219 protein-coding genes and 2 tRNA genes (2 of these 221 cut by a window edge) are annotated in these 222,164 nt (G+C 69.2%); 105 read left to right on the forward strand and 116 right to left on the reverse strand.

What is annotated here, in order from left to right:
- The 9 genes from HB662_RS18125 to HB662_RS18165 form a co-directional block, all read left to right on the forward strand.
- Positions 1–737: the 3' portion of an NRDE family protein gene (locus HB662_RS18125; protein WP_168051253.1), read on the forward strand. The gene continues 4 nt to the left of window position 1, outside the view; the window shows 737 of its 741 coding nt (coding positions 5–741); its start codon lies off the left edge, out of view; it ends in the stop codon at positions 735–737.
- Between the two features lie 156 nt (positions 738–893).
- Positions 894–1,658: a phosphoribosylaminoimidazolesuccinocarboxamide synthase gene (purC, locus tag HB662_RS18130; RefSeq protein WP_168051255.1), complete on the forward strand. Its 765-nt coding sequence runs from the start codon at positions 894–896 to the stop codon at positions 1,656–1,658.
- Positions 1,655–1,894, forward strand: coding sequence for a phosphoribosylformylglycinamidine synthase subunit PurS (gene purS / locus HB662_RS18135; RefSeq protein ID WP_168051257.1), 240 nt, complete (start codon positions 1,655–1,657; stop codon positions 1,892–1,894). Before purC ends, purS begins: the two co-directional genes overlap by 4 nt.
- A gap of 6 nt (positions 1,895–1,900) precedes the next feature.
- Complete coding sequence (locus HB662_RS18140; RefSeq protein WP_168051259.1) at positions 1,901–2,128, forward strand: hypothetical protein; 228 nt, start codon at positions 1,901–1,903, stop codon at positions 2,126–2,128.
- Positions 2,129–2,321: 193 nt separating this feature from the next.
- The gene (purQ, locus tag HB662_RS18145) at positions 2,322–3,020 is read left to right on the forward strand and encodes a phosphoribosylformylglycinamidine synthase subunit PurQ (protein WP_168051261.1); all 699 of its coding nucleotides are present in this window, start codon (positions 2,322–2,324) and stop codon (positions 3,018–3,020) included.
- Positions 3,021–3,075: 55 nt separating this feature from the next.
- The gene (purL, locus tag HB662_RS18150) at positions 3,076–5,283 is read left to right on the forward strand and encodes a phosphoribosylformylglycinamidine synthase subunit PurL (RefSeq protein WP_168051263.1); all 2,208 of its coding nucleotides are present in this window, start codon (positions 3,076–3,078) and stop codon (positions 5,281–5,283) included.
- Positions 5,283–5,516 (forward strand): BolA family protein, encoded by a 234-nt coding sequence (locus HB662_RS18155; protein ID WP_168051265.1) that lies wholly within the window; start codon positions 5,283–5,285, stop codon positions 5,514–5,516. Before purL ends, HB662_RS18155 begins: the two co-directional genes overlap by 1 nt.
- Positions 5,517–5,545: 29 nt before the next feature.
- Positions 5,546–5,884: a Grx4 family monothiol glutaredoxin gene (gene grxD / locus HB662_RS18160; protein ID WP_168051267.1), complete on the forward strand. Its 339-nt coding sequence runs from the start codon at positions 5,546–5,548 to the stop codon at positions 5,882–5,884.
- 23 nt (positions 5,885–5,907) lie between these two features.
- Complete coding sequence (locus tag HB662_RS18165) at positions 5,908–6,789, forward strand: alpha/beta family hydrolase (RefSeq protein WP_168051269.1); 882 nt, start codon at positions 5,908–5,910, stop codon at positions 6,787–6,789.
- 69 nt (positions 6,790–6,858) lie between these two features.
- Here HB662_RS18165 and rpsD read toward each other — a convergent pair whose 3' ends face one another.
- Positions 6,859–7,476 (reverse strand): 30S ribosomal protein S4, encoded by a 618-nt coding sequence (gene rpsD, locus HB662_RS18170; RefSeq protein WP_168051271.1) that lies wholly within the window; start codon positions 7,474–7,476, stop codon positions 6,859–6,861.
- A gap of 181 nt (positions 7,477–7,657) precedes the next feature.
- Here rpsD and HB662_RS18175 point away from each other — a divergent pair, with 181 nt between their 5' ends.
- On the forward strand, positions 7,658–7,897 hold the full coding sequence (locus HB662_RS18175) for a hypothetical protein (protein WP_245185714.1): 240 nt from the start codon (positions 7,658–7,660) through the stop codon (positions 7,895–7,897).
- On the opposite strand, the gene HB662_RS18180 is transcribed toward HB662_RS18175, so the two are convergent.
- The 6 genes from HB662_RS18180 to gltX form a co-directional block, all read right to left on the reverse strand.
- Entirely contained in the window at positions 7,894–8,868 is a 975-nt protein-coding gene (locus HB662_RS18180) for a Bug family tripartite tricarboxylate transporter substrate binding protein (RefSeq protein WP_209443352.1), read from the reverse strand. The two genes, HB662_RS18175 and HB662_RS18180, sit on opposite strands and share 4 nt — an antisense overlap.
- Positions 8,869–8,870: 2 nt before the next feature.
- Positions 8,871–9,734 (reverse strand): alpha/beta fold hydrolase, encoded by an 864-nt coding sequence (locus HB662_RS18185; RefSeq protein WP_168051273.1) that lies wholly within the window; start codon positions 9,732–9,734, stop codon positions 8,871–8,873.
- A complete protein-coding gene (locus HB662_RS18190; RefSeq protein ID WP_168051275.1) occupies positions 9,731–10,573 on the reverse strand; it encodes an RNA methyltransferase in 843 nt (280 codons plus the stop codon). The genes HB662_RS18185 and HB662_RS18190 overlap by 4 nt, the downstream gene beginning before the upstream one ends.
- A complete protein-coding gene (gene copM, locus HB662_RS18195) occupies positions 10,570–10,950 on the reverse strand; it encodes a CopM family metallochaperone (protein WP_168051277.1) in 381 nt (126 codons plus the stop codon). The genes HB662_RS18190 and copM overlap by 4 nt, the downstream gene beginning before the upstream one ends.
- Before the next feature lie 67 nt (positions 10,951–11,017).
- The gene (gene cysS, locus HB662_RS18200; RefSeq protein WP_168051279.1) at positions 11,018–12,412 is read right to left on the reverse strand and encodes a cysteine--tRNA ligase; all 1,395 of its coding nucleotides are present in this window, start codon (positions 12,410–12,412) and stop codon (positions 11,018–11,020) included.
- A gap of 4 nt (positions 12,413–12,416) precedes the next feature.
- Positions 12,417–13,751 carry a glutamate--tRNA ligase gene (gene gltX / locus HB662_RS18205; protein WP_168051281.1) on the reverse strand — a complete coding sequence of 445 codons (1,335 nt, stop codon included), beginning with the start codon at positions 13,749–13,751 and terminating at the stop codon, positions 12,417–12,419.
- Positions 13,752–13,861: 110 nt separating this feature from the next.
- Here gltX and HB662_RS18210 point away from each other — a divergent pair, with 110 nt between their 5' ends.
- Positions 13,862–14,227 carry a hypothetical protein gene (locus tag HB662_RS18210; protein ID WP_209443392.1) on the forward strand — a complete coding sequence of 122 codons (366 nt, stop codon included), beginning with the start codon at positions 13,862–13,864 and terminating at the stop codon, positions 14,225–14,227.
- Between the two features lie 7 nt (positions 14,228–14,234).
- Here the strand turns inward: HB662_RS18210 and HB662_RS18215 are convergent, their stop codons facing one another.
- Genes HB662_RS18215 through HB662_RS18225 form a run of 3 tightly spaced genes read right to left on the reverse strand, consistent with a single transcriptional unit; the run spans position 14,235 to position 17,282 of the window.
- Positions 14,235–14,657: a hypothetical protein gene (locus tag HB662_RS18215; RefSeq protein WP_245185715.1), complete on the reverse strand. Its 423-nt coding sequence runs from the start codon at positions 14,655–14,657 to the stop codon at positions 14,235–14,237.
- On the reverse strand, positions 14,654–16,318 hold the full coding sequence (locus tag HB662_RS18220) for an NAD+ synthase (RefSeq protein ID WP_168051283.1): 1,665 nt from the start codon (positions 16,316–16,318) through the stop codon (positions 14,654–14,656). The genes HB662_RS18215 and HB662_RS18220 overlap by 4 nt, the downstream gene beginning before the upstream one ends.
- Before the next feature lie 34 nt (positions 16,319–16,352).
- On the reverse strand, positions 16,353–17,282 hold the full coding sequence (locus HB662_RS18225; RefSeq protein ID WP_168051285.1) for a DMT family transporter: 930 nt from the start codon (positions 17,280–17,282) through the stop codon (positions 16,353–16,355).
- A 54-nt stretch (positions 17,283–17,336) separates the two neighbouring features.
- Here HB662_RS18225 and HB662_RS18230 point away from each other — a divergent pair, with 54 nt between their 5' ends.
- On the forward strand, positions 17,337–18,371 hold the full coding sequence (locus HB662_RS18230) for a 2OG-Fe(II) oxygenase family protein (protein WP_168051287.1): 1,035 nt from the start codon (positions 17,337–17,339) through the stop codon (positions 18,369–18,371).
- Position 18,372: 1 nt separating this feature from the next.
- Here HB662_RS18230 and HB662_RS18235 read toward each other — a convergent pair whose 3' ends face one another.
- The 6 genes from HB662_RS18235 to glmU form a co-directional block, all read right to left on the reverse strand.
- On the reverse strand, positions 18,373–19,533 hold the full coding sequence (locus HB662_RS18235; protein WP_171970260.1) for a beta/alpha barrel domain-containing protein: 1,161 nt from the start codon (positions 19,531–19,533) through the stop codon (positions 18,373–18,375).
- Between the two features lie 5 nt (positions 19,534–19,538).
- On the reverse strand, positions 19,539–20,921 hold the full coding sequence (locus HB662_RS18240; protein WP_168051291.1) for a class II 3-deoxy-7-phosphoheptulonate synthase: 1,383 nt from the start codon (positions 20,919–20,921) through the stop codon (positions 19,539–19,541).
- Between the two features lie 64 nt (positions 20,922–20,985).
- Positions 20,986–22,374, reverse strand: a complete 1,389-nt coding sequence (gorA, locus tag HB662_RS18245; protein WP_168051293.1) for a glutathione-disulfide reductase — start codon at positions 22,372–22,374, stop codon at positions 20,986–20,988.
- Positions 22,375–22,379: 5 nt separating this feature from the next.
- Positions 22,380–23,858 (reverse strand): NADP-dependent succinate-semialdehyde dehydrogenase, encoded by a 1,479-nt coding sequence (gabD, locus tag HB662_RS18250; RefSeq protein WP_168051295.1) that lies wholly within the window; start codon positions 23,856–23,858, stop codon positions 22,380–22,382.
- A gap of 71 nt (positions 23,859–23,929) precedes the next feature.
- Positions 23,930–25,753, reverse strand: a complete 1,824-nt coding sequence (glmS, locus tag HB662_RS18255) for a glutamine--fructose-6-phosphate transaminase (isomerizing) (RefSeq protein WP_168051297.1) — start codon at positions 25,751–25,753, stop codon at positions 23,930–23,932.
- Positions 25,753–27,063 carry a bifunctional UDP-N-acetylglucosamine diphosphorylase/glucosamine-1-phosphate N-acetyltransferase GlmU gene (gene glmU, locus HB662_RS18260; RefSeq protein WP_168051299.1) on the reverse strand — a complete coding sequence of 437 codons (1,311 nt, stop codon included), beginning with the start codon at positions 27,061–27,063 and terminating at the stop codon, positions 25,753–25,755. The genes glmS and glmU overlap by 1 nt, the downstream gene beginning before the upstream one ends.
- Before the next feature lie 114 nt (positions 27,064–27,177).
- On the opposite strand from glmU, the gene HB662_RS18265 reads away from it, so the two are divergent.
- A complete protein-coding gene (locus tag HB662_RS18265; RefSeq protein ID WP_168051301.1) occupies positions 27,178–27,828 on the forward strand; it encodes an HAD-IA family hydrolase in 651 nt (216 codons plus the stop codon).
- Here the strand turns inward: HB662_RS18265 and HB662_RS18270 are convergent.
- On the reverse strand, positions 27,802–28,611 hold the full coding sequence (locus HB662_RS18270; RefSeq protein WP_168051303.1) for a DUF3108 domain-containing protein: 810 nt from the start codon (positions 28,609–28,611) through the stop codon (positions 27,802–27,804). The two genes, HB662_RS18265 and HB662_RS18270, sit on opposite strands and share 27 nt — an antisense overlap.
- A gap of 84 nt (positions 28,612–28,695) precedes the next feature.
- On the opposite strand from HB662_RS18270, the gene HB662_RS18275 reads away from it, so the two are divergent.
- A tRNA-Val gene (locus tag HB662_RS18275) sits at positions 28,696–28,770 on the forward strand.
- A gap of 69 nt (positions 28,771–28,839) precedes the next feature.
- On the opposite strand, the gene HB662_RS18280 is transcribed toward HB662_RS18275, so the two are convergent.
- The 5 genes from HB662_RS18280 to HB662_RS18300 form a co-directional block, all read right to left on the reverse strand.
- A complete protein-coding gene (locus tag HB662_RS18280; protein ID WP_168051305.1) occupies positions 28,840–29,508 on the reverse strand; it encodes an EF-hand domain-containing protein in 669 nt (222 codons plus the stop codon).
- 84 nt (positions 29,509–29,592) lie between these two features.
- Complete coding sequence (locus HB662_RS18285) at positions 29,593–30,993, reverse strand: M20/M25/M40 family metallo-hydrolase (protein WP_168051307.1); 1,401 nt, start codon at positions 30,991–30,993, stop codon at positions 29,593–29,595.
- An 80-nt stretch (positions 30,994–31,073) separates the two neighbouring features.
- Positions 31,074–31,409 carry a hypothetical protein gene (locus HB662_RS18290; protein ID WP_168051309.1) on the reverse strand — a complete coding sequence of 112 codons (336 nt, stop codon included), beginning with the start codon at positions 31,407–31,409 and terminating at the stop codon, positions 31,074–31,076.
- A 56-nt stretch (positions 31,410–31,465) separates the two neighbouring features.
- Complete coding sequence (locus HB662_RS18295) at positions 31,466–32,620, reverse strand: acyl-CoA dehydrogenase family protein (RefSeq protein WP_168051311.1); 1,155 nt, start codon at positions 32,618–32,620, stop codon at positions 31,466–31,468.
- Between the two features lie 21 nt (positions 32,621–32,641).
- The gene (locus HB662_RS18300; protein WP_168051313.1) at positions 32,642–36,049 is read right to left on the reverse strand and encodes an indolepyruvate ferredoxin oxidoreductase family protein; all 3,408 of its coding nucleotides are present in this window, start codon (positions 36,047–36,049) and stop codon (positions 32,642–32,644) included.
- A 111-nt stretch (positions 36,050–36,160) separates the two neighbouring features.
- Between HB662_RS18300 and HB662_RS18305 the strand changes: the two genes are divergently transcribed.
- The gene (locus tag HB662_RS18305; RefSeq protein ID WP_168051315.1) at positions 36,161–36,616 is read left to right on the forward strand and encodes an Lrp/AsnC family transcriptional regulator; all 456 of its coding nucleotides are present in this window, start codon (positions 36,161–36,163) and stop codon (positions 36,614–36,616) included.
- Between the two features lie 7 nt (positions 36,617–36,623).
- Here HB662_RS18305 and HB662_RS18310 read toward each other — a convergent pair whose 3' ends face one another.
- Genes HB662_RS18310 through ccoN form a run of 9 tightly spaced genes read right to left on the reverse strand, consistent with a single transcriptional unit; the run spans position 36,624 to position 44,628 of the window.
- The gene (locus HB662_RS18310; protein WP_168051317.1) at positions 36,624–36,800 is read right to left on the reverse strand and encodes a hypothetical protein; all 177 of its coding nucleotides are present in this window, start codon (positions 36,798–36,800) and stop codon (positions 36,624–36,626) included.
- On the reverse strand, positions 36,797–36,958 hold the full coding sequence (ccoS, locus tag HB662_RS18315; protein WP_168051319.1) for a cbb3-type cytochrome oxidase assembly protein CcoS: 162 nt from the start codon (positions 36,956–36,958) through the stop codon (positions 36,797–36,799). The genes HB662_RS18310 and ccoS overlap by 4 nt, the downstream gene beginning before the upstream one ends.
- Complete coding sequence (locus tag HB662_RS18320; RefSeq protein ID WP_168051321.1) at positions 36,958–39,288, reverse strand: heavy metal translocating P-type ATPase; 2,331 nt, start codon at positions 39,286–39,288, stop codon at positions 36,958–36,960. Before HB662_RS18320 ends, ccoS begins: the two co-directional genes overlap by 1 nt.
- Before the next feature lie 29 nt (positions 39,289–39,317).
- Entirely contained in the window at positions 39,318–39,794 is a 477-nt protein-coding gene (locus tag HB662_RS18325; RefSeq protein WP_168051323.1) for a FixH family protein, read from the reverse strand.
- Positions 39,791–41,293, reverse strand: a complete 1,503-nt coding sequence (gene ccoG / locus HB662_RS18330) for a cytochrome c oxidase accessory protein CcoG (RefSeq protein ID WP_168051325.1) — start codon at positions 41,291–41,293, stop codon at positions 39,791–39,793. Before ccoG ends, HB662_RS18325 begins: the two co-directional genes overlap by 4 nt.
- 24 nt (positions 41,294–41,317) lie before the next feature.
- The gene (gene ccoP / locus HB662_RS18335) at positions 41,318–42,190 is read right to left on the reverse strand and encodes a cytochrome-c oxidase, cbb3-type subunit III (protein ID WP_168051327.1); all 873 of its coding nucleotides are present in this window, start codon (positions 42,188–42,190) and stop codon (positions 41,318–41,320) included.
- A 13-nt stretch (positions 42,191–42,203) separates the two neighbouring features.
- Positions 42,204–42,371 carry a cbb3-type cytochrome oxidase subunit 3 gene (locus tag HB662_RS18340; protein ID WP_168051329.1) on the reverse strand — a complete coding sequence of 56 codons (168 nt, stop codon included), beginning with the start codon at positions 42,369–42,371 and terminating at the stop codon, positions 42,204–42,206.
- 11 nt (positions 42,372–42,382) lie between these two features.
- Positions 42,383–43,111 carry a cytochrome-c oxidase, cbb3-type subunit II gene (gene ccoO / locus HB662_RS18345; protein WP_168051331.1) on the reverse strand — a complete coding sequence of 243 codons (729 nt, stop codon included), beginning with the start codon at positions 43,109–43,111 and terminating at the stop codon, positions 42,383–42,385.
- Between the two features lie 11 nt (positions 43,112–43,122).
- Entirely contained in the window at positions 43,123–44,628 is a 1,506-nt protein-coding gene (gene ccoN, locus HB662_RS18350; protein ID WP_168051333.1) for a cytochrome-c oxidase, cbb3-type subunit I, read from the reverse strand.
- Between the two features lie 98 nt (positions 44,629–44,726).
- Between ccoN and HB662_RS18355 the strand changes: the two genes are divergently transcribed.
- Entirely contained in the window at positions 44,727–45,590 is an 864-nt protein-coding gene (locus HB662_RS18355; protein ID WP_245185717.1) for a DUF2189 domain-containing protein, read from the forward strand.
- Here HB662_RS18355 and HB662_RS18360 read toward each other — a convergent pair whose 3' ends face one another.
- Both HB662_RS18360 and HB662_RS18365 read right to left on the reverse strand, forming a co-directional pair.
- Complete coding sequence (locus HB662_RS18360; protein ID WP_168051335.1) at positions 45,591–47,888, reverse strand: calcium-binding protein; 2,298 nt, start codon at positions 47,886–47,888, stop codon at positions 45,591–45,593. It abuts the gene before it with no gap.
- 82 nt (positions 47,889–47,970) lie between these two features.
- Entirely contained in the window at positions 47,971–48,729 is a 759-nt protein-coding gene (locus HB662_RS18365) for a sulfite exporter TauE/SafE family protein (RefSeq protein WP_168051337.1), read from the reverse strand.
- A gap of 242 nt (positions 48,730–48,971) precedes the next feature.
- Here HB662_RS18365 and pdxA point away from each other — a divergent pair, with 242 nt between their 5' ends.
- The 3 genes from pdxA (at position 48,972) to HB662_RS18380 (ending at position 51,098) form a co-directional block, all read left to right on the forward strand.
- Positions 48,972–49,958 carry a 4-hydroxythreonine-4-phosphate dehydrogenase PdxA gene (pdxA, locus tag HB662_RS18370; protein WP_168051339.1) on the forward strand — a complete coding sequence of 329 codons (987 nt, stop codon included), beginning with the start codon at positions 48,972–48,974 and terminating at the stop codon, positions 49,956–49,958.
- Positions 49,955–50,692 carry a pyridoxine 5'-phosphate synthase gene (locus HB662_RS18375; protein WP_168051341.1) on the forward strand — a complete coding sequence of 246 codons (738 nt, stop codon included), beginning with the start codon at positions 49,955–49,957 and terminating at the stop codon, positions 50,690–50,692. The genes pdxA and HB662_RS18375 overlap by 4 nt, the downstream gene beginning before the upstream one ends.
- A 112-nt stretch (positions 50,693–50,804) precedes the next feature.
- Positions 50,805–51,098, forward strand: a complete 294-nt coding sequence (locus HB662_RS18380) for a hypothetical protein (protein ID WP_168051343.1) — start codon at positions 50,805–50,807, stop codon at positions 51,096–51,098.
- Positions 51,099–51,125: 27 nt separating this feature from the next.
- Here the strand turns inward: HB662_RS18380 and HB662_RS18385 are convergent, their stop codons facing one another.
- Positions 51,126–51,920: a transporter substrate-binding domain-containing protein gene (locus HB662_RS18385; RefSeq protein ID WP_168051345.1), complete on the reverse strand. Its 795-nt coding sequence runs from the start codon at positions 51,918–51,920 to the stop codon at positions 51,126–51,128.
- Between the two features lie 121 nt (positions 51,921–52,041).
- Here HB662_RS18385 and HB662_RS18390 point away from each other — a divergent pair, with 121 nt between their 5' ends.
- Complete coding sequence (locus tag HB662_RS18390; RefSeq protein WP_168051347.1) at positions 52,042–52,815, forward strand: amino acid ABC transporter permease; 774 nt, start codon at positions 52,042–52,044, stop codon at positions 52,813–52,815.
- Positions 52,816–52,846: 31 nt separating this feature from the next.
- Positions 52,847–53,887: a dipeptidase gene (locus HB662_RS18395; RefSeq protein ID WP_168051349.1), complete on the forward strand. Its 1,041-nt coding sequence runs from the start codon at positions 52,847–52,849 to the stop codon at positions 53,885–53,887.
- 9 nt (positions 53,888–53,896) lie between these two features.
- Here HB662_RS18395 and HB662_RS29765 read toward each other — a convergent pair whose 3' ends face one another.
- Positions 53,897–54,937 (reverse strand): hypothetical protein, encoded by a 1,041-nt coding sequence (locus HB662_RS29765; protein ID WP_168051351.1) that lies wholly within the window; start codon positions 54,935–54,937, stop codon positions 53,897–53,899.
- Between the two features lie 183 nt (positions 54,938–55,120).
- Here HB662_RS29765 and HB662_RS18405 point away from each other — a divergent pair, with 183 nt between their 5' ends.
- The 3 genes from HB662_RS18405 to HB662_RS18415 are packed head-to-tail and all read left to right on the forward strand — an operon-like array spanning position 55,121 to position 61,523.
- Positions 55,121–56,410: an NHLP bacteriocin system secretion protein gene (locus HB662_RS18405; protein ID WP_168051353.1), complete on the forward strand. Its 1,290-nt coding sequence runs from the start codon at positions 55,121–55,123 to the stop codon at positions 56,408–56,410.
- Positions 56,407–58,578: an NHLP family bacteriocin export ABC transporter peptidase/permease/ATPase subunit gene (locus HB662_RS18410; protein ID WP_168051355.1), complete on the forward strand. Its 2,172-nt coding sequence runs from the start codon at positions 56,407–56,409 to the stop codon at positions 58,576–58,578. Before HB662_RS18405 ends, HB662_RS18410 begins: the two co-directional genes overlap by 4 nt.
- Positions 58,579–58,580: 2 nt before the next feature.
- Complete coding sequence (locus HB662_RS18415) at positions 58,581–61,523, forward strand: ATP-binding cassette domain-containing protein (protein ID WP_168051357.1); 2,943 nt, start codon at positions 58,581–58,583, stop codon at positions 61,521–61,523.
- 6 nt (positions 61,524–61,529) lie between these two features.
- On the opposite strand, the gene HB662_RS18420 is transcribed toward HB662_RS18415, so the two are convergent.
- Both HB662_RS18420 and HB662_RS18425 read right to left on the reverse strand, forming a co-directional pair.
- Positions 61,530–63,902: a xanthine dehydrogenase family protein molybdopterin-binding subunit gene (locus HB662_RS18420; protein WP_168051359.1), complete on the reverse strand. Its 2,373-nt coding sequence runs from the start codon at positions 63,900–63,902 to the stop codon at positions 61,530–61,532.
- A gap of 72 nt (positions 63,903–63,974) precedes the next feature.
- Positions 63,975–65,003, reverse strand: coding sequence for an NAD-dependent epimerase/dehydratase family protein (locus HB662_RS18425; protein ID WP_168051361.1), 1,029 nt, complete (start codon positions 65,001–65,003; stop codon positions 63,975–63,977).
- A 61-nt stretch (positions 65,004–65,064) separates the two neighbouring features.
- Between HB662_RS18425 and HB662_RS18430 the strand changes: the two genes are divergently transcribed.
- The gene (locus HB662_RS18430) at positions 65,065–66,300 is read left to right on the forward strand and encodes a TIGR03862 family flavoprotein (RefSeq protein WP_168051363.1); all 1,236 of its coding nucleotides are present in this window, start codon (positions 65,065–65,067) and stop codon (positions 66,298–66,300) included.
- 4 nt (positions 66,301–66,304) lie between these two features.
- Here HB662_RS18430 and HB662_RS18435 read toward each other — a convergent pair whose 3' ends face one another.
- Positions 66,305–66,778: an Lrp/AsnC family transcriptional regulator gene (locus tag HB662_RS18435; protein ID WP_168051365.1), complete on the reverse strand. Its 474-nt coding sequence runs from the start codon at positions 66,776–66,778 to the stop codon at positions 66,305–66,307.
- Between the two features lie 45 nt (positions 66,779–66,823).
- Here HB662_RS18435 and hppD point away from each other — a divergent pair, with 45 nt between their 5' ends.
- On the forward strand, positions 66,824–68,002 hold the full coding sequence (gene hppD / locus HB662_RS18440; RefSeq protein ID WP_456305477.1) for a 4-hydroxyphenylpyruvate dioxygenase: 1,179 nt from the start codon (positions 66,824–66,826) through the stop codon (positions 68,000–68,002).
- On the opposite strand, the gene HB662_RS18445 is transcribed toward hppD, so the two are convergent.
- Both HB662_RS18445 and HB662_RS18450 read right to left on the reverse strand, forming a co-directional pair.
- On the reverse strand, positions 67,983–68,393 hold the full coding sequence (locus HB662_RS18445; RefSeq protein WP_168051367.1) for a hypothetical protein: 411 nt from the start codon (positions 68,391–68,393) through the stop codon (positions 67,983–67,985). The genes hppD and HB662_RS18445 overlap by 20 nt on opposite strands.
- The gene (locus HB662_RS18450) at positions 68,380–69,642 is read right to left on the reverse strand and encodes a FliI/YscN family ATPase (RefSeq protein ID WP_342449538.1); all 1,263 of its coding nucleotides are present in this window, start codon (positions 69,640–69,642) and stop codon (positions 68,380–68,382) included. The genes HB662_RS18445 and HB662_RS18450 overlap by 14 nt, the downstream gene beginning before the upstream one ends.
- A 207-nt stretch (positions 69,643–69,849) precedes the next feature.
- On the opposite strand from HB662_RS18450, the gene ctrA reads away from it, so the two are divergent.
- Positions 69,850–70,584, forward strand: coding sequence for a response regulator transcription factor CtrA (gene ctrA, locus HB662_RS18455; RefSeq protein ID WP_168051369.1), 735 nt, complete (start codon positions 69,850–69,852; stop codon positions 70,582–70,584).
- Between the two features lie 69 nt (positions 70,585–70,653).
- Here the strand turns inward: ctrA and HB662_RS18460 are convergent, their stop codons facing one another.
- The 6 genes from HB662_RS18460 to HB662_RS18485 all read right to left on the reverse strand — a co-directional run bounded on the left by HB662_RS18460 (position 70,654) and on the right by HB662_RS18485 (position 76,799).
- On the reverse strand, positions 70,654–71,478 hold the full coding sequence (locus HB662_RS18460; protein ID WP_168051371.1) for a CheR family methyltransferase: 825 nt from the start codon (positions 71,476–71,478) through the stop codon (positions 70,654–70,656).
- The gene (locus HB662_RS18465; protein WP_168051373.1) at positions 71,475–72,575 is read right to left on the reverse strand and encodes a chemotaxis-specific protein-glutamate methyltransferase CheB; all 1,101 of its coding nucleotides are present in this window, start codon (positions 72,573–72,575) and stop codon (positions 71,475–71,477) included. Before HB662_RS18465 ends, HB662_RS18460 begins: the two co-directional genes overlap by 4 nt.
- Positions 72,572–72,973: a response regulator gene (locus tag HB662_RS18470; RefSeq protein ID WP_168051375.1), complete on the reverse strand. Its 402-nt coding sequence runs from the start codon at positions 72,971–72,973 to the stop codon at positions 72,572–72,574. The genes HB662_RS18465 and HB662_RS18470 overlap by 4 nt, the downstream gene beginning before the upstream one ends.
- A complete protein-coding gene (locus HB662_RS18475; protein ID WP_245185720.1) occupies positions 72,970–73,434 on the reverse strand; it encodes a chemotaxis protein CheW in 465 nt (154 codons plus the stop codon). The genes HB662_RS18470 and HB662_RS18475 overlap by 4 nt, the downstream gene beginning before the upstream one ends.
- 16 nt (positions 73,435–73,450) lie before the next feature.
- Positions 73,451–76,093, reverse strand: coding sequence for a hybrid sensor histidine kinase/response regulator (locus HB662_RS18480; RefSeq protein ID WP_168051377.1), 2,643 nt, complete (start codon positions 76,091–76,093; stop codon positions 73,451–73,453).
- Between the two features lie 91 nt (positions 76,094–76,184).
- Positions 76,185–76,799 carry a histidine phosphotransferase family protein gene (locus HB662_RS18485; RefSeq protein WP_168051379.1) on the reverse strand — a complete coding sequence of 205 codons (615 nt, stop codon included), beginning with the start codon at positions 76,797–76,799 and terminating at the stop codon, positions 76,185–76,187.
- A gap of 189 nt (positions 76,800–76,988) precedes the next feature.
- On the opposite strand from HB662_RS18485, the gene HB662_RS18490 reads away from it, so the two are divergent.
- The 16 genes from HB662_RS18490 (at position 76,989) to HB662_RS18565 (ending at position 89,015) form a co-directional block, all read left to right on the forward strand.
- Positions 76,989–77,144, forward strand: coding sequence for a DUF3553 domain-containing protein (locus HB662_RS18490; RefSeq protein WP_168051381.1), 156 nt, complete (start codon positions 76,989–76,991; stop codon positions 77,142–77,144).
- Positions 77,141–77,896, forward strand: coding sequence for a sulfite exporter TauE/SafE family protein (locus tag HB662_RS18495; RefSeq protein ID WP_245185721.1), 756 nt, complete (start codon positions 77,141–77,143; stop codon positions 77,894–77,896). The genes HB662_RS18490 and HB662_RS18495 overlap by 4 nt, the downstream gene beginning before the upstream one ends.
- Positions 77,897–77,995: 99 nt before the next feature.
- The gene (moaA, locus tag HB662_RS18500) at positions 77,996–78,988 is read left to right on the forward strand and encodes a GTP 3',8-cyclase MoaA (RefSeq protein ID WP_168051383.1); all 993 of its coding nucleotides are present in this window, start codon (positions 77,996–77,998) and stop codon (positions 78,986–78,988) included.
- A complete protein-coding gene (locus tag HB662_RS18505) occupies positions 78,988–79,377 on the forward strand; it encodes a hypothetical protein (RefSeq protein WP_168051385.1) in 390 nt (129 codons plus the stop codon). The genes moaA and HB662_RS18505 overlap by 1 nt, the downstream gene beginning before the upstream one ends.
- A gap of 174 nt (positions 79,378–79,551) precedes the next feature.
- On the forward strand, positions 79,552–80,352 hold the full coding sequence (locus tag HB662_RS18510; protein WP_168051387.1) for an NAD kinase: 801 nt from the start codon (positions 79,552–79,554) through the stop codon (positions 80,350–80,352).
- A gap of 157 nt (positions 80,353–80,509) precedes the next feature.
- The gene (gene hisG, locus HB662_RS18515; protein WP_168051389.1) at positions 80,510–81,229 is read left to right on the forward strand and encodes an ATP phosphoribosyltransferase; all 720 of its coding nucleotides are present in this window, start codon (positions 80,510–80,512) and stop codon (positions 81,227–81,229) included.
- Positions 81,226–82,533 carry a histidinol dehydrogenase gene (gene hisD, locus HB662_RS18520; protein WP_168051391.1) on the forward strand — a complete coding sequence of 436 codons (1,308 nt, stop codon included), beginning with the start codon at positions 81,226–81,228 and terminating at the stop codon, positions 82,531–82,533. Before hisG ends, hisD begins: the two co-directional genes overlap by 4 nt.
- A gap of 118 nt (positions 82,534–82,651) precedes the next feature.
- Positions 82,652–82,870, forward strand: coding sequence for a translation initiation factor IF-1 (gene infA / locus HB662_RS18525; RefSeq protein WP_092956859.1), 219 nt, complete (start codon positions 82,652–82,654; stop codon positions 82,868–82,870).
- A 9-nt stretch (positions 82,871–82,879) separates the two neighbouring features.
- Positions 82,880–83,485, forward strand: a complete 606-nt coding sequence (locus HB662_RS18530) for a Maf family protein (RefSeq protein ID WP_168051394.1) — start codon at positions 82,880–82,882, stop codon at positions 83,483–83,485.
- On the forward strand, positions 83,482–84,648 hold the full coding sequence (locus HB662_RS29975) for a ribonuclease E/G (protein WP_168051396.1): 1,167 nt from the start codon (positions 83,482–83,484) through the stop codon (positions 84,646–84,648). The genes HB662_RS18530 and HB662_RS29975 overlap by 4 nt, the downstream gene beginning before the upstream one ends.
- Positions 84,645–84,833 carry a DNA gyrase inhibitor YacG gene (gene yacG, locus HB662_RS18540; protein WP_168051398.1) on the forward strand — a complete coding sequence of 63 codons (189 nt, stop codon included), beginning with the start codon at positions 84,645–84,647 and terminating at the stop codon, positions 84,831–84,833. The genes HB662_RS29975 and yacG overlap by 4 nt, the downstream gene beginning before the upstream one ends.
- An 84-nt stretch (positions 84,834–84,917) precedes the next feature.
- Positions 84,918–84,993: transfer RNA gene (locus HB662_RS18545), tRNA-Phe, on the forward strand.
- Between the two features lie 239 nt (positions 84,994–85,232).
- Positions 85,233–86,147, forward strand: a complete 915-nt coding sequence (locus tag HB662_RS18550; RefSeq protein ID WP_168051400.1) for a branched-chain amino acid ABC transporter permease — start codon at positions 85,233–85,235, stop codon at positions 86,145–86,147.
- Positions 86,148–86,203: 56 nt separating this feature from the next.
- Positions 86,204–87,460 carry a high-affinity branched-chain amino acid ABC transporter permease LivM gene (gene livM / locus HB662_RS18555; RefSeq protein WP_456305478.1) on the forward strand — a complete coding sequence of 419 codons (1,257 nt, stop codon included), beginning with the start codon at positions 86,204–86,206 and terminating at the stop codon, positions 87,458–87,460.
- Between the two features lie 89 nt (positions 87,461–87,549).
- Positions 87,550–88,299 carry an ABC transporter ATP-binding protein gene (locus tag HB662_RS18560; protein WP_456305479.1) on the forward strand — a complete coding sequence of 250 codons (750 nt, stop codon included), beginning with the start codon at positions 87,550–87,552 and terminating at the stop codon, positions 88,297–88,299.
- The gene (locus HB662_RS18565) at positions 88,296–89,015 is read left to right on the forward strand and encodes an ABC transporter ATP-binding protein (protein WP_168051406.1); all 720 of its coding nucleotides are present in this window, start codon (positions 88,296–88,298) and stop codon (positions 89,013–89,015) included. Before HB662_RS18560 ends, HB662_RS18565 begins: the two co-directional genes overlap by 4 nt.
- A gap of 9 nt (positions 89,016–89,024) precedes the next feature.
- Here HB662_RS18565 and gluQRS read toward each other — a convergent pair whose 3' ends face one another.
- Positions 89,025–89,882 (reverse strand): tRNA glutamyl-Q(34) synthetase GluQRS, encoded by an 858-nt coding sequence (gene gluQRS / locus HB662_RS18570; protein WP_168051408.1) that lies wholly within the window; start codon positions 89,880–89,882, stop codon positions 89,025–89,027.
- A 41-nt stretch (positions 89,883–89,923) separates the two neighbouring features.
- Between gluQRS and HB662_RS18575 the strand changes: the two genes are divergently transcribed.
- Together HB662_RS18575 and HB662_RS18580 are read left to right on the forward strand one after the other, a co-directional pair.
- Positions 89,924–90,589 (forward strand): alpha/beta hydrolase, encoded by a 666-nt coding sequence (locus tag HB662_RS18575; protein WP_168051410.1) that lies wholly within the window; start codon positions 89,924–89,926, stop codon positions 90,587–90,589.
- Positions 90,590–90,741: 152 nt separating this feature from the next.
- Entirely contained in the window at positions 90,742–91,317 is a 576-nt protein-coding gene (locus tag HB662_RS18580) for an HNH endonuclease (RefSeq protein ID WP_168051412.1), read from the forward strand.
- Between the two features lie 10 nt (positions 91,318–91,327).
- Here HB662_RS18580 and HB662_RS18585 read toward each other — a convergent pair whose 3' ends face one another.
- Both HB662_RS18585 and HB662_RS18590 read right to left on the reverse strand, forming a co-directional pair.
- A complete protein-coding gene (locus HB662_RS18585) occupies positions 91,328–91,885 on the reverse strand; it encodes a demethoxyubiquinone hydroxylase family protein (RefSeq protein WP_168051414.1) in 558 nt (185 codons plus the stop codon).
- Entirely contained in the window at positions 91,885–92,364 is a 480-nt protein-coding gene (locus HB662_RS18590) for a disulfide bond formation protein B (protein ID WP_245185722.1), read from the reverse strand. The genes HB662_RS18585 and HB662_RS18590 overlap by 1 nt, the downstream gene beginning before the upstream one ends.
- A 95-nt stretch (positions 92,365–92,459) precedes the next feature.
- On the opposite strand from HB662_RS18590, the gene HB662_RS18595 reads away from it, so the two are divergent.
- Complete coding sequence (locus HB662_RS18595; protein ID WP_168051418.1) at positions 92,460–93,086, forward strand: glutathione S-transferase family protein; 627 nt, start codon at positions 92,460–92,462, stop codon at positions 93,084–93,086.
- Positions 93,087–93,090: 4 nt separating this feature from the next.
- Here the strand turns inward: HB662_RS18595 and HB662_RS18600 are convergent, their stop codons facing one another.
- The 4 genes from HB662_RS18600 to HB662_RS18615 form a co-directional block, all read right to left on the reverse strand.
- Positions 93,091–93,651: a cob(I)yrinic acid a,c-diamide adenosyltransferase gene (locus tag HB662_RS18600; protein ID WP_168051420.1), complete on the reverse strand. Its 561-nt coding sequence runs from the start codon at positions 93,649–93,651 to the stop codon at positions 93,091–93,093.
- A complete protein-coding gene (locus HB662_RS18605; protein ID WP_168051422.1) occupies positions 93,645–94,454 on the reverse strand; it encodes an energy transducer TonB in 810 nt (269 codons plus the stop codon). Before HB662_RS18605 ends, HB662_RS18600 begins: the two co-directional genes overlap by 7 nt.
- 111 nt (positions 94,455–94,565) lie before the next feature.
- Positions 94,566–98,066 (reverse strand): methionine synthase, encoded by a 3,501-nt coding sequence (metH, locus tag HB662_RS18610; protein ID WP_168051424.1) that lies wholly within the window; start codon positions 98,064–98,066, stop codon positions 94,566–94,568.
- A 14-nt stretch (positions 98,067–98,080) separates the two neighbouring features.
- On the reverse strand, positions 98,081–99,019 hold the full coding sequence (locus HB662_RS18615; RefSeq protein ID WP_168051426.1) for an ArsR/SmtB family transcription factor: 939 nt from the start codon (positions 99,017–99,019) through the stop codon (positions 98,081–98,083).
- A gap of 40 nt (positions 99,020–99,059) precedes the next feature.
- Here HB662_RS18615 and HB662_RS18620 point away from each other — a divergent pair, with 40 nt between their 5' ends.
- Positions 99,060–99,431: a hypothetical protein gene (locus HB662_RS18620; RefSeq protein WP_168051428.1), complete on the forward strand. Its 372-nt coding sequence runs from the start codon at positions 99,060–99,062 to the stop codon at positions 99,429–99,431.
- A 17-nt stretch (positions 99,432–99,448) separates the two neighbouring features.
- Here the strand turns inward: HB662_RS18620 and HB662_RS18625 are convergent, their stop codons facing one another.
- From HB662_RS18625 to HB662_RS18645, 5 genes are all read right to left on the reverse strand, one after another.
- On the reverse strand, positions 99,449–100,162 hold the full coding sequence (locus tag HB662_RS18625; protein WP_168051430.1) for a hypothetical protein: 714 nt from the start codon (positions 100,160–100,162) through the stop codon (positions 99,449–99,451).
- A 7-nt stretch (positions 100,163–100,169) separates the two neighbouring features.
- Positions 100,170–101,582 (reverse strand): TRAP transporter large permease, encoded by a 1,413-nt coding sequence (locus tag HB662_RS18630; protein ID WP_168051432.1) that lies wholly within the window; start codon positions 101,580–101,582, stop codon positions 100,170–100,172.
- A complete protein-coding gene (locus tag HB662_RS18635; RefSeq protein WP_168051434.1) occupies positions 101,579–102,175 on the reverse strand; it encodes a TRAP transporter small permease subunit in 597 nt (198 codons plus the stop codon). The genes HB662_RS18630 and HB662_RS18635 overlap by 4 nt, the downstream gene beginning before the upstream one ends.
- Before the next feature lie 87 nt (positions 102,176–102,262).
- Complete coding sequence (locus tag HB662_RS18640) at positions 102,263–103,387, reverse strand: TRAP transporter substrate-binding protein (protein WP_168051436.1); 1,125 nt, start codon at positions 103,385–103,387, stop codon at positions 102,263–102,265.
- A 119-nt stretch (positions 103,388–103,506) separates the two neighbouring features.
- Complete coding sequence (locus HB662_RS18645; RefSeq protein WP_168051438.1) at positions 103,507–104,319, reverse strand: ferredoxin--NADP reductase; 813 nt, start codon at positions 104,317–104,319, stop codon at positions 103,507–103,509.
- A 127-nt stretch (positions 104,320–104,446) separates the two neighbouring features.
- On the opposite strand from HB662_RS18645, the gene HB662_RS18650 reads away from it, so the two are divergent.
- From HB662_RS18650 to HB662_RS18660, 3 genes are all read left to right on the forward strand, one after another.
- Entirely contained in the window at positions 104,447–105,148 is a 702-nt protein-coding gene (locus HB662_RS18650) for a GNAT family N-acetyltransferase (RefSeq protein ID WP_168051440.1), read from the forward strand.
- A gap of 109 nt (positions 105,149–105,257) precedes the next feature.
- Positions 105,258–106,454, forward strand: a complete 1,197-nt coding sequence (locus tag HB662_RS18655; protein WP_168051442.1) for an amidase — start codon at positions 105,258–105,260, stop codon at positions 106,452–106,454.
- 71 nt (positions 106,455–106,525) lie between these two features.
- Positions 106,526–107,044 (forward strand): GNAT family N-acetyltransferase, encoded by a 519-nt coding sequence (locus HB662_RS18660; protein WP_168051444.1) that lies wholly within the window; start codon positions 106,526–106,528, stop codon positions 107,042–107,044.
- Positions 107,045–107,047: 3 nt separating this feature from the next.
- On the opposite strand, the gene HB662_RS18665 is transcribed toward HB662_RS18660, so the two are convergent.
- From HB662_RS18665 to HB662_RS18700, 8 genes are all read right to left on the reverse strand, one after another.
- On the reverse strand, positions 107,048–107,431 hold the full coding sequence (locus HB662_RS18665; protein ID WP_168051446.1) for a hypothetical protein: 384 nt from the start codon (positions 107,429–107,431) through the stop codon (positions 107,048–107,050).
- Between the two features lie 67 nt (positions 107,432–107,498).
- Entirely contained in the window at positions 107,499–109,025 is a 1,527-nt protein-coding gene (locus HB662_RS18670) for a sigma-54-dependent transcriptional regulator (protein WP_168051448.1), read from the reverse strand.
- A gap of 6 nt (positions 109,026–109,031) precedes the next feature.
- Complete coding sequence (locus tag HB662_RS18675; RefSeq protein ID WP_168051450.1) at positions 109,032–109,406, reverse strand: Hpt domain-containing protein; 375 nt, start codon at positions 109,404–109,406, stop codon at positions 109,032–109,034.
- Between the two features lie 45 nt (positions 109,407–109,451).
- Positions 109,452–110,417, reverse strand: coding sequence for a glycosyltransferase family 2 protein (locus tag HB662_RS18680; RefSeq protein WP_168051452.1), 966 nt, complete (start codon positions 110,415–110,417; stop codon positions 109,452–109,454).
- Between the two features lie 113 nt (positions 110,418–110,530).
- Positions 110,531–111,205: a lipid-binding SYLF domain-containing protein gene (locus HB662_RS18685; RefSeq protein WP_245185723.1), complete on the reverse strand. Its 675-nt coding sequence runs from the start codon at positions 111,203–111,205 to the stop codon at positions 110,531–110,533.
- Positions 111,206–111,315: 110 nt separating this feature from the next.
- Complete coding sequence (locus HB662_RS18690; RefSeq protein WP_168051455.1) at positions 111,316–111,951, reverse strand: histidine phosphatase family protein; 636 nt, start codon at positions 111,949–111,951, stop codon at positions 111,316–111,318.
- 72 nt (positions 111,952–112,023) lie between these two features.
- A complete protein-coding gene (locus tag HB662_RS18695) occupies positions 112,024–113,178 on the reverse strand; it encodes a hypothetical protein (protein WP_168051457.1) in 1,155 nt (384 codons plus the stop codon).
- Entirely contained in the window at positions 113,175–114,329 is a 1,155-nt protein-coding gene (locus HB662_RS18700; protein ID WP_168051459.1) for a hypothetical protein, read from the reverse strand. The genes HB662_RS18695 and HB662_RS18700 overlap by 4 nt, the downstream gene beginning before the upstream one ends.
- A gap of 64 nt (positions 114,330–114,393) precedes the next feature.
- Between HB662_RS18700 and HB662_RS18705 the strand changes: the two genes are divergently transcribed.
- Complete coding sequence (locus HB662_RS18705) at positions 114,394–115,116, forward strand: metallophosphoesterase (protein WP_168051461.1); 723 nt, start codon at positions 114,394–114,396, stop codon at positions 115,114–115,116.
- Positions 115,117–115,270: 154 nt separating this feature from the next.
- Positions 115,271–116,689, forward strand: a complete 1,419-nt coding sequence (gene rfaE1 / locus HB662_RS18710) for a D-glycero-beta-D-manno-heptose-7-phosphate kinase (RefSeq protein ID WP_168051463.1) — start codon at positions 115,271–115,273, stop codon at positions 116,687–116,689.
- A 1-nt stretch (position 116,690) separates the two neighbouring features.
- Here the strand turns inward: rfaE1 and HB662_RS18715 are convergent, their stop codons facing one another.
- Positions 116,691–117,182, reverse strand: coding sequence for an MmcB family DNA repair protein (locus HB662_RS18715; RefSeq protein ID WP_168051465.1), 492 nt, complete (start codon positions 117,180–117,182; stop codon positions 116,691–116,693).
- Positions 117,183–117,267: 85 nt separating this feature from the next.
- Between HB662_RS18715 and HB662_RS18720 the strand changes: the two genes are divergently transcribed.
- Positions 117,268–117,705 (forward strand): Rrf2 family transcriptional regulator, encoded by a 438-nt coding sequence (locus tag HB662_RS18720; RefSeq protein WP_168051467.1) that lies wholly within the window; start codon positions 117,268–117,270, stop codon positions 117,703–117,705.
- Here HB662_RS18720 and HB662_RS18725 read toward each other — a convergent pair.
- Positions 117,693–118,580, reverse strand: coding sequence for an NUDIX hydrolase (locus HB662_RS18725; RefSeq protein WP_168051469.1), 888 nt, complete (start codon positions 118,578–118,580; stop codon positions 117,693–117,695). The genes HB662_RS18720 and HB662_RS18725 overlap by 13 nt on opposite strands.
- Positions 118,581–118,686: 106 nt before the next feature.
- Between HB662_RS18725 and HB662_RS18730 the strand changes: the two genes are divergently transcribed.
- The 4 genes from HB662_RS18730 to HB662_RS18745 all read left to right on the forward strand — a co-directional run bounded on the left by HB662_RS18730 (position 118,687) and on the right by HB662_RS18745 (position 122,265).
- Positions 118,687–120,528 (forward strand): ABCB family ABC transporter ATP-binding protein/permease, encoded by a 1,842-nt coding sequence (locus HB662_RS18730; RefSeq protein WP_342449539.1) that lies wholly within the window; start codon positions 118,687–118,689, stop codon positions 120,526–120,528.
- Positions 120,529–120,608: 80 nt separating this feature from the next.
- On the forward strand, positions 120,609–120,878 hold the full coding sequence (locus HB662_RS18735) for a hypothetical protein (RefSeq protein WP_168051473.1): 270 nt from the start codon (positions 120,609–120,611) through the stop codon (positions 120,876–120,878).
- 121 nt (positions 120,879–120,999) lie between these two features.
- The gene (rpmB, locus tag HB662_RS18740) at positions 121,000–121,296 is read left to right on the forward strand and encodes a 50S ribosomal protein L28 (protein WP_168051475.1); all 297 of its coding nucleotides are present in this window, start codon (positions 121,000–121,002) and stop codon (positions 121,294–121,296) included.
- A gap of 156 nt (positions 121,297–121,452) precedes the next feature.
- Positions 121,453–122,265, forward strand: a complete 813-nt coding sequence (locus HB662_RS18745; RefSeq protein ID WP_168051477.1) for a sensor histidine kinase — start codon at positions 121,453–121,455, stop codon at positions 122,263–122,265.
- Here HB662_RS18745 and HB662_RS18750 read toward each other — a convergent pair whose 3' ends face one another.
- The 5 genes from HB662_RS18750 to HB662_RS18770 all read right to left on the reverse strand — a co-directional run bounded on the left by HB662_RS18750 (position 122,266) and on the right by HB662_RS18770 (position 127,381).
- On the reverse strand, positions 122,266–123,054 hold the full coding sequence (locus HB662_RS18750; RefSeq protein ID WP_168051479.1) for an esterase-like activity of phytase family protein: 789 nt from the start codon (positions 123,052–123,054) through the stop codon (positions 122,266–122,268).
- 152 nt (positions 123,055–123,206) lie between these two features.
- Complete coding sequence (cobT, locus tag HB662_RS18755; RefSeq protein ID WP_168051481.1) at positions 123,207–125,075, reverse strand: cobaltochelatase subunit CobT; 1,869 nt, start codon at positions 125,073–125,075, stop codon at positions 123,207–123,209.
- 13 nt (positions 125,076–125,088) lie between these two features.
- Positions 125,089–125,730: a glutathione S-transferase family protein gene (locus HB662_RS18760; protein ID WP_168051483.1), complete on the reverse strand. Its 642-nt coding sequence runs from the start codon at positions 125,728–125,730 to the stop codon at positions 125,089–125,091.
- Between the two features lie 6 nt (positions 125,731–125,736).
- A complete protein-coding gene (gene cobS / locus HB662_RS18765) occupies positions 125,737–126,747 on the reverse strand; it encodes a cobaltochelatase subunit CobS (RefSeq protein WP_168051485.1) in 1,011 nt (336 codons plus the stop codon).
- Between the two features lie 55 nt (positions 126,748–126,802).
- Complete coding sequence (locus HB662_RS18770; RefSeq protein ID WP_245185724.1) at positions 126,803–127,381, reverse strand: J domain-containing protein; 579 nt, start codon at positions 127,379–127,381, stop codon at positions 126,803–126,805.
- A 143-nt stretch (positions 127,382–127,524) separates the two neighbouring features.
- Between HB662_RS18770 and HB662_RS18775 the strand changes: the two genes are divergently transcribed.
- Positions 127,525–127,806, forward strand: coding sequence for a BolA family protein (locus HB662_RS18775; protein ID WP_168051489.1), 282 nt, complete (start codon positions 127,525–127,527; stop codon positions 127,804–127,806).
- A gap of 1 nt (position 127,807) precedes the next feature.
- Here HB662_RS18775 and HB662_RS18780 read toward each other — a convergent pair whose 3' ends face one another.
- The gene (locus tag HB662_RS18780; protein ID WP_168051491.1) at positions 127,808–128,392 is read right to left on the reverse strand and encodes a DUF2889 domain-containing protein; all 585 of its coding nucleotides are present in this window, start codon (positions 128,390–128,392) and stop codon (positions 127,808–127,810) included.
- Between the two features lie 68 nt (positions 128,393–128,460).
- Complete coding sequence (gene aroB / locus HB662_RS18785) at positions 128,461–130,185, reverse strand: 3-dehydroquinate synthase (RefSeq protein WP_342449546.1); 1,725 nt, start codon at positions 130,183–130,185, stop codon at positions 128,461–128,463.
- A 31-nt stretch (positions 130,186–130,216) separates the two neighbouring features.
- Here aroB and HB662_RS18790 point away from each other — a divergent pair, with 31 nt between their 5' ends.
- From HB662_RS18790 to HB662_RS18800, 3 genes are read left to right on the forward strand one after another with little or no spacing between them, the layout of a single operon-like run.
- Positions 130,217–130,363 (forward strand): hypothetical protein, encoded by a 147-nt coding sequence (locus HB662_RS18790; RefSeq protein WP_168051493.1) that lies wholly within the window; start codon positions 130,217–130,219, stop codon positions 130,361–130,363.
- A 20-nt stretch (positions 130,364–130,383) separates the two neighbouring features.
- Entirely contained in the window at positions 130,384–131,286 is a 903-nt protein-coding gene (locus HB662_RS18795; protein WP_168051495.1) for a site-specific tyrosine recombinase XerD, read from the forward strand.
- Positions 131,283–132,206 (forward strand): HpcH/HpaI aldolase/citrate lyase family protein, encoded by a 924-nt coding sequence (locus HB662_RS18800; protein WP_168051497.1) that lies wholly within the window; start codon positions 131,283–131,285, stop codon positions 132,204–132,206. Before HB662_RS18795 ends, HB662_RS18800 begins: the two co-directional genes overlap by 4 nt.
- A gap of 12 nt (positions 132,207–132,218) precedes the next feature.
- Here the strand turns inward: HB662_RS18800 and HB662_RS18805 are convergent, their stop codons facing one another.
- Genes HB662_RS18805 through HB662_RS18850 form a run of 10 tightly spaced genes read right to left on the reverse strand, consistent with a single transcriptional unit; the run spans position 132,219 to position 138,190 of the window.
- Positions 132,219–132,593, reverse strand: a complete 375-nt coding sequence (locus HB662_RS18805) for a hypothetical protein (protein WP_168051499.1) — start codon at positions 132,591–132,593, stop codon at positions 132,219–132,221.
- Positions 132,590–133,351, reverse strand: coding sequence for an SDR family NAD(P)-dependent oxidoreductase (locus HB662_RS18810; RefSeq protein ID WP_168051501.1), 762 nt, complete (start codon positions 133,349–133,351; stop codon positions 132,590–132,592). Before HB662_RS18810 ends, HB662_RS18805 begins: the two co-directional genes overlap by 4 nt.
- Positions 133,352–133,366: 15 nt before the next feature.
- Positions 133,367–134,071: a M48 family metallopeptidase gene (locus HB662_RS18815; RefSeq protein ID WP_168051503.1), complete on the reverse strand. Its 705-nt coding sequence runs from the start codon at positions 134,069–134,071 to the stop codon at positions 133,367–133,369.
- Positions 134,068–134,694, reverse strand: coding sequence for a DNA-3-methyladenine glycosylase I (locus HB662_RS18820; protein ID WP_168051505.1), 627 nt, complete (start codon positions 134,692–134,694; stop codon positions 134,068–134,070). Before HB662_RS18820 ends, HB662_RS18815 begins: the two co-directional genes overlap by 4 nt.
- 25 nt (positions 134,695–134,719) lie before the next feature.
- Positions 134,720–135,034 (reverse strand): cupin domain-containing protein, encoded by a 315-nt coding sequence (locus HB662_RS18825; RefSeq protein WP_342449540.1) that lies wholly within the window; start codon positions 135,032–135,034, stop codon positions 134,720–134,722.
- Positions 135,031–135,969: a dihydrodipicolinate synthase family protein gene (locus HB662_RS18830; RefSeq protein ID WP_168051507.1), complete on the reverse strand. Its 939-nt coding sequence runs from the start codon at positions 135,967–135,969 to the stop codon at positions 135,031–135,033. The genes HB662_RS18825 and HB662_RS18830 overlap by 4 nt, the downstream gene beginning before the upstream one ends.
- A 29-nt stretch (positions 135,970–135,998) precedes the next feature.
- Positions 135,999–136,484 (reverse strand): YcgN family cysteine cluster protein, encoded by a 486-nt coding sequence (locus tag HB662_RS18835; RefSeq protein ID WP_168051509.1) that lies wholly within the window; start codon positions 136,482–136,484, stop codon positions 135,999–136,001.
- 52 nt (positions 136,485–136,536) lie between these two features.
- Positions 136,537–136,797 (reverse strand): DUF3297 family protein, encoded by a 261-nt coding sequence (locus HB662_RS18840; RefSeq protein ID WP_168051511.1) that lies wholly within the window; start codon positions 136,795–136,797, stop codon positions 136,537–136,539.
- A complete protein-coding gene (locus HB662_RS18845; RefSeq protein WP_209443356.1) occupies positions 136,794–137,444 on the reverse strand; it encodes an HD family hydrolase in 651 nt (216 codons plus the stop codon). The genes HB662_RS18840 and HB662_RS18845 overlap by 4 nt, the downstream gene beginning before the upstream one ends.
- Positions 137,441–138,190 carry an MBL fold metallo-hydrolase gene (locus tag HB662_RS18850; protein ID WP_168051513.1) on the reverse strand — a complete coding sequence of 250 codons (750 nt, stop codon included), beginning with the start codon at positions 138,188–138,190 and terminating at the stop codon, positions 137,441–137,443. The genes HB662_RS18845 and HB662_RS18850 overlap by 4 nt, the downstream gene beginning before the upstream one ends.
- Positions 138,191–138,265: 75 nt before the next feature.
- On the opposite strand from HB662_RS18850, the gene HB662_RS18855 reads away from it, so the two are divergent.
- From HB662_RS18855 to HB662_RS18880, 6 genes are all read left to right on the forward strand, one after another.
- Entirely contained in the window at positions 138,266–139,477 is a 1,212-nt protein-coding gene (locus HB662_RS18855) for a metallophosphoesterase family protein (RefSeq protein WP_168051515.1), read from the forward strand.
- A complete protein-coding gene (locus tag HB662_RS29770; RefSeq protein WP_168051517.1) occupies positions 139,474–142,953 on the forward strand; it encodes an AAA family ATPase in 3,480 nt (1,159 codons plus the stop codon). The genes HB662_RS18855 and HB662_RS29770 overlap by 4 nt, the downstream gene beginning before the upstream one ends.
- 26 nt (positions 142,954–142,979) lie before the next feature.
- Positions 142,980–144,515 carry a UxaA family hydrolase gene (locus tag HB662_RS18865; protein WP_168051519.1) on the forward strand — a complete coding sequence of 512 codons (1,536 nt, stop codon included), beginning with the start codon at positions 142,980–142,982 and terminating at the stop codon, positions 144,513–144,515.
- A complete protein-coding gene (locus HB662_RS18870) occupies positions 144,515–145,330 on the forward strand; it encodes an AraC family transcriptional regulator (protein WP_168051521.1) in 816 nt (271 codons plus the stop codon). Before HB662_RS18865 ends, HB662_RS18870 begins: the two co-directional genes overlap by 1 nt.
- A gap of 75 nt (positions 145,331–145,405) precedes the next feature.
- Positions 145,406–145,819: a VOC family protein gene (locus HB662_RS18875; RefSeq protein WP_168051523.1), complete on the forward strand. Its 414-nt coding sequence runs from the start codon at positions 145,406–145,408 to the stop codon at positions 145,817–145,819.
- Positions 145,820–145,939: 120 nt separating this feature from the next.
- The gene (locus tag HB662_RS18880) at positions 145,940–148,141 is read left to right on the forward strand and encodes an esterase-like activity of phytase family protein (protein WP_209443357.1); all 2,202 of its coding nucleotides are present in this window, start codon (positions 145,940–145,942) and stop codon (positions 148,139–148,141) included.
- 10 nt (positions 148,142–148,151) lie between these two features.
- Here HB662_RS18880 and HB662_RS18885 read toward each other — a convergent pair whose 3' ends face one another.
- The 5 genes from HB662_RS18885 to HB662_RS18905 form a co-directional block, all read right to left on the reverse strand.
- Positions 148,152–148,469: a monooxygenase gene (locus tag HB662_RS18885; protein WP_168051525.1), complete on the reverse strand. Its 318-nt coding sequence runs from the start codon at positions 148,467–148,469 to the stop codon at positions 148,152–148,154.
- 3 nt (positions 148,470–148,472) lie between these two features.
- Entirely contained in the window at positions 148,473–148,664 is a 192-nt protein-coding gene (locus HB662_RS18890) for a hypothetical protein (protein WP_168051527.1), read from the reverse strand.
- 24 nt (positions 148,665–148,688) lie between these two features.
- Entirely contained in the window at positions 148,689–149,534 is an 846-nt protein-coding gene (locus tag HB662_RS18895) for a fumarylacetoacetate hydrolase family protein (RefSeq protein ID WP_168051529.1), read from the reverse strand.
- Positions 149,535–149,614: 80 nt separating this feature from the next.
- Positions 149,615–150,364 carry an SDR family oxidoreductase gene (locus HB662_RS18900; protein ID WP_168051531.1) on the reverse strand — a complete coding sequence of 250 codons (750 nt, stop codon included), beginning with the start codon at positions 150,362–150,364 and terminating at the stop codon, positions 149,615–149,617.
- A gap of 77 nt (positions 150,365–150,441) precedes the next feature.
- Positions 150,442–152,232 carry an IlvD/Edd family dehydratase gene (locus tag HB662_RS18905; protein ID WP_168051533.1) on the reverse strand — a complete coding sequence of 597 codons (1,791 nt, stop codon included), beginning with the start codon at positions 152,230–152,232 and terminating at the stop codon, positions 150,442–150,444.
- Between the two features lie 330 nt (positions 152,233–152,562).
- Between HB662_RS18905 and HB662_RS18910 the strand changes: the two genes are divergently transcribed.
- Positions 152,563–153,315 carry a response regulator gene (locus tag HB662_RS18910; RefSeq protein ID WP_168051535.1) on the forward strand — a complete coding sequence of 251 codons (753 nt, stop codon included), beginning with the start codon at positions 152,563–152,565 and terminating at the stop codon, positions 153,313–153,315.
- Positions 153,316–153,337: 22 nt separating this feature from the next.
- On the opposite strand, the gene HB662_RS18915 is transcribed toward HB662_RS18910, so the two are convergent.
- Entirely contained in the window at positions 153,338–154,390 is a 1,053-nt protein-coding gene (locus HB662_RS18915; protein WP_168051537.1) for an alpha/beta hydrolase, read from the reverse strand.
- Between the two features lie 132 nt (positions 154,391–154,522).
- On the opposite strand from HB662_RS18915, the gene HB662_RS18920 reads away from it, so the two are divergent.
- Genes HB662_RS18920 through HB662_RS18930 form a run of 3 tightly spaced genes read left to right on the forward strand, consistent with a single transcriptional unit; the run spans position 154,523 to position 157,414 of the window.
- A complete protein-coding gene (locus tag HB662_RS18920; RefSeq protein ID WP_168051539.1) occupies positions 154,523–155,935 on the forward strand; it encodes an MATE family efflux transporter in 1,413 nt (470 codons plus the stop codon).
- Between the two features lie 29 nt (positions 155,936–155,964).
- A complete protein-coding gene (locus HB662_RS18925) occupies positions 155,965–156,387 on the forward strand; it encodes a hotdog fold thioesterase (protein WP_168051541.1) in 423 nt (140 codons plus the stop codon).
- Between the two features lie 25 nt (positions 156,388–156,412).
- On the forward strand, positions 156,413–157,414 hold the full coding sequence (locus HB662_RS18930) for an asparaginase (RefSeq protein WP_168051543.1): 1,002 nt from the start codon (positions 156,413–156,415) through the stop codon (positions 157,412–157,414).
- A gap of 26 nt (positions 157,415–157,440) precedes the next feature.
- Here HB662_RS18930 and HB662_RS18935 read toward each other — a convergent pair whose 3' ends face one another.
- A complete protein-coding gene (locus HB662_RS18935; RefSeq protein ID WP_245185725.1) occupies positions 157,441–158,307 on the reverse strand; it encodes a cell envelope integrity EipB family protein in 867 nt (288 codons plus the stop codon).
- Positions 158,308–158,337: 30 nt separating this feature from the next.
- Positions 158,338–160,155: an aspartate--tRNA ligase gene (gene aspS / locus HB662_RS18940; RefSeq protein WP_168051545.1), complete on the reverse strand. Its 1,818-nt coding sequence runs from the start codon at positions 160,153–160,155 to the stop codon at positions 158,338–158,340.
- Between the two features lie 110 nt (positions 160,156–160,265).
- Here aspS and rnd point away from each other — a divergent pair, with 110 nt between their 5' ends.
- From rnd to HB662_RS18960, 4 genes are all read left to right on the forward strand, one after another.
- Positions 160,266–161,447, forward strand: coding sequence for a ribonuclease D (rnd, locus tag HB662_RS18945; RefSeq protein WP_168051547.1), 1,182 nt, complete (start codon positions 160,266–160,268; stop codon positions 161,445–161,447).
- 71 nt (positions 161,448–161,518) lie between these two features.
- Entirely contained in the window at positions 161,519–162,085 is a 567-nt protein-coding gene (locus tag HB662_RS18950) for a lipid-binding SYLF domain-containing protein (RefSeq protein ID WP_168051549.1), read from the forward strand.
- A gap of 145 nt (positions 162,086–162,230) precedes the next feature.
- Positions 162,231–162,650, forward strand: a complete 420-nt coding sequence (locus HB662_RS18955) for a hypothetical protein (protein ID WP_168051551.1) — start codon at positions 162,231–162,233, stop codon at positions 162,648–162,650.
- A 114-nt stretch (positions 162,651–162,764) separates the two neighbouring features.
- Positions 162,765–163,268: a DUF5675 family protein gene (locus tag HB662_RS18960; protein WP_168051552.1), complete on the forward strand. Its 504-nt coding sequence runs from the start codon at positions 162,765–162,767 to the stop codon at positions 163,266–163,268.
- A gap of 31 nt (positions 163,269–163,299) precedes the next feature.
- Here the strand turns inward: HB662_RS18960 and HB662_RS18965 are convergent, their stop codons facing one another.
- The 4 genes from HB662_RS18965 to HB662_RS18980 form a co-directional block, all read right to left on the reverse strand.
- A complete protein-coding gene (locus tag HB662_RS18965) occupies positions 163,300–164,799 on the reverse strand; it encodes a Ppx/GppA family phosphatase (RefSeq protein WP_168051554.1) in 1,500 nt (499 codons plus the stop codon).
- Between the two features lie 81 nt (positions 164,800–164,880).
- Positions 164,881–167,118, reverse strand: coding sequence for an RNA degradosome polyphosphate kinase (locus HB662_RS18970; protein ID WP_168051555.1), 2,238 nt, complete (start codon positions 167,116–167,118; stop codon positions 164,881–164,883).
- 10 nt (positions 167,119–167,128) lie between these two features.
- Positions 167,129–167,833, reverse strand: a complete 705-nt coding sequence (locus HB662_RS18975; RefSeq protein WP_209443358.1) for an HdaA/DnaA family protein — start codon at positions 167,831–167,833, stop codon at positions 167,129–167,131.
- Entirely contained in the window at positions 167,830–168,807 is a 978-nt protein-coding gene (locus HB662_RS18980; protein WP_168051557.1) for an alpha/beta hydrolase, read from the reverse strand. Before HB662_RS18980 ends, HB662_RS18975 begins: the two co-directional genes overlap by 4 nt.
- A 175-nt stretch (positions 168,808–168,982) precedes the next feature.
- On the opposite strand from HB662_RS18980, the gene HB662_RS18985 reads away from it, so the two are divergent.
- A complete protein-coding gene (locus HB662_RS18985; protein WP_168051559.1) occupies positions 168,983–170,194 on the forward strand; it encodes a sensor domain-containing phosphodiesterase in 1,212 nt (403 codons plus the stop codon).
- Between the two features lie 72 nt (positions 170,195–170,266).
- Here HB662_RS18985 and HB662_RS18990 read toward each other — a convergent pair whose 3' ends face one another.
- Genes HB662_RS18990 through HB662_RS19000 form a run of 3 tightly spaced genes read right to left on the reverse strand, consistent with a single transcriptional unit; the run spans position 170,267 to position 172,909 of the window.
- Positions 170,267–171,484 (reverse strand): AI-2E family transporter, encoded by a 1,218-nt coding sequence (locus HB662_RS18990; protein ID WP_245185726.1) that lies wholly within the window; start codon positions 171,482–171,484, stop codon positions 170,267–170,269.
- Positions 171,481–172,041, reverse strand: a complete 561-nt coding sequence (locus tag HB662_RS18995; RefSeq protein WP_342449541.1) for a CDP-alcohol phosphatidyltransferase family protein — start codon at positions 172,039–172,041, stop codon at positions 171,481–171,483. Before HB662_RS18995 ends, HB662_RS18990 begins: the two co-directional genes overlap by 4 nt.
- A gap of 58 nt (positions 172,042–172,099) precedes the next feature.
- Positions 172,100–172,909, reverse strand: coding sequence for a hypothetical protein (locus HB662_RS19000; RefSeq protein WP_168051561.1), 810 nt, complete (start codon positions 172,907–172,909; stop codon positions 172,100–172,102).
- Positions 172,910–172,957: 48 nt separating this feature from the next.
- Between HB662_RS19000 and purM the strand changes: the two genes are divergently transcribed.
- The 3 genes from purM (at position 172,958) to HB662_RS19015 (ending at position 175,008) form a co-directional block, all read left to right on the forward strand.
- The gene (purM, locus tag HB662_RS19005) at positions 172,958–174,019 is read left to right on the forward strand and encodes a phosphoribosylformylglycinamidine cyclo-ligase (RefSeq protein WP_168051563.1); all 1,062 of its coding nucleotides are present in this window, start codon (positions 172,958–172,960) and stop codon (positions 174,017–174,019) included.
- Between the two features lie 135 nt (positions 174,020–174,154).
- On the forward strand, positions 174,155–174,826 hold the full coding sequence (gene purN, locus HB662_RS19010) for a phosphoribosylglycinamide formyltransferase (protein WP_245185727.1): 672 nt from the start codon (positions 174,155–174,157) through the stop codon (positions 174,824–174,826).
- Positions 174,827–174,849: 23 nt separating this feature from the next.
- Positions 174,850–175,008: an aa3-type cytochrome c oxidase subunit IV gene (locus HB662_RS19015; RefSeq protein WP_168051567.1), complete on the forward strand. Its 159-nt coding sequence runs from the start codon at positions 174,850–174,852 to the stop codon at positions 175,006–175,008.
- A gap of 72 nt (positions 175,009–175,080) precedes the next feature.
- Here the strand turns inward: HB662_RS19015 and ndk are convergent, their stop codons facing one another.
- Positions 175,081–175,503: a nucleoside-diphosphate kinase gene (ndk, locus tag HB662_RS19020; RefSeq protein WP_168051569.1), complete on the reverse strand. Its 423-nt coding sequence runs from the start codon at positions 175,501–175,503 to the stop codon at positions 175,081–175,083.
- A gap of 113 nt (positions 175,504–175,616) precedes the next feature.
- Positions 175,617–176,108: a nucleoside deaminase gene (locus HB662_RS19025; protein WP_168051571.1), complete on the reverse strand. Its 492-nt coding sequence runs from the start codon at positions 176,106–176,108 to the stop codon at positions 175,617–175,619.
- A gap of 82 nt (positions 176,109–176,190) precedes the next feature.
- On the opposite strand from HB662_RS19025, the gene HB662_RS19030 reads away from it, so the two are divergent.
- The 8 genes from HB662_RS19030 (at position 176,191) to arsJ (ending at position 185,045) form a co-directional block, all read left to right on the forward strand.
- Positions 176,191–178,077 carry an ABC-F family ATP-binding cassette domain-containing protein gene (locus HB662_RS19030; protein WP_168051577.1) on the forward strand — a complete coding sequence of 629 codons (1,887 nt, stop codon included), beginning with the start codon at positions 176,191–176,193 and terminating at the stop codon, positions 178,075–178,077.
- A gap of 283 nt (positions 178,078–178,360) precedes the next feature.
- The gene (locus HB662_RS19035; protein ID WP_168051580.1) at positions 178,361–179,326 is read left to right on the forward strand and encodes a Bug family tripartite tricarboxylate transporter substrate binding protein; all 966 of its coding nucleotides are present in this window, start codon (positions 178,361–178,363) and stop codon (positions 179,324–179,326) included.
- Between the two features lie 35 nt (positions 179,327–179,361).
- Positions 179,362–179,718 (forward strand): ArsR/SmtB family transcription factor, encoded by a 357-nt coding sequence (locus tag HB662_RS19040; protein ID WP_168051582.1) that lies wholly within the window; start codon positions 179,362–179,364, stop codon positions 179,716–179,718.
- Complete coding sequence (gene arsB / locus HB662_RS19045) at positions 179,715–180,779, forward strand: ACR3 family arsenite efflux transporter (protein ID WP_168051584.1); 1,065 nt, start codon at positions 179,715–179,717, stop codon at positions 180,777–180,779. The genes HB662_RS19040 and arsB overlap by 4 nt, the downstream gene beginning before the upstream one ends.
- The gene (locus HB662_RS19050; protein ID WP_408871643.1) at positions 180,772–181,839 is read left to right on the forward strand and encodes an ArsO family NAD(P)H-dependent flavin-containing monooxygenase; all 1,068 of its coding nucleotides are present in this window, start codon (positions 180,772–180,774) and stop codon (positions 181,837–181,839) included. The genes arsB and HB662_RS19050 overlap by 8 nt, the downstream gene beginning before the upstream one ends.
- A gap of 52 nt (positions 181,840–181,891) precedes the next feature.
- On the forward strand, positions 181,892–182,773 hold the full coding sequence (locus tag HB662_RS19055) for an arsenate reductase/protein-tyrosine-phosphatase family protein (RefSeq protein ID WP_168051588.1): 882 nt from the start codon (positions 181,892–181,894) through the stop codon (positions 182,771–182,773).
- Positions 182,770–183,813 (forward strand): ArsJ-associated glyceraldehyde-3-phosphate dehydrogenase, encoded by a 1,044-nt coding sequence (locus tag HB662_RS19060; RefSeq protein ID WP_168051590.1) that lies wholly within the window; start codon positions 182,770–182,772, stop codon positions 183,811–183,813. Before HB662_RS19055 ends, HB662_RS19060 begins: the two co-directional genes overlap by 4 nt.
- A complete protein-coding gene (gene arsJ, locus HB662_RS19065; RefSeq protein ID WP_168051592.1) occupies positions 183,810–185,045 on the forward strand; it encodes an organoarsenical effux MFS transporter ArsJ in 1,236 nt (411 codons plus the stop codon). The genes HB662_RS19060 and arsJ overlap by 4 nt, the downstream gene beginning before the upstream one ends.
- A gap of 35 nt (positions 185,046–185,080) precedes the next feature.
- Here the strand turns inward: arsJ and HB662_RS19070 are convergent, their stop codons facing one another.
- The 4 genes from HB662_RS19070 to HB662_RS19085 all read right to left on the reverse strand — a co-directional run bounded on the left by HB662_RS19070 (position 185,081) and on the right by HB662_RS19085 (position 189,410).
- Complete coding sequence (locus tag HB662_RS19070) at positions 185,081–185,899, reverse strand: N-acetylmuramoyl-L-alanine amidase (protein WP_168051594.1); 819 nt, start codon at positions 185,897–185,899, stop codon at positions 185,081–185,083.
- Positions 185,900–185,976: 77 nt separating this feature from the next.
- Positions 185,977–186,435: a DNA polymerase III subunit chi gene (locus HB662_RS19075; protein WP_168051596.1), complete on the reverse strand. Its 459-nt coding sequence runs from the start codon at positions 186,433–186,435 to the stop codon at positions 185,977–185,979.
- Entirely contained in the window at positions 186,435–187,880 is a 1,446-nt protein-coding gene (locus HB662_RS19080) for a leucyl aminopeptidase family protein (RefSeq protein WP_168051598.1), read from the reverse strand. The genes HB662_RS19075 and HB662_RS19080 overlap by 1 nt, the downstream gene beginning before the upstream one ends.
- 33 nt (positions 187,881–187,913) lie before the next feature.
- Positions 187,914–189,410 (reverse strand): leucyl aminopeptidase, encoded by a 1,497-nt coding sequence (locus HB662_RS19085; RefSeq protein WP_168051600.1) that lies wholly within the window; start codon positions 189,408–189,410, stop codon positions 187,914–187,916.
- A 141-nt stretch (positions 189,411–189,551) separates the two neighbouring features.
- On the opposite strand from HB662_RS19085, the gene cysQ reads away from it, so the two are divergent.
- Positions 189,552–190,310: a 3'(2'),5'-bisphosphate nucleotidase CysQ gene (gene cysQ / locus HB662_RS19090; protein ID WP_168051602.1), complete on the forward strand. Its 759-nt coding sequence runs from the start codon at positions 189,552–189,554 to the stop codon at positions 190,308–190,310.
- Complete coding sequence (locus tag HB662_RS19095; protein ID WP_168051604.1) at positions 190,307–191,278, forward strand: L-threonylcarbamoyladenylate synthase; 972 nt, start codon at positions 190,307–190,309, stop codon at positions 191,276–191,278. Before cysQ ends, HB662_RS19095 begins: the two co-directional genes overlap by 4 nt.
- A gap of 79 nt (positions 191,279–191,357) precedes the next feature.
- Here the strand turns inward: HB662_RS19095 and HB662_RS19100 are convergent, their stop codons facing one another.
- Positions 191,358–191,894 carry an EF-hand domain-containing protein gene (locus HB662_RS19100; protein ID WP_168051606.1) on the reverse strand — a complete coding sequence of 179 codons (537 nt, stop codon included), beginning with the start codon at positions 191,892–191,894 and terminating at the stop codon, positions 191,358–191,360.
- A gap of 206 nt (positions 191,895–192,100) precedes the next feature.
- Here HB662_RS19100 and HB662_RS19105 point away from each other — a divergent pair, with 206 nt between their 5' ends.
- Positions 192,101–192,733: a calcium-binding protein gene (locus tag HB662_RS19105; protein ID WP_168051608.1), complete on the forward strand. Its 633-nt coding sequence runs from the start codon at positions 192,101–192,103 to the stop codon at positions 192,731–192,733.
- A 41-nt stretch (positions 192,734–192,774) separates the two neighbouring features.
- Here HB662_RS19105 and HB662_RS19110 read toward each other — a convergent pair whose 3' ends face one another.
- Both HB662_RS19110 and HB662_RS19115 read right to left on the reverse strand, forming a co-directional pair.
- Positions 192,775–193,833: an alpha/beta hydrolase family protein gene (locus HB662_RS19110; protein WP_245185728.1), complete on the reverse strand. Its 1,059-nt coding sequence runs from the start codon at positions 193,831–193,833 to the stop codon at positions 192,775–192,777.
- Positions 193,834–193,922: 89 nt separating this feature from the next.
- Positions 193,923–194,885 carry a LysR family transcriptional regulator gene (locus HB662_RS19115; RefSeq protein WP_168051610.1) on the reverse strand — a complete coding sequence of 321 codons (963 nt, stop codon included), beginning with the start codon at positions 194,883–194,885 and terminating at the stop codon, positions 193,923–193,925.
- 87 nt (positions 194,886–194,972) lie between these two features.
- Between HB662_RS19115 and HB662_RS19120 the strand changes: the two genes are divergently transcribed.
- Both HB662_RS19120 and HB662_RS19125 read left to right on the forward strand, forming a co-directional pair.
- Entirely contained in the window at positions 194,973–196,571 is a 1,599-nt protein-coding gene (locus tag HB662_RS19120; protein ID WP_168051612.1) for an ABC transporter substrate-binding protein, read from the forward strand.
- The gene (locus HB662_RS19125) at positions 196,568–197,599 is read left to right on the forward strand and encodes a serine hydrolase domain-containing protein (RefSeq protein ID WP_168051614.1); all 1,032 of its coding nucleotides are present in this window, start codon (positions 196,568–196,570) and stop codon (positions 197,597–197,599) included. Before HB662_RS19120 ends, HB662_RS19125 begins: the two co-directional genes overlap by 4 nt.
- Before the next feature lie 91 nt (positions 197,600–197,690).
- Here HB662_RS19125 and HB662_RS19130 read toward each other — a convergent pair whose 3' ends face one another.
- Complete coding sequence (locus HB662_RS19130) at positions 197,691–198,668, reverse strand: Bug family tripartite tricarboxylate transporter substrate binding protein (RefSeq protein WP_168051616.1); 978 nt, start codon at positions 198,666–198,668, stop codon at positions 197,691–197,693.
- Between the two features lie 129 nt (positions 198,669–198,797).
- Here HB662_RS19130 and HB662_RS19135 point away from each other — a divergent pair, with 129 nt between their 5' ends.
- The 10 genes from HB662_RS19135 to HB662_RS19180 all read left to right on the forward strand — a co-directional run bounded on the left by HB662_RS19135 (position 198,798) and on the right by HB662_RS19180 (position 210,289).
- Positions 198,798–199,358, forward strand: coding sequence for a chromate transporter (locus HB662_RS19135; protein ID WP_168051618.1), 561 nt, complete (start codon positions 198,798–198,800; stop codon positions 199,356–199,358).
- Positions 199,355–199,885 (forward strand): chromate transporter, encoded by a 531-nt coding sequence (locus tag HB662_RS19140; protein ID WP_168051620.1) that lies wholly within the window; start codon positions 199,355–199,357, stop codon positions 199,883–199,885. Before HB662_RS19135 ends, HB662_RS19140 begins: the two co-directional genes overlap by 4 nt.
- 49 nt (positions 199,886–199,934) lie before the next feature.
- Complete coding sequence (locus HB662_RS19145; RefSeq protein ID WP_168051622.1) at positions 199,935–201,386, forward strand: FAD-binding oxidoreductase; 1,452 nt, start codon at positions 199,935–199,937, stop codon at positions 201,384–201,386.
- Between the two features lie 38 nt (positions 201,387–201,424).
- Positions 201,425–202,123 (forward strand): trypsin-like peptidase domain-containing protein, encoded by a 699-nt coding sequence (locus tag HB662_RS19150; RefSeq protein WP_168051624.1) that lies wholly within the window; start codon positions 201,425–201,427, stop codon positions 202,121–202,123.
- A 79-nt stretch (positions 202,124–202,202) separates the two neighbouring features.
- Positions 202,203–203,405, forward strand: coding sequence for an LPS export ABC transporter permease LptF (gene lptF / locus HB662_RS19155; RefSeq protein WP_168051626.1), 1,203 nt, complete (start codon positions 202,203–202,205; stop codon positions 203,403–203,405).
- A 7-nt stretch (positions 203,406–203,412) separates the two neighbouring features.
- Positions 203,413–204,558, forward strand: coding sequence for an LPS export ABC transporter permease LptG (lptG, locus tag HB662_RS19160; protein ID WP_168051628.1), 1,146 nt, complete (start codon positions 203,413–203,415; stop codon positions 204,556–204,558).
- Positions 204,558–206,867: an LPS-assembly protein LptD gene (locus HB662_RS19165; protein ID WP_245185729.1), complete on the forward strand. Its 2,310-nt coding sequence runs from the start codon at positions 204,558–204,560 to the stop codon at positions 206,865–206,867. Before lptG ends, HB662_RS19165 begins: the two co-directional genes overlap by 1 nt.
- A gap of 95 nt (positions 206,868–206,962) precedes the next feature.
- Positions 206,963–208,285: a peptidylprolyl isomerase gene (locus tag HB662_RS19170; RefSeq protein WP_168051630.1), complete on the forward strand. Its 1,323-nt coding sequence runs from the start codon at positions 206,963–206,965 to the stop codon at positions 208,283–208,285.
- Positions 208,286–208,405: 120 nt separating this feature from the next.
- Positions 208,406–209,260, forward strand: coding sequence for a 16S rRNA (adenine(1518)-N(6)/adenine(1519)-N(6))-dimethyltransferase RsmA (gene rsmA / locus HB662_RS19175; protein WP_171970257.1), 855 nt, complete (start codon positions 208,406–208,408; stop codon positions 209,258–209,260).
- A gap of 63 nt (positions 209,261–209,323) precedes the next feature.
- On the forward strand, positions 209,324–210,289 hold the full coding sequence (locus HB662_RS19180; RefSeq protein ID WP_168051632.1) for a D-2-hydroxyacid dehydrogenase: 966 nt from the start codon (positions 209,324–209,326) through the stop codon (positions 210,287–210,289).
- 121 nt (positions 210,290–210,410) lie between these two features.
- On the opposite strand, the gene HB662_RS19185 is transcribed toward HB662_RS19180, so the two are convergent.
- Together HB662_RS19185 and HB662_RS19190 are read right to left on the reverse strand one after the other, a co-directional pair.
- Positions 210,411–210,797, reverse strand: coding sequence for a PH domain-containing protein (locus tag HB662_RS19185; RefSeq protein ID WP_168051634.1), 387 nt, complete (start codon positions 210,795–210,797; stop codon positions 210,411–210,413).
- A gap of 10 nt (positions 210,798–210,807) precedes the next feature.
- The gene (locus tag HB662_RS19190) at positions 210,808–211,536 is read right to left on the reverse strand and encodes an alpha/beta fold hydrolase (protein WP_168051636.1); all 729 of its coding nucleotides are present in this window, start codon (positions 211,534–211,536) and stop codon (positions 210,808–210,810) included.
- Positions 211,537–212,492: 956 nt separating this feature from the next.
- Here HB662_RS19190 and HB662_RS19195 point away from each other — a divergent pair.
- The 3 genes from HB662_RS19195 to HB662_RS19205 all read left to right on the forward strand — a co-directional run bounded on the left by HB662_RS19195 (position 212,493) and on the right by HB662_RS19205 (position 216,510).
- Positions 212,493–214,058 carry a DEAD/DEAH box helicase gene (locus tag HB662_RS19195; protein ID WP_408871649.1) on the forward strand — a complete coding sequence of 522 codons (1,566 nt, stop codon included), beginning with the start codon at positions 212,493–212,495 and terminating at the stop codon, positions 214,056–214,058.
- Positions 214,059–214,207: 149 nt separating this feature from the next.
- The gene (locus HB662_RS19200; protein WP_168051638.1) at positions 214,208–215,431 is read left to right on the forward strand and encodes an acyl-CoA dehydrogenase; all 1,224 of its coding nucleotides are present in this window, start codon (positions 214,208–214,210) and stop codon (positions 215,429–215,431) included.
- A gap of 113 nt (positions 215,432–215,544) precedes the next feature.
- Positions 215,545–216,510, forward strand: coding sequence for a Bug family tripartite tricarboxylate transporter substrate binding protein (locus HB662_RS19205; RefSeq protein WP_168051640.1), 966 nt, complete (start codon positions 215,545–215,547; stop codon positions 216,508–216,510).
- Positions 216,511–216,566: 56 nt separating this feature from the next.
- Here the strand turns inward: HB662_RS19205 and HB662_RS19210 are convergent, their stop codons facing one another.
- The 4 genes in view from HB662_RS19210 to tssL are tightly spaced (at most 30 nt apart) and all read right to left on the reverse strand, a layout consistent with a single transcriptional unit that may run on beyond the window.
- Positions 216,567–217,277, reverse strand: a complete 711-nt coding sequence (locus tag HB662_RS19210) for a PP2C family protein-serine/threonine phosphatase (RefSeq protein WP_168051642.1) — start codon at positions 217,275–217,277, stop codon at positions 216,567–216,569.
- A complete protein-coding gene (tagF, locus tag HB662_RS19215) occupies positions 217,274–217,792 on the reverse strand; it encodes a type VI secretion system-associated protein TagF (RefSeq protein ID WP_168051644.1) in 519 nt (172 codons plus the stop codon). Before tagF ends, HB662_RS19210 begins: the two co-directional genes overlap by 4 nt.
- 30 nt (positions 217,793–217,822) lie before the next feature.
- A complete protein-coding gene (gene tssM / locus HB662_RS19220) occupies positions 217,823–221,299 on the reverse strand; it encodes a type VI secretion system membrane subunit TssM (protein ID WP_168051646.1) in 3,477 nt (1,158 codons plus the stop codon).
- A protein-coding gene (gene tssL / locus HB662_RS19225; RefSeq protein WP_168051648.1) for a type VI secretion system protein TssL, long form crosses the window boundary here: on the reverse strand, positions 221,299–222,164 show its 3' portion. 523 nt of this gene lie beyond the right edge of the window; the window shows 866 of its 1,389 coding nt (coding positions 524–1,389); its start codon lies off the right edge, out of view; the stop codon is at positions 221,299–221,301. The genes tssM and tssL overlap by 1 nt, the downstream gene beginning before the upstream one ends.

Below are 222,164 nucleotides of genomic sequence, written 5' to 3' on the forward strand. Positions count from 1 at the left end.
GCACGGTGATCATCTTGCGGCGCCCAGGCCATACCTGGCCGCTGCTCATCGCCGCGAACCGCGACGAAAGATTGGATCGGCCCTGGCTGCCGCCGGCCGCGCACTGGGCTGACCAGCCCGGCATCGTCGGCGGGCTGGATACCATGGCGGGCGGTACCTGGCTGGCCCTGGGAAACAGCGTCGCCTGTGCCGTTCTCAACCGCCCCGGAAGCCTGGGCCCAGCCGCAGGCAAAGCCTCGCGCGGTTCGCTTCCGATCCGCGCGGCAGGGGCATCCAACGCCGCCGAGGCTGCGACGGCCATTGCCGCCCTGGATTCGGCGGCCTGGCGCCCCTTCAACCTGGTGATCTCGGATTCCAGATCGGCCTTCTTCCTGCGCGGCACGGGGATGGGGCACCCGGCAGTGGTCGAACTCGGCGCCGGCCTGACCATGGTGACGGCGCACGACCCCAATGATCCAACCAGTCCGCGCATTCGCCGGCACCTGCCACGCTTTGAAGCCAGCCCGCCACCCGATCCGGAACGGGGCGACTGGACGGCCTGGGAGTCGTTGCTGGCCGATTCAGACCATGGCGAGGCGGGTATCGCGGAGGCGCTGCGGATACCGCCCGTGCAGGGGTTCGGCACGGTTTGCGCCAGCCTCATCGCGTTCGGGGCCGCCGGCGCACGTCTTTGGCGCTTCTGCCCGGCCCCGCCCGGCAGCGCACCCTACGAGGACGTTGCACTTCCCCCGGCCTGATACCCTCATCTGATCCAGGCGCAACACGGACCCTCCGCCGTGACGTGGCGGTTCGCGGCCCGCCCTGCTATAGCACCGGCAGATACCGGGCCGCCGCGGCCTGTCGTCCTGCGCGCCCGCTCCATGGGCGCGCGGCAGTCGAGGAGTTTCAGCACCATGGCGCGCCGCCGTCAGCTCTACGAGGGCAAGGCCAAGATCCTGTTCGAGGGCCCTGAACCGGGCACCCTGGTGCAGTACTTCAAGGACGACGCCACCGCCTTCAACGCGCAGAAGAAGGGCACGATCACCGGCAAGGGCGTGCTCAACAACCGCATCAGCGAATACCTGATGATGAAGCTGGCGGAGATCGGCATCCCGACCCACTTCATCCGCCGGTTGAACATGCGCGAGCAGCTGATCCGGGAGGTGGAGATCATTCCCCTCGAGATCGTCATCCGCAACGTTGCCGCCGGCAGCCTGGCGACACGGCTCGGGATCCAGGAAGGTACGCGGCTGCCGCGCTCCATTCTTGAGTATTATTACAAGAACGACGCCCTCGGCGATCCGATGGTGTCCGAGGAACATATCACCTGCTTCGGCTGGGCTGCGACCCAGGACCTGGACGACATGGTCGCCCTGGCGCTGCGCGTGAACGACTTCCTGACTGGCCTGTTCCTCGGCGTCGGCATCACCCTCGTCGACTTCAAGCTGGAATTCGGCCGCCTCTACGAGAATGACGAGATGCGGATCGTCCTGGCCGATGAGATCAGCCCGGATAATTGCCGCCTGTGGGACGTCCACACGGGTGAGAAGATGGACAAGGACCGCTTCCGCCGCGACCTCGGCAAGGTCGAGGAAGGCTACCAGGAAGTCGCCAAGCGCCTCGGTATCCTGCCCGAGGCCGGCGTGCGGGACATGAAGGGTCCGGAGACGGTGCAATGAGGGCACGCGTGACCATCATGCCGAAGACGGGCGTTCTGGACCCGCAGGGCAAGGCCATCGGCCACGCCCTTGGGTCCCTCGGCTTCGCCGGGGTAGGCGAGGTTCGCGCCGGCAAGGTGATCGAGCTGGAACTCTCCGAGGCCGATCCCGCCAAGGCCCGGGCCGTGGCGGAGGAGATGGCGCGGCGCCTGCTGGCCAATACCGTGATCGAATCCTTCAAGGTCGAGCTCGCCTAGCCTCCCATGGTGAAGGTCTCGCTCCTCGTCATGCTGGTGCTGACGGTCCTCATCGCGATGGGCCTGCGCTGGCGCGAGCAGCGCATGCCGGCGGTGGCGCAGCAGAAGCGGCCGGGACTGATGGCGCGCGGCAAGAAGGGCCTGGACCGATGGGTGACGGCGGCGGCGCTGGCCACGGTGGTGACCTTGTTCGTCGCCGGCGGCCTGCACTGGATCCGGATCTGGCTGGAATAGCCGGCACTGGTGATGCAGGAGCTGTTCGAGCTGCTGGTCGATATCTGCACCCGGCTCGGCAAGCTGATCCTGCGGCCGCTGGGCCTGCCGTAGCTGCTGGGTTCCGTCTACGGCATCGTGGCCTGGCTGTTCGGGCTGTTCAATTTCCTGGCCATCCTGGCCGGGCTGATCCTCTGGGTATTCTGGTGACACCATGAAATCCGCGATCATCGTCTTCCCGGGCACCAACCGCGAGCGCGACATGGCAATCGCCCTGGAACGCGCCAGCGGCCGCAAGCCGGCCATGGTGTTTCACCTGCAGGATGCCCTGCCGCCCGGGACGGACCTGGTGGTGCTGCCGGGCGGCTTCAGCCATGGCGATTATCTGCGCTGCGGCGCCATGGCGGCGCAGTCGCCCATCATGCGCGCGGTGCGGGATTTCGCGGAACGAGGCGGCCTGGTGCTGGGCGTCTGCAACGGCTTCCAGATCCTGACCGAGGCCGGGCTGCTGCCCGGCGCCCTGCTGCGCAACGCGACGCTGCGTTTCCTGTCCATGGATTGCCACATGCGGGTGGAGCGGGCCGATACGCCCTTCACCAGCCATTGGCAGAAGGGCGCCGTGTTCCGCTCCCCCATGGCGCATGGCGATGGCAACTACTTCTGCGATGACGAGACCCTGGCTCGCCTGAATGGCGAAGGGCTTGTCGCCTTCCGCTACGCAACGCCGGAGGGTTCCATCACGCCCGCCGCGAACCGCAACGGCGCGCGCGACAATATCGCCGGCATCCTCTCCCCCACCCTCCGCATCTGCGGGCTGATGCCGCATCCGGAGGATCTGGTGGACCCGCTGATGGGCGGGACGGATGGGCTGCCGCTATTCACCAGCCTGCTCGATTCGCTCGCCTCCGCCTGAGCCGAGCCCACCCTACGCCCCCTCCGTCGAGAACGGCCCCGGAGCCCCCGCCGCAATGCAGCTACTGCCCGCCGAACGCGCCGCCCAGCTTTCCGCCGAATTCGGCCTGAAGCAGGATGAGTATGCGCGCGTCCTGTCCATCCTGGGCCGCAGCCCCTCCCTGACCGAGCTCGGCATCTTCTCGGTCATGTGGAGCGAGCATTGCTCCTACAAATCCTCCCGCCATTGGCTGAAGATGCTGCCGACCAAGGCGCCCTGGGTGATCCATGGGCCGGGTGAGAATGCCGGGGTGATCGATATCGGCGATGGGCTGGCCGCCATCTTCAAGATGGAGAGCCACAACCACCCGAGCTTCATCGAACCCTATCAGGGCGCCGCAACTGGCGTCGGTGGCATCCTTCGGGACGTCTTCACCATGGGCGCGCGGCCCATCGCGAACCTCAACGCGCTGCGCTTCGGTTCGCCGGACGCGCCACGGATGAAGCGTGTGATCGATGGCGTGGTGCGCGGCATCGGCGGCTACGGGAATTGCGTCGGCGTGCCGACCGTGGGCGGTGAGGTCAACTTCCACCCGGCCTACAACGGCAATCCGCTGGTGAATGCGATGACAGTGGGCATTGCGCCGCGCGACAGGATCTTCCTGTCCGCCGCCGCCGGGCTGGGCAACCCGGTGGTCTATGTCGGCTCCAAGACCGGGCGCGACGGCATCCATGGCGCAACCATGGCCTCCACCGAATTCTCCGCGGATTCGGAGGAGAAGCGCCCGACCGTGCAGATCGGCGATCCCTTCACCGAGAAGCTGCTGATCGAGGCCTGCCTTGAGTTGATGGCGACGGACATGATCGTCGCCATCCAGGATATGGGTGCCGCCGGCCTGACCAGTTCATCGGTCGAGATGGCCGGCAAGGGCGGCGTCGGCATCGAGCTGGTCATGGACAACGTGCCGCAGCGCGAAGAGGGCATGACCGCCTATGAGATGATGCTCTCCGAATCCCAGGAGCGCATGCTGATGATCCTGAAGCCCGGCCGCGAAGCCGAGGCCGAGGCCATCTTCCAGAAATGGGAACTGGATTTCGCGGTGATCGGTCACCTGACCGACACCGGCCGCATAGTCATCCGCCACAAGGGCGAGATCGAGGCCGACATTCCCCTCGCCCCGCTCGAATCCGAAGCGCCGCTGTACCAGCGCCCGACGGTCGAGACGCCGAAGCAGCCGGTGCTGGATGCGGCCACTATCGCCGATCCGCTGGGCGCGCTGCCGGCGCTGGAGAAGCTGCTTGGCAGCCTCGACCTGTGTTCGCGGCGCTGGATCTGGGACCAGTACGACAGCACCGTGGGCGGCCAGACGGTTAAGCGCCCCGGTGGCGCGGACGCCGCAGTGGTGAAGCTGGAAGGCCTGGACCGCGCGCTGGCCATGACCACGGATTGCACGCCCCGCTACTGCCAGGCCGACCCCGAGGCAGGCGGCGCGCAGGCGGTGGCCGAGGCTTGGCGGAACCTGACCGCAGTCGGCGCGCTGCCGCTGGCGATCACCGACAACATGAACTTCGGCAATCCGGAGAAGCCCGAGATCATGGGCCAGTTTGCCGCCGCCGTGCGCGGCATGGCCGCAGCCTGCCTGGCGCTGGATTTCCCGGTCGTGAGCGGGAATGTCTCGCTCTACAACGAGACGCAGGGCCGCGGCATCCTGCCCACCCCGGCGATCGGCGGCGTGGGCGTGCTCGAGGATGCCCGGCAGGCCGTGGGCCTTGCGCTGCGGCCGGAGCTGGATGTGGTGCTGGTCGGGGAGACGCTCGGCTGGATCGGCCAGTCGCTCTGGCTGCGCGAGATCACTGGGCGCGAGGAGGGCGCGCCGCCGCCCGTCGATCTCGCCGCCGAGCGACGCAATGGCGACTTCGTCCGCAACCAGATCCTGTCCGGCAGCGTCGTGGCCTGCCACGATCTGGCTGATGGCGGGCTGCTGGTAGCGGCGGCAGAAATGGCGATGGGCGGCAGTACGGGCCTGAAGCTGGCAGCTCCGCCCGCCGGCGCCGCGGCCGCCGGCTGGTGGTTCGGGGAGGACCAGGCGCGCTATCTGCTCGCCGTGCAGGATGGCGCAGCCTTGCTGGCGGCGGCCCGCGCCGCGGGCGTGCCTGCCATGAAGATCGGCCGCAGCGGTGGCGGGGACTTGGTTCTGGCCGATGGCTCCTCCATATCGATTGCGAGGCTGGTCGCCGCGCATGAGGCAACCTTGCCGGCGCTGATGAACGGGGAAGCTGCCTGATGGCGATGGATTCGGCGGAAATTGCGGCCCTCATCAAGGCCGCCCTACCCGATGCCGTGGTGACGATCGAGGATTTGGCGGGCGATGGCGACCATTACGCCGCAACCGTGGTCTCCTCCGCCTTCAAGGGCATCAGCCGCGTGAAGCAGCACCAGATCGTCTACGCCGCTCTGCAGGGCCGAATGGGCGGTGCGCTGCACGCCCTGGCGCTGCAGACCTCCGCCCCCGATTGACGAACCTTCTCGACCAGGGACCGACCGCCATGAGCAACCCCGTTTTCGACCAGATCCAGTCCGAAATCTCCGCCAACCCGGTGGTGCTCTACATGAAGGGCACACCGGTTTTCCCGCAGTGCGGCTTTTCCGCACGCGTGGTGCAGATCCTTTCCCACGTCGGCGTGCCCTTCAAGGGCGTGAACATCCTGGAAGACCAGGAACTTCGCGAGGGCATCAAGGCCTTCGCCAACTGGCCCACGATTCCGCAGCTTTACGTGAAGGGCGAGTTCGTCGGGGGCTGCGACATCGTGACGGAGATGTTCCAGTCCGGCGAGCTGCAGACGCTGCTGGAAGACAACGGCGTCATGCCGAAGGCAACGGCCTGACGCTGCACGCCTGATCCGGCCCGGTGGCGCAGCAGGCGACCGGCGGACAGGTGGAGCGGGACGCAAGCGGCGGTGGGCAATTACTGGTCGATGGCCGGCCCGCCTTTGCTTTTCTGGCTGAATCGGGCCGGATGGCCTTTGCGCTCAGCCTGCCGATTGTCCGTCTGGACTGGGCCGGTGCCAGGTCACTGAAGTTTCTGAGACTTGTGCGGTCGGAGGCGGTGCTGGACCTGCCCCTGGGCATGGATGGCACCCAGCTTCCCACCTGCCCGCCGCTGCAAGCTGCTGCAGGACGAGCTGTTCTGATCGCTGAGCTCGAAGACGCTCGTGCGGAGCTGGAAAGCCGCATCATGTTTCTCAGCGGCGATTCGCGTCCAAAGGACGCGCATTTCGGCCCGTTGGTCCGTCGTTCCCTCGCCCCATTCTTTACGCGGACCTTCCAGACCGAGGGTGAGCAATCCGACATTCCACCGGACCAGGCCCTGCCGCGCAGCTTTACCGAGCGCCAGAACTGGTTGAGGCAGGTGCTCGAGAGCTCCGCCGACCCGGGCCGCCTGATCCTGGTGGGACGATCCTCGGGGGCTCGAGTTGCAAGTACCGTGGCCGACCTGCGTCCGGTCCGCGGTCTGGTGTGCCTCGGCTACCCGTTCCGTCAGCCGGAGCGGCGGGATGACCCCGGGCGCTACAGTCACCTGCGGCATCTTCGCACACCGAGCCTGATCATCCAGGGTAGCCGCGATGCCTATGGCGGCGCCGATATTGCAGACCGCTACGCTCTCGGCCCCAACACACAGGTCGTCATCCTAGACACCGACCACGGCTTCCGCATGGAAACCGCAGGCTGGGACCGGGTGGGGCGGGAGATCCTGCTGTTCCTGGGGCACTGCTACGCCGTTCCGGCATAACCGATCCAGCCAACAAAAAAGGCGGGGTCCAGTGGACCCCGCCTCGATAGCGTCGGCCGACTGGCCGGATCAGCGCGAGTAGAACTCGACCACCAGGTTCGGTTCCATCTGCACCGGATACGGCACATCGCTCAGCTTCGGCGCGCGCAGGATGCGGCCGCGCATCGCGCGATGATCGACCTCGATGTATTCCGGCACGTCACGCTCGCCGGACTGCGCGGCATCCAGGACGCAGGTGAGCTGCTTCGACTTTTCCTTCACCTCGATCACGTCCGTGTCCTTCACCAGGTAGGACGGGATGTTGAGGCGCTTGCCGTTGATCAGCACATGGCCGTGGTTCACGAACTGCCGCGCGGCGAAGGGCGTCACCGCCAGCTTCATGCGGTAGATGATGGTGTCCAGCCGGCGCTCCAGGATCTCGATCAGGTTCTCCGAGGTGTCGCCCTTCCGGCGCACGGCTTCCTCGTAGTACTTGCGGAACTGCTTCTCGCCGATGTTGCCGTAGTAGCCCTTCAGCTTCTGCTTCGCCATCAGCTGCACGCCGAAGTCGGTCGGCTTCTGCTTACGGCGCTGCCCGTGCTGGCCGGGGCCATATTCGCGCTTGGCGATCGGGGACTTGGCGCGGCCCCAGAGGTTCACACCGAGGCGGCGGTTGATCTTGTACTTGCTTTCTGCGCGCTTGGTCATGCGCTTCTCCTGCCCGGCACCCTTTGCGGGCTACCGGTTCTTGCTTGTGCCGGCACCCTTGGGGCATCGCGGCGGGTTGTCCCGGTAGGCCCGAGGCCAGCATGGCTAAGGGCGGGCGCAGGCCCCGAAGGCCCGTCCGCGTTCCCGGAAGTGCCGGCGCTATAGAAGCGCGGACGCCGGCTTGTCAAACCGCCCCCGCCGCCCCTACTCCCCGGCCATGGTCACACGCGAAGACATCCTGATCCTCGGCCTCAGCGCCGGCGTCGTCGGCAGCCTGGTCGGCGGCATGATGCTCGGCATCGGCATGGGGCTGGTCATCGGCGGGCAGCATCTCGGCTGGCTGCTGCTGTTGCCGGCAGCCCCGGTGGCGGGGCTGATCGGCTATGTACAGGCGCGCCGGTTGGCCAAGCGCCTGAGTTAATCCGGCGTGATACCCGCGGCCCGGATCAGATCAGCCTTGTAGGCCAGGTCCTGCTGCAGGAAGGCTGCCGTGGCCTCAGGCGTGGCGGCGTGCACCGTATATCCCGAGGTCACCAGGTGCCGGTCGCGCACTTCAGGCGTCGCCATGGCCGCCGCGATGTCGCGCTGGATACGGGACAGCAGGGCGGGCGGCGTCCCGGCCGGGGAGAAGGCGCCAAACCAGGTGCGCGGGTCGATATAGCCGAAGCCCGTTTCGTCCAGCGTCGGCACCTCCGGCAGCGCCTCGAACCTCGTTGGCCGGCCCACCGCGAGCGCCCGCAGCGTGCCCGCCCGGATATGCGTCGCGCCGGAGGCAATGCCGGCCAGAGTCATCTGTACCTCCCCCGCCACGGTGGCCAGCACCGCGGGGGTCAGGCCGCGATAGGGCACGTGCACCATCTCGATCCGCTCGCGCGCCATCAGGCTGCCGAAGCAGAGATGCGGCTGGCTGGCATTGCCGTAGGAGCCGAAGTTGAACTGCCCTGGGGCTACCCGCGCGGCGGCGACCAGTTCCGCCATGCTCCGTGCGCCAACCGACGGATGCACCAGCACCATCTGGTGCACATCAACCAGCAGGCTCACCGGCGCCAGGTCCTTCATCGGATCGAAGGGCAGGCCACGGATCAGATGCGGGTTGGAGGTAATGGAGTTGTCGGCGGTGATCAGCAGCGTGTGGCCATCCGGCGGCGCCTTGGCCACCAGGTCCGTGCCCGGCACGGTGGATCCGCCGGGCCGGTTGTCCACCACCACCGGCTGCCGCCAGGCCGCCTGCAGCCGATCCGCCAGCGCACGCGCCAGCGCATCCAGCCCGCCACCCGGCGGAAAGGGCACCACGATCCGCACCTGCCGGGTCGGGAAGTCTGCCGATTGTGCGCGGGCGACGGCAGGCGCGGCCACGGCGGCGGCGAGAAGATGGCGGCGGGACAGACGCATGGTCAGGCTCCGAAGAAATGCTTTCGGAGAAGGTCCAATGTCCTGGCCGGCGCTTCAAGCTCCGGCAGGTGCCCGACCCCGGCCGGTGAGACGAATTCGGCGCCGGGGATGGCCTCGGCGATCAGGCGCCCGACCGTCTCCGGCGGGTTCACCGCATCCTCCGCGCCGCTGATGCAGAGCGTCGGCGCGCGGATCTGCGCCGCGAAATCGGCTATGACGTCCACCTGGTCCGTGCAGCGGGCCGCCTGCAGCAACCCTTGCGGATGCGTGGCGGCCACCATGCCCTCGACCAATTGCCGTACCGCTGGGCCGGCACCCGGCGCCACCAGCTTGTCCGACCGCGTGCGCGCGAGGGCGACCGCGCCGCCGGCCACGCTGGCCTTCCGCATCGCCAGCATCGCGGCACGACCCTCCTCTCCCTTCCAGCGCTGGCCGCGGGAGGTGCCCATCATCACCAGCTTGGCCACTCGCGTGGGATGCCGCGCTGCCAGGCAGGCGCCGAGCATGGAGCCGAAGGATGACCCGGCGATATGAACCGGCCCCTGCACGCCCAGCGCATCCAGCAGCGCCAGCGCCACCGCCGCATAGGCCTCAGGCGCCGGCGCCTCGGCCGTAAAATTGTCGGACAGGAAATAGCCTGGAGCATTCCACGCGATCACCCGCGCCCGATCGGACAGGCCAGACAGGGAAAAGCGCCAGCCCATGCTGTTGGCGCCAATGCCGTGCAGGCACAGGATCGTCTCCGGCCCCTCCCCCGCTTCCATGTAGGACATGCGCGGACCTTCCAGGCCGAGCGCCGCGGCGTCCACCTCGCAAAAGCGCGGGTCGGGCAGCGGCGGAACCGGCGTACCGTCCGGATGGATCATGGGCTGTCCTTCCGTGATTCCTCATGCCAGGGCGGCAGCGGATCTTCGGCGGGAAAGCGGCCGCGCTGCATCCGGCCGGTGGACAGCTCCGTCACCACGCCGTGCAGCGTGCGCAGTTCCTGTTCCGTTACCTCGCCGCGCTGGAACCAGTGGCGCAGGTTGCGGACCATGCCCGGTCGCTTGGGCGGGTTGTGCAGGAAGCCGGAGGCATCCAGCTCCGCCACCAGCCGGCTCAGGAAGTTCTCCAGATCCCCCTTGGTCGCAACCGGCGTGCCGTTTGTCAGGAGCTGGCGCGGCGGGGTCGTCTCGGCGGTCATCCACCACTCATAGGCCAGGATCATCACGGCCTGCGCCAGGTTCAGCGAGGTGTGCTGCGGGTTCAGCGGGTAGCGGACCAGCGTGTCGCAATGCGACAGATCCTCCGCCTCCAGCCCCGCGCGTTCCGGCCCGAACAGCACCGCAGCGCGCAGGCCACGGCCGTTGATCTCCCGCAGATCGGCCGCCGCCGCACGCGCGTCGCGCAGCGGCACGATGACATGCCGCGGCCGCGGACAGGTGCCCATCACCCGATGGCAGTCGGCAATGGCGGACGGTACGTCCGGGAAGACCTGCGCCGCGTCGAGAATGGCATCGGCGCCCGAGGCCGCGGCATAGGCGTTGGGCTGCGGCCAGCCATCGCGCGGCGCCACCACGCGCATGTGGAACAGCCCGCCATTGGCCATGGCCCGCGCCGTCGTGCCGATGTTCATGGCCATCTGCGGCCGCACCAACACCACGATGGGGCTTTCGCCCGGCGACGGGGTCAGGGCCGCCCGGCCATCCTCCCGACCACCGGTCATCGGGATGGCGTTCGAGCGAGGAAAGCGCGGAGCATGGCAATCTCCGCCTCCTGAGCCCGAATCACGGCCTCGGCCAGCTGGCGCATCTCCGGGTCGGTGCCGTGGCGAAGCTGGATCCGGGCCATGTCGATGGCGCCCTGGTGGTGCGGGATCATGCCGGCGGCGAAGTCACGGTCGGCATTCCCGGAATAGGGAATGCTCATGTCCCGATGCATCCGTTCACTGGCGGCACGGAATTCCCGTGTGCTCGCAGGTTCTGTGTTGCGCTGCTGCGCACCCGGGGCCGCGTGCTGACCATGATGCTGGTGGCTGTTCTGGGCGAAGGCGGGTGCGGTCAGCACCAGGGAAAGCGCCGTGGCGATGGCGAGGCGGGGCATGTCGGATCCTCCGGTTGATGGGCCGGAGGGCTCGATAGAACCTTCCCCCAAGGGGAAAGCAAGCAGATCACGCACGGCGCCAGCTCGTACCCTGCGGCCCGTCCTCCAGCAGGATGCCCTGGGCAGCCAGATCCTGCCGGATCCGATCCGCCTCCGCCCAATCCTTCGCCTTGCGCGCGGCGAGTCGCGCGGCGATGGCGGCTTCGATCGCCTCCGCATCGCCGGCCGCCCCACGGAACCAGGTTTCCGGGTCCGCGGCCAGCAGGCCGAGCAGCGCACCGCAGGCCAGGATGCGGCCCTTCAGATGGGCCAGACCCGCCTCGGACCCCTGGGCCAGCCGGTCATTCACCGTGGAGACCAGATGGTGAAGGGTTGCCAGGGCCAGCGGCGTGTTCAGATCATCCGCCAGCGCCTGCTCAAAGGGCGGCGCCTCAACCTGATGCGGCGTGTCGCCCTGCTCTGCCTCTATCGTCGCCAGCTTGGCCAGCGCCCGATAGAAACGGTCCAGTTCCCGCCGCGCCTCCTCCAGCGCCGCCTGGCTGTAATCCAGCGGGGCGCGGTAATGGGTGCGCAGCAGCAGCAAGCGGAACGCCTCACCGGCCCAGGGGCCGTGGCGCAGGATGTCCTGCACGGTCAGGAAGTTGCCAGCCGACTTAGCCATCTTCTCCCCATCCACCAGCAGCATGCCGTTGTGCAGCCAATAGCGGGCGTAGTGGCTGCCCGGGAAGGCACACAGGGATTGCGCCACCTCATTCTCGTGGTGCGGGAACATCAGGTCGGCGCCGCCGCCATGAATGTCGAAGTCAGGCCCGAACTGCTTCCAGGACATGGCGGAGCATTCAATGTGCCAGCCCGGCCGCCCGCGGCCCCAGGGGCTGTCCCAGCCTGGCTGCTCCGGCGTGGAGGGCTTCCACAGCACGAAATCGCCCGCATCACGCTTGTAAGGCGCCACCTCGACCCGCGCGCCTGCCAGCAATTCATCGGGCGACCGACCGGACAGGGCGCCGTATTGCGCAAAGCTCGCGACGGAAAACAGCACATGCCCCTCGGCCGCATAGGCGTGGCCATTGGCGACGAGCCGTTCGATCAGCGCCACCATCTCGGGGATGCTGCCGGTCGCGGTCGGCTCCACATCCGGTGGCAGCACGCCGAGTGCCGCCATGTCGCGGCGGAACTCGGCGGCGGTGCGGGCGGTCAGCGCCTCGATCGTCTCGCCGCTCTCCCGCGCCCGATCGATGATCTTGTCCTCGACATCGGTGATGTTGCGGGCATAGGTCAGGCGCGGATAAGCCTGCCGAAGCAGCCGCGCCAGCACATCGAACACCACGTTGGGCCGGGCATTGCCCAGATGCGCAAGGTCATAGACGGTCGGACCGCAGACATACATGCGAACATGCTGGTCATCGATCGGCACGAACCGCTCCTTGCGGCGGGTCGCGCTGTTGTGGAACTGGATATCCATGGAGCTAGCCTGCAACGGCCTGCAGCAGGCGCTTCAGCGCCCGCTCGCGGCCGATCAATGGGAGGAAGACCTTGAGGTCGGGGCCGTGGTCCTCGCCCGTCAGGGCGCGACGCAACGGCAGGTACAGCGCACGGCCCTTGCGGCCGGTGCGGGTCGACAGCTCCGACGTCCATGCAGGCCAAGTGGCCTCATCCCACGGCTCCTCGGGCAACGTCTCAGTGGCAAGACGGAGAAGTTCCGCGTCAGCCGCCTCGCTCAGCGGCACGATACCACCGGAGACAATCTCCCACCAATCGCGGGCTTCGCGCAACAGATCAAGGTTGCCTCGCACCGCCAGCCAGAAATCCTCCCCCGCCCCCTCCGGTAGCCGGTCGCGTACTGCCTCGAAAGGCAGCGCGTGCAGCCAGCGGCGGTTGAGTGCGAGAAGCTGCCTGGTGTCGAAGCGCGCCGCGGATTTGGACACGCGCCGCAGATCGAAATCCGGAACGAGATCGGCCGGCATGGCCGCCACGGGATCCGCCGAGGTGCCCAGCGCCGCCAAGTAGCCGACCAGCGCCGCCGGCTCCACCCCATCCCGGCGCATCTGCCGCAGCCCGACACTGCCGGTCCGCTTCGAGAGCGGCCCGCCATCCGCATCCGTCAGCAGCGGCAGATGCGCAAAGCGGACACGGCGGGGATCGCCTCCGAGGGCCGCGAAGATATCGAGCTGGATCCCCGTATTGGTCACATGGTCCTCGCCCCGGACGATGTCGGTGATGCCCGTCTCCAGGTCATCGACCACGGAGGTGAAGGTATACAAGAAACTGCCATCGGCGCGGATCAGCACGGGGTCCGACAGGCTCGGCAGCTTCACGCTGCGACGGCCCAGCACCCCATCCTGCCATTCCACATGGCCGCCAGAAAGCTTGAAGCGCCAATGCGGCGTCTTGCCGTTGGCGATGGCGCGGGCGAGTTGATCCGCCGTCATCTTCAGTGCCGCACGGTCATACAGCGGCGGCTTGCCCTGGCGGGTCCGCTGTTCCCGCTTGAAGGCCAGTTCCTCCTCCGTCTCCAGGCAGGGGTAGAGGTGGCCGGAGGCCTTCAAGCGTTCCGCGGCGGCGGCGTAAAGCGCCAGCCGATCGGACTGGCGGGCGAATTCGTCCCAGTCCAGGCCGAGCCAGCGCAGATCCTCCTCGATCGCCTGCGCGTATTCGGGTCGGGAGCGTTCGGTGTCGGTGTCATCGAGACGCAGCAGGAATCGGCCCGCATGGTGCCGGGCAAGGCACCAGTTGGCGATGGCGATACGGGCGTTGCCGACATGCAGCAGGCCGGTGGGGGACGGGGCGAAGCGGACTTTCATCAGGTGGGCACAGGAACGGCAAATGGCGTCACAAGGCAAGGCGCCCGATACACTTCGCCCCATTCCAGCCACCGCCGGGGTGCTAATGTTTCCGGGTAAGGAGACTTCCGATGGTCAAGCTTCCTGCAGCGATCTTTGCCGGCGTGCTGGCGTTCGGCGCCCTTGCGTCGCAACCGGCGCTGGCCGATTGGCGGTACCGCGGCCACCACCACCATCGCTACCACTACCACAATAACGGCGCGGCCGTGCTGGGAGGCGCGCTACTGGGACTGGGGGTTGGAGCCGCATTGGGTGCGGCACTTGCCCCGCCCGCGGTGGTCTACGCGCCACCACCGGTCGTGTATTACCCGCCGCCGCCAGTCTACTGGGCTCCGGTGCAGCAGGCGCCGATCTATGCGGCCCCGCCGTCTGCCTATCACTACGCTCCGCCCGCGCCGGTGTATTCGCCACGTTCCTATGACGGCGGCTGGAAGTGACGAGGCGCTAGGCTTCGCTTTCCTCTTCCCCGTCTTCGTCATCCTCGTCGCGGCGAGGGTCAATGATGCGCCAATTGCGCTCTTCGGCATCGGTTGCCGGGCGCGCCGCGAATTCGGCCAGTTCATTTGCGCTGCGCCAGGCATCCTCGCCAGCGCCCTGCACCTCGGCATCCTCGCCGAAGGTACCCCAGGCCTCCATCACCGCGCGGGCATCCATCCCCTGTCCGCGGCAGATATCGACCGAATCCCGCACATAGCGCCGTGCAAATGCGTTGGCGTGGGCCACGGTGCCGAAGCCACGCACCACCTCCACAGGCTCCGACCCGTTGGCGCCTGACAGGTCCAGGATCCGGACCTCCAGCCCCTCGACCTGCCCGAGCACCTGACGGGCGAAGATCGGGTCCTCGTTCCCCTCATCATGGTCACTCATGCGATCAGCCCGGAAAAGCCGTTGGTCAAAGGGTAGCGCCGGTCGCGCCCGAAGGCGCGGGGCGTGATCTTCACCCCAGGCGGCGCCTGGCGGCGCTTGTACTCGGCACGATCCAGCATGCGCCAGATCCTCAACACCGTGGCGCGGTCATGCCCCTGGGCGACCAGCGTGTCCACATCCAGTTCCCGCTCCACAAGTCCCTCCAGGATCGCATCCAGCACCTCATAGGGTGGCAGAGTGTCCTGATCGGTCTGGTCGGGCTTGAGTTCCGCAGAGGGTGGCTTGGTTATCACGCGCTCCGGCATCACCGCCCCGCGCGGCCCGAGCGCATCCAGCGGAGTATGGTCGTTGCGCCAGCGCGAAAGGGCGAAGACCGTCATCTTCCAGACGTCCTTCAAGACTGAATAGCCACCGCACATGTCGCCATAGAGCGTCGCGTAGCCGGTGCTCATCTCCGACTTGTTGCCGGTGGTCAGCAGCATGTCGCCGAACTTGTTGGACAGTGCCATCAGCGTCACGCCGCGCAGACGAGACTGCAGGTTTTCCTCGGTGGTATCGGCTGGCAGGTTCCCGAAGGCGGGCGCCAGCATACCCTGCATCGCGGCCATGGCCGGCCCGATTGGGATGCTCTCGTAACGGATGCCCAGCAGCTTTGCGCAGCGCTCCGCATCATCCAGGCTGTCGCGGGAGGTGTAGGGCGAGGGCAGCATCACCGCCCGCACCCGGTCCGGCCCCAGCGCGTCGGCCGCGACCGCGGCCGACAGCGCACTGTCGATGCCGCCCGAAAGGCCCAGCACCACACCGGGAAAGCGGTTCTTGTTCACGTAGTCCCGCAGGCCGAGCATCATGGCGCGGTAGATCTGCTCCAGCGGCGGCATCGCTGGCGGCACCGGCTGTGGCGCGCAAACCCACCCCTGTGGCCCGCGCGACCAATCCGTGATCGCCAGCCTTTCCTCGAACATCGGCAGTTGCACCGCGAGGCTGCGGTCGCCATTCAGTACGAAGGAAGCGCCGTCGAAGACCAACTCATCCTGGCCGCAGATCTGGTTGAGGAAGACGAAGGGTAGCCCCGTCTCCACCACTCGGGAGACGGCAAGCTGCACCCGGGTGTCCTGCTTCGCCGCCTCGAAGGGGGACCCGTTGATGCTGATCAGCATCTCCGCGCCGCTTTCCAGCAGCGTCTCACTGACCGCGGGGAACCACCAATCCTCGCAGATCATCAGGCCGAGGCGCACGCCGCGGAAGGCCACCGGCCCCGGCGCCGGGCCGGCGATGAAGACGCGCTTGTCGTCGAACACGCCATAATTCGGCAGTTCGTGCTTCGCCCGTCGGGCCAGGATACGGCCGCCTTCCAGCACGAACAGCGCATTATGCAAGCGGCCACCGTCCCGCCAGGGACCACCGACAACGATGCCCGGCCCGCCATCCGCGGTCTCCGCCGCCAGCGCGTCGATCCGCTGCATGCAGGCCTCGACGAAGGCGGGCTTGAGCACGAGATCCTCCGGCGGATAGCCGGCGATGGAAAATTCGGGGGTCACCAGCAGGTCCGCGCCCGCGGCGGCGGCCTCGGCCCGCGCTTGGCGAATGCGCGCGGCATTGGCGTCGAGCGCGCCCTCATGCGGGTTGATCTGGGCGAGCGCGATGCGGAGCCGGTCTGTCATGATCCAGCGAACCTAGGGTCCGCCCCCCACAGGGTCAACGCGCGCGGGACGGGAACCGCATCACCGTCAGGATCATGCCTGCCGAAACCAAGCCGACGCCCAGAAAGCCGATCGGCCCGAGGGGCTCCCCGAGCAGCGGCCAAGCGGCCAGAGCCGCCATGCCCGGCACCAGGGCGGTAATTGTGGTGGTGGTCGGCGCGCCCAGCGCCGTCACGGCCCGGGTGAACAGCAGTCCTGCCAGGACAGTGGCGAAGATGCCCTGGTAGACAAGTTGGTAGAGCGCCGCACCTGCACTGACGGCACCTATGCTGGACGGCAACAGGAACCACCAGATCGGCAGGTAGATCGGCGCCGACCATAGGGCTATCGACAGCGTCGCCTGCATCGCGCCGATGCCCCAGAGTCGTATCAGCAGCGTGTACACCGCCCAGCAGCAGGACCCGCCGAGAAACAGCAGGTCGCCTCGCCAGGCTCCCGGATGGGCGCCAAGCGTGTCGCTGGCCAGTAGTCCGATTCCCGCAGCAACCACAGCCAGCGAGGCCACGCGCCGCCGGGTCCAGGCCTCTCCCAGAAAAGCGACGCCCAGCGCGGCCGTCAGGAACGGCAGGGTGCCCGGCAGCATCACGCCGCCATGGGCCGCAGGCGCAAGTGTAAAGCCGTGATAGGCGAGGATGGGAAAGCCAAAAGATGCCGCGCCGAGCAGCGCCACCAATCGCAGTGGCGGCAGCCTCGGCAGACCGAGCAGGGCCACCAGCGGCACTGCTGCCACGAAAGCTCCGGCATACCGAAGCGCCGCGACATCCCAAGGCGTCAGCGCTTGCTTGGCGGATAGACGGGAGGAGAGCAGAAATCCGGCCCAGACGAACAGCACTGCAAAGGCGCAGGCATAGCCAATCCGACGTTCCCGCGCCGCGGGGTTCGCGCCCGCTGCCGTGGCGGTAAGAGGAGGAGCTTCGCCGGACATCGCGTTCAGTCTAATGAAGAACGGACCGATTGCCCATTCAGCGAGGGAGCCCGTATGGCAGCGCCCGAACCCTTCCTGCCCGGCGACCTTCTGCCGGCCCTGTCCCTGCCGGACGCCAAGGGGGCGCTGTTCGACCTGCAGCACCAGTCGATCGCCGGCCTCTACCGCGTGCTGATCCTGGGAAACACGCCGGCGGCCGCGCAGATCATGCAGGCGGAGGAAGCGGCGCGCGAACGGCAGGCGCGGATCATCCTCGTCGCCGATGGCAAGACTGGCATCACGCGTGAGACCGAGGGACCGACGCGGCTCGTCGATGCGGACCGGAAGCTGTTCCTCGGCCTCGGGCTGCCGCAGGGTGGCGTGGCGGTGATCTCCCCGCGCGGCCGGCTCAGCTTCGCCCAGGCGGGCGACAACGCGCTGAAGGCAGCCCTGGCCGTTCTGCCCGAAACCAGGGCGCCGGTTATCCGGCGCAGCGGCGCGCCGGTGCTGCTGATCCCGGACGTGCTGGAGCCCGAAATGATCGCAGACATGCTGGCGCATTGGGAGCGTGGGGAGAAACTTCAGGGCCGAGTCGCAGCCGCAGGTGCCGATACCGGCCTCATCACAGACATCAAGCGCCGCACCGACGTCTTCCTGGACGACCGCACGCTATACGCCGCCTTTCAGCGGCGGCTGGAACGCCGGGTGCTGCCGGAGATGTGGCGGGCCTTCCGCTTCCGCGCCGCGAGCTTCGAGGCGCCACGCATCGGCTGCTATTCCGCCGAGACCGCTGGCGGCTTCGGCGCGCATCGCGACAACCGCACGCCATTCACGGCGCATCGGCGCTTCGCCATGAGCCTCAACCTGAACACCGGCACCTATGAAGGAGGCACGCTGCGGTTTCCGGAGTTCGGGCCCGACTCCTATGAACCCGCAGCCGGTGGCTGCGCCATCTTCTGCTGCGACCTGCTGCATGAGGCACTGCCCGTGACGGCCGGGCAGCGCTTCGCCATCTTCACCTTCTTTACCGATGCGGAAGGCGCGCTGCAGGAGCGCAAGCTGATTGCTGAAGCCGCTGCGCGCGGCCAGAAGGGCGTCGAACTGCGGTAGGTCAGCCCTGCCCGCGCCGCCGCGCCCCATTCCGCAGCAGGAACTCGCGGCCGACCTTTACCCGTGGCACGCCATCATAGGCGACGATGTCCGCGGTGGCGTAGGTCTCGCTCCAGGCTTCCGGAATGAAGGAACCGGTGCCGACCACATCGATGGGTGCCTTGGCCTCCGCCACCACGCGGCATTTGCCGACCCCAAAACCGGATGAAGCGACGATCCGCACCTTGGGGAAGCCCGCCTCGTCCAGCGCCTCCCGAACCCGCCAGATTGCGGCGGCGGAGACGCCGGTGCCCACCAGGTGCCGAAGCTCCGTCTCACTGCGATAGCGGCGCACGGCCTGCGGCGCATGGCGTTCCAGCACAGCATAGGATTCGCCGGGATCGAGCCCCTCAAGGAACCGCCCACCATGGGTGTCGAGGCGCACCGCCATCCTGCCGGCTGCCGCGAGTTCCGGGAAACGTTCGCAAACGCCGAGGCTGTCCGTGATCTCCCGCCCGAAGTAGTCGACCAGAACCGTCAGATCTTCGGCGGGGAAGGTCTCGTGGAACATCTCAGCCGCCCGGACAGTGGATCCGGCATACCCGATCAGGGCGTGCGGCATCGTGCCCCGGCCGCGCGCTGCGCCGAACCAATGCGCCGTCGCATCATTGGCATTCCCAATGAATCCTTTGGCCCCTTCCCGCTGCGCCGCCGCACTGCCGATGGCAGCGGCATAGGCCATCATTTCCTGCATCTCAGCCCCGGCGCAGTGCCGGGCGTCCATGGCAAGGAACGGGACCTGTGGCAGCTCGACGCACATCTGGTAGGCGTTGTGCGCCGCGACGCACGGCGCGCCGAGCTTCTGCAGCAGGATGGTCTCAAGATCCGCAAGCTGCGCGAATGGGCCGGACAGATAGAAGATCGGATCGCCTGCGCCGACCCAATCTCCCTCCCGATGCATCAGCTCCACGTCGAAGCGGGTGCCCCGACGTGCGGCGATGGCATCCAGCCAATCGGTGGCCAGGCGGGGTGCCGAGATGACCGGGCGACGCAGGAAGACAGCATAGGTCACCCGGCAATCGCCAAACTTCTCGACCACGACACGCGTGCGATTGAAGTAGCTGTCCGTCCATGCCGGCACGTCGTCCACCGCGGGAGGCAGGGGCCGCCCCGCGGGTGAGATGGCTGTCACTGCGCCGCCCGGGCCGGAAGCACCGCGCCGCCCGGGCGGCGCGCCTTCAGCTCCTCGGAAATCAGGAAGGCCAGTTCCAGCGACTGCTCGGCATTCAGCCGCGGGTCGCAGAAGGTGGCGTAGTTGGCCGCCAAGTCGGCTTCCGTCATCCGGTGCGCGCCGCCCAGGCATTCAGTCACGTTCTGGCCCGTCATCTCCACATGCACGCCGGCCGGGATGGTCCCCTCCGCGGCGTGGCAGTCGAAGAATCGACGGATCTCGGACAGGATGGAATCGAAGGGCCGCGTCTTGTAGGCCCCCGCCTTCACCGTATTGCCGTGCATCGGATCACAGAGCCAGACCACGTTGCGGCCGGCGCGCTTCACCGCCCCCAGCAGGCCAGGCAGCTTGCCCTCCACCTTGTCCGCGCCCATCCGGGCGATCAGGGTCAGGCGGCCCTTCTCGTTGGACGGATTCAGGATTTCGGTCAGGCGAACCAGCTCGTCAGCCTCCATGGAGGGGCCGACCTTCATGCCGATCGGATTGGCGATACCGCGCATGAACTCGACATGCGCGCCATCCGGCTGCCGCGTCCGGTCACCGATCCACAGGAAGTGCGCCGAACAGGCGAATTGCCGCCCCGGATGAGTGGAAGGCTGGCGGGTCAGCGCCTCCTCGAACGGCAGCAGCAGGGCTTCATGGGAGGTGTAGAATTCCGTCTCCCGCACCTGCGGCAGGTCGGACATGCCGCAGGCACCCATGAACCGCAGCGTCTCGTCGATCCGGTGCGCCAGGCCCTCATAACGATCAGCAAGCGGGCTGCGGGCGGCGAAGTCCAGGTTCCATCGATGAACCTCATGCAGGTCGGCGAAACCGCCGGTTGCGAAGGCGCGCAGCAGGTTCAGCGTTGCCGCCGACTGGAGATAGGCGAATTCCATGCGCGACGGATCCGGGACCCGCGCCTCGGCGGTGAAATCCGGGCCATTCACGATGTCGCCCCGGTAGGACGGCAGTGTGACACCGTCGATCGTCTCGCTGTCGCTGCTGCGCGGCTTGGCGAACTGCCCGGCCATGCGGCCCAGCTTCACCACCGGAAGCGCCGCTCCGAAGGTCAGCACCACCGCCATCTGCAGCAGCACCCGGAAGGTGTCCCGGATGGTGTTGGCATGGAACTCGGCGAAGCTCTCGGCACAGTCGCCCCCCTGGAGGACGAAGGCATGGCCATCACCCGCACGCGCCAGCTGGGCCTTCAGCCGATCCGCCTCACCCGCAAAAACCAGCGGCGGAAATCGACGGACCTTATCCTCGGTGGCCCGAAGTTGGGCCTGGTTGGGATAGTCCGGAACCTGCCGGATGGGCATTGCCCTCCAGCTGTCCGGGGTCCACGCGCGCGCAATCATTTTTGTCCGTGCTCCACTCCTGACCGCAACCTTAGCGCCCGGAGCGGGGATGTGAAACTCCAGCCTATTCAGCCGCCGCCTGCTGCGGCGGCTGAACGCCCGATTCCCTCGCCCGAGTGCGAAGCGTCACGAATTCCTCGGCCGCCGTGGGGTGGATGCCGATGGTGCGGTCGAAGTCGGCCTTGGTAGCGCCCATGCCGACGGCAATGCCGATCCCCTGCATGATCTCCGCCGCATCCTCCCCCAGCATGTGGGCGCCGAGGACCTTGTCCGTGCGCTGGCAAACAACAAGCTTCATCAGGGTCTTACGACCCTGGCGGCCACTGATGGTGTGGCGCATGGGGGTGAAGTGGGTGACGAAGATATCCACCGGTCCGCGCGCTGCGGCATCCTGCTCGGAGAGGCCAACGGTCGCGATCGGGGGGTTGGTGAAGACTGCCGTGGCGACATTGTCGTAGGAAGCCTTGCGAGGCTTGTTGCCGAACAGCGTGTCCGCCAGCGCGTGGCCGGTCGCCGTCGCCATCGGGGTCAGGTTGATCCGGTCGATCACATCGCCCAGGGCAAAGATGTTCGGCTGGCTGCTGCGATGTTCCTCGTCGACGACGATGGCACCCGCCGCGTTCATCTCCACGCCGGCCGCCTCCAGCCCCAGTCCAGCGGTATTAGGACTCCGGCCAGTACAGAAGAAAACGGCGTCCGTCTCACGAATGAAATTGCTGGACATGCCTACCAGCAGTTGGTTGTCCACGCGGGTAATTCGCGTCGGCGAGACGTCCGGGTTCAGCCGGATGCCCTGGGCGTCAAGTGCTGCCACCGCCGCGGTACGGATATCGTCGTCAAAGCCGCGCAATGGCAGGGCGGCGCGGTACATCACGTCCACTTCCGCGCCCAAGCCCCGAAGGATGCAGGCGAATTCCAGCGCGATATAGCCGGCCCCGATGACCACCACCCGCTTCGGGAGCGCCCCCAGGGTGAACAGGTCGTCCGAGATCAGCCCGAGCTCAGCTCCGGGGATATCCAGCCGCTGCGGCGTGCCGCCGGTCGCGACGAGGATGCGCTCGGCCGTCACCTTCCGGTCGCCCATCTGGATGGTATGGGCATCGACCAGGGTGGCGCGGGCGTCGAAGGTGGTCACGCCGTTGCCCTGCAGCAGCTTGCCGTAGATCCCGGACAGGCGCGCCACCTCGGCATCTCGCGCCTTCGCCAATTTGGCCCAGTCATGGCCGCGGACTTCGATGTCCCAGCCGAAGGCGGCACCGTCCTGCGCCCACTGGCCGTATTCCGTCGCGTTCACCATGATCTTCTTCGGCACGCAGCCGACATTGACGCAGGTGCCACCCCAGAACCGCTCCTCCGCCACGCCAACCCGGGCACCGTGCGCGGCTGAGACGCGCGCGCACCGGACGCCCGCGGATCCGCCGCCGATGACGAAGAGATCGAAGTCGTGGGCCATGGTCGTCAGGTTCCGATGCCGCCAAGGGCGAGATACTTGATCTCGAGATAATCATCGATTCCGTACTTGGAACCTTCCCGCCCCAATCCGCTTTCCTTCACCCCGCCAAACGGGGCGACCTCGGTGGAGATGATGCCCTCGTTGATCCCGATGATGCCGGCCTCGATCGCCTCAGCCACGCGGAAGATGCGGCCGATATCGCGGGAGTAGAAGTAGGCAGCCAACCCAAACTCGCTGTCATTGGCCAGCTTCACCGCCTCGTCTTCCGTCTTGAAACGGAACAGCGGCGCGACCGGGCCAAAGGTCTCTTCGCGGAAAACCTGTGCGTTATGTGGCACGTCGGCCAGGATTGTCGGCTGGAAGAAGTTGCCGCCGCGCTCATGGCGCTTGCCGCCTGTGACGATGCTGGCGCCCTTGGCGGTGGCGTCGGCGATATGCTCCTCCACCTTCTTCACCGCGTCCGCATTGATCAGTGGGCCCTGGGTGACACCCGGCTCCATGCCATCGCCGACCTTGAGACCCTCCACAGCAGCCTTCAGCTTCTGGGCGAAGGCATCGAAAACTCCGTCCTGGACCAGAATGCGGTTCGCACAGACGCAGGTCTGGCCGGTATTGCGGTACTTGGACGCCATGGTGCCCTGCACTGCCGCATCGAGGTCGGCGTCATCGAAGACGATGAAGGGCGCGTTGCCACCAAGCTCCATCGACGTCTTCTTGATGGTCGGCGCGCACTGCGCCAGCAGCTTCCGGCCGACCTCAGTGGAGCCGGTGAAGGACAGCTTCCTGACCATTGGATTCGATGTCAGCTCGCCGCCCGTCTCGCCAGCAGGACCGGTAATGACGTTGCACACGCCTGGCGGCATGCCCGCCCGCTCCGCCAGCACCGCCAAGGCCAGGGCGCTGAAGGGGGTCTGGGAGGCAGGACGGATCACGCCAGTGCAACCCGCGGCCCAGCCCGGACCAGCCTTGCGGGTGATCATGGCGGCGGGGAAATTCCACGGGGTGATCGCCGCGAAGACGCCAATCGGTTCCTTCAGCACCAGGATCCGGCGACCCTTTGCGTTCTGCGGGATGGTATCGCCGTAGATCCGCTTCGCTTCCTCGGCGAACCACTCGATGAAGGATGCCGCATAGGCGATCTCGCCCTTGCTCTCGGTGAGCGGCTTGCCCTGTTCCGCCGTCATGATGGCAGCCAGGTCATCCGTATTGGCCAGCATCAGGTCGTTGAGCTTGCGGAGGATGGCGGCGCGATCCTTGGCAAGCATGGCGCGCCATCCGCCAAAGGCCGCCTGCGCCGCCTCGATCGCCCGGCGGGTCTCGGCGGCGCCTAGTGCCGGCACCTCGCCAATCACCTCGCCATTGGCAGGGTTGCGGACGGCGATGGTCTTGCCGCTATCCGCCTGAATCCACTTGCCGCCAACGCAGTTTGCCTGCCGGAACAGGTCGGGGTCCTTCAGCGGCAGCTTGCCCGTGACGTCCAGCATGTCGGCTTTCCTTCCCTCGGTACCCGCCGAAGATAGAACTTCGGCGGACCGATGTCAGGGGCCGAGCAACTTCACTCGACCGTCACGCTCTTGGCCAGGTTGCGCGGCTGGTCCACATCCGTCCCCTTCAGCACCGCGACATGATAGGCCAGCACCTGCACCGGAATGGCGTGCAGGATCGGCGCGGCGAAGGGGTGCACCGTCGGCAACTCGATCACCCGTTCGGCGAAGCCACGCAAGGCCTTGGCGCCCACCGCATCCGTGAAGGCCATGATCCGCCCGCCGCGGGCCGCCGCTTCCTGGAGGTTCGACGCCGTCTTCTCGAACAGCGGCCCGCTGGGGCAAAGCGCAATCACGGGCACGGCCGTGTCGATCAGCGCAATGGGGCCGTGTTTCATCTCGCCGGCCGGGTAGCCCTCGGCATGGATGTAGGACAGTTCCTTCAGCTTCAGCGCGCCCTCCATGGCGATCGGCATCAGCGCGCCGCGGCCGAGGAACAGCACGTCCCGCGCCTTCGCCACTTCCGCCGCCATCGCGCGGATCTCCGCATCCTTCTCCAGGATCAGCGCGGCATGGCCAGGCACTTCGGTCAGCGTCGAGGCCAGCAGCCGCGCAGTCGCCTCATCCAGCGTGCCGCGGGCGCGGCCGAAGCCGATGGCCAGGCAAGCCAGCAGCGCAAGCTGCGCCGTGAAGGCCTTGGTCGAAGCCACGCCGATCTCGGGCCCCGCCACGGTCAGCAGCGCGCCGTCGCTTTCGCGCGCCATGCTGCTTTCCGGCACATTCACCACCGAGAGCACCTTCTGCCCGCCCTGCTGCAGCAGGCGGAGCGCCGCCATGGTGTCCGCCGTCTCACCGGATTGCGAGACCAGGATCGCCCCCCCCCCTTCGGCCAGCGGTGGCTCCCGATAACGTAGCTCGCTCGCGACATCGGCATCGACCGGGATACGGGCGAGCTGTTCGATCCAGTACCGCCCGACCTGCGCCGCCAGGAAGGCGCTGCCGCAGGCGGACATGGTCAGGCGTGGCACGGTGGCGGGATCGAAGGGCAGCGGTGGCAGAGCCACGGCACGGGTCGCGGGGTCCAGATACTGCTGCAGCGTGTCGCCGAGGACGGCTGGGTGCTCGTGCAGCTCCTTCTCCATGAAGTGCCGGAAATTGCCCTTGCCAACCGCGGCGCCGGAGACCGACGTCAGCCGGATGGCCCGCGCCACCGGTTGATCCGATGAATCATGGAAGACGGCGTCGCTGTCGGAGACGACGGCCCAGTCACCTTCTTCCAGATAAGCGATGCGGCGCGTCAGCGGCGCCAGGGCCAGCGCGTCGGAACCCACGAACATCTCGCCATCGCCGTAGCCGATTGCCAACGGCGCGCCTTGCCTGGCCGCGATCAGCATGCGTGGGTGGCCGGCGAACATCATGGCCAGGGCGAAAGCGCCATGCACGCGGCGCAGCGCCGCGGCCGCCGCCTGCGCCGGCGTCGCGCCCTGCTGCAGGTGCCAATCCACCAGCCGCGCGAAAGTCTCGGTATCCGTCTCCGTCTCGAATTCCTGGCCCTTCGCCTCCAGCTCCGCGCGCAGTTCCGCGTGGTTCTCGATGATGCCGTTATGCACCACGCTCACGCGCGGCGTGCCGTGCGGGTGCGCGTTGCGTTCCACCGGCGCGCCATGCGTTGCCCAGCGGGTGTGGCCGATGCCAGTCGTGCCGGACAGCGGCGTACGCTCCAGCACCTCCGCAAGGTTGATCAGCTTGCCTTCGGCCCGCCGCCGATCGATGTGGCCATTGACCAGCGTTGCCACGCCTGCGCTGTCATAGCCGCGATATTCCAGGCGTCGCAGCGCCTCCAGCAGGCGCGGCGCTGCCGCCTCGCGACCCACGACTCCGACAATGCCGCACATCAGGCCTTCACTCCCTTTCCGCGAAAGCCACGCCCAGCCTTATTCGCCTGCCGCCCGCGCGCGATGGCCATCGCATCGTCCGGCACATCCTCAGTGATCACGCTGCCGGCGGCGACCAGCGCTCGCGCGCCCACCCGCACCGGCGCCACAAGCGCCGTATCCGATCCGATGAAGGCGCCGGCGCCGATCTGGGTCCGGTGCTTGTTCACGCCGTCGTAATTGCAGGTGATGGTGCCGGCGCCGATATTCGCTCCGGCGCCAATCTCCGCGTCGCCGAGGTAGCTCAGATGGTTCGCCTTGGCGCCTTCTCCCAGCACCGCGGCCTTCAGTTCGACGAAATTGCCGACATGCGCGTGCCGTTCGACCCGCGTGCCAGGGCGCAGCCGGGCAAAGGGGCCGATCACGGCGCCGGACCGGACGACGCAGCCCTCCAGATGGCTGAAGGCGCGGATTTCCACCCCATCCTCCAACAGCACATCGGGGCCGAAGACCACGTTTGGACCTATGGTGACATCCTGCCCGAGCCGCGTGTCGAAGGCGAAGGTGACGCTTTCGGGTTGGATCAGCGTGGCGCCGGCTTCCATCGCTGCAAGTCGCAGACGGGCCTGCACCGCGGCCTCGGCGGCGGCAAGCTCGACCCGGCTGTTGATGCCGCGAAGCTCGGCCTCCGGCGCCTCGATCGCCACCACACGCTGACCCGCCTGCCGCGCCAGGGCGACGATGTCGGTCAGGTAGTACTCGCCCTTGGCGTTTTCGTTGCGGATCGCGCGCAGCCAGCCGAACAGGTCGGCGGCCGGCGCGCAGATCACCCCGGCATTGCACAACCCGACGGCGCGCTCCTCCGCCGTCGCGTCCGCCCATTCGACGACCCGCTCCACCTCCCCCGCCGCATTGGTCAGCACGCGGCCATAGCGCCCGGGCTCGGCGGGCCGCATGGCGACCAGCGCCAACCCCGCACTTCCGCGCGCCGCGGCCAGCCGGCGCAGGGTATCCGGCGTGATGAGCGGGTTGTCGGCGTAGAGCACCGCCACATCGCCGGCAAAATCCTCCAGCAGCGATGCTGCCTGGAGGGCCGCATGGCCAGTGCCCAGCCGCTCCGCCTGCACAACCACCGGATGTGGATCAGCTGCGCGCTGCAATTCAGGCATCTCCGGCCCGATCACGACCACGGCCCGGTCGAAGACCTCCGTCGCCGCGGACAGGATGTGTTGCAGCATCGGGCGGGCCGCGATCGGGTGCAGGGCCTTGGGAAGGCGGGACCGCATGCGGGTCCCGAGCCCGGCAGCGAGGATGACGGCGGCAATGTTCATGCCCCCCCGGTAATCCGACCTCGCATCGCGCCGCAAGGTGGCGCTGGTCACGTCCCGTTGCGCGGCGTAACGACGACGGCTTGCCGGTGCCGGCGCGCAGGCTTATCGGGGGCCATGCATCCGATCGCCGTCTTCGACCTCGATGGCACGCTGGTGGACAGCGCGCCAGACCTTCACGCCGCCCTGGATCGCCTGATGGCGACGCGGGACCTGCCCGGCTTCGCACGAGCGGAGGTGGTCGCAATGATAGGCGATGGCGCCAAGGTGCTGGTGGAACGGGCGCTGGCAGCGCGCGGCCTGCCCTTCGACCAGCCTGCGCTGGACCACTTTCTCGAAGACTACGGCGCGCATGCCGCAGTGGAGACCGCCCCCTTCGCCGGCATCCGGGATACGCTGGAGGCCCTGCTCCAGGACGGATGGCGCCTTGCCGTTTGCACCAACAAGCCGGTTGCGCCAGCGATCACGTTGTTGCGGGAACTCGGCCTGGCGGATGGCTTCGCCGCCATCGGCGGCGGTGACTCCTACCCGACCCGCAAGCCAGACCCCGCCCACCTGCTTGCCACCTTGCGCGATGCTGGTGGCAAGGCGGAGCGCGCGGTGATGATCGGCGACCATCACAACGACATGGCGGCGGCGAAGGGGGCCGGCGTACGCCCGATCTTCGCTGGATGGGGCTACGGACCCGTTGCCATGGCGGCGGGCGCGCCAATCGCCATTACTCCAGCCGAGTTGCCGGCGCTATTGGCGACGCTGCGCGACGGCTGAGGCCTCGGCCCGTAGCAGGACCGCCGTCGCGGTTCCGAACCAGCGGCTCGGCATCTCGATCCTCACCGGGATTGGCGGCGCGCCGGCAAAGGGTGCGGCAATCCAGGCCGTGCCGCGCTGTGGCGCAGCAGCCTGATCGCGAGGCTGGTCGCGCATGAAGCCAGCCACCAGCCGTCCCTCAAAGCTGCAGCGCAGCGCCTCGCCATGCCAGGCGGCGCGCCAGGGGCGGATCAACTCTCGTCCATAGGTCGAGATCGCGAAGTCACTCCGACGCCTTCCGTCGTAGACTGGCGCCTGTCCTTCGCAGGCACCACTCCCGGCCACGATGCGGGACAGCAGTGCCATCGCCGACAGCGCATCGATCGTGCCGCGCCGCACCTCGACCGGCACCGCTTCCCGCTCCTCGTCATTGGGGGGGACCAGCGCCTCGACAACCGGGTTCCCGCCCGACCAGCCTAGGACCACCAGCCGGTCCTTCCCCCGCCATACCCCCTGCGAGCGATAGCTGGACGGCAGCGCGCTGCCGCGGCCCCAGGACCCGGTTGCGCTGGCCACCTGCTCGCCTGAGATAAAGGCTGCAGCGACGCCTCGGGTCCGCATCCGGGTCTCGATACGGTAGCCGGCCTGGTTGATCTCGAAATCCGCCTCCATCTGCAGCACGGTCATGCCCGCGGCATAGACATCGTAGATGGCGCGAATGGATTCCGCCGCCGCGCCGCGCGGCACAAGCGTCAGGCCAAGCAGGCCAGCGAGGAACCAGGAGCAATGGCGCATGTCCGTCATATCGTCCGGGTGCTGCGCTTTCCAAGGACCCGGCGCCCCGCTTGACACACCCCGTCCCTGGCATTATCCCCCGCACCCCAGGATGGGCGCGTAGCTCAGCGGGAGAGCATCGCCTTCACACGGCGGGGGTCGTAGGTTCAATCCCTACCGCGCCCACCATCCTGGCTCTCATACAAGATCGTCGCGGAATGCCGGAGGGGCCGATGCCCCCCCGAACACTTCCGCTGCTCAGTTCGCCGGCGCGGCGGACGGAGAGTTGCCTTGCTCGGCAGGGCCACGTTCACCGGCACCGCGTTCACCGGCACCACGTTCGCCGGCACCCCGGTTGTGGTGCTGGCCGTGCCGCGGACCGCGATGGCGGGGACGGACCTCCTCCCGAGTCAGCGCACCATCGCTGTTCACGTCACGTGCGCGGAACATCGCTTCGGCGAAGGGCCGGATTTCCTCCAGATTCACCTTGCCGTCGCTGTTCGCGTCGAGAGCGCGGAACATACCCTGGCCATGACGCTCCATGCCGCGGCCGGCGCGGCGATCGGCAGCACCCGCCCTGCCGCGGCTGCCCATCTGGGTCTCCGCGAAGGCGCGCATCTCCTCAACGGTCACGCCGCCATCACGGTCGGCATCGACCTCCTGGAAACGCGCCTGGAGCCAGGCCCATCCCTCGTCGCGGCTGACGCGGCTGTCACCGTTCGAATCGGCGCGGGCGAAAGCCTCACCCATGGCGAAGCCGCGGCCCCCGTTGCCCGGCCCGGGGCCGGGCTGGGCGATGGCCGGCAGCGCACCCGCGACAACGGCCAGTGCGGCACCGGCGAGAATGGCGATCCTCATGGACTTCATCTTCATCTCCTTTGGCCGGCCCAACACCGGCGGCAGGAGAAAGATGGGGCGTGCCTGCAACAGGCGCGTGTCGAAGCGGGGGGCATCGCGTGAGGAAGCGTAACGCCCCGTAGCAAGCTCGATGAGACCGCGTGGCGGCTCAAATCAGCCGCGTTCGGGAGTTCCCGGTTCGCCTAAATCCCACCACAGGCCCGCAAAGCTGGCGATGCCCTCGCGCGCTGCCGAGATCAGCAGGTGCTCGTCAGGCCCGTGCTGCTTGCAGCCGTTGTAGCTGTGGGGAATCCAGACGAGCGGCACGCCGAGGTGGTCGACGAAAACATCGCCCGGCAGGCCGCCCGAACTGCTGGGGATGATCTGCACTCGCTTATTGAGCGTCCGTGCGACAGACGCCTGCGCCCAGCCCACCCAGGGATGATCGGGTGCCGTACGGCTGGCAGGCATCCGGATGAAGGCGTTCTCGATCCGCACATCCTCCAGCCGATGCGCATCCAGATGTGCCCGCAGCGCGGCCTCGAAGCGATCGGGCTCGGCATCAACCGTGTAGCGGATCTGGCAATGCGCCCGTGCATCCGGCGCCACGGCATTCACCGGATTCTCCGGCCGGCCGGACACCATGGCAAGGACGATGAAGCTGTTCCAGCCGTAGATCTTCTCGGCGGAGGTCAAGCCGGGTTCACCCCATTGCGGGTCGATCGTCGCGGCGCCGTCACCGCCACCAACTGGGCAGCCTTCGAGCACGGCCTTCACACGCGGCGGCACGCCCTGCCGCGGCAACCAGTCACGCACCAGGATCTTGCCGTCGCGATCCATGATGGTGGACAGGGCGTGAGCAAGAAGGATGGCCGGGTCCGTGGTCAGCCCACCCCAATGGCCCGAATGCACGCCACCCTCGCGCAACTTCACCACCAGGTCGAAATGGTAGGTACCGCGCGTGCCGGTGGCGATCGTCGGCACCTCCGGCTCCACCCGCGGCCCATCGGATGCAATCAATGCGTCTGCAGCAAGTTCCTTGGCATGCATGGCGATGAATTCCCGCAGGCCCCGCGAACCACGCTCCTCCGCCGTCTCGATCACCAGCTTCACATTGGCACCCAGCCGTCCGCCGCGCTCCGCCAGCACCGCTTCCAATGCGGCAAGATTGAGAGCGTGCTGCCCCTTGTTGTCGGCGGTGCCGCGGCCGTACCAGCGGCCGTCTTCCCGCGTCAGCTTCCAGGGCGAAAGCCCCGCGCGCCACTGATCCTCCAGGCCGCGGACCGTGTCGCCATGGCCATACAGCAGCACCGTGGGTCGCGCCGGATCCTCGATACGGATCGCGCTGAGAATGGGGCCAAACCCCGGCAGCGGGTTGGGCGATATCGACACTTCGAAGCCCAGCCGCTCCAGCCAAGGCTGCATCGCCTCCCCGAGATAGGCAGCCAGCGCCGGCGCGCCGGCTTCCTCCTGCGAGGTCGAAGGCACAGCGACCAGGTCGGAGAGCAACCGCTCGAAGCCGCCATCGTCGAAAAAAGCCATAGCGCGCCCGACAGCGCCCTCACGCGTGCTCATCTGCCCCACGATCCCCAATTCCCGTGCAGCGAAACATGGCGCAGCGCACACCGCCTGTCCAACCGGGGCGGATCGCGCTTCTATCGCGTGGAGGCTGGCGCGGTGCCGGAGCCGCCGGAGCCCGGCAGGCCGCCGCCCAGCGCCACCGCTGCGGCTATCGGCAGCAGGAAAGGCAGCGCCCCGGCAGCGAGGCCGGTTCCTGCGGCGGCACCCGCGGTCATCGGGAGAGAGGAGATTTCGACGGCAGAGGCAGCGGGCGACACCAGGGGCCGCAGGACCGCCGCGCCACGCGGCGGCACGACCACCGCCACATCCGCACCCACGACGAGGCTCTGCAGGGTCTGCGCCTGCACCCGGCCCGCGGGCAGCATCAGCATCTGCAAGGCCAGGATCAGGGCTAGGATGGCGCGCGGCATAAGGCCCTTGTAACCTCTCCCGCAATGCGACGTCGCCTCTATTCTGCGCCGGAAGATCAGCGCCCGAGCAGTTGGCGCGCGATGATCACCCGCATGATCTCGTTCGTGCCCTCCAGGATCCGGTGCACGCGCAGGTCCCGCACGATCTTCTCGATGCCATAGTCGGCCAGGTAGCCATAGCCGCCGAGAAGCTGCAGCGCCTCATCCGCCACGCGCGACCCGGTATCGGTGGCAAGGCGCTTCGCCATGGCGCAGAAGGCTGCCGCATCCGGCGCCCCAGTCTCCAGCTTGGCACAGGCCCGCCACAGCAGCGTGCGCGCGGCTTCGAGCTCCGTCGCCATGTCGGCCAGGCGGAACTGCGTCGCCTGGAAATCGACCACCGCCTTGCCGAAGGCCCGGCGGTCACGGGCGTAGGCGATGGCCGCATCCAGCGCCGCCTGAGCGCCGCCCAGGCTGCAGGCTCCAATGTTCAGCCGGCCACCGTCCAGCCCGCTCATCGCAATGCGGAAGCCCTCCCCTTCCGCCCCGAGCAACGCCTCCGCCGGCACCCGCGCCGCCTCGAAGATCACCTGGCGCGTCGGCTGGGCATTCCAGCCCATCTTTCGCTCGTTCGGGCCGAAGCTCAGGCCTGGCGTGTCCTTGGGCACAAGCAGGGCCGAGACCCCGCTTGCCCCTGGCACCCCGGTGCGGACCATCGTCAGGTACAGATCAGAGACGCCGGCGCCGCTGATGAACTGCTTGACGCCATCGAGGACATAGCCGGCGTTGTCCCGGACCCCACGCGTCGACAGCGCAGCCGCGTCGCTGCCGGCGCCGGGTTCGGTCAGGCAGTAGCTCGCGATCGTCTCCATCGGGATCAGCCGCGGCAGCCAAGCCTCGCGCTGGGCGGACGTGCCGTAGCGGTCCACCATCCAGGCGACCATGTTGTGGATGGACAGGAAGGCAGAGATGGTCGGGCAGCCCGTTGCCAGCGCCTCGAACACCACCGCCGCGTCGAGCCGCGTCAGCCCAGCGCCGCCGCTTTCCTCCCGCACATACAGCGCTGCCATGCCTAGGCCGGCTGCCTCGCGCAGCACATCGACCGGGAAGTGCCGGCGCGCGTCCCAGTCCAGCGCCTGGGGTGCCAGGCGTTCGCGCGCGAACGTCAGCGCGGTATCGCGCAGCGCAAGGGTTGCCTCGGGCAATTCGAAGCCTGCGGCCTCGTGGGACATCAGCCAATCCTCCCGCGGCGACTATAGGCGCGCCGAAATCTCCTGCCAGCGCTGCCGGACCTGCGCCAGGTTCCGCGCCTTGATCGGCCCGAAGCCCTTGATGCCGGCGGCCGCTTCGGCCAATTCGCAGATCGTCGCGTGGTTGTTCGGGTCGAGGCGCGGCAGCAGCGTCTCGATCATCCCGCGATACTCTTCGATCAGGGCGCGTTCCATGCGGCGTTCCCCGGTGTGTCCGAAGGGATCGAGGGGCGTGAAGCGCAGCGCCTTGCCATGGCGCAGCAGCCCCATCGCCTGCAGCATCCAGGGCCCGAAGCGACGCTTGCGCGGCAGGCCTGTCGCCGAATCGACGCGTGACAGCAGCGGCGGCGCCAGGTTCATTTCGACGCGCGGCGTGCCGGCGAAGGCGGAGGCCAGGCTGTCGCGCCATTCGGGCAGGCTGTGCAGGCGCGCAACCTCGTACTCATCCTTGAATGCCATGAGCCGGTGCAGCTGCACGGCCACGGCGGTGGCCAGGCGCTGCTCGCCGGGCAGCGCCATCTGCTCCGCCTGGCGCACCGTCGCCACGAAATCCGCGTAGCGCCGGGCGTAGCGGGCATTCTGATAGCCGGTCAGATCATCGACGCGGCGTGCAATCAGCACGTCCAGGCTCTCCGGCTGCGCCGGTTGCACACGTTGATCCGCCAAGGCCGCCTGCCGGCCGAGCGCGAAGGCCGCCAGGTTGCGATCCACCTGGGCGCCATTCAGCGTGATCGCCTGCCGCAAGGCGTCGGCGCTGATCGGCAACAGGCCGCGCTGGAAGGCCAACCCCATCAGCCAGATGTTGAGGAAGATTGCGTCGCCCAGCTCCGCCACAACCTCCGACGCTGCCGGCACCGCGACCAGATCGCGACAGACAGAAGCCAGGTTGGCCAGCATCGCCTCCGGCGCGTAGCGCGTGGAGGGATCCCGCACGAATTGCGCCGTGGGCGAGACATCCGCATTTACCACGGCAGCGGTACGCGCCGGTCCCAGCATCGGCCGCGCATTGCGCCCATGCGCCACCACCATGTCGGATGCGAGCAGCAGATCCGCCTGGCCAGCACCGATACGGGGGGCCGGAATGCTCGCCTCGTCCAGACCGACGGCCCCAACCCGCAACTGCACGAAAACCCCGCCACCCTTCTGCGCGAAGCCGAGCGTATCGACGGAGCGCGAGGGCCTGCCGTCCAGATGCGCCGCCATCGCCAGGATGGCTCCCAGCGCCGTCACGCCCTGCCCCCCGACGCCCGCCACCAGGATGTTCCAGGCGGTCCCGTCCACCAGCGCAGGCAGGACAGGGTCGGCAAGCTCGGCCTCCGGCACCGCCACGGGCCTGGGACGCGCCGGCTCGGCGCCGACCAGGGTGACGAAGGAGGGGCAGAAGGCCTCGACGCAGGACAGATCCTGGTTGCAGGCGGACTGGTCGATGCGGCGCTTGCGGCCCCATTCCGTCGCCAGCGGCTCCACCGCGATGCAGTTCGAGACGCGCGAGCATTCGCCGCAATCCTCGCAGACGCGCGGATTGATCATGGCGCGCCGCTCGGCCCGCGGCGCCGTGCCGCGCTTGCGCTTGCGGCGGCGTTCCGTGGCGCATTCCTGGTCGTAGATCAGGCCGCTGACGCCCGGATGCTCCCGCAGGCTGCGCTGCACCTGGTCCAGCGCGCTGCGGTGATGGAAACCCACCCCGGCGGGCAGCATCGGATCCCCGCGATGCCGGTCGGGGTCATCGGCCACGATCTCGATCCGCTCCACACCCTCCGCGCGAAGCTGGGCGGCGATGCGGGGCACGGTGAACTCGCCTTCCACATGCTGCCCACCGGTCATGGCGACGGCCGAATTCACCAGTACCTTGAAGGTGATGTTGGCGCGGGCCGCCACCGCCGCGCGCAGCGCCAGGCTGCCGGAATGGGCCCAGGTGCCGTCGCCGATATTGGCGTAGATGTGCGGCGTGTCGGTGAAGGCCATCTGGCCCAGCCAGGGCACGCCTTCCCCGCCCATTTGCGTAAAGGGCAGGCTCTCCCGCTCCGGCATCTTGGTGACCAGCCAGTGGCAGCCGATGCCGGCCAGCGCGCGCGAGCCTTCGGGAACGCGGGTGGAGGTGTTGTGCGGGCAGCCGGGACAGAAGAAGGGATCGCGCGCCGCCAGCGGTTCCGCCGCCAGGCCGTCCAGCTCCTGCAATTCCCGCAGCCGGGCGGCCAGCGCCTCCGTCCGCAGTGCCTCGGGCAGCAGGGGCGCGAGCGCGCGCAGGATCTGCCCACCATCCAGCTCCGCCAGATCCGACAGCAGGGGCGCGCCGGCCGCGTCCCGCTTGCCCAGGATACGCGGCGGCTGCGTGGTACCATACAGCGCATCGCGCAGCTGCGTCTCGAGGAAGGCGCGGCGGTCCTCCACCACCAGGATCTCCTTCAGACCCCGGGCGAAGCTGCGCGCAGCCTCGGCATCCAGCGGCCAGGCCAGGCCCACCTTCCAGATCCGCAGCCCGTGCCGGCGCGCCATCTCCGGCGTGATGCCGCATTCGGCGAGCACCTGGCGCAATGTCGCGAAGGCCTTGCCGCGCACCGCGATGCCCAGCCGCGCCTGCGGGCTGTCCATCACGATGCGGTCGAAGCCATTGGCGCGCGCGAAGGCCAGCACGGCCGGCAGCTTGTACTGGCGCAGCCGCCGTTCCTGGGCCAGGGCGGCATCCGGCAGGCGGATGGACAGGCCATCCGGCGGCAGGACCACATCCTCCGGCAGCCTCGTCGCATAGCGCGCCAGGTCGATGCGCAGCGTCTGGCTGGCATCCATGGTCTCGGCCACGCATTTCAACCCGGTCCAGGTGCCGGCGAAGCGTGACAGTGCGATGCCCTTCAGGCCGAATTCCAGCACCTCCGCGACCTCACCCGGGTCGAGCAGCGGGATTTCGAGGTCCTGGAAACTGAACTCGCAGCCGGAGGTGACAGTGGAGGATTTCGCGGACGGGTCGTCGCCGGACAGCGCCAGGACGCCGCCCCGCGGGGCGCTGCCGGCAGAATTGGCATGGCGCAGAACGTCCCCACTGCGGTCCAGCCCCGGCCCCTTGCCGTACCAGATCCCGAACACGCCATCGTACCGCGCGCCGGGCGAGAGGCCGAGCTGCTGCGATCCCCAGATGGCGGTCGCCGCCAGATCCTCGTTCAGACCGGGCTGGAAGACGATGTGCGAGTCCTTCAGTCGCGCCGACTGCCGGGCCAGCTCCAGATCGTAGCCGCCGAGTGGCGAGCCGCGGTAGCCGCTGATGAAGCCTGCGGTGTTCCAGCCGAGCGCCTGGTCGATCTCCCGCCGCAGCAGCGGCAGGCGGACCAGCGCCTGGATACCGGTGAGCACCACAGGCTCCCCGGCCAGGTTCCAGCGATCCTCCAGGCTGGCTTCAGGGCGCTTCAGGCTGCCCATGCGAACTCTCCCGCTGCAGGTTTCAGACCTTGGAAAGGATGCCCCCGTTGCACAAGGGATCTTTTCCGAATTCTGTTGTGCAGCGCCGAAGAATCAGCAGAAACTACCGCCATGGACGCGATCGACAGACGGATCCTCCGGGCGCTGGCGCGCAAGGGGAGGCTGACCAACGCCGAACTGGCCGAGGAAGTCGGGCTTTCAGCCTCCCCCTGCTGGACGCGCGTGCGCCGCATGGAGCAGGCCGGAGTCATCAAGGGCTACGCGGCCATCCTCGACCAGGCCGCGCTCGGCCTGCCTGACACCGTGTTTATCGAGGTGATGATGGAGCGGCACGACGAGGACAGCCTGCGCCGCTTCGAGGAGGCGGTGCAGGCCATTCCGGAAGTGCTGGAGTGCCATCTGGTAACGGGCGAGTACGACTACATGATCAAGGCGGCGGTGGGCGGCACGCTTGGCTACGAACGCCTGCTGCGCGACCGCCTTTACCGCCTGCCCGGCATCCGCCACACGCGGAGCAGCTTCGCGCTGCGCCGCCTGAAGCAGGAACTTTCCCCGGTGCCTGGATAAAACAGGCTCAGTGGCGGGCGGCGTCCTTCGCGTCAAAATGCTGCTTGACCTGCAGCAGCGCGAACAGCACCCCGAAGGCGAACAGGGCGAGCCCGAAGACGGACAGGCTGGTTTCCTGCGCAGCCGCTGCCGCGGCAAGGCCGATGAGGGAGATGATGGCCGAGAGGGCGATGAAGTAGATCATTGCGGCAAGTCCTTCTTTGGCAGGTCGTCGAACAGGATGCGGGAAGCGGCGCCGTCGAGGTCATCGTACTGGCGTGCCCGCAGGGTCCACAGGAACAGCGCTAAGCCAAGAAGGCCAAGCAGCAGCGCCATCGGCACCAGCAGGATCAGGGCATTCATCAGGCAACCTCCTTCCCGGCGCGCAACGCGTTCAGGATGACAATGATCGAACTGCTGGCCATCACCAGCGCCGCAATCAGGGGCGTGACAAAGCCGAACACCGCAGCCGGCACCGCGACCACGTTGTAGATCAGGCTGAAGCCGATGTTCTGGAGCGCCAATTTCTGCGCCCGCCTTGCCACGGTGATCGCGTATGGCAGAGCCGCGAGGCCGTTGCCCCGCAGCACGATGTCAGAGGCCGCCTGGGCAATGTCCGTGCCATTGGCCGGGCTGGCCGACACATGCGCCATGGCGAGTGCCGCCGCATCGTTGATGCCGTCGCCGATCATCAGCGGCTTCGCTCCTGCGGCGAGCAGTGCGCCAATCCGCTTTGCCTTGTCGGCGGGTGTCGCACGTGCCTGCCAGGGGCCGATGCCGGTAGCCAGGGCCGCAGCCTCGACCGCCGAGATGGCGTCACCTGACAGAAGCTCCGTCTCCAGCCCCTTGTCCTGCAGCGCCGCGACCACCTCGGCCGCATCTGCACGCAGACGGTCGCTGAACCGAAACACGACAGGTTCCTGGCCGTGCTGGCGGAGGTACAGGCTCATTCCGGAATCGGCCGCCTCCGTGACGCCACAGAACGCCGCGCTGCCCAGCAGCAGGTCGCCCCGCTGCAGGCCATATCCCGGCACCTCAATGACGGAGTCCAGTGCAGGCGCATCCGGGCAGGCTCGGACCAGGGCCTGGGACAACGGGTGCCGGCTGGCGCGCGCCAGGGAGGCTGCGAGCCGCAGCGCCTCTGGCGTCACCGCCTCATCCGGCAGCAGTTCCGGATGCCCCTCGGACAGGGTGCCCGTCTTGTCGAGCACGGCGTGGTTGGCACTCGCCAGGCGCTCCAGCGCGGTGGGCGATGCCACAAGAACACCGCGGCGGAACAGCGCACCCACGGCGGCTACCTGGACGGCCGGCACCGCGATCGCCAGTCCGCAGGGGCAGGTCACGATCAGCGCGGCAACCGCAGGCACCAGCGCCTGCTGCCACGTCACCCCAACGCCGAGCCACCAGCCAAGGAAGGTCGCGGCAGCAACCACGTGCACGATCGGGACGTAGTAGCGCGCCGCACGATCCGCGATGGATACGAAGCGTCCGCGCCCCTGCTCCGCCCGCTCAAGCAAGCGCCCCAGTGCAGCCAGGGAGCCATCCCGCACTGCCGCCGACACGCGCATGCGGAAGCTCGGCCCCATATTCACCGACCCGGCTGCCAGCGGCTCCCCGGCTGGAACCTGCCTGGGCACCGATTCACCGGTGGTCGCGCCGAGGTCGAGGACGACGTCCTCCGCGGCGACGCCATCCAGCCGCAGCCGGTCGCCCGAGGCGATCAGCACCAGGTCGCCGGCGCGGATACTCTCGGCGGGAACGGACCGCGTCGTTCCGTCTGCGCAGATCAGCGCAACCGAGCCGTCCTGCAGCGCAAGCAGTTCCGCCACCGCCTGCCTTGCACGCCGCCGCATGCGACGGTCCAGCACGCGGCCCGCCAACAGAAGGGCCAGCAGCGCGGTGGCGCTGTCGAACCAGGTGTAGGGGCCGTTGCGGAAGGCCTCGCTCAGGCTCATCGCCGTGGTGGCGATCACGCCGAGCGAGACGGCAAGATCCATGTTGGCACGACCAGCGCGCAACGCCTGCCAAGCGGACCGGTAGAACGGCATGCCACCCACCAGCACGGTCGGCAGCCCGATCAGGGCGGCGAGCCAATGCATCAGCGCGCGCGTCTGTTCGCCCATGTCGCCGCCGACCCAGACGGCGACGGATACGAGCATCACGTTCATGGATCCGAAGGCCGCAATGCCCAGTGCTCGCAACAGAGCCTGGCCCTCCGCGTCCTCGTTGGCGCGTAGGCAGGCCGGGGACCAGGGCGCGACGCGGAAGCCCAGCTTGGCAACCAGCGCTGCCAAGTCGCGGGCCCTCTCGGCACCTCCGCGCCAGACGATGGTCAACCTGCGGGCGGAGAGGCTTGCGCGGGCACGCTGCACGTCCGGCTCGGCTGCCAAAGCCTGTTCGACCAGCCAGACGCAGGCACCACAGGTCAGGCCGCTGACCATCAATTCGAGCCGGTGCATGCCCTCCGCATCCGGAACAGCCATGGCGGCGGCGTCGAAGCTCGGCGGCGCCTCGGGCGGCCGCAAGGTGCCGGCCGCAGTCTCCTGCCGCCGGTAAAAGGCATCCAGACCCAGCCCGCGCACCAATGCGTGCGCGCCGCTGCAACCGGTACAGCAGAAAGCGCCCTGTCCCGGCGCAAGCGTCGTGCCGCAATGGGCGCAGTGTCCGCGGGAGAGGTTGATCTGGTCCGGCACGAATCGCTCCCGCAGCGCCGGCTCGTTGGTCACGACGCGATCAGCCGCCGGCGGATGTCGAAGGCGTCTCCCGCTGCATCGCGGAGCAGCAGCCGAGCCTCCCACTGGCCGGGCAACGGCAGCGCAGCAGGGGCCTCGAACCGGCCCGGCCCAGTCTGCCGGAACGACAGCGGCACCTGCGACCCCTCCAGCGGCCTCTGCAGATGGCCCTGCAGCACGCCAGCCACGGGTTGGCCCTGACGATCAACCACCACGACGGAAACGAGCCCGCCTTCCAGCTTCACCTGCGCCTCCCAGCCCAGCGCCTGCTGACGTGCCGCTTCTTGAAGAACGTGGTTGTAGCTGCGGCCGCGATCGAAGGATTTGCCGACGGTCACGCCGGTGAAGGTGGACAGGGCAGCAAAGATCAGCCCGCCATTCACGACAACGACCAGCAGCATGCCGCCGACGAAGACCCAGGGGATCCAGCGGCTGCGGCGCGGATCGGAAGGCATCGCGTGGCTCATGGCTTCGGTCCCAGGAAGACGCTGTGCGCGGAGGCTGCGATGCGCCCGTCCGAATCATGCAGCCGGAAGGTTATGTCGATCGATTCGTGGCGGGGCGAGCTATCCGGCTGGGTCACCAGGACGCGCCATTGCGTGATCCCGTCCGGCCGCGTGGTCACCGCGAAGCGGTTGCCGTCCATCACCTGGCCTTCCTGCACCTGCATGTGCAAAGCCTGAGGCGCCACGATCTCGAGGACCAACGTCGTCACCTCTCGGCCCTTGTTGGCGATCTTCAGGGTGTAGCCGTTGCGGATGGATCCGTCGGACAGCGTCACGAAAAGAGGCGCTCGGTCCCGCAGCACCGAGAGCGTCACTGCCTCACGCAGCAGGAATGCACCGAGCATTACAGCGGCAACCGCGCCGAGCAGTGCGGCGTACAAGACTGTGCGGGGTCGGATGAAGCGCGGTACGCGCCGGGCGGCCATGCCGGCGGCGAGGCGCGGCGCGCCAGGCGGGACGGCTTTGGCCGCCGCGGTGGAGGCCGCGAGATTCGCCAGCGTCTCAAAGGCAACCAGGCCTTTGGGTCGCTCCAGTCGGGTCATGATGTCGTCGCAGGCATCGATGCACAGCCCGCATCCGATGCACTCCAACTGCTGCCCGTCACGTATGTCGATGCCGGTCGGGCAGACATTGACGCAGGCACGGCAGTCGACGCAATCGCCGATACCTTCTTCCTTCCACTTTCCTCGCGGCTCACCGCGCCATTCGCGATAGGTCACGACCAGCGAATTCTCGTCCAGCATCGCCGCCTGGAACCTTGGCCAGGGGCACATGTAGGTGCAGACCTGCTCCCGCGCCCAGCCCGCCAGCAGATAAGTGGTGCCGGAGAACAGGGCGAAGAAGAAGTACACCTCCAGCGAGGCACGACCGGTAAGCACCTCCCACGTCACGGTCGGCGCATCGTTGAAATACATGATCCAGGCGCCGCCGGTTGCGGCCGCGATCAGTAGCCACGCCGCATGCGTGAGCACCTTCTTGCGGATCTTTGACGGCGACCAGGGCGCCTTATCCAGGCGCATACGCTCGTTCCGATCGCCCTGTATCTGCCGCTCGACCCACATGAACAGGTCGGTCCAGACCGTCTGCGGACAGGCAAAGCCGCACCAGACCCGGCCGAAAAGACTGGTCGCGACGAAGAGCCCGATTGCGCCGAGCACGAGAAGCCCTGTCAGGAAGTAGACCTCCTGCGGCCATATCTCGATGAAGAAGAAGAATAGACGGCCATTGGCGATATCGACCAGCACCGCCTGGTCGGCGGCACCCGGGCCGCGGTCCCACCTGAGCCATGGCACGATGTAATAAGCTGCCAGGCACAGCGCGAGCACCACCCACTTCGCCCGGCGTACCGGCCCGGCCACGGCCTTCGGGTACACCTTCTGACGATCGGCATAGAGCGGCTGCACTGCGGGCGTCGGGGCTCCCGCGGGACGCAGTCGGTCTTTCGGCTGGATGGTGCTCATGATTCAGCCCTCGGGCCCTGCCTTTCAGTTCTCGCCACCGCCCAGCGCATGCACGTAGACGGTCAGCATGTTGATGATCGCCGGATCGAGCCGCGGACCCCAGGCAGGCATGACGCCTGCGCGGCTATACGCGATGGTCTGCACGATCGAGGCCTTGTCGCCGCCATACAGCCAGATGCGGTCAGACAGCCGCGGCGCCCCGACGTCCCGATTACCCTCACCTCGCTCGCCATGGCACGCGGCGCAGTTCTCGGTGAACAACTCAGCCCCCCGCCCCGCCGCAGCCACGTCGGTTGCCTGGCCAGCAAGCGACAGGACATATTCCGCCGTGTCCCTGACCTGCGGCAGCGTCAGTACGCCGTCAGCCAGGAAGCGCGGCATCATGCTGATGCGCTCCTCGTCGCTTTCGCCGGCCCGGACACCGTGGGTGATCGTCGCGCGGATTGCCTCGTGCTGGCCGCCCCAAATCCAGTCATCGTCGGCCAAGGACGGGAAGCCACCCACCGCGCCCTGGCCGCCTGCGCCATGGCAGCCGGCGCAGTTGTTGGCGAAGGCGATGCGACCGCCGGCAATGGCGAAGCCGCGCAGCTCCGGATCATCCGCAATCTGCTGCGGCGTCGCCTCGCGGATGCGGGTCATCATGGGCGCCATCCGCGCCTGTGCATTACGGGTATCGTCCACCACCGCCTCTCGCGCGATCCAGCCGGTCAGGCCCGTCGCGCCCTGAAAGGGGAAGGCCGGGTAGACGACGACATAGACCGCGGCGAAGACGATGCAGGCATAGAAGGTGTAGAGCCACCACTTCGGCAGCGGCGTGTTCAGTTCGCGCAGACCGTCCCACTCATGCCCGGTGGTATCCGTGCCGGTGAGGCTGTCCTTCTCGATCTTGGTAGGCATGCGACGGGACTCCTCAGTGCCGGCGATCGGAGACGTCTTCACGGAAGGGGATGTCCCCCGCCTGTTCGAACTCGCGCTTTCGCGCGGGCGCCAGGACGCGGATCAGGATTCCGATGAAGAGAACGAAGAACCAGACCACCCAGAGGGTGGAGAAAAGTGGCTGAAGGGCGACGAGGTCCATGTCCGTGCCTCCTACTGCTGCCGCACCTGCTCGGGCGTCACGTCGCTGAAGCGAACCAGCGTGCCGAGCATCTGCAGATAGGCAACCAGCGCGTCCATCTCCGTCACCACCGCGGCGTTGCCGTCGAAAGTGCCCTGACGGGCGCGGGCGTAGCGTGCGGAGAAGTTGGCCCCGTCCAGGTCTGGCCTGGCCTGCGCCACCAGGTCGGCACGGGCATTGGCGATCATCTCCGCGGTGTAGGGCACACCAACCGCGGCCTGCGCGCGCAGATGGTCGGCGATGTCGCCCATGTTCAGCAGCCGGTCCAGGAAGGCGTAGGGCGGCATCACGCTCTCCGGCACCACCGCGCGCGGGCTACGGAGATGTGCAGCGTGCCAGTCATCCGAGTACCGCCCGCCGACACGCGCAAGGTCTGGCCCGGTGCGCTTCGACCCCCACTGGAAGGGATGGTCGTACATGCTCTCCGCAGCCAGCGAGTAGGCACCGTAGCGCTCGAGCTCGTCGCGGAAGGGCCGCACCATCTGGCTGTGGCAGAGGTAGCAGCCCTCCCGCACATAGATGTTGCGGCCGGCGAGTTCGAGCGGCGTGTAGGGACGCACCCCCTCAACACGTTCGATCGTGCTCTCCACGGTGAACAGCGGCACGATCTGGGCCAGCCCGCCGATAGAGACCGTGATGAGCGTCAGCACGCCCATCAGGACCAGGTTCTTCTCGATGATGCCGTGATTGAACCAGCGCATGACAGGCGTCCTTATTCGGCAGGTGCGGGAACGGGAGCGGCGATGCCGGCCGGCACCGGTGCCGGAACCTCATCGGCCAATTCGTCGCTCGTCACGGTCTTCCACAGGTTGAAGACCATGATCAGTGCGCCGCTCAGGTACAGCACGCCGCCCATCATACGGATTACGTAGTAGGGGTGCATCGCTGCCACGCTTTCGATGAAGGCGTATTGCAGGAAGCCCAGCTCGTCATAGGCGCGCCACATCAGGCCCTGCAGAATGCCGGAGACCCACATCGCGGTGATGTAGAGGACGATGCCGAGCGTCGCGATCCAGAAGTGCCACGACACCAGCTTCTGGCTGTAGAGCGCACGCTTTCCCCACAGCTTCGGATACAGCCAGTACAGCGCGCCGAAGGTGATGAAGCCGACCCAGCCCATGGCGCCGGAATGCACATGGCCGATGGTCCAGTCGGTGTAGTGCGACAGGGCGTTGACCGCCTTGATCGACATCACCGGGCCCTCGAAGGTGGACATGCCGTAGAAGCCGACGGCGGTGACGGAGAAGCGCAGGCCTGGGTCCGTGCGAAGCTTGTCCCAGGCACCCGAAAGCGTCATCAGGCCGTTGATCATCCCGCCCCAGGACGGCATCCACAGCATCACCGAGAACACCATGCCCAGCGTCTGCGCCCAGTCAGGCAACGCCGTGTAGTGAAGGTGGTGTGGACCCGCCCAGATGTAGAGGAAGATCAGCGACCAGAAATGTACGATCGACAGACGGTAGGAATAGACCGGCCGTTCCGCCTGCTTCGGGATGAAGTAGTACATCATGCCCAGGAAGCCTGCGGTCAGGAAGAACCCGACGGCATTGTGGCCATACCACCACTGGATCATCGCATCCTGCACGCCGGCTGCCAGGCCATAACTCTTGCCATGGCCGAGCGTGATCGGCAGCGCCAGGTTATTGACGATGTGCAGCATCGCGACGGTGATGATGAAGGCGAGATAGAACCAGTTCGCCACGTAGATGTGCGGCTCTTCCCGCCGCAGGATCGTGCCGCCGAATGCGACCAGGTAGTGCACCCACACCACGGTCAGCCACAGGTCCACGAACCACTCAGGCTCGGCGTATTCTTTCCCCTGCGTCACGCCAAAGACGTAGCCGAGTGCGGCCGCGACGATAAAGAACTGGTATCCCCAGAACAGGAACCAGCCCATTGGCTCGCCGCCGAACAGGCGGGCGCGGCAGGTTCGCTGCACCACATACAGGCTGGTGCAGATCAGCGCATTGCCGCCAAAGGCGAAGATCACGGCGGAGGTATGCACGGGCCGCAGGCGGCCGAAGGTCGTCCATTCGAGATCGAGGTTCAGCAGTGGCCAAGCCAGCTGCGATGCGATGACGACTCCGACCAGGAAGCCGACCACGCCCCAGAAGACAGTCGCGATCGCGAAGGCCCTGATCGGTGCCTCCACATACGGCTCGGGCCGCGTAACCGCAGCCGATAGGGCTGGGTTGGCGGCGTAGCCTGCTGCAGCCATGGCAAAACTCTCCCCTGCTCACACCGGGGTCGCGATCTGGGCGGTGTGGAGAGTGCAGATGACTGCCTATTGATCGCGGCGTCCTTGATGCGGATCAATTGAGCGGCAGCCTCGGGCCGGTAATCTTCGGCCGGGATCAACGCCAGGAAGCCAGGGTAAGCCGCATGCAGGACGCCGCCGAACCGATGGCAATTCAGCCCTCGCCGTCGATCCGCCCCCCGCCCTCCATCCATGAGGTGCCGCCTGACCGGCCATGGGTCTGGATCGCGGCGGGCTGGAAGGATCTCATGGCCATGCCGCATGTAGGGTTCTTCTATGGCGCTGGCCTGGTCGTCGCCGGATGGCTGCTGAGCGCCATCCTGCTTCGGGCCGGAGTCGCCTGGGCTGTTTTGCCTGCCACCTCGGGCTTCTTCCTGGTCGCCCCGTTGCTGGCGGCAGGGCTCTACGAAGCGAGCCGCCGGCGTGAGCGCGGGGAACCGGTCTCCCTTCTTCTGTGCATGCAGGGCTTCCGCCGCAACGGCGCACAGTTGGCGCTGATGGGCGTAGTGCTGCTGTTGCTGCATCTGTTCTGGATCCGCACGGCCGGCCTGCTTTTTGCGGTATTCTTCGGCCTGGGCTTCTCGCCAGCCATTGAGACATTGCCCATGGCGATGCTGCGGTCAGACATGCTGCTGCCATTCCTGGTCATCGGGACTGGCCTTGGATTCATCCTGGCCATGATCGCCTTCTCGATTTCCGTGATCTCCATCCCGATGATGGTGGACCGCGACATCTCGGTCATCGAGGCGATCCTGACCTCGATCCGCGCTACTATCATCAACTGGCGAGCCATGGCGCTCTGGGCCGGGCTGATCGTGGTCTTCACGGCGATGGCCCTGGTACCCTTCTTCCTGGGGCTTGCGCTTGTGCTGCCGCTGATCGGCCACGCCACCTGGCACGCCTATCGCGACCTGCTGCGCTGATCAGAACAGGTCGATATCGCTCGCGCTCAGTTGCCAGGGCGCCAGGCCTACCAGCACCAGTCCGCCATTACCGAGTGGCAGGAGCGTGCCAGAGGAAATACCGAGGAGCGCTGCAATAACGGCCAAGGACGATGCATAGGTGCTGGCTGGTACCACCAGGCGGTCCTGGCCGGGCGTAAAGTCCAGCACGGTGTCGATGCCGCCATCGGCATCCAGCAGGAACCTGTCGGGGCCGGCGCCGCCGCCTAGCGTATCGTCACCCAGACCTCCCCGCAGGGAGTCCGCGCCCGCGCCACCGAGCAGCAGATTTCCGAGGGTGTTGCCGGTTATCCGATTGGCCAGGCTGTTGCCGAACCCGGAAACAGCGGCTCCCAGCAGGACGAGGTGTTCGAGATTCGGCGGCAGGGTGTAGCCGCCGCTGGGCAGAACCGCCCATATGGTGTCGGTGCCTGCGCCGAGCTCCTCAAACACCTGATCGTCGCGCCCATCCAAGAGATAGAGGTCGTCGCCGGTGCCACCGAAGAACCACCCGACCAGCCGATCCGCGGCAGTCCCATCCAGCGTATCGGCGCCGCCCCCGCCACGCAGCACGTCGCCCGCACCGAGGCCGGCGCGCAGCAGGTCGTCGCCGTCGCCGGCCTGCAAACGGTCGGAGCCGCCACCGCCATCGAGCGTGTCCGCCCCTACACCTCCGTCCAGCCTGTCGCTGCCATCGCCACCCTGCAGCAGGTCGTCGCCATCGCCGCCGACCAGCACGTCATCGCCAACGCCGCCGTCCAGCGTGTCGTGACCGGAACCGCCAGCCAGCAGATCCACGCCGGCCTGCCCCATCAACCGGTCGTTTTCAGCGCCGCCCGCCAGCAGATCATCGCCGTCGCCTCCATCCAGCGAATCCGCACCACTTCCACCCAGCAGCAGATCGTCGCCCTCCGCGCCCACGGCCGTGTCGTTGCCCTCATCACCGAGCAGCATGTCATCACCGGCACCACCAAGGCTCCGGTCGTTGCCGGCACCGCCGAACGCCGTGTCGGCGCCCTCCCCCGCCAGGATTGTGTCCGCCCCGGCACCACCCACGAGCGAATCCGCGCCTGCGCCCGCATCAAGCAGGTCATCGCCGATGCCGCCCGAGAGCGTATTGCGCGCTTCATTGCCGTACAGGGTGTCGTTGCCCACGCTTCCGAATGCGGAAACATCACCGGCACCGGATCTCAACCTGAGCCTTTCGAAATGCTCAGGAAGCGTCATCGTCCAACCGGTCACCAACTCATCGATGCCTCCCGCCGCCAGTTCGAGCCAAGTGTCCGTCTGGCTCCGAAGCAGGTAGATATCGTTGCCCGCGCCGCCGATCAGGCGGTTACCGCCGGCGCCTCCGCCATCCAGCGTATCGGCACCATCGCCTCCCACAAGGCGATCAATCCCTTCTCCTCCGTCCAGCAAGTCGTCACCGGCATCACCAAACAGGCTGTCCGCCCCATCGCCGCCGAATATCCGGTCGACACCGTCGCCGCCGCGGACCGTGTCCGCGTCTGCATCGCCACGCAGCGTGTCACCGCCCGCACCGCCGAGGAGGCTGTCCGCACCCGCGAGGCCTGAGAGATGATCGTCTCCCGCATGGCCAATCAGCGCGTCGGGGGCGGCGGCGCCCAGCAGGGTATCAGCCAGGAGTGAGCCGTCCTGCACGGCGAAGGGAGAGGGTGGGCCTGGCGCCAGAACGGTCACAGGGATGCTGAAGCTGGCCAGGTTCCGGCCGTCCGAAACCTCGATCATCACCTCGCGCACCGTGCCGCCCAGTCCCGTCAGGTCCACGCCCGGCCGCAGGCGCAATTCGCGGTCCACAATCTCGAACCAGGCCGAATCCGGCCACGCGACGCTGTACTCGAGCGGCCCATCGGTGTCCGGGTCCGTTGCGGACAGGGTGCCGATCGGTGCGCCGACGTCGTTGGCCAGCACGACACCGCCCGATGCAAAGACCAGATCCTGCGGCGGGGCGTCATCGACCCCCAGGAGCCGCACGGTGAAGCTATTCGGCAGTGCTCCCCAGCCTGACGACGTCCTGGCGCTGAGGCCGAAGGTGAATTGCCAATCGTCTCCCCAGTGCTCGGAGTCGAACGCCTGCATGGGCCTGATCGTCATCAGGCGGCTGCCAGTGCTGAAGGTGGAGACGAAATGGCGCGCATCGCGGCCGGAAAGTGCCGCGGAGGTTATCGCCGGGACGAAGGTGAGGTAGGCGACCCAGTCTCCGCGGATCGCGTTCTCATAGATCGTGTCGGGTACCGTACCGACAAACGACGTGGACATTCATGGGCCCCATCCTGGTGCCGCGATAGAAGGGGCATTCCTGGTTGAGATCGCGTCAACGTGGCGACGATTCGACTGTCGCTCAGGCCACCAGGCGCACCGCCATGGTTCCCAGAAGCGCAGCATTGACCAGGAACAGAACGCCGCCAACCAACTGGGTCATCGGTCCCGATCGCCGCAGGAACAATCGGCCGAGCAGCGCCACGCCGATAAGGGCAGGTATGGTGCCCAGCGAGAAGGCGAGCATGGCCAAGGCACCCGCCAATGCGCTCCCGGTCGCGGCCGAGGCGGCCAGTGCGGCGTAGAGCAGGCCACAAGGCAGCGCCGATAGCAGCAGCCCCAGGCCGAACCCGTTCCAGCCACCGGGGTTGGCAAGCAGGCTGCTGATGGGGCGCAGCAGGAAGCCCGGGTAGGCGGATCCAACGCCGCCCGATGACAGGCGCTGCCACGGCCATACCCGGTATCGCGGGGGAATCAGGCGCGCCAAAGCCTGTCGGGCCATCAACAAGGCCGCCAGTAGCAGAAGCGCCGCCAGAATCTGGCGCAGGCCGGTCACCTGGCTGACCACCCCCGCGCTGGACCCGGCCACGGCACCCAGCGCGGCATAACCGACGATCCGGCCCAGGTGATAGGGGAGCAGCGCCGCACCCGCCAACCTGGAGAGAGTACCGGGCCCGACCCGTCCGGCGACATTGCCTGCCTGCGCCAGCACGAAAGGCGCGCACATTCCGGCACAATGCGTCACGCCACCCGCCAGCCCGGCAAGCAGCATGGCCAGCGCGACCGACGCCAGGGCACCAGCACCAAGCGCGGTCAGATCATGGAGGCAGTTCGCGAGCATGGCACACGCTACCCCCACGGCCTCGTACCCATCTTGCGGCAGGTCAATCAGATCGCAGCAAAGATGAGGTAGAAATTAAGAACTACGCCTGGACGGCCGCTGTCCCGGCGCCACATGCACCGGCGCCATCCGGATGCGACCATGCCCAATCTGACGCACCATTCTGCCCGGTTTTCCGAAGCCAGGCCCACCGCGCCTCCGCCTCACTTTCCCTGCGGCCGCTAACCGTCTACGCCGGATTCATGACACGTCATCCCCTGTGCCTGACCATGGGCGAGCCGGCCGGCATCGGCGCGGAGATCGCGGCGAAGGCCTGGCACCGCCTACGCGCGGCAGGACCTGTCTTCTTCTTCATCGGTGATCCTGTCAGCGTGCAGGATGCGCCGGTGGCGCTGATCGAGACGCCGGAGCAGGCCGCTGAGGCCTTCTCGCAGGGCCTGCCTGTGCTGCCGCTTTCCCTGCCGGTGGTGCCACAGCCCGGGCGGCCGAACCCGGCCAATGCGGCTGCCGTTATCGCCGCAATCGAGACCGCGGTGCGTCTATGCCTCGATGGTCGCGCCAGCGGGGTGGTGACCAATCCCATCCAGAAATCCGTACTGACGGGTGCCGGTTTCCGTCACCCCGGGCACACTGAGTTTCTCGGTGAGTTGGCGGGGCGCGGCGTTCCACCCGTAATGCTGCTGGCCTGTCCCGGACTGCGGGTGGTGCCGGTGACAGTCCATGCCGCCCTGGCGGACGCCATCCGCAGCCTGACCACGGACCTCATCATCGAGCACGGCCGCATCGTGGCTGATGCGCTCCGGCAGGATTTCGGCATCGCGAGGCCGCGCATTGTGGTGGCGGGCCTGAACCCGCACGCCGGGGAAGCAGGGACAATGGGCCGCGAGGACATCGAGATTGTCGCGCCTGCGATCGCCGCCCTGCGCGAAGCGGGCATCGACGCACGCGGCCCCCTGCCCGCCGATACGCTGTTCACCCCGCGAGCGCGGGCCGCCTATGACTGCGCGTTGTGCATGTACCACGACCAGGCGCTCATCCCGATCAAGACGCTCGATATGGATGGCGGGGTGAATGTGACGCTGGGCCTGCGGATCGTACGCACCAGCCCCGACCATGGCACGGCGCTGGATATCGCTGGGTCGGGCCAGGCTGATCCGGGAAGTCTCATCGCCGCGCTGCACCTTGCCGCGGACATCGCCACCAGCCGATCAAGGGATCACCGCCCATGATGCCATTGCTGCTTTCAATCAATGTGGATCATGTGGCGACGCTGCGGAACGCCCGCGGCGGGCGGTTTCCAGACCCCGTGGCCGCCGCAAAGCTATGCCTGTCCGCCGGTGCAGAGGGCATCACCATCCATCTGCGCGAGGACCGGCGGCACATCCGCGACCAGGACGTGGAGCGCATGAAGGCCGAGGTACCGGCCAAGCTCAACCTGGAAATGGCCGCCACCGAGGAAATGGTCGCCATCGCCATCCGGGTGATGCCGGAGGCCGTGTGCCTGGTGCCCGAGAAACGCCAGGAGCTGACCACCGAGGGCGGGCTGGATGTGCTGCGGAGTGGCCCCGGCTTCGCCCAGGCCATCCAGCGCCTGACCGGCGCCGGCATCCGCACTTCCATCTTCGTCGAGGCTGATCGCGCTCAGATCGAGGCCGCTGCCAGGCTGGGCGCCAACTGCATCGAACTGCACACGGGCACCTACGCCGACGCGATGCCCAGCGAACGCCCCGTGCATCTCACGCGCCTGGCACAGGGGGCGCGTGACGCCGCGGCGGCAGGCCTGCTGTGCCATGCCGGCCATGGTCTGGATTTCGACTGCATCGGCGGCGTCGCGGCCTTGCCGGAGGTTTCCGAGGTCTCGATTGGGCACTTCCTGATCGGCCAGAGCGTCTTCGAGGGATTGCCCTCGGCCGTACGGCGGATGCGGGACCTCATTGACGCGGCGCGGCACTCCCAGGGCTGAGCGCCCGTTGGGCTGCCCTTGCATTTTGCATGGCCTGATGTTTGCTCGGTCTTCTGACAGCAACGACTGCGGCAGGATGCCGGCAGCGGTGATTGCAGGATGCGAGGCGACAATGGCGGCCGCGGCAAAGGCAAGGCAGACGATTCCGCTCTGGTCAGTGCGGCCGGGCCTACCGGATCAATCGACCGCCCCCCCTCCGCGCTCGGCCACTGTCATCCCCCTGCCCCTGGGCGTGGCGCGGAGCCGGCAGGTCCTCACCTATCCGGCCGCCATCACGGTGCCGCCTCGCTGCCCGGAGCAACCCGCAACCGCGGAGCAGCCGCTGGCCGCCCTGCCGCTGCTCGCACTCTCAGCACCGACAGCGCTGATCGGCGCCTGCATGATGCTTTTCCAGATCCTCGGCTGATCCCCAGGCTTCGGCTGATCCCCAGGCTCAGGCACTGACACCCCATTTCTGGCCGAGTTCGGCAAAGAAGCCGCTCGCCTGCCGGATGGTGACCCAGGCGTTGAGGAAGTTCAGGAAGACCGGATCCTGCAGCGGCGCCATGAACGCCATGGGGATGGGGTTGCGTGGCTGGTCGCTGAAAAGCGAGACAAGATCCGGATATTCCCGCGTGAGGAAGGCGGCCTCAATCACCGTCGACATGGTGGCGTCCACCCGGCCGCCCAGCAGTTCCTGCCAGTCTCGCGCCGGACTCTCCACGCGGCGAAGGGTTGCGGCCGGCAAGGCCTGCTGCACGAATTGCTCCATCGTGGTGCCGAGATTGGTGCCGACGGTCACGCCCCGCTGGTTCAGGGCTTCCCATGTGGCGAAGCGGCCCGCGTTGCGGCGGGTGGTCAAGGGGATGAAGCCGGTGCGGCCCCAGGGGATCGTGAAGCTCGCCGCCATCGCGCGGGCGATGGACATAGAGGTTCCGGTGAACACCACATCATACTGGTCGGCCTGCAGGCCGTTGATCAGCGTGCGCCAGTCGGTCGCCACGAATTCTGGCCGCACCCCCATGTCGCGCGCCAGTTGCTCCGCCGCCTCGATCTGATGGCCGCGATAGCTGCGCGTGGCCGGGTCGCGGAAGCTCATCGGGTTGAAGTCGCCCGTAGTGCCGATGCGGATGCGCCCGGCGGACTGGATCGCCTGGAGGCGCCCGCCATTAGCCTGCTGCGCCAGGGCCTGGGCGGGCAGCAGCAGGGATGCGGCAGCGGCGGCGGCCGGTATGTGGCGACGTAACATGGGGAAGAGCTCCATCTGGGCAGGGCGGAGGTTGGTCCACCTTCGCAATTTGCAACGTCATACCCGACTTCCGCTGCGTGTCGCATCTCGCCCGAGCAGGGAAAGCGTGGGAAACAGCCACATGTCGACCCTCCCCTTCCCGCGACAGCCGCGTATTTGGCTGCCTTTCCCGCTGCTGATGCTGTCCGGCTGCGGCAGCAACTGGGGCTGGCATGTAGTCGACCCCACCGATGCCCGAGGCAGGGCCAATCTGGACTTCATGGTGGAGGGGCTATGGGCAACCGTCACACTTTCGGTTGCCGCGATCCTGCTCTCCGTCCTGATGGGCACGGGAATTGCCCTGCTCGGCTTCTCGCGGCTGCGCCCTCTGCGACTGGCCAACCGTATTTGGGTCGAGCTGTTCCGCGCGGTTCCGATCCTGGTGCTCATCCTGTGGGTGTTCTACGGCCTGCCTGTGGTGCTGGGCATCCGGCTGGATGTCTTCACCGCGGCCCTGATCGCGATAGCTCTCTGCGACTCGGCGTTCGAGGCCGAAATCCTGCGCGGTGGCATCCAGAGCATCGAGCAGGGCCAGCGGGAGGGCGCCGCCGCGCTCGGCCTGTCGCGCTGGCAGGCCATGCGCCTGGTCATCCTGCCACAGGCCATCCGCCGCATCCTGCCGCCGGTCGCCAACCAATTCGTCTATGTGGTGAAGATGAGCAGCCTGGCGAGCGTGATCGGCTACCAGGACCTGACGCGCCGCGCCAATGAGCTCGTTGTGTCCGTCTTCCGACCGCTCGAGATCTATACAATCCTGATCCTCGAATACTTGGTGCTGATCCTGATCATCTCGGCAGGCGCCCGCTGGCTGGAACGGCGGCTTGGTGCGGACCAGACGCGGCGGCGGGACGGTTGACGGGCCGCCCCCGGGCAGCCAGCGTCCGGGGATGACAGACATCCTCCCGCCGACCGATGAGGCGGCAGCCGCCATCCATGCCGCGACGCTGACGCTCGACACCCATGTCGACGTGCCATGGCCGGCCACCCCTGACCCTGCGACGCAGACGGCACGGCGGGTCGACTACCCCAAGATGCAGGCCGGTGGCCTGAAGGGGGTGGTGTTCATCGCCTATGTGCCCCAGGGCCCGCTGACCCCGGAAGGTCACGATGCTGCAGGCGCGCGCGCCGAAGCCATGTTGCGGGCCATCGCCGCCACCGCCGGCGAGACACCGATGCGGCGGCGCCTGTGCACGACGCCGGACGAGTTGGAAGCCTGCGCGGCGGATGGCGCGCTGGCGATCCTGCTCGGTGTCGAGAATGGCTATGCGATGGGCGAGGATCTGTCGCGACTTGCGCTCTGGCGCCAGCTCGGCGCCATCTACCTGACCGTCACCCATGACGGGCACAACGCCCTATCGGATGCGGCCCGGCCGCGGGCCGACCTGGGCGATGCACCGACGCGTCATGGCGGCCTGTCCGCCCTCGGGCGGGCCGCGATCGGGGAAATGAACCGCGTCGGCCTGATCGTCGACGTATCCCATGTCGCGCGCAGCGCCATGCTGCAGGCTGCGGAATTGTCGCGCACGCCCGTGGTTGCCACCCATGCCTGCTGCCGTGCCCTGCGGGACCATCCGCGGAACCTGGATGACGCACAGATGGACGCGCTGCGGGATGTGGGCGGGCTGCTGCAGATCACCGCGGTGCCGAGCTTCCTGAAGGCGCCCGATGCGGATGGCACCGCTCGGGCGACCGTGTCCGACTACGCGGACCATGTGGACTACGCGGTGTGCCGCATCGGCATCGACCATGTCGGCCTGTCGTCCGACTTCGATGGCGGCGGTGGCGTGCAGGGCTGGCAGGATGCGTCGATGTCCGGGGCCGTCAGCGCGGAACTGCTGCGCCGCGGCTATGGGCCACGCGAACTCGGGCTGCTGTGGTCGGGCAATTTCCTCCGTGTCTGGCGCGCGACCCTGCGGGCCGCGCGCTGACCGGCAGGCTCAGCCGTTGGTGAAGTTGATCCGCTCCATGCCGAAGAACTTCACGACCTGGCCATTGATCGTGATCTGGCCATTCGACGGGCCGTTGAAGACGATGGAGTTGCCCTGGAAGCTGTAGGAGCCGCCTTCGTACATCATGATGTTGCCGGAGGAGATGCTGCTGAAGGGCGTCCCCTCGATGACCACCGAATCCTGGCCGGCGACGCCATGGAATTCATCATTACCTTCGCCGGGGCTCCAGTAGAACACGTCGTTGCCGTCGCCGCCGAAGGCCTTGTCGTCGCCAGCGCCCATGCGGAAGCTGTCATTGCCATCACCACCATGCGCCTGGTCGCTGCCGGCGCCGGCATTGAACTGGTTGTCACCGCTGCCGACCGGCTGCCAGCTGCCGTCACTTCCGGCACCCCAGGTGTTCGAACCCGCCAGGTTGTCTACACCCGAAGTCCCGGTGATCACGCTGCTGCCGGGGGTGGCCGGCGGCGTCACGGGCGGCGTTACAGGCGGCGCCACCGTGGTGTCGGGCATGGTCAGTTGTTCGACACCGAAGAAGCGAACGGTTTCGCCATTCACCGTGAACTGGCCGTTGGCTGGACCATTGAAGACAATGCTGTGGCCGACGATCGAATAGCTGCCTTGGTAGAGCTGCAGCCCGTCGGTGACCTGCTGGAGCGAGAGCCCCTCCACCATCACGTTGTCGGCCCCGGTGCCGCCGTGCAGCTCGTCATTGCCGTCGCCGGCGCGCCACCACAGGGTGTCATTCCCGTCGCCGCCAAAGACCTTGTCGCCATCGCCGGTGCCGCCGCGAAGGTGATCATGGCCATCGCCGCCATGCAGTTCGTCGGCCCCACCGCCGCCAGCGAGCACGTCGTTGCCGCTGTTCACGGGCTGGTCGCCGGCCCAGGTGGCCGATCCCATAAGCTTGTCCCCGCCGTCGCCACCGACCAGCGTGTCGTCGCCCGCGCCACCGGATCGTTCGTTGAAACCTCCAACCACAATCTCAAGCGTCTTAATATCGATTACATGCGGCTTTTTGGTGGACACGGATCGATCTTCCCAAAGCGTCTCGAAATACTTTATCGTTGCGCCCTTGGCGTATCAACACAGAATGAAACCGATTGCGTTAAGGTTCGGGCAGAGACGCAGGTTCCCAAGCCCGTGCAACTCCGTCACTCTGCACGGCCGCTGGAATCTATTTTTTGACGTAGCGGGGAATGTCTGGAAACGATGTCTGCCCCTCCCCTGTTCCGCCGCGAGGCCGTCGCCGAGGCCGCGGCACCCGACCGATACGATGAGGCGCTGCGGGTCATGCGCCCGCTGAGCTGGGTCATTGGCGGCGTCCTGCTTGGCATGGCCCTCATTGGCCTGGTCTGGGCGTCCCTCGTCGACGTGCCGGTCAAGGTCGCCGGCCGGGGGATTCTTCTGCCGCCGGGCGGTGTGGTCGACATCGTGGCCGACACGGATGGCCGAATCGAATCCCTCATGGTGCGGCCGGGCGATCGCGTCGAGGCCGGCAGGCCGGTTGCGCAGGTCGACCAGTCCGAGGTCCGGCTGCAACTGGCGCTCGCCGAGGGCCAGGCCGCCGACGCGGCGCGTCATCGCCGCGAGCTGCTGGATTTCCATCGGCGGGAAGAGGCAGCCGCCGATGCTTTCAGGATCGCCCGCGACGCCGCCCTGACGCAGAACCTCCGCCTCCTCGAGGAACGCCTGGGGATGATGCGGGAGCGGGAGGATGTGCTCCGCGGCCTGTCGCAACAGAACCTGGTGAATCGTGACCGTGCCCTGTTCGCGCGGGTGGAGGTGTTCCAGGTCCGGGAACAGATCGCCGCGGCGCGCAACGAGCGGGAGCAGCTGATCCTCGACCAGGCGCTGAAACGCACGCAGCGAGAGCGGGAGACGATGGAGTCCGAGCGCCGGGCGGATGAGACCGGCCGCCAGGCGCAGGCCCTCCGCGACCGGCTGCTGCGGCTAGGGGTGGTGATGGCCCCCTATTCGGGCATCGTCGTCGAATCCAAGGTCAATGAAGGCCAGGTGATCCAGCGCGGCACGCCGCTGCTGACCATCGAGCGCGATCCCGAAAGCGGTCACGGCGGTCCGGTCGCCGTCGTCTATGTCACGGCACAGGATGGCAAGCGCCTGGCGGAAGGCCTGCGGGTCGAGGTTTCACCGTCCTCGACGCGGCGGGAGGAGCATGGCTTCGTCTACGGCCGTGTCATCCGCGTCGCCCATGTGCCCGCATCCTCCGCCGGCCTGCTGCGGACGCTGCAGAACGACCAGCTCGTCCGCAGCTTCACCACGGGGCTGGGCACGCCTTTTGAGGTCGAAGTGGCGCTGGAGCGCGATCCGTCCACCCGAAGCGGCTTGCGCTGGTCAACCGGTAGCGGCCCCGATTTCGCTGTTGAGTCCGGGACCTTGGCCGAAGCGGAGTTCACCGTGCGGTCGGTGCGCCTGATCGGCCTTGCCTTCCCTGCAGTCCGTGGCTGGCTCACCCGCTCGGCAGACGCCGGCACGCTATGACGGATGATGTGGCCAGCACCCCCCGCACGGCCCGGCGGGTTCGCACGCCGACGGTGCTGCAGATGGAGGCGGTGGAATGCGGCGCGGCGGCGCTGGGCATCATCCTCGGCTTCTACGGCCGCTGGGTGGCGCTTGAGGAATTGCGCGTGGCCTGCGGCGTGTCGCGTGATGGCAGCCGCGCCAGCCACCTGGCCTCCGCGGCCCGCCAGTACGGCATGCAGGTGCAGGCCTTCCGGATGGAGCCGAGCCACATCCCCGGCATGCGGCTGCCGCTGATCGCCCATTGGGGCATGAACCATTTCGTGGTGATCGAGGGCATCGGCCCGCGCTACGTCCACATCAACGACCCCGCCAGCGGCCCTCGCCGCATCACGCGGGAGGAGCTGGACCGCAACTTCACCGGCGTCACCCTGGTGCTGGAGCCTGGCCCGGACTTCCGCAAGGGCGGGGAGCCGCCGCGCGCGGTGGGCGGCATCCTGCGCCGCCTGCGCGGCAACGAGGCGAGCTTCGGCTTCCTCGTGGGCGTCAGCATGTTGCTGATGATCCCAGCCCTGCTGGTGCCTGCCTTTTCGCAGGTCTTCGTCGACGACGTGCTGGTCGGCCGCTTCGATTCCTGGCTGACGCCGCTGCTGCTCGGCATGGCAGGGGCAGCCGCGGCGATGGCCGTCGTCACCTGGCTGCAGCTCGACCTGCTGCTGCGGCTGGAGACGCGGCTCTCCGTTGCCGGCTCCGCCGCCTTCCTCGAAAGGCTGATGCGCCTGCCGGTCGCATTCTTCGCCCAGCGCCATCCGGGCGATGTCGCCGGCCGGGTGCTGCTGAACGACCGGATCGCGCGGCTCGTGTCCGGCGATGTGGGGCGCGGCCTGCTGGGGCTGATCACGGCGCTGGCCTACGCCGCGGTGATGGCCCTGTACGACCGGCAGCTGACAGGCGTGGTGATACTGGCCGCCATCATCAACCTGGCGGCCCTGGCATCGCTCAGCCGGTCGCTGAGCGACGACAACCAGCGCCTGCTGTCCCGCACACTGCGCTCCGAGGGCCTGGGCAAGCAGGGCCTGCAGATGATCGAGACCTATCGCTCCTCCGGCAGCGAGAGCCTTCTTCTAGCCCAGCTTGCCGGTACGCGCGCCGGCGTGGCCAACATCACCCAAAGCCTGGCGCTGCGCCGCGGTGTGCTGGAGGGCCTTCCCGCCTTCGTCGCGATCGCCGCGGCCGCCGCTGTGCTGGTGCTTGGCGGATCCCGCATCATGGAGGGCGCGATGACCGTCGGCCAGCTTGTCGCCTTCCAGGCGCTGACCGTGGGGTTCATGGGGCCGGTTGCGCAGCTGGTCGGCGTCGCGACGCAGATGCAGGACGCCAAGGCGAACCTGACTTTGCTGGAAGACACCATGCATCACCCGCTGGCCGCCGAATTCGGGGCAGCCCCGGCCCGTGCCGCGGCGGCCCGCTTCACCGGCCATGTGGAACTCCGCGACGTGGTCTTCGGCCATAGCCGGCTGGAGGCACCGCTGCTGGACGGCATCTCACTGACCCTGGAGCCGGGCCGCCGCCTCGGCATCGTGGGCGGGTCGGGGTCCGGGAAGTCGACTTTGGCGCTGCTGATCGCCGGCCTCTATCGCCCCTGGTCTGGGGAGATCCTGATCGACGGCCGTCCCCTGGATTCCATCCCGCGTGAGGAATTGCGGAGAGAGGTCGCAGTCGTGGACCAGCAAGGCTACCTGTTCGACGGCACCATCCGCGACAACATCGCCATGTGGGATCCAACGCTGGCCGATGAGCGTCTTGTCGAGTGCGCCCAGGATGCGGCCATTCATGACGAAATTCTGGCGCGGCGCGGTGGTTATGCCGGGGTGGTGGCGGAGGAGGGCCGCAACTGGTCCGGTGGCCAGCGCGCCCGCCTGGAAATGGCACGCGCCATCGTCACCGATCCGTCGATCTTGGTGCTCGACGAGGCGACGGCCTCACTCGACAACCGATCCGAGGCGACGGTGATGCGGAACCTGCGCCGGCGCGGCTGCACCATGATCCTGATCGCCCATCGCCTGGCCCTGGTGCGCGATTGCGACGAAGTGATCGTGATGGAGCGCGGCCGTATCATCCAACGCGGCCGGCCGGAGGAGCTGGCCGGTGCTGTCGGTCCTTTCCGCAAGATGCTCGCCAGTGGCTGACCATGCCTGACACACTGCCCGCGAATCTGGCCGCGCCGCCACAGCCGGCCGAGCCCCATACGCTGCCGGCGCATGCGCCCCTGCATCTGGACGACGCTTCCGCACGCTGGCTGGTCACGTCTGGCACGGTGACCCTGTTCGCCACCCGCCCGGCGCGCGCGCCAGCAACCGAGGGGCCGCGGCGCTACATCGGGACCGTCACCGCGGGCGGGCTTCTCTGCGGGCTCGGCGTCGATGACATGGGTGCCAATCTGATTGCGGTTGGCACCGCCGAGACCCGCATCGCGCCGCTGGAGCAGCCCCCTTCGCCGCTGGATGCGGAGTGGAGCAACCGGTTGGCGCAGGCGACCACCCTTTGGTGCAGGACGCTCGCGGAGGGCCTGGCCCGGCCCATGGCGCCGCGGCCTCGTGCGGATGTCGCGATAAGCGCAGCGCTCGGCACAGTCCAGACCGCGCCCAACGCAACGCTCGCTACTCGTGGGCCGCCCATCTGGCTGCGCCTACCGCCTGGTTCCTGGCTGTTCCTGGGACTGGAGCCGGTTGCCGGCCTGGTGCCGCTGCCAGCGGAAGCCTGGCTGACCGGCAGCGGCGGCCTGGTCGCTGCAGTGCCGGCTCTCGACGCCATGGCGGATCCCGCCTGGGAAGCTGGGCTCGCAACCTACAATGCCGCCTGCCTCGGCGCCCTGTCCTCGGCACTGGCGCTCGACGCTGCCGATGAACTGAACCGCCTGCGACTGCGGGCAGAGCGGGACGAGGAAGCTGGCGCGGAACAGCGGACCGCCTTCGCCGCAATCCTTGGGAACCCGCCGGAAGTACAGGCCGCCGCGGATGGCGACCCGCTGATGCCGGTCTTCCGCATCATTGCCAGCCGTCTGGGCGTGCGTGCCAAGCGGCCGATCCGGGTGCGACGGGCCGATATCGACGCGGTTCCGACGCTGCAGGAACTCGCCCGGGCGTCCGGGCTGCGGCTGCGGCCGGCGCATCTGCCCGATGGCTGGTGGCGTGACGACCATGGCCCGCTGTTCGGCACGCTGAATGGCGCAACGGTGGCACTGCTGCCGCATCGCGGCGGCTACCGGCTGCACACGGCCGACAAGTTGGCGGGCCAACGCGTCGATCCAGCTCTGGCCCAACAAATCAGTCGGGAGGCGCTGGCGCCCATCATCCCGCTGCCGCGCAAGGCACTTGGGCTGACGGACCTGATCGGCAGCGGCATGCGCGGCAGTGGGCACGATGTCACCGCCATCTTCGCCACCATGCTGATCGGCGCGGCGCTGGGCCAGGCGGTGCCACTCGGCACGGGCATTGCTTTCTCGCTGCTGATCCCCGGCGGGCATCTGGGCGAACTGACGCAGCTTGGGCTTGCCCTCGTGCTCGTCGCGGCGGTGGGTTGGGCTGTGAAGCTGGGCAGCGAGATCGCCCGCCAGCGCATCGAGGCCAAGGCCGGACCGGCCCTTCATGCTGCTGTCTGGGACCGCGTCATGCGCCTGCCCATGGCGACGCTGAACCGGCAGACGGTCGGCGAAACCTCCGGCCGCGCTGGCTCGGCCATCAGCCTGGCCATGCAGTTGCGGGCCTTCAGCTTCACCATCATCAGCGCGGTGGCGACGATCCTGTCCTCCTGCGTCCTGATGCTGCTGTCCCAGCCGCTCGCTGCGGCGGTCGCCGTCGGCATGCTGGCGCTGCAACTGGCCGCGGCGAACCTGGCCGGCTGGCTGCAGGCCCGCGCCTTCGCGACGGGCGAGGCCCTGTCCGGTCTGGCCGACGCGATGGTGTTCCAGATCATCTCCGGCCTGGTGAAGCTGCGCCTGGCGGGGGCGGAAGCGCGTGCGCAGACGGTCTGGTCGGGACGCTTCGCCGAAATGCGCCGCCGCCTGGCCGCCGCCCGGCGCATCAGCAATGTCTATGATGCCTTCGCCGCCGGCTTCACCGTGCTGTCCACAGCCGCGGCCTTCCTGATCATCGCGATGATGCAGCAGGTGGAGATCGGCGAGCCGCCGCCCAGCCTGTCCTCTGTCATGACCTTCATCGCTGCCTACGGCCTGATGGTCGCGTCCGGCACGCAGCTGGCGAAGACCATGTTCGCGCTGTGGTTCCTGATGCCGACGCGCAAATTCGCCCAGCCCCTGCTGGATGCCCTGCCGGAGGCAGATACCGGCAAGGTCGATCCGGGGCGGCTGAGTGGTGCGATAGACCTGTCGAACCTCGCCTTCCGCTACGGTCCGTCCGAATCCTGGATTTTCTCCGGCCTGTCGATGCGGATCGAGGCTGGCGAATATGTCGCAATCGTCGGACGGTCAGGCGCCGGGAAATCCACCCTTGTGCGCCTCCTGCTTGGTCTGGAGGAGCCCATCAGCGGCGCCATCTACATGGATGGGCACGATATCCGCGGGCTGGATCTCACCGTGCTGCGGCAGCAGATCGCAACAGTCCTGCAATCCGCACGCCTGCCCCCCGGGAGCCTGCGGGATGCGGTGCGCGGCCTGGCTCAGGTGAGCGAGGCCGAGATCTGGCACGCGCTGGAGCAGGCCGCCTTGGCTGCGGATGTGCGCGCGATGCCGATGGGGCTTGAGACCATGCTGACCGATGCCAGCCGCGTGCTGTCCGGCGGCCAGGTGCAGCGCCTGCTGTTGGCGCGCGCCTTGCTACAGAAGCCCGCGGTTCTGATCCTGGACGAGGCGACCAGCGCGCTGGACAACATCACCCAGCGCGCGACCATGCGGGCCATCCGCACGATGCCGGCGACCCGCATCGTCATCGCGCATCGCCTGTCCACCATCCGAAATGCGGACCGCATCATCGTGCTCGATGGCGGTCGCATCGTGGAGAGCGGCAGCTTCGAGCAGCTCCTGCAGCGCAAGGGCGGGTTCTTCGCCCGCCAATACGCCGAGGAAGCCCGCTGGCAGGCCGCAGCGGGCGCGGACCAGGAGGGCGGGGCTGCCTGATCGGCCTCAGCCGGCTTTCGGCGCCGACTGAATCGCCTGCCACACGCGCTCCGGCGTCGCCGGCATGTCGATGTGGCGGATGCCATGGGCGGAAAGCGCATCCACCACCGCATTCATCACCGCTGGCAGCGATCCTGCGCAGCCAGCCTCGCCGCAGCCCTTGGCGCCGAGAGGATTGGTGGTAGCGGGAACCGGGTGGCTGACGAAGGTGATGTCAGGCATGTCACCTGCCCGCGGCAGCGCATAGTCGAGGTAGCTGCCGGTCTGCATCTGGCCATCCTCGCCGAAGGCCACGCTCTCCATCAGCGCCTGGCCGATGCCCTGGGCGATACCGCCATGCGCCTGGCCGGCAACCAGCATCGGGTTCACGATGACGCCGAAGTCATTCACCGACAGATAGCGGTCGATGCTGACGATCCCGGTCTCCGGATCGATCTCGACCTCCGCGACGTGGCAGCCATTCGGGTAAGCCTGCGGCGCCTGGTCGAAGACATGGGTCACATCGAGCGTCGCGGGCACCCCCTCCGGCAGCGCCGGCGCCTGTTGCAGCCGGGCGGCCAGCTCCATGATGCCGACGCCACGGTCGGTGCCGGCGATCAGGAAGCGGCCTTCGCCGGACTCAGGATGCGCCTCGAACTCGATATCCGAAACGGCCGCCTCCAGCGCCCAGGCCGCGGCTGCACGCCCCTTCTCCACCACCAGTTCCGAAGCCTCGACGATGGCGGCGCCGGAGGCCATGAGCGACTTCGACCCGCCGGTGCCGCCACCGGCCACCAGCTCGTCCGAATCGCCCTGCTTCAGGCGGATCTGGTGGAAGGGAACGCCTATGGATTGGTGCAGCACCTGGGCGAAGGCACTCCAATGCCCCTGCCCGTAGTCCAGCGTGCCGGTGACGATGGTGACGGTGCCGTCCTTCTCGAAGCGGATGCCGCCCTGTTCCTTGGTCGGCGGTGCCGTACATTCGAGGAAATTGCCGATTCCGAGGCCGCGCAACAGGCCCTTCTCCGCGCTTGCCGCCTTGCGGGAAGCGAAGCCGGGCAGGTCGGCGGCCGTGATCGTCTGGTCCAGCAGCGCAGTGAAGTCGCCGCCGTCATAGTTGCTGCCGGACGCGGCAGCGTAGGGCATTTCCTCCGGTCGGATGTGGTTGCGGCGGCGCAGCTCGATGGCGTTCAGCCCCATCTCCTTCGCCGCGGCTTCGATCAGCCGTTCCATGAAGTAGTTGCCTTCCGGCCGGCCGGCGCCGCGATAGGCGGAGACGGGGCTCGTGTTGGTCAACAGGCTCCGCGTCACCACCTCGATCAGCGGCGTGCGGTAATTGGACTGCACGTTCTTCCAGAAATTCGCGGTGCCCATCAGCGGCGCGACGGTGGACAGGTAGGCCCCCATATTGGCGAAGGAGGTCAGCCGCACGGCCAGGAAACGGCCCTGGGCATCCAAGGCAAGCTCGGCCTCCACCTCATGGTCCCGGCCGTGCTGATCGGAGAGGAAGCTGCTGGTCCGCTCATCCGTCCACTTCACTGGCCGGCCGAGTTCCTTCGCGGCATGCAGCAGGCAGATGTATTCGGGATAGGCATTAGCCTTCATGCCGAAGCTGCCGCCGACATTGCCGGTCAGGATCCGCACCTGCTGCGTCGGCACCTTCAGGACCTCGTTGGCCATCTGCGCGCGCAGCCCGAAAACGCCCTGGCAGCCAACGCGCAGCACGTAGCGGCCATCCTCGAAGGATCCGATGGCGCTGCGCGGTTCCATGGCGCAGACCACGATGCGGTTGTTGCGGATGCCCAGGCGCGTGACATGTGCGGCCGACGCGAAGGCCTCGGCCACCTTGGTGCTGTCGCCCTGCTGGAAATCCAGCACGAGATTGCCCGGGATGTCGTCATACAGCTGCGGTGCACCAGGCTCGGCGGCGGCGGAGGCCTGGGTGACAGCCGGCAGCATGTCGATGTCGAGCTCGACCATTTCCGCAGCGTCCTTCGCCTCGGCGCGCGACTCCGCGACGACAAAGGCCACGGGGTCGCCGACGAAGCGAACCTTGTCAGTGGCCAGCGCGTGCCGATAGGTCGTCCGGATGGGCGAACCATCGCGATTCTTCAGCGGCATGCCACACTTCATCGGGCCATAGCCGGCGGCCACCAGGTCCGCGCCGGTCCAGACGCCCAACACCCCCGGCATGGCGCGTGCAGCGTCCGTACCGATGCCGCGGATCACGCCATGGGCATAGGGGCTGCGCACCATCACGCACCAGATCTGGCCCGGCAGGGCGATGTCATCCGTGTACTGGCCTCGTCCGGTCAGCAGAATCGGGTCCTCGGCGCGCGGCACGGACTGCCCGATTCCGAACTTCAGGCGCGTCGCGTCCAGCATGTTGGTGTCGGGCATCGGGTCCTCACGGCAGGTTCGGTAGGGAATTGGGTGGAGGTGCCACCCTGGGAAGGGGCGGCTGCCTCCGGATCAGCCTCGTGGCGGCGTGGCCGCGGCGGCGAATCTTCCGTCCATCCGCCGCAGCCAGTTCGCATAGTCGGCATAGGCAGCCTCCGGTGCAAATCGCGGCGCCCAGCCAAGAGCCCGGGCGCGTTCGATCGTCATCAAGCCGCGCGGGCGCATCTCGTTGAAGGGGATGTTCGGCGCCTCCCCCGCCGCCGCGTGGCGCCAGGTGAAGCCGGGTATCTCGGCCGCCAGACTGTCGCAGCAGGCAGCCGCATGCGGCGACCAATCCTGTGCGGAGGCAAGATTGAACACGCGGGCGGGCGGGTCGGCGCAATCCAGCAGCGCGAGCAGCCCCGCCACCAGATCCTTCACATAGATCCAGTCGTAGCGGGGCAGAGGCGCCGGCGGCAGGATGGCCACATCGCCACGGGCGGCGGCCTGAAAGATCGCCAGATGCGGGCTGAGCGTATCGCGCAGCCCGGTATCACGCTCCCACGGCCCGTAGGTGGCGCCGATCCGCGCAGCCACCGCATCCAACCCCCACAGATCGGCCAGCCGCAGCCCGGCCCGCTCCACCGCATACTTCGTCACGCCATACAGGCTGATCGGCATGCAGGGCGTCGTCACCTCGTCCAGCCAGTCATGGTTATAGGCCGATTCGCCATAGACGGCGGAGGAAGCCGGCAGCACCACGCGCCGCACCGTGCCGGCATCCCGCGCCGCCGCCAAGGTCGCGATCACGCCATGCAGGTTCACATCCAGCACCAGGCCAGGCGCGGCTGCTTCCCGGGCCGGGCCGGCGGTGACAGCCGCGAAGGGAAAAACGCGGTCGATGCGGTGGCTGGCGAACAGCGCGGCCAGGGCCGCGGCATCACGCACATCGCCTGTCACGACATCGAGCCGCCCCGGCAGGTCGCCAAAAACCTCCGCTGCAGGGGCCGGCAGTGCGGCTTCCTGACCAAAGACGACCACATGCTCGCCGCGCCCGAGCAACGCCTCGACGAGGTTCAGGCCGACGAACCCGGCGCCTCCGGTGACGAGAACGGCAGACATGGGGCGACTCCTTCACAGCCCCCCCTGGATATCCCGGTCGCCACGCCGCAGAAAGCCGCCCATGACCGAAGCCCGCCTCGCACCGCCTTCCTCCGCCGCCCCCTCCGGACGGGTTGTCGTCATCGGCGCTGGTCCGGCCGGACTCATGGCGGCCGAGCGCCTTGCCAGCGCGGGGCTGGCGGTGACGGTCCATGACCACATGCCGTCCGTCGGACGGAAGTTCCTCATGGCCGGCCGTGGCGGCCTGAATCTCACGCATTCGGAGGAACTGGAGCTTTTCCTCACCCGCTTCCGCCCAGCGGCCCCGCCCCTTCTGGCGGCCATCCGCGCCTTCCCGCCCAGCGCACTGATCGCCTGGTGCGAGGGACTCGGCATCGGCACCTTCCGCGGCAGCAGCGGCCGCATCTTCCCGGAAAGCCACAAAGCCTCGCCACTGCTGCGCGCTTGGCTGGCCCGGCTCGCGGGGCTGGGTGCGGGCCTGAAGCTGCGCAGCCGCTGGCTGGGGTGGACCGAGACGGGAGCCCCTCACTTCAGTGACGCAGCCGAGGCTGATAGGCCGATCGCCACCGTACTGGCCGTGGGCGGCGCTTCCTGGCCCCGACTTGGTTCGGACGGGACCTGGCCCTCCCATCTGCCGGGCGTTGCGGTCGCGCCCTGGGCGCCGGCCAATATGGGCTTTGCCACCCCCTGGTCGGAGCACTTCCGGGCCCGGCATGAGGGTACGCCACTGAAGCGCATTGCCATCCGCTTCGGCACGGTGACGGTGCGGGGGGAAGCGTTGATCACGTCGACCGGCCTTGAAGGCGGCGCACTGTATGCGCTGTCGGCGCCGCTGCGCCAGGCGATCGCCGAGCAGGGAAGCGCCGAAATCACCCTGGACCTGCGCCCCGATCTGACGGCGCGGGAGGTCACCGACCGCCTGGCAGCACGCCCCCGCGCCGAATCGCTGGCGAACGGGCTGCGGAAGGCCCTTGCCATGCCACCGGCCGCCATCGGCCTGGTGCAGGAGGCGCTGCGCGCGGGTGACGGCAGCCCCACGGAATTGGTGAAAAGCCTGCCGATCCGCCTGACTGGCACCGCCGCGCTGGACCGCGCGATTTCCTCCGCCGGCGGCCTCGCCTGGTCGGAGCTGGATGCGCGCCTCATGCTGAAGGCCCGCCCCGGTGTCTTCGCCTGCGGCGAGATGCTGGATTGGGAGGCACCGACCGGCGGCTACCTGCTGCAGGGCTGCTTCAGCACCGGCGTCGCCGCCGCGAACGGGGTTCTCGCCTGGCTGGCGGACCAGGAGCGGATCTGAAGGGTCAGATCGGTACCGCGCCTGGTGGCTTGAGCGCCATCAACACGAAGGAGCTCCGCGTTTCCTTCACGCCCGGCATCCGCAGCAGGGCCTTCAGCGCGAATTCGGCGTAGGCCTCGAAATCCGACGCGACGACATGCAGCATGTAGTCCATGCCGCCGCTCATGGCGTAGGCCGCGACCACCTCGCTCCGCGCCTCGAGCGCCCGATGGAACGCCGCCGCAACCTCCTCGGCATGGGAGGACAGGGCGACCTGGACGAAGGCCTGGATCGGCAGGCCTACCCTCGTCGGGTCCACCACCGCTGTATAGCGGGCGATCACCCCCGCCTCCTCCATCCGCCGGATGCGCCGCAGGCAGGGGGTGGCGGACAAACCCACCTGCTCTGCAAGCAGCGTAACGGCGATGCGGCCATCCTGCTGCAGCGCGCGCAGGATCCGGCGATCTATCTCGTCCAGGCTGATGGTGGATTTCGCCATGGCTGCGCACCCCGATGGTCAATTTGCCTATTTTGACCACATTTTGTGGCGTATTTCGCCGAATTTCACCCCTGCATTTGTCCTATTTCTGGAAGCACCCTGAACGGAGTGCACGCCATGGATGTTCCGCCCGATCGCAGCGCCTATGCCGGCCGCATCTCGGACGCCAATCCGATGGGCACGGATGGCTTCGAGTTCGTCGAGTTCACCGGGCCGGACATCCCCTATCTGGAGGCGCTTTTCAGCCGCCTCGGCTTCGCCGCCGTGGCCCGGCACCGGTCCAAGGCCGTGACGCTGTGGCGTCAGGGTGACGTCAACTTCCTGATCAATGCCGAGCCGGAAAGCTTTGCCCAGGCCTTCGCCCGGCTGCACGGCCCCTCTGCCTGCGCCATGGCATTCCGGGTCGCGGACGCTGCAGAGGCCTATAAGCGCGCCATCGCGCTCGGCGCCAAGCCCGTGACCGGCAAGGTCGGCCCGATGGAGCTGAACATCCCGGCCATCGAGGGCATCGGTGGATCGCTGCTGTACTTCGTGGATCGCTACGGCGCGCGCGGCAACATCTACGACGTGGATTTCCGCTGGATCGGCGAGCGTGACCCGCACCCGGTCGGCGCTGGGCTGACAGTGATCGACCACCTGACCCACAACGTCCATCGCGGCCGCATGGATGTGTGGTGGCAGTTCTACGCCAAGCTCTTCAACTTCAAGGAAATTCGCTACTTCGACATCGAGGGCAAGCTGACCGGCCTCAAGTCCCGCGCGCTGACATCTCCCTGCGGGCAGATCCGCATCCCGATCAATGAAAGCTCTGACGACCGCAGCCAGATCGAGGAGTTCCTCCGCGCCTATCAGGGCGAAGGCATCCAGCATGTTGCCCTCGGCGCAACAGACATCCACGCCAGCGTCGAGCGGATGCGCGATGCTGGCGTAGCCTTCCTCGATACGCCTGATACTTACTACGAGCTGCTGCCGAACCGCCTTCCGGGCAGCGAGCAGTGGCTGGAGCGTCTGCGCCGCAACCGCATCCTGATGGATGGCGCCCCAACGCCAGAGGGTGGTCGGCTGCTGCAGATCTTCACCGGCAACGTCATCGGACCGATCTTCTTCGAACTGATTCAGCGGCAGGGCGACCAGGGCTTCGGCGAGGGCAATTTTCGCGCGCTGTTCGAGAGCATCGAGCTGGACCAGATCCGACGCGGCGTCCTCAAGCCGACGGAGGCTTGACCGGGCGCCCACCCAAATCGCCCAGCAGCCGGTCCGCCCTGGCATGCCGGGCGGCGCGGCGGTCCCGGGCGCGCCGCGCCGCCTCCTCCACCACCAGCTGCTCGGCGCGGGAGGCTACTGCAACGGCCTGCTGCGCCACCGTCAGCGCCGCATCGGTGGCGGTATGGAGCGTGGCGGCCTGCGCCACCCGCGCGCGGGCGCCGGGCAGCCAGGCTGCATAGGCTGCCGCCGCCGCCCCGCCGACCTCGGCGGCCAGTTCCTGCGTCACCCGATCGAGCGCCACGGCGGCGCGATCCTCCGCACGCAGCTTCCCGGCGAAGCTACGACGCGCCTCCTCCAGTTCCAACCGGCGCAGCAGGCCCAGGGCGCGGAGCGGATCAGGCCGGGGCATCGGCCAGGGCCTCCGCAAGGCCGTTGAACGCCTGGTCTAGGGTCGAGACATCCCCGCGCGCCTGATGCAGCATTGCCTCGATCCGTGGCGCCAGGCGCAGCGCCGCATCGGTCTCCGGGTCGGTGCCGGGCCGGTACGCGCCAAGGCGGACCAGATCCGCCACGTCATCCCGCAGCGCCAGCAGGCGCCGGGCTCGCCGGGCCAGGCCCGCCTGGTCCGCGGTCAGGCAACCGGGCACGGAGCGCGATAGGCTGCGCAGCACTTCCACCGCGGGGAAACGACCGGCCTCGGCGATCCGCCGCTCCAGCACCACGTGCCCATCCAGGATGCCACGCACGGCGTCCGCGATCGGCTCGTCATGGTCGTCGCCTTCCACCAGCACGGTCAGCAGCGCGGTGATGCTGCCGGACCCGGGGCCGCCAGGTCCGGCGCGTTCCAGCAGAGCCGGAAGTTCACGAAACACGCTGGGGGGATAGCCGCGCGTCGCCGGCGGCTCCCCGGCCGCCAAGCCGATCTCGCGGCAGGCAAGGGCGAAGCGGGTTACCGAATCAAGCAGCAGCAGAACGCGCTGGCCAGAGTCGCGGAAGTACTCGGCCACCGCGAGGCTGGCATAGCCCGCCTCGCGCCGCATGGCCGCGGAGGCGTCGGAGGTGGCACAAACGACGACGCTGCGCGCCAGGCCCTCCGGCCCGAGATCATCCTCGATGAATTCGCGCAGCTCACGGCCGCGCTCCCCGATCAGCGCCAATACGACAGTGTCGAAAGACGCGGCCCGGGCCATGGTGGCCAGCAGCGTGGATTTGCCGATGCCCGAGGCGGCGAACAGGCCCAGCCGCTGGCCCTCGCGCATCGTGCAGAAAGCGTCGATCACGCGAACGCCGACGCCGATTGGGGGGCCAAGGCGCTGTCGTTGAGCTGCATTCGGCGCCGCAGCGCGGGTCGGGCGTGCCTGCTGTCCGCTAAGCAGCGGACCTTTGCCATCCATGGGGTTGCCCAGCGGGTCGATGACCCGGCCCCGCCATCGCTGGCCGATCCGCAGGCCGACGCGGGGAATCACCTCCACCGGCAGGCCTTCGGCAATCGAAGCGGTTGCGCCGAAGACAACCGTGCGCGCGCTCGTTGGCCCGACACTCACAACCTCGGCGAGTCCCGTGTCGTCGTCCGTACTCTGAATACGAAGCCTGTCGCCGATCGCCAGATGCGGTCGGGCGCCGACGACATCGACGGTCAGCAGGTCAGCACCGCGCACCTGCCCCCGGCGCAGATGGCGTGGCGCACCGCGCAGGATACCACCGGCGAGGCGCCAGGGATGAGTTCCCATCATCGTCTAAAAATCATTTAAATTACTATTTATCAGTTTATCGCTCAACCAGGATGCATTTTTTCGGTGAATAAGGCCTTCACATATCGCGCAGAGGTGGTATTCCTACACGCAGAAAGTGTGTGGAGGCCTTCCATGCGTGTCCTTTTGGTTGAAGATGATACAATTGTCGCTCGCGGCGTCACCCTTGCGCTCAAGGCCGCGACGATGATTGTCGATACGGCCGATACGGGCGAGGAAGCTCTGGAACTGGCTCGGCTCTATGACTACGACATCGTGGTCCTCGACCTGATGCTGCCGGACATGGAGGGCTACGAAGTCGTCAGGCGATTGCGGGCCGCACGATTGGAAACGCCGGTCCTGATCCTTTCGGGCCTCACGAGGCCCCAGGCCAAGGTGCGAGGCTTCGGCATGGGTGCCGATGACTACATCACCAAGCCCTTTGACCAGCAGGAACTGGTGGCCCGCATCCAGGCCATCGTCCGGCGTGCGAAAGGCTTCAGCCAGCCCACCCTCTCCGTCGGTCCGTTGACGCTCAACCTCGGTTCTCGAGAAGTCCTGGTCGATGGCAGGGCCGTACACCTGACCGGCAAGGAATATGCAGTGCTGGAGCTGCTGACCCTGCGAAAGGGCGTCGTGCTGACCAAGGAGGCCTTCCTGAACCACCTCTACGGCGGAATGGACGAGCCGGAAGTGAAGATCATCGACGTCTTCATCTGCAAGCTGCGCAAAAAGCTGGCCAGCGCGGGCGCGGCCGAACTGATCGGGACGGTCTGGGGGCGTGGCTACGTCCTGCGTGAACCGAACGGCACCATCCGGCTACCCTCCGGCCCGGATGGCCGGGGCGGCCCCGCCAGCGCTGCAGCCTGACGCAGTGACTAGGCCCCTCGCCCGGAAGGCGAGGGGCCGGTCCGGCCAGCCCGCCTCAGCCGGCCGGCCTCATGCGGCGGCCTTCTGTGCCGACACGCCATAGGCGCCGCGCTCACCGGGGATCGGCACGAGACGATCCGTCAGCCCAAGCACCGTCTCCGCCCCGCCGAGATAGAGCACACCATCCGGCGACAGACGCCGTGCCAGCGCCTCAAGCACGCGCGTCTTGGTGGGCGCATCGAAATAGATCAGCACGTTGCGGCAGAAGATCGTGTCGAACCGACCAAGCGACGAAAGGTCGTTCAGCAGGTTCCGCTCCTCGAATCGAACCATCGCCCCCAGCTCCGGCGCAATGCGCCACTTCGCCCCATCCTGCCGGAAATGCTTGACGAGTGACCGGATGGGCAGACCGCGCTGAACTTCGAACTGAGTGAAGACACCCTGTCTCGCCCGCTGAAGGATCTCCGCCGAGATATCGGTCGCAAGAATCTCTACCCGGCAATCCGTCCGGCCAGCCAAGGCATCCGCTACCAGCATAGCAATCGAGAAGGGTTCCTGCCCCGTCGAACATGCTGCCGACCAGATGCGCAGCGGTGCGCCAGGCGAACGGCCCGAGATGAGGCGGGGCAGAAGCTTTGCCAGATGTTCGAAGGGTTTGCCGTCCCGGAAGAACGACGATTCATGCGTGGTCAGAGCCTCGACCACCGCACGCTCCAGCACCTCATCCGGCCGCTGCCGCAGCTTCTGGCCGAGTGCCGAAAGCGACGGCAGCTTGAACCGTGACAGGATGGGCCCGAGACGCGTTTCCAGCAGATACGCCTTATCGCTGGTCAGAACGATGCCCGAGCGCCGGCGCACAACGCCGGCGATCTCCGCGAACTCTTCGTTGTTCATGTCCGCTTCCCGTCTGCACCAGCCACAAGGATGCGGCCTGCGATGTCTTCAATGTTGAGAATGGCTGATGCGATGCCCGCCTTCGCGACCGCGCCCGGCATGCCCCAGACCACCGAGGTGGCCTCGTCCTGTGCCAGCACAGACCCGCCGGCGCTGGAGACGGAGCGGCAACCCGCCAAGCCGTCGCTGCCCATCCCGGTGAGGATCGCAACCAGAAGCTTGCCCTGGCAGGCCGCCACCAGGCTCCGGAGCATGGGATCGACAGCCGGCCGACAGAAATTCTCCGGCGGCCCATCGCCCAGATGGGCGATGAGGGTACCCGCCACATCCTTGATCAGAAGGTGCTTGTCACCAGGTGCGATATAGAGCCGGCCGGGCAAGAGCTTCTCGCCCTCCTTCGCCTCACTGCACGGCAGCGTCCCGATCCGATTGAGGTGGTCCGCCAGCAGCGTCGTGAATCCCGCGGGCATGTGCTGAACCACGATCACCGGCACCGCCAGTGGCCGGTCAAGCCGCGCGACCAGGGTTGCCAGCGCCTGCGGCCCGCCCGTCGACGAGCCGATGGCGATCGCGCGCGGGCGAACCACCGGACCGCCCGCACGCTCCGCCATCAATGGCCTGGCCACCGGCAGCCGCGAGGTCCCTGTGGCCGACGAGGACGGGGCCCGCCGCATGCGGGCCCACCCCTTGATCTTCGCCAGCAGTTCCGCCTGGAACTGGCCGCCACTCATGCCGCCCGCAGAGGCGGAAGGCTTCGGAACGTAGTCCACCGCTCCGGCGCGCAGTGCCGCCATGGTGGCGGTGGCACCACGCTGGCTCAGTGCGCTGGCGACGATGATGGCCGTGCCCGGTGCCGCCTTCAGCAGCAGCGGCAGTGCGGTCATGCCGTCCATGCGGGGCATTTCCAGGTCCAGCAGCACGACCTGTGGCCGATCGCCCGCTGCCATGGCCGTCAACTGCGCCAACGCATCGCCACCATCAACCGCCTTGGCCACCACCTTGATGTCCGGGTCGGTCGCCAGCATGCGGGACATGACACCGCGGGCTGCCGCACTGTCGTCGCATAGAAGGACCCGGACAGGCCCAGCGGCGATCACGCGGCGGCAGCCTGAAGCAGGCCGATCTGTGCGAGCTTGCTGCCCAGGATCTCCGCATCGAACGGCTTCATGACATATTCCTGCGCGCCGGCCTCAAGCGCCTCCATGATCCGTTCGAAAGCGATCTCCGTGGTGCACAGGATGATCACGGGCTGGTCAGGGCCGAACTCCGCGCGCGCGGCGCGAAGGAAGGTCACGCCATCCATCACCGGCATGTTCCAATCGAGCAGCACGACCTCGGGCAGCAACTCGCGGCAGGCCGTCAGCGCCTCGCTGCCGTCGGCCGCCTCGCGTACCGTGAAGCCGAAGCCTTCCATGAAACGCCGCGCAGCCTTCCGCACAACGCGGCTGTCATCGACCACCAGGCACTGGCGCACCGCCGCCTCAGACCCGCTCATCGGCCACCGCCGATCGCGAGAACCCGCTCCACGTCAAGCACGATGAGCAACTGGCCATCTCGCCGATGAACCCCCTTGGAAACCTCACGCCACACCGGATCAAGCGTCGGCGGATTGGCGGCCGAATCATCCTGCCGAAGTGGCACCACCTCGCCGACCTGGTCAGCCAGCATGCTGTAGAGCTCGCCCGCCATTTCAACGACGATGCTCATCGGCTGTATGTCCGCCGGCCTTGGCGGCAGACCGAGCCGGCGGCGGAGGTCAACCGCTGTCACGATGCGCCCGCGCAGATTGAGGCTTCCTGCAACCTCAGGCGGTGCCAAAGGAATACGCGTGATGATCTGGGGGCCGAGGACATCCCGCACCACAAGTACGGGAACCCCACAGGCCTGCCCCGCCACCGTCAGCGTCAGGAAGAGATCGGCATCGGTTACGGCCGATGTTGTCGTCTGAGTACGCAAGATCAGTTCCTCCGCTTCAGGCCGCGACCGGCACGGCCAGGCATTCCGTCAGGCTGCCGAGCAGCGCCTCGCGGTCGTACTTGCCGACGTAATCCGTAAAGCCGGCGGCGCGTCCGCGCGCCACGGCCGCCGGTTCAACCCTGCCGGTAAGAGCGATCATCGGCAGGTCCTGCCACGCCCCGTTGTCACGGACCTCGCGCGCGAACGCATAGCCGTCCATCTCAGGCATCTCGATGTCGGACACGATGGCATCGAACAGCTCGCCCCGCTCACGTAGGCGCAGAGCCTGCGCCGCCCCCTCCACCGCGACCACCTCGTAGCCCTCCGCAGCCAGGGCCGGCACCACCAGTTCACGGAAGAAGGCGCTGTCCTCGACCACCAGAAGGCGGCGGATGGCAATCGCCGAGGCCGCCGGCCGGAACCAGTCGCCCCCGCCCTGCCCCAGCCACCACGCGGTATCGATCACATCCGTCACCTTGCCGGCGACGACGGCCGAACCGAGGAAGCCCGGCCGGCCTTGGCCTGCCTGCACACTGAGAGCTTCGTCAACTACATCCAGGATGGCATCCACCATGATGCCGAGACTGCGCTCGCCCTCGCTGAAGACGAGAACCGTCTGCCGGGTCCGCGCCTCGTCCTGCGGGGCAAACCCGCCCGACATAGATAGCAACGGCATGAGCTGCCCCCGATACTGCACCACCGGCGTACCGCCCGAATTCTCGATCTGCTCGACGGGAATGTCGTCCAGACGCGCGATCAGGCCAAGCGGCACCGCCTTCGGCGTGTCGTCACCGGCTCGGAACAGCAGCAGCGATGTTTTCTCGTTGGAGCGCACCGCGCTGGCCACCTTGCTATCGGCCGCGCGCTGGCCGGCTCCGTCCGCGACAACACCCGTGACGCGCGCGATGCCGTTCGGGTCCAGGATCATGATGACGCTGCCATCGCCGAGGATCGTATTGCCGGAGAACATGCCGATGTGACGCAGGATGGGCGCCACAGGCTTGACGACGATCTCCTCCGTGTCGAACAACCGGTCGACGATGATGCCGAAGACATTGGCGCCGACCTGCGTCACGACGACGAAGCCCGTATCTCCGGACGTATCGAGCGGCTCGCTCGACTCGTCCAGCCCCAGAACGCGGCCCAGAGAAACGAGCGGTAGCAGGCGGTCGCGCAGCCGCAGCACAGGTGCGTCCTTGATCCGCTCGACGCGGGAGCCGGAGCCGCCACCGACACGCACCAACTCCAACACGCCGATCTGCGGAATGGCGAAGCGTTCGCCTGCCACTTCCACGATGAGCGCCGAGACGATCGCAAGGGTCAGCGGGATCTTGATGGTGAAGCCCGTTCCACGGCCTTCGACAGAGGTCACATCAATGGTGCCGCCGATGCGCTCCACATTGGTCTTGACGACGTCCATGCCGACGCCACGACCCGAAACCGCCGTTACCGCGGCGGCCGTGGAGAAGCCGGCGCGGAAGATGAAGCGCTGGATTTCGCCCTCGCTCATCCCAGCGATCTCGGCCTCGCTCGCCAGACCCTGCGAGATCGCCTTCTGCTTGATGCGTCCGATGCTGAGACCGCGCCCGTCATCGGAGATCTCAATGAGGATATGCCCGCCTTCGTGGTAGGCGTTCAGCGTGATGCGCCCTGTCTCCGACTTGCCGGCCTTGCGACGATCCTCCGGTCCTTCAAGGCCGTGGTCCCCGCTGTTCCGCACCATGTGAGTCAGCGGGTCCTTGATCAGTTCCAGGACCTGCCGATCCAGCTCCGTATCGGCGCCGCGCATCTCGAGGTCGATCTTCTTGCCGAGCTCGATCGAGAGGTCGCGGACAAGCCGAGGCATTTTGGCCCACGCATTGCCGATGGGCTGCATCCGCGTTTTCATCACACCGTCCTGCAGGTCCGATGTGATGTGCGAAAGCCGCTGCAGCGGCACGCTGTAGGCGCCATCGCTTCGAGCGCGGGAAAGCTGCATGAGCTGGTTGCGCGTCAGCACCAACTCGCTGACCAGCATCATGAGGTCTTCGAGCACATCGACGGAAACACGGATGCTCTGCGGCGGAGTGCGACCGCCACTCGCATGCTCCTCCGGCGCCTGCTCCGCCGCCGCCTTGGAGGCGGTGCTGCGGAGCGGGGTGCTGACCGGGGCCGCCACCGGAACCTCTCGCACAGGCGCGTCCTGCGCGGCGAGATCGGTGGCGCCCGAGGTGGGTGCCTCGGTGATTGGCGCCGGCTCCGCGGCGAAGGCCGCCTCGCGCTCTGCCTCGGAGAACATGCCATCGCCGCCGGCCACGGCGTCGAGCTGGGAAATCAGCTCGGCATCATCGCCGTCAGGCTCAGTGCCGCCAGTCTCCAGCTTGCCGACGATTTCCTTGATCCGGTCAAGGGCGCGCAGGACCAGGCTGATTCCCGCCGGAGTGACCGCCAGAACTCCGTCGCGGTACATGCCGAGGATATTCTCGGCTGCATGCGCGACGCGTTCGAGCCGCGAGAGGCCGAGGAACCCACAAGTGCCCTTAATCGTATGCACAAGCCGGAAGATTTCCGACAAGGTGGGTTTGTCGTCGGGTGATTTCTCCAGCCTCAGCAACGCAACATCGAGTGCGACGAGGCCCTCATGCGTCTCGGTCAGGAAGTCGGCCAGCAAGTCGTCCATTCGGGGCTCCGGCGCCTTGTCTTGCCCGGAGCCTGCCCGAACGGACCGAAAATTCGGTTAACACCCCGAAAGATCGGGCGCCCCGCCTGATTCAGTTGCGCGTCGCGAGGGTCAACAGCAGCGGCGCCGCCCCCCCGCTACCGCCCATCATCAGGTCCAACCGTATGCCGGAGGATGCCGAGACAGCCAGCAGCAGCGGCACCGAAACGCTGCGAGGATTGAGCGGAACCGCCTCCCCGGCCAAGCCTGCGGCAAGGCCGGCGGGCCACGCGGCGCCGGGTCCGTCCGGCCAGATCGAGAGGCCCCCCTCGGTATCCCCACCGAGCCGGATCACGCCACCCCGCGGCAGCGCATCCACGGCCGTCCAACATGCGAGCAGCATGGCCTGGGTCAGATGTGCCGGAAATACGGCAGTGGGTTCGAGATCCGCCAGGTCGATGCTGGCGCGGCGCCCGAGGGTAAGCCCCTCCGCCATCTGGGCGATTTCCTCCACCCGGCAGTCACCGCAGCCCGCCCCGACCGCGGCGCGATAGAAACGGATCCGCCGGTCCATGATGCGCGCCGCATCGCGCGCGACATCCATCGCGTCGTCGCCCGGACCGTCCAGCAGGTCGAGCGCCCCTGCCAAAGCACCGGCAGGACCCCCAAGGTCATGGCATAGTCGCGTGCAGACGGCCTGGGCCAACGCGATCTTGTCAGGCAGCATTCATACCTCCGCAGCGCTTCGGCCAGCCCCGACGGCCAACCTCATGAGTCAAGCTTCCGGCATACCCAAGGCAGGTTGCCAGATCAGCAACGAGAAGTGGCAATTGAATGTTGCGACCCTGCGGCAGGCTAGTCGGGAGCGGCAGAGGAGCGTTACCTTCACGTGGTGTGGTCAGAACTCTCACCCGGCATGCGTGTCCGTCACCCTGATTGCCCAGAATGGGGGATCGGGCAGGTTCAATCCGTTGTCGGGGATCGGGTGACAGTCAACTTCGAGAATTGCGGCAAGGTGATGATCCGGGCGGGCCTTGTGGCACTTGTCCCGGTGGATCCTGATACACCTTGAACAGCATCCCATTGGAAATGCTCGGCCTTCTGCAGGACTGGCGGATCTACGCCGCCATTGCGGTAACGGGCCTGGCGGGATTGATGCGCGGCTATTCCGGCTTCGGCACGGCTGTCCTGCTTGCGCCGGCCTATTCCGTGCTGTGGGGCCCGCGAATCGGCGTGCCGGTGATGCTCGTGATGGAGCTCGTCGTCTCGATGCAGCTCGTGCCGCGGGCCTTCGGCGAAGCCAATCGCAGGGTGATCCTGCCCATCGGTGCAGCCGCCTGTATCGCAACCCCGTTGGGCGCCTTCATCCTGATCACAGCTGACCAGGACCTACTACGCCGCTTCATCGGCGGTTTCGTGCTGGTCTTCGGGCTGCTGCTGACCTCGGGTTGGCGCTACCATGGCTCCCGTCCCCTGGCGCTCAACCTCGCCGTCGGCAGCCTCGCCGGATTGCTGAAGGGTGCCACGGGCATAAGCGGCCCGCCTGTCATTCTTTATCTTCTGGCGGGGCCGGAGGCGGTGAAGCAGCATCGGGCCAACCTGATCCTGTTCTTCGGAAGTATCGCAGTCATCTCCGTCATCCCCCCGGCCCTTGGCGGACTGATCGGCTGGACCACACTGGCCAAGCTGCTGCTTCTCTTGCCGGTGCTGATGTTGTGCGTCCCGATCGGCGCCCGTCTTTTCCATGTGCTGCCCGAACCGTGGTACCGGCGAGCCGCATTGTGCGTCCTGGTCGCTTCAGGCCTCATCGCGCTGCTTGCATGACAGGTGGCACGCCTCGGCCCTTGCGCCCCTTGGGGGTGGCGGACCAAATGCGACAGGGATGTACAGACCAAGACCGTTTCCACCGGGGGGGTCCACCGCATGATCGATCCATTTGGCCGTAAGGTGAGCTACCTTCGCGTATCGGTCACCGACCGGTGCGACCTGCGCTGCGTCTATTGCATGGCCGAGGACATGACCTTCCTGCCAAAGGCGGAGGTGCTTTCGCTTGAGGAGCTTGATCGTCTCTGCGGCGCCTTCATCAAGCTGGGCGTGGACCGTATCCGTCTGACCGGCGGCGAACCGCTTGTCCGCAAGAACGTCATCAGCCTGTTCCGCAGCCTGGGTGCGCGTCTGGGTGCAGGCGGGCTGCGGGAACTGACCACCACCACCAATGGCACGCAGCTTGTTCGCATGGCAGGCGACCTTCATGATGCCGGGGTGCGGCGGATCAATGTCAGCCTTGACACGCTGGATCCGGGCACCTTTGCCGCCATCACCCGCTGGGGGAAGCTGGAGCCGACCCTGGATGGCATTTTCGCGGCCAAGGCGGCTGGACTTGCCGTCAAGATCAACGCTGTGGCGATGAAGGGCGTGAACGAGGACGAGTTCGACCGCATGATCGCCTGGTGCGGGGAGCATGGATTTGATCTGTGCCTGATCGAGACCATGCCACTCGGCGAGATTACCGGCGACCGCAACGATCAGTATCTGCCGCTCTCGGGCGTTCGCAGTCGCCTCCGGCAGAACTGGACGCTGGACGACACCGATTACACGACCGGCGGGCCAGCGCGGTACTACACGGTTCGGGAAACCGGCCGGCGCATCGGGTTCATCACCCCGCTGACCCATAATTTCTGTGAGTCCTGCAACCGGGTTCGGGTGACCTGTACCGGAACGCTGTTCATGTGCCTGGGCCAGGATGATGCAGCAGACCTCCGCCGACCGCTTCGGGACGAGACGCTGGACGCGGGTGGACTGGAGCAGGCTATCCTCGAGGCGATTTCCCGGAAGCCGAAGGGACATGATTTCGTGATCGATCGAAATCGCAAACAACCGGCGGTTGCGCGCCATATGAGCGTGACGGGCGGCTGATGCTCCAGGATATCGTCACGGCGCTGACCCTGCCCGGCCTGCCTGACTGGTCAGGCCTGGTCGTGCTGGTGTTGCTCGCCCTTGTTGGGCTGGCCTATCTCCTGATGCCCTTCAGCGTTTTTGGTTTGAAGGGACGGCTGGAAGCCGTCGAGGCGCAACTGGATGAGATCCAGGCCGAGATCCGCAGCCTGGCGCAGCGGATGCCGGAGCCGACGCGGCGTCGCCCCCCCGTCGAGGAGGATTGGGCCGAGCCGGCACCTGCTTACCGCGCAGCTTCGGATGGGGCGCCCCCCCGCCTCCACCCCCCCATCATACCGCCGGCCGCTTGGCCGGAGCGCGGCCCGGGCCGCTCCGAGCCCCGGCTGGACTGGCCCCGCCAACCGCGCTGACCCGCTGTTTCCTGCCTGGCTTGCCGGCCAGCCCCGGGCCGGGCTTGATGCAGGCCTGCTGACCAGGAGCCTGCCCGATGCGCCTTGACCTCGCCCCTCACAGCAGCAGTCCGGCGAAGCCCCTTGCAGGAGCCTGATGTCTGTCGGCCGTCGCCCGGCCTGGAGCCGGCGCGCATGAGCGATCCGACGCAACTGCCGGATGGCGCAGGACTGGCCGGTCGGATTGCCATCGTCGCCGCCCCCACCGACCTGGCTGCGGAAGCCATGGCGCGACTGGTGGCTCAGTACGGCAATTCGACATTGGACCATGCCCGCGTGGTCGTCGCGCTGGGCGGTGACGGCCTTATGCTTGAGACACAGCACCGCCTGCTGGGCCGTAACCTGCCGGTCTATGGCATGAACTGCGGCAGTGTCGGCTTCCTGATGAACGATTTCCGGGACGAGAGCCTCCCCGATCGCCTGGCGCTGGCCCAGGCAGCGACGCTGCATCCACTGCGGATGCGCGCCTATGTCGGCACGGGTGATCCAGTCGAGGCGCTGGCCATCAACGAGGTATCCCTGCTGCGGGAGACGCGCCAGGCGGCCAAGATCCGGATTCTCATCGACGGCAAGAAGCGGCTGGACGAGTTGATTTGCGACGGGGTCCTGGTTGCAACGCCAGCTGGCAGTACCGCCTATAATCTGTCCGCGCACGGGCCGATCGTTCCCCTCGGCGCCAACCTCCTGCCATTGACCCCGATTTCCGCCTTCCGCCCCCGCCGTTGGCGCGGGGCGCTGCTGCCCGCAGAAGCGCGTGTGGTGTTCGAGGTACTGGAACATGACAAGCGCCCGGTGGCGGCGGTGGCGGATTATACCGAGGTGCGCGACGTCCGGCGCGTGGAGGTCTGGGAGGACCGCGAGGTCGCGCTGACCATGCTCTTCGACCCCGATCACGGCCTGTCGGAACGCATCATCGCGGAGCAGTTCACTGTCTGAAGCTCCGGCTGAAGCTCCGGCCAGCAAAGCAGCAGCGTCGCGAGGTTGACGCCGGCGCGCGCTTCTGCGATCCGCCGGGCGCATCCTGGTCGGGGTCATGGCCAGGTTGCCATTGAATCCGTGGCGGCCGCCCGCCGCCACGCTGCCAGGCCGGACCATGGAAATCTCGACGACCGTGCCTCTTCCCGCCGATCCTTCCACCCCGGCAGAGGCGGGCGCCCCACTGGTGCTCGCCCTTCCGAAGGGCCGGATCCTGTCCGAACTGGGCCCGCTCCTGGCGCGCGCCGGCATCGCACCGGCCGCCGACTACGCCGACGAGGACAGTCGACGCCTACGCTTCGAGACCAACCATCCCAGCCTCGACGTGGTGCGGGTGCGGCCTTTCGACGTTGCCACCTTCGTCGCCCACGGCGCCGCGCAGATCGGTGTCTGCGGTGCGGATGTGCTGATGGAATTCGATTACGACCAGATCTACGCTCCGCTGGATCTGGGGATCGGACGGTGCCGGGTATCGGTCGCGGGTCCGCAGAGTTCCTCCACGGCTGAGGACATTGCTGCCTGGTCGCGCGTGACGGTCGCGACGAAGTACCCGACGATTGCCCATCGGCACTTTGCCGCCAGGGGTGTCCAGGCCGAAATCGTGCATCTGAACGGCGCGATGGAGCTAGCGCCATCCCTGGGTCTTTCGCGCGTCATCGTTGACCTTGTGCAGACCGGCTCCACCCTCCGCGCGAACGGCCTGGTGGAGACGGAGGTGATCGCGCAGGTCACCTCCCGCCTCATCGTCAACCGAACGGCGCTGAAGACCCGGCCGGAGGCGATCGGCGCCTGGATTGCCCGCTTCCGGGCAGCCATGGCGGAGCTTCACGCGCGATGATCTGGCTCGATACCTCCGAACCCGGTTTCGAGACGGGCTTCCAGGCGCTGCTGAACGATGGGCGGGATACGACGACCCGCGTGGATGCAGCCGTTGCCGGCATCATCGAAGCCGTCCGGAAGGATGGCGACGCCGCATTGCTGGATCTCACCCGTCGCTTTGACCGCTGGAATCCCCCCACCGCCGGCGCGCTGCGGGTGCCGCCGGCGGAATTGGAAGCGGCGGCGGCAACCGTGCCGGCCGAACAGATCGCGGCGCTTCAGGTGGCGGCACGCAGGATCGAGGCCTTCCACAAGGCTCAGCTTCCCGCCGATATTTCAATGACGGATGCCGAGGGTGTGCGGACCGGCCTGCGCTGGGGTCCAATTGATGCTGTCGGTCTGTATGTGCCAGGCGGCAAGGCGGCCTATCCTTCCTCTGTTCTGATGAATGCCCTGCCAGCGCGTGTGGGAGGGGTGCCGCGCATAGCCATGTGCGTGCCGACACCGGATGGCGCCCTGAACCCGCTGGTCATGGCCGCGGCCAAGCTGGCCGGGGTCAGCGAGGTCTGGCGCATTGGCGGCGCTCAGGCCGTCGCCGCACTCGCGTGGGGCACGCAGACCGTGGCGCCGGTGGATCGCATCGTCGGCCCGGGCAATGCCTATGTGGCGGAGGCCAAGCGGCAGGTCTTCGGCCGCGTCGGGATCGACAGCATCGCCGGTCCGTCGGAGGTGGTGGTCCTGGCAGATGCCGAGAACAACCCGCGACATGTGGCCCTGGACCTGCTGGCCCAGGCCGAGCACGACGAAGCGGCCCAGTCCATCCTGATCACGGATGATGCCGAGTTCGGCCGCAGCGTGGTGGCGGCTCTCCGGGACGAGCTGACGCGCCTGCCGCGTGCGGCGATTGCCGGCGCATCCTGGGAACGACATGGAGCTGTCGTCGTGGTGCAGGACTGGCAGCAGGCGGTGGAGTTGACCAACCGGCTGGCGCCCGAACACCTGCAGATCATGACATCCAGCCCGCGCGAGCTACTGGCCGGCATCCGTCATGCCGGCGCGGCATTCCTTGGACGCTTCTGTCCGGAGGCCATTGGCGACTACGTCGCCGGCCCGAACCACGTCCTGCCTACCGGGCGTACCGCACGCTTCGCCTCCGGACTTTCGGTCTTCGATTTCCTCAAGCGCACCACCTGGGTGGAAACCGATGCAGCCGCTCTTGCGGCTATCGGCCCGGCAGCGGTGACGCTTGCGAGGGCCGAGGGTCTCGGCGCGCATGCGATGAGCGTGGCGGCTCGTTTGGAACTTAACGACCGGCGTCCTTGACCGCGCGCCTCGCCGCGCTCATGTTCCGCGCCACTTTGCGCCCCGGCGCGAAACCCCTCAAGTCGCGCTTTGCCGGCCTTGGCCGTGCGGGCCGTTATGACTCCGATGAAGGATCTGCATGTCGAAAGAGGACATGATCGAGTTCAGCGGCACCGTTGTGGAGCTGCTGCCCAACGCGATGTTTCGCGTCAAGCTCGACAACGACCACATGGTGCTGGCCCATACGAGCGGAAAAATGCGGAAGAACCGCATCCGAGTGCTGGCCGGTGACAGGGTGAACGTGGAAATGACACCCTACGACCTGACCAAGGGGCGTATCACCTTCCGCTTCAAGTAGGCTGCGGAAATGCCGGCTTCGCCTGGCAAGGTTCTGGAACGCCCCAGGCTCGTGCTCGCTTCTGCTAGCCCGAGGCGCCTGGAACTTCTCGCGCGAATCGGTGTGACACCCGATGATGTGCGACCGACCGAGATCGACGAGACTCCCCTCAAATCGGAACTCCCGCGCTCCCTCGCCATCCGGCTTGCGGCGGGGAAGGCGCTGGCGGGTGCATCGCTGACGCCGGACGCCCTGGTGCTCGCTGCCGACACGGTGGTCGGCCTGGGACGGCGCGTTCTGGGAAAGCCGGCCGATGAAGCTGAGGCCGCTCGCTTCCTGGGCCTACTTTCCGGCCGCAGGCACCGGGTCATTACGGCGGTCTGCCTGGCTCATCCGGAAGGCCAGCGAACTGCGCGTCTGGTTACCACGGTGCTTGCCTTTCAGAGATTGACCCAGGCGCAGATCGAGGACCATGTCGCGTCCGGCGAGTGGCGCGGCGTCGCTGGCGGCTATCAGATCCAGCGGCGGGCCGAGATGTATGTGCGCTTCCTCTCCGGCAGCCACTCCAATGTCGTGGGACTTCCTCTGTTCGAGACGGCCCAGTTGCTCCGCGGAGCAGGTTGGCTTCGCCCGTGACCGGCGACGCGGAGATCCGCGTCAGCGTCTCACCCGGCGAAGTGCGGGTCGCCGGCCTCCTTCGCGGCACACTTGAGGTAGCTTCCATCGAGCGGGCAGGTCAGCCTGACGGGGTGGGTGACCTGCACCTGGCGCGGGTCACGGCGATCCTGCCGGCCATGAGTGGCGCTTTCCTCCTCCTGGGCGACAATCTTACGGGCTTCCTTCCCGAGAGCGAGCTGCAACCGCCCCGCCAAGCCATCGCCAAGGCCTTGCATGAGGGTCAGACGCTGGCGGTGCGGATCATCCGCGCAGCCCAGGGCGGCAAGGGCCCCAGACTGACGGCCCGGCTGACCGCGGAGGAGCAGGCGGTTGCCCTGTCTGCCGAGAGGCGGGTACCGTGCCTCCTGAGCCGGGGCCCGAGCCCTGCATTGCGACTGGCACGAATGTGGCCAGACGCACCGCTGGTGACCGACGGGCCGGATTCAGCCGCGAGCCTTCGGAAGGCCTTGGGCACCGGGCGGGTGACCCTGCGCCTGGCTGGCGCTTTCGATCCTGAGTTGGAGGCCGATTTCGACAATCTGGCCAATCCGCGCGTGGCGCTGGAGGGTGGCGCGAGCCTACTCATCTATCCGACACCGGCGCTTACCGCCATAGATGTCGATTCTGGCAGTATTGCCGGCTCGCGAGATGCGGCGGCCCATGCGCTTCTGAATCAGGTAGCCATCAACGCCGTGGCGCGGCAGATCAGATTGCGCAACCTTGCCGGTGCCATCCTCGTGGATTTTGCAGGGCTTCCCATCCGGCGCCGCGAGTCTCTGGTGGCGCCGCTCGCCGCCGCTCTTGAAACTGATCCTTTGGACGCAAAGCTGCTCGGCATGACCCGACTCGGATTGATGGAGATCGTGCGGCCTCGCATTCACCCGCCCCTTCACGAGATTTTGGGACTACCTCCCTCCCCCCTGACGCTGGGCCTGGCTGCGATGCGGCAGGCTCTGCGCGAGGTGGCGGCGCTTCAGGGTACTGCCCTCGCCCTGGTGGCCGCGCCGGAGGTCATTCAGGCGATCAGAGCTTCGCCAGATGCGGAGGAGGCCTATCGGCGCCAGGCAGGTCGCCCGCTGCTGCTGCGGCAGGATGCGTGTCTGCGGCCGGGTCAGGAGCAGGTGATGAGGGTAGAGGGATGAAGCCGCAGCAAGAACCGCCTCGGCGCGGCCGCCGGTGCCCGATCTGCAGCCGCGCTCTCACCAGCCCAGGCGCCCGCTTCTGCTCGGACCGCTGCTCGAACGTCGATCTCGGGCGTTGGCTGAACGGCGACTACGCCATCCCCGTCCGGGACGATCCCGATGGCGAAACTGAGACCGAATCCTGAGCCCCGTATGGGTGGACAGGGTGCCGACCTTCGGCTATCACGCGCGCCTCTGCCACGGCGGACCGCAAGGTCCGACCCGCTTGGGCCCAGGTAGCTCAGTTGGTAGAGCATGCGACTGAAAATCGCAGTGTCGGTGGTTCGATTCCGCCCCTGGGCACCATTCCCCGCGAACATCGCGTACTCTCCGCCGGTAGGCGCCGCAGTTCTGTCCTAAGCAGCACGCAGCAATGCACAGGCTGACCTAAGCCGCGACGTATACATTGCAGGCCGCCAAAAATTTCGATCAGGCTGACGCTGCCTGATCTGGTGTCGCTTCGGGGTCGGCTCCAAAACCGCTTGCACAGACTGTCCTGTTGCGTGACGGTCGCCATATCGGTGCTGCCCCAGAAGGACTGAACCTTGGCCTACGCGCTCCAGCAATTGATCAATGGAATCAGCCTTGGGATGATCTATGGCCTGATCGCGGTTGGCTACACGATGGTCTATGGGATCATCGGCATGATCAACTTCGCCCATGGCGACATCTTCATGGTCGGCGCATTCGTGGCGCTGGTGGCGATCCTGATGCTCATGTCGGGCGATCTGATGCATGGGCCGGCGGCAATCCTGCTGGTGCTGGTCATCTCGATGGGGTTCACGGCACTCTATGGCTGGACCGTGGAGCGCATCGCCTACAGGCCGCTGCGTGGCAGCTTTCGTCTTGCGCCGCTGATTTCCGCCATCGGCATGTCCATCGTGCTGCAGAACTTCGTCCAGGTCAGCCAAGGTGCGCGGGTCAAGCCGCTGGAACCGCAGCTGGTAGGCGGAATCGAGTTGATGCGCGACGGTAACTTCGTCGTGCAATTGTCCTACATGCAGATACTGATCATCGTCTCGACTTTGACGGTGCTCACCGTGTTCACCTGGCTCGTCACGCGGACAGCTTTGGGCAGGGCGATGCGTGCCTGTGAGCAGGACCGCAAGATGGCATCTCTCATTGGCATCAATACCGACAGGACGATCAGTCTGGCGTTCGTCATCGGTGCTGCCCTCGCCGCAGTGGCCGGCACGCTTTACTTGCTGCGCTACGGGATCGCGGATTTCTTCATGGGCTTCATAGTAGGCGTGAAGGCATTCACCGCCGCGGTTCTTGGAGGCATCGGTAGCCTTCCGGGTGCGGTACTAGGCGGATTGCTCATCGGGCTCATCGAGACGTTCTGGTCTGCCTACTTCTCCGTTCAGTACAAGGACGTAGCCGCCTTCGGTATTCTGGTACTCGCCCTTGTATTCCTGCCCACCGGCCTGCTTGGGCGGCAGGAGGTCGAGAAGGTATGACCGCTCCGGCTGCGGTCCCTGCTCTAGGAATAACGGCTCGGCTGCGGGCCGCATTGGTGGACGCCTCCAAGGCGACGGTTGTGGCCTTCGGGTTGTTCTTCATCATGGTCGGGCTCCGCACGGATGTGAGTCCGACCGGGGCCTTGTTCCTGCGCACCCGGTGGCTCGATGTGGCGTTGCTCTGTGCGGCCGTGTTCGTTTCGCGGCTCGCGCTTGCCCTCTGGCTGGGTCGCCGAAAGCCGGAGGTCGGGCCTGCCTGGCAAGCCGCCGCACTCTCCCGCGCCGGCCTGCTGTTTGGCCCTGCGCTGCTTGCCCTGGCACTGATCCTACCTTTCGTGCCGGGTATCGGCCGCTACGAATTGGACCTGGGTATCCTGGTCCTGACCTATGTGATGCTGGGCTGGGGCCTCAACATCGTCGTGGGCCTGGCCGGCCTTCTCGACCTGGGTTACGTCGCCTTCTACGCCGTCGGTGCCTACGCCTATGCGCTGTTGGCACAGTATTTCGGACTCTCGTTCTGGATCTGCCTGCCGCTCGCCGGCATCCTCGCCGCGTTCTGGGGCGTGCTGCTGGGCTTCCCGGTGCTGCGCCTGCGCGGTGACTACCTGGCTATCGTGACCCTGGCCTTCGGCGAGATCATCCGGATCGTGCTGCTCAACTGGGTCGAGCTGACCGGCGGACCGAACGGCATTTCCGGCATCCCCCGCCCCACTTTTTTTGGACTGCCCTTCAGCATGAGCGGCGGCCCGCAGACCTTTGCAGGATTCTTCGGCCTTGAGCCGAGCCCGTCGCACCGGGTCATCTTCCTCTACTACTTGATCCTGGCGCTTGCTCTGCTGACCAACTGGGTCGCCATCCGCATCCGCAGGCAGCCGATTGGCCGGGCGTGGGAGGCGCTGCGGGAAGACGAAATCGCCTGCCGCGCACTCGGCATCAACATCACCAACACCAAGCTCACGGCCTTCGCCCTTGGCGCCATGTTTGCAGGCTTTGCCGGGGCCTTCTTCGCCACGCGACAGGCCTTCATCAGCCCGGAGAGCTTCACCTTCATCGAATCGGCCATCATTCTGGCGATCGTCGTCCTGGGCGGGCTCGGTAGCCAGATCGGCATTGCGGTAGCAGCGATCGTCATGATCGGCGGTTTCGAGCTGTTCCGAGACCTGGACGAGTACCGGATGCTGGTTTTCGGAGCCGCCATGGTGGTCATCATGGTGCTGCGGCCACGTGGGCTTGTTGGCTCCCGCGCCCCCAGCGTGTTGCTGGGTGAGCAGCGCCGCATCGATGCCCGCTTCGTTGGCGAGGGCCGCGGATGAACGCGTCCAGACAGCACCAGCCCGGGGCCGAGATCCTGCGCGTAGATGGGATCAGCATGCGGTTCGGTGGGCTCCTGGCCGTCGACGCCGTGGATTTCCAGGTGCAGCGCGGCAGCATCACCGCTCTGATCGGGCCTAACGGCGCCGGCAAGACCACGGTCTTCAACTGCATCACCGGCTTTTACCGCCCGACCGGAGGCCAGATCAGCCTTCGACGTTCCGACGGCAGCATTGCCAGCCTGCACAGGCTCAAGGACCACCGGATCGCCCGCGCCGGCGTCGCCCGCACCTTTCAGAACATCCGGCTATTCGCGGGCATGACGGTGCTGGAGAACCTGCTCATCGCACAACACGTCAAGCTGCAGAAGGCGACCGGCTTCGGCATTGGCGCCATGCTTGGCTTTCCTGGCTACCGCGCCGCGGAGGCGGAGGCGATTGACCGCGCGGTGGAATGGCTGCGGGCAATCAACCTGCTGGATCGTGCGGATGACGCCGCCGGCGGCCTGCCCTATGGCGCGCAGCGTCGTCTGGAGATTGCGCGGGCGATGTGCACGATGCCTGCGCTGCTCTGCCTTGACGAACCGGCAGCGGGGCTGAACCCGCGGGAATCAGACGATCTGGCCAAGCTGCTTGTCAGCATCCGCGACGGCACGGCCACACGCAGCGCTGCCACCTCCATCCTGCTGATCGAGCATGACATGGGCATTGTCATGCGGATCTCAGACCATGTTGTCGTACTGGATCACGGCCGGAAAATCGCCGAAGGCACGCCGGAGCAGATCCGCAGCGACCGCCATGTCATCGCCGCCTATCTTGGCGAGGATGAGGACGCGGCATGAAGACGACGATGCTGGAGGTCGACAACCTGGCGACCGGCTACGGTGCGGTCCAGGCCCTGAAGGGCGTGTCCCTGCATGTAGACCGAGGCGAGATTGTCACCTTGATCGGCGCCAACGGGGCCGGCAAATCGACCCTGCTGATGAGCATCTGCGGTGATCCTCGCGCAAGGTCTGGCCGCATCATGCTGGATGGCGAGGACATAACTGCAAAGCCGACGCATGAGATCATGAGGAGCGGCGTCGCGCAGTCTCCTGAGGGGCGGCGCATCTTCCCACGCATGTCTGTACTGGAGAATCTGGTCCTGGGTGCGCAGGCCGCCGGCCAGGACCCCGCCCAGCAATTGCCGCGCGTATTCGACCTGTTCCCCCGCCTTCGGGAACGCCAGTCACAGCGCGGTGGCACCCTCTCCGGTGGCGAACAGCAGATGCTCGCGATAGGACGCGCGCTGATGTCGCGGCCGCGTTTGCTTCTTCTGGATGAACCATCTCTCGGACTGGCACCCCTGATATCGCGCCAGATCTTCGCCACAATCCGCGACCTGAATGAGCGTGAGGGGCTGACCGTGCTGCTGGTCGAGCAGAATGCGAACCAGGCGCTCCGCCTTGCCCATCGGGGCTACGTACTGGTTACCGGACGCATCACGATGAGTGGCAGCGGTGCGGAACTGCTGGCGCGGCCGGAGATTCGCGACGCTTACCTGGGCGGCGGCCACTGATCCGAGCGGTCAATCCGGAAAGCCGGCCAATGCCCTGACCTCAGCCGGGCTGGCGCCGCGGGCACTGAGGTCGCGTAGCGTCGGCGCCCCGTCGCGCTTCGACAGACGACGGCCGGCAGCATCGGCGAGCAGCGGATGATGCGCGTAGCGTGGCTCCGGCCAGTTCATCAGCCGCTGCAGCAGGCGGTGCAGGTCTGTCGCCGGCAGCAGATCCTCGCCACGGGTGACCAACGTCACGCCATCCTCTGCGTCATCATGGGTCACACACAGATGGTAGCTCGCAGGAACCTCCTTGCGCGCCAACACCACATCCCCGAACTGGGCCGGGTTGCACGCAATCCGGCCCCGCGTTGCTTCCTCGAAGGTGAGTGGCCCGTCTAGGCAGGCCAGCGCGCGCGACATGTTCAACCGCAGCGCGTGCGGTTCCCCGCTCGCCAAGCGAGCCGCCACCTTCGCCGGCGGAAGCCGTAGGCAAATACCCGGGTAGAGCGGTCCATCAGGTCCGTGCGGCGCCGAGGCGCTAGCAGCGATCTCGCGCGCGATCTCGCTGCGCGTGCAGAAGCAAGGGAACAGGAGGCCACGCTCTCGCAAGGACAGAAGCGTGCGCCGGTAGTCAGCCATATGACGCGACTGAATACGCACCGGCCCATCCCAGTCGAGCCCAAGCCAGCGCAGATCCTCCAGGATCGCCTCCGTAAATTCCGGCCGGCAGCGGGTGCTGTCGATATCCTCGATCCGCAGCAGGAAGCGCCCCCTCCCCTGTCGCGCCGTCCGCCATGCCACCAGAGCCGCGTGGGCGTGTCCGAGATGAAGGAAGCCAGTCGGGCTAGGGGCGAAGCGCGTGACTGGGGGGCGGGTCGCGGTCATGCTCCAGATGGCGTAGCCGAACCGCGGGAATCGGAGCAAGCATGGCAACTGGTCTTGATGGTCCGCGCTGGGGGCCGGCTGCGGGCGGCGCACCCCGTCACCTCGTGCTTCTGCTGCATGGGGTGGGCGCCGATGGTTTCGACCTGATCGACCTGGCACCCGGCTGGGGCAAGGCGGTGCCTGAAGCGCTGTTTATTGCGCCACATGGGCCCGAGCCCTGCGACCTCGCGCCCTATGGTCGGCAGTGGTTCAGCCTGCAGGATCGGTCCGAAGCCATGATGCTGGCTGGCGTGGAGGCCGCAGCATCGGGGCTGGCCGCCGCCATTGCCGAGACCCTGCAGGAGCTGGGTCTGACGCACCAGGACCTGGCCCTCGTCGGCTTCAGCCAGGGCGCCATGACGGCGCTGCAACTCGGGCTACGCCATCCACCCGGTTGCGCTGCCATCCTCGCCTATTCCGGGGCGATGTTGGCGCCCGCCTTGCTCCCGCCGCCACCGGAACCGCAGCCGGCCATCCTTCTTGTCCATGGCGAGGCTGATGAGGTAGTTCCTGCCGAGGCCAGCCGCATCGCGGAACGCACCCTGACCGGCGCTGCCTACGTGGTCGAGAGCGTGTTATGCCCCGGCCTCGGCCACGGCATCGACGACACCGGCATCAGCCTTGGCGCGCTTACCCTGCAGCGCGCTCTCCGGGGCAGGGCGGCATGACCGATACATGAAAGCATCCATTCTGCAGGTTGCACCGGCGCGACGGCACTGGCATGAAGATCAGGTCAACGCGGCGCTGCCACAGTATCTGGGGCTTGCCTAACGTTACGAGCACCAGATTTGTCCAGTGTCGCCATTCATAGGAGTGGCGCTTGCCTGACGGCGGACACTTCCAGCTTGGTCAGTCATTTCCCGCGCTCGTGCTGAACGCGGATTTCCGACCGCTGTCGTATTTCCCCCTCTCGGTCTGGGCCTGGCAGGACGCGGTCAAGGCGGTTTTCCTCGACCGTGTGTCGGTGCTGTCCGAATATGAGACGGAAGTCCACTCGCCACGTGTGACGATGCGGCTGCCCAGCGTGATCGCGCTGAAGGATTACATTCCCGCCGCCCGGCGCCCGGCCTTCACCCGCTTCAACGTGTTCCTGCGCGACAGCTTCGAATGCCAGTATTGTGGCGAGGGCCGTCCCACCCAGGATCTGACCTTCGATCACGTTATCCCGCGCAGCCGTGGGGGCCGCACGACGTGGGATAACGTGATCACCGCCTGCGGCCCCTGCAATTTGCGGAAGAGCAACAAGCTGCCGCGCGAGTGCCGCATGTTCCCTCGCCAGGTGCCACGCCAGCCGACCAGCTGGGAGTTGCAGGAGAATGGCCGCTCCTTCCCACCGAACTACCTGCATGAAAGCTGGCGGGACTACCTGTACTGGGACAGCGAGCTGGAGAGTTAAGCGGCCGGTTTCAGACGCGCTCGCTCACCTTGATCGCCACCTTGCACCCAACCTTGATTGCGGCGCTGAGCAGCCGGTAGGCTGGCGTCAGTTCCGCCTCATTCGCCAGACCGATTTCGCGATGTTCGAGTTCCTCGGCGCGAAAGCGCTCAATGTCCTCGCGCAGCGGCGTTTCGTCGTCACCCAGCGTCGCGGCCTGGTCTCGGTAGTGCTCATCGATCGCCTCCTCCACCGCAACGGTGCAGGCCATGGCAGCCCGGTGTCCCATCAGGGCCGTCCCGACCCCCAGCAGGAAGCCCGCGACATGCCAGATCGGCAAGATGGCGGTCGGGCGCACGCGGCGTTCGGCGATCAGACGGCTGAAGGTGTCGAGGTGGACCTGCTCCTGCGCCTTCATATGCTCCAGGATCGGGCCGAAGCGCGTGCGGCCAAGCACGGCAATCTGCCCTTCATAGATGCGCTTCGCCCCGTACTCTCCCGCATGATCCACGCGGATTGTGCGGCTGACATAGTCACGCGGGGTCGGGTCGCCCGGCAGGCGACCCTCCACGGTCTCTCGGCTCGGCATCAGAACCTCCTCTCGCGAAGCGCCTGGCGCAGCGTCCAGATGGTCAGCAGCGCTGCATAGATCAGGTTCATCGCCGCGACGGAAAGGGGCAGGCCAGGGAACAGATAGGCCGGCTCATCACAGGGCTTGGTGGGCAGCGGCGCCATGTTCAGTAGAAGGTCGTCGACGCTGGTTCCGGCCCCGACGCCGGGCGCCAGGCAGGCCGGCAGCGGCGATGGCCACCAGCCCTGCTCCACACCCACATGCAGCGCCGCGATCGCTGCCGAGACGGCGATGGCCAGCCCCACTCCGCCGAGCAGCCAGGCTCGCCACCGCGGCGGCGCCGCCAGGGCCAGCAGGGCAAGCCCGGCCGCCACCCAATAGGGCCAGCGTTGCCAGAGGCAGAGGGCGCAGGGTGCGAGGCCCGGCCAATACTCGAAGCCCATGGCTGCAAGCGGCGCCGCCGCAGCCAGGATCGCGATGATGAGGGGAAGTGCCATGACCCGATTCATCCGCCAGCACGCTGGCCGCGGCAACTGGACCCTTGGACGGCGCGGCCATACCGTAACGGCGTATCCTGAGGGGAATCGCCGACATGCTGCGCATCTGGGGCCGTGCCAACTCGTCGAACGTCATGAAGGTCCTGTGGCTTTGCGAGGAGCTCGGCCTGCCCTTCGAGCGGATCGACGCCGGCGGCGCCTTCGGCAAGACGCGCGAGCCCGTTTATCTCGCCATGAACCCAAACGCGCTGGTCCCCACCATTGTGGAAGCGGATGGATTTGCCCTGTGGGAAAGCAACGCCATCCTGCGCTATCTGGCGCGGTCGCGAGCGCCCGGCAATCCGATTTACCCTGCCGATCTGCGCCTCGCCGCCGATTGCGACCGCTGGATGGATTGGCAGGTGGCAGCGGTGAATCGGCCGATGACCGCGGTTTTCTTCACCTACGTCCGCATCCCGGAAGCGGATCGTGACTGGCCCGCCACCCAGAAGGCGCGTAGCGAGGCGGAGACGCTCTGGGCCATGCTCGACAAGCACTTGGCTGGGCGCCCCTTCATCACCGGCGAAGACTTCACCCTCGCCGACATCGCGCTGGGTATCTACGCGCATCGCTGGTTTACCCTGCCGATCGAGCGGGCGGAGATGCCGAACCTGCGTGGTTGGTACGACCGCCTGCTGCTCCGCCCCGGCTGTGCCAAATATGCCTCCGGCCCGCTGACCTGACGCCTCAGCGGCTGGCGCCCGGGGTCCAGGTCACATCCCGCGCGCCATTGCCGTTGAGCCGGCGCGACAGCACGAAGAGGTGGTCCGAGAGACGGTTCAGATAGCGGATCACGGCGGGGTTAACTGCGTCCGCGGTCGCGAGGGAAACGACATCCCGCTCTGCCCGGCGCACAATGGTGCGGGCAAGGTGGGCATGGGCCGCACCGGCGCTGCCGCCCGGTAGAACGAAGCTCCGCAGCGGCGGGACCAGCGCGTTCATCTCGGCCAGTTCAGCTTCCAGCCGCAGACACTGTGTGTCGCTCACCCGCAGCCTGTCCGCTCCCACACCGGGCACGCACAGATCCGCGCCGAGGTCGAACAGATCGTTCTGGATGCGGGCCAGCATGGCGTCGGCCACCCGGTCACCCTCCAGATGCAGACGCACCAATCCGATCACGGCATTGGCCTCATCCACCGTGCCATAGGCCGCCACGCGCAGCGCATCCTTCCGCACCCGGGACCCGTCGCCGAGCGAGGTCTCCCCGGCGTCACCGCCACGGGTCGTGATTACATCCAACCTTACCATCGTCGGTCTCCTTCGAGTTGGAAGGTGATGCCGATCGCGGTGGTGGAAAGAACCGGCTGGCCATCGCGCCGCGCCGCCTCAAACCGCCAACGGCGCACCGCCTCGATCGCAGCCTGATCGAGGGCCGGGAAGCCTGATGATGTCCTGACCCGCAAATCTGTCACACGCCCCGCCGGGTCGATCTCAACCTGCAGGGTAACACGCCCCTGCTCGTTGCGGAGCCGGCTGGCGTGCGGATAGGCCGGCGGCGCATTGGCTGCACCGGGCTGGAGGCTCGCCGGAACCACGGCGCCAAGCGCCTGCCCCGCACCCTGCGCCATCGGCACCGTCGCCGCGGCCGGGCCAGCCAAATCCGGTGACAGCGCCGCATTCCGCCCCTGTGCTGCCCTGGCCGGAGGAGTGCGCGGCGGTGGTGGAGGTGCGGCCGGCGGCGGCAGGGGTGGGGCTTCCTCCGACACCTGCTCCGCGGTGGCCGAGGGTTCCTCGCTGGGTGGGGCAGTGAGCGGGGCCGGCTCGGGCTCGGGCTCGGGCTCGGGCTCGGGCTCGGGCTCGGGCTCGGGCTCTGGCTCCGGTTGCGATCGAGGCACGGGGTCGCTGACAGCGTCTTGCTGGGTCGGCGGCGCGGCGCCCGCGGGCGCGGCGGGCACGGCCTCAGCGGAGTCCGCCGCATCACCGGCGCCCGGCACCTGCTCGGACCAGACAAGTGCCACCTGCTGCTCAGGGGTCTCCGCGACCAGGCCAGGCTGCAGGCTGACCAGCGCAACCGCGACGGCCCCATGCAGGGCCAGGGACACGCCCAGCATCGCGCCCGTGCCTGCGGGCCACGACCGAGGACGGCCGCCCCTCGTTGCCCTCACCCGTCTCGGAGCCCCGGCGCCCATGAAGCCCGTGCTATGTCCTTGATAGCGCGAGTACTAGACCGAAAAGTACTTGGCGCGGGGGTGGTGCAGCACGATGGCGCTTGTCGATTGCTCTGGGTGAAGCTGCCACTCGTCGGAGAGCGAGACGCCGATACGCTCCGACTTCAGCAGCCGCAGCAGGCCTTCCTGGTCCTCCAGCTTGGGGCAGGCTGGATAGCCGAAGGAATAGCGACCGCCGCGATAGGATTGCTGGAGCATCCGGTCCATGTCGCGGTCGTCCTCTCCGGCATAGCCCAGTTCGGCGCGGATGCGCTTGTGGACGTATTCCGCCATCGCCTCCGCCATCTCCACCGACAGGCCGTGCAGATAGAGGTAGTCCTGGTACCGGTTGTCCTCGAACCACTCCCGCGCGACGTCGGATGCCTTCTGGCCGACCGTCACCACCTGCATGCCGATCACGTCACGGCCTTCGGGCCCTTCGTCGATGTCGCGCACGAAGTCGGCGATGCACTCGCCATCCGGCTTGGGCTGGCGCGGCAGGTTGAAGCGGCAGACCTCCGTCACGCCATCCTCGGCGAACAGCACCAGGTCGTTGCCCTGGCCGGCGCATTTCCAGTAGCCGTAGATGGCCTGCGGCTTGAGGATCTTCTGTTCCTCCGCCAGCGCCAGCATGCGCTTCAGCACCGGGCGAAGTTCCTGCTTGGCCCAACCCAGGAAATCCTCCAGCGATCGGCCGGCCTTCCGGAAGCCCCACTGGAATTGGTACAGGCTGCGCTCATTGATGAAGGGAATGATCGCCTTCGGCGGCGCCTCCACCACCCGTGCGCCCCAGAAGGGCGGCACCGGCACGGCGCTTTCGGCCGCGACTCGGCGGCGCCGTTCCTGTGCATAGGCCAGGTCGACAGGCGCGAAACCGCGCGGATCGGCCTGGCCGAGCGTGCGCTTCTCGTTCTTCGCCTTACCGACGCGCTTCGCCTGCAGGGCGGAGAGATAATCCTCGAAGCCGTTGCCCATCACCTTGTCCATCAGGTGCAGGCCATCGAAGGCATCCCGCGCATAGGCCACGCGCCCGCAGGCATAGGCCTTCACGCAGTCATCCTCGACGTAGTTGCGGGTCAGCGCGGCGCCGCCGAGCATCACCGGAATGTCGATGCCCTGGCGGCTCATCTCCTCCAGGTTCTCGCGCATTACGACTGTCGACTTCACCAGCAACCCCGACATGCCGATGGCATGCGCCTTATGTTCCTTGGCGGCTGCGACGATGTCGAGCAGCGGCACCTTGATGCCAAGGTTGACCACTTTGTAGCCGTTGTTGGTCAGGATGATGTCGACCAAGTTCTTGCCGATGTCATGCACGTCGCCCTTCACCGTGCCGAGCACGATGGTACCCTTCTCCTGGCCTTCGACCTTCTCCATGAGTGGCTCGAGGTAGGCCACGGCGGCTTTCATCGTCTCCGCAGATTGCAGCACGAAGGGAAGCTGCATCTTGCCGGCACCGAACAGCTCGCCCACGACCTTCATGCCGTCCAGCAGCACGTCGTTGATGATCGACAGCGGCGTGTTGCCCTGGTCGAGCGCGACCTGCAGTTCCTCGCCCAGCCCCTTGCGGTCGCCGTCGACGATGCGGTCCTTGAGCCGGCCTTCGACCGTCTCGGCGCGGACCTTCTTGACGTTGTCGGCCGCCTTACGGCCCGAGAAGAGCTCCAGCACCTTCTGCAGCGGGTCGTAGCCCTCCCGCCTGCGATCGAAGATCAGGTCCTCGACCACCTCCACCTCCTCCGGCGGAATCTGGTGCAGCGGCTTGATCTTGGAAACGTGGACGATGGCGCCGGTCATGCCCGCCTTCACGGCGTGGTCCAGGAACACGCTGTTGAGCACGTGCCGCGCCGCCGGGTTCAGGCCAAAGGAGATGTTGGACAGGCCGAGGATGATCTGGATGTCGGGGAACTTCTCCCGGATCATGCGGATGCCGTCCAGCGTCCACAGGCCGAGCTTGCGGTCATCCTCATTGCCGGTGGCGATTGTGAAGGTCAGCGGGTCGATCAGCAGGTCGGACTGAGCCAAGCCGTACTTGTTGCAGGCAAAATCCACCAGCCGCTCGGCAATGCGAAGCTTGTCCTCGGCTGTCTTCGCCATGCCAACCTCGTCGATGGTCAGCGCGATAACCGCGGCACCGAACTTCTTGGCCAGCTTCAGGCGATCATGCGCCGCCTCCTCGCCGTCCTCGAAGTTGATCGAGTTGATGATGGGCTTGCCACCATGCAGCTTCAGCGCGGCCTCGATCACCGGCGTTTCCGTCGAGTCGATCACCAGCGGACTGTTCACGCTGCTGGTGAAGCGGCGGATGACCTCGTCCATCTCCTGCGTCTCGTTGCGGCCGACGAAGGCGGTGCAGATGTCGAGGCTGTTCGATCCCTCCGCCACCTGCTCGCGCCCGATGGCGACGCAGCCATCCCAGTCATGCGCCTCCTGGCGCTGCCGCCACAGCTTGGAGCCGTTGGCGTTGCAGCGCTCGCCGATCGAGAAGTAGCTGTTCTCCTGCCGCAGCGATGTCGCGCCATACAGGCTGGCGACGGAAGGCACCCAGATAGGCTTGCGCGGCACCGGCGCCGGCCGGTGCCGCGCACCACCCAGCTTACGCAGCAGCTGGTCCAGCGCCTGGATATGCGGGGTGGAGGTACCGCAGCAGCCGCCGATCAGGTTAAGCCCATCCTCGACGATGAAGCGTTCCATCCAGCTCGCCAGATCATTCGGCCCGAGCGGGTAATGCGTCTTGCCATCCACCAGTTCCGGCAGGCCCGCATTCGGCTGCACGCTGATCAGGCCGGGCCAGTTCTGCGACAGCCAGCGCACATGCTCCGCCATCTCCTGCGGGCCGGTGGCGCAGTTCAGGCCAATCAGCGGGACGTCGAGCGCATGTACCACCGTCGTCGCGGCCGCAATGTCCGGGCCGACAAGCAGAGTGCCGGTGGTCTCGACCGTCACCTGCACGAAGATCGGAATGTCAGACTTCGCCCGGGCGCGGGCGATCTTGGCGGCGTTCACCGCGGCCTTGATGAACAGCGTGTCCTGGTTCGTTTCGGTCAGCAACGCATCCGCGCCACCGGCGATCAGCCCCTCGCATTGCAGGACCAGCGCCGCTTCCAGCGCGTCGTAACCGATATTGCCGAGGCTCGGCAGCTTGGTGCCCGGGCCGATATCGCCGATCACCCAGCGATGCCGGCCATCGGCGAAGCTCTCCGCCGCCTCGCGCGCCAGCTCGACCGACAGCTTGTTGATCTCGAACGCCTTGTCCTCCAGCTCGAACTCACCGAGCGTCACCGGGGACCCGCCGAAACTGTTGGTCAGCACCATGTCGGCGCCAGCCTCGTAGTAGCCGCGGTGGATTTCACGAACCAGGTCGGGGCGCGAGAGGTTCAGCACCTCCGTGCAGTTCTCCTTGCCCCAGAAATCGCGGTCGACATCCAGCGTCAGTGCCTGGACGCGGCTACCCATGCCGCCGTCGCACAGCAGAACCTGGTCCTTGAGCGCGTCGAGAAGATGCGGGCGAGACATGCGGGGCATACCCTTCAGCGAGACGGGACAGGAATGGAAACCGGCTGGCGCTCGGCCAACCAAAGCCGCACAGCAAGCGGCCCATCGATGCTGCGCGCCGTACGCAGCGCACAGCCCGCGGCACCGAGCCAGCCAGCCATCTGCGCATCATCGAAACCAGGCCAACGATGTGCATGCCGGCCAAGCAGATCGGCCCGCGCATGCGGCGCAAGGTCGACAATCAACAGCAGGCCTTCGGGCCGTAGGACTCGCGCCGCCTCGGCCAGTGCAGCGGCCGGATCCTCGGCGTAGTGCAGCACCATCTGCAGCGTCACGGCATCGAAGCCCGCATCCGGCAGTGGCAGGCGATACATGTCGGCCTGGCGCACCGAGCAGTGGCTCAGCCCCCGCTCCGCCAGGCGTGCGCGCGCCAGCGCCAACATCTCCCGGCTCGCATCGACACCAAGCGCGCCGGCGCAGCGGGGCGCGAGGATCTCCAGCAGCCGGCCGGTACCACTGCCGATATCCAGCAGCCGATCGAGACGCTCGGGAAGCGCCTGGAGCAGCGCTGATTCGATCTCGGCGGCCGGCAATTCCAGCGCCCGCATTTCGTCCCAGTCCGCGCCATGGCGCCGAAATGCATCCGAGGCTGCACGCGCCCGTTCCGCCGCCAGCCTGGCCGCGGCGCGACGGTCGGCCGCCAGAAGGGGATCATCCTCCGGCAGCCGGGCCAGGATCTGGCGCGCCAGGTCGGCATCGGCCGGCAACTGGAAGAAGACGTTGGCGCCCTCCGGCATCCGCTCCAGCAAACCTGCCTCCACCAGCAGCTTCAGGTGCCGGGAAAGCCGGGGCTGCGACTGGCCGAGAATGCCGCACAGGTCCGAAACGCAGAATGAACCGCGCCCGCAAAGCGACAGCAGGCGGAGCCGCGTCGGCTCGGCGGAGGCGCGAAGCTGGGCCAGGAGATCGTCCATGCGCTTGCAAATGACATAAAGATATCCTTATGTCTAGCGCATGACTTGGTCCCTTGATGCCCGCATCCCGTTGCGTCTGCTCAGCCCGCCTCACCTGGAAGCGGCACTCCAGGGCGCGCCCGCCACAGCCCTGCTCGTGGAAGGGGTCGGGCTTGAGCAGATAGCCGCGCCAGCGGTGTTCCAGATGCCGTTCCTACCTGGTGAGCAGACGCACAAGGTGGATTGCAGTTGCTGTGCCGGCCGCGGGGCGGTGGCGGAGGCATTGGACCGGATGTTCCAGGCCCGCATCCGCGGGCGCTGCGCCTGGTTTGATCAGGTAATCGGCGTGATCGGCACCGTTGAAGCGCAGCGCGAGGTACTTGGAGCACTGGACCAGGACCCCCTAGCGCGCGCCCGATTCCGGCTCGTCTGACGCCGAAGGTTCTGCCTTCAAGCGAAGCGGGACTCGACCTTCCCGATACCGGCGAACCGCGCCGCCAGCACACTGCCCACCTGCGGCGCCTGCGCGGGCGTGAGACCCGCCACAACCAGAACAGCGCCTGCCGGAAGCCCGCCCAGGGCTCGTGCGGATGTCGCCGCCTCCAGAAAGGCCGCGTCCAGATCCAGAAGGACACCCCGTGCCCGACTATCCGCGGCACCCAGCGCAACCCGTACGTCAGATGACGGCCAGGGCCGCGACTTTCCAATGACGAGGTAGCCCAGTAACGCGAGATCCGCGATGCAGGAGGGTTCGTCGTCCGGCACCTCGGAAAAGCGGGTTGCAGCGAGGTCGATGGCCGGATGCAGGCGGGCCAGGATCGGCGGCCCGGCCTCCTCCGGTTCCAGGGAGGAAGCCAGCACCCCCAGAAGGGCCGCGGTTGCGGAGGTGTGGCGGAGCGAAGCCAACGCCACTGTCGCCGCCGCCGGCAAAAGCCGGCCCTCAGTCACCGGGCCGGCCAGGCTTGACCCGTCCGGCCGGCGCAAAATGCGAACGCCGCACGCTACATGCCCGGTCTGCTCGAGAATAGCGGCCGCAATCTCGGCGCCATCCAGCGCATCGGCCGGAGCCAGCTCGGCTGGAAAAGGCGCCAGCGGGTTGCCCGATTCCAGCGCCTCGACCAGCCATCTGGCCGCGATCTCCGCGCGACCCTCACCTTCGTTCATCAAGCGCTCAATCTAGTGGAGGAAGGTCGGGCAGTTCGGGGACCACGAAGCCACCCTCCGGGATGGACATCAAATCCTGCACCGGTCCCGTTTGCACGTGGTCATAGAGGTAGGAGGGTAGCCACGTCGCGATGCCAGGGAAAATGTAAAGCAGCGCCATGCCAACCACGACGATGCCGACGAAGGGCAGGCAGCCGGCAAAGATCTCCGTCAACCGCACCTGCGGTGGTGCAACGCCCTTCAGGTAGTAGGCGGCCATCGCGACCGGCGGAGTCATGAAGGATGTCTGCAGGTTCAGGGCCACCAGAACGCCGAAGAAGATCGGATCGACGCCGAAGGTGTCCAGCAGCGGCAGGAAGATCGGCACGAAGATCAGCACGATCTCGGACCACTCCAACGGCCAGCCGAGCAGGAAGATGATGACCTGCGTCACGATCAGGAACGTCACCGTGTTCAGGCTCAACTGGTCGACGAACAGGTTCTCGATGACGTGGTGGCCGCCGAGATAGCCGAAGACGGAGGTGAAGATGTAGGCGCCCACGAACAGCCAACAGACCATCGCTGTGGTGCGGGCGGTCAAGAAGACGCTCTCCTTCAACCGCTGGAAGCTGAGCGCATTGTACAGCAAGGCCAGCAGGATCGACCCCATCGCGCCCATCGCCGCGGCCTCGGAGGGCGTGGCCAGGCCGAACAGGATGGCGCCGAGGACCGCGCCGATCAGCGCGGCCAGCGGCACGAAGGAGGTCACCAGCGCCCAGAGGATCGTGCCAACCGGCACGTTGCGCTCCTCCGGCGGCAGCCGCGGCGCCATGTTGGGCCGCAGCGTCGCGACAGCCAGCACATAAAGCATGTACAGCAGCGCCAGCCCCAGGCCGGGGAAGAACGCAGCGGCGTAAAGACGAGCCACCGACGTGCCGGCGGTTGCCCCGTAAAGGATCAGCATGATCGAAGGCGGGATCAGGATGCCGAGGCACCCGCCCGCACAGGTGACGCCGGCCGCGAGCCGCGGATCGTAGCCAGCCCGCAGCATGGCCGGGAAGGCCAGCAGCCCCATCAGGGTGACGACGGCTCCGACGATGCCGGTGGCCGTCGCAAACAGCGCACAGGTCGCAAGAGTGGCGATCGCCAAGGCGCCCGGCAATCCGCCGGAAGCCATCTGCAGGGATCGGAACAGGCGATCGAGGATATTCGCACGCTCGATGACATAGCCCATGAAAATGAACAGCGGCACCGAGATCAGAACGTCATTCGCCATGACGGCATAGGTGCGCTGCACCAGCAGGTCGAAGACCCGCATTTCCATCGCGAGGTAGCCGAAGCCAATGCCCATCGCCATCAGCGTGAAGGCAACCGGAAAGCCGAGAAGGATGATGAAGATGAAGCTTCCCAGCATGACCATGCCAAGGACCGGGTCGCTCATGCCATCTCCCTCGCCCGGTCAGCCTCGTATTGACGGCGCGCGGCTTCCAGCGCCAACACCTCCATCTCCTCGACGTCATTCAGCTTCTGCGGCCACTCGCCCTCGCGAAGGCAGATCACGCAGCGGGCGATCTCGGCGAAGCCCTGGATGAGCACCACCACCGCGGCGAAGCAGATGACAAACTTGAAGGGCCAGATCAGCGGGCCATCCGGGCTGACCGAGGACTGCTCATTCTGTCCCAGGGAAATCAGGAAGAAATCCCAGCCATAGATGATCATGCCAATCATCGCTGGCAGGAAGAACAGGATATAGAGCGCAAGGTCGAGGCCCGCCTGCACGCGAGGCGGCGCAAGGCGATACGCGAAGTCAGCGCGCACATGGCCGCCGCGTGACAGCGTGTAGGCGCCGGCCATCATGAACAGCGTGCCGTACAGCATGTACGAGACGTCGAACGCCCAACTCGTGGGCGCCCGAAACAGGTATCGCGCGAATACCTCGTAACAGATGGCCAAGGTCAGCGCGAGAATCAGCCAGGCAAAAACCTTGCCGATCAAGGCGCTGAACCGGTCCACCGTCAGCAGAACAGCCTGCACCAATTGCCTCCTCTCGTTCCTGCCCAGATCAAGAAAGACCCGCCCCTTGGCACAGGGCGGGTCCACGCGACGCGAAGTCGCGCCGGATCAGTTCTGGCGCGCGAAGAAGTGGGTGAAGGAAATCGCGGCCGGCGCCTGGTAGCGAAGGTAGAAATTCCCTACGCGACGGCACCAGGCACGCTGGCTGTCTGTCACCTTCTTGAAGAACGGATCGCTTTCGAGGTTGGCGATCACCTGGTCCCAGGCGCGAAGCTGAGCTTCCAGGATGGGCCGGGGCGTCGGGCGCACCTGCACGCCCTGCGTCTGCGTCATCTCGATCAGGTCGCGGGAGTAGCGGTCCTGCTGCTTCCACGACATGTCGGAGGACGCAGCTTCCGACGCGTGGCGGATGATCGCCCGGATCTCCGTCGGCAGGCTCTCGAAGCGCGGCCGGTTGAACAGGATCTCGAAGGTTTCCGTGTTCTGATGGAAACTCTGGATCATGTAGTTCTTGGCGACGTCCGGGAAGCCGAGGACACGGTCGGAGGAGGGATTGTTGAACTCCGCGCCGTCGATCACGCCGCGCTCCAGCGCCGGCACGATCTCCCCACCCGGCAGGGCTGTCACGGCGGCGCCCATGGCGTTGAACAGGTCCGTCGCCAGGCCCACGGTGCGGTAGCGCAGGCCGCGCAACTGGTCGGCGCTGGTGATCGGGTTCTTGAACCAGCCGAGCGGCTGGGTCGGCATCGGCCCGGTCTGGAAGCCGACGACATTGACCCGCAGGATGTCGCGGATCAGCTCGTTGTACAGCGCCTCGCCACCGCCGTAGTGGAACCAGCCCAGATATTCATGCGCGTTGCCGAACCAGGCCGGCGGGGTGCCAAACAGGCTGAAGGCCTTGTTCTTGCCGAACCAATAGGCCGAAACGCCATGCCCGCCATCCAGCGTACCGGCCGAGACCGCGTCCAGCAGCTGGAATGCGCCGACCACGGCCCCGGCAGGCAGCAATTCCAGGCGCAGGCGCCCGCCTGCCATGGCGTTGACACGAGTAACGAAGTCATTGGCGAACTCGTGAAAGATATCACGCTGCGGCCAGGTCGATTGGAACCGCAGATTGACGGTCTGCGCGCGGCTGACATTGGGAGTGGCCAGGACGGCCGTACCTGCGGCGCCAACGGCGGCCGCCTTGAGCAGGCCACGGCGGCCAGCCCCGTGCGAGGACTTCTCGTTCATGCTTCCCTCCGGACGTGCCGTCTGCCCACTTCGGAACATTCGACGGCTTGCTTCCCTTACCTCAATAGGCATCGCCAGATTGGCACGCAACAGTTAGCTGCGGGGAGGGAATTCAGCAGCTATTTCGTGACGAAGGCCTTCTCAACCACGTAGGTCGCCGGCCGGTTGTTGGCGCCCTCAGTGAAGCCGCGCGCCTCCAGGATGGCTCGCATATCCGCGTTCATCGCCTCGCTGCCGCACAACATGGCGCGGTCACGCTCAGGAGAAAGCGCCGGCAGGCCGAGATCAGCGGTGAGTCGGCCGCTCTCGACCAGGGTGGTGGGACGGCCCTGGTTACGGAACGGCTCCCGCGTCACGCTCGGGTAATAGACCAGCTTGTCGCGCACCAGTTCGCCCAGTAGCTCATGCTCCGGTAGGTCCCGGGAGAGCAGGTCATGGTAGGCCAGTTCGGCGACCTCCCGCACTGCGTGGACGACCACCACACGCTCGAACCGGTCGTAGGTCTCAGGTTCCCGCACCAGACTAAGGAACGGGGCCAAGCCGGTGCCCGTCGCGAACAGCCACAGCGTGCCGCCAGGAATGAGGTTTTCCGTCACCAGCGTGCCCGTGGATTTGCGGCCGATCAGAACCCCGTCGCCTGGCAGGATATGCTGCAGGCGGGAGGTCAGGGGGCCGTCCTGCACCTTGATGGACAAGAACTCCAGGTGCTCCTCCCATGGCGCGCTGACAACGGAGTAGGCACGCACCAGCGGCTTGCCCTCGACCATCAGGCCGATCATGGCGAACTGGCCAGCCACGAACCGGAAGTGCGGGTCGCGCGTGCAGGTGAAGGAGAACAGCCGGTCCGTCCAATGATGGACCGTCAGGACCCGCTCCAGGAAGAACCCGGGCGGTGCGGCCACTGCGGCCGGAGGGGCGCTGGGGGAGGACATGTCGCCCCTATGCGACAAAGCAGCCTCTGCTGCAATGCGATTGGTTTCGCGTCGACACCCGTCTCGCCTGCCACGCAAGCCTGCGGCATGGTGTGGCCACCGCACCCGCTAAAGGCACCATCCCCGCATGACCAACCAGCCGCCACTGGGCGTGCCCGTCGATGCAACGCCCCGCCCCCTGCCTGCGCGCGTCCCGCATCGCGGGCATGCCGTGACCCTCGAGCCACTTGCCGTCCGGCATGCGGCCGAGTTGTGGGAGGCGGCCCAGGCGGATGTGGACGGCGCAGGCTGGGCCTATCTGGGCTATGGGCCCTTTGCCGATGCCTCCGCGATGCAGCGGCACGTCGCAGCCTTCGCCTCGCAGCATGACCCGATGGCCTGGGCCGTACGCCCCCACAGCAGTGGCGCCGTTTCGGGCTGGCTTACCCTGATGGAGATCCAGCCTGCCAACACGGCAATCGAGCTTGGCCACATCTGGTTTTCGCCCCGACTGCAGAGGACCCGGGCGGCAACCGAGGCAATGTTCCTGCTGATGCGCCACGCCATGGACGACCTCGGCTACAGGCGCCTGGTGTGGAAGTGCAACGCGCTCAATGCGCCATCGCGCCGCGCGGCCGTGCGGCTGGGCTTCATTCATGAGGGCGAGTTGCGGGCCCATCTGGTGGTCAAGGGCCGGCGGCGCGATACGACCTTCTACTCGATCCTGGCCGATGAGTGGCCGGCACGACGCGACCGGATTGCGGCCTGGCTCGACGACTCGAACTGGGACCACCAGGGGCGCCCACGCCGATCCCTGACAGAAGCCCCCCTGCCCCCCGCTGACGCCTGACACGGAGCGTTGTCGGGGGTGGAGTAGATCAGCAGGCGCGGCCTGTTGTATTTAAATGCATCCTGCAGCAGGGTTTCATCCGATTCGGGATGGTAACGGAGGCATTGCCATGCCGCGTGTCTTGGAAGATCGGGTTGGCGCTTTTGTGCCAGGCGCCTGGGTTGAATTGGCTGGTGCGACGGCAGGGCCGCTCGCCGGACTGGATTTTGCCGTCAAAGATCTTTTCGACGTTGCCGGCGTCACGACCGGATATGGCAACCCGGACTGGCAGCGGACCCATGCCCCTGCTGCGGCCACCGCGCCAATCATCATGGCGCTGCTCCAGGCCGGTGCGGCTTTACGTGGCAAGACGAAGACGGTCGAACTCGCCTACGGCCTCACCGGCGAGAATGTGTGGTACGGCACGCCGATCAATCCAGCGGCGCCAGATCGCTTTCCCGGCGGCTCCTCCTGCGGGTCCGCGGCTGCGGTTGGAGCGGGCCTGGTCGATTTCGCGCTTGGCACCGACACGGGCGGTTCGGTCCGGATTCCAGCGAGCTATTGCGGCATTTTCGGCATCCGCCCCTCCTGGGGCGCGGTGAACCTGACAGGTGCCTGCCCACTCGGCCCCAGCTTCGACACCGCCGGCTGGTTCGCAACGCACGCCTCGGTCCTGCGACGGGTCGGCGATGTTCTGTTGCCTCCGGGCGGAGAGGGCGCGCTGGGACCGCTGATCAAGGTGCAGGAAGCCTGGGTTAACGCCGTGCCGCAGACGGCCACCGCCCTGGTCAGTGCCCTGGCAAAGATAGAGCGGGTTCTCGGCCCATGCCTTTCCATGCATCTCGCGCCGGAAGGTCTGACCCAGCTCTATGAGAATTTCCGGGCTGCTCAGGCTGAGGAAGCATGGGCAAGCCTCGGCTCCTGGGTCGAGGCGACCCGCCCCGCCTTTGGTCCAGGCGTAGGCGAGCGCTTCGCCGCCGCCAAGGCAACAGATCCGTCCTTGGCGGGGAAGGCGCGAGCATTCCGTGCGCAGTTCCGGCAGCGCGCGCAGGCCCTGCTCGCTGGCGGTGCCGTGCTTGTCTACCCGACCTCCCCCGTCCCGGCGCCGCTGCTGGATGTGAGCGCGGACTCCCAGCAGGCGGTGCGGGAACGCACGATGGGGGTGACGGCGATCGCGGGCCTGGCGGGCCTCTGCGAGGTATCGCTACCTGTCGCCCGGGTGGATGGCGCGCCGGTGGGACTGTCCCTGGTAGCGGCGCCGGGCCGCGACCGCGCCCTGCTGGCGGTGGCGGAGCGCGTGGCCTCGGAGCTCCGTCTTCAGGTCTAGGCCGCCCGCGCTTGCCCCTCCGCGCCCGCCAGCCTAATCGCTGAGGCGTTGCTGCCTCCGGGACCCTGCCCATGTTGATTCGTGACGCAATCGCGGCCGATCTTCCTGCCATCACCGCGATCTACGCCCATCATGTGAAGCTCGGCACCGGAACCTTCGAGGAAGACCCGCCGGGTCCTGAGGAGATGGTGCAACGCATCGCCAAGGTTCAGGGCGCCGGCTGGGCTTGGCTGGTTGCGGAGCAGGAAGGCGTCGTCATCGGCTACGCCTACTTCAACCAGTTCCGGGATCGTTCCGCATATCGCTTCTGCGCCGAAAACTCGATCTATGTGCGGGACGACGTGCGCGGGCAGGGCGTCGGCAAGGCCCTGGTGGAGATCCTGCTCCGCCGGGCCACCGAATGCGGCTTCAGGCAGATGCTGGCGGTGATCGGCGACTCTGAGAATGTTGGCTCGATCGGCCTGCACGTCTCGCTCGGGTTCCGGCAGGCCGGTGTGCTCAAGGCAGCCGGTTTGAAATTCGGTCGCTGGGTGGATGTGGTCTTCATGCAGCGGGCCCTGGGCGAAGGTGATCGCACCTCGCCGCTGTGATTGTCAGGCCATCACGAGGCTCAGCAGCAGCGCCAGGACCCAAAGCGCCAGGGCGACCGCGCCGACCTGCTCGGCGTGCCAGACCAGGCGCTGGCGAAGCGTACGTGCCATAAGCCGCTGGGCCTCCGCGGCAGGCAGGCTCTGCACCAGGGCCGAGGCATGTTCCAGCAGCAGCGACCAGAGCTCGCTCCGCCGCAGGTTGCGCCGCGGCGTGCGCCAGGCGGCCCAGAGCAGGCCCAGGCAGACAAGGGCAAGAATGTTGCCTCCCGTCCGCAAAGCCAGTGGCAGGTCGTACGAAAGCGCCAGCATCAGCGTGACGACACCCAGCCCCGCAAAGCTCAAGGCGCGGCGGATGCTGTGGTCCGCCAATGTCTGCATCGTCTCCATCCGCATCTCCCGACGACCTCGGTCACGACCGAAGCGCTGAAATCGTCCAATGGCTCCCGGCAGGTACTCAGTGTCTGCTCGAAGCTGCCTCGCCGCGCCACGCTTGTAGCTTCCGATAGATGGTCGAAGGGTTGACCCCGAGCATCGCAGCAGCCCGCGGCACGTCCTGATCGGCCCGATCAAGCGCCGCGAGGATGTGGCGTTTCTCAACCTCTGCCAAAGACTGAAACACTTCCTCATGATCGGGTCGCGCCTGCGGTGTGGCCGCGAAAGGCGTCTGCGGCGAACTGGAGAGCACCGCTTGGGGCTCAGTGGGGGCCGGATATGGTGGCTCTGACCGCTCGATCTCAGCCACCTTCGGATCCACCAGAGGGCAGCCAGCCTCCTCCACAGCCGCAACTGGCTGCCCGGTCGCGCCACGTAGAAGCATTGGTGGCAGCATGGACAACTCGACCCGGTCCCCATCATGCAGGACGGCGATGTTCCGCACCACATTCTGCAACTGGCGAACATTCCCTGGCCAGGCATAGGCAGCCAGGACCTGCTCCACAGCCCGCTCGAAGCCGCGCAGACGTTTGCGCTCCTCCCTCGCGAAAGCTGCCAGAAAGTGCGCCGCAATCAGCAGAACGTCCGAGCCCCGTTCACGCAGTGGCGGCATGTGCAGCGGCACGACGTATAGGCGGTAGTACAGATCCTCCCGGAACCGTCCCGCCTCGACCTCCACCCATGGATCGCGATTGGTGGCGGACACGATCCGGACATCGACTTTCTCCGGCCGCGACGCGCCAACCGGTTGAAAGGTTCCCGTCTGGACAAAGCGCAACAGCTTCACCTGCATATCGAGTGGCATTTCGCCAATCTCGTCGAGGAACAGCGTGCCACCGTCGGCCAGCTTGGCTGCGCCGGACCGATTGTCCGTGGCGCCGGTGAAGGCCCCCTTCACATGGCCGAATATTTCTGATTCCAGCAGGTCACGCGGAATCGCACCGCAGTTCAGGGTGATGAAGGGGCGTCCCTTGCGAGGGCTCGCATGGTGGACCGCCTCGGCCGCGAGTTCCTTGCCGGTGCCGCTTTCGCCGGTAATGAAGACGTTGGCCTTGCTGGCCGCAACGCTCTCGATCGTCCGGTACACAGCCTGCATCGCAGGCGATGCGCCAATGAAACCGAAGAAGCGATCGCGGCCAAGTTGCGCCTTCACCTCGCGCAATTCGGTCACGAGCGCACGCTTCTCCAGCGCGTTCTGAAGCGTGACTGTCAGCCGCGCCTTGGCATAGGGCTTGACGATGAAGTCGACGGCGCCCTGTCGCATTGCCTCCACCGCATGATTCACACTGCCATGCGCCGTGACGACGATGATGGCCGCCTCAACGCCTTCCGCGCGTAGTCGGCGCATGGCCTCGAACCCCGAAAAATCAGGCAGGTCCAGGTCCATCAGGATGGCATCCGGCCGCCAGGCCTGCGCCTGCTCGAGCGCGGCTGCGCCCGTCTCCGCGACGCGGACTTCAAGGCCGAGCGTCCGCAGCAAGGCGCCGGCAACCTCGGCCTGCGTCGGTGTATCCTCGACGATCAGGATCCGTGAAGCTGCCGCAGCCATAGAACCCTAGTCCGCCCCGGGCGGGTGCTCCGCCAATGCGGCGAGTTCGGCCAAGGCCTCGGATGCCTCCCGCCTCACCTGCAGTGCCAGGGCGCGCGGGTCGGCCGGATTGCGATGATCCATCGCAATTCGCGCCACCTGCTCCAGGCGCCGCGCGCCGACGGCTGCGGCCGCACCGGCCAGGCTGTGCGCCGCCCGCCGGTATCCATCCTCGTCGCCGTTGGCGACTGATGTTTCGAGGATCCGGGCGAGCCGACCGAGATCATCCTCAAACGTCCGCACAATCCGAACGAAATCCTCGCGCGGCAGGTCCGACGCAAGCTGTCCGGCGATTTCGGGGTCTATTGCGCTCACGATCCACCTCTCGCATTGCAAAGCCATGGGGTCAACGCATCCAGCGTCGTCAAGGTAACGAGGCAGTGCGACTCACGGAACGTGTTGGTCCAGGCGCCGGATGCCAAACAGATCCAGGGCTGCGGCGCGTGCCATCTTGCGGCTCGGCCGCTGCGCGAAGGCCGTCAGCCGGAGCAGCGCGGCCTGGACGCGCAGCCCCGCGAGCGCAGCGCCATCGGCTTCGAGCGTCAGATGACTGCTCCTGCAGTGCAACACGGCTTCCTGGTCCAGATGGCTGACTGGCAGGGCGTAGGCTTCGGCGACCCGACGCCGCGCAGTGCGCTGCGCCAGTCCCTCGCCACCCTCCGGATCCACCGCGCGCACCAGATGGTCCGCAAAGGTGCGCGGCAGGCAACCGACTGGTGCGCAAGCTGCGAGGTGGAGCCAGAGATCCCAATCCTCGGATCGCTGCAGTTGCTCATTGAAGCCGCCGACGGCACGGAGCAGCGCCGTGCTAGCCATGACGGTGGATGTCGCCACCAGTGGCTCCGCATAGATGGCTGCCTGCGCATCATGCTCCAGCACGAAACCCTCCCGCCGCATGCTATGGCGTGCGGCAAACATCCGGCAGCGGCCAAAGCCGGTCGCGAGCTCGGTGCCATCCTCGGCAAAGCGGCGGTGGTCGGTGAAGGAAAAGCCGAGGTCAGGGTGCAGGCGGTGCAGTTCCATCTGCGCCGCAATCTTGCCGCGGCGCCAGCGGTCATCCGCATCCAGAAAGGCAACCAACGGCGCCTGCGCCGCAGCAAGGCCTGCATTGCGTGCTGCAGCCGGCCCCAGCCCCGCCGTCAAGACGGGCCGCACCCGCCGGTCTGCCGCCTTGATGCCGCGGAGGTAGTCGCCCGTTCCATCCTGCGAGCCGTCATCGACGACCAGTATTTCAATCTCGGCTGAAGCGCCGAGCGAAGCAATCGCGCCCGGCAGCCAACGCAACGCGTTGCGGGCAGGGATCACGACACTGAGCTTGGGCTGGGGGTGCACGACAATCCTCTCGATTTGCATCGCGCGATCCGGGGGATGATCGCATTGAGGTCGTCAGTGCATGCCGCGTACCAGCATTACGCGTTGCATTTTGCGAATCCGGGCGCGGCAGGCGGAGCGGCCGCGCCTTGAAGTCAACGCTGGCCGTAACGCAGCAGCATGGCGCGCAGCGGATCTGAGCCGGGATTGTGGGCCTCCATGGCCACCACGATCTGCCGGGCCGAATGCTCCCTTCCGTAATAGGCGCGTGACGATTCAGGCCGGTAGGACAGCACGGACCCGGACAGCGTCACGCCCGCGAACAGCCCGCGTGCCTTGGCAATCGCCACGATGTCCGCCCCTGCGGCCGCCGTGGTACTCCCCTGGATGCCGCCGCCAATGGTTGCGAGTGCGAGCGAGGCATCCGCGCCAACCTTGAACTGACTGTCCATCACCGCCTGCAATCCGCGGTCGGTCATGATCATCATGGCCACCATGGCATCCTGCACGCCAATCTGAAGTCCAACGCTGCCGGAACCGAGGCCGTAGAAGGCCGGAGAAGACCAGGACCCGGCCCCATCGCGGCCAACCAGGACGCAGGATCCGCCTTCCCCGCCCAGGATGAAGCCGGCGCGGAAGACCCGCGGGCAGACCATCACCGCCCGAGCCCTCTGCAGAAAGCCGACAGCGTCCTGCGTCATGTCGCCGGTGGTCATCAATTCCTGCACCGCGAGGGTCGCACGATCGACGAGCGCCTGTTCTTCCTGCTGGGCGGCGGCCGGCAGGGAAACCACGGGCAGGGAAAACAACAGCCCGATCGCGAGCATCATCCCACGGAACATGAAAAGCCCCCCGCAACCCTATGTCAGGGAACAGTCTACATGCCAGCGACTCGGGTGTCCAAGGCGAAGCGACCGCGGTGGCGACAGGCCCCGCCGGCTCAGGCCTGGGCTGGAAGGGTGAAAGGCTCTTCATTCACCGCGGCGACGCGCCAATCCGCGCCGTGGCGCTCCAGACGGGTCAATGACAGGTTCTTGATCGAGAAGATCAGCGCCTGGTGCGGGGTGAGCTGCATGGCCTGCGCGATGGCGGCCCGAATCGAGCCGCCATGTGCCACAATCACGATGTCCTGCCCCGGGGTCTCCTGCACCAGGCGGTGGAGCACGGCGGAAACGCGTTCCACCACCTCGGCGAAGGATTCGCCGCCAGGCGGCTTCTCCTCCGCCCCGTGCGGCCAGAAGGGGTGCGCCGGGTGACGGATCAGCTCGGCAAAGCGCTCATGCGACAGGCCCTGCCATTCGCCAAGATGCTGCTCCGCCAGATCCGGCTCCACTTCCAGAGATGCGGGCGCATAGCCGGCGGCGAAGATGGCGGCCGCCGTGGCGCGGGTACGGGAAAGCGGTGTCACTACCCAGCGCGCGCGCTCCGGCAGCCGCGCCGCGAGCCAGCGGTAGGATGCTGCCTCCTGCTGCAGGGCAAGCTCGCAAAGCGCGACATCCATGCTGCCATAGACGACGGCGCGGGCGGATGGCTCCACCAGCGCATGACGGACGAGGAACAACCGGGTGATCTGCACGGCCTCGATCTAGCCGGATCGCCGGCGCGCCGGAAGGGTGGCGCTTAGCGGCGCCGCCCCGGTTACCGCAGATCAGCCATTTCGGCGGCGGCGCTCCACGAGGGGGCCCTGAAAGACGCGGATGCCGACTTCCCACCCCCAGGCGATGGCGGCGGGGCGATCCACGCCAACCAGCACCACCTGATCCGGCCGCAACAGCGCCCGCTCGAGGCAAGCCGGCGTCGCCACCGGCAGATCGGCGGACCAGCGCAACCGCAAGAGGTCCAGCTCCAGGCGCTCCGGCGGCAGTACCGCCAGCAATTCGGGCGGCGCGTCATCCAGCGCCGTCCGATAGCCGCGCCCCCGCGCCAGATCCCGCGCGGTAAGGAAGCCGGCCGGATCGGCCAGGATATCCGCCGGCCGGAAGGCCAGCGTGATGTCCTGCCGCCGCCCGGCCGGCAAGCCGCTGTCGAAGCGCTGGAAGGCAGGCGTCGCCAGCGTGGCCGGTACCACCGCCAGTCCGACCCGGCGCCAAGCCAATTGAACCGCCGGCCGCCCGACCTCCGCCAGCATTCGCAGTTCCGCCAGCCGCGCCAGACGCCGCTGCAGGGCGGAGCAGCTTCCGATATCGACGCCCGGCAATACCGCCGCCGCCAAGCTGGCCCAGGCAACGCGGCGGTCCTCCCACAACGGCTCCGCCGGCTCCCCTTCCGGGTCCAGGCGGCAGACGCCCTGAGCGGTCGTCATGGCCTCCAGATCCGCCTGCGCCAGCGATCGCTCGGCCATCGCCAAATCGAAGCTGTTGATCGGGCTAGCATCCGCGGCCGCAGGGGGGGGCTCATCCACTTGGCCCATGCCCAGGCTTTCAGCGGCGATTGCCAGCAACTGCGCGGCCCCGGCCGGCAGCCGCATCGCCTGCACCGCTTCCCCCGCCGCGGCGTCCAGCGTACGCAGCAGCGCGAGGCGGGCCGTCTCCAGAACCAGCCCGGGTGGTGCGGACACCGCCACCACATCCCCATTGGGCAGGTCGAAGACACGGGTGCGCGCCGCGGCAAGGACAGGTTCCAGCGCATCCCGCAGCAGCCGCTGGTGATGCGGCCGGCGCGCCGCGGGACCGAGGCCGGACAGGCGCAGGTGGAGCACCTCGCGCACCGCATTGGCGGCGACGCTCTCACGCACCAGCGTTGCCAGTTCTGCGGCAGCGCGGACCCCGCCTGGGCGCCGGTCGCCGTCGATGTCATTTCTCATGCCGCGGGCCTGGCGGGCGCGACCGCTGCGTGGCGGCTGGCCGCACTGAACGCCGCCTTGGGCAGCGGCGCCGCCGGCAGCCCCTGCTCGGCCGCCACGGCTGGCCCTTCCAGCAGTCGCAACCCCAGCCGGTTGGCCCATTCCAGGGCCGATTGGTCGTTCACACCGGCCAGGATGATTCGCGCGGGGTCGGCCCGGCGCAGGGCCTCCATGACCGCGGGCGCCGCTAGCGCGGGGGACCAGGCGATGCGAAGCCAATCCGCGGGCAGCGCCTCGAGCGCCAGCAGGCGGATCGAGGCAGCGCATAGGCCATCAAGCTCCACCGCCCAGCCCTGCAGGGCCAGGCTTTCCCGGCGCGCCTGCAGGGCCCCCGGGTCGGCAACCAGTTCCAGCCCCAGTGTGGCCACCAGCGCGCCGCGCCCACCTCCGCCGCCACCTTCGCCACGCCCGGTCAGCGGCCTCGGCGGTACAGGCAGGTGCAGCGGCCCCGGCAGGGATGTGCCCATCAATTCCCGTCGCTGCGCGGGGTCACCAATGGCGAGCAACAGCCTGGCGGCCAGGGCCCGCGCCGCATGGTCGAGCAGGTCTGCATCCGTTCCCAGTTCGCCGAGCAAGCCGGCAAGCGGCTGGCGTGCGATGGACAGGCGCAGGAAGGCCGGCCGCGCCGGGCCGCCCAAAGGATCGAGCCGCATTCCCGTCACCCGCCGCACCACGCGGTCCAGCGGCAGGGCCCGCAGCCATCCGTCAAGCCCCGCAAGCGCCGGCCCGATGCCGCCAGGCCCACGCGCGCCAGCCTCCGCCGCCGCGGCGTAATCCAGCAATGCCTGCACATCGCGCTCCAGCGACCACGATCCGGTGACCTGACCACCGATCAGGCGGTCGAGCAGCCCGCGCAGCCGGTCGGCCCGTCCGGCCTCGGCCCCGATCAGCAGCAACTCGTCATCGGGGCCATCCAGCACAATGCCACCGGCAGCCAGGGCGCCTTCCTGCAGCAAGGCCCGCGCGACACGACGACGATGCGGCGGCATGGCGGGAACGCGCAGCGCCACGCGCCCGACGGGGTTGCGCAAAGCCTCCCGCATCACGGCGAGCAACGGCGCCTGGAGGGCGGCGGCTCCGGCCGGGGTGGCTGGTCTTGAACCTTCGGACATGTGCCTGGGACCGCGAGGATCGGGATGGCGATGGCGCCCCCGACGCGGTTAGAGTCCATCGGCAATGGCTTCCATACCGTTAAGCGATGACCCGTCCGCCCGGACCCGGCTGCCCGAGGGTCAACGGATCTATGCCATCGGCGATGTGCATGGCTGCGCCGCCCGCCTCGCCGCTCTGCACGTAAAGATCCTGAAGGACCTCGAGGCGCGGCCCATCGCACGTCCGCTGCTGCTTCATCTCGGGGACCTTGTCGATCGCGGCCCTGACAGCGCTGGGGTGCTGTCCCTGCTGGCGCAGCCCCTGCCCGGCCTGCCCACGGTGCAGTTGATGGGCAACCACGACCGCATGATGCTCGACGCGCTGGAGGAAGATGCCCCGGCGGAGGCGATTTCGCTCTGGCTGCTCAATGGCGGCGGCCCGACGCTTGCAAGCTACGGCGCGTCGCCCCGCGAGCGCGAAAGCTGGCTTCTGGTCCCACAGGCACATCGACGAATTCTGCGCGACAGCATCGCCAGCTTCGCCGCCGGCGGCTACCTGTTCGTCCATGCCGGCATTCGGCCGGGACGGCCGCTGGATCAGCAGGATGCCAGCGATCTGCTCTGGATCAGGGAACCCTTCCTGTCCTGGCGCGGCCAGCTGCCTGCCAGGGTGGTGCACGGCCATACCCCCTCGCCCGCCCCCGAGATAAGACCGCACCGGATCGGCCTCGACACGGGTGCGGTGTTCGGCGGGGACCTCACATGCGGCGTCTTCGAGGCGGACCACCTGGATTTCCTCCGCGCCTGATTGGCGGCGCCTGCCGAGCATTTGGCGCCCCTGCTGCCGGCGTGCCTTGCACCGGATGCGTCGATTGCGCTACGCCAGCACGATGCAAGGCCCCGCGCCCGCCGATCTACCCACGCCAGAAATCCCGGTCGGCGAACTGACCGAGGCCGTGCGCATGCTCAAGCGCGCATCGGTCCTCGTCGTCGGCGACGCCATGCTCGACCGTTACGTCTATGGGCAGGTTGAGCGGGTAAGCCCTGAAGCCCCCGTTGCCGTGCTGGCGGTGGAGCGAGAAGTCGCGATGCCGGGTGGCGCGGGCAACGTGGTCCGCAACCTGACGGCGCTCGGTGCCGCGGTCGCCTTCGTCTCGGTCGTCGGCGACGATCAGGCGGGTAGCGATCTCACAGGTCTGATCGGCGGCCAGCCCAATGTGGAGCCCTGGCTTCTGGTGCAGGGCGGACGCGCCACCACCACCAAGACGCGCTTCATTGCCGCCGGCCAGCAATTGCTGCGCGCCGACCATGAGATGCCCGGCCCGATCCACCCCCGCCTGGCGGAACGCCTGGTGCGCATCGCCGCCGATGCGGTGGCCGCGACCACGGTGATGGTGCTGTCCGACTACAACAAGGGCGTTCTGTCCGGCGACACGGCGCAGCGCCTGATCACGGCCGCCCGCAGCGCCGGCCGGCGCGTGGTGGTGGACCCCAAGGGCATCGATTACGCGCGCTATGCCGGCGCCGACCTGATCACGCCGAACCGCGCCGAGCTGAAGCTGGCCACAGGCATGCCAGTGGACACGGAAGCCGCGCTTGTCGCCGCTGCGGAACGGCTGCGGGCGGATCACGGCTTCGGCGCCGTGCTGGTAACCCGCAGCGAGGACGGCATGACCCTGGTGGGGCCGGAGGGCGTGCGCCACTTCCCCGCCGAGGCCGCCGAGGTGCATGACGTCTCCGGCGCCGGTGATACGGTGGTGGCCGTGGTGGCCGCGGGGCTTGCCGCTGGTCTTTCCGCCCCTGTCTCGGCCAGGCTGGCGAACATCGGGGCCGGCATCGTGGTCGGCAAGGTCGGCACGGCCGTCGCACGCGAAAGCGACCTGCTGGAAGCCCTGACGCCGGAGCGCGGTGCCCTGCGGAAGGTCGTCTCCCGCGCCCAGGCGCAGGAGCAGGTGGAGCGCTGGCGCCGGCGTGGCTGGCGCATCGGCTTCACCAATGGGTGCTTCGACCTGCTGCATCCGGGCCATGTCCATCTGTTGGAACAGGCCCGGTCCTGGTGCGACCGGTTGGTGGTCGGGCTGAACGCCGATTCCAGCGTCAAGCGCCTGAAGGGCGACAGCCGCCCGATCCAGGGTGAGGCCGCCCGTGCCGCGGTACTCGCCTCATTGGCCTCGGTGGACCTCGTGACGGTGTTCGAGGAAGATACCCCCCTCGAATTGCTGCGCTTGCTGCGTCCGGAGATCCTGGTGAAGGGATCCGACTACACCGTCGACAAGGTGGTGGGCGCTGATCTGGTTACCGACTGGGGTGGGCAGGTGCGCCTTGCGGCCCTGCTGCCCGGGCAGAGCACCACGGCGACCGTAGCACGCATCCGCGGCTGACCTACTCCACGCGAAGGGCGGCGCGAATCTCCGATTGCCCCGCCGGGTCCTGAAGCGCCGCCAGACGCCCTGCCGCCACCACCGCATACCGCTGCAGCAGGGCGCGCCGGCGCGCCGGGGCCAGGGGGTGCGCCGGGGCTTCGCGAACCAGGCTCGCATCCGGCCCATCCGCAATCAGCAGGCCGACCTCTTGCGGCAAGAGTTCCTCGGGAAAATCCAGGTCGACCGCGAAGTACAGCCGATCGCAGAAGGCCCTGTACTCAGGCCACTTGCCGTCGGTCAGGAAATCCCGGGCACAGGACTTCACCTCCACCACCGCGAAGCCGCCATCGGGTAGCAGAGCCAGGATATCGGCCCGTCTGCCGTTCGGCAGGGGCATCTCCCGCACCGGCGCCCAGCCGAGTTGGGCACAGAAGCGGGCCGCGGCGCGGCAGACGGACAGGGTGCGTTCAGGTGCGGTCGGGGGCGAAGACTGGGACGTAGATTGGGACATGCCGACATGTTCGCTTTGTGTTCGCGCAAAGGTCAAGCGCGTCGCACATTGCGGAACCAATCGCGTTGCCGCGCGTGTAGGCAATATGGTCGCCACACGCTTCGCAGTTGCTGTGCACATCCTCCTGTTGCTGGCCACCGCGCCAGGCGGCCAGCTTACCAGCGGGCGCCTCGCGGAAAGCGTTGGCACCAACCCGGTGGTGATTCGGCGCTTGGCCGGCCAATTGGCCAGGGCGGGCCTTATTCGCATCCGCCGCGGTCCTGGTGGAGCGGAACTGGCCAAGGCACCAGGAGATATTACGCTCGGCCTCATCTGGCAGGCGATGCGACGCAAGGGCCTGCCCCTACTGCCTGTCCACCGCGGACCGGCCAGGGCGGAAACCAGCCCTGCGCCGGCCATTCCCGCACTGCTGCGTACTGCCTTCGACTCGGCCGAGGCTGCGATGGAGGCTGATCTCGGCGCCACTACCCTGGAAGACCTGTGCCGGCGCCTACGTCAGCCGGCGGAGGCTCAGGCCACCTGATCGAGCCCGGCCCGCAACGCAGCCGCTTCCGGCGCCGCGGCATCCAGCAGGCCGTGCCGCAGGAAGAAATCGATCAAGACCAGGTTGACGTTGAACTTGACCCGGTCGCGGTCGCGCACCTCTGCCAGAAGTTGCGCCGCCGGCCAGAGTTCGAATCGCTCCACCTCGTCGTCATGCGGCCGTGGCACGAAGCCTTCCGGTAGTTCGAGGTCGTGACAGTGCAGCACATCCCGCCGCAGGCCCTCCGGCGTCGCCATGACGTAGGAGACGCGCCCCACCAATCGTGCCTGGGCCGCGAGTTCCGGCGGTAGCGAGGCTTCCTCGCCGGCCTCCTTCACCAGAGTCTCGGGAACCGAGAGCCCGGCAGGGATGCCGCCGGCGACGAGATTGTCGAGCTGTCCCGGCGCCACCGCCTTGTGGCGCGACCGCCACCCCACCCAGACATGCAGCCCATCGGCGCGCCGCACGTAGCCATTCACATGGACGCCCTGCGACATGATCCCGAAGGCAGGCATGGCGCCGCGATCGAGCTGCGCCAGCACCGGCCCATCCGGATCGGCGCGCACGTCGAAATCCTCCTGCCGCAAGGTGAGGTGCCCACGCCCGGCCAGGCCTCGGGCGACCAGCGCGAGCGCTTGGCTGGGCGCACCCGGCGCTCGCAACCGGCTGGACAGCGCCACCCCTCGGGCATCGAAGTGAAAGTCCCGAGGGTAGAAAGCCAGCGCCCGCGCCAGAGCCACGCCAACCCACCCCACTTGGTCCTCGCCAATGCGGAAACGGATGAGATGCGCCGGGGAGGCGATGTTGTTGCAGGCCGCGATATGCCGCTCGAAAGCGGCCCAGTTCGGGTTCGATATGGGGTTGGCCGGGGTCATGTCCTTCCTGTAGCGCGCCGCGCGCATGGCACGGAAGACGGAGCCGCTGTTTGCGCGGCGCGCGGAAAGCCCCACCTTGGGGTCAACAAGGCTTCCGGAGCTTCCCGTGCAAACCGATCAACCCCGCGAGCGCGGTCACCTGCGAACGCTGCTGACGCTCGCGCCCTACCTATGGCCCAAGAACGAGCCCGGCCTGCGCTTCCGCGTGGTGGCCAGCCTCGTGCTGCTGGTCTTCGCCAAGGCGGCCAATGTGGTGGTTCCCATTGCCTTCGCCCGCGCCGTGGATGCCCTGGCGCCGGAGGCCGGCCCGGCCGGGGCCATCGCCGCCGTCCCGATTGCCCTCGTACTGGCCTATGGCCTGCTGCGCCTGACCAGCAGCGCCTTCAACGAGGCGCGCGACGCCATCTTCGTGAAGGTCCAGGGCCGTGCCACGCGCCGGATCGCGCTCGAGGTGTTCCGTCACCTGCACGCGTTGTCGTTGCGCTTCCACCTGGACCGGCAGACCGGCGGCCTGTCCCGCGTACTGGAACGCGGCACGCGCGGCATGACCTTCGTGCTGGACTTCCTACTGTTCAACATCGTGCCGACCATCTTCGAGATCCTGCTGGTCGCGGTGATCCTGTGGGGGATGTTCGACTTCACCTTCAGCGCCGTCATCATCGTGACAGTGGGCATCTACATCGCCTTCACCCTGCTGTTCACCGAATGGCGGCTGCGCTTCCGCCGCGCCATGAACGACACGGACACCGAGGCGAATACTCGCGCCGTGGACAGCCTGCTGAACTTCGAGACGGTGAAGTATTTCGGCAACGAGACGCATGAGGCGCGGCGCTACGACACCAGCCTGGAGCGCTATGAGCGCGCCTATGTCCGCTCCGAAGTCAGCCTGAACGCGCTGAATTTCGGCCAGCAGGCCGTGATCGCCATCGGCCTGACGGTGGTGATGATGATGGCGGCCGGGCGCGTTTCCCAGGGCGGCATGACCGTCGGCGACTTCGTGCTGGTCAACACCTACATGATCCAGCTTTTCCAGCCGCTGAACTTTCTCGGGTTTGCCTACCGCGAGATCAAGCAGGGGTTGGTGGACATGGAGGCGATGTTCACTCTCATGCGGGAGGATCGCGAGATTGCCGACGCCACCGGTGCGCCCGCCCTGGTTGCCACCGGCGGGGAGGTGCGGTTCGAGGATGTGCGCTTCGGCTACCGGCCGGACCGGGAGATCCTCAAGGGCGTCAGCTTCACCGTGCCGCCGGGCCGGACGCTGGCTATCGTCGGCCCCACCGGCGCGGGCAAATCGACCATCAGCCGCCTGCTGTTCCGCTTCTACGACGCCACCGGCGGCCGCGTGATGATCGATGGCCAGGATGTGCGCGACGTGCAGCAGGACAGCGTTCGCGCCGCCATCGGCGTGGTGCCGCAGGACACCGTCCTGTTCAACGATACCATCCGCTACAACATCGCCTATGGCCGACCCGGTTCGAGCCAGGAAGAGATCGAGGCTGCCGCCCGCGCCGCGCAGGTGCATGACTTCGTGCTGCGCCTGCCGGATGGCTACGACACCAAGGTTGGCGAGCGCGGCCTGAAGCTATCGGGGGGCGAGAAGCAGCGCGTAGCAATCGCCCGCACGCTGCTGAAGAACCCGCGTATCGTCATCCTGGACGAGGCGACCAGCGCCCTCGACACCCGGACGGAGCAGGACATCCAGGCAGCGCTGCGCGATGCCGCCCGGGGCCGCACAACGCTGGTCATTGCCCACCGCCTTTCCACGGTGGTGGACGCAGATGAGATCCTGGTGCTGCAGGAGGGCCAGGTGGCCGAGCGCGGCCCACATGCCGCCCTGATCGCCGCCGACGGCCTCTACGCCGCCATGTGGCGCCGGCAATCGGAAGCCGTGGCGGCAGCGGAAGCGGCGGCGGCGGCCCAGGCAGCCGCCGGGCTGCCAGCCTGATGGCACGGCCCCAATGGCGTGGAGGGGTTTCCTTGGCGCGCCTGCCTGCCTATGTCCGTCAATCGTGAGGGAGGCCACTTATGCAGTTCGACCCCCAGGGCGTGGCCCCGGAAGATCTCAGCCACGCCGGCTCGGTGGTGGACAAGGCAATCGAGTACATGATCGAGCAGGGCATCGCGCCGATCTCCATTGCCTCCGCCCTGCTGGGTGGCTCACTTGGCATGCTTGCCCGCAGCATGGATGACCGTGCTGTGGCCGGCGTGCTGAAAAGCGCTCTGGCTTCGGTCGAGGGCGGTGAGCTCGCCGAGATGCGACGCGCGGCGGAAGCCGAGCAGGCTGCGAATACCTGACCAAGGCTTGACGGGCGGGGGCTTATCCGCGATACGCCCCGGCTCCGGACCACCTCCGCGCGCGGCTGCCTGGACCACTCGGCCCAGGACCCGTGCGTGTGCTTTTCGGGATTGATGAGTCATGGCCCGCCGCTGCGGTATCACCGGCAAGGGCGTGCTGACGGGTAACAACGTCAGCCACGCCAACAACAAGACGCGCCGGCGCTTCCTGCCGAACATGCAGGAGACGTCGTTCTTCTCTGACATCCTGGGCACGCCGGTCCGGATGCGCCTGTCGGTGAACGGCATCCGCACCGTGGAGCACAATGGGGGTCTCGACTCCTTTCTGCTCGGCACGCCCGACCGGCGCCTGCCGGTGGAGGCGCTGGTCCTGAAGCGCCGCCTTGTGCGGGCGCGGGACAAGAAGGCCGCGGCCTGATCCAGCCGGCGCGGCATGCCTCCTGGCAGTGCCGCACCTTCTGGATGCCTTAAGGCGGGTTACATTGCGGTCCTCCCGAACACCAAATCGGGTGGAAATGACGCCAAGCGCGGCGCTTTAACCACAAGGCAACCCTCCTGCTCCAACCTGCCGGCGATGTGGACCGAGTCGACCCTCGCCGTCGCCCTTACCTTCGCCCTGCTCCTGCTCGCCTTGGCGATACGGGCGCGGGTGAGCCTTCTGGCTGCGCGCGATCGCGTGGCCTTAGCGGAGAGGCTGGCCGCCGCGCGCGGACGCTGCCTCTCCCTCGCTGCGCAGGAATTGCGCGGCCCCGGCCTGGCTCTCATGGCACAGGCGGCGGATGTGCCCCTCGATCCCGCAGGACAGGCGCGCGAAGGCAACCAGATCGAGGCGGTCGCGCAGCAATTGCTGCGCCTGGCCGACGACCTGGCTGACTTCGCCACCGAGCCGTGCCCGCGCGCCCTGCACGAAACACCAGCCCTTCTCGGCCCGGTCATCGATGCCGCGGTGGCGAATGTCGCGGCCCAGCTTCGTCCCGGGAGCCGGCACTGGAAGATCGAGCCGGAACTGCGTGCGCTGAAGGTTCGTGCCGACAGCCGGGCCCTGGAAGGCGCCCTTGCTGCCCTGCTGCGCCGCGCCGCCCGTCATTCCCGCGACGGTGACGTGGTGGCCCTGCGCCACATGCTGGGGAGCGAAACGGTCGCGATCGTGGTAGAAGATGAGGGCGACGGCCTGCCAGCCCAGGACCTGATCACCGAATCGGCGAGCGCCGGGCCTGGCCTTGGCGTCAACGCCTCCAACGGCACCCGTGGCCTCGACCTCGGCCTGACCCTGGCGCGGTCCCTGGCTGCCGCGCATGGTGGCGAGATCCGGCTGGAGAGTGCGCCGGGGATCGGCGCGCGGGCCTGGCTCACCCTGCCCCGCAGCCGGCTGTTGGATGCCGCCTGATCAGGCGGGCATCTCGAACAGCAGAACCAGGCTGCGCTGCCAAAGGCTGTCATTGTCGTCCGAGACCAGCGCCACCAGCACCCTGCCCTCGCGCTCCGTCACCGCGACGCCCTCGTAGTTGTCGGTCGGTAACGGCGGAACCAGCGGCACCAGCACCTCGCCCTCCACCAGCCCCCCGGCCGATGCCGCGCGCAGTGCCGCCGGCGAAAGCCGCACCAGGCGGCCGGCGAAGCCGGCGAGCAGGCCGAAGGATCGTTCCAGCACCAGTGCACCGCCATCCGGCAAGGCCGCCGCATCCACCGGCACGTGGTCCGAGGCCGGAAGATAGCTGAAGCCGTGCCAGTCACCGGGCCGGCCGATCCAGCCCATGCGCCCAACCTTCGGCGCCGCGAGCCCCTCGGAAAGGACCATCCAGCGCCCGTCGCCGAGCACCACGAGCGTTTCCAGGGAGGCATTCCGTGGGGAGCGGTCAAGCCCCGGGGGCGCGTCCAGCATCTCCCCGGGCCCATCCAGCCGCCGATGCCGCTGGATGCGGTGCCACCGCTCGAAGCCGATCAGCCAGGACCCGTCTGGCAGCCGCGCCAGCGCCTCCGCATCCTGGCCCGAGCCGGTCAGCGGCCGCCCGCGCACATTGCGCAGGCGCCCACTATGGATCAGATCCAGCCGGCGCGGCCGCCAGGCCTCATCCAGGCTCAGCGCCATTTCGGCAAAATGGCCGCGATCGCTGATGGCGGTCAGCCTCAGGTCGGGCGTCATGTGCAGCCCGGACAGGCCGCCGAAGCCGAGCACCCCGGTATTGATCCGCAGCCCTCCGAGCAGCCGCAGCTCGCCCGGGACCTGATCCGGCAGGTCCAGCGGCAGGCTCAGCGCCGCGCCTTCCGCCCCGCCGGCACAGCCCGGCAGGGCGGCCAGCGTGGCGGCGAGAAGGCTGCGGCGCCGGATCAGGCGACCAGCGGCGCGCGCTCGCTGGCCGCGCGTTGCCAGGCCAGCGCCGCATCCTCATCGAACAGTTCCGCAAGCTTCTTCATCATGGTGCCGCCCAGCTCCTCGGCATCCACGATGGTGACGGCGCGGCGGTAATAACGGGTGACGTCGTGGCCGATGCCGATGGCAATCAGCTCCACCGCCTCGCGCCCCTCGATTTCACCGATCACCTTGCGAAGGTGGCGTTCCAGGTAGTTGCCCGGGTTCACCGACAGGGTGCTGTCATCCACCGGCGCGCCATCGGAGATCACCATCAGGATGCGGCGATGCTCGGTGCGGGCCAGCAGGCGGCGATACGCCCATTCCAGCGCCTCGCCGTCGATATTCTCCTTCAGCAGCCCCTCGCGCAGCATCAGGCCGAGGTTCTTGCGGGCGCGGCGCCAGGGCGCATCGGCGGATTTGTAGATGACGTGGCGCAGGTCGTTCAGCCGGCCCGGATTGCGCGGCTTGCCCTCCTGCACCCAGCGCTCGCGGGACTGGCCGCCCTTCCAGGCGCGGGTGGTGAAGCCCAGGATCTCGACCTTGACGGAGCAGCGTTCCAGCGTCCGCGCCAGGATGTCGCAGCACATGGCGGCGACCGTGATCGGCCGGCCACGCATGGAGCCGGAATTGTCGATCAGCAGCGTCACCACCGTGTCGCGGAAATCCGCCTCGCGTTCCTTCTTGTAGGACAGCGACTGCATCGGGTTCACCACGACGCGTGCCAGCCGCGCCACATCGAGGATCCCCTCCTCCAGGTCGAATTCCCAGGCGCGCTGCTGCTGCGCCATCAGCCGGCGCTGCAGCCGGTTCGCCAGCTTGGAAACAACGCCCTGCAGATGCGAAAGCTGCTGGTCGAGCTGCTGGCGCAGCCGCGCCAGTTCATCGGCGTCGCAGAGGTCGTCCGCCTCCACCACCTCGTCGAAGGATTTGTTGAAGGCGCGATAGATTGAGGCGTCATCCGTCGCCGGCACCTCCTTGCGCTGCTGCGGGCCGCCCGGGCGGTCATCGCCTTCGGCGGCCGCGCCCTCCTCCTCGCCTTCCTGGCTCTCATCCTCGGCGGCATCGCCCTGCATGGTCTCGGGCTGGGCGCCGAGCATGCTTTCCGTGTCCTGGGCCTGGGATTCGCCTTCGCCCGACTGGTCCTGCTGGGAGGAGGTCTCGCCGCCCTCGCCTTCCTCCTCATCCTGCTCGGCCTCGGTCTCAACCTCTGCCTCGGCGAGGTCCAGCGCGGCCAGCAGCTTGCGCGCGGCCCGGCCAAAAGCGTCCTGGTCCGTGCTGCGCTCGGCCATCTCGGCCAGTGCCGCCTCGGCCGATTCGCCGATCGTGTCGCGCCACATGTCGAGGATCCGCTGCGCCGCGGCCGGCGCCGGCTCGCCGGACAGGCGTTCCCGCGCCAGCAGGCCCAGCGCCGCGGCCATCGGCAACTGATCCTTCCGCGTCATGCGGTCGTAGCCCTCGGACTCGCACTGGTCCGAAAGCCGGGCGCGCAGATTGGCGGCGACGCCGGACATGTGCTGGCTGCCCACCACCTCGACCCGCACATCCTCCAGCGCATCGAACACTTCGCGCGCTTCGCGGCGGGCGGGGATGCGGTTGGCGTGCACGCCTTCGTCGTGGTGGCGCAGCTTCAGCGCAATGGCATCCGCCGCACCGCGCAGCTTGGCCATTTCCGCAGGCGGCAGGGCTCGCGTCGGCAGCGGCAGGCGCGCCCGCTTGCCGGCCAGGCCCGAGGGGCCGGGCTGATAGGCGACCTGCACTTCCGGCTGGCGCGCGATGGCGCGCACGGCGCCAGCGGTCGCCCGCTTGAATTCTTCCTGCCGCGTCTGGTCGGGCTTGCCGCTCATCGATCGTGATCCGTCATGCGCGCGCCGCTTCCCGGGCGCGGGCGGATGCCAGCGCAGGTCGGGCCTCGAGCGCGGCGAGGTAGGAGGCGGTGACCGACGAAGGGGTCAACAGGCCCCAGGCGGTCACCCATTGCAGGGTGGAGCCGATCAGCACATCGGCGGTGCTCAGCGCCTGGCCAAGCAGGAACGGCCCGCCCGACGTACCGATCTGCCGTTCGATCCGGGCGACGGCGGTGGCAAAATCAGGCCAGCCGAGCGCCCTTGGCGGCGGCGGTGCGGCGCGCGGAAAGGCCTTGTCTGCCAGCGCCGGCTCAAGAACGCCGGCACCATAGGCCATCATCGTCTGGTAAAGCGCCCGATCCCGGCTGCCGGGGGGCGGCGAAAGCCGGCCGGGATGCAGTTCATCGAGATAGGCGCAGATCGCCAGGCTTTCAGTGACGACGACGCCGGACCAGTCGCCATCCGGCCCGCGATCCTCCAGCACCGGCAGCTTGCCGTCCGGGTTGATCGCGAGGAACTCAGGCGTCTTCTGGGTGCCGGCGTCCAGGTCGTGCTGGATGAGGGCGCAGGAGGCGCCAAGTTCCTCCAGCAACCAGAGGATGCGGAAGGCCCGCGTCTTCGGTGCGAAATGCAGCAGGAAGCGCGGGCCCGACATGCGCCTTCACCCCGCCTTGCGAAGCATGCTGCCCGTCGACAGTTCCTCGTTGAAGCAGCGCTGGTAGTATTCGGCCACCGTGCCGCGCTCCGCCTCATCGCACTTGTTGAGGAAGGTCATGCGGAAGGCAAAGCCGATATCGCCGAAGATACGGGCATTCTCGGCCCAGGTGATGACCGTGCGCGGCGACATGACGGTGGAGATGTCGCCGGCGATGAAGCCGGCCCGCGTCAGGTCGGCCAGGGCAACCATCGCTTCCGTCTGGCGCTTCATCTTTGCGTCCTTCTCGTCCCAGCCCAGCTTGGCCATGACGATCGACGTCTCCTGCGCATGCGGCAGGTAGTTCAGGGTCGCGACGATGTTCCAGCGGTCCATCTGACCCTGGTTGATCTGCTGCGTGCCATGATAGAGCCCGGTCGTGTCACCAAGGCCCACGGTGTTCGCAGTGGCGAACAGGCGGAACATCGGGTGCGGGCGGATCACCTTGTTCTGGTCGAGCAAAGTGAGCTTGCCCTCGACCTCCAGCACGCGCTGGATCACGAACATCACGTCCGGGCGGCCGGCGTCGTACTCGTCGAAGACCAGCGCGCAGGGGTGCTGCAGCGCCCAGGGCAGGATGCCTTCACGGAATTCCGTGATCTGCTTCCCATCCTTCAGGACGATGGCGTCCTTGCCGATCAGGTCGATGCGGGAAATGTGGCTGTCCAGGTTCACCCGGATGCAGGGCCAGTTCAGCCGCGCCGCCACTTGCTCGATATGCGTGGACTTGCCGGTGCCGTGGTAGCCCTGGACCATCACCCGCCGGTTGAAGGCGAAGCCCGCCAGGATGGCGAGCGTGGTGTCGCGGTCGAAGCGATAGGTGCTGTCCACCTCCGGCACATGCTCGGTGCGTCGGCTGAAGGCGGGCACCACCATGTCGCTGTCGAAGCCGAAGACATCGCGCACGGCGACTTTCGTATCCGGCATGTCGATGGCGGAGGTGGGGCTGATCTCGGCGAGGCTGGCGGCCTTGTTCATCTCTCGATCCGGCTGTGACATCGGTTGCGATCCTAGGGCGCCAGAACGGGCGCGGCTACCCGGCAGGTGCGGGTGCGGGTGTGGCTTTGCCCGGAAGCTTGCGGCGAACCAGGCTGTAGGCGCGGTTGATATCCTTCAACCGCTCCTCCGCCTGGCGGTCGCCGCCATTGGCATCCGGGTGGTAGCGCTTGGCGAGTTCCTTGTAGCGCGTCCGCAGCGCCAGGGAATCCACCGGCCAGACAAGGCCCAGAACGTCCAGCGCTGCGCGGAGTTCGGGCGGCGGCTCATCCGGCCGCGGCTGCTTGGCGCGGCGCTGGGCATGCAGCGGGGTGGCGCCGAGCACGCCCAGCGGGTCGCGCAGCACCTCCGGGTCGAAGGGGTTGGCACCACCGAGCCGGCCGAGCGGCCAAGTTGGCCGCTGCCAACCCGTGTCCTCCCGCAGATGCTGCTCGATCTCGCCGGGGGACATGCCCTTGTAGTAGTCCCAGGCCCGGTTGTAGGCCCGCACATGCTCCAGGCAGAACCAGCGATACTCGTTCAGGGATTTGCGGTCGCGCGGCGCGCGGAAGGCGCCGGGCTCCGGGCAGCCGGGCTGCTCGCAGAGGCGCACCGGCGCCTCCGGCTCCGCGGTCATTGTTCCGATACGGTCGCCACGTCGCGCCATCCGGGGTTTATGGTCGCGCGATTCCGCCCGCGCAAGGCGGCAGCGCGAAACCGAGCCATGCCGGATCGGGCCATGGCAAAGCCAGCAATACTGCCCATATCCAAGGTGAAACCATGACCGACCGCGCCAGCCGCATCCGCGCCAGCCTGCAACAGGCCTTCGCTCCGGCCGAGGTCACTGTGCAGGATGACAGCGCCCAGCATGCCGGCCATGCCGGTGCCCGCCCGGGCGGCGAGACCCATTATTCTGTGCGTGTCGTCTCCCCGGCCTTCGCCGGGCAGTCCCGCGTCGTGCGGTCGCGGGCGGCGCATGAGGCCGTGGCGGCGGAATTCGAGGCGGGACTGCATGCGCTTTCGCTCCGCCTGCTGACGCCCGAGGAAGCTGCGAGGGGCTGAATTATTCCGCCCCGCCACCCTCCCGGTGCCGCCGTACCACCGGGCTGTCCTCGGCATAGGCGTAGCAGCTGCCGATCGGCAGGCGGCGCGGCGGCGGGGCTTCGGTGACATCACCGGCGGCGATCGCCGCCTCCCGCTTCGCCCGGTCCCGACGCCACTTCCAGGGGGCGATGGTCTGGTAGGCGACGGTCGCCATCTGGGCCATCACCTCCCGCAGATGGGTGCAGCCCAGTACGCCGCCGACCCGGTCCTTCACCGCCCGGTTGAAGCCCGGCCCGATGGTGACCCCGGCCAGGCGGCTCATGCCCTCCGCCGCCTTGGGGCAGATCGCGTAGGGTGTGAAGTCGGAAACGGCTTCGCAGGCGCGGATCACCATTGCCTCATCGACCGTCATCCGCACCCACATGCCGTGCAACTGGTCGCCGGGCTGCAAGGTGCCGCGGTCCATGTTGTCGAAGGGGTAGGATTTGGTGTCGACGAGATGCGCCTCGATGTCGAACAGCCCGTCGGTGCGGTGGTAGCCGTCCATGGTGATCTGGCGGCGGTGCAGCGGCACGCGCGGAACTTCGGGCTCGGAGAGCGGCATCGGGCAGGAACCCCCGGATGGTGCAGTGCAATGTCCTGCTATGGCATGGGGTTGCCGAACCGGGAAGGCTACTCTCCCGCCCCCTCATCCCGCAGCAGGGCCTCCACCGCGGCGGGCGGCACCTCGGCGGTGGTGAAGGCATCGCCCGGTCCACGCAGCAATACGAAGCGCATGGCCCCGTCGCGCACCTTCTTGTCCTTCCGCATCCGCGCCATCAGCCGTTCCGTGGAAAATCCGCGCGGCAGATCCGCGATGCGGGCCGGCAGCCCGCAGGCCTGCAGGTGGGAGATCACCCGCCCCGGCAGTTCCTGGGAACAGAAGCCGAGTCGTGCCGAAAGCGACGCGGCCAACCCCAGGCCCACGGCCACCGCCTCCCCATGCAGCAGCGTGCCGCCATAGCCGCATTCGGCCTCGAAGGCGTGGCCGAAGGTGTGGCCGAGGTTGAGCAAGGCGCGGCCACCCTCGACGCTTTCCTCCCGCTCATCAGCCGCCACCACCCCGGCCTTGAGGCGGCAGGATTCGAGCACCGCATGGGCCAGCGCCGCCGGGTCGCCGGCCACCGCCCGCGCGCCCTCCGCCTCGCACCAATCCCACAACGGTCCCTGCAGCAGCCCGTGCTTGGCCACCTCCGCATATCCGGCGCGCAATTCGCGCGGCGGCAGCGTTGCCAGCACGCCGGTATCGGCCAGCACCAGCAGCGGCTGGTGGAAGGCGCCGACCAGGTTCTTGCCCAGGCCGAGATTGATGCCCGTCTTGCCACCCACCGAGCTGTCCACCTGCGCCAGCAGGGTCGTCGGGATCTGGATGAAGGGCAGGCCGCGCAGCGCCACCGCCGCGGCAAACCCCGCCAGGTCACCCACCACGCCGCCACCCAGCGCCAGCACCGCCGTGCGCCGATCCGCTCCGGCGGCCAGCGTCGCCTCCACCACCCGTTCAAGCTGGGCGAAGGATTTGCTCGCCTCGCCCGGCGGCACCTCGACGGTGCCGACCACGGCGATTCCGGCCGCCTCAAGCCCGTCGAGCAGGGTGGGCAGGTGCAGCGGCGCCACGCTGGAATCGGTCACCACCACCACGCGACGTGCCGGCAGCACCGGGGCCACCAGCGCGCCGGCCCGCGCCAGCAACCCCTCGCCCACCAGGATGTCGTAGCTTCGCTCGGCCAGTCGCACCTTCAGCCGCGCCGGTTCCCGATGCGCCTCAACAGCCTCCATCACCCGGCGCGTGGTGGTCTCGGGCGGTTCGTCGGTGCAGTCCACGATAACGGTCGCCTCCGCGAAGGTGGGGTGGCGCACGGTCATCAGGCGCTCCAGCACCTCGCGCGGGTCCCGGTTGAGAAATAATGGCCGATGCTCCCGCCCCGCCACGCGGCGCAGCAGCACCGGCAGGGTGCAGCGCAGCCACACGGCGATGGCGCCCGATTCGGCCACGGCGCGGCGGGTTCGCGCATCGGTGAAGGCGCCGCCGCCGGTGGCCAGCACCAGGGGCGGGCCGGCCAGCAGGCGGGCAATCACCCTCCGCTCGCCGTCGCGGAAATGCGGCTCCCCGTAGCGCGTGAAGATCTCCGTGATGGGCAGGCCGGCAGCCGCCTCGATCTCGGTATCCGCATCGACGAAGGGCAGGCCAAGCTTCACCGCCAGGCGTCGCCCGATGGAGGATTTGCCGCAGCCAGGCATGCCCACCAGCACCACGCTGCGGCGTGGTGGCGTAGGGACCGCCGGTTCGGGCGGTGGGGCATCCGGCGCGAGCCAGGTCGGAAAGGCGGTGTTGCGTGACACGGTGGTGAAGGCTAGCACAGCCAAACGCGCACGAGGATCCGCCCCCACGATGTTCCGACACCCCCTCCTGCTGCTGCTCGCCCTGATCGTCGCGCTGCTCGGGATCGGCTTGCTCGGGATCGGCGCCTTCCCGCCGTCCGTGGCGCCGCAGCCGGTGGAGCGCACCGTGCCGGCGGACCGCTTCGGCACGCGCTGACCGCGGCCGGGTTCCCCCGGATGGATCGGCACGGCGAAGCCTTCCTGGAGATGCTGGCCGCGGAGCGCGGCGCGGCGCGCAACACGCTGGCTGCCTATGCCGCGGATCTGGCGAATTTCGCCGAGCACTGCACGCCGCGCGGCATTACCCCGCTGACGGCCGATGCCGCGACCATCCAGGGTTATCTCCGCGCGGTTTCCGATGCCGGCCTGTCAGCCCGCACCGCCGCCCGGCGCCTGTCCGCGCTGCGCCAGTTCTTCCGGTTCCTGGTGCAGGAGGGGCTGCGGCAGGACGACCCGACGGAATTGCAGGAAAGCCCTCGCCTGCCCGCCAGCCTGCCCAAGCCACTATCTGAATCGGAGCTCGCCGCGCTTCTGGATGGCGCCGCCCGGCTGAACGGCGCCCGCGGCCCCTTCGCGCTGGCCCTGATCGAACTGCTCTACAGCAGCGGCCTGCGGGTCAGTGAACTGGTCACCCTGCCGGCCAATGCGCTGCGGCCGGACCAGCCGCTGGTCACCGTGCGCGGCAAGGGCAACAAGGAAAGGCTGGTGCCGATCTCCGCCCGCGCCCGCGCCGCGGTGCTCGCCGCCACGGCCGCGAGGCCGGAACCGGAACAGAAATCCCGCTGGCTGTTCCCATCCCGCGCCGCCGGCGGGCATGTCACCCGCCAGACCATCGGCCTGGTGCTGAAGGATGCGGCGCTGGCCGCCGGGCTGGACCCCGCCCGGGTCAGCCCGCATGTGCTGCGCCATTCCTTCGCATCCCACCTGCTGGGCCACGGCGCGGACCTTCGCAGCCTGCAGATGCTGCTGGGCCACGCCGATATCGCGACGACGCAGATTTACACCAAGGTGCTCGAGGAACGGCTGCAACGCCTGGTCGAGGAACACCACCCGCTCGCCATCCAGGAGCCTGCCGCATGACCGCTCTCGCTCGCCTGCACCGCAGTGAACTCGCCGTGCCTGCGATCCGCCCGGAACTCTTCCCCAAGGCCGCCGCCGGCCCCGCCGATGCGGTATTCCTGGACCTGGAGGACAGCGTGCCGGAGGCCGAGAAGGACCGCGCGCGGGCCAATGCCGTGGCCGCGATCCGCGATATCGACTGGGGCCGCAAGATCCTGGCGGTGCGGGTGAACGGCCAGGACACGCCGCATTTCTACAAGGACCTGATCGCCCTGCTCGCGGTGGGCGGAGACCGGCTGGACGTGGTGATGATCCCGAAGGTGGGCGACCCGCGGGAGGTCTTTGCCGCCGATCTCCTGGCCACCCAGATCGAGGCGAACGCCAACCGCGCCCGCCGGGTCGGCCTCGGCCTGGTGATCGAGACGGCGAAGGGCCTGGCGCAGGTCGAGGCCATCGCCACCGCCTCCCCGCGCAATGAGAGCCTGCATCTGGGCGTGGCGGACCTCGCCGCCAGCCTCGGCATGCGGACCACCGCGATCGGTGGGCTGAACCCGGATTACGCCAGCCCGGCCGGGCTGCTGGACCCCTGGCATTTCGCGCTGGCCCGCATGATCACCGCCGCCCGCGCCGCGGGCCTGCGCCCGATCGACGGCCCCTATGGCGATTTCCGGGATGCGGAGGGGCTGGAAGCCAGCGCCCGCCGCGCCCGCGCCATGGGCGCGGAGGGCAAGATGGCGATCCATCCCGGCCAGGTCGCGGCACTGAACGCCGCCTTCCTGCCGGATGAGCGGGAGGTGGCCCAGGCCCGCCGGGTGCTGGCGGCGATGGAGGCGGGCCGCCTGGAAGGCCGCGCCGCCGTGGCGCTGGACGGCAAGCTGCTGGACATTGCCTCGATCCGCCAGGCGGAGGCGATGGTCGCCAAGGCCGAAAGGCTGGGCTGAGGCCCGCGGGGGTCAGATCCGCCCGATCAGATCCCCAAACCCCCAGATCAGCGTGCCGACCACCAGCAGCGCGAAGCCGGCACGTTCCATCACCTGCCGGTCGATATCGCGCTGCAGCCGCTTGAAGCTGGCCAGCCGCGCAGTGCGTTCCGCGCCATCCACCTTCTCCATGTCGGACAGCAGCGCCAGCAGGTCGGCCCGCGCGATCAGCACCTTGCGACTGGCCAGCACCAGGCCAAGTGCCGTCAGCAAGGCGCCGGACCGCGCGAACCAGGTCCAGTCGCCCGTCGCCAGGCTGAGCCAGATGCTGGCCGCCACGCACAGAAGCGACGCCAGCATGAAGCCCCGCACCACGCGGCGGAGCGCGCGGGAGCCTTCCTCCGTCACGGCTTGTGGACGCGCAGCGGCCCGAAGCTCTGCGCCACCGGCATCACCTGCAGCGTGTTGACGTTCACCCGCGCCGGCCGCGTCGCCACCCAATGCACCGCGTCCGCGATGTCCTCCGGGTTCAGCGCCTCCGTCCCCGCATAGGGGGCGGCGGCCTTCTCGGCATCGCCCTTGAAGCGCACGGCGCTGAATTCGGTGCCGCCGACCAGCCCCGGCTCGATATCCGTCACCCGGACCGAAGTGCCGAACAGGTCGGCGCGCAGGTTCAGGCTGAAATGTCGGACGAAGGCCTTGGTGGCACCGTACACATTGCCGCCGGGATAGGGCCATTCGCCAGCGGTCGAGCCGATGTTCACCACATGCCCGCGATCCCGCGCCACCATCCCCGGCAGCACGGCGCGCGTCATGTACATCAGTCCCTTGCAGTTGGTGTCGACCATCGCGTCCCAGTCATCCAGGTCGGCGCCCTGGGCCGGGTTCAGCCCGAGCGCCAGGCCGGCATTGTTCACCAGCAGGTCGATCTGTTCCCACCCCGCCGGCAGCCCGGCCACTGCCTGCTCCACCGCCGCGCGATCCCGCACATCCAGCACCACGCCATGGCAGCGCGCCGCGCCGAGCTCGGCCACCAGCGCATCAAGCCTTTCCCGGCGCCGCCCCGCGGCCAGGATGCGCCAGCTATCGGCGGCGAGGCGCCGGGCGATGGCCAGGCCGAAGCCGGCGGTGGCGCCGGTGATGAAGGCGGTCGGTGCGTGCGTCATGCTTTCTCCCGGGGTTCAGCCGACGCGCAGCAGCGTCGGCCCATTCGCCCGCAGCCAGGCGGCGGCGGCATCGCGGTGCGGCGTCAGGCGGCTGACATGGGCCCAGAAGCGGGGGGAATGATTCATTTCCCGCAGATGCGCGACCTCATGCGACACCGCGTAGTCCAGCACCCAATCCGGCGCCATCACCAGGCGCCAGGAGAAGGCGAGCGTGCCATCCGGCGCGCAGCTGCCCCAGCGGCTGCGCGTATCCTTCAGCCGGATCGCCCCGGGCTTCACCTCCAGTGTTGCGGCATGCCGCGCCGTGAGCACGCCGATCCGCCGCTCCGCCTCCGCCCGCAGGAAATCCAGCACGCGGCCCGGCAGATACTCCGGCGCCCCGCCAACAACGACTTGGTCATCCACAAGCGATGTGCCGACCGCCGCAGGGTCATGCCGGATCGTGCAGTCCCGACCGCCGAGCATCACGCGGCCGCCATCGAGCAGGGGATTCGCCGGCGCCAGTCCCGCCAGCCTGGCCAGCACCCAGGGTCCATTGGCGCGCAGCAGCGCCAGCCCCGTGCGCCGCGCCGCCTGTGGTGGCAGCACCACGACCACCGCCGCCTGTCGGGGACAGATGCGCAGCGAAACGCGGCGGGCGCGCGACGATCGCAGCCACTGCACCCGGCATTCCGCGCCGCTTGCCGGCAGCGCCACCATCTCCGTCCCGGGCAGGGTCATCCCGACGGAACGCCGCGCTCCACCGGCCGCCGGAAGACCTTGCGGGCCTGCGCCGCTTCCTCGCGGATGGCGCAATCCTCCGCATGGTCGTTGATCAGCCCCATGGCCTGCAGGAAGGCATGCACCGTCGTCGGCCCGACAAAGGCCCAACCGCGCTTCTTGAGGTCCTTCGACAGGGCAATGGAGGCGGCGGAGGTGGCCGCCCCCTGCGGCGGCAGGCTGGCCGCATCCGGCTCATGCCGCCAGACATAGGCAGCAAGCGAGCCTTCCCGCGCCACCAGATCCTGCGCCCGGCGGGCATTGTTGATCACCGCCTCGATCTTGCCGCGGTGGCGCACGATGCCCGCATCGGCCAGCAGGCGGGCGACATCGGCTTCGGTATAGCGGGCGATGCGGTCCATCTCGAAATTGTCGAAGGCGGCCCGAAAGTTCTCGCGCTTGGCGAGGATGGTCCGCCAGCTCAGCCCGGATTGGAAACCCTCGAGGCAGAGCTTCTCGAACAGGCGCCGGTCATCGGCGACCGGGAAGCCCCATTCGGTGTCGTGGTAGTGCAGGTATTCGGGCGTCGCGCCGCACCAGTGGCAGCGCGGGCGCCCATCCGGACCGGTGATCGTGCTGCCCATCCCTGCACTTCCCCCGATGTCACGCTCAGCCCGCCAGGGCCTTCAGCTCCACCTCGACGAAGGAGAGCTTCTCCGTCCCCGCATTGACCACATTATGCTCCACCCCCGGATCGCGGGTGTAGGACACGCCGGCGGTCAGCGTGGCATTGGCGGTGGCGCCGCCCGGCAGTTCCAGCAGCAGCGTGCCATCGGTGATGGGGATCACCACATAGCCCCAGCCGTGCCGATGCCAGCCGGTCTCCGCGCCGGGATCAAAGTCCCAGCGCGTGACGCGGACCATGGAATCGTCCTGCTGCACGGTCCCGATCGCCGGCGCCCGGCAGGTGAGTGGGGTGCTCACTCCGCGGCCGCCTTCATGCTCAGGCCCGGCAACGGCAGCGCGCCGGCCGCCTGCATGTTGTCCCAAGCTTTCTGCCCGGCCTCGGCCGACAGCGGCAGGTGCGGCGGGCGGATATTGCGCCAGGCGCTGTCACCCGTGCTGCGGGCGATGATCTCGCGCAGGCCGGGGATGAGCGGTGAGGCGGTGGCAGCCTTGCGGGTCGCGTTCAGCACGGCCTGCGCGGCATCGGCCTCCGGCCCCGTGCGGTGCTTGTAGACGATGGCACCGAAGCGGGCGTTGACGTTGCCGGCCGCGGTGATGCAGCCCGCGCCGCCCTCGGCCAGGATCTTCTGCACGAACTCGTCGGAGCCCGAATAGACCTCGAACCCGTCCTTGGCGAAGTTGTCGATCATCGCCTTCATGTTGGCGTAGTCGCCGGAGCTGTCCTTCACGCCCTTGATCTGGCCGGGGAAGGCCTTCAGCAGCCGGCCGATCAGGTCCAGGCTGAAGGGCACCGCAGACTGCTGCGGGAAGTGGTACAGGTAGATGGCGATGCCACCGCCGACGCGGTTCACCACCTCGGAGAAATAGGCGAACAGCCCGTCATCCGACGGCGCCTTGTAGTAGAAGGGCGGCAGCACCAGCACGCCGCGGCAGCCCTGCGCCTTGGCATGCTTGGTCAGCTCCACCGTATCGGCGAGCGAGGCGCAGCCGGTGCCCGGCATCAGCTTGGTGGCCGGCACGCCGCGGGCGATGATGCCCTCCAGGATCTGCTTGCGCTCCTCGAAGCCGAAGCTGTTCGCCTCGCCCGTGGTGCCGAGGATGCCTAGGCCGTTGCAGCCATTGGCCAGCAGCCAGTTGCAATGCGCGGCGTAGCGATCGAGGTCCGGCGTGTAGTCCGCCGTCATGGCGGTCAGGGCCGCCGCATTGATGCCGCCGAAAAGCGCGTCTTTCATGGCTTCGGGTCCTTCCCGTTGGATGGTCTCTAGGCCCGCCTGCGGCGGGGTATTGGCCGGGCCGAAGCGGGCCAGCGCCCGGGCCAGTCCACGGCATTCTCCTCCAGCGCGCCGGCATCGCGTTCCGCCACGCTGCGACCGCGGACGGAAACGCCAGCACTATGCACCGTCTCCGGATCGCCGGAGACCAGCGGATGCCACCAGGGCAGGTCCCGCCCCTCGGCCAGCAGGCGATAGGCGCAGGTCGGCGGCAGCCAGTCGATCGCGCCCACCTTGGCCGGAGTCAGCTTGACGCAATCCGGCACGCGCGCCTTGCGGTTCGCATAATCCTTGCACTGGCAGCTCTGCCCATCGAGCAGCCGGCAGGCGACGCTGGTCCAGACCAGTTCCTCGGTCTCCGCATCCCGCAGCTTGTGCAGGCAGCAGCGACCGCAGCCATCGCAAAGGCTTTCCCATTCCGGCCGCGTCATCGCGCCGAGGGTCTTGGTGCGCCAAAAGGGTTCGGGTGAGGCCATGCCAGGCAAGCTACCCCCTGCGACGGCGGCTGGAAACGCCGCCTTCCGCATATCAGCCCTCGGCCACGTCCCGGAAATACGGCTCGACCGTGCCCTTCAGCTTCAGCGTCAGAGGCTGGCCCTTGCGGTCCACCGCCTTGCCGACGGAGACCCGCACCCAGCCTTCGCTGACGCAGTATTCCTCGACATTGGTCTTCTCGGTGCCGTTGAAGCGGATGCCGATGCCGCGCGCCAGCAGCGCCTCCTGGTAGAAGGGGCTGCGCGGGTCCACGGAGAGGCGGTCGGGCAGGGTCTCGGGTGCGTCTTCGCTCATGACGGGGTGGTAGTCGCAGCGGGCCGCGCTGCCAAGGGTTCCTGCAACCGGCGCAACGCCGCCAGGAACCGCGCGGCGGCCTGTTCCGGCGGCCAGGGCTGCCAGGGCGTGCCGCCATGCTCCGCCACCAGCGGGTCTTCCTCCATCACCGGGGCACGGATGCCGAGCGTGGCGCGCACCTCCGCGCGGGACCAGCCGGCGACATGCACCGCCTCCGCCGCCGCCATCGCCACGTCCAGCTTCTTGTGCAGTTTTCGCTGGACGGCGTCCCAGGGCGGCAGGGCGTAGCGCTGTGCCACCACGGCGGAGAGCCGGTCCTGCAAGGCCAGGAAGCCCGGCCCGAGAAAGGGCTTCAGCGGCGAGATGCAGTCGAAATTGGTCAGCCCCTCCTCCGCATCATGCAGCAATTCGCGCAGCGCCTCCGCGCGCCCTGGTGCCTGCTTGGCCCGCAGCCGCAGCGCCAAAACGGCCAGGGAATGCTGCGCCACGGACAGCGGCGCGCCGGGCCAGATGGAATGGCCGCCCCAGCGGAAGGTGCGCGCCAAGCCGGTCGCCAAATCCTCATCCGTCCAGTCGAACGGCGTCGGCGCCAGCAGATCCAGCCGGCGGCCGGAGGGCAGGCGGACCCAGGCGCGCGCCGCGTTCAAGGTCCCGTCAGGTCGAAATCGGCGGTCACGGCCAGATCCTCGCTGAACCAGGACCGCACCGCCGCCTGGCGCTGGCCGCAATACTCCGGGCGCCCTTCCGCATCCAGCCGCATGGTCAGGTCATGCCCCGGCACCAGCAGCGTGCCCGCCACCGCTCGCCACAGCGACCAGATGCCGGCCATGGAGGATTCGGAGGCCGCGGCATCCATGGTCATATCGGCCGCCATGGAGAGCATCTCCGCCCGGTTCTTCGCCGCATCGCCGCTGAAGATCACCGGCGGGTCGTTGCTGGCCAGGTAGTAAACCAGGCAGCCCGGCGTATGGCCCGGCGCGGCGATGGCATGGATGCCCGGCAGCGGCTCATCCCCCGCCGCGATTTTTCGCGTGCGCGGGTTCTGGGCCAGCTCGCGCACATGCAGTTCCGGCAGCGCGTTGAAATCCCAGGGCTCAGCCTCGGCCCAGGCCATTTCCTCGGCGCCGATCCAGACCGTGGCATTGGGGAAGAGCGGCGCGTTCACGCTGTGGTCCCAATGCGCATGGGTCAGCAGGATATCCGTCACATCCTCCCGCTTCACGCCACGCGCCGCCAGCTGCTTCGCCAGTTCCGGCCGCACGCCGAAGGACCCCACATCCACCAGCGCCACCCGGCCCTCGCCCCGCAGCAGGGCGATGGTGCTCCAGCCCAGCGCGCCATGGCAGACGGATTTGCCCGGGTAGCCCTGCACCAGCACGTCCAGCGTATACATCGCACGACCCCCGATCATCCCTGCCACAGTAGCGGGGTTGCGGAGGGCGCCAAGCCGGCCGATCTTCCGGCCCGAATGAAGTTCCTCCACGCCGCCGATATCCACCTGGACAGCCCGATGGCCGGCCTTCAGGCCCGCGGCGACCTGCCGCCGGACCTGCTGCGCCACTGCACCCGCCGCGCCTTCGCCAGCCTGGTCGACCTGGCGATCGCCGAGGACGTCGCCTTCGTCCTCATCGCCGGCGACCTCTATGACGGCGACTGGAAGGATTTCTCCACCGGCCTGTTCGTGGCGGAGCAGATGAAGCGCCTCGGCTGCCCCTGCTTCCTGCTGCGCGGCAACCATGATGCGCGGTCCGTCATCACCAAGGACCTCGCGCTACCCGCGAACGTCCATGAATTCTCCACCCGCACCTGCCAGACGCGAGAGCTGGGCGAGCTCGGCATCGCCATCCACGGGCATTCCTTCCCGAACCGCGCGGTGCCGGAGGATCTCTCCGCCAACTACCCGGAACCCCGCCGCGGCTGGCTGAACATCGGCCTGCTGCATACCTCCGCCAACGACCCCGGCGAGCACGAGACCTATGCCCCCTGCGACCCCGGCCTGCTGCGGCTGAAGGGCTACGACTACTGGGCGCTGGGCCATATCCACCAGCGCCAGGTGCTGTCCGAACATCCCTGGATCGTCTTCCCCGGCAATATCCAGGGCCGCCACATCCGGGAGACCGGCGCCAAGGGCTGCAGCCTGGTGACGGTGGAGGAAGGCCGCATCACCGCCGTCGAACACCGCGCCGTGGACAACCTGCGCTGGGCGCTGCTGGAGGTGGAGGCGGCGGAGGACGACACCCTCGCCCGCCGCATCGCTGATTCCGTCGCCCAGGCCCTGGCCGAGGCCGAGGACCGCCCCGTGCTGGCCCGCCTGGTCCTGACCGGGGAGGCTGCGCCGGGACTCGCCACCGATGCCGAGCGCCTGGCCGCCGAATGCCGCAGCGCCGCCATCGAGGCCGGCGGCACCCTGTTCATCGAAGCCGTGCGCCTGCGCACCCGCCCGCGCCGCAGCCTGGAGGCCGGCGCGCTGGACCCCCTGCGCGCCGCCTTCACGGCCGGCCTCGCCGACCCCGCCCGCGCCGCCGCGCTGCTGGCCGAGATGGCCGCGCTCCGCGCCAAGGTCCCCGCCCCCGCGCGGGATGCGCTGGACCTGCCGCAGGATGCGGAAGCCCTGGCGCGGCTGGGCGAGGAAGCCTGGGCGCTGGCCGCCGCCGCCATCGAAGCGGAACAGCCGGCGTGAGGCTGCTGCGGCTGGATCTGCTGCGCTACGGCCACCTGACCGATACGCGGCTGGAGTTTCCCGAGAGCGCGCCGCTGGTGGTGGTGCTCGGCCCGAACGAGGCCGGCAAATCCACCACCCTCTCCGCCATCGGCGATGCGCTGTTCGGCTTTCCGACGCGCAGCCCCTACGCCTTCCTGCATGAGACCAGCGCGCTGCGCCTGGGCTTTGCCGTGCTCGGCCGCGACGGCAGCCGCAGCGAGTTCCTGCGCCGCAAGGGCAACAAGAACACGCTGCTCGATGCGGCGGAAAACCCCGTGCCGGATGCGGCGCTGCTGCGCCTGCTCGGCGGCGCCAGCCGCACGCTGTTCGAGACCACCTACGGGCTGAACGGCGCCACGCTGCGCGACGGCGCACTCTCCCTGCTGCAAAGCGGCGGCGAGGCCGGCGAGAGCCTGCTCGCCGGCATGGGCCTGCCGCATCTGCGCAAGGCGCTGGACCGGCTGGATGCGGAGGCCCGGGCCCTGCATGGCGATGGCCGCGGCCGTCGCGCGCTGTCCGCCGCCGCCGAGGCCTGGGCCGAGCAGCGCCGGGCGGCGGAGGACGCGGCGGTGCGCCCGCGGGACTGGCTGGATACCAAGGCCCAGTACGACGCGCTCTGCACCGCCATCGAGGAGGCCACCGCCCAGGGCGATGCCCTGGCCGCCGAGGCCGCCCGGCTGAACCGCGCCCGCCGCATCCTGCCGCTGCTCGCCAGCCTCGACGCGCTGCGCCAGGACGCCGCCGCCGTCGCCGATGCGCCCGCCCTGCCGGAAGACGCCGCCGCCACCCTGCGGCAGCTTCTGGAAGACCATCGCCTGGCCGCCGAGGACCAGCGGCGTGAGGCGGCGGAGGCCGCGGCGCTGGAGCAGGATGCCGCCGCGCTGCGCCAGGACCCGGCCGTACTGGCGCAGCAGGATGCCATCGACCTGCTGGCAGCCCGCCGCAACGGTGTTCTGGAAGCGGCGCGGGACCTGCCCGGCGTGCAGCGCAAGGTGGATTCCTACCGCGCCGAGGTGGAGGAAGCCGCCGCCCTGCTCGGCAGCCGCGCGACGCCGGAGGAACTGCGTGAGGCCCTGCCCCGCGCCGCGGATCGCCAGGCCGCCCAGGCGCTGATCCGCCACCGCACGGAACGCGCCACCGCCCTGGCCAGCGCCGACACCGCCCTGGCCGAGGCGACGCGCCAGCGGGAGGCCGCGGAAGCCCGCCTCGCCGCCTGCCCCGCCCCGCCCGCCACCACCCCGCTGCGCCGCGCCATCGATGTCGCGCGCGGCGAGGGTCCCCTGGACCGTGACATCGCCACCGCGGATCGCGCGCTGGCGGAGGCGGCCCGCCAGGTCGCCACCGCGCTGGCCGCCCTGCCGCTCTGGTCCGGCGAGGCCGAGGCCCTGGCCGCCCTGCCCCTGCCCCTGCCCCCCGCTACCGAGGCCGCCGCCCAGCGCTGCGCCGCCGCGACCGCCGCCGCCGAGGCCGCCCGCCAGGCGGAGGCCGCGCTCGCCGCCGAGATCGGGGCGCTGGAGGAGGCCTTGCAGGACCTCGCCCGCGGCGAGACGGTGCCGACCCCCGCGCTGATCGCCGCCGAGCGCGCTCGCCGCGACTCGGTCTGGAGCGAGTTGCGCACCCATCTCGCCGCCGGCACCGCCGCTGACCCTGCCCTACCCGATCGCTTCGAGGCGCTGCGCGACCAGGCCGATCGCCTGGCCGATGCCCGCGCCGACGACGCCGCCCGGGTCAATGACTACGCCGCCAGGACCGCCCGGCTCGACCTCCTGCGCGCCCGCCAGCCCCAGGCCACCGCGGCCCGCCTCCAGGCGGAGGCCGAGGCCGCGGCGGCCGATGCCGCCTGGACCGCCCTCTGGCAGCCCGCCGGCCTGGTGCCCCAGGATGCCGCCACCATGGCCGAATGGCGCCGCAGCCGCGCCGAGGTGCTGCGCCTGGCGGAGCAGGAGGCCACCGCGCGCCGGAAGCGGGAGGAGCTGGCCGCCCGCCGCGACGCCGCCCTGGCCAGCCTGCACGCCGTGCTGCCCGGCCCCGAGACCCTGCTGGCCCCGCTGCTCGACCGCGCCGAGGATGCCCTCACCGCCGCCGAGGCCGCGCAACAGCGCCACCGCGACCTGGAGAAGGCCCGCGATCAGGCGGCGGAGCGGCTGGAGGCGGCGCGCCTCGCCCGGTCCCGCGCCGCCGCCGCGCTGGCGGATTTCGCCCCGCGATGGCGCGAAGCCACCGTGGCGCTCGGCCTGCCGGCGGAGGCCTCGGCCGAGGCGGTGGAGCGCGCCCTCGGCGCCTGGACCCGCGTGGCGGAGGCCGCCAAGGCTTGGCGCGGCGATGCGGCGCGGGTGGCCGACATGGCCCAGGCGATCGAAAGTTTTGCGCAGGATACCGCGCAATTGCTGGACCGCCTGGGCATCCCGCGAGGCGAGGACCCGGCCCCCGCCTGGATCGCCCAGCTTACCCGCCGCCTGGCCGCGGCGCGGGAGGCGGCGAAGGAGGGTGCGGCCCTGGCAAAGCGCCTGCATCAGCGCCGCCAGGCCGCCACCGCCGCCGCCACGCGCCTTGCGGAAGCCGAGCGCCAGGTCGCCGCCCTGCAGCAGCAGGCCGGCGCCGAGGACCTGCCCGCGCTGGAGGCCGCCATCCGCCGCGCCGCCGCCCGCACTGCGCTGCGGGGCGCCATCGCCCAGGCGGAGGCCGCGCTGCGCGCCCAGGGCGATGGCCATGAAGAGGCCAGCCTGCGCGCAGAGGCGGAGGGCACGGACCCGGACCAAGCCGCCGGACGGTTGCAACGTATCGAGGCGGAGCGCGCCGAACTGCGTGAACGCCATATTAGCCTGAGCGCCCAGCGGCAGGAGGCCGAGGCGCGGCTGGCCGCAATGCAGCAGGGCCGGGACGCCGCCGCCCATGCCCAGCAGGCCCGCCACCACCTCGCCGAGGCCAGCGCGGCGGCCGAACGCTACGCCCGCCTGCACCTGGCCCGCACCCTGCTGCAATCCGGCATCGAGCGCATCCGCCAGGAACGCCAGGGCCCGCTGCTGCGCCGCGCCAGCGCCCATTTCGCCCTGCTGACGGAGGGCCGCTATGCCCGCCTCGCCACGGATGAGGATGAGGCCGGCCGCACCCTGCTGCGCGCCGTGCGCGACAGCGGCACGGAATGCCCGGTGGATGCCCTCAGCGAGGGCACGCGGGACCAGCTGTTCCTCGCGCTGCGCGTCGCGGCGGTGGAGGCGCAGGCGGAAGGGGCGGAGCCGCTGCCCTTCATTGCGGACGACCTGCTGGCGACCTTCGACGATGCCCGCGCCAGCGCGGCATTGGCGCTGTTCTCGCGGCTCGGCGCCACCACCCAGACCATCCTCTTCACCCACCACGCGCATCTGGCGGAACTCGCCGCGCGGCAGGGCGCGGTGGTGCGGGAGTTGCCCGGCTTCCAAGCCCCCCGCTTCCAAGTGCAGGCCGAGGCGTCGTAGACTCCGCCAAACGGAGGAACACGACCATGGACGCCACCACGCTGCCGCCGGTGCTCCGCCTGGCCCCCGATGACGGCGTGCTGATCGCCCGCATCGCCCTGCCCCCCGGCACCACCGTGGCACCGGGCGTGACGGTCGGCGAGAAGCGCATCCCGCCCGGCCACAAGGTGGCGATCCGCCCGCACGCACCCGGCGAGGAAATCCGCCGCTACGGCCAGATCATCGGCTTCGCCACCGGCCCGATCGCGCCCGGCGACTGGGTCCATACCCACAACTGCGCCATGGGCGATTTCAGCAAGGACTATGCCTATAGCCGGGAGGTGAAGGCGACCGCCTATGCCAATACCCCTGCCAGCTTCATGGGCTTCCGGCGCCCGGATGGCCGCGCGGCGACGCGCAACTACATCGGCATTATCACCTCGGTGAACTGCTCCGCGCATGTCGCGGACCTCGTCGCCGATGCCTTCAAGCGCAACCCCTTCACCAATACCGACCCGCTGGCCGACTATCCGAATGTGGATGGCGTGGTGGCGCTGACCCACAAGACCGGCTGCGGCATGACGGAAGGCGAGCCGCTGCGCCTGCTGCGCCGGACGCTCGCAGGCTATGCGCGGCACGCCAATTTCAGCCACGTCATCGCCATCGGCCTGGGCTGCGAGGTGAACCAATTGGGCGGGCTGCTGGAGGAACAGCGCCTGGCCGGACGGCTGCGCAGCATGGACATCCAGGAGATGGGCGGCACGCGGAAGACCGTGGAAGCCGGCATCGCCTTCGTGAAGGAGGTGCTGGCCGAGGCCAATGCCGCGCAGCGCGAACCCATCCCGGCGAGCGAGCTGGTCGTCGCCCTGCAATGCGGCGGCAGCGACGGCTATTCCGGCATCACCGCCAACCCGGCACTCGGCTATGCCTCCGACCTGGTGGTGCGCCACGGCGGCACCGTGATCCTCTCCGAAACCCCCGAGACCTACGGCGCCGAACACCTGCTGACCCGCCGCGCCGTGTCCCGCGAAGTGGGGGAAAAACTGGTCGACCTGATGCGTTGGTGGGAGGATTACACGGCGAAGGAGGGGGCGGAGATGAATGCCAACCCCTCCCCCGGCAACAAGGCCGGCGGGCTGACCACCATCCTGGAAAAGTCGCTCGGCGCCATGGCCAAGGCGGGCACCACCAACCTGGTGGAGGTCTATCGCTACGCCGAACCCGTCACGGCCAAGGGCTTCGTCTTCATGGACACCCCTGGCTACGACCCGGTCGCCGCCACCGGCCAGGTCGCCGGCGGCGCCAACCTGGTCTGCTTCACCACCGGACGCGGCAGCGTCTTCGGCGCCAAGCCCGCGCCCTCCATCAAGCTCGCCACCAATACGCTGATGTATGAGCGCATGTCGGAAGACATGGACGTGAATTGCGGCACCATCGTCACCGGCGAGGAAACCATCGAGCAGGCCGGCCAGCGCATCTTCGAACTCATGCTCCGCGTCGCCAGTGGCGAGCGGACCAAAAGCGAGAGCTATGATTTCGGCGGCAGCGAATTCGCCCCCTGGGTGATCGGCGCGACGATGTGATGTTCCGCTTCCACCCGCGCGCGCCGCATGCGGCTCTGCGCGGGCTGGTGCGCGGCCTCTGGCATTATGAGGAAACCCGCGCCGCCCCGCAGGGCCGGCGCGAAATGCCCTGCGCGGAGGCGGTGCTGCTGATCAATCTCGGCCCGCCCATCGGCGTCGCCTGGCCCGACCCCACCGCCGAGACGCGTTTCGATACCGCCGCCGGCTTCCTCGCCCGGCCGCACCCCGCCCCCGCCCGCAGTTTCATGCAAGGCAGCCAGCGCGGCCTGCAGGTGATGCTGACGCCGCTCGGCGCGGAACGGCTGCTGCGCTGCCCGATCTCCGGCGTACCGGCGCAATTCCTGGATTTGCGCGACACGCTCGGCCGCGACGGCGCCAGCCTCGCCGCGCGCCTGGCGGAGACGGTGGACCCCGAGACCTGCCTTGACCTGCTGGAGGCGGAACTGCTGCGCCGCCTCGCCGGCGACCCGCCCGCCGATGCGGTGGCGGAGGCCTGGATGCGGATCGAGGCCAGCGCCGGGCGGATCGGCATCGGTGCCATGGCGCGCGACCTCGGCCTGTCCCGCCAGACCCTGGTTCGCCGCTTCCAGGCCCGTACCGGCCTGACCCCCAAGCTCGCCGCCCGGCTGCAGCGCTTCACCGGCGTGATCGCCCGGCTGCCGGAGGTTCCCGAAGCGGGCTGGGCCGGGCTGGCGGCGGAGGCGGGCTTTGCCGACCAGTCGCATCTGATCCGGGAGGTCCGCGCCTTCACCGGCCTGCCCCCCGCCGCGCTGCTGCGCAAGCGCCTGCCGGATGGCCTCGGCTTCGCCGAATAGCGCGGACATTTCTCCAATCCCGCCCTCGCCGGCCCCGCCTATCCTCGCGCCACCAACCGCCAGGAGACGCATGCGATGGACACCCCCGCCCCCGGCACGCTCTGCCCCTGCCTGCGCTACCAGGATGCGCCCGCGGCGCTGGATTGGCTGGAACGCGCCTTCGGCTTCCGCCGCGGCCTGGTGGTGCCGGACGAATCCGGCGGCATCGCGCATGCGGAGCGGCATCTGGGCAGCGCCGGGCTGGTGATGCTGGGCTCCGTCCGCGCCGATGGCTTCGGCCGCGCCCCCGGCCAGCTCGGCAACGTCACCGGCAGCCTCTATGTCCACACGGCCGACCCGGATGCCGCGCATGCCCGCGCGGTGGCCGAAGGCGCGCAGCTGGTCCGCCCGCTGGAGAACACGGATTACGGCAGCCGCGACTTCTCCGTCCGCGATCCGGAGGGCCATGTCTGGTCCTTCGGCACCTATTGGCCGCAGCCGCCGGCCTGACACGACGCCTGCAAGATGAAGCTTTCGTGTCGGTGGCGCAGCGGCCTTGTCGCTGCGGCGCGGCGCATGGCACCTGCCGGCCCGCGCCGAGCCGGCGCGTCCCGATCCTGGATGCCCCCCATGATGCGCCTCACGCGTCGCGCCCTTCTCCTCACCCTGCTCGCCACCCCGGCCTTCGCGCAGGACGCACCGGTGTTCAACCGGATCGCGACCATTGAGGCCTTCCGGATGCTGCCCGCGGACCGCAGCGGCCGCTCCATCGCGGAAATCGTCGCGGCCTCGGGTGACGGCAATACGCTGGTCTATGTCGATGGCGGCCAGCGCGGCCTCGGCTTCGTGGACATCACGGACCCCGCGGCGCCGCGCCCGGCCGGCTTCCTGGCGCTGGATGGCGACCCCACTTCCGTCGCCACCCGCGGCGGCCGCGCCTATGCGGTGCTGGATACCTCGCCGAACAAGACCGAGGCCTCCGGCCGCGTCGTGGTGGTGGACATCGCCGGCCGCCGGCAGGAACAGGCCTGCGAGTTGGGCGGCCAGCCGGATGCCGCCACGGTCAGCCGCGACGGCCGCACGCTGGTCATCGTCATCGAGAATGAGCGGGACGAGCAGCGCGACAATGGCCGCATCCCGCAGCTGCCGCCCGGCAACCTCACCACCATCCCGCTGACCGCGACGGGCATCGATTGCGCCGCGCTGCGCCGCGTGGACCTCACCGGCCTCGCCGCCGTGGCGCCCACCGACCCGGAGCCGGAATTCGCCGATGTGAATGGCCGGGGCGAGGCCGTGGTGACGCTGCAGGAGAACAACCACCTGGCCATCGTGAACCTCGCCGAGGGCCGCGTCGTCGCGCATTTCAGCGCCGGCACGGTGGATCTCGACCAGGTCGATGGCCGCCGCGACAACGTTATCCGCCCCACACAGCGCCTGGCCGGCCTGGTGCGGGAGCCAGATGCGGTGCGCTGGCTGGATAACGAGCGCTTCGTCACCGCCAACGAGGGCGACATGGTCACCGGGTCCCGCGGCTTCACCATTTTTCGGCGCGACGGCAGCGTGGAATGGGACTCCGGCAATCTGCTGGACCACCTGGCGATCCGCCTGGGCCACTACCCCGAGGCGCGCTCCGGCTCCCGCGGGAATGAGCCGGAGGGCGTGGAGGTGGCGCAGTTCGGCGACCGCCGGCTGATCTTCGTGGGCAGCGAGCGCGCCTCCCTGGTCAGCGTCTGGCAGGATCGCGGCCCGGGCCAGGCGCCCGCCTTCCTGCAGGCGCTGCCCGTTGGCGTGGCGCCGGAAGGGCTGCTCGCCATCCCCGCGCGCGGCCTGCTGGTGGTGGCCGGCGAAGGCGACAATCCGCAGACCGGCCTGCGCTCCACCCTGACCATCCATCGCCTCGGTGCCGGCCCGGCCGCCTACCCGACGCTGCTGTCGGAGAACGGCGCGCAGGGCACGCCCATCCCCTGGGGCGCGCTGTCCGGCCTGACCGCGGATCGCAGCCGCCCCGGTCAGCTTCATGCGGTGACCGACAGCGTCTATGCCGAGGCGCAGATCCTCACGATCGACGCCACCGCCACGCCCGCCCGCATCACCCGCAGCGTCACCGTCACCCGCAACGGCGCGCCGGCCGAGAACCTCGATATCGAGGGCATCGCGATGCGGGCCGATGGCAGCTTCTGGCTGGCCTCGGAGGGCAATCCCGAGCGCGCCCGGAACAAGACCGCGAACCTGCTGCTGCGCGTTGCCGCCAGCGGCGCGATCGAGGAGGAGATCGCGCTGCCGGAGGCGCTGGCCGGCACCGCCCTGCGCTTCGGCTTCGAGGGCGTGACCGTGACCGGCGAAGGCGCCGATGAAGCGGTGTGGATCGCCGTGCAGCGGCCCTGGACCGGCGCGCCGGCCGGCCATGCCATGATCCTGCGCTACCTGCCTGCCACCCGCGCCTGGGGTGTGCTGCATATCGCGCTGGACCGTTCCCCGGCCGGCTGGATGGGCCTGTCCGAGATCACCGCCATCGGGCCCGACCGCTTCGTGGTGATCGAGCGCAACAACCAGTGGGGTGAGGCCGCGATCAAGCGCCTGGTGCTGGTCTCCGTCGCCGGCCTGACCCCGGCCGAGCCCGGCGCGGCGCAGGTGCCCGTCGTCGCCCGCCGCCTGCTGCGCGACATGGTGCCGGACCTCGCCGCCGCGCGCGGCGTGGTGCAGGAGAAGCTGGAAGGGTTCACCATTGACGCCGCCGGCAACGCCTTCGCCGTGACGGATAATGACGGCGTGCAGGGCACCTCGGGCGAGACGCAGTTCCTGCGCCTGGGCCGGCTGCCGACGGGCGATTGAGGAACGCGGCTCAGGCCGCGGGGATCGGCCCGCGGTCGATCCGGGTCAACGCGTCGTTGACCCCGCGATAGGTTGCCTCGATGTCAGTCACGCCCCGCGCCGCCAGGCGCCGGGCGTGCATCGCGTGGTAGGCCTCGGCTGCGGCGCGGGTTTCGAACAGATAGACGCCGCCGGCACGACCGGCGGCGGGTTCCTCCGTCCAAATCTTCCACAGCAGGCCCTGCTGGCCGGCGATGTCCTCCGCCAGCGTCTTCAGCGCCTCGGTCCGCTCGGGGCCGAATGCGCCGTTCGGGAAGTCGAAGACCAGGACGGTGAGGTCCTGGGCCACGATTCAGGCCGCCGGCGGCGCGGCCGGCGCGTTCAGGTCGAGGAACTTCAGCGGGCGCCAGCCAGAGACGTTGTTCGCCTCGAAACTCAGCTTCCAGGACCGGCCACTGGTGCTGTCCACCAGCACCACGAACATGCCCGTCCCCACCGGGCAGGCGACAACCTGGTAGCGACCCTTGTCACTCGTCTCGGACATCAAGAACTCTCCCGCTCGATCAACTCAGGCGTAAGCTACCGTGCGCTGCACCTGTTCGCCCAGCCCCTGGATCGACAAGCGGATGGTTTGTCCCGGCTTCAGGAAGACCGGCGGCTTCTGGCCGAGGCCAACGCCGGGCGGCGTGCCGGTGGAGATCACGTCGCCCGGATGCAGGGTGATGAAGTGGGAGACGTAGGAAACCAGGTGCCGCACGCCGAAGATCATGGTGCGGGTCGAACCGTCCTGCATCCGCGCGCCATCGACATCCAGCGTCATCGACAGATCCTGCGGGTCCGCCACCTCGTCGCGGGTGACCAGCCAGGGGCCGAGCGGGCCGAAGGTGTCGCAGCCCTTGCCCTTGTCCCAGGTGCCGCCGCGCTCGATCTGCCATTCGCGCTCGGACACGTCGTTGCACACGGCATAGCCGGCCACATGCTCCATCGCCGTTTCCTCCGGCACGCATTTCGCGGTGCTGCCGATGATGATGGCGAGTTCGACTTCCCAATCGGTCTTCACGGAGTCCTTCGGGATCATCACGTCGTCATTCGGCCCGCACAGCGCGCCGAGCGACTTCAGGAAAACGATCGGCTCCTTCGGAATGGCCGCGCCGGTTTCCGCCGCATGGTCGGCGTAGTTCAGGCCGATGCAGACGAAGTTCTTCATGCCGGTGACGGGCGGCCCGAGCCGCGGCGTGCCGGTGACGGCGGGCAGGCTGGCCGGGTCCAGTGCCGCGATCTGCGCCAGCCCGGCAGCCGAGAGCGCGACCCCCGAAAGGTCCGGGATCACGCCCGAAAGGTCACGGATGGTGCCGGAGCTGTCCAGCAGGCCGGGTTTTTCCTGGCCCGCAGGGCCATAGCGAAGGAGCTTCATGGGGGATGCCTATACCCGTGTTTGGAGGGTTCGCGAAACCGGGCCCTCTCCACCCCAAGGCGGGGAGAGGGCCATCCTTGCTAAAGCGTCCAGCCGCCATCGATGACGATGGCCTGGCCGGTGACGAAGGCGCTTTCGTCGCTGGCGAGATAGACGGCGAGCGCCGCCATTTCCCCGGCCGTCGCCAGCCGCCCCATCGCCTGGCGCGCGACGAAGGCGGCGCGCGCCGCTTCCTCGCTGCCTGCCGCCGCCGCATTGGCGCTGATGCGCTCGCCGAGGCTCGGCGTGTCCACCGTGCCGGGGCAGATCGCGTTGCAGCGGATGCCGTGGGACACATACTCCGTCGCCACCGACTTGGTCAGGCCGATGACGGCGGCCTTGGTGGTGCCGTAGACGAAGCGATTCGGCGCGCCCTTGATGGAGGAACAGGCGGAAGACATGTTGACGATGGTGCCGCGCTTGCGCTCCAGCATCCCCGGCAGCACCGCCTGCACCATCTTCCACATGGCGCGGACATTCAGCGCGAAGCCGAAATCCCACTCGGCATCGGTGGCCGTCAGTACCGAGTTCTGGTGCACGAAGCCGGCACAGTTGAACAGGATGTCGATCTGCCCGGCATCGCGTACCACGGACTCGATCGCCGCCTGGTCCAGCACGTCCAGCCCGCGGGTGGTGATTCCCGGTGCCGTCAAATCCGCCAGCTTCGCCACATCGCGGTCGGTGGCGATCACCTCCGCGCCCTCGGCGGCGAAGGCGAGCGCGGTGGCTCGCCCGATGCCCTGCGCCGCCGCCGTCACAAGGCAGCGCTTGCCCGCCAGACGTCCTGCCATCTGCGTGTTCCTTTCAGAGCGGACCGACTCAGGCCTCCGGGCCTCCGGGCCTTCGGCCCCTCGGTCATCGGGCCGCCTCAATGGTTGTGCCGGCTTTCGCCGCGCGTCTCCAGGATGTTGAGGAACAGCGTCGCCGGCTCCAGGCAGCCGCCGGTGCCGAGCTGGCCGACCATGCTGCGATAGATCTCCTCCCACGGCGTCTTGTGCAGCAGCACCGGCGCGGTCCAGGCCGCGCGTCGCGCCGCCATCTCCTCCGCCGGGATCAGCACATCCACGCGCCGCGCCTTCAGGTCGATGCGGATCGGGTCGCCATGCTTCAGCAGCGCGAGCCCGCCGCCCACCACCGATTCCGGCGTGACGTTGAGGATGGAGGGCGAGCCGCTGGTGCCGGATTGCCGCCCGTCGCCGATGGTCGGCAGCGCCATGATGCCGCGTTTGATCAGCGCCGCCGGCGGCTGCATGTTCACCACCTCTGCCGCCCCCGGGTAGCCCACTGCGCCGCAATTCCGCACCACCAGCACGGTGTGCTCGTCGATGCCGAGCGAGGGGTCCTCGATGCGGTTATGGTAATCCTCCGGCCCCTCGAACACCGCGACCTTGCCCTCGAACACGTCGGGCGTGTCGGACAGGAAGCGCTCCCGGAAGGCCTTGTCGATGACGCTGATCTTCATCACGGCGCTGTCGAACAGATTGCCGTTCAGCACGATGAAGCCGGCATGTTCCTTCATCGGCTTGCCGAAGCTGCGAATCACCTCGCGGTCCGGCGCGCCGAGCCCTTCCAGGTTTTCCGCCACGGTCTTGCCGGTGACGGTCATCACGTCGCCATGCAGGATGCCGGCGTCGAGCAATTCCTTCATCACCGCCGGCACGCCGCCAGCGCGGTAGAAGGCCTCGCCAAGGAAGCGCCCGGCCGGCTGGCAATCCACCAGCAGCGGCACCTCCGCCCCGACGCGCTGCCAATCGGTCAGATCGTGCTCCACGCCCATATGCCGGGCGATCGCCACCATGTGGATCGGGCAGTTGGAGGATGCGCCGATCGCGCTCGCCACCATCACCGCATTCTCGAAGGCCTTCTTCGTCATGACGTCCGACGGCCGGAGATTGGCCTTCACCATCTCCACCGCCCGCACGCCGGTCATGTAGGCCATCTGCGCCCGCTGCCTGTACGGTCCCGGGATGGCGGCAGACCCGGTCAGCGTCATGCCGACCGCTTCCGCCAGGGAATTCATCGACAGCGCCGTGCCCATGGTCGAGCAATGCCCGACACTGGTGGAACTGGCCGCCACCATCTCGATGAAGCCCTCGTAATCGATCTCCCCGGCGGCGAGCTTCTTGCGCGCCTCCCAGACGATGGTGCCGGACCCGGCCAGGCGCCCATGCCACCAGCCATCCAGCATCGGCCCGCCCGGCAGCGCCACGGCGGGGATGTTCATGGTGGCCGCGCCCATCAGCATGGCGGGCGTGGTCTTGTCGCAGCCCGTGGTCAGCACGACGCCGTCGATCGGGTAGCCGTGCAGGATTTCCACCAGCGACAGGTACTGCAGGTTCCGGTCCAGCGACGCCGTCGGCCGCTTCAGCGTTTCCTGGATCGGGTGGACGGGGAATTCCAGCGGCACGCCGCCGGCATCGCGGATGCCCGCCTTCACCCGTTCGGCGAGTGCGATGTGGTGGCGGTTGCAGGGGGAGATGTCGGAGCCGGTCTGGGCGATGCCGATCATCGGGCGGCCGGATTGCAGCTCCGCCCGCGTCATGCCGAAGTTCAACTGCCGCTCGATGTAGAGCGAGGTCATCCCCGGATCCTGCGGGTCGTCGAACCAACGCTGGCTGCGAAGCTTGAAGGGCTTCTTCGTCTGGTCGTGGTCGTCCATGGCCTTTTCCCCCATCGGCTGCCGCCGTTCAGGGGAGTGAGGCGCCCGCCCGCGCTTTCGTCAACCTCTCCCTGCCGCGGCGGAGTCGCGGGCCGTGCGCGCCAGCCATTGCCGGGACAGCCGGACCCACAGCGATTCCTCTACCGGACCCTCCCCCAGGCACGACATGCGGCGTCTCCTGCATCACGCCCGCGCCTTTTGCCGCCTTTGCGTTTCGCCACGGTTTCGCAACCGGCATCGCTTTGTTGCGCCCGATGCGCGGGCATGCTGCGCTGCCATCGCCTGTCGGCAGGCCCCCCAGTACATCCCGATGTGAAGGACCCTGTCCGCATGGCGGACGCCCCTGCCATCATCGTCTGCGACGATGAACCCGACCTGCGCGACGCGGTGGCCGAGTATCTGGGCCAGCGCGGCTTCGACGTGCGTTGCGCCGGCGGCGGGGCCGAGCTGCGCATCCTGCTGGCGGAACGCGCCGCGGACCTGGTGCTGCTGGACATCGCCATGCCGGGGGAGAGTGGCCTTTCCGTCGCCCGGTCGCTCCGCGCCCAGTCCGACATCGGCATCGTCATCCTCTCGGCCGCCGCGGATGTGCTGGACCGGGTGGTGGGGCTGGAGGTCGGCGCCGATGACTACATCGCCAAGCCGGTCGATCTGCGCGAATTGGTGGCCCGGCTGCGCGCCGTCCTGCGGCGGCGGCAAGCGACGACGCCGGCGCCACCCGCCCATCAGTCCACGCCTGCACCAACGCCCTCGCCCATGCAGGCCGGCCACCGCATCCGCATGGGCCGCACCTGGCTGGAGCTGGAGGCACGGCGGCTGATCGGGCCCGCGGGGCAGGAGATTCCGCTCGGACCCTCGGAATTTGCGCTACTGCGCGCCTTCGCCGAGCGGCCCGGCCGTGTCCTGACGCGTGAGGCGCTGCTGGAACTGGCGCATCCGCGGGGCGAGGAGCATTTCGACCGCTCCATCGATGTCCGCATCGCCCGCATCAGGCGCAAGGTGGAGGCGACGCCGGACCGCCCCGCCGTCATCCGCACCATCCGCGGCGCCGGCTATGTCTTCGATCCCACCGCCGAGGCCTGACGCCCCAGATCCCGCAGGCCGATCAGGCCGCCGCTTCCTCCAGGAAGCCCTGCACCGCCTGGAACAGCGCGCCGCGGTTGCGCTCCATCCACATGTTGTGGGTGCCTTCCGCCAGCACCACCATGCGCTTGCCGGGCGACTGGCTGAGTTCGGCGAACACCGCGAAGCCAAGCGCCGGTGGCGTGGTGCGATCCCATTCGCCGAGCACCACCAGCGCCGGGGCGGTGACCTTGGCCGGCTCCCACCAGGGCTTGCCCGCGTTCCAGAACTCCCGCCCATCCGCCACCGGCCCGTTCGGCACCCGCAGGACGGAGGGGTTGGCCCGGATGCCCACCGGGTCCAGCGCCCAGGTGACGCCGGCGAAATGCTCGAACCAGCCGGGCGGGATCAGCCCGGCGCGCTGTGCTTCCGGCGCCTGGGAGAGGATGCCTTCGCGCACCGCGCGCTGCGTCAGCGGCCGCCAGGCGCCGAGGGGGCCTGCGCCGGGGTCGGTCCGGCTCGGCCCGTCGCGCAGCCAGGGCGGCGCGAACAGCACCAGGCGCTCCACCTGGGCCGGCCGCTCCGCGGCGAAGCGGCCGACCAGCTTGGTGCCCCAGCTATGGCCGAGCAGCACCAGCTTCTCCAGCCCGCGCCGCTCGCGGATGAAGGCCACCGCGGCGGCCAGGTCCACCATCGCCTCCGCGCCGCGCGCCACCGGCGGGTTCTGGTCGGCGGGCTGAGACAGGGCCGGCGGGCGGGCGGAACGGCCAAAACCGCGAATGTCCAGCGTCCAGACATCGAAGCCGCGACCGGCGATGTAGTCCATCCAGGACAGGCCGCCGAAGGGCAGGTCGAAGCTGCTGCTCGCCCCGAAGCCGGCGCCATGCACCATCAGCAGGGTACGGGAGGCACCGGTGGTCGAACCCTCCGGCCGCTTGTTGCGGAGGAACAGCTCGATCCCCTCGCCGCTGGCCACCATGAACTCCTCGGTCACCACCTGCGGTGCGGAGGACGGGGCCTGGGCGCGCGCGCCCGCCGGCAGGGCGGATGCGGCCGCCACCAGGGCAGGCGCGGCGAGGATGAGGCGTCGCTTCATGAACCAGGCTCCGGACGTCGTTGGCGCGCATTGTAGCCTTCGCCGGGGTCGCCCCCAAGCGGGACGCGCGGCACCCGCTAAACGGTAAGGTCATGGGACGGCGGCGCCGATCCGGGCTAACACCCGGCCGCCATGTCACACGCAACAAGCCGCATCATCCCCGGGCGCCTCGGTGCCTGGGGGCCGGAGATCCGCGCCACCCTGGCGCTGGCCTGGCCGCTGGTGCTCACCAACCTGTCGCAATTCGCGCTGTCGCTGACCGATGCGCTGTTCCTCGGCCGCGTGGCGACGGAGGCGCTGGCCGCGGCCACGCTCGGCGGCAACCTGTTCTTCGCGATGCTGTCGCCGGCCTTCGGCCTGGCGCTGGCGGCCGGGCCGATGTGCGCGCAGACCCGCGGCCGCGGGCGCGGCCATCTGCGCGGCATGCGGCGGGATGTGCGGGCGGCGTTCTGGGCCTGCGCGGCGGCCACCATCCCGGTCTGGCTGGCGCTGTGGCACACGGAGTGGCTGCTGGGCGCGCTGGGGCAGGAGCCGGCGCTGGCGGCGCTGGCGGCGCAGTATGTCCGTGCGCTGATGTGGGGCATGCCGCTGTTCTGCGGCTTCGTCGTGCTGCGCGGGTTCCTGTCCGCGGAACAGCGGCCGCTTTCCGCCCTGGTGGTGTCCTTCATCGGCGTCGCGCTGAACATCCCGCTGAACTACTGGCTGATCCATGGCGGCTTCGGCGTGCCGGCGCTCGGCGTGGTCGGTGCCGGCATCGCCTCCTCGCTCTGCAACCTGTTCATGTTCGCCGGGCTGGCGGTGGTGATCGCGCGCGACCGGCATCTGCGGCGCTACCACCTGTTCGGCCGGCTCTGGCGGCTGGATGTCGCCCGGCTGCGGGAGGTGGCGCAAATCGGCCTGCCGATCGCCGGCTCGATGGCGCTGGAGATTTCCGTCTTCGCCTTCGCTGCCATCGCCATGGGCTGGTTCGGCGCCATCGCGGTGGCCGCCCACGCCATCGCGGTGCAGGTGGCGTCGGCCACCTTCATGGTGCCGATGGGCATCGGCCAGGCCGCCACGGCGCGGGTCGGGCTGATGACCGGCGCCGGCCGGGCCAGCGCGGCGGCGCGGGCGGGCTGGATCGGCATCGCGCTGGGCGCAGGCTTCATGGCGGCCTCCGCCACCACGCTGGTCCTGCTGGCAACGCCAATCGCCTGGCTGTTCCTTGCCCCCGGCAATCCGGGTGCCGCCGAGACCGCGGCGCTGGCCGCCACGATGCTGGTGATGGCGGGGTTCTTCCAGCTGTCGGATGGCGTGCAGGCCGTGGCCTCCGGCGCCCTGCGTGGGCTGAAGGATACCCGCGTGCCGATGCTGCTGGCCGGACTCGGCTACTGGATCATCGGCCTGCCGCTCGGGCTGGTGCTGGCGCTGTGGCTGGAGGTCGGGCCGATCGGGCTCTGGATCGGCCTGTCCGCCGGGCTGCTGCTGGTCGCCGGGATGATGCTCGCGCGATGGATGCGGCTTTCCGCCGCGGGTGGCTTGACGCTGCGTCGCCGGCTGGGATGACTGCCACCACGCCTGCGACGGAAGCTTCAATGACATTGTGGAAACGTGACTGGACCCCCGCGCAGATCAACGCGCGCATGGCGGACAACATGGCCGGCATGCTGGGCATCGCGGTCACGGAGATCGCGCCGGACGCGCTGCACGCGACCATGCCGGTGGATGCCCGCCACGCCCAGCCCTTCGGCCTGCTGCATGGCGGCGCCAGCGTGGTGCTCAGCGAGACGCTCGGCACCCTGGCCTGCATCATGACCCTGCCCGAGCACCAGCGCGCCGTCGGCATCGAGGTCAATGCCAACCACATGGCCGGCGTGAAGCGCGGCGAATCGGTGACCGCCATCTGCCGCCCGCTGCACACCGGCGCCCGCACACATGTCTGGCAGACGGAGATCCGTCGCGCCGACGGCAAGCTCGCCTGCGTCTCCCGCCTCACCTGCGCGGTGGTGGACGCGTGATTCGAACCGGAGACCACTGACCACCATGAGCAAGCGCAAAGTCGCGATCATCGGCACCGGCGGCACCATCGCCTCGCAGGGGCTGCATCCGCTGGATGTGCAGGACTACGCCTCCTCCGGCCGGCCGATCCTGGATGCCGAAGCCCTGGTCGCCGGTGTGCCGGACCTGGCGCGGGTCGCCGATGTCTTCGCCGTGCCCTTCACCGCCATCCCCTCCACCGCGATCGGCTGGTCCGACTGGCGCGCCCTGGTGGCGAAGATCCTGGAGCTGGAGGCGGCGCATCCGGACCTGGCCGGGGTGGTCATCACCCATGGCACGGCGACGCTGGAGGAAACCGCCTATCTGCTGTCGCTGACCCTGCCGACCGACCTGCCCGTGGTGGTCACCGGCGCGCAGCGGCCCTTCACCGGCCTGTCGTCGGACGCGCAGATGAACCTGGTGGCGGCGGTGCGGGTGGCGGCCGACCCGCAGGCGCGCGGCCTCGGTGTGCTGGTGGTGCTGAACGACGAGATCCATGCGGCGCGGGAGGTGACGAAGACCTCCACCGGCCGGCTGCAGACTTTTCGGAGCCCGGACCTCGGCGCGCTGGGCCATGTGGATGCGGACCGCAACAGCTTCTGGCGGCGGCCGACGCGGGTGCTGCCACTGGAAGCGCGCTTCGACATCCTGGGCGTGGAACAGCCGCCGCGCGTCGATGTGCTGTATTCCGTGGCGGGCGGCGATGGCGTGGCCGTGCATGCCTTCCTGGCCGCCGGCGCCTCCGGCATCGTCGCCGCGGCGCTGGCGCCGGGCTTCCTGACGCCGGCGGAGCGCAGCGCCATGGCGGAGGCGATCGCGCATGGCTGCACCGTGGTGCTGTCCTCCCGCGCCGGATCGGGGCGGACCTTCCCGACCAGGCGCTACGGGGAGGAGGGCTTCCTGAATGCCGACAACCTCAACCCGCAGAAGGCGCGCATCCTGCTGATGCTGGGGCTGACCCGCGGCAAGGACCAGGCGGCGATTGCCCGGCTGTTCGAGACCGCCTGATCAGCAGCCCCGATCAGCAGCCCCGATCAGCAGCCACCGGGCAGGGGCGTCAGTTCCAGCGCCTGCCCGGTGACCGAGAATTCGCCGAAATCCATGACGATCTCGTCGGCGACGCCGTTCTCGTAGTAGCGCAGCCCAACCTCGTATTCGGGCTGAGCGGCGCCACCACCGCCGGTCGTATCGCGCTCGAAGAACGCAATCCGCATATGGCCGGAGGCCTGGTTCGCCAGCAACGGGAAGCGCGGCTCGTCCGGGGCGGCGACCCAGCTCGGGATGATGGTGGTGGTGTCCTGCGCGCCCTCATTCGTGGTGCCGTCGAAGAGTGGCGCGGCGAACAGGCGCTGGCCGGCGCGGGCGGCTTCCACGGCCAGCACCGTGTGGCGCATCGGCAGCAGGGTGCCGGCCGGCAGCGTTTCCTCCTGCCCGGCCGGCTCGCTGAACCGCACCGTGCCGCTGCCATCGGGGCGCAGCTGCGCCTCGCCGGAAACGCGCTGGCTGACGGCGCCCTGGGTGGACTGGGTCAGGGAGAAGCGGAGGTTGGAGTTGTCCTTCGCCTCATAGGTCGCATAGTCGGAGACGGTCTCGATCTCCCGCCCGTCGCGATCCACCACCGTCATGGTCATGCGCTGGCGCGTCGCCCAGCCCTCGCAGGCATCGGCCACGTCGAACACCATGGCGCCCCGCACCGCGGTGATGCCGGAGCCCCGCGCCTCCCCCAGGTCGAGCCGGTAGGCGGCGCGGTGCGACGCCATGCGGCCAATGCCGGCGGCCATCGCCTCCGCCGAGACACCGGGCGCGCGCGGCCCGGTGGTCACGGGCTGCGGCTGGGCGAGGGCAGGCAGGGCAAGGCAGCAGAATGCGGCGAGGAGGCTCAGGCGGCGGGTGGACTTCATGGAAACTCCTCGAGACGCAATCCGCTGCATCTAGGTAGCCTTGGGCCCGGCCGCACCACCCTTCGGCGGCGGAAGGTCGAGCTTGATCGAAAGCTCCTTCAACCGCGCGGCATCGACCGGCGCCGGCGCGCCCATCATCAAGTCTTCCGCCTGTTGATTCATGGGGAAAAGAATGACTTCGCGAATATTCGGCTCATCGGCCAGAAGCATCACGATGCGGTCGATGCCCGGCGCGGAGCCACCATGCGGCGGGGCGCCGTAGCGGAAGGCATTCAGCATGCCGCCGAAGCGGTCCTCGACCGTCTGCGCCGTATAGCCGGCAATCTCGAAGGCGCGGACCATGATGTCCGGGCGGTGATTCCGGATCGCGCCAGAAGACAGTTCGATGCCGTTGCAGACAATGTCGTACTGATACGCCTTGATCTTCAGCGGATCCATGGTGTTCAGCGCCTCCAGCTCGCCCTGCGGCATGCTGAAGGGGTTGTGACTGAAGTCGATCTGCCCCGTGTCTTCATTCATTTCATACATGGGGAAGTCTGTGACCCAGCAGAACCGGTAGGCATCCTTCTCGATCAATCCGAGTTCATTGCCCAGCCTGGTGCGCGCCTGGCCGGCCAGCTTGGCGGCGGCGTCCACCTTGTCGGCGGCGAAGAACACCGCATCGCCATCCGCCAGGCCGCAGGCGGCCTTGATGGCGGCCACGCGCTCCGGCTGCAGGTTCTTGGCGATCGGGCCGCCGGCCTCGCTGTTGGCAAAGGCGATGTAGCCGAGGCCGCCGGCGCCCTGCTCGCGGGCCCATTCGTTCATCTTGTCGAAGAAGCTGCGCGGATTGCCCGCGGCGCCCGGGGCCGGAATGGCGCGGACCACCGCGCCCTTCTCCACCGCGCGGGCGAACAGGCCGAAGCCGCCGCCGGCAAAATGCTCGGTCACATCCGCGATGCGGATCGGGTTGCGGAGGTCCGGCTTGTCCGAGCCGAATTCCAGCATCGCCTGGTCGAAGGGGATGCGCGGGAAGGGCGCCGGGGTGACGGACCGCCTGGTGCCGGAGAAATCGGCGAATTCCTCGAACACGCCGGCCAGCACCGGCTCGATGGCGGCAAAAACGTCTTCCTGGGTGACGAAGCTCATCTCGAAGTCGAGCTGGTAGAATTCGCCCGGGGAACGGTCCGCGCGCGACGCTTCATCGCGGAAGCAGGGGGCGATCTGGAAGTAGCGGTCGAAGCCGGCCACCATCGCCAGCTGCTTGAACTGCTGCGGCGCCTGCGGCAGGGCGTAGAACTTGCCGGGGTGGTTTCGGGCGGGAACCAGGAAGTCCCGCGCGCCCTCCGGCGAGGACGCCGTCAGGATCGGGGTCTGGAATTCGGTGAAACCCTGGTCGATCATGCGCCGGCGGATGCTGGCGATGACCGCGCTGCGCAGCATCAGGTTGCGGTGCTGGCGTTCGCGGCGCAGGTCGATGAAGCGGTAGCGCAGGCGGAGGTCCTCGGGAAACTCCTGCTCGCCAGCGACCTGAATCGGCAGGATTTCCGCCGCGGACTGCACCGTGACGTCACGCACCCGCAGCTCGATCTCGCCGGTCGGCAGCTTGGTGTTGATGGTGGTGCCCTCGCGCGGCACCACCTCCCCGGTCACGGTCACCACGGATTCGGGGCGGGCGCCGTCGAGTGTCGCGAAGCCCTCGCTGCCCTGGGCGACCACGCATTGGGTCAGGCCGTAATGGTCGCGCAGGTCGACGAAGAGCAGCCCGCCGTGGTCCCGCTTGCGGTGGACCCAACCCGAGAGGCGAACGGTCTTGCCGGAATCGGCGGCGCGGAGCGCGCCGCAATGGTGGGTGCGGTAGGCGTGCATGGGGGTATTGGCCTGGCGATGATGTGCTGAGGCGGCAAACCGCCCGACCGCGCCTGCGATGTCAAGGCCGGCGCCTTCCGCAACCGCCTCGCGGGCGCTACAGACACGGGATGAGCCGCCGGAATGCAGGCGCCGAAGCGGCGCCCTACCTGATCACCGATACCGAGGCGCTGGTCGCCCTGTGCACCCGATTGCGCGCCGAGCGCTTCGTGACGGTGGACACGGAGTTCATGCGGGAGCGCACCTATTGGCCCGAGCTCTGCGTCGTGCAGCTCGCCGGCGACCATGAGGTGGCGGTGGTGGATGCCCTGGCGCCGGGCATCGACCTGACCAGCCTCGGCGAATTGCTGGCCGATGAGGCCGTGATGAAGGTGTTCCACGCCGCCCGGCAGGATGTGGAAATCTTCCTGCTGCGCTACGGCGCCGTCCCCACCCCCATCTTCGACACGCAGATCGCCGCCACCGTGGCCGGCTTCGGCGACCAGGTGAGCTATGACCAGCTCGCCCGCTCGCTCGCCAATGCGCAGATCGACAAGGCGCACCGCTTCAGCGACTGGGCCGCAAGGCCGCTTTCCCCGGCGCAGATCGCCTATGCCGCGGCGGATGTCACCCATCTGCGCCGCATCTACACCGCGCTGACCGGCAAGCTGGAGCGCGAGGGCCGCACCGCCTGGGTGGCGGAGGAGATGGCGGCGCTGGCCGAGCCCGCCACCTATCGCCAGGACCCCGAGACGGCTTGGGAGAAGCTGCGCCCACGCACCACCAACCGCCGCTTCCTAGGCCTGCTGCGCGCCGCCGCGGCGTGGCGGGAGCGGGAGGCGCAGCGGGTGAACATCCCGCGCGGCCGGCTGGTGAAGGACGAGACGCTGCTGGAGATCGCGGCCACCGCGCCCGAGAGCGTGGGCGACCTGTCCCGCGCCCGGGGCATTTCGGAGGGCTTCGCCAAGGGCAAGTCCGGCGCCTCCCTCCTCGCGGCGATCCAGGAAGCCAAGGCGCTGCCGGATTCGGCGCTGCCCGAGGCACCGAAGGAACGCGCCAGCGGGGCCAACCCCTCCCCGGCCCTGGTCGCGCTGCTGAAGGTGCTGCTGGCGGCGAAAAGCGAGGAGCACCAGGTGGCCCCCCGCCTGCTGGCCAATTCGGAGGAATTGGAACGCCTGGCAGCCGGGGAGACGGAGCTTTCCGCGCTGCAGGGCTGGCGGCGGGAGGTGTTCGGCAGCGCCGCGCTGGATCTGCGCGCCGGCCGCGTGGCGCTCGGCGTGGATGGCCGGAAGGTGCGGCTCATCCAGGCCTGAGATTTCTGCGCCTGATGCAACCGGATCGGGTCGGCCACGTTCTTGCGGCACCTGAACCCGGAGCTGCCACCATGCCGATCGACCGTCGTACCCTGAGCCGCCACGCCCTGCTGAGCCTGACAGGTGGCAGCCTGCTGTCCACCCTGCCGCTTCCCGCCCAGGCCGCGACGCGGGCCGAGATCCAGGCGGAGACCAATGCCGCGATGGCCCGGCTGCGCGCCCAGCCGAACACCGCGGCCCTGTTCGAACGCGCCGAGGCGGTGCTGATCTTTCCGCGCATCATCAGCGGCGGGCTGATCGTCGGCGGCCAGTATGGCGAGGGCATCCTGTACCGCGGCGCCGAGCGCCAGGGCTTCTACCGCATCGCCGGGGCCTCCTTCGGCCTGCAGGCGGGCGCGCAGGTGGCGGGGCTCGCCATGTTCTTCATGACGGATGAGGCACTGCGGGCGCTGCAGGCCGCGAATGGCTGGGAGATCGGCACCGGTCCTTCCGTTGTCGCGCTGGACCAGGGCGTGCAGGCGAATCTGAGCAGCACGACGCTGCGCGAGCCGGTCTATGCCATCAGCTTCAACCAGCAGGGCCTGATGGCGGCGCTGGCGATCAACGGCACCAAGATCACGCCCTTCAACCCGAGCTGATTCGACCAGGCTGGCGAACAAAATCATCCCAAGAATGGGATTCGGCCAGTAAATCCATTCTCATTCCTGTGGTCATGTTTATGTTCTTTTCGAATCAGAAAAGGAACACAACATGCCAGCAGGAATGAGGGCTCGCAGCGGTTGCATGAAGCTGGGGCTGGCGACGCTGGTGTGGCTGGCCTTCGCGCCGCCGCTGGCCGAGGCGCAGTCCGGCCTGACCTACATCCGGTGCAGTTCCACCGTGACGATGTCCCGCATCAACAACATCCGGGAGGGTCAGCGCTACGCCTCGACCTATGCGCTGAACAACGGCAACCGGTCCGTGCAGGAGTGGGCGCCCGCGACCAACCAGTGGCGCGGCTGGCAGGCACGTGAATTCTCCTCGAGCCGGGTGGTGGCAAGCTTTCCGAACGTGAACAACTGCGCCCAGGTCGCGACCTTCGACCGCAATTCGGGCGGCTATGTCCGCACCACCCAATGCCCGGGCGGCCCGACCCTGTCGCATTCCGGTACCTGCGAGCGCACCCAGGCCCCGGCGCCGTCCCGGCCACAGCAGCGTTTCTGAAGGACGGCGGCTGATCCCCGCCACTCAGACCTGCGCAACAGCGCGCAATCGCCGCGGAACATTCCCTCGCTAGCCTGCCTGACGGGCCATCGGCGGCCGCGAGGGAACGCATTCATGGAGATCAACCTGCGACGTCATGTGGCGGTCGGTGACGCGACGATCGGCACCATGACCATCGGCGACTTCACCTGCTACACGCTGGAAGACGTGATCCGGGACAAGAAGGTCTGGGGCAAGACCGCGATCCCGGCCGGGGTCTACCCTGTTCTGATGTGCGAAAGCCCGCGCTTCACGCAGAGCTACGAGAAGAAGGGCCTCGGCCGCATCGTGCCGCTGCTGGATGGCGTGCCGGAATTCACAGGCGTGCGCATCCATGTCGGCAACGTGGCGGAACACAGCCATGGCTGCATCCTGGTGGGGGATGACTGGGACCGGAAATCGGCCCGCATCACCGGCTCCGCCTCCGCCTTCAAGCGGATGATGAAGGCGCTGAATGCCACGCCGGGCAACCACCGCATCACCATCGTCAACGACATCGCGGAGGCGAAGGCCAAGTTCAGCCACCCGCCGGCGCCGCTGTTCATGATGATGCAGGGGCGGGGGTGTTTTCCGGCCTGAGGCCCCCTGCCCCCGTCGGGGGGATAGGGCGTCAGATCGCGGCGACCTCCACGCTCGGCGTCAGGCCCAGCGCATTGGCCAGCGCATCCAGCCGGCGCTGCACGCTTTCGCCCGCGAACACGCCGCTGCCCTCCACCAGCCGCAACTGCAGCTCCCCGCCCCGAACCCGCAGCGCGGTGCCGGCCAGCAGCACGGGGGTGCCGCCGGACAGGGTGAAAGCCAGGCGCAGCGCAGCGCCGAGGGTTTCCGCCCGCTTCACCGCCGCCGGGTCCAGCAGCATCCGCGCCGTGTCCAGGAAGGGGGCGGTGGCGTCGGCCTCGTAGCGAAGGGCGACCACCATCGCGAGGAAGGCGCGCTGGTGGTGGTCCAGCCCGACGCCGGGCTGGCGCAGCACGCGGAAGAAGGCCTGCTCGGCGCGGTAATCCGGGTGGTCGTGGCTGCCGATGTCTGCGATCCAGCAGCTCGCCTCGCGCAGCGCCGCCTGATCCGGCGCCTCCTCCTCGAACAGCGCGCCGGTCCAGGCGAACAGGGCCGGGGGCAGGTCCGGGTCGCGGCCCCAGCGCTGCGCCAGGTCGTGGCCAGCGGCCAGCATCGGGTCTTCCAGCCGCACCGCATCGGGCAGCAGGCGAGAATACCACCCCTCGCGCAGCCCATTGGCGGAGAACACCACGCGGCGCGCCCCGGTGGCGCGCAGCAGGCGGCGCAGCACCACGGCGGCGAAGGGCATGTCGCCCAGTCGCTTGGCCGGCGCGCCGGGCATGCTGGCCAGCATCTTGCGGTCCGCCTTGGCGACCACGCCGGCCAAGTCCCGCGCTTCCTCCCGCCGCAGCACGTAGTGGTGGACAATGGATAGCGGGTAGCCGGTCTGGGCGATGTGCATCCGCGCCAGCGCGCGCCAGGCACCGCCCACCAGGTACAGGTCCCGCCCCTCCCCGCGCTTCAGCCAGGGCACGCGGGCGAGGTCGGCTTCCACCAGCCCGCGCGCCTTGGCGATGTCGCCGCCGGCGCGGTCCGCCAGACGAATGGCACCGACCGGCAGGCTGGCGGCGGCGATGGCGCGGCCGCGGTCGAGGTCCACCACCTCCAGCGACCCGCCGCCGATATCGCCCAGGATGCCATCGGCACCCGGGAAGCCGAGCAGCACGCCATCGGCGGAGAGATTGGCTTCCTCCTCCCCGGTCAGGATGCGCACGGGCAGGTCCGGCAGGCGGTCGCGCAGCGCCTGGACGAATTGCGGGCCGTTGCCGGCATCCCGCGCCGCGGCGGTGGCCACCACCTCCACCGTCTCCGCCCCCATGGCGCGGGCGACGGCGGCATAGCGGCCCATCACGGTCAGCGCCGGGCCGATCGCGTCCTCGTTCAGCAGGCCGGTGTTCTGCAGGCCGCGGCCGAGGCCGAGCACCGCCTTCTCGTTGAAGATGGTCTGCGGGTTGCGCGACAGACCCTCGAACACCACCAGGCGGACCGAGTTGGAGCCGAGGTCCACCACCGCCAGGCGGGGTGGCGGGCCGTCGATAGCGTTACGGGGCATGTTGCTGTGCAGCGTCCGGACTGGGTGGGTGGTGCGTGGCGAAATCCGCGCCACCCGTCAACGCCTGCTGCGCGTGGTGGATCAATCCTGCAGCACGCGGTCCTGGCGCCGGCGGGCGGGGCCGGTCGGGCGCTGCAGGGCACTGCCGCGCCCGGACAGCGAAGGATTGGTCATGAAATACTCATGCGCCGAGACCGGCTTCGCCCCCGGCGCCATGCGGCGATAGGTGCCATCGGCCCGCAAATGCCAGGACTGCATCGTGTCCTGCAGGTTCACCGCCATCACCTGGTCCAGGATCTGGGTGTGCACGGTGGGGTTCTCGATCGGCACCATCGTCTCCACCCGCCAGTCCATGTTGCGCGCCATCAGGTCGGCGCTGCTGATGAAGACGCGGGCGCGGCGGGATGGCAGGCGGTGGCCGTTGCCGAAGACGTAGACGCGGCTGTGTTCCAGGAAGCGGCCGACGATGGATTTCACGCGGATATTCTCGGACAGGCCGGGCACGCCGGGGCGCAGGCAGCAGATGCCGCGCACCACGCATTCCACGCGCACGCCCGCCTGGCTGGCGCGGTACAACGCATCGATCACCTGTTCATCGACCAGGGAGTTCATCTTCAGCCAGATGCCGGCGGGCTTGCCTTCCTGCGCGAAGGCGATCTCGCGCTCGATCAGGCCGAGCAGGGCGGGGCGGATGGTCAGCGGGGCGAAGGCCAGGCCTTCCATGGTCTCGGGCCGGGCGTAGCCGGTCATGTAGTTGAACAGCTTCGCCGCATCGCGCGTCAGTGCCGGGTCTGCCGTGAAGAAGGACAGGTCGGTGTAGATGCGCGCCGTGATGGGGTGGTAGTTGCCGGTGCCGAAATGCGCGTAGCTGCGCAGGATCTCGCGCTCACGGCGCACCACCAGGGACACCTTGGCGTGGGTCTTCAGCTCGACGAAGCCGAAGACGACCTGCACGCCCGCGGCTTCCAGTTCCCGCGCCAGGGCGATGTTGCGTTCCTCGTCGAAGCGGGCCTTGATCTCGACGATGCCGGTGACGGATTTGCCGGCCTCCGCCGCCTCGATCAGCGCGCGGGCGATCGGGCTGTCGCGGGATGTGCGGTACAGCGTCTGCTTGATGGCCACCACGCTGGGGTCGCGCGCCGCCTGGCGCAGGAACTGCACCACCACGTCGAAGGATTCATAGGGGTGGTGGACGACGATGTCCTTCGCCGCGATGGCCGCGAAGCAGTCGCCACCGAAATCCAGGATGCGTTCGGGGAAGCGCGGCGTGTAGGGGGTGAACAGCAGATCGGGCCGGTCATCGACGATCAGCTGCTTGATGTCGGCGATGCCGAGCAGCCCATCCACCTTCACCACCCCGGCGCGGTCCGAATCCAGCTCCTCCGCCACCAGCTGCACCATGTCCGCCGCCATCCGGCTATCGACCGACAGCAGGATGGCATGGCCGCGGCGGCGGCGCTTCAGCGCGGTTTCGTAGGAGCGCACGAGATCCTCGGCCTCCTCCTCGAATTCCACGTCGGTGTCGCGGATCAGGCGGAACAGGCCGTGCTCGGCGGCGACGAAGCCGGGGAACAGGCGGCGCAGGAACAGGACGATCAGATCCTCCAGCATCAGGAAGCGGATCTTCTTCGATCCCGGCTCCTGCGGCAGGCGGATGAAGCGCTCGATCTGCGGCGGCAGCGGCAGCAGGGCGCGCATGGTGCCGCCATCTTCCTCCCGCACCAGCTTCAGCACCATGCACAGCGCCAGATTGGCGATGAAGGGGAAGGGGTGCGCCGGGTCCACCGCGAGCGGCGTCAGCACCGCGAAGACGCGGTCCATGAACCAGCCTTCGAGCCAGGCGCGATCCGCCTCCGTCAGCTCGGCCGGCGTGCAGACGGTAACGCCGGCGGCATCCAGCAGCCCGCGCAATTCGTGCCAGGCCTGCTGCTGGCCCTCGATCAGCGACTGCGTGGCGGCGTTCACCGCGGAAAGCTGCTGCGCCGGGGTCAGCCCATCCGGCGATGGCGTGGAGATGCCGGCGCGGTCCTGGCCGATCAGCCCGGCGACGCGGACGGAATAGAACTCATCGAGGTTGGAGGCGGAGATGGCGACGAAGCGCAGCCGCTCCAGCAGCGGGTGGCGCGGGTTGGCCGCTTCCTCCAGCACCCGCGTGTTGAAGGCGAGCCAGGACAATTCGCGGTTGATGAAGCGGGCCGGGCTGTCCGCCGCGATCACTGGCGGCCGCACCACGCCGATCGGCGCGCCGGGCTTGGGCGGCGTCACAGCCGGGGGAGTGGGGGTCGCAGTCGGGCCTGCGGGCGTGGGCATCGTGTCCATGCCGATGAGACTAGCCCAGCGGGTGGTCGTTCGGGGAGGCTGTTTGCGCCGACGTCTCGGAACGGTCATCCAACGCCAGAACCTGGCGTGCCAGTGGACGGGTGATCGGCGTGGCGCCGGCCAGGGAGGCCGCATCCAGCGCCGCCACCGCCCGCGCGATGGCCGCAGCATGGCGCGGCAGGCGGGACAGCAGGAAGGCCTGCACACCCGGCTCCACCCGCAATTGCCGGTCCGCCAGGTGCTTGGCCAGCAGGGCTGCCAGCAGCGGCTCAGACGGCGTCAGCACGCCCACCGCCTGGGTGGCGCGCAGCCGGCTGGCCAGGTCCGGCAGGATGGTGGCCCAGCGGGCCGGCGGCGCGCGGGCGGCCAGCAGCAGCGGCGCGCCGGTCTCCGCCGCGTGGTTGATCAGGTGGAAAAGGGCCTGCTCCGGCGCCGCATCGGCGCGGTCCAGCGCGGTGCCAGCCACATCCGCCAGCGCCGCATCCATGCTGAGGCCGGGCCCTTCCAGGCGCCGCCAGCCGCGCTCTGCTGCCACCGCATGCAGCATGTGGGACTTGCCCACGCCTTCCGGCCCATGCAGCGCCAGGCGGCCGAGCGGCCAGCGCTCCGGCGCCTCCAGCCAGGCCAGGGCCTCGGCGTTGCTGGCATCCGGGATCAGGTCCGAGGCGGCGGAGGATGCGGTCTCCGGCAGCGGCAGCGGCAATTGGCCGCTCACCCCGGTGGCGCCGTGATGACGCACTGGACGAACCCGGCGATGGCATCGACCACGCCGGGCGCCAGCGGGCGGTCCGCATCGGCATAGGCGGCGAGGTTTTCCGCCCGGTCGTCGGAGGCGACGGTCTTCAATACATGGTTCACGTCCGGCAGCAGCACCAGCCGCGCGTCCGGGTTGGCGGCGGCCAGCGCCTCGGCATCCGCGCGTGCCACCTGGATGTCGCGCAGCCCTTGCAGGACCAGCACGGGCAGCCGCGCGCCGGCCACCAGCCGGGCCGGGTCCAGCGCGAACAGGCTGGCCAGGAAGCCGGCGACCTGCGGCCGGAACAGCGGACGGAGTGGCGGGCTGATCGCCTCCGGCAGCCCCTGCCCGGCCTCCAGCCGCGCGATGATCGCCATGGCTTCCGCCCGCAGCGGGCCGTCCGGGAGGGCCGTGCCGAGTTGCTCGCGCAGCACCGTGCCGAGGGGACGTCCCGGCGTGGCGAGCAGCACCAGGCCGCAGATTTCGGGCACAGATTGCGCGGCGAGCAGCACCACCAGCCCGCCCTCGCTGTGCCCGGCCAGCCAGATGCAGCGCGCCGTGGCCTGCCGGCGCAGCGTGGCGACCCAGGCCGCGACATCGGCGGCGTAGTCCTGCATCGTCACCGCCTCCGCATCCGGCACGGCGGCGCGGCTGCCATGCATGCCGCGCTTGTCGATCCGCAGCGTGGCGATGCCCCGCTCCGCCAGCCCTTCGGCCAGCAGCCGATAGCTGGCGGGCCGCAGCCCGGCGATGCCGTTGCCGTCGCGGTCCGTGGGGCCGGAGCCGGGGACCAGCAGCAGCACCGGCGAACCGGGTGCCCCGGGGGTGAAGGCGCCCTCCAGCCTGCCCTGCGGGCCCGGCGCGTGCAGCAGCGCCCCGGCCGCCGCGGGGCCGGGCGCGGCCAGCAGCGCGCCGGCGCAGATCAGGGCAGCAGACAGCGGGGCGGGCGGCATGGCCTGGGCTTTAGCGCAAGCCGCCGCCGGCCGCATCAACCCATCCTTCACCCGCGCGCGCCACAGTGCCGCCGGGGCAACTCGCCCCTGCCGCAAGGATTGCCGCACAGCCCTGCAACCGCCTGCCCGCCAGGTGGCCTGCAACCGCCTGCACGGCAGGCGACAAGGACGCGGCATGTTCGACGGATTGATGAAGCCCGACAGCACCGGGCAGGGCACCATCCAGCGCGGCCTGGAAGCCGTGCGCCGCCACCTCGGGATGGAGGTGGCCTATGTCTCCCGCTTCGAGGATGGCCGGTCGGTGTTCCGGGAGGTCGATGCCCCGGGGCTGGAGGCGCTGATCAGGCCCGGTGATTCGCGTGGGCTGGACGAGGTCTATTGCCTGCATATCCTGGCCGGGCGCCTGCCGGAGCTGATCCCGGACACCGCCGCCTTCCCGCTGGCCACGGCCATGCCAATCACCCAGGCGGTGCCGATCGGCGCGCATGTCTCGGTGCCGATCCGCATGCCGGATGGCCGGCCCTACGGCATGTTCTGCTGCCTCAGCCCGCGCGCCAACCCAAGCCTCAACGACCGCGACCTGCAGGTGATGCGCGTCTTCGCCGAGATGGCCGGGCACGCGATCGCGCGCGAGGTGGCGGAGGCGGAGGCCAGCCGCAGCAGGATGGCGGAGCTGGAGACGGTGATGGAGGAAAGGCTGTTCACCTTCCGCTTCCAGCCCATCCTGACCCTCCAGCCGCTGCAGGTGGTGGGGTTCGAGGCGCTGTGCCGCTTCGGCCCGGAACCCTACCGCACGCCGGACCTCTGGTTCGCCGCGGCGCATGCGGCGGGCTGCGGGGTGGAGCTGGAGCTGGCGGTGCTGCAGCGGGCGGTGCAGGCGCTGCGCCGGCTGAAGGCGCCCGCTTTCCTGTCCCTCAACGCCGCGCCGGCCACGATCCTCAGCGGCCGGCTGCCGAAGCTGTTCGCCGGCCTGCCGACCGAACGCCTGGTGCTGGAGGTGACGGAACACAGCCAGGTGGAGGACTATGATGCGCTGCGCGCGGCATTGGCGCCGCTGCGCTCCGGCGGGGTGAAGCTCGCGATCGACGATGCCGGCGCGGGCTATTCGAGCCTGCAGCACATCCTGCAATTGCAGCCGGACATCATCAAGCTGGACATGGGCCTGGTGCGCGGCGTGGACCAGGACCCGGCGAAGCGCGCCTTGGCCGCGGCGCTGTGCTTCTTCGCCCGCGAGACCGGCTGCCAGATCGTCGCCGAAGGCATCGAGACCGAGGCGGAATTCGCCGCGCTGGAAGCGCTGGGTGTCAGCAGGGGCCAGGGCTACCTGCTCGGCCGGCCGGGCGATCTCGCCGCGGCGCAGGAGATGGTGGGCGCGGCGGCAGGATAGATCCCGATCTTGCCGCCAGGTTCAGCCCGCTGCGGCGCCAGGATCCGTCGCGCGGGCCGATGCCGGGCTGCCTCAGCCGCTGCCGGTCCTCGGCGGGTCCAGGTATAGCGGGCTTTCCAGGTAGCGCCGCAGCCAGTAGCGCGCGACCACGCCGATGGCCGCCGCCATCGGCACCGCCAGCAGTACGCCCAGGAAGCCGAAGGCGACGCCGCCGGCGAACAGCGCGAAGATCACCCAGACGGCGTGCAGCTCGACCCGGTCCCCCAGCAGGCGGGGATAGATCACATAGCCTTCCACCGTCTGCCCGACGACGAAGATGCCGACCACCAGAAGCACCTCGTTCCAGGTGCCGAACTGCGCCACGGCCAGCACGATGGCGGTGACGAAGCCGGTCAACGATCCGACATAGGGGATGAAGGACAGCAGCCCCGCCATCAGCCCCACGGTCAGCCCCAGCTCCAGCCCCACGGCGGACAGGGCGGCGGCATAATAGGCGGCCAGGATGGCGCAGCACAGCAACTGGCCGCGCAGCCAGGCGGACAGCACCCGGTCCGTGTCGCGGGCCAGCTGGCGCAACGTCTGGGCGGATTTGCGCGGCAGCCAGCTTTCGATCCGCGCCATCATCCGCTGCCAGTCGCGCAGCAGGTAGAAGCCGACGATCGGCGTCACCACCAGCAGGGCAAACACATTGAACAGCGCCACGCCGCCGCCGATCAGCCGCGCCACGGCGGTGCCGAGGAAGGTGATGATCTGTCCCGCCTGGCCGATCACCAGGTCCCGCAGCTGGGTGTCCACCACCTCCGGTCCGAAGGCGTTCTGCGCGGCTTCCAACGCCTGGCGCACCGCCTCGCCGATGCCGGCGACATAGGCCGGGGTGCGGACCACCAGCACGCCGATCTGCGCCACCAGCAGCGGGTACAGCAGCAGCAGCGCCAGCAGCGCCAGCGCGGTCAGCCCCAGCACCAGCAGGAAGGCGGCAACTGCCCGCGGCACGCCCAGGCGCGCCAGCTTCGTGGTCGGCGGGTCGAGGAAATAGGCGATGCAGCCGGCCAGGACGAAGGGCGTCAGGATGGCCGAGAACAGCCACATGGCGAACAGCAGGACCACCAGCCCGCCGATCACCATGGCCCAGCGTTCCGCCCGGGTGGCGTGGCGGCCGGGCTGCACCGGCGGCGGCAGTGGCGCCGGGCCGGGCCGCGGCTTCGGCAGATCCCCCACCGGCATCTTCACCGCTGGCGGCAGGGCCGGGGCTGGCAGGCTGGGTTGCAGGTCCGGCGGGTTGCGGCTCATGCGCGGGAACGGGCCGCCTGCACCACATAGGCGGCGCCCGAGGCGAAGGTGGTGGCCGCCACCAGCAGGATCGCGGCATCCAGCACCGCACGGGTTCCCAGGCCGTAGCCGGCCATCAGCAGGGCGAAGGCCGCGAGGCCGATCTGGAGCAGCGTGTTCAGCTTGGAGATCCACAGCGGTTTGATCAGCGGCGGCTGCCCCAGCATATACAGCACGATCACGCCGCCGACGATCAGCAGATCCCGGAACACAACGAGCATCGCCAGCCAATCCGGCAGCACGCCAAGCACCGCCAGCGTGACATAGACGGAAACCAGCAGCGCCTTGTCCGCCACCGGATCCATCATGGCGCCGAGCGCGGAGCGGCTGTTGCAGACTCGCGCCAGCCAGCCATCCAGCCCATCGGACGCGCCGGCCGCGACGAAGACCCAGAAGGCCAGGTCAAGCCGGTTGTGCAGCATCAGCCAGATGGCGGCGGGCACCGCGCAGAGCCGGGCGAAGGTGATGACATTGGGCAGCGTGAAGGGCCCGCCATCGACTTCGGGACGCACCGCCACGGGACCCGGCGCCTCCGGTCGGGGCGATTCGGGAAGGGAGGCTCCGGGACGGGGCGCGTCAGCGGAACCCGGCAAGGCTGAGGCGCCATCCCTCGCTGCCTGGCCCGGCACCGCCGGGGGGGGTGGCCGCGCCGTAGCGAGGGTCGTAGCGCTCCGGCATGGAGGGTGCCAGCGCCAGGCCGACCGAGGCCAGCGCCAGCGCCGCCTCCGGCGCCTGGCTGCGCAGGCCGAGGCGCAGCCGCGCCTGGTCGCCGGCCACCGAGACCACCTGCACCCGCGCCACCGGCGGCGCCGTTTCCAGGCGACGGGTGATCTCCACCCATTCGGCGAAGCTGCGGTAGCTGGCCAGCGCCTCCACCGTCGTCACCGCCGGGCCGCTCGCCATCGGCGGCGAGGGGCTGGCGGATTGGGTGCCATCCGTGGCGGCCGGCGCCGCATCCGGGCTGGCGGGCAGCCGGCCACCGGCGGCGGCGACGCGCTGCGGGTTGAAGTTCACGGTGATACGGGCGGTGTAGGTGCGCGCCGTGATCCGTTCCGATTCGATCACCAGCGATCGCACCATGGACTCGATCTGCTGGGTCGAGGCGCTGGCGCTCAGCCCCAGGCTGGCGGCCATCCGCTCATAGGCCAGGCGCTGGCCGGAATTCAGCGCCTGCTCGCGCGCCAGCACCGCGGTTTCGGCCGTTGCCTCGGCCGGCACGCCACGCTGCACCAGCGGGTCCTCCTGCGCCACGGCGGGCGCCAGGGCCACGCCGCACAGCAGCAGGAGAAGGAGACCCAGCACGCGGATTGCGGAGGCCACGCTCGCGTGGTTGTTTCCGCCCCGCCGGGACCGCCGCAGGCTGACCGGCAAGCTTGTGACCGGCATCTCGCCATCCTTTTCCGTTCTCAGCCGCATACCCGATCGGGGGCCGCCATGACCAGCCTGACCTACCGTGACGCGGGGGTGGATATCGAAGCCGGCGACGCGCTGGTGGAGGTTATCAAGCCCCTCGCCCGCAGCACCGACAGGGCTGGAACGATGGGCGGCCTCGGCGGTTTCGGCGCCCTGTTCGATCTGAAGGCGGCCGGGTTCCGCGACCCGGTGCTGGTCTCCTCGACCGATGGGGTGGGCACCAAGCTGAAGCTGGCGATCGATTCCGGCATCCATGGCTTCGTCGGCCAGGACCTGGTGGCGATGTGCGTCAACGACCTGGTGGTGCAGGGCGCGGAGCCGCTGTTCTTCCTGGACTATTTCGCCACCGGCAAGCTGGAGGTGGCGCAGGCCGCCGCCGTGGTGGGTGGCATTGCCGAAGGCTGCCGCATCGCCGGCTGCGCCCTGGTGGGTGGCGAGACGGCGGAGATGCCGGGCCTGTACAAGGGCGGCGACTATGACCTCGCCGGCTTCACGGTGGGCGCCGCGGAACGCGATGCGCTGCTGCCCCGGCCGGATGTGGGTCCGGGCGACGTGCTGCTCGGCCTGGCCAGTTCCGGCGTACATTCGAACGGCTTCTCCCTGGTGCGGCGGATCCTGGAAGGCACCAACCTGACCATGGAAGCCCCCGCGCCCTTCGCGAGCGGCCAGAGCGTGGCGGAAGCGCTGCTGGTGCCGACGCGGATCTACGTGAAGCCGGTGCTGGCGCTGCACAAGGCCGGCCTGCTGAAGGCCGCCGCCCACATCACCGGCGGGGGTCTGCCGGGCAACCTGCCGCGCGTGCTGCCCGCCGGGGTGGTCGCGGCACTCGATGCCCGCGCCTGGTCGCTGCCGCCGGTGTTCGGCTGGCTCGCCGCCCAGGGCAATGTGGCGCCGGAGGAGATGCTGCGGGTGTTCAACTGCGGCCTCGGCATGGTGCTGGTGGTGGGCGAGGCCGAGGCGGACGCCGCCAAGGCGCAGCTTGAGGCGGCCGGGGAGACCGTGTTCCGCATCGGCCTGCTGGAAGCGGGCGAAGGCGCCGCTGCCGTCCGCATCGACAATCTGGGCGCCGGCTGGCCCGGCTAGCGGCGCGCGCCTTCTCCTGCCCGCTGCCGCCCTCTCCCGCTCTTGCGGGGGGTTGCGGCACTGCCGCGACGCCAAGGGCTGGTTGGGGTGGGGGGTCGTCTCGACATGCGCCACTCGATGCCGTCAGGGAAAATCATGCGCGTTGCCATCCTGATCTCCGGCCGCGGTAGCAACATGGCCGCGCTGCTGCGCGCCGCCGCGGTGCCGGGCTATCCGGCGGCCATCGCCCTGGTGCTGTCGAACCGTGCCGATGCCGCGGGTCTGGCGGTGGCGCAGGCCGCCGGCGTGCCCACCGCGGTGGTGGAAAGCCGCCCCTTCAAGGCGGATCGCGACGGCTTCGAAAGGGCGATGGAGGCGGAATTCGCCCGGCACGGGATTGAACTGGTGGCGCTCGCCGGCTTCATGCGGGTGCTGACGGAAGGCTTCGTCGCGCGCTGGCACGACCGGATGGTCAATATCCACCCGTCCCTGCTGCCCAGCTTCAAGGGGCTGGACACCCACGCCCGGGCGCTGGCCGCCGGGGTGAAGCTGCATGGCTGCACGGTGCACCTGGTGCGGCCCGGCGTGGATGAGGGGCCGATCCTGGCCCAGGCCGCCGTGCCGGTGCTGCCGGGCGATGACGAGGCGGCGCTGGCGGCGCGGGTGCTGGAGCAGGAACACGCGCTGTATCCGGCGGCGCTGGCCTGGCTGGCGGCCGGCCAGGTGCGGCTGCAGGGGGATGTGGCGGTGGTGACGGCGCCCGGCGCAACAGGCGCGCTGGCAAACCCCTTGCCGGCCCCCGCGCCGCTACCTACAACCGCCGCCTGACGCGGATCCGGATGAGGGTGGTCATGGCCGAACAGGCGCCGACTTATGAGATGGTCGAAGTGAAGGCCGAGGACATCATGGCCGAACGCCGGGGCCTGTATGACGGCTTCCTGCGCGCCAGCACCTGGAGCATCGGCGCCACTGTGGCCGTGCTGGTGCTGATGGCGATCTTCCTGGTCTGAAAGCCGGGGGGGGGCGGTCGTCTGCCCCCCTTACCCAACCCTCTCCCCCAGCGGAGGGAGAGGGCTTGAAGGTCAGCCGACGATTTCGGTGCCGGCGAAGAAGTAGGCGATCTCGATCGCGGCGTTCTCCAGGCTGTCGGAGCCGTGCACGGAATTCGCCTCGATGCTCTCGGCGAACAGCTTGCGGACGGTGCCCTCGGCGGCATTGGCCGGGTTGGTGGCGCCCATCACGTCGCGATGCTTGGCGACCGCATTCTCGCCTTCCAGCACCTGAACGACGACCGGGCCGGAGATCATGAAGGTCACCAGGTCGTTGAAGAAGCCACGCTCCTTGTGCACGCCGTAGAAGGCCTCGGCCTGGGCGCGCGTCATGTGGATGCGCTTCTGGGCGACGATGCGCAGGCCGGCTTCCTCGAACACGGCGTTGATCTTGCCGGTCAGGTTGCGCCGCGTGGCGTCGGGCTTGAGGATGCTGAAGGTGCGCTCGATGGCCATGCTGATGATCCTTGGTTGGTGGCGCGCCGGATAGGCGGGGATTGGCCGGGGCGCAAGGGTCAGGCCGGTTACGGCCGTTTTGCGTGCCGCTTCAGGGCTGGGCGGAGGCTTGCTCAGCCCTGCGCCGCCCAGGCTTCCAGCACCTCCACCGCCTCCGCCACCAGCGCCCTGCGCGCCTTCATCCGGCCGCTCCCGACGGGGCCGGAGGCCTCGGCGCGCAACGTGGTGATATCGGTCCGCACCCGCCGTGCCGGCCCCACCCCGGCCAGCACGCGGGCGCTGTCCGCAAGCCCCGCCGCGAAGACAACGGCCTCCACCTTGGCGATCTGCATGGTCGCGACGCAAAGCGCACAGGGCTCGCAGGAGGTGAAGACGGTGCAGCCCGTCAGGTCCAGCGTGCCGAGACGGTTGCAGGCGTCGCGCATCGCCTCCGTCTCCCCATGCGAGGTGGGGTCGAGCTTGCCGATCGCCTGGTTGAACCCCTCCCCCACCACCGCGCCATCCTTCACCACCACGGCGCCGAAGGGCTGCGCGCCGGGGGTGTTGGCGGCCTGCTGCGACAGCGCGATGGCGCGGCGCATGAAGGTCTCGTCGGTCTGGTCCATGGCGGTGCGCCTCGCTGCGTGAAGGGGTTGGCAGCTTGAAGCCCCTACGCGTTGCCGGAAAGGCCCGCTATGAAGCGGTCCCATGACCGTTCTCATCATCCGCGACCTCACCATCCGCTTCGGCGGGCGGGAATTGCTCAATGGGGCTGAGCTGACGCTCGACACCGGGCACAAGCTCGGCCTTGTCGGGCGCAACGGCGCGGGCAAGTCCACTTTGCTCAAGGCCATCACCAAGGAACTGATCCCGGATGGCGGCGAGATCCGCCTCGCCGCGCGCGCCCGCATGGGCGTGGTGGCGCAGGAGGCGCCGGGCGGGGAATCCAGCCTGCTGGATGCGGTGCTGGAAGCCGATACGGAACGCGCCGAGCTGCTGGCCGCGCTGGAACGCGACGACCAGGCCCACCGCGCGGCGGAAATCCACGAACGCCTGATGGCGATCCAGGCCGATGCCGCCCCGGCCCGCGCGGCGACGGTCCTCGCCGGCCTCGGCTTCGATGCGGAGGCGCAGGCCCGGCCGCTGTCATCCTACTCAGGTGGCTGGCGGATGCGCGTGGCGCTGGCCCGCGCGCTGTTCCTGGAGCCGGACCTGCTGCTGCTGGACGAGCCGACCAACCATCTGGACCTTGAGGCGACGCTGTGGCTGGAGGGCTGGCTGAACCGCTTCGCCGGTGCCGCCATCATCGTCAGCCATGATCGCGGGCTGCTGGACCGCGCCGTGGATGGGATCGCGCATCTCGATCGCGGCAAGATCCTGTACTACCCGGGCAATTACGAACGCTTCGTCCGGGTGCGGACGGAACGCGCGGCGCAGGTGGAGGCGCAGCGTGGCAAGATCGCCGCCCAGCGCGCGCATATGCAGGCCTTCGTGGACCGGTTCCGGGCCAAGGCTTCCAAGGCCAAGCAGGCGCAGTCCCGCATCAAGGCGCTCGAAAAACTGCCGGTGCTGGATGCGGTGATCGAGGATGCCAGCACCACCTTCGCCTTCCCCGAGCCGGAGGAGCTGGCGCCGCCCGTCCTGGCGCTGGAACACGTCGAGGTCGGCTATGGCGGCGCGCCGATCCTGCGCAACCTGGATTTGCGGATCGACCAGGAGGACCGGATCGCCCTGCTCGGCGCCAATGGCAACGGCAAGTCGACACTCGCAAAACTGCTGGCCGGGCGGCTGGGTCCGTCCAAGGGCACGGTGAAGCGCGCGCCGCGGCTGCGCGTCGGCTTCTTCGCGCAGCACCAGTCGGAGGATCTGGACGCCACCGGCACGCCGCTGACGCATATGCAGGCGGCCCTGCCCAACGCCACCATCAGCCAGTGCCGCAGCCAGCTCGCGCGTTTCGGCCTGACGGTGGAGCGCGCCGAGACGAAGATCGCGAACTGCTCGGGTGGCGAGAAGGCGCGACTGCTGCTGGCGCTCTGCACGCGGGATGCGCCGCAGCTTCTCATCCTCGACGAGCCGACCAACCACCTCGACATCGATGCGCGGGAGGCGCTGGTCCGCGCGCTGGCGGATTTCGGCGGCGCCGTGCTGCTGATCACCCACGACCCGCATCTGGTGGAGCTGATCGCGGACCGGCTGTGGCTGGTCGCCGACGGCCAGGTGAAGAACTTCGACGGCGACATGGATGAATACCGCACCCTGCTGGCCGACCGCGCCCGCGGCGGCGGCCGCCCGGCCGGGGCCGAGCTAGGGGCCGAGGGCGGCGGCAAGGGATCACTGGAGCGGAAGAAATCCGCCTCCTCCCGCGCCGCGCTCGCGCCCATGCGGACCCGTCTGAAGGAAATCGAGCGGGAGATGGAAAAGCTGGCGCTGGAAGCCAAGCTGATCGAGAAGCGCCTGGCCGACCCCGCGACCTACGCCAAGCGCAAGCCCGAGGACATCACCTGGGCCAATACCCGCCGCATCGTCATTTCCCGCCAGACCGCGACGCTGGAGGAGGAGTGGCTGACGCTGTCGGAGCAGCTGGACGCGGCCTGAGCGGCGCCGCCTCGACGATCTCCTCCGCCAGGGTGCGGCGCAGGAAGGTGGGCCACAAGGCACGCGCGGTCGCGGGTTCGGTGGACCTTCGCTCCAGGGTCGGCTGATCGGCATTCATGGCCTGATGCCTCCGGGTTGCCATTCTTGCGCCTGGGTAGCCTGCGCCCGACATTGGCACGGATGCAACCTTGGCGTGTGACGGTGACGGAGAGGTGAGCGGCGCATCTTGACGGGGCGGGCCGGAGGTTGCGACACGGACTGAATACCTGGGGGAAAACACGCCATGATCCGCCGCCGCAGCCTTGTCGCCCTGCCGCTTGCCGCCCTCGCCGCCCCTGCCGTGATGCGCGGCGCGCAGGCCCAGGGCACCGGCCCGATCCGCCTGATCGTGCCGGCGCCGCCCGGCGGGCCGACCGACATCCTGGCCCGCGTCACCGGTGAACGCGCCGCGGCCGCGCTGGGCCAGCCGGTGGTGGTGGACAACCGCGCCGGGGCCGGCGGTGTCATCGGCTCCGAGGCCGCGACGCGGGCGGCGCCGGATGGGCTGACGCTGATCCTCGGCCACAACCAGACGCATGCCTCGAACCAGGCGATGATGTCGCGCCTGCCCTATCACGTGGTGGATGGCTTCACCCCGGTGGCGAAGCTGGCGACCGTGCATCACGCGACCGTGGTGCCGGCCAATTCGCCGGCGCGCAGCATGGCCGACCTGGCGAAGCTGACCGGCGCGGTGAGCTACGCCTCCTCCGGCGCCGGCTCGGCGAGCCATGTGATCTCGGAGACTTTCGTACGGCGGTCCGGGCTGAACGCGACGCATGTGCCGTATCGCGGCGCTGCGCCGGCGGCGACGGATACGGTGGCGGGGGTGGTGAATTTCTACACCTCCACCTTCCCGACCGTAGCCGGGCTGATCAAGGACGGGCGGCTGCGCGCGCTGCAGGTCGGTGCGCCGGCCCGGCTGGCCGATTTCCCGGATGTGCCGACCTCGGCCGAGGCCGGCGTGCCCTACATGGCCGTTGATGCCTGGTTCGGCCTGTTCGGCCCGGCCGGCGTGCCCGCCGCGGCGGCGGAGCGGCTGGCGCAGGCCTTCCTCGGCGCCCTGGAGGATGCGGAGGTGAAGCGTCGCCTGGCGGCTGCCGCCTTCACGCTGGACCCGCTGCCGCCGGCCGCCTTCGCCGCCTTCCAGCGGGCCGAAGTGGCGCGCTGGGCGGAGATGGTGGACCTGACGGGCGTGAAGCTGGACGGCTGATTGTGCCACATCCATGATTCGAGTATTCTCGAATCATGGATGAAAACACTGCCATCGAGGCGCTGGGCGCCCTCGCCCAGGAAACCCGCCTCCGCACCTTCCGCCTGCTGATGGCATGCGGCCCGGAGGGCCTGCCGGCCGGGGAGGTGGCGCGCCGGCTGGGCACGCCCAGCAACACCATGTCCACCCACCTCGCCATCCTGACCCGCGCAGGGCTGCTGCGTGCGCGGCGGGAAGGACGGGTGGTGTGTTATGCGGTGGAGATCGCCGGCATCCGGGCGCTAATGGGATTCCTGGTGGAGGCCTGCTGCGGCGGCCAGCCCGCCGCCTGCGCGCCGCTGCTGGATACGCTGCTGCCGCTGGAATGCGGCGCCAGGGAAGGCCGCGCATGACCGCGCCGGCCCGCCTGTCCTTCCTCGATCGCTGGCTGACCCTGTGGATCTTCGCCGCCATGGCGGCGGGCATCGCGCTCGGCAGCCTGGTGCCGGGCCTGCCGGCGGCGCTGGAGGGGATGTCGGTCCAGGGCACCAACCTGCCGATCGCCATCGGGCTGATCCTGATGATGTACCCGCCCCTGGCGCGGGTGCGGTACGAGGCGCTGCCCGAGGTTTTCGCGGATCGCCGCATCCTGCTGCTGTCCCTGGTGCAGAACTGGGTGATCGGCCCGGTGCTGATGTTCGCGCTGGCCGTGATCTTCCTGCCCGACCGGCCGGAATACATGACCGGGCTGATCCTGATCGGCCTGGCGCGCTGCATCGCCATGGTGCTGGTGTGGAACCAGCTGGCGCGCGGCGATGGCCAGTACGTGGCCGGGCTGGTGGCCTTCAACAGCCTGTTCCAGCTGGCCTTCTTCGGCGTCTATGCGTGGTTCTTCCTGTCCGTCCTGCCGCCGCTGCTGGGGCTGGAGGGGCAGGTGGTGGAGGTGCCTTTCACCACCATCGCCGGCGCGGTCCTGCTGTATCTCGGCCTGCCTTTCGCGGCGGGCTACCTGACGCGGCGGCTGCTGATCGCGCGGCGCGGCGCGGCCTGGTTCACGCAGCGCTTCCTGCCGCGCATCGCGCCCATCACGCTGGCGGCGCTGCTGTTCACCATCCTGGCGATGTTCACGCTGAAGGGCGGGGAGGTGCTGCGCCTGCCGCTGGATGCGCTGCGCATCGCCCTGCCGCTGGCGATCTACTTCCTGGTGATGTTCCTGGTCTCCTTCGCCATGGGGCGTTGGATCCGTGCGGATTACCCGCGCACCACCGCCATCGCCTTCACCGCGGCGTCCAATAATTTCGAGTTGGCCATCGCGGTGGCCATCGCCGCCTTCGGCCTCGCCTCCCCCGTCGCCTTCGCCACCGTCATCGGGCCGCTGGTGGAGGTGCCGGTGCTGGTGCTGCTGGTGCGGGTGGCGCTCTGGCTGGGGCGGCGCTGGTTCCCAGGCGATGCGGTGGCCCAGGCGCGTGGCTGAGGCGGATGCGGGGGTGCTGGATGTGGCCGTCATCGGTGGCGGCCAGGCCGGGCTGGCGGCGGGCTACTTCCTGCGCCGCACGGCGCTGCGCTTTGCCATTCTCGACGAAGGTGCCGCGCCGGGCGGGGCCTGGCGGCAAGGCTGGGAGTCGCTGACGCTGTTCTCCCCCGCCGCCTGGTCATCCCTGCCCGGCTGGGCGATGCCGCCGGCGGCCGAAGGGGGCAATCCGAGCCGGGACGATGTGCTGGCCTACCTCGCCGCCTATGAGGCGCGCTACGCCCTGCCGGTCCGCCGCCCGGTGCGCGTGGGCGCCCTGCGGCGCGTGGCGGAGGGGCTGCGGCTGGAAGGTGCCGGCGTCACCGCCCGTGCCGTGATCAGCGCCACCGGCACCTGGAGCCACCCCTTCATTCCGGACATTCCCGGCCGCGACAGCTTTCGCGGCGTGCAGATGCACTCGGCCCAGTACCGCCGGCCGCAGGATTTCGCCGGCCAGCACGTGCTGGTGGTAGGCGGCGGCAATTCGGGCGCGCAGATCCTGGCCGAATTGTCCCGCCACGCCACGGTCACCTGGGTGACGGAACGGCCGCCGGTGTTCCTGCCGGATGACGTCGATGGCCGCGTGCTGTTCGAACGCGCCACCGCCCGCTGGCAGGCGCAGCTTGAAGGCCGGCCGCCGCCGGAGGCGCTCGGCGGCCTCGGCAATATCGTCGCCGTGCCGGCGGTGCGGGAGGCCCGCACGCGCGGCGTCTTCGCCCACAGCCTGCGGCCCTTCGCCCGGCTGGAGGCGGAGGCGGCGATCTGGGCGGATGGCAAGCGCATCCCGGCCGACGCCATCATCTGGTGCACCGGCTTCCGGCCAGCGCTCGGCCATCTGGCACCGCTCGGACTGCAGGATCCGGAAGGCCATGTGGCGGTGGGGCCGGAAGGGCAGGCGCTGGCGGAGCCGCGCTTGTGGCTGCTGGGCTATGGCGACTGGACCGGCATGGCGTCGGCCACCCTGGCCGGCGTGACGCGGGCGGCGCGAGGCGTGGTGCAGGGCGTGGTGCGGGCGCTCGCCTAGCTTCATCGAAGCTTCACGCCGCGCCGCCGGATAATTCGATACTACTGGAAGCATGGATAGTGAACAGGCGGCCCTGGGCTTCACCGCCCTCGGTCAGGGCACCCGGCTTGAACTGATGCGCGCGCTGCTGGCGGCCGGGCCTTCCGGCCTGCCGGCGGGCGAGATCGGCATCCGGCTCGGCGTGCCGGCCTCCACCCTGTCCTTCCACCTGCGCGCGCTGGAACAGGCGGGGCTGGTCGCGGCGACGCGGCATGGCCGCAGCCTGGTCTATGCGGCGCAGATCGTCCGGCTGCGCGGGCTGGTCGCCTTCCTGGCGGAAGCCTGCTGCGGCGGCCAGCCGGATCGCTGCGGCGACCTGCACCGCCTGTTCGACACCGAGAGGGAGACAACCCCGATGGAAGCGCCCCGTTTCAACGTGCTGTTCCTGTGCACCCGCAACTCCGCCCGCTCGATCATGGCGGAGGCCATCCTGAACCGGATCGGCGAAGGCCGCTTCCAGGCCTATTCCGCCGGGTCCGAGCCGGCGGCGGAGGGGCCGCTGCCGGAGGTGCTGAGCCAGCTCAAGGCGCTCGGCCATGATGTCTCCGCGCTGCGATCGAAATCCTGGGATGTCTTCACCGGGCCGCAGGCGCCGCGCATGGATTTCGTCATTGCGCTGTGTGACACGCTGGCCGGCCAGGCCTGCCCGGATTTCGGCGAGACGGCGCTGACCGCCGCCTGGCCGCTGCCGGACCCGGCAAAGTTCAGCGGCAGCGCGGCCGAACGCGCGACGCTGTTGAACGAGTTGTACGCCGCGCTGCAACGCCGCCTCGGCATCTTCACCAGCCTGCCCTTCAGCACGCTGAGCCGCATGGCGCTGCAGGCGCGGCTGGATGAGCTGGCACACCCCCAAGGGACGAACCAGGGCATGAATCAGGGAATGGCGCGCGCATGAGGGTTGGTATCAGCGGCATGGGCCGCATCGGGCGTCTGGCGCTGCGCGCGGCACTCGGTGCGGCGGAACGCCAGGCGGAGGATCCGCGCGCCGGCAACCGGCTGGACGTGGTGCATCTGAACGAGATCAAGGGCGGCGCCGCGGCCTGCGCGCATCTGCTGGAATTCGACAGCGTGCAGGGCCGCTGGCGCGGCGGGATCGAGGCGGAGGGCAACGAGGCGCTCCGCATCGGCGACCGCCGCCTGTCCTTCTCCGAACATGCCAAGCCCGGCGAAATTCCCTGGGGCGAGATGGGCGTGGAGCTGGTGCTGGAATGCACCGGCAAGTTCCTGACGCCGGAGGTGCTGGAAGGGCACCTGGCGCGCGGCGCGAAGCGGGTGATCGTCGCCGCGCCGGTGAAGTTCGACAGCGTGCTGAACGTGGTGGTTGGCGTGAACGAGCATCTGTACGATCCGGCGAAGCACCCGATCGTCACCGCGGCATCCTGCACCACCAACTGCCTCGCCCCGGTGGTGAAGGTGGTGCATGAGGCCATCGGCATCCGGCACGGCCAGATCACCACCATCCACGACCCGACCAACACCAATGTCGTGGTCGATGCGCCGCACAAGGATCTGCGCCGGGCGCGGTCCGCCATGCTGTCGCTGCAGCCGACGACGACGGGCAGCGCCACCGCCATCGCCCTGATCTACCCGGAGCTGAAGGGCAAGCTGAACGGCCATGCGGTGCGCGCGCCGGTGCTGAATGCCTCCCTCACCGACTGCGTCTTCGAGATGCGGCGGGAGACGAGCGCGGAGGAGGTGAACGACCTGTTTCGCGCTGCCGCCGCCGGGCCGCTCGCCGGCATCCTGGGCTATGAGGCGCGGCCGCTGGTCTCGGCCGATTATGCACGGGACACGCGCAGCGCCATCATCGATGCGCCGAGCACGCTGGTGACGGATGGCACGCTGCTGAAGGTCTATGCCTGGTACGACAACGAGATGGGCTATGCCTGCCGCATGGTGGACCTGGCCTGCCACATGGAACGGGCCGGGCTGTGAGCACCGCCGTCGGCAGCGCCGCAGGCACGCGCAACTACGCCATCGTCACGGCGGCCTATTGGGGCTTCACGCTGACCGATGGCGCGCTGCGCATGCTGGTGCTGCTGCATTTCTTTCGCCTCGGCTATTCGCCCTTCACGCTCGCCTTCCTGTTCCTGCTGTATGAGGCGGCGGGGATCGGCGCCAATCTGGTCGGCGGCTGGCTGGCGGTGCGCTTCGGCATCGCGCGGATGCTGGCGGTGGGGCTGGGCACGCAGATCATCGGCTTCCTGATGCTGTCGGCGATGTCGCCGGACTGGGCGGCGGCGACCTCCGTGGCCTGGGTGGTGCTGGCGCAGGGCGTCTGCGGCGTGGCCAAGGACCTGACCAAGACGGCCAGCAAATCCGCCATCAAGCTGACGGCGGGGGAGGCTTCGGGGCGGCTGTTCCGCTGGGTGGCGTTCTTCACCGGCAGCAAGAATGCGATGAAGGGGGTCGGCTTCTTCCTCGGCGGCGTGCTGCTGGAAGTCGCGGGTTTTCGGGGCGCGCTGTGGCTGATGGCGGTGGGACTCGCCGTGATCCTGGCCGCCGTGCTGCTGTCCCTGCCGCCGCTGATGGGCCGCGCCAAGCCCTCGCGCAATGCGCGGGAGTTTCTTGGCAAGAGCCGGGGGGTGAACCTGCTGGCGGCGGCGCGGGTGTTCCTGTTCGGCGCGCGGGATGTGTGGTTCGTCGTCGGGCTGCCGGTGTTCCTGTATGCGGCAGGGTGGAGCTTCGCCATGGTCGGCGGCTTCCTGGCGCTGTGGACCATCGGCTATGGCGTGGTGCAGGCGGCAGCGCCCGGGCTGGTACGGCGCAGCCCGGATGGCCTGTCCGCCGAGGTGCCGGCGGCGCGGCTGTGGTCGTTGCTGCTGGCGCTGCTGCCGATCGGGCTGGCCGCCGCGCTGGCTGCCGATGTGCCGCGGCCGGATCTGGTGGTGGTGGCGGGGCTGGCGCTGTTCGGCTTCGTCTTCGCGGTGAATTCCTCCGTCCATTCCTACCTGGTGCTGGCCTATGCGGGGTCGGAGAAGGCGGCGGAGGATGTGGGCTTCTACTACGCCGCCAATGCCGCCGGGCGCTTCGGCGGCATCCTGCTTTCGGGGCTGCTCTATGGGCTGGGCGGGCTGGCGGCCTGCCTGGCCGGGTCCGCCGTGATGCTGCTGGCCTGCTGGGGGCTGACCACGGCGCTGCCGTTGGAACGGGAGGCGCGGGCTTAGGCCCCCCTCCCCCGCAAGCGGGGCAGAGAGACAAATCAGCCGCCGAGGCGGCGGAGGAAGGCGCCGTGGACGAAGCCATCGGGCACGGCGTCGCCCTGCAGATCCACTAGGCGCCAATCCCCCTCCTCCCGCAGCACGCGCAGCTTCGTGCCCGGCGGCAGCTTGCCGAGCACGGCGAAGCCGGTGCCGGGGCCGCCGCGCAGGTTCAGGCTGTCCCGCGCCGAAACCTCGAAGCTGCCGAGATCATTCTCGGCCAGCGTGCCGGACCCGGCGGCGCCGCCCAGATGCTGGAAGCGCGCCAGCGGGAAGGCCGGGCCGGGGTCCTGCTTGCGGCCGGGCGAGATGTCGTCATGGCCCACCACCTCCTGGATGCTGGGATAGGCGGCGCGGATCGCGGTGGTCAGCAGGGCCACGGCCTGGAGCTGCGCCTCGGGATAGGCTTCCCAGCCCATGCTGGCGCCGCCATTCTTGTGCCGCGCCACCAGCACCTCGGCCTCCCCCAGGCAGCGGCCGAGGCCGCCGCGGGTCCAGCCCGCCGCCTCCTTCCGGTCCAGCCAGCCGAGATTGGCGATCTCGATGCCGATGGAGGAATTGTTCAGCCCGTCATGCCCGCGCCATTGCGACGGCCCGGCATGATGCGCCAGGCGGTTGCAGGCCACGGTCTGGATGATGGCGCCGTCGCGATCGACGAAGAAATGCGCCGACAGGCCGCGGTCGCGGATGGCGCGCACGGAATTCAGCGCGGAGCCGCCGGCGGTATAATGCATCACCAGGAAGCGCGGGGTGATCTCGCGGCCCATATGCGGCGTGGCGTCGAAGGGCACGTCCTTGAGGCGGTGGTTCTCGACATGCATCGTCGTGTTCCCCCTGCGGCTGGGTTAGGAACACTATCCTTTTTCGTTCACCATTTGCAATCAGAACCTGCGGCGGCTCAGGACTTCTTCTCCCAGCCCCGCGCGCCCTGCTGCCAGTAGGTCAGCGCATGGCCGCCGGCCTTGGCGGCGCGCCAGCGGCCGCGGGCGGCGGCCACCGCCTCCGTATCGCCGCCATCGAACAGATCCAGTACCCGGTCGAAGGTATCGAGCCGCGCGGATTGGGTGGATTCCAGCAGGAACAGGAAGCGCGCGCCATTCGGCGCGCCCTCCGGCCCGGCATCCTCCGTGGTCAGCCAGATCGGCTGCAGATGCGGGTGGCCGGCGCGGGGGGAGCCGTGCGGCAGCCAGTCCGGGTCCGGGCAGGTCCACAGCGCCGCGTCCAGCGCCTCCAGCCGCTGCGGCTCCGCCATCAGCACCATGGCGCGGCCGCCGCCCGACAGCACCCGGCCGAGCAGCTTCGGCAGCGCCTGTTCCAAAGGGGTGCGGGTCAGGTGGTAGAAGCCGTATTCGGCCATCAGCGGCGGCCCTGAGGTGGTTCCGGCGGCTCCTCATACTGCGCCGCCAGCAGCCGATCCAGCAGCCGCACGCCGAAGCCGGTGGCGCCAGCCGGGCCAAGGTCATGCGGCTTGTCCTGCGTATCCACCCCCGCGATGTCCAGATGCGCCCAGGGCGTGCCGCCGACGAATTCGGCCAGGAAGGCGGCGGCGTGGCTGGCATCGGGCTGCAGGCGGCCGGCGCCGGCGGGCATGCATTGGCGGATATCGGCGATGTCGGAATGCAGGTCTTCGCGGTGGCGGGCGCCGACCGGCATCGGCCACAGGTGTTCGCCCGTCTCCTCCCCCGCCGCGGCCAGCGAGGCCAGCAGCGCGGCGTCATTGCCGAACAGCCCGGCGCGATGCGGGCCGAGCGCGGTGACGATGGCCCCGGTCAGCGTCGCCAGATCCACCACCACCCGCGCGCCGAGCGTGGCGGTCGCGTGGTGCAGCGCATCGGCCAGCACCAGGCGGCCTTCCGCATCGGTGTCCACCACCTCCACCGTGCGGCCGGATGCGGTGCGCAGCACGTCGCCGGGGCGGTAGCTGTCGGCACCAGTCGCATTCTCCGCGATCGCCAGCACCGCCACCACCGGCGCCGGGCAGCGCCGCAGGGCCAGGGCGAGCATGGCGCCGGCGCAGGCGGCGGCGCCGGCCATGTCGGCGCGCATCGCTTCCATTCCCTGCGCACCCTTGATGGAGATGCCGCCGGTGTCGAAGACCAGTCCCTTGCCGACCAGGGCGATGGGTGGCGCCGCATACCACCCGGGCCAGCGCAGCACCGCCAGCCGCGGTGGGTCCGCGGCAGCGCGGCCGACGGCCAGCAGGGCGCCGAAGCCCGCCTTCTCCAGCCGCCTGCGGCCCCAGATCTCGACCTCCAGGCCGTGCTCGGCCAGCGCCTCCAGCCGATCGGCGAAGTGGCGGGTGGTCAGGTGGTTGGCGGGTTCGGAGACCAGGTCGCGCGCGAAAAGGCAGCCGCGGAGGGCGGGCAGCGCCGCCTCCCAGGCCGCGCGGCAGGCGGCGGGGTCGTCCACCAGGCAGGTGATCCGGGCGAGACGCGGCTTGCGGTCCCGCGTGCGATGGCGGTCGAAGCGCCAGGCGCGCAGCGCCATGCCGGCGGCGAAGGCGGCCGCCGCCTCCGGCGCCAGGCCCTGCGCGGCCACCGTGGCCAGCGGCGCCTCCGCCAGCACGGCTGCCGCGGCGGCGCCGGCCTTTTCCCAATCCAGCCGCAGCGGTGACGCTGACAGGCCGACCAGCACGCGGCGCGGCAGGCCCGGCGCATCCAGCACGCGGCCGGCCTCGGCGACAAATCCGGCGGCCTGCGCCAGGGCGGCGATCTCCGCCGGCAGGTCCCGGCCGGCCGGCAGCGGCCAGACCACGGGCAGGCCGGCGGCAGGCGCGCCACGCCGGAAGCGGAGCTTCAACATGGGAAGCGCAGCTTCAGCATGTCGCGCTGGGGATCAAGTCTCGTCCCAATCCGCCACCAGCCGGTCGAGCAGCCGCACGCCATAGGCGGTGGCGCCCTTCGGGATGGTGGGGTGGTCCTTGCTGGTCCAGGCGGTGCCGGCGATGTCCAGATGCGCCCAGGGCATCGGCCCGTCCTTGGTGTTGACGAAGCGCTGGATGAACTGCGCCGCCGTCACCGCCCCACCCGGCCGGCCGCCGACATTCTTCATGTCCGCGATCTCGGAGCGCAGCGCCTTGTCATAGGCCTCGCCCAGCGGCATCCGCCAGGCGCCTTCCCCGGTCTGCTTGGCCGCCGCCAGGATGCGCTGCGCAAGGTCGTCGTCATTGGCGAAGAGGCCGGCATGTTCATGGCCGAGGGCCACGATGATGGCGCCGGTCAGCGTCGCCAGGTCGATCATGCAGCGCGGCGCGAAGCGTTCCTGGCAGTACCAGAGCACATCGGCCAGCACGAGGCGGCCTTCCGCGTCGGTGTTGATCACCTCGATGGTCTGGCCGGAATAGGATTTCACCACATCGCCCGGCCGCTGCGCGGTGCCCGATGGCATGTTCTCCACCAGGCCCACGATGCCCACTACATCGGCCTTGGCCTTGCGCCCGGCGAGTGCCGCCATCAGCCCCACCACGGTGCCGGCGCCGGCCATGTCCCACTTCATGTCCTCCATCCCGCCGGCGGGCTTGATGGAGATGCCGCCGGTGTCGAAGGTGACGCCCTTGCCGATGAAGGCGAAGGGCTTGCCCTTGCGGCCCTTCGGCGCGCCCTTCCACTGCATCACCACCATCCGCGGCTCCACCGCGCTGCCCTGGGAAACGCCGAGCAGCGCGCCGAAGCCGAGGCGCTTCATCTCCTTCGGGCCGAGGATCTCGACCTCCACGCCCAGCTTCTCCAGCGCCTTGCAGCGATCGGCGAATTCGACCGGGTGCAGCACGTTGGGCGGCTCACTGACCAGTTCCCGGGTCAGGAACACGCCATCCGCCACGGCGCGCAGCGGCGCGAAGGCCTGCTTGGCGGCGGTGGTGTCGGCGGTGGCGAAGGCGATGCGTTCCAGCTTCGGCTTGTCCTCCTCCTTCTCCTTCGTCCGGTAGCGGTCGAAGCGCCAGGCGCGCAGCAGGGCGCCCATGGCCAGCGAGGCGGCCATGGCGGGGGCCAGCGCATCGGCGGCGACCGTCGCCTCCCGGTCCTGGTTGATGGCCGGGATCATGGCGCCGCCGGCGGCCTCGGCGACCAGCGGGGTGAGGTCGGCGGGCTTGCCGAGGCCGATGGCGACCACCTTGGCCAAGCCCCCGCCCGGCGCCCAAAGCGTGGTGGATTGGCCCTTGCGGCCCTTGAAGCCCGCAGCCTCCAGCGCGCGGGACAGGGCGCCGCCGGCCGCCGCATCGGCTTCCGCCGCCAGGCCGGTCCATGGGACGTTGGGCGTATCGGCTTCGTGAAGCGGCAGGACCAGGGTGCCGGAGCGCGGCAGAGCGGGCTTCGCGAAGGCGATATCGGGCATGAGGTTCCGTTCCGGCGTTTTGCTGGTTCCAGCCTATCATCCCATTGTCACGATGAAACCGCCACTTGCTGCGCAGGCAAGGCACATGCTGCGCAGGCTGGCCTCTCGCGCCGCGCGCCGCCCGCAGCTAATTCCCCTGGCATGGATGATGATGACCTGCTGGCGCTGGTGGTGCGCCTGGCCGGGGCGGCGGCGGCGGCGATCACCGCGGTCCGCGCCGCCGGCTTCGTGGTGGAGCGCAAGCGCGACCATTCCCCGGTCACCGCCGCGGATACGATCGCGGAGGCGCTGATCGTCGAGGGCCTGCGCGCTGCCGCACCCGGCATCCCGGTGGTGGCGGAGGAAGCGCATGAGGCCAGCGCCACGGCCGTGCCGGAAGGCCGCTTCTGGCTGGTGGACCCGCTGGATGGCACGCGCGACTTCGCCGCCAACCTCGATACCTTCGCGGTGAATATCGGGCTGGTGGACCACGGGCGGCCGGTTCTCGGCGCGGTGGCCCTGCCGGCATTTGGAGAAGTGTTCTCCGGCATTGTCGGGCGCGGCGCCTGGAAGCTGGATGCGGCTGGCCGCCGGCCCATCGCGGTGCGGCCGGTGCCGGCCAGCGGCGCCATCGCGGTGGCCAGCCGGGACCATCAGCGCGATCCGCGCATCATGGATTTCGTGCGGGAACGTGGCGCGCGGCTGGTGCCGATGGGATCGGCGGCCAAGCTGTGCCGGGTGGCGGAGGCGGCAGCGGACCTCTACCCGCGCCGCGGCCCGACCATGGAATGGGACACGGCGGCGCCGGAGGCGGTGCTGCTGGCCGCCGGCGGCCGCATGGCGGGCTGGGATGGCGCGCCGCTGCGCTATGGCAAGCCGGGCTGGCGCAACCCCGGCTTCCTGGCGGAGGGCGCCGCATGACCCGCCTGCTGACCGACCCGGCCGAGGCCGCCGCCCTGCTACGCGAAGGCGCGCTGGTCGCCTTTCCCAGCGAAACTGTCTACGGCCTTGGCGCCGATGCCTGGAACGGCCGCGCCGTGGCCGCGGTATTCGAGGCCAAGGGCCGGCCCCATTTCAACCCGCTGATCTGCCATTTCGCCGAGGCCGAGGCCGCCTTCGCCGAGGTCGTGGCGGATGACCGCGCCCGCGCCCTGGCCGCCGCCTTCTGGCCCGGGCCGCTGACCCTGGTGCTGCCGCGCCGGCCCGCCTGCCGGGTGGATCTGCTGGCCGGCGCCGGGCTGGACACGCTGGCGGTGCGGGTGCCGGCACATCCCGCGACGCTCGCCATGCTGCGCGCGGCGGCGCGGCCGATCGCCGGGCCATCGGCCAACCGCTCCGGCCAGGTCAGCCCGACCAGCGCGGCGCATGTGCTGGCCGGGCTGTCCGGGCGCATCGCAGCGGTGCTGGATGGCGGCGATTGCGCGGTGGGCGTGGAGAGCACGGTGCTCGACCTGACCGGCCCCGGCGCCGTGCTGCTGCGCCCGGGCGGGGTGCCCGCCGCGGCGATCGAGGCGGTGATCGGGCGCGTCGGCCGCCCATTGCGGCTTTCCGCCGCGGAGGCCACGCGCAGCCTGCGCAGCCCGGGGATGCTGCTGTCCCACTACGCGCCCGCCCTGCCGCTGCGGCTGGATGCGGCGGCGGTGGCGGCGGAGGAGGCGCTGCTGGCCTTCGGGCCGCATCCGCTGCCCGGCGCGGGGGCGCTGTGGAACCTCTCGCCCGGTGGCGATGTGGCGGAGGCGGCGGCGCGGCTCTTCGCCGGGCTGCGCTGGCTGGATGCGGAGGGGCAGCGCCTGGGGCTGAAGGGCATTGCCGCCATGCCGGTGCCGCTTGACGGCCTGGGCGAGGCGATCGCCGACCGGCTGGCGCGGGCGGCCGCACCGCGGGGCTGAAGCGGGACGTCTCATGGCCCGTCCCCCATTTTGGAGGAGCAGGGCTTGCCGCCGACCCGGCGCGCCGGGTGGGCGAGGTTCAGGCGCTCTCGCTGCCGCGGGACGCCTGGTCGGGCTGGTAGGCCTTCAGCGCGCGTTCCAGCATCGCGCTGAGCTGGGCCGCCACCTCCGTCTCGGTCCCGGTGCTGCCGGTCTCCTGCGCGCCGAACAGCACGCCAAGCATCCGATCGCTCAGGGAGCCGGTGGCGCCGGGGGGCGGACCCTCCGGCCTCGGCCCGGGCGGGCGGCCGGCCGGCCCCTGGTCCAGCTCGGTGGCGGAGATGCCGCCATCGCCATCGGTGTCGAGCAGGCCGAAGACCTGTTCGACCGTCGCCCGCGCCAGCTGCCCCGGCACGGATTGCGCCACTTCGCCGGCGGCAGGGCTTGCCGGATCCCCGGCAGGTCTTGCCGGCGCCGCTTCCCCACCCCCGGCCGTTCTTGCCGGTCGGGCCGGGCGGACCTCCTCCGGCGAGAGCCTGCCATCGGCATCCTCGTCGGCGCGGGCGAACAGCCTTTCGCGCCATTGTTGCAGCAGGGCGGCGTTGCCAGCGCCGCCCGACCCTGAAATCTCCATCATGGAGCCTCCTTGCACGCGCCGGCGGGATGCCGGCGGGCAGGCCGGCCGATCACGCAGCGTGCCGCGGCGCGCTGGACCGAGGCCGGATCACGGCACCGTGACCGGCGCGGCGCAACAAGGCAGCGCCTATCGCGGCCAGAGGCGCGATCCCATCCGCCCCACGCCTCCGATGCTGCTATGGCTGGCGCCACCAGAAGGAAGTCCGCATGACCCGCAGCAAGACGATCATCGCACTTGACGAGGCCGATCTCGCCAAGGTGGCCGGCGGCGCCTTCCAGCAGGGTACCTTCGGCAGCGACAGCCTGTACGGCGGCACCTCCGCGGATGTGATCTTCGCCGGGGGCGGCAATGATGGTGTCGCCTCGGGCGCTGGCAACGACCAGGTCTATGGCGAGGCGGGCAATGACCACGTCAACACCGGATCGGGGAACGACATCGCCTATGGCGGCACCGGAAATGACGCGTTGAATGGCGGCTCCGGCGCCGATGTGCTGCATGGGGAGGCTGGCGACGACGTCCTGGATGGCGGCGCCGGGGACGGTGCGGCCGATCTCGCCGATGGCGGCGCCGGGAACGACACCTTCCTGTGGGCGCCGGGCGACGGCAATGACGAGTTCCGCGGCGGTGACGGGGTGGACACGCTGAACCTGCTCGGCATGAACCTGCAGGACCTGACGGCCGCGCTGCGCCTGGATACCCAGGGGCTGCAGATGCAGGTCACCAACAACGTCGTGACCTTCCTCGATGCGACCGGCAACCCCGCGACCTTCGGCGGGACGGTGAGCATCGGCGGCGAGACGCTGCGCTTCTCCGAGGTCGAGCGGATCAGGCTGGGCTGAGCCGGCCGCGCCCCCGCCCTGCGGGGACGCGGCACCACCCGCTACCGGTGCAGACCCTTGGCCACCAGCCAATCCTGCACAAGCTGCGCCACCTGATCGCTGTTGCGGTCCATCATGATCATGTGGCTGTTGCCGCGGATGCCGCGCTCCGGCAGGTCCACCACATCCACGCTTCCGCCGGCCGCCCGCACGGCCTCGGCGAAGCGCACGCCGTTGCCGCGGATGGTGGGCCAGCGGCTGTCCTGGGCGATGTAGTCGCCATAGACCATCAGCACCGGGATGTTGCGCAGCGCCGCCACCTTGGCGATGTCGCCGATCGCCGCCGGCTCGATCAGCACCAGGGCGCGCACCTTGTCCGGCCGTTCCTGCGCCGCGCGCCAGCCGAACAGGCCGGCCTGGCTATGCGCCACCACAACGGAAGGCCCGACGCGGTCGAGCAGCGCCAGATAGGCCTCCAGCGTCAGCGCATCCGTCGTGGTGAAGCGCGGCACCACCTGGCGCATGAAGTTCATGTAGCTGTCGCGGTCGGCCGGGAACTGGTTGCCGGGCAGCACCTCATTCCGCTGGAAGCTGCCCTGGCCGGCGCCGATGCGGAAGCGCTCGAAGGGATTGTCCACGGTCAGCAGAACGGGCTGGCCGCCGGTCTGCTCCGGGATCATGGACCAGCCGGCGCGGCCGCGCTCCACGGCATCCGAGACATAGGTGGGCCAGCCGCGGCGCAGGAAGAAGTTCTGCCAGCCCTCGCGGCCATCCGGCGTCGTCTCCCAGGTCACGCCGGTCAGGCCGCCGCCATGCCACAGCAGCAGCGGCGCCTGGCCGCGCGGGCCCGAGGGGACATGCGGGATCATGTACTGGGCGTACATGCCACCCATCAGGTAGGTGCCGTTCGGATCGACGCGGGCGGGCACGCCGCCGGGGGTGAACAGCACCTCCCGCACCGGCTGGCCGGAGACTACCACTTCCCGCCCACCGACATGGAAGCTGCCCCAGCTCTGCAGGCTGACGGGCGGCGGGGTGGGGGCGGATTGCTGGGCGGCGGCCGGCATGGATGGACCGGCCACCACGGCGGCGAGCGCCATGGCGAGGATGGTCTTGTGCATGGTTTTTTCTCCCTCGAGTCCCGGCCTGGCCGGGTGCGGGGAGTGGATCACGCGGCGCGGCGGACCGCCATGCACCGGTCCGGCGCCCGTCAGGCCCCCATCGTCGGCCCGGCGGCGGCGAGCACGATGCCGCGCAGCCAGGCGAGGCCCGCATCGCCGTCCATCGCCTTGAGCCAGGCCATGTCGAGCCGATGCAGGCGCTCCGGCAGGGGCGAGGGCAGAATGCGCAGGCGCAGCGCCTCCGCGAAGGGCGCAACGGCGCCGAGCGGCAGGGTGGTCACCAGGTCCGTCGCGGCGACGACATGCAGCGCCGCCTGGAAATGCGGCACCGTGACGGCAATCCGCCGCCGCAGCCCCTGCGCCTCCAGCGCCTGGTCCATCCAGCTCAGCCGCCCGGGGAAGGAGGAGACGCGGACATGCCGCCGCGCCAGGAAGGCCGCCATGTCGAAGCATCCGGTCGCGTCCCAGCCCCGTTCGGCCAGGACGCAGACATGCGGGTCCTGGCGCAGCGCCTGCCGTTGGCAGCGCGGCGGCAGGGTGTCGATCTGGCCGAGCGCCAACTCCACCTGCCCCTCATCCAGCAGCCGAGGCAGGACCGGCCCATCCTGGTTCTGGCCGCGCGGCAGGTGGATCACCTCCAGCGAAATCGCCGGCGCGACGCTGCCGAGCGCCCTGAGCAGCAGGGGCAGCAGCGTGGCGGAGACATGGTCGTTCATGCCGATGCGGAAGCGCCGATCGCTCGCCTCCGGCCGGAACGGCGCGGAGGGAAGGATGGCCTGCTCCAGCCCTTCCAGCGCCGCGACGGCGGCGAGGCAGAGTTCGGTGCCGCGCGGTGTCGGCACCAGGACGCCGGGGCCGCGCACGAACAGGTCATCCGCGAAGGCCAGGCGCAGCCGCTGCAGGGCGTGGCTCACGGCGGGCTGCGACAGGCCGATCATCCGGCCGGCCGCGGTGATGCCGCGGCATTTCCACAGCGCGTCCAGCACCTTCAACAGGTTGAGGTCCAGCGCCAGCAGCGACCGGATGGCCGCCATCTCATTCGTACGGTGCATGGTCCGAATGCCTAGCATCGATTTGACCGATTGGCGGGGCGGCCATGACAATTCCGGCCGCTTGAATGCTGAAGGGGATGCCTCGCCATGCTGCATGATCGGCCTCGGAGCCTTCGCGACGCCCGGCTGGGCCTGGCCGGACTGGCCTGCCTGGTGGCGGTGGCCGCCAACCCGGCCAGGGCCGAGACCCTGAGCATCGGCATGGCCGGCGCCGTCACCTCGGTGGATCCGCATTTCTACAACGCCTCCCCCAACAACAGCATCGCCATGCAGATCTTCGATCGGCTGGTGGAACGCGGCGCCGATGGGGCGCTGGCGCCGGGGCTGGCCGAATCCTGGCGGCCGGTGTCCGAGCGTGTATGGGAATTCCGCCTGCGCCCCGGCGTGACCTGGCATGATGGCCGCCCGCTGACCGCCGACGACATCGCCTTCAGCTTCACCCGCGCGCGCAACGTACCGAACAGCCCCGGCGGCTTCGGCGGATTCCTGCGCAACATCGCCAGCGTCACCGGCGTCGATGCGACGACGCTGCGGATCGAGACGCGCGGCCCCTCCCCCGGCCTGCCGGGCGACCTGGTGAATGTCGCGGTGATCGCGCGCCATGTGGCGGAGGATGCGACGACCGCGGATTTCAACGCCGGCCGCGCCGCGATCGGCACCGGTGCCTTCCGCCTGCGCAGCTTCCGCCCGGGCGACCGGATCGAGCTGGAGCGCAACCCCGCCTGGTGGGGCGCGCCGGTGGCGTGGGAGGATGCGAGCTATCGCATGATGCCCAACCCGGCTGGCCGCACCGCTGCGCTGTTGTCGGGCGATGTGGACATGATCGAGATGCCCAGCGCATCCGACCTGCCGCGGCTGCGCAACACGGCGGAGGTGGTGGTGGTCAGCGCCGCGGGCCTGCGCGTGATCTACCTTGCCCCCCGGCATGGCGATACTGCGCCGGCGCCCTTCGTCACCGCGGCGGATGGCAGCGCCCTGCCCGCCAACCCGCTGGCGCGGCGTGAGGTGCGGCAGGCGCTGTCGCTCGCCATCAACCGCACCGGCCTGGCGGAGCGCGTGCTGGAAGGTACCGCGGCACCCACCGCGCAGATCCTGCCGCAGGGCACCTTCTCCGCCGTGCCGGCGCTGACGGTCGGCGAGGCGGCGCCCGACCGCGCCCGCGCGCTGCTCGCCGCCGCCGGCTATCCGGGCGGCTTCCGCCTGACCCTGCATGTGCCGACGGACCGCTACCCCGGCGCCACCTCCGTCGCGCAGGCCGTGGCGCAGATGTGGACGCGGATCGGCGTGCGCACCAGCGTCGCCTCCCTGCCCTGGAGCACCTATGCGACGCAGCGCGGCAGCTTCGCGATCCATGTGGTGGGGCTGGGGAACGCGACCTTCGATGCCACCTCCATGCTGGTGAACGTGCTCGGCACGCCGGACCAGGCGCGCGGCATCGGCGCCGGCAACACCACCGGCTACGGCAACCCGGCGCTGGACAGCCTGGTGGCGCGGGCCGCCGGCACCTTCGAGGATCCGGCGCGGGAGGAGATGCTGCGCGAGGCCACGCGCCTCGCCATGGAGGATGCCGCCATCATCCCGCTGTACCACCAGACCAACAGCTGGGCGCTGCGGCGCGGCCTGACCTATGCGCCGCGGCTGGATGAGCGGACGCTGGCCAAGGACGTGCGGCGGGCGGCACCATGATGCGGGACGAGACCTTCCCCACCGCTGGCTGGGCGGATGTGGATGCGGCGGCGGCGGGCTTCGACCCGGCGGCGCTGGCGCGCTTCACCGAGACCCTGCGCGGGCTGACCACCACCTCCTTCATGGTCGTCTCGGGCGGCCGCGTGGCCTATCGCCATGGCGACGTGGCGGAGGTCAGCTACCTGGCCTCCACCCGCAAGAGCATCCTGTCCCTGCTCTATGGCCCGCATGTCGAGGCCGGGCGGATCGACCTGTCGCTGACTCTGGAACAGCTCGGCATCGATGATGTGCAGGGCCTGCTGCCACAGGAACGCCAGGCGACGATCCGCGACATCCTGACCAGCCGGTCCGGCGTCTATGCCCCGGCCGGCAGCCCGGGCGGCGACGATGCCGGCACGCCGCCGCGCGGTGCGCATCCGCCGGGCACGCATTTCCACTACAACAACTGGGACTTCAACGTCGCCGGCGCGATCTTCGAGCAGCTCACCGGCATCGCCGTGCATGATGCGCTACGCGACCAGCTGGCCATTCCGCTCGGCTTCGAGGATTTCGACCGGGCACGCCAGCGCATGCTGGGCTATCCGGACCGGTCGCGCTTCCGCGCCTACCACATGTTCCTGTCTGGCCGGGACATGGCGCGGGTGGGGCTGCTGACGCTGCGTGGCGGGCGCTGGGCCGGGCAGCAGGTCGTGCCGGAAGCCTGGGTGCGGGAGAGCCTGGCGCCGCATGTGCGGCCGGAAGACATGCAGGGCCGCTTCGCCGGGCGCGGCATGGGCTATGGCTATTACTGGTGGCTGCCGATGCACAGCGACGCGCCGGAATGGCAGGGTGCCTTCCTCGGCTCCGGCCATTATGGGCAGTTCATCCTCGGCCTGCCGCGGCTCGACCTGCTGATGGTGCATCGCCGGGCGATCAGCGATGAGCGCGCCCTGAAGCGCAATGCCGGGATCGACCTCGGCGACCTGCCCTCCGTCTCGGCCGGGGAGATGGTGGCGCTGGGCCAGGCGGTGCTGGACGCCAGGGGCTGACCAGGGGGAACTGACCGGGCGGCGCATAGCGGGCGGCGCCCCTCTCACCCAGCCCTCTCCCCCCGTCGGGGGGAGAGGGCTTCGGGGTCGCTCAATCCACCGTGATGCCGGCCTGGCGCACCACCGTCGCCCAGCGTTCCCGCTCCCACTTGATCAGCGCGGCAAAGCCGGCGCCGTCCATGGAGGACGGCTCGGCCCCCTCGTCGCGCAGGCGGCGCACCACATCCGGCTCGGACAGGGCGGCGCGCATCGAGGCGAAGATATGCGCGCGGATCGGCTCCGGCGTCCCCTTCGGCGCCAGGATGCCGTACCAGGCGGTCGCCTTGTAGGTCGGGATCGTCTCCGCCACGGTCGGGATATTGGGGAACAGCGCCATGCGCGCATCGCCCGTCACCGCCAGCGGCCGCACCGCATTGCTGGTCATCAGCCCGACCACGGAAGGCAGCGTGGTCACCATGAAGTGCAGGTGGCCGGCGACCACGTCGGTCAGCGCCGGGGCGGCGCCGCGGAACGGCACGTGTTCCGCCTGCAGCCCCGCCATCTGCAGCATCAGCGCCGCGGCGAGGTGGCTGGCGGAGCCGTTGGAGGCGCTGGCGTAGTTGATGTTGCCACGGGCGGCGCGGATTTCCGCCAGCAGCTCCGGCAGGTTGGTGGCCTTGGAGGCCGGGCCGACCACCACGATCAGCGGCGCGTCGGCGACCAGGCCGATCGGCTCCAGCGCCGTTTCCGGGTTCACCCGCATGTTGCGGAACAGGGAGACGTTGACGCTCATCGGGCCGTGGTTGCCCATCAGCAGCGTGTAGCCATCCGGCCGGGCGCTGGCCACGGCTTCGGTGGCGATGTTGCCGCCGGCGCCGGGGCGGTTCTCCACCACCAGGGTCTGGCCCAGGCTGGGGGTCATCGCGGCGCCCAGGGTACGGGCGATCAGGTCGGTGCCGCCGCCCGGTGCGAAGGCGAGCAGGAGGCGGACGGGGCGGCTGGGATAGGCCCCCTGCGCCTCGGCGGCGCCGCCTGCGGCAAGGAGCGGCGCGGCCAGGCTGGAGGCGAGAAGCGAGCGGCGGAGGATCATGTCGGAGTCTCTCGGTCGGAGAAGGCGGTTCTGCGTCCGGCGGCGGCGCAGCGCAATCGGTTGTGACGCAGCGCGGGAATGCAGCGGACAGGGCTTGATCCGGAACGCCCCACGCGGTCCCTTGGCTGCATGTCAGATACCGCCGGGCGGCCCCGGCCCACCGTCTCCGCCCTGTTCTTCACCTATCTCCGAATCGGCCTGATCGGCTTCGGCGGCGTCAATGCCTGGGCGCGCCGCGTTCTGGTGGAGGAACGCGGCTGGGTGACGGAACAGGAATATGCCGAGGTGCTGGGCCTCGGCCAGGTGCTGCCAGGCCCGAACGCGCTGAATGTCGCGATCCAGCTCGGTGAGCGGTTCCGGGGCGGGCTGGGCGCGCTGGCCGCCAGCGTTGGCCTGTTCGGCGGGCCGATGCTGGTACTGGTGGGGCTCGCCATCCTGCATGACGCCTATGGCGAGGTGCCGCTGGTGAAGGCGGTGCTGGCCGGAACCGCGGCGGCGGCGGCGGGGATGATCCTGGGCACCGCGGCGCGCATCACGCAGAACCTGAAGCCGGCCTGGCCGATCCTGGCGGTGGGCATCGCGGCGCTGGTGGCGGGCGCGGTGCTGCGGCTGCCGCTGCCCTGGATCGTGCTCGGCCTGGCGCCGCTCGGCATCCTGGCGGCCTGGTGGAGCGGGAGGGCGCGGGCATGAGCGAGGATGGGGATGCGCTCGGCCAGCTCGCGATCGGCTTCCTGGCGATCTCGCTGATCGCGGTGGGGGGCGGCATCGCGGTGGTGCCGGAGATGAACCGGCTGGTGGTCGATGTGCATGGCTGGATGACCGATGCGCGCTTCGCGCAGCTATTCGCCCTGGCCCAGGCCGCGCCGGGCCCGAACGTGCTGGTGGTGGGGCTGATCGGCTGGCATGTGGCGGGGCTGACCGGGATGCTGGTGGCCATCCTGGCGATGACCGGCCCGGCCGGGCTGCTGGCCTACGGCTTCTCCCGCCTGCGGTCGCGGCTGGCGGGCGCGGCCTGGTTGCGGACCATGGAGAAGGGGCTGGTGCCGGTGGCGGTCGGCCTCATCTTCTCCTCCGGCATCATCCTGGCGCAGGCAGCGGCGGTGAACGGGCTGGCCCTGGCGGTGACGGTGGGGTCCACCCTGTTCGTCTGGCGCAGCAACCGGTCGCCGCTCTGGGTGCTGGCCGGCGGCGCGGCACTGGGTGCGCTGTTTCTCTAGATGGGCGGCGCTGGGCGCCCCTCTTTCGCAATGGTAGTGAGGCGCGACCATGCCCGATACATCCAACGCCCCCAATCCGCCCCCCGTCACTCCGCCAGGCCTGCTCGATGCCCTGGCCAGCCTGCTCGGCCCGCGCGGCCTGCTGACGGCGCCGGAGGATCTGGAACCGCATCTGGCCGATTGGCGCGCGCTGTACCGCGGCGCGACGCCCTGCGTGGTGCGGCCGGCCGATACCGCCGAGCTCGCCGCCGCGGTGAAACTGTGCGCCGCGGCAGGGGTGCCGATGGTGCCGCAGGGGGGCAATACCTCCATGGTCGGCGGCGCCACGCCGGATGAGAGCGGCAAGCAGGTGGTGGTCAGCCTGGCCCGACTGAACCGCATCCGCGCCATCGACCCGGTGGATCTGACCATGACGGCGGAAGCCGGGGTGGTGCTGAAGGCGGCACAGAACGCGGCGGCGGAAGCCGGCTGCCTGTTCCCGCTCAGCCTGGGGGCGGAGGGCACGGCCACCATCGGCGGCGTGCTGTCCACCAATGCCGGCGGCAACACCACGGTGCGCTACGGCAATGCCCGCGAATTGATGCTGGGGCTGGAGGTGGTGCTGCCCGATGGGCAGGTCTGGGACGGGCTGCGCCGGCTGCGCAAGGACAATACCGGCTACGCGCTGCGCCACCTGTTCACCGGGGCGGAGGGCACGCTGGGCTTCATCACCGCCGCGGTGCTGCGGATGTACCCTCGCCCGCGCGACACCGCGCTGGCCTTCTGCGCCGTGGCGGATGCGGAGGCGGCGCTGGCGCTGTTCCGCCGCTTCCGCGACCGGGACGAAAGCGCCGTGCGCGCCTTCGAGTACATGTCCGGCACCGGCGTCGATTTCTGCCTGAAGCATATCGAGGGCGTCAGCCTTCCGGTGGCCAGCCGGGCCGACCACTACGTGCTGGTCGATCTCGCCTCCCCCCGCCCCGATGCCGGGCTGCGCGACATGGCCGAGAGCCTGCTGGCCGAGGCGATGGAGGCCGGCGAGGTGCTGGACGCGGTGTTGGCCGAGTCGGAAGCCCAGGCCCAGAAGCTGTGGAAGATCCGGGAGGAACATCCGGAAGCGCAGAAGCGGGAGGGCGCCTCGGTGAAATCCGATGTCTCCGTCCCCGTCTCCCGCGTGCCGGAGATGATCCGGCGCTGCTCCGCGGCGCTGGAGGCACTGATCCCGGGCAGCCGGCCGGTGCCCTTCGGCCATATCGGCGACGGCAACATCCACATGAACCTGGAACAGCCGCCGGGCATGGACCCGGCCGCCTTCCTGGCGCGCAGCCACGACATCATGGATTGCGTGAACGAGATCGTGCGGGAAATGGACGGTTCCTTCAGCGCCGAGCACGGCATCGGGCGCCTCAAGACCGACATGATGCCGGAATGGCGCGGTGGGGCGGAGCTGGACACGATGCGCCGCATCAAGGCCGCGCTGGACCCCTGGGGCCTGATGAATCCGGGCAAGGTCTTCCCCTGATCCGCCATCTGCTGCTGCTGCTGCCCGGGCCACTGGCGTTGGCGCTGACGCTGGCCGGCTGCGCCACGCCGGCGCCGCGCGCACCGGATCTGGCGCTGCGGGCGGCAACCGCGGTGGCGCAGCTCCGCTCCGGTGAGTCACCGCGCTGCCTGGCGACAGGGGCGGCGATCCACCTCGGCGAGGGGCGTTTCGTGACGGCGGCGCATGTGGTGGATGGCTCCGCCCAGCGCCTGCGCGGCACCTGCCCCGCCGGCGCCGGGCCGCTGGTGCTTTCGGTGGGCGGCGCGCCCGCCCCCGCGCGGCTGGTCCGCGCCGGGCAGGACCGCATCGATCGCGACATCGGCCAGCTCTATCTGGGCGGGGAGGATGTGGCGCTGGTGGTGCCGCTGCGGCCGTTGCCCAGCCTCGGCACCGCGACGCTCTGCGCCGGCCTGCCCGCGGCGGGCACGCCGGCCCTGCTGGTGACGCCGCGCCGGCAGCACCGTACCCGCCTGCTGGGCGTGGTGCGGGAGACCGATTCGCGCTTCGGCATGTACCTGGAAATCCCGGAAACCCTGGCGCCGGGCGATTCCGGCGGCGCGGTGTTCGAGGCGGCGTCCGGCTGCCTCGCCGGGCTGGTCAGCCACCGGGACGAGCCTGCCCCAGGCCAGGCCGCCCAGCCGCGGACCCGGCTGGTGCCGGCGCCGGTGGTCGCGCGTTTCCTGGCCGCCACGCGCGGCGGCACCGCCGGCCCGTGACCCGGACCGATCCGCCGATCGATACACCCCTGGCAGGGTCCTTTGCAGCCCGCCCCCTGCGGCTGGTAGAAGGGGCCGGATGACACGGATCGACCGCTATATCCTGCGCCAGCTCGTCGGCGGCCTGCTTGCCGTCACCTGCGGGCTGGCTGCGCTGGTCTGGCTGACCCAGTCGCTGCGCTTCATGGAACTGGTGCTGGACCGGGGGCTGTCGCTGTCCGTCTTCGTGCAGCTCACCGGCCTGATGCTGCCGGGCTTCGTGGCCGTGATCCTGCCGATCACCACCTTCGTGGTGGTGCTGTTCATCTATGTGCGGATGAACAGCGACCGCGAACTGGTGGTGATGCGCGCCGCCGGCCTGTCCCAGCTTCGCCTGGCGCGGCCGGCGATGCTGCTGGCCCTGGTCTCCGTCGGCATCGGCTATGCGCTGAACCTGTGGCTGGTGCCGATGTCGCACACCGCCTTCCGCATCTGGCAATATGAGATCCGCAACGAAATGGCGGCGATCCTGGTGCAGGAAGGCGTGTTCTCCTCGGTCGGTGGCGACCTCACGGTCTATGCCCGGCTGCGCGACCGCGACGGCACCCTGCGCGGCATCCTGGTGCATGATGCACGGGAGGCCGGGGCGCCTGCCACCATCCTGGCCGAGGTCGGCCGCATCACCAACGGCCCCTACGGCCCGCGGGTTACGCTGCAGAACGGCGTGCGGCAGCAGATGGAACGCGTGCCGCCGCCGGCCGGGTCGCCGCCCGGTACGCCCGCCACCATGCGGCTGTCGGTGCTCAGCTTCCAGGAGAACAGCGTGGATCTGGCCCGCGCCACGCGGCAGGAGGAAGTGCGCTTCCGCGATTCGCGGGAACGCAGCGTCGCCGAATTGCTGAACCCCGACCCGGCCGAGCAGTTGCGCCCGCGGGAAATCTCCCGTTTCGTGGGCGAGGCGCATCAGCGGCTTTCCGCGCCGCTGACGGCGCTGACTTTCGCGCTGGTCGGCATGGCCGTGGCGCTGACCGGCCAGTTCCGGCGGCACGGCGGCGGGCTGCGGCTGGCGATCGGCGTCGGGCTGGTGGTGGGGCTGCTGGCGATGGGGCTGACCATCGGCAACCTGGCGACGCGCGATAACGCCTTCGTCTGGCTGATCTGGGTGCATGCCACCCTGCCCGGCGTGATCGCCGCCTGGTGGCTGGTGGGCGCGCCGGGCCTGCCCCGCTTCCGCCCCGCGCCGATGCCTCCCGGCTCGATGCCCCCCGGTTCGATGCCCCCCGCCTCCATTTCGGCCGGCTGAGCCCCGCATGGTCCTCACCCCCACGCTGACCGGCTATGTGGCGCGCGGCTTCCTCGCCGCTACCCTGCTGGTGATGGCCGCGCTGATCGGCCTGGTTGCGCTGTTCGACTTCATCGAGCTGCTGCGCCGGGCGGCGACGCGGCCGGATGTCGGCTATTCCATCCCGCTGCAGATCGCGGCGATGCGGCTGCCCTTCGTGGCGCTGCAGATCCTGCCCTTCGCCATCCTGCTCGGCGGCATCATCGCCTTCTGGCGGCTGACCCGGTCCTCCGAGCTGATCGTGGCCCGCGCCGCCGGCATTTCCGCCTGGGGGTTCCTGACCGGGCCACTGGTGGTGGCGCTGCTGCTCGGCATGCTGGGCACCTTCGGCATCTCTCCCGTCTCCTCCGCCCTGCTGGCGCGGGCCGAGCGGATGGACATGTCCTTCCTGCGGACCGGCGGCGGCCTGTCCTCCCTCGCCGGCGGGCGGCTGTGGCTGCGGCAGGCGGACCGGGCGCTGGACCCGCATGGGGTGGCCATCATCTCCGGCCGCCCCGTCGCGATGCGCGATGCGCCGGGGGCCGGGGACCCGCTGCGGCGCGGGCCGCGCTTCGAATTGCAGGAAGTGACGGTGTGGCGGCTTTCCGCCGATGACCGGCCGCTGGCCCGGCTGGAGGCGCCGCGCGCCCGGCTGATCGATGGCGCCTGGGTGTTCGAGGATGCGGTGAGCTTCGGCGCCGACCGCAGGGCCAGCCCGGCGATGCGCGTCAGCCTGCCCACCGAATTGACGCCCGACCGCATCCAGGACAGCTTCGCCTCGCCGGAAACGCTCGATTTCTGGGCGCTGCCCCGCTTCATCGCGGTGCTGGAGGAGGCCGGTTTTTCCGCCGTGCGCCATCGCATCCAGTTCCAGTCGCTGCTGGCCCTGCCGGCGCTGGCGCTGGGCATGGCACTGCTCGCCGCCGGCTTCTCCATGCGCCAGACCCGGCGCGGCGGCGTGGCGCAGATGATCGGCGGCGGCGTCGCCGCGGGCTTTGCCCTGTTCGTACTGGACAAGGTGAGCAACGAGATGGGCGAGGCCGGTTCCCTGCCCGTGATCCTGGCCGCCTGGGCGCCGACGCTGGCCGGGCTGCTGCTGGCGCTGGCCCTGTTGCTGCACCTGGAGGATGGCTGATGCCGCCGACCACCCGGCCATCCCGCAAGCTGCCGCCGCCGATCCGGCCGGTGGCGCGACCCGCCGCGCCTGCCGCACCTATCGCGCCTTCTGGCCCCGCCGCGCCGCCGCCGGGCCGGACCAGGCTGGGCCTGGCCGGGCTGGTGGCACTGACGGCCCTCGGCATGGTGCTGTGGCCCACCGGGCCAGGCGCCCAGCAGGGCCTGATGGGCCTCGGCAACCGCGCCGTCGGCGAGGGCCCCGTCACCTTCACGGCGGATGAGGTCGAATACGACCAGACCACCAACATGGTGACCGCGCGCGGCAAGGTGGAAGCCTGGCAGGGCGACCGCGTGCTGCGCGCCGATGAATTCACCTATGACCGCGACACCGGGGTCGCCACCGCCACCGGCAACGTGGCGCTGATTGAGCCGGACGGGCAGACCCTGTTCGCCGACCGGGTGGAACTGACCGATGGCATGCGCGATGCCGCGATCGAGGGCATCCGCGGCCTGCTCGCCGCCAATGCGCGCGTCGCCGCCGCCGGCGCCCGGCGCACCGGCGGCACCGTCACCGACCTTGCGCGGGTCGTCTATTCCTCCTGCGACCTGTGCCCGGAGGACCCGACGCGGCCGCCGCTGTGGCAGTTGCGGGCGCGGATCGCCACGCTCGACAGCGTGGAGCAGCGGGTGCGCTACCGGGACGCCGCGGTGCAGTTCGGCGGCGTGCCGCTGCTGTATACCCCCTATTTCAGCCATGCCTCGCCGGATGCGCCGCGCGCCTCCGGCTTCCTGTCGCCCACCTTCGGGCAGACCCGCTTCCTCGGCGGCTTCGCGGAGCTGCCCTACTACTGGGCGATCGACGACCATTCGGACGCGACCATCAGCGTCACCGCCTCCACCGACCAGGTGCCCAACCTGGGCGGCGCCTATCGCCGGCGCTTCAACAGTGGCGAGGTGACCTTCGAGGGCTCGATCGGCAACCTGGACGGCACGGATGCGGATGGCATCGGCGGGCACGTCTTCTCCCAGGGCCGCTTCACGCTGGACGAGAATTGGCGGGTCGGCTTCGCCGTGAACCGCGCCTCCTCCCGCGAATACCTGCAAGCCTGGCGCTATGGCGCGCCGCGGGTGCTGACCACCACGGCCTATGCCGAAGGCTTCTGGGGCGCGGAAGGCTACGCCCGCATCGACTCGATGCTGTACCAGGGGCTCGACGCCGCCAATTCGACCGACCTGACCCCCTTCGTGCTGCCGCGCGGCTATGCCGACTACGTCTTCCCGAATGACGGCCTCGGCGGGCGATTCACGGTGGATGCCTCCGCCTTCAGCCTGTTCCGCTCCAGCGGCACGGATACCCGGCGCGTCGCCACCCGCACCACCTATGAACTGCCGCTGATCGGCGGCATGGGCGACATCTGGACCTTCCGCACCCATGCCGACCTGGTCGGCGGCTGGGTCGATGGGCTGGCGCTGGCGCCCACCTACGGCGATGCCGGCGGGGATGGCTTCTTCGGCCGAGGGCATATCCGCACCGCGCTGGATTGGCGCATGCCCTTCGTCCGCAGCGCGGGCGAATACGGGTCCCAGATCATCGAGCCGCGGGTGCAGGTGGTGACCGGCCCGGCCACCGGATCGCAGCTTCGCTTCCCGAACGAGGACAGCGTCGATTTCGAATTCACCGACGCCAACCTGTTCAGCCTGAACCGCTTCTACGGCCGCGACCGCTTCGAGGGCGGCACGCGGGCGGATGCGGCGCTGCGGGGCGCCTGGCTGTTCCCCAATGGCGGGCAGATCGAGGGTCTCGCGGGGCGCTCCGTCCGCCTTGCCACGGACGAGACCTTCGCCGATGGCTCGGGGCTGGAGAACCGGTCCTCCGACTGGGTCGGCCGGCTGCGGCTGGCGCCGGTCACCTGGCTGGAACTGCTCGGCCGCGGCCGACTGGACAAGGATACCGGCGAGGGAAGGCTGTGGGATGCCACGGCGACGGTCTTCGGTGGCCCCTTCAGCCTGTCCGGCGGCTACCTGCTGACCAACCCGGCGCCGAACGTCACCACCCGGAAGCGGGAGGAGTTCTCCCTCGGTGGCACGTTCCGCCTGAACGAGTACTGGCGGGTCGGGCTGTTCGGCCGCTACGACATCGGGCTGGACCGGCCGGTGGCGGCCCAGGCCTCCGCCACCTATGAGGATGAGTGCTTCATCTTCGAGACGCGCTTCGTCCGCAGCTGGGCGGAAGACCCGAGCACGCGGGCCGACTACACCGGCGGCACCCTGTTGCTGTTCCGGGTCGGGCTGAAGACGATCGGCGATTTCGGTCTGCGCGCGCTGTGAAACCCCCACCGGCCCCGCGCGTGATGGCGTGGCCGTCTTCCGATGATCAGGCCCGGGTGATTTCACCCGGACCGGTATTGCTCTAGGAAAGCGCCATGCGCCCCACCGCCCGAGCCCTGCTGCTGCTGTCCACCCTGGCCAGCGCACCCATCCTGACCCTCCCGACCCCCGTGCTGGCCCAGAGGAGCCCGGCCGATGCGACCGCGTCGGCTGCGCAACAGGTCAACCGCATCGTCGCCGTGATCAACGGGGACATCGTGACGCAGGCCGATGTGGATGGCCGGCGACGGTTGTTCGCGCTGAATGCCGGGCTGAACATGACGCCGGAGGTGCTGCGACGGCTGACGCCGCAGGTCACCCGGCTGCTGGTGGATGAACGCCTGCGGGTGCAGGAAGTGCAGCGCCGCCGCATTCCGGTGACGGATACCGACATCGCCACGGCGGTGGCGGAGCTGGAGCGCCGCAACGGCCTGCCGGCCGGCGCCCTGGTGGCCCAGCTGCGCCGCGCCGGGGTGGAGCCCCGCGTGCTGTACGACCAGCTTCGCGTGCAGATCGGCTGGGCCCGGCTGATCCGCCAACTGCTCGGCCCGCAGGCGGAGCCTTCCGAAGCCGCGGTGGCGGAGCTGATCGCATCCCAGCGCGCCCGCACCGGCCAGCCGGAATTCCTGGTCAGCGAGATCTTCGTGCCGGTGGATGATCCGTCCGAGGAGGACGAGGTCCGCAGCTTCGTCGATGAGGTGGTCAGCCAGCTGCGCCGCGGCGTGCCCTTCCCGGTGGCGGCGACGCAGTTCAGCCAGGCGCAGACCGCGCTGCAGGGCGGCGACCTCGGCTGGGTGGGCGCGGAGGCACTGGATGCGGAAGTGGCGGAGGTGGTGCGCCAGATGCCGCCCGGCGCCATCGCCAACCCGATCCGCGTGCCCGGCGGCTTCCAGATCGTGGCATTGCGGCAGAAGCGGGAGGTGGGGCGCGACATGGCGACCATCCTGACGCTGCGCCAGGCCTTCTTCCCCTTCTCCGGCGCGCTCGACCCAAACAACCCGACGCCGCAGCAGATCCAGACGGTGGAGCGGGCCCGCGCCCTGTCCAACTCGGCGCGAAGCTGCGAGGCGGTGGAAGCCGCGGCGCGCGCCGCCGGCGGCACCCGGGACCCGAACCCGGGCGAGGTTCGCCTGGAAGCGGTGCAGCCGCCGCCGCTGCGCCAGCTGATCGGCGGGCTGCAGCCGGGCCGCGCCAGCCAGCCGGTGATCGCGCCCGATGGCGTCGCCGTCATCATGGTCTGCACGCGGGAGACCCGGAACCAGGCCGAGCTGACGCCCGAGGCCGCCCGCGCCCAGCTGCTGCGCGACCGCGCGGAGCTGCTGTCCCGCCAGGTGCAGCGCGACCTGCGCCGCCGCGCGCAGATCGAGATGCGCAGTTGAGGCGGACGCCTCGACTGCTGTTTTTCAGCCTTCAGGCGCCAGGCGCCGCCTCCGGCGGCTTGGCTCGCCGCATGGGCGGCGGCGGCCATCCGGCCGCTCGGACCGCTGGCGCGGTCCGCCGTGGTGGGTGAGCTTGCGCCCCTCCCCTCGCTCCGCGACACGGTCCGCGAATACGGGCTGGATGCCCGCAAGTCGCTCGGCCAGCACTTCCTGCTGGATCCGGCGGTCTGCGCGCGCATCGCGGCGCTGGCCGGTGACCTGACCGGTCGGCATGTGCTGGAGGTCGGCCCCGGCCCCGGCGGGCTGACCCGCGCCCTGCTGGCGACGCCTGCCGCGCATGTGCTGGCGGTGGAGCTGGACCGCCGCGCCATCGCGGCGCAGGCGGCGCTGGCCGCGCACCACCCTGGCCGCCTGACGGTCCGGGAGGCGGATGCGCTGGAGGTGGATGTGCTGGCCGAGCTGCCGGCGCCGCGCCGCATCATCGCCAACCTGCCCTACAACGTCGCCACGCCCCTGCTCGTCGGCTGGCTGCGCCGGGCGGCGGGGATCGAGGGCATGACCCTGATGTTCCAGCAGGAGGTGGCGGAGCGGATCTGCGCCGCGCCGGGCAGCGACGCCTATGGAAGGCTCGGCGTGCTGGCGCAGTGGCGCTGCCGCGCGCAGTTCCTGCTCAGCCTGCCGCCCGGCGCCTTCACGCCGCCGCCGAAGGTCTTTTCCGCCGTCGTCGGGCTGACCCCGCATGCCGAGGACCCCGGCCCCGCCTTGTTCGCCGCCATGGAACGCACCACGGCCGCCGCCTTCGGCCAGCGGCGCAAGATGCTGCGCGGTGCGCTGAAGCAGCTCGGCCAGGCGGAGGCATTGCTGGAAGCGGCGCAGATCGCCGGCGAAAGGCGGGCGGAGACGCTGACCATCGCCGAATTCGACCGCCTCGCCCGCGCCCTCCTGGCCCGCGAGGCGACCGCCCAGGGGGTCTGAGGGGGTTGCCTGCGCGGCGCCGCGCGGGTTTGGTGCGCCTCCAGGCTCCAGGAGAGACGCGCCATGCTGCCGCCCGATGACCAGCTTACCCTCTGCTTCGCCCATGTCGCCTACCGCTTCAGCGAGCGCTACGCCCAGCGCGGCGGCAAGCTGAAGCATTTCGAGGTGCGGAGCCTGGATGAGCTGGAGGCGCGGCTGCCCGAGGCCGATGTGCTGCTGGTCTCCGGCATGTGGCGCAACCACCTGGCGGCCAAGGCGCCGCGGCTGAAGTTCATCCAGTCCATCAGTGCCGGCGTCGACCAGTATGACAAGGCGGTGCTGGCGGGTGCGGGCATCCGCCTGGCCTCGGCGCAGGGCGCCAATGCCAATGCGGTGTCGGAACACGCCATGTCGCTGATCCTGGCGCAGGCCCGGCTGCTGCCGCAGGCCCGCGACAACCAGGTGAAGCAGCATTGGCGCGGCATGATCGGCGACCTGACGCAGCGCGAGGATGAGCTGGGCGGCAAGATTCTGCTGGTGGTTGGCATCGGCCGCATCGGCGGGCGCCTGGCCCGGCTGGCCAAAGCCTTCGACATGAAGGTGGTGGGGCTGCGGCAGGACCCGTCCAAGGGAAGCGAGGGCGCGGACGAGATCCACGGCATGGATCAGCTGCATGCGCAGCTGGGTCGTGCCGACATCGTCGCGCTGACCTGCGCGCTGACCCCGGAGACCCGCGGCCTGATGAATGCCGCCGCCTTCGCCGCCATGAAGCCGGGTGCGACCCTGGTGAATGTCGCGCGCGGCGCGGTGTGCGACGAGGCGGCGCTGATCGCGGCGCTGGCTTCCGGCCAGGTCGGCCAGGCGGCGCTGGACGTGACGACGGAGGAACCGCTGGCCGGCGCCAGCCCGCTCTGGGCCATGCCGAACGTCTTCATCACGCCGCATACCGGCGGCGAGACGCGGGCCTATGAGGGCAATGTGCTGGACCTGCTGGAAGCCAACCTGCCGCGGCTGCGGGCGGGGGAAGCGTTGGTCAACCAGGTGGTGTGACGGCGGGGGGTGGCGCAGAGCCCCCACCCCGACCCTCCCCCGCAGTGCGGGGGAGGGAGAAGCAAAGCCCACCCCCGCACTGCGGGGGAGGGTTGGGTGGGGGCCCGGCGCGCGCTCCCCCTCAATCCAGGTTGGTGCTGCCCCGCGGCCGTGCGCTGGCGTTCCAGGCGGCTCGGATCGCCTCGCTGACGCCGACCGGGTCCGGCACGCCGCGCAGCACATGCTCCTCATCCGCGCGGCCTTCGGTCGCCTTGATGACGACGTCGCCGATGCCCAGCATGCGGTGCCAGATCGCCTGCTTCGAGACGACGTCGCGGATGCGGAACACCTCCACATCGTCGCGCAGCTTGGTCCAGAAGCCCTGCTCGATGATCACCCGCTCATTCGTCACGCGGATGCGCTGGCGGCCGAGGAAGGGCAGGCCGAGCATCAGCACGGCCAGCCCGCCGCGGACCAGGCCGAAGGATCGCTTGGTCTCGCGCGTCACCAGGATATCGGTCTCGGGCATCGGCACCTCCTCAACCATGCTGCGGGGGGAATGGGGCGGCATCAAGCCACTCATGCAGCAGGGCGGTTACCGCCTCCGGCTCCTCCATCGGCGGCAGGTGGCCGGTGCGGGGGATGCGGTGCAGGCGGGCGCCGGGGATCAGGCTGGCGATTTCCTCGGCCAGGTCCGGCGGTGTCAGCACATCCGCCTCCCCCACCGCGACCAGCGTCGGCACGGCGATGCCGGGCAGCAGGGCGCGGCTGTCGCGCCGGGCCAGGATGGCCTGCTGCTGCCGGGCGAAGGCGTCGCGGCCGACCCGCTCCGCCATGTCACGCACTGCTTCGCCCAGGGGGCCGGCGAGATTGTCCGGGTGCAGCAATTGCGGCAGCAGGCGGGGGGTGACGCCGCGGAACTGGCCGGAGCGGGACAGCGCCAGCAGGCCGCGCCGCCTGCGCGCCTGTTCCGGCGTATCGGCGCGGGCGGAGGTGTCCATCAGCGCCAGGCGGACGATCCGGCCGGGCGCCTGGCGCATCGCCTCCATCGCCACATAGCCGCCCATGGACAATCCGACGAGGGCGATCGGCGCCGCCGCCGGCACCGCGGCCAGGGCGCGCGCGGCCATGGCGGGCAGCGTCGCGTCCTGCGTCAGGTCGGCGACGACGCAGCGATGCGTCGCGCCAAGCGTTGCCACCTGGTCCCGCCACAACCGCTGGTCGCAGAGCAGGCCGGGCAGCAGCAGCAGGACGGGGTCGCGGGACATGCGCGCGGTCCTATGCCGCGGGGCGGTGCGCGTCCAGTTGGCCCGCGAAGTCGGGGACAGGTGGCGTCTTGCCTTGATTTCCCGGCCATTGCGGCGCATATGCGCTGCATCCCGCCCGGCCCCGCCAAGCGCCTGTCATCGCGCCTGTGGGGCGCCCCCGCTGAATGCGCGTCCTGATGGGATGCGTGCAGGTGGCGGGCAGGTCCGAGGCATGCAGAGAACCAAGCACGTTGAGCGATCATAGCGACGCGACCGCCCCGCGCGCGGCCGAGACTGAACACACCGCCGCCGCCCCGGCCGAAGCCGGCACCCCCGCGACGGAAACGTCCGCGGTGCCGAAGGCTGCGGAATCGGAGGCTGAGGAATCGGGGGCTGCGGAAGCAGCACCCGCGCCGCGCAAGCGCCGGGCACCCAGCGCCAAGACGCTGGCAGCCCGCGCCGCCAAGGCCGAGGCCGCCGCGGCCAAGGCGCGCGAAGCCGAGGTGCCAGGGCTGCTCGCCGAGGCGCACGAGCCCGTTGCCGAGATGCCCCCGGCGGAGCCTGCCGCAGCCGAGCCGGTTGCGCCGGAACCTGTTGCGGCCGAGCCGGCTGCCCAGGAATCCGCGGCGCCCGAGCCGGTCGTGCAGGAGCCGGTCGCTGCGGAGCCGGCCGCCCCAGAACCGGTTGCGCCCGAGCCGGTCGCCCCCGAGCCGGCAGCCGAGGCAGCCCCGGCTGCCGAGGTGGCAGTGGTGCCGGAGGCCCAGGCCGAGCCTGCCGACGAGACCCCCGTGCTGACGGAGGCCGAGACCGAGGCGGCACAGGAAGCGCGGGAGGAAGCCGCGAGCTGGGCCGCCGAGGAACCGCCGCGCACCACCTTCGCCGATCTCGGCCTGTCCGAGCCGATCCTGCGCGCCGTGGCCGATACCGGCTACCTGCACCCCACGCCGATCCAGGAACAGGCGATCCCGATCGTCCTGATGGGCCGCGACGTGCTGGGCTGCGCGCAGACCGGCACCGGCAAGACCGCCGGCTTCACCCTGCCGATGCTGGACATCCTGGCCGGGTCCCGCGCCAAGGCACGCATGCCGCGCAGCCTGATCCTGGAGCCGACGCGCGAGCTGGCGCTGCAGGTTGCCGAGAACTTCGTGAAGTACGGCAAGCACCTGAACCTCACGCACGCGCTGCTGATCGGCGGCGAGAGCATGAACGACCAGCGCGACGTGCTCGAGAAGGGCGTGGACGTGCTGATCGCGACCCCGGGCCGGCTGCTGGACCTGTTCGACCGCGGCCGCATCCTGCTGGCGGATTGCAAGGTGCTCGTCATCGACGAGGCCGACCGCATGCTGGACATGGGCTTCATCCCGGATGTCGAGCGCATCGTCTCCATGCTGCCGCGCATGCGCCAGACGCTGTTCTTCTCCGCCACCATGGCGCCGGAAATCCGCCGCCTGGCGGATGCCTTCCTGCAGAATCCGCGCGAGATCACCGTCTCCGCGCCCGCAACCGTCGCCACCACCATCACCACCGGCCTGGTATGGGTGCGGGAGCATGAGAAGCGGGAAGCGCTGCGGAAGCTGCTGAACAAGGAAGCGGTGCAGAACGCGCTGGTGTTCTGCAACCGCAAGGTCGAAGTGGACGTCCTGTACAAGTCGCTGAAGAAGCACGGCTTCTCGGTCGGCGCGCTGCATGGCGACCTGGAGCAGTCGGTGCGCTTCGCGACGCTGAACCGCTTCAAGGCGAACGAGATCCAGATCCTGGTGTGCAGCGACGTTGCCGCGCGCGGGCTGGACATCGGCGGCCTCAGCCACGTCTTCAACTTCGACGTGCCGTTCCATGCGGAGGACTACGTCCACCGCATCGGCCGTACCGGCCGCGCCGGGCGTCAGGGCCATGCCTATTCGCTGGCAGCCCCCGAGGATGCGAAATCCGTCGCGGCGATCGAGCGCCTGACCGGCATGCCGATCCCGCGCATGGAGATCGAGGGTCTGGAGCCGGTGACGGCCGAGGAGATCGAGGAAGGCGCCAAGGCCCGCCGCGGCCGTGGCGGCCGCGCCGCCCCCGCTGGCCGCGAAGCCGGTGGACGCGAATCCGGCGGCCGTGATGTCGGCAAGGGACGCGATGGCGGCCGTGGGCGCGACCGCGGTCGCGAGCCGCGCCGCGACGCGCCGCCGCCGGCGCGCGCCGAGGAAGCCGTGCGCGCCGAGCGCCCGCCGCGGGAAGATCGCGGCCCGCGCCGCGATGCCCGCCCGCCGCGCGACGAGGCGCGCCCGCCGCGTGAGGATGTCCGCCCGGTGCGGGACGAGGCGCGTCCGCCGCGTGACGAGGCACGCCCGCCGCGTGACGATCGCGGCCCGCGCCGCGACACGAAGCGGGAGGAGCCGCAATCGCTGGAGGCACGGCGCGAGGAATTCCGCCGCGAGCGCCGGGAAGACCGCGAAGCTGGTCCCTCCCCGCGCGGTTTCGGCGATGCGGTGCCGGCCTTCATGCTGCTGAGCGTGCCGAAGCCGCGCCGGGACACGTCCTCGGACGCCGAGGCCGCGTAATCGCGACCCGGCGGTTGCCGGATTCCGGCGCTCGCGCCAGATTGCCCGGCCAGATTGCCGGATAGTCCATCAAAGCCTGGAGGTCGCGGGTGCCATTTGCGGGCCGCGACCCTATTTCCACAGCTGTCGCCGCCCGCCAGGAGGAAGCCATGAACGTCGTCACCCCGGTCGCCCAGCAAGCTGGCGCGAAGAAGTCCAGCAGCTCCCCCTTCACCTGGGACGACCCGCTGCTGCTGGACCAGGCGCTGACCGAGGATGAGCGCATGATCCGCGATGCGGCGCGCGAGTTCTGCCAGGAAAAGCTGATGCCGCGCGTGCTCATGGCGAACCGGAACGAGACCTTCGACCGGGAGATCATGAACGAGTTCGGCGAGATGGGCTTCCTGGGCGCCACGCTCGAGGGCTATGGCTGCGCCGGCGTGTCCTATGTCTCCTACGGCCTGATGTCGCGGGAAGTGGAGCGGGTGGATAGCGGCTATCGCTCCGCCTTCTCCGTGCAGTCCTCCCTGGTGATGTACCCGATCCACGCCTTCGGGTCGGAGGAGCAGAAGCAGAAGTTCCTGCCGAAGCTGCGCACCGGCGAATGGGTCGGCTGCTTCGGCCTGACCGAGCCGGATGCGGGTTCCGACCCGTCCTCGATGCGCACCCGCGCGAAGAAGGTGGATGGCGGCTACCTGGTCAGCGGCTCCAAGACCTGGATCACCAATTCCCCGATCGCCGATGTGGCGGTGGTCTGGGCCAAGGATGATGAGGGCGTTCTCCGGGGTTTCCTGCTGGAGCGGGGGATGAAGGGGCTGACTTTTCCGAAAATTGAAGGAAAATTTAGCCTGCGCGCCTCGGTCACCGGCATGATCATGATGGATGAAGTCTTCGTGCCGGAGGAGAACAAGCTCCCGGGCGTGAAGTCCCTCGCCGGCCCCTTCTCCTGCCTCAATCGTGCCCGCTATGGCATCGCCTGGGGTTCGCTGGGCGCCGCCGAGTTCTGCTGGCATGCGGCGCGCGACTACACGATGAACCGCAAGATGTTCGGCCGCCCGCTGGCGCAGACGCAGCTCATCCAGAAGAAGCTGGCCGACATGCAGACCGAGATCACGCTGGGCCTGCACGCCGTGCTGCGCGTCGGCCGGCTGTTCGACGAGCATAAGGTCGCGCCGGAGATGATCTCCCTGGTCAAGCGCAACAATTGCGGCAAGTCGCTGGATATCGCGCGCATGTCGCGGGACATGCATGGCGGCAACGGAATCGTGGACGAGTACCACGTGATCCGCCACGTCATGAACCTGGAGACGGTGAACACCTATGAGGGCACGCATGACGTCCATGCGCTGATCCTCGGCCGCGCCCAGACCGGCCTGAACGCCTTCGGCGGCTGAGACCTGCTTCCCCTCCCCCGCTTTGCGGGGGAGGTCGGGTGGGGGCTTCGACCTCACCCATATTGCTGCGCCGCAGAAACACCGGTTACGCTCGGGCATCAGGAGTATCCCAGATGCCCTCACGTCGTAGCCTCGGCGTCGCCGCCCTTTCCCTGCTTGCCGCCCCTGCTTTGGCACAAGGCACCTGGCCGAACCGGCCGGTCCGCCTGCTGGTGGGCTTCGCGCCCGGCGGCTTCACGGACATCGTCGCCCGCGCGATCGCGGAGCAATACACTGCCATCCTCGGCCAGAACTTCGTGGTGGAGAACCGCTCCGGCGCCTCCGGCACCATTGCCGCCGATGCGGTGGCCAAGGCGCCGGCGGATGGCTCCGTGCTGCTGCTCGGCCATTCCACGCCGAATGCGGTTTCCGCCGCGCTCTTCTCCAACCTGCCCTTCGACCCGCTGAACGACCTGACGGCGGTGGCGCAGCTGGCCGTGCACCCGCATCTGCTGGTGGTGCCGACCGCGTCCCCCTTCCGGACCACGGCGGACCTCATCGCGGCGGCGAAGGCGCGTCCCGGGGCGATCTCCTTCTGCTCGGCCGGCATCGGGTCGGTCCACCACACGGCGTGCTCCATGCTGGCGCAGAAGGCGGGCGTCGAGTTCACCCACGTGCCCTATCGCGGCAGCGCGCCGGCCATGGCGGATCTGATCGCCGGGCGCGTCGACATGACGATCGAGGGCATCAACACGGTCGGCCCGCTGATCAATGACGGCAAGCTGCGCCCGCTGGCCGCCGGCACCCTGGCCCGCATCGGCCCGCTGCCGGATCTGACGACGCTGCAGGAACAGGGTTTCGGGGATATCGATGCGCAGAGCTGGGTCGGCATCTTCGGCCCGGCCGGGCTGCCGGCGGAGATCGTGGCGAAGCTCGGCACGGCGTCGGACCAGGCGATGCATGCGCCGGCCTTCCAGCGCATCCTGACCACCGGCGGGTCGATCCCGGCCAGCCGCCGCGGCGCCGAATTCCGCGCCTTCCTGGCGCTGGAGATCGAGCGCTACAAGGCGGTGCTGGGGGATGGCAAGATCGCGCTGTAGCGGCTGGCCGCCCTCACCCAACCCTCTCTCTCCCTCCTGCGGGTGGAGAGGGCTTTTCAGGCTGCGCGGACGACGATGGCCGTCACATTGTCCCGCGCGCCATTGGCCAGCGCCGCCTGCAGCAGCACCTCCGCCCCGAAGCCATCCGTCAGCATGCGGCCGATCTCGGCTTCGGGCACGGCCTTGAACAGCCCGTCGCTGCATAGAAGAAACAGGTCCCCGGGGGCCAGGCGGGCGCTGGTCTTGTCGAGTTCCAGCTCCCCGGCGGCACCCACCGCGCGGGTGATGACATTGGCCTGCGGGTGGGCCTCCGCCTCCTCCTCCCGCAGCACGCCCTGGTCCACAAGGTCCTGCACCAGGCTGTGGTCGCGGGTCAGGCGGGTGAAGGCGCCGTCGCGCAGCAGGTAGATGCGGCTGTCGCCGGCCCACAGGCAGGCGAAATGCCCGCCACGCGCCAGCAGCACCGCCAGCGTGGTGGCGATGATCCGGCCCGGCCCGGCCTCCTGCGCCCGGCGCTGCAATTCCGCATGCACGGCGGTGATCCGCAGCCGCACCTGCGCCAGCATCTCCGCCGCCGAAAGCGCCGGCGGCAGGTCCTGCAACGCGGCGACGGCGGCGGCGGAGGCGACATCGCCGGCGCCATGCCCCCCCGCGCCATCGGCTACCGCCCACAGCCCGACATCGGGGCGGTCCACGAAGGCATCTTCGTTCCGAGATCGCACCGTACCAGGGTGGGTGGCGGCCTCGCTGGCCAATGCGCCGTTCATCCCCCGCCCTCCACCAGCACGCGGAACAGCATCGGCGGCGGCAGCGCCGGCAGCGGCCAGTGGTGCTCCGGTGTCAGCCACCAGCCCTCCTCCGGCGAGGTTTCCGCCGCCCAGGGTTCGGGCAGGGCCGCCAGCAGCGCATCGGCATCCTGGCCCAGCGCGCGAGCCTGCTGGCCGGCTTCCTGCAGGCTGTCGAACCAGGCCTCGGCGGGGGCGGGAGAGGCAGGCGGCAGCAGCGCGGCCAGGGTCAGCGGGTAGCGCCGGCCGACCAGGTCCTCGCTCGGCAGGATCACCCCGGCGACGCGGGATGCGCCGCAGGCACCCGCCGGCAGGAGGAAGCGCCAGGCCGGCGTTGCGTCCCAGGCGGCGGCGAAGGCCGTGTCGTCCAGCCCCTCGCGCAGCGCCGCCAGGCCCGCCTGCAGCCAGTCATCCCACGGCACGGCGAAATCCTCCGGCAGCGCCCGCCGCAGGAAATCACCATGCGCCGGCAGCTTGCCGAGGAAGCCGGTGGGCATCTCAGCCGGCTTTCGGGGGGGTGGCGGTGCTCATGGGGCCAGTGCCGGGCAGCGGAAATCCTGCAACTCGCGCAGCCCGAAGGGATGCACGATGGAGGAGGCGCGCAGCTCGAACTCCGCCCGGCGCTCGCCGTGCTGCAGGGTCAGCCGCAGCCGGTCCGCCGCCCGGGTGGTGGTCAGCCGCCCGCGGGAGACCAGCCGCATCGCCGCCCAGGCACCATCCGTCGCCAGCGGCCCGGCCGAGCTTGGCGGGTCGAAGGTCAGGGTGATGCCGCCGCGGGCGGGCCATTGCATGGGGATCGGCCGGCTGGTGGCGCCCTCCCCGGCCAGCACCACGCGATTGCCCTCCACCTCCAGCACCGCGCCGGTGGCGCCGGGGTCGATGCCCAGCGGCACCAGTTCGAAGCGCAGCCCCATCGCTGCACCGGCAATGCCGGCGGGCCAGAAGGCGTCGCGGATGGCGGCGGCGCGCTGGAATTGCCGCAGGTCCGCCTGGGTGACGGGCGGCACCAGGCCGTCGGCGGCAACCGGCCGCCAGGGATTCTGGGTGGTGTCGACGAAGTTCCGCAGATGCTGGGCGAAGAACTGGTCGAAGACGCCGCCCGGGCCGAACAGGCGGACGAAGTCATCATAGGGCGTGTCCGCGGCGGAGAGCGTCTGGCGGAAGGGGAAGCGCGTCTCCAGCCCGCGGCAGAAGGGCGCCAGCGCCGCGCCGCCGGCCGCCGCGATGGCGGCGCGCGCGCCGCCGCTCCGGGCGGTGGCGGTGGAGAGCGACAGGGTGTTGAGCCAGCGGGAGAGTGGTTCCGGCGCCCGCTGCGCCTCCGCCGCCAGGCGCTGGCCGGGGTCGAGGCCGATGCTGGGCGGGATGACGGTGCCGGGCGGCGAGGACACCACGCGGGCCACCTGCACATACAGCTCGTTGACGATGGCCAGGATGGCGTCGAGCGGCTGGCCCGCCACCTCCCGCAACGGCCGGAAGCGTTCCTCCACGATGGTGGCGACCGGCGCGGCGGAGGAAGGCTGCAAGGCGGCGCCGACGGCGGCGGCGAGACGGCTGGTGCTGGCAGCGGCGGCCTGTGCGGCCTCGGTGGCGGCCGCGGCCGGGGCTTCCGGCGGCGTGCCGGGGGAAAGCTGGCGGGCGGCGCCGCGCAGCACGTCGCGCAGCGGGGAATTCGGCGCGCCGAGCAGGTTCAGCGCCTCCGCCGCCTGGTGCAGGTTGCGGAAGGGCGGCAGCACGATGTCGGCCAGCATGGCCTGCCAGGCGCGGGCGTAATCCTCCGCGTACAGACGCAGCACCGCGGCTTCCAACTGGCGCGGGTCGCCGGCCATGGCGGTCGCCGCCTCCGCCCCCAGCACCCAGCTTTCGGAGGCCGCTTCCAGGATGGCGCGCGGCAATTGCGGCAGCAGCGCCTTGTGCAGCCCGTCCACCGTGAACAGCCCGGGCACGGCGAGCTCCGCAATGGGGCGGCCGGAGGCGGTGGCGAACCAGCGCTGGCCGGCGACGCCCATCGCATCGCCCGGCTTCCAGGGCGGCGCGTTGTTGGCTGCCGTCCGAAGCCGGCTGTAGATGCGCTCCGCCATGGGCAGGCGGGAGAAGATGCGCCGCGCCTGGTCCACCAGCGCGCCATCCAGCGCGTAGCGGCTGAAATCGGTGGCGAGCAGGGCTTGCAGATGGCCGGACAGCGCATCCCGCACCGGGGTGCCGACGGCGCCGGGGAAGGCCTGCTGCCAGTCCAGCGTCATCCATTCCTGCACCAGGGCGCGGTCCATCGGGCCGGCGCGGCCGAGCATCAGGTAGATGCGGGTCGCCTCGTACAGGAATTCCGGGCGCTGCATGCCGGCGCGGATCTGGTTCTCCAGCCTCGCCAGCAGGCGGGGCAGCAGCACGCGGTCCAGCGCACGCTCGTAGGAGAGGTCGCCGGCCTCCACCAGCTTCGCCTCCTGGCTCAGCCCGAGTCCGACACCCTCGGCGCGGGCGGCAGCCGGCAAGGCGCGGGTGGCGTCGAGATAGGGGATGACGCGCAGCAGTTCGTCTTCGGCTGTGATGCGGTCCAGCGGCAGGCCCTGGGCGGCCTGTTCGGCGCGGGCGATGGCGGCTTGCAGATTGGCGCGGCGGGTCGCCTCCGCGTTCATCGCGGCATAGCCCCAGGCGCCGCCGCCGATCAGCAGCAGCAGCGCCGCCGCCCAGGCGCCGGCCTGCACCAGGCGGCCGCGCTTGGCCTGGCCACGGTCGCGTGCTGCCAGGCGGGCCTCGCCGAACACCACGTCCCGCAGCAGCCGGCCGAGGAAATAGCTGCGCCCCTTCTGGCCCATGACGGAGGCCGGGCGGCGCGGATCGAGGCCGAAGGCGCGGGACAGCGCGCCGGTCAGCCGGTCGATCGGCGTGCCTTCCTGGGTGCCGGAGGTGAAGTAGATGCCGCGCAGGAAGGGCGCGGGGTCGAGCTTCGATCCGCCGAAGGCAGCGGTGACGAAGGCCTGCAGGGGCGCTTCGAGGGAGGCGAACTGCGCCGGGAAGCCGCCGATGCGGGCGCGCTGTTCCGGGCCACGTTCGGCCTGCAACCGCTCCAGCAGCCGGTCCTGCAAACGCTGCGTCAGCGCGGCGAATTCGGCCGGCAGCTTCGCCGCATGGCCGTCCGGCCCGGCATCCTCGGGGAAGGTCACGCCCCAGACCTGGGCACGGGTTTCCTTGTCGAGATCGTCGAAGAACTCGGAAAAACCGACGATGAGGTCGGCCTTGCTGACGACGAAATACACCGGCAGGCGCTGGCCGAGCTTCTGCTCCAGCTCCCGGATCCGGTTGCGCACGGTCTGCGCATGCGCATCCCGCTGCGCCGCATCCAGCCGGCTGATCATATCCGCGCCGAAGGCGACGACCACGCCGTTCAGCGGCTGCTTCGGCCGCTGCCGCTTCAGCAATTCGAGAAAGCGTTCCCAGCCGGCCTTGTCCGCCTGCGCGTCCGAATCCTGCGTGGTGTAGCGGCCAGCCGTATCGATCAGCACCGCCTGCTCGGCGATCCACCAATCGCAGTTCCGCGTGCCGCCGACGCCCTTCACCCGGCCGGCGGACAGAGGAAAGTTCAGGCCGGAATTCTCGATGGCGGTGGTCTTACCGGAGCCGGGCGGGCCGATGATGACGTACCAGGGCCGCTCATACAGATAGCCGCCCTTGCCGCCGCCGGCCGTCTTCAGCGCGCCCAGCGCCTCCGCCAGCCGGGCGGAGACAGCTTGTTCCTCGGCGCTCGCGGCCTCCGCGCTCGCCTTGTCCTTCGCGGCGGCGGTGTCGGCGGCGGTGACGCCGGCGATCAGCCCGGCCTCCCGCTTGCGGCGGCGCTGCACCACCACCAGCATCACGGCCAGCCAGACCAGCACCGGCAGCGCGGCGAGCAGGCCGAGCAGCCACAGCGCCTCGATGCCCAGCAGCGCCGGGGCAAACAGCCAGATCACCGGCACCAGGATCAGCGCGCCGAACAACCCGCCCAGGGCGGGGATGGTGAGGAAGGCCTTCATCAGCGGGGCTCCCCACGCGTCAGCACGAGTTCGATGCGGCGATTCTCCTCGCGCCCCGCGGCGGTGGCGTTGCTGGCCAGCGGCTCGGTATCGGCGCGGCCGACGGCGCTGAAGCGGCCGGGATCAGCGCTGGCGGCGGCAATGACGCGCATCGCGGCTTCCGCGCGGGCCAGCGACAGATGGTGGTTGGAGGGGAAGCGGACGGTACGGATCGGCTGGCTGTCCGAATGGCCGTACAGCACGACGCGTCCGCGTTCCTCCGCCATGGCTTCGGCGATGCGGTTCAGCAGCGGCAGGAAATTCGACTCCACGCTGGCGCTGCCGGAACCGAACATGCCTCGGCCCTTGATGCGGATGGTCAGGCGCTGCGCATCGCCATCCACCACCACCAGGTTCTGCTGGATCTCCGGCGCCAGGAAGGTGCGGACGCGCTCGATCAGATCCGGCCGCGCGGTGGGCGGCGGCGGCGGGGGCGGCGCGGGCGGCACCGGCGGGGCGGTGCGGTCGATGCCCGGCAGCGCGCCGGGCGGCAGGCTGGCGAGGCGCGCCTGCAAGCCGTCACCCGCCGCATTCACCTGGTCCGAGACGAAGATCCAGCCGAAGGCCAGCAGCGCCACGGCCACCGCGCCCGCCACCCAGGCGGGGACGGAGCGGCCGGGCCCGCGATGCGGCGCATCGACGCCGCGCCAATGCGGCGACAATTCGCGTTCCCAGTTGCCGCGCAGCTGCACCAGAAGCTGGAACAGGCCTTCGCGGATGCGGTCGAGTTCCGCATGGCCGCGCGGCGCCAGGCGGTAGCGGCCCTGGAAGCCCAAGGCGAGGCAGAGGTAGCAGATCTCCAGCGCCGGCAGGTACCGGCCGGGGT

The organism is Falsiroseomonas frigidaquae (assembly GCF_012163145.1).
GTDB lineage: Bacteria > Pseudomonadota > Alphaproteobacteria > Acetobacterales > Acetobacteraceae > Falsiroseomonas > Falsiroseomonas frigidaquae.

What these genes read in the sequence shown, in the direction of transcription:
- HB662_RS18590 (WP_245185722.1), bottom strand. Translation starts at nt 92,364, where the DNA reads ATGGCACTTCCCCTCATCATCGCGATCCTGGCTGCGGCGGCGCCGCTT.
- HB662_RS18575 (WP_168051410.1), top strand. Translation starts at nt 89,924, where the DNA reads ATGGCAACTGGTCTTGATGGTCCGCGCTGGGGGCCGGCTGCGGGCGGC.
- HB662_RS18930 (WP_168051543.1), top strand. Translation starts at nt 156,413, where the DNA reads ATGAGCAAGCGCAAAGTCGCGATCATCGGCACCGGCGGCACCATCGCC.
- HB662_RS18490 (WP_168051381.1), top strand. Translation starts at nt 76,989, where the DNA reads ATGCGTGTCCGTCACCCTGATTGCCCAGAATGGGGGATCGGGCAGGTT.
- HB662_RS18655 (WP_168051442.1), top strand. Translation starts at nt 105,258, where the DNA reads ATGCCGCGTGTCTTGGAAGATCGGGTTGGCGCTTTTGTGCCAGGCGCC.
- HB662_RS18830 (WP_168051507.1), bottom strand. Translation starts at nt 135,969, where the DNA reads ATGAAAGACGCGCTTTTCGGCGGCATCAATGCGGCGGCCCTGACCGCC.
- lptG (WP_168051628.1), top strand. Translation starts at nt 203,413, where the DNA reads ATGGTCCTCACCCCCACGCTGACCGGCTATGTGGCGCGCGGCTTCCTC.
- HB662_RS18650 (WP_168051440.1), top strand. Translation starts at nt 104,447, where the DNA reads ATGACCAACCAGCCGCCACTGGGCGTGCCCGTCGATGCAACGCCCCGC.
- HB662_RS18155 (WP_168051265.1), top strand. Translation starts at nt 5,283, where the DNA reads ATGGCGATGGATTCGGCGGAAATTGCGGCCCTCATCAAGGCCGCCCTA.
- HB662_RS18920 (WP_168051539.1), top strand. Translation starts at nt 154,523, where the DNA reads ATGTCACACGCAACAAGCCGCATCATCCCCGGGCGCCTCGGTGCCTGG.
- HB662_RS18905 (WP_168051533.1), bottom strand. Translation starts at nt 152,232, where the DNA reads ATGGACGACCACGACCAGACGAAGAAGCCCTTCAAGCTTCGCAGCCAG.
- HB662_RS19080 (WP_168051598.1), bottom strand. Translation starts at nt 187,880, where the DNA reads ATGTTGAAGCTCCGCTTCCGGCGTGGCGCGCCTGCCGCCGGCCTGCCC.
- HB662_RS18585 (WP_168051414.1), bottom strand. Translation starts at nt 91,885, where the DNA reads ATGCCGAGCCGAGAGACCGTGGAGGGTCGCCTGCCGGGCGACCCGACC.
- moaA (WP_168051383.1), top strand. Translation starts at nt 77,996, where the DNA reads ATGATCGATCCATTTGGCCGTAAGGTGAGCTACCTTCGCGTATCGGTC.
- HB662_RS18290 (WP_168051309.1), bottom strand. Translation starts at nt 31,409, where the DNA reads ATGCCGCGCGCCATCCTAGCCCTGATCCTGGCCTTGCAGATGCTGATG.
- HB662_RS19115 (WP_168051610.1), bottom strand. Translation starts at nt 194,885, where the DNA reads ATGCACCGTACGAATGAGATGGCGGCCATCCGGTCGCTGCTGGCGCTG.
- HB662_RS18530 (WP_168051394.1), top strand. Translation starts at nt 82,880, where the DNA reads ATGCCGGCTTCGCCTGGCAAGGTTCTGGAACGCCCCAGGCTCGTGCTC.
- HB662_RS18460 (WP_168051371.1), bottom strand. Translation starts at nt 71,478, where the DNA reads ATGAACAACGAAGAGTTCGCGGAGATCGCCGGCGTTGTGCGCCGGCGC.
- HB662_RS18360 (WP_168051335.1), bottom strand. Translation starts at nt 47,888, where the DNA reads ATGTCCACGTCGTTTGTCGGTACGGTACCCGACACGATCTATGAGAAC.
- HB662_RS18365 (WP_168051337.1), bottom strand. Translation starts at nt 48,729, where the DNA reads ATGCTCGCGAACTGCCTCCATGATCTGACCGCGCTTGGTGCTGGTGCC.
- copM (WP_168051277.1), bottom strand. Translation starts at nt 10,950, where the DNA reads ATGCCCCGCCTCGCCATCGCCACGGCGCTTTCCCTGGTGCTGACCGCA.
- HB662_RS18140 (WP_168051259.1), top strand. Translation starts at nt 1,901, where the DNA reads ATGGTGAAGGTCTCGCTCCTCGTCATGCTGGTGCTGACGGTCCTCATC.
- HB662_RS18300 (WP_168051313.1), bottom strand. Translation starts at nt 36,049, where the DNA reads ATGGGCAGCCTGAAGCGCCCTGAAGCCAGCCTGGAGGATCGCTGGAAC.
- lptF (WP_168051626.1), top strand. Translation starts at nt 202,203, where the DNA reads ATGACACGGATCGACCGCTATATCCTGCGCCAGCTCGTCGGCGGCCTG.
- HB662_RS18950 (WP_168051549.1), top strand. Translation starts at nt 161,519, where the DNA reads ATGCCGATCGACCGTCGTACCCTGAGCCGCCACGCCCTGCTGAGCCTG.
- HB662_RS18725 (WP_168051469.1), bottom strand. Translation starts at nt 118,580, where the DNA reads ATGACCCCGGCCAACCCCATATCGAACCCGAACTGGGCCGCTTTCGAG.
- HB662_RS18390 (WP_168051347.1), top strand. Translation starts at nt 52,042, where the DNA reads ATGTCGACCCTCCCCTTCCCGCGACAGCCGCGTATTTGGCTGCCTTTC.
- HB662_RS18720 (WP_168051467.1), top strand. Translation starts at nt 117,268, where the DNA reads ATGGTCGCCACACGCTTCGCAGTTGCTGTGCACATCCTCCTGTTGCTG.
- HB662_RS18965 (WP_168051554.1), bottom strand. Translation starts at nt 164,799, where the DNA reads ATGCCCCGTAACGCTATCGACGGCCCGCCACCCCGCCTGGCGGTGGTG.
- HB662_RS18970 (WP_168051555.1), bottom strand. Translation starts at nt 167,118, where the DNA reads ATGGACACGATGCCCACGCCCGCAGGCCCGACTGCGACCCCCACTCCC.
- purN (WP_245185727.1), top strand. Translation starts at nt 174,155, where the DNA reads ATGCGCGTTGCCATCCTGATCTCCGGCCGCGGTAGCAACATGGCCGCG.
- HB662_RS18565 (WP_168051406.1), top strand. Translation starts at nt 88,296, where the DNA reads ATGAAGACGACGATGCTGGAGGTCGACAACCTGGCGACCGGCTACGGT.
- rpmB (WP_168051475.1), top strand. Translation starts at nt 121,000, where the DNA reads ATGGCCCGCCGCTGCGGTATCACCGGCAAGGGCGTGCTGACGGGTAAC.
- gluQRS (WP_168051408.1), bottom strand. Translation starts at nt 89,882, where the DNA reads ATGACCGCGACCCGCCCCCCAGTCACGCGCTTCGCCCCTAGCCCGACT.
- tagF (WP_168051644.1), bottom strand. Translation starts at nt 217,792, where the DNA reads ATGCCCACCGGCTTCCTCGGCAAGCTGCCGGCGCATGGTGATTTCCTG.
- hisD (WP_168051391.1), top strand. Translation starts at nt 81,226, where the DNA reads ATGATCTGGCTCGATACCTCCGAACCCGGTTTCGAGACGGGCTTCCAG.
- ccoO (WP_168051331.1), bottom strand. Translation starts at nt 43,111, where the DNA reads ATGCGCTGGTTCAATCACGGCATCATCGAGAAGAACCTGGTCCTGATG.
- HB662_RS19030 (WP_168051577.1), top strand. Translation starts at nt 176,191, where the DNA reads ATGACCGTTCTCATCATCCGCGACCTCACCATCCGCTTCGGCGGGCGG.
- HB662_RS18660 (WP_168051444.1), top strand. Translation starts at nt 106,526, where the DNA reads ATGTTGATTCGTGACGCAATCGCGGCCGATCTTCCTGCCATCACCGCG.
- cobT (WP_168051481.1), bottom strand. Translation starts at nt 125,075, where the DNA reads ATGAGCGGCAAGCCCGACCAGACGCGGCAGGAAGAATTCAAGCGGGCG.
- cobS (WP_168051485.1), bottom strand. Translation starts at nt 126,747, where the DNA reads ATGAACAAGGCCGCCAGCCTCGCCGAGATCAGCCCCACCTCCGCCATC.
- HB662_RS19140 (WP_168051620.1), top strand. Translation starts at nt 199,355, where the DNA reads ATGAGCGAGGATGGGGATGCGCTCGGCCAGCTCGCGATCGGCTTCCTG.
- rnd (WP_168051547.1), top strand. Translation starts at nt 160,266, where the DNA reads ATGAGCCGCCGGAATGCAGGCGCCGAAGCGGCGCCCTACCTGATCACC.
- gltX (WP_168051281.1), bottom strand. Translation starts at nt 13,751, where the DNA reads ATGAAAGTCCGCTTCGCCCCGTCCCCCACCGGCCTGCTGCATGTCGGC.
- HB662_RS18835 (WP_168051509.1), bottom strand. Translation starts at nt 136,484, where the DNA reads ATGGCCTCACCCGAACCCTTTTGGCGCACCAAGACCCTCGGCGCGATG.
- HB662_RS18890 (WP_168051527.1), bottom strand. Translation starts at nt 148,664, where the DNA reads ATGTCCGAGACGAGTGACAAGGGTCGCTACCAGGTTGTCGCCTGCCCG.
- HB662_RS18705 (WP_168051461.1), top strand. Translation starts at nt 114,394, where the DNA reads ATGGCTTCCATACCGTTAAGCGATGACCCGTCCGCCCGGACCCGGCTG.
- HB662_RS18820 (WP_168051505.1), bottom strand. Translation starts at nt 134,694, where the DNA reads ATGGGCAGCACGATCACCGGTCCGGATGGGCGCCCGCGCTGCCACTGG.
- HB662_RS18875 (WP_168051523.1), top strand. Translation starts at nt 145,406, where the DNA reads ATGGACACCCCCGCCCCCGGCACGCTCTGCCCCTGCCTGCGCTACCAG.
- HB662_RS18430 (WP_168051363.1), top strand. Translation starts at nt 65,065, where the DNA reads ATGACCGAAGCCCGCCTCGCACCGCCTTCCTCCGCCGCCCCCTCCGGA.
- HB662_RS18270 (WP_168051303.1), bottom strand. Translation starts at nt 28,611, where the DNA reads ATGACGGACATGCGCCATTGCTCCTGGTTCCTCGCTGGCCTGCTTGGC.
- rfaE1 (WP_168051463.1), top strand. Translation starts at nt 115,271, where the DNA reads ATGCTCAAGCGCGCATCGGTCCTCGTCGTCGGCGACGCCATGCTCGAC.
- HB662_RS18600 (WP_168051420.1), bottom strand. Translation starts at nt 93,651, where the DNA reads ATGGTAAGGTTGGATGTAATCACGACCCGTGGCGGTGACGCCGGGGAG.
- HB662_RS18415 (WP_168051357.1), top strand. Translation starts at nt 58,581, where the DNA reads ATGCCTGACACACTGCCCGCGAATCTGGCCGCGCCGCCACAGCCGGCC.
- HB662_RS18670 (WP_168051448.1), bottom strand. Translation starts at nt 109,025, where the DNA reads ATGGCTGCGGCAGCTTCACGGATCCTGATCGTCGAGGATACACCGACG.
- HB662_RS18990 (WP_245185726.1), bottom strand. Translation starts at nt 171,484, where the DNA reads ATGAGCCGCAACCCGCCGGACCTGCAACCCAGCCTGCCAGCCCCGGCC.
- HB662_RS18380 (WP_168051343.1), top strand. Translation starts at nt 50,805, where the DNA reads ATGGCGGCCGCGGCAAAGGCAAGGCAGACGATTCCGCTCTGGTCAGTG.
- HB662_RS18265 (WP_168051301.1), top strand. Translation starts at nt 27,178, where the DNA reads ATGCATCCGATCGCCGTCTTCGACCTCGATGGCACGCTGGTGGACAGC.
- HB662_RS18395 (WP_168051349.1), top strand. Translation starts at nt 52,847, where the DNA reads ATGACAGACATCCTCCCGCCGACCGATGAGGCGGCAGCCGCCATCCAT.
- gabD (WP_168051295.1), bottom strand. Translation starts at nt 23,858, where the DNA reads ATGCTGGACGTCACGGGCAAGCTGCCGCTGAAGGACCCCGACCTGTTC.
- HB662_RS18435 (WP_168051365.1), bottom strand. Translation starts at nt 66,778, where the DNA reads ATGGCGAAATCCACCATCAGCCTGGACGAGATAGATCGCCGGATCCTG.
- HB662_RS18800 (WP_168051497.1), top strand. Translation starts at nt 131,283, where the DNA reads ATGACCGCTCTCGCTCGCCTGCACCGCAGTGAACTCGCCGTGCCTGCG.
- pdxA (WP_168051339.1), top strand. Translation starts at nt 48,972, where the DNA reads ATGACACGTCATCCCCTGTGCCTGACCATGGGCGAGCCGGCCGGCATC.
- arsB (WP_168051584.1), top strand. Translation starts at nt 179,715, where the DNA reads ATGACCGCGCCGGCCCGCCTGTCCTTCCTCGATCGCTGGCTGACCCTG.
- grxD (WP_168051267.1), top strand. Translation starts at nt 5,546, where the DNA reads ATGAGCAACCCCGTTTTCGACCAGATCCAGTCCGAAATCTCCGCCAAC.
- HB662_RS18745 (WP_168051477.1), top strand. Translation starts at nt 121,453, where the DNA reads ATGTGGACCGAGTCGACCCTCGCCGTCGCCCTTACCTTCGCCCTGCTC.
- HB662_RS18625 (WP_168051430.1), bottom strand. Translation starts at nt 100,162, where the DNA reads ATGAACGAAGGTGAGGGTCGCGCGGAGATCGCGGCCAGATGGCTGGTC.
- HB662_RS18910 (WP_168051535.1), top strand. Translation starts at nt 152,563, where the DNA reads ATGGCGGACGCCCCTGCCATCATCGTCTGCGACGATGAACCCGACCTG.
- ctrA (WP_168051369.1), top strand. Translation starts at nt 69,850, where the DNA reads ATGCGTGTCCTTTTGGTTGAAGATGATACAATTGTCGCTCGCGGCGTC.
- HB662_RS19125 (WP_168051614.1), top strand. Translation starts at nt 196,568, where the DNA reads ATGATGCGGGACGAGACCTTCCCCACCGCTGGCTGGGCGGATGTGGAT.
- HB662_RS19190 (WP_168051636.1), bottom strand. Translation starts at nt 211,536, where the DNA reads ATGTCCCGCGACCCCGTCCTGCTGCTGCTGCCCGGCCTGCTCTGCGAC.
- HB662_RS19110 (WP_245185728.1), bottom strand. Translation starts at nt 193,833, where the DNA reads ATGCACAAGACCATCCTCGCCATGGCGCTCGCCGCCGTGGTGGCCGGT.
- aspS (WP_168051545.1), bottom strand. Translation starts at nt 160,155, where the DNA reads ATGCACGCCTACCGCACCCACCATTGCGGCGCGCTCCGCGCCGCCGAT.
- HB662_RS18925 (WP_168051541.1), top strand. Translation starts at nt 155,965, where the DNA reads ATGACATTGTGGAAACGTGACTGGACCCCCGCGCAGATCAACGCGCGC.
- HB662_RS18780 (WP_168051491.1), bottom strand. Translation starts at nt 128,392, where the DNA reads ATGCCGCTCTCCGAGCCCGAAGTTCCGCGCGTGCCGCTGCACCGCCGC.
- HB662_RS19100 (WP_168051606.1), bottom strand. Translation starts at nt 191,894, where the DNA reads ATGATGGAGATTTCAGGGTCGGGCGGCGCTGGCAACGCCGCCCTGCTG.
- HB662_RS18425 (WP_168051361.1), bottom strand. Translation starts at nt 65,003, where the DNA reads ATGTCTGCCGTTCTCGTCACCGGAGGCGCCGGGTTCGTCGGCCTGAAC.
- HB662_RS18225 (WP_168051285.1), bottom strand. Translation starts at nt 17,282, where the DNA reads ATGTCCGGCGAAGCTCCTCCTCTTACCGCCACGGCAGCGGGCGCGAAC.
- HB662_RS18955 (WP_168051551.1), top strand. Translation starts at nt 162,231, where the DNA reads ATGAAGCTGGGGCTGGCGACGCTGGTGTGGCTGGCCTTCGCGCCGCCG.
- HB662_RS18960 (WP_168051552.1), top strand. Translation starts at nt 162,765, where the DNA reads ATGGAGATCAACCTGCGACGTCATGTGGCGGTCGGTGACGCGACGATC.
- HB662_RS18715 (WP_168051465.1), bottom strand. Translation starts at nt 117,182, where the DNA reads ATGTCCCAATCTACGTCCCAGTCTTCGCCCCCGACCGCACCTGAACGC.
- HB662_RS18795 (WP_168051495.1), top strand. Translation starts at nt 130,384, where the DNA reads ATGGATCGGCACGGCGAAGCCTTCCTGGAGATGCTGGCCGCGGAGCGC.
- gorA (WP_168051293.1), bottom strand. Translation starts at nt 22,374, where the DNA reads ATGGCCCACGACTTCGATCTCTTCGTCATCGGCGGCGGATCCGCGGGC.
- HB662_RS18420 (WP_168051359.1), bottom strand. Translation starts at nt 63,902, where the DNA reads ATGCCCGACACCAACATGCTGGACGCGACGCGCCTGAAGTTCGGAATC.
- HB662_RS18770 (WP_245185724.1), bottom strand. Translation starts at nt 127,381, where the DNA reads ATGACCGCGGAGCCGGAGGCGCCGGTGCGCCTCTGCGAGCAGCCCGGC.
- HB662_RS18685 (WP_245185723.1), bottom strand. Translation starts at nt 111,205, where the DNA reads ATGATGCTCGCGATCGGGCTGTTGTTTTCCCTGCCCGTGGTTTCCCTG.
- HB662_RS18605 (WP_168051422.1), bottom strand. Translation starts at nt 94,454, where the DNA reads ATGCTGGGCGTGTCCCTGGCCCTGCATGGGGCCGTCGCGGTTGCGCTG.
- HB662_RS18900 (WP_168051531.1), bottom strand. Translation starts at nt 150,364, where the DNA reads ATGGCAGGACGTCTGGCGGGCAAGCGCTGCCTTGTGACGGCGGCGGCG.
- purQ (WP_168051261.1), top strand. Translation starts at nt 2,322, where the DNA reads ATGAAATCCGCGATCATCGTCTTCCCGGGCACCAACCGCGAGCGCGAC.
- HB662_RS19070 (WP_168051594.1), bottom strand. Translation starts at nt 185,899, where the DNA reads ATGCATGTCGAGAACCACCGCCTCAAGGACGTGCCCTTCGACGCCACG.
- HB662_RS18880 (WP_209443357.1), top strand. Translation starts at nt 145,940, where the DNA reads ATGATGCGCCTCACGCGTCGCGCCCTTCTCCTCACCCTGCTCGCCACC.
- HB662_RS18915 (WP_168051537.1), bottom strand. Translation starts at nt 154,390, where the DNA reads ATGAAGCGACGCCTCATCCTCGCCGCGCCTGCCCTGGTGGCGGCCGCA.
- HB662_RS19040 (WP_168051582.1), top strand. Translation starts at nt 179,362, where the DNA reads ATGGATGAAAACACTGCCATCGAGGCGCTGGGCGCCCTCGCCCAGGAA.
- HB662_RS19180 (WP_168051632.1), top strand. Translation starts at nt 209,324, where the DNA reads ATGCTGCCGCCCGATGACCAGCTTACCCTCTGCTTCGCCCATGTCGCC.
- HB662_RS18310 (WP_168051317.1), bottom strand. Translation starts at nt 36,800, where the DNA reads ATGATCTACTTCATCGCCCTCTCGGCCATCATCTCCCTCATCGGCCTT.
- ccoN (WP_168051333.1), bottom strand. Translation starts at nt 44,628, where the DNA reads ATGGCTGCAGCAGGCTACGCCGCCAACCCAGCCCTATCGGCTGCGGTT.
- HB662_RS18850 (WP_168051513.1), bottom strand. Translation starts at nt 138,190, where the DNA reads ATGTATACGCTGGACGTGCTGGTGCAGGGCTACCCGGGCAAATCCGTC.
- metH (WP_168051424.1), bottom strand. Translation starts at nt 98,066, where the DNA reads ATGTCTCGCCCGCATCTTCTCGACGCGCTCAAGGACCAGGTTCTGCTG.
- HB662_RS18220 (WP_168051283.1), bottom strand. Translation starts at nt 16,318, where the DNA reads ATGACAGACCGGCTCCGCATCGCGCTCGCCCAGATCAACCCGCATGAG.
- HB662_RS18230 (WP_168051287.1), top strand. Translation starts at nt 17,337, where the DNA reads ATGGCAGCGCCCGAACCCTTCCTGCCCGGCGACCTTCTGCCGGCCCTG.
- HB662_RS18505 (WP_168051385.1), top strand. Translation starts at nt 78,988, where the DNA reads ATGCTCCAGGATATCGTCACGGCGCTGACCCTGCCCGGCCTGCCTGAC.
- ccoS (WP_168051319.1), bottom strand. Translation starts at nt 36,958, where the DNA reads ATGAATGCCCTGATCCTGCTGGTGCCGATGGCGCTGCTGCTTGGCCTT.
- HB662_RS19205 (WP_168051640.1), top strand. Translation starts at nt 215,545, where the DNA reads ATGCCCTCACGTCGTAGCCTCGGCGTCGCCGCCCTTTCCCTGCTTGCC.
- HB662_RS19055 (WP_168051588.1), top strand. Translation starts at nt 181,892, where the DNA reads ATGGATAGTGAACAGGCGGCCCTGGGCTTCACCGCCCTCGGTCAGGGC.
- glmS (WP_168051297.1), bottom strand. Translation starts at nt 25,753, where the DNA reads ATGTGCGGCATTGTCGGAGTCGTGGGTCGCGAGGCGGCAGCGCCGCGC.
- HB662_RS18870 (WP_168051521.1), top strand. Translation starts at nt 144,515, where the DNA reads ATGTTCCGCTTCCACCCGCGCGCGCCGCATGCGGCTCTGCGCGGGCTG.
- HB662_RS18935 (WP_245185725.1), bottom strand. Translation starts at nt 158,307, where the DNA reads ATGAAGTCCACCCGCCGCCTGAGCCTCCTCGCCGCATTCTGCTGCCTT.
- HB662_RS19060 (WP_168051590.1), top strand. Translation starts at nt 182,770, where the DNA reads ATGAGGGTTGGTATCAGCGGCATGGGCCGCATCGGGCGTCTGGCGCTG.
- HB662_RS18810 (WP_168051501.1), bottom strand. Translation starts at nt 133,351, where the DNA reads ATGACGCACGCACCGACCGCCTTCATCACCGGCGCCACCGCCGGCTTC.
- HB662_RS18510 (WP_168051387.1), top strand. Translation starts at nt 79,552, where the DNA reads ATGAGCGATCCGACGCAACTGCCGGATGGCGCAGGACTGGCCGGTCGG.
- HB662_RS18980 (WP_168051557.1), bottom strand. Translation starts at nt 168,807, where the DNA reads ATGCCGCCCGCCCCGCTGTCTGCTGCCCTGATCTGCGCCGGCGCGCTG.
- HB662_RS18855 (WP_168051515.1), top strand. Translation starts at nt 138,266, where the DNA reads ATGAAGTTCCTCCACGCCGCCGATATCCACCTGGACAGCCCGATGGCC.
- HB662_RS18285 (WP_168051307.1), bottom strand. Translation starts at nt 30,993, where the DNA reads ATGAGCACGCGTGAGGGCGCTGTCGGGCGCGCTATGGCTTTTTTCGAC.
- HB662_RS18405 (WP_168051353.1), top strand. Translation starts at nt 55,121, where the DNA reads ATGTCTGCCCCTCCCCTGTTCCGCCGCGAGGCCGTCGCCGAGGCCGCG.
- HB662_RS19135 (WP_168051618.1), top strand. Translation starts at nt 198,798, where the DNA reads ATGTCAGATACCGCCGGGCGGCCCCGGCCCACCGTCTCCGCCCTGTTC.
- HB662_RS19170 (WP_168051630.1), top strand. Translation starts at nt 206,963, where the DNA reads ATGCGCCCCACCGCCCGAGCCCTGCTGCTGCTGTCCACCCTGGCCAGC.
- HB662_RS18470 (WP_168051375.1), bottom strand. Translation starts at nt 72,973, where the DNA reads ATGAGCGGGTCTGAGGCGGCGGTGCGCCAGTGCCTGGTGGTCGATGAC.
- HB662_RS19105 (WP_168051608.1), top strand. Translation starts at nt 192,101, where the DNA reads ATGACCCGCAGCAAGACGATCATCGCACTTGACGAGGCCGATCTCGCC.
- HB662_RS19145 (WP_168051622.1), top strand. Translation starts at nt 199,935, where the DNA reads ATGCCCGATACATCCAACGCCCCCAATCCGCCCCCCGTCACTCCGCCA.
- HB662_RS18410 (WP_168051355.1), top strand. Translation starts at nt 56,407, where the DNA reads ATGACGGATGATGTGGCCAGCACCCCCCGCACGGCCCGGCGGGTTCGC.
- HB662_RS18325 (WP_168051323.1), bottom strand. Translation starts at nt 39,794, where the DNA reads ATGAGCCACGCGATGCCTTCCGATCCGCGCCGCAGCCGCTGGATCCCC.
- ccoP (WP_168051327.1), bottom strand. Translation starts at nt 42,190, where the DNA reads ATGCCTACCAAGATCGAGAAGGACAGCCTCACCGGCACGGATACCACC.
- HB662_RS18735 (WP_168051473.1), top strand. Translation starts at nt 120,609, where the DNA reads ATGCAGTTCGACCCCCAGGGCGTGGCCCCGGAAGATCTCAGCCACGCC.
- cysS (WP_168051279.1), bottom strand. Translation starts at nt 12,412, where the DNA reads ATGGATATCCAGTTCCACAACAGCGCGACCCGCCGCAAGGAGCGGTTC.
- HB662_RS18695 (WP_168051457.1), bottom strand. Translation starts at nt 113,178, where the DNA reads ATGAGAAATGACATCGACGGCGACCGGCGCCCAGGCGGGGTCCGCGCT.
- HB662_RS19210 (WP_168051642.1), bottom strand. Translation starts at nt 217,277, where the DNA reads ATGAACGGCGCATTGGCCAGCGAGGCCGCCACCCACCCTGGTACGGTG.
- cysQ (WP_168051602.1), top strand. Translation starts at nt 189,552, where the DNA reads ATGGATGATGATGACCTGCTGGCGCTGGTGGTGCGCCTGGCCGGGGCG.
- HB662_RS18385 (WP_168051345.1), bottom strand. Translation starts at nt 51,920, where the DNA reads ATGTTACGTCGCCACATACCGGCCGCCGCCGCTGCCGCATCCCTGCTG.
- HB662_RS18180 (WP_209443352.1), bottom strand. Translation starts at nt 8,868, where the DNA reads ATGCGTCTGTCCCGCCGCCATCTTCTCGCCGCCGCCGTGGCCGCGCCT.
- HB662_RS19200 (WP_168051638.1), top strand. Translation starts at nt 214,208, where the DNA reads ATGAACGTCGTCACCCCGGTCGCCCAGCAAGCTGGCGCGAAGAAGTCC.
- infA (WP_092956859.1), top strand. Translation starts at nt 82,652, where the DNA reads ATGTCGAAAGAGGACATGATCGAGTTCAGCGGCACCGTTGTGGAGCTG.
- purM (WP_168051563.1), top strand. Translation starts at nt 172,958, where the DNA reads ATGACCAGCCTGACCTACCGTGACGCGGGGGTGGATATCGAAGCCGGC.
- HB662_RS18185 (WP_168051273.1), bottom strand. Translation starts at nt 9,734, where the DNA reads ATGATCCATCCGGACGGTACGCCGGTTCCGCCGCTGCCCGACCCGCGC.
- purL (WP_168051263.1), top strand. Translation starts at nt 3,076, where the DNA reads ATGCAGCTACTGCCCGCCGAACGCGCCGCCCAGCTTTCCGCCGAATTC.
- HB662_RS18445 (WP_168051367.1), bottom strand. Translation starts at nt 68,393, where the DNA reads ATGCCCCGGCCTGATCCGCTCCGCGCCCTGGGCCTGCTGCGCCGGTTG.
- ndk (WP_168051569.1), bottom strand. Translation starts at nt 175,503, where the DNA reads ATGGCCATCGAGCGCACCTTCAGCATCCTCAAGCCCGACGCCACGCGG.
- HB662_RS18240 (WP_168051291.1), bottom strand. Translation starts at nt 20,921, where the DNA reads ATGATTGCGCGCGCGTGGACCCCGGACAGCTGGAGGGCAATGCCCATC.
- HB662_RS18620 (WP_168051428.1), top strand. Translation starts at nt 99,060, where the DNA reads ATGACTTGGTCCCTTGATGCCCGCATCCCGTTGCGTCTGCTCAGCCCG.
- purC (WP_168051255.1), top strand. Translation starts at nt 894, where the DNA reads ATGGCGCGCCGCCGTCAGCTCTACGAGGGCAAGGCCAAGATCCTGTTC.
- HB662_RS18790 (WP_168051493.1), top strand. Translation starts at nt 130,217, where the DNA reads ATGTTCCGACACCCCCTCCTGCTGCTGCTCGCCCTGATCGTCGCGCTG.
- HB662_RS18640 (WP_168051436.1), bottom strand. Translation starts at nt 103,387, where the DNA reads ATGAACGAGAAGTCCTCGCACGGGGCTGGCCGCCGTGGCCTGCTCAAG.
- HB662_RS18480 (WP_168051377.1), bottom strand. Translation starts at nt 76,093, where the DNA reads ATGGACGACTTGCTGGCCGACTTCCTGACCGAGACGCATGAGGGCCTC.
- HB662_RS19130 (WP_168051616.1), bottom strand. Translation starts at nt 198,668, where the DNA reads ATGATCCTCCGCCGCTCGCTTCTCGCCTCCAGCCTGGCCGCGCCGCTC.
- HB662_RS18595 (WP_168051418.1), top strand. Translation starts at nt 92,460, where the DNA reads ATGCTGCGCATCTGGGGCCGTGCCAACTCGTCGAACGTCATGAAGGTC.
- HB662_RS18295 (WP_168051311.1), bottom strand. Translation starts at nt 32,620, where the DNA reads ATGTCCCACGAGGCCGCAGGCTTCGAATTGCCCGAGGCAACCCTTGCG.
- rpsD (WP_168051271.1), bottom strand. Translation starts at nt 7,476, where the DNA reads ATGACCAAGCGCGCAGAAAGCAAGTACAAGATCAACCGCCGCCTCGGT.
- HB662_RS18645 (WP_168051438.1), bottom strand. Translation starts at nt 104,319, where the DNA reads ATGTCCTCCCCCAGCGCCCCTCCGGCCGCAGTGGCCGCACCGCCCGGG.
- HB662_RS18675 (WP_168051450.1), bottom strand. Translation starts at nt 109,406, where the DNA reads ATGGCTTTGCAATGCGAGAGGTGGATCGTGAGCGCAATAGACCCCGAA.
- yacG (WP_168051398.1), top strand. Translation starts at nt 84,645, where the DNA reads ATGAAGCCGCAGCAAGAACCGCCTCGGCGCGGCCGCCGGTGCCCGATC.
- HB662_RS18700 (WP_168051459.1), bottom strand. Translation starts at nt 114,329, where the DNA reads ATGTCCGAAGGTTCAAGACCAGCCACCCCGGCCGGAGCCGCCGCCCTC.
- HB662_RS18775 (WP_168051489.1), top strand. Translation starts at nt 127,525, where the DNA reads ATGACCGACCGCGCCAGCCGCATCCGCGCCAGCCTGCAACAGGCCTTC.
- purS (WP_168051257.1), top strand. Translation starts at nt 1,655, where the DNA reads ATGAGGGCACGCGTGACCATCATGCCGAAGACGGGCGTTCTGGACCCG.
- HB662_RS19085 (WP_168051600.1), bottom strand. Translation starts at nt 189,410, where the DNA reads ATGCCCGATATCGCCTTCGCGAAGCCCGCTCTGCCGCGCTCCGGCACC.
- HB662_RS18485 (WP_168051379.1), bottom strand. Translation starts at nt 76,799, where the DNA reads ATGCTGCCTGACAAGATCGCGTTGGCCCAGGCCGTCTGCACGCGACTA.
- HB662_RS18760 (WP_168051483.1), bottom strand. Translation starts at nt 125,730, where the DNA reads ATGTCGGGCCCGCGCTTCCTGCTGCATTTCGCACCGAAGACGCGGGCC.
- HB662_RS18210 (WP_209443392.1), top strand. Translation starts at nt 13,862, where the DNA reads ATGGTCAAGCTTCCTGCAGCGATCTTTGCCGGCGTGCTGGCGTTCGGC.
- HB662_RS19165 (WP_245185729.1), top strand. Translation starts at nt 204,558, where the DNA reads ATGCCGCCGACCACCCGGCCATCCCGCAAGCTGCCGCCGCCGATCCGG.
- HB662_RS19000 (WP_168051561.1), bottom strand. Translation starts at nt 172,909, where the DNA reads ATGCCGGTCACAAGCTTGCCGGTCAGCCTGCGGCGGTCCCGGCGGGGC.
- HB662_RS18840 (WP_168051511.1), bottom strand. Translation starts at nt 136,797, where the DNA reads ATGAGCGAAGACGCACCCGAGACCCTGCCCGACCGCCTCTCCGTGGAC.
- HB662_RS18305 (WP_168051315.1), top strand. Translation starts at nt 36,161, where the DNA reads ATGGACGCGATCGACAGACGGATCCTCCGGGCGCTGGCGCGCAAGGGG.
- tssM (WP_168051646.1), bottom strand. Translation starts at nt 221,299, where the DNA reads ATGAAGGCCTTCCTCACCATCCCCGCCCTGGGCGGGTTGTTCGGCGCG.
- HB662_RS18665 (WP_168051446.1), bottom strand. Translation starts at nt 107,431, where the DNA reads ATGGAGACGATGCAGACATTGGCGGACCACAGCATCCGCCGCGCCTTG.
- HB662_RS18815 (WP_168051503.1), bottom strand. Translation starts at nt 134,071, where the DNA reads ATGACCCTGCCCGGGACGGAGATGGTGGCGCTGCCGGCAAGCGGCGCG.
- HB662_RS18985 (WP_168051559.1), top strand. Translation starts at nt 168,983, where the DNA reads ATGTTCGACGGATTGATGAAGCCCGACAGCACCGGGCAGGGCACCATC.
- HB662_RS18895 (WP_168051529.1), bottom strand. Translation starts at nt 149,534, where the DNA reads ATGAAGCTCCTTCGCTATGGCCCTGCGGGCCAGGAAAAACCCGGCCTG.
- HB662_RS18630 (WP_168051432.1), bottom strand. Translation starts at nt 101,582, where the DNA reads ATGAGCGACCCGGTCCTTGGCATGGTCATGCTGGGAAGCTTCATCTTC.
- HB662_RS18190 (WP_168051275.1), bottom strand. Translation starts at nt 10,573, where the DNA reads ATGACCGGTGGTCGGGAGGATGGCCGGGCGGCCCTGACCCCGTCGCCG.
- HB662_RS19185 (WP_168051634.1), bottom strand. Translation starts at nt 210,797, where the DNA reads ATGCCCGAGACCGATATCCTGGTGACGCGCGAGACCAAGCGATCCTTC.
- HB662_RS19075 (WP_168051596.1), bottom strand. Translation starts at nt 186,435, where the DNA reads ATGGCCGAATACGGCTTCTACCACCTGACCCGCACCCCTTTGGAACAG.
- HB662_RS19120 (WP_168051612.1), top strand. Translation starts at nt 194,973, where the DNA reads ATGCTGCATGATCGGCCTCGGAGCCTTCGCGACGCCCGGCTGGGCCTG.
- HB662_RS18375 (WP_168051341.1), top strand. Translation starts at nt 49,955, where the DNA reads ATGATGCCATTGCTGCTTTCAATCAATGTGGATCATGTGGCGACGCTG.
- HB662_RS19035 (WP_168051580.1), top strand. Translation starts at nt 178,361, where the DNA reads ATGATCCGCCGCCGCAGCCTTGTCGCCCTGCCGCTTGCCGCCCTCGCC.
- hisG (WP_168051389.1), top strand. Translation starts at nt 80,510, where the DNA reads ATGGAAATCTCGACGACCGTGCCTCTTCCCGCCGATCCTTCCACCCCG.
- ccoG (WP_168051325.1), bottom strand. Translation starts at nt 41,293, where the DNA reads ATGAGCACCATCCAGCCGAAAGACCGACTGCGTCCCGCGGGAGCCCCG.
- HB662_RS18615 (WP_168051426.1), bottom strand. Translation starts at nt 99,019, where the DNA reads ATGGACGATCTCCTGGCCCAGCTTCGCGCCTCCGCCGAGCCGACGCGG.
- HB662_RS18680 (WP_168051452.1), bottom strand. Translation starts at nt 110,417, where the DNA reads ATGCAAATCGAGAGGATTGTCGTGCACCCCCAGCCCAAGCTCAGTGTC.
- HB662_RS19095 (WP_168051604.1), top strand. Translation starts at nt 190,307, where the DNA reads ATGACCCGCCTGCTGACCGACCCGGCCGAGGCCGCCGCCCTGCTACGC.
- HB662_RS19025 (WP_168051571.1), bottom strand. Translation starts at nt 176,108, where the DNA reads ATGGACCAGACCGACGAGACCTTCATGCGCCGCGCCATCGCGCTGTCG.
- HB662_RS18215 (WP_245185715.1), bottom strand. Translation starts at nt 14,657, where the DNA reads ATGAGTGACCATGATGAGGGGAACGAGGACCCGATCTTCGCCCGTCAG.
- glmU (WP_168051299.1), bottom strand. Translation starts at nt 27,063, where the DNA reads ATGAACATTGCCGCCGTCATCCTCGCTGCCGGGCTCGGGACCCGCATG.
- HB662_RS18865 (WP_168051519.1), top strand. Translation starts at nt 142,980, where the DNA reads ATGGACGCCACCACGCTGCCGCCGGTGCTCCGCCTGGCCCCCGATGAC.
- HB662_RS19015 (WP_168051567.1), top strand. Translation starts at nt 174,850, where the DNA reads ATGGCCGAACAGGCGCCGACTTATGAGATGGTCGAAGTGAAGGCCGAG.
- HB662_RS18340 (WP_168051329.1), bottom strand. Translation starts at nt 42,371, where the DNA reads ATGGACCTCGTCGCCCTTCAGCCACTTTTCTCCACCCTCTGGGTGGTC.
- HB662_RS19195 (WP_408871649.1), top strand. Translation starts at nt 212,493, where the DNA reads ATGGGCCGCGACGTGCTGGGCTGCGCGCAGACCGGCACCGGCAAGACC.